The sequence below is a fragment of the Saccharothrix sp. NBAS 001 genome, assembly GCF_056640475.1.
In genome coordinates this window covers 1,823,086-2,053,771 of the sequence record NZ_CM153251.1, presented here as the reverse complement: position 1 = coordinate 2,053,771, position 230,686 = coordinate 1,823,086, and the positions used below count along the sequence as shown (strand labels likewise).

Here is a 230,686-nt window from a genome sequence, read left to right as displayed (position 1 = left end):
GACGACCTCGCCGGGATCCAGGGCACTGCCACCATGCGCAAGCTGCCGGAGGGCGGCCACACGTTCACCCTGACCTACGAGATCCTGGACGAACTCGTCTGACCACGAGTCCCCGCGAGCGATCACCCGAGCCCCGCGACCGATGTCCACAGTGGACGAACGGTCGCGGGGTTCGACTTTTCCCGCCGGGCCAAGGAAGTCCACTGTGGACTCACGCCGGTCGGGTCAGCGGTGCAGGGCGGTCTCGTGCGCCATGTGCGAGAGCTTGTCCGGGTTGCGCACCGCGTAGAGCCCGGTGATCAGCCCGGCCTCGACGCACACCGCCAGGACGGTGTCGAGTTCGCCGTCGAGGTGCACCACCAGCGCCGGGTGGCCGTTGACCTCCGCCGGCCGCAACGACATCGCGCCGGGCACCCGGCCCAGGCCCCCGGCGATCAGCCGGGCCACCTTGTCCGCGCCCACGACCGGACGCAGCACCGCCTGCTTCACCCCGCCACCGTCGCCCAGCAGGACGGCGTCCGGCGCGAGGACGTCGAGCAGCCCTTGCAGGTCGCCGGTCTCCACCGCCCGCCGGAACGCCGCGAGCGCGTCGCGGGTCTCGGTCGGCGAAACCACCCCGCGCGGCCGGCGCGCCGCGACGTGCGACCGCGCCCGGTGCGCGATCTGGCGGACCGCGGCCGGGGTCTTCTCGACCGCCTCCGCGATCTCGTCGTAGTCCACGTCGAACACCTCGCGCAACACGAACACCGCGCGCTCGGTCGGCGTGAGCGTCTCCAGCACCAGCAACACCGCCATCGACACGCTGTCCGCCAACTCCACGTCCTCGGCCACGTCGGGCGCGGTCAGCAGCGGCTCGGGCAGCCACGAGCCGACGTAGGACTCCTTGCGCCGCCCCAACGTCCGCAGCCGGCCCAGCGCCTGGCGGGTGGTGATCCGGACCAGGTAGGCGCGCGGCTCCCGCACCGCGTCGAGGTCGACGCCCACCCACCGCAGCCAGGTCTCCTGCAGGACGTCCTCCGCGTCGGCGGCCGACCCCAACATCTCGTAGGCGACGGTGAACAGCAGGTTGCGGTGCGCCAGGAACGCCTCGGTGGCGGGGTCCGGACGTCCGCCCCGACCGCCGTCCCCCGGCACGACCCCCTCGGTGTCGGACATGGTGGCTCCTCTCCCCGACCGGCTTCGACTCCCCACGAGACACCGGCCGCGGCCGTTCTGTGACACCGGGACGCGGTGGCGTGCGTCACGGTCGCCCGGCTGTCACAGGGCCTCGGCCGCCGGCGTCTGGTGGTCGTCACGAACGACCCACGAGTGAGGACGACGTCATGGAAGCCCGGTTCAACCTGTTCGAGAACGAGACCGCCGCCAAGTTCGCCAAGCGATTCCTGAGCGCCGGCCTGGTGGTCGAGCAGTCGACGCTGCCGCGCGAGACCCAGGAGCTGGTGAAGATCCGGGCCAGCCAGATCAACGGCTGCGGCTTCTGCACCGACATGCACACCAAGGAGGCCATCGCGGCCGGCGAGACCCCGGTCCGGCTGCACCTGATCGCCGTCTGGCGGGAGGCGACCGTGTTCACCGGGGCCGAGCGCGCCGCGCTGGCGCTGGCCGAGGAGGGCACCCGACTGGCCGACGCCCACGTCGGCGTGTCGGACGAGACGTGGGCGAAGGTCCGCGAGCACTACGACGACGACCAGGTCGGCGCGCTGGTCTCGCTGGTCGCGCTGATCAACGCGGCCAACCGGATCAACGTGATCGTGCGCAGCCCGGCGGGCTCGTACGAGGCCGGCATGTACAGCGCGTTGAAGGGCTGAGGGGCTGACGGGCCGAAGGTCGGCCCGGCGCTCATCGCGGGAGCAGCCGCAGCGTGGCGTCGGCGGCCTGCTCCCCGGTGACCGGGCCGACGTACTGCTGCCCGAACCGGTCGTACTTCACGTGGTAGGCCGCGTCGACCTGGGTGGGGTCGGCCCTGCCCGGCGGGACGAAGTCGACGTCGCGCTCCACCCCGCCGGCCCGGATCCGGCCGTGGCCGGCGGCGACGGCCCGGCGGAACCACGGGTTGTCCACGCCGTGCGCGGAGCGGATGTAGACCTCGTCCCCGGTGGCGACGGTCCAGATGGTGACGTAGGGCCGCCGGGTGCCGTCGGCGCGGTAGGACGCGACCTCCAGTTCGGTCGCGTCGCCGATCCGGCGCAGTTCGTCGGGGGTCCAGTCGGTGGTCATGCGGTGCGCTCCTCCCGGTGGTGGTCGTCGAGCCCATGCTGCCCGCCGGGCGGCGGATCCGCCGCCCGGCGACCACCGGATCAGGCGATGGCGGGGCGGCGCAGGCCGGTCCCGGTGGCGACCTCGACCGCGTGCGCGAGCTGGAGCACGCCGAAGTCGTCGCCGGGCCGGCCCACGACCTGCAGGCCCACCGGCAGGCCGTCGTCGGTGAACCCGAACGGCACCGAGGCGGCCGGCAGGCCGGTGGCCGAGATCGACCAGCACGAGCGCATCCAGTCCAGGTAGGTCGTGCTCGGCACGCCCGCCACCTCGGGCGGGTACGGCAGTCGGACGTCGAACGGCGGCACCTGGCTGACCAGCGTGACCAGGAATTCGTGCCGCGCCAGGAACTCCCGCAGCCGGTGGTGCAGCCGGGTGCGGGCCAGTTCCGCGCGGGCGAGGTCCGCGCCGGTCAGCCCCTGCCCGACCCGGACGTTCCACGCCGCGCTCTCCCCGACGTGCTCGGGCCGGTCGCGCAGGGTGTCGCCGAGCGCCAGCGCGTAGTACCAGGCCCGCCAGAGCAGGAAGGCGTCCTCGGCGTCGGACAGGTCGGGGTGTTCGTGGCGGACCGCGCACCCCAGCGACGCCAGCACGTCCGGCCCGCCGGCCATCGCCGCGACCACCCGGGGGTCGACCGGCAGGCCGCCCAGGTCGGCCGACCACGCCACGGCGACACCGGAGAAGTCCCGCCGCAACGGCTCGGCGAATCGCTCCGGCGGCACCGCCGACGACAGCGGGTGGCGCGGGTCCGGCGGGCTGAGCACGCGCATCAGCAGGGCGACGTCCGGCACCGTGCGCGCCATCGGGCCCGCCGTGGCCAGGGTGAACCCGGCCGCGGCGGTCGGCCACGACGGCACCCGGCCCAGCGACGGGCGCAGGCCGACGACGTTGCAGAAGCTCGCCGGGTTGCGCAGCGAGCCGCCCATGTCGCTGCCGTCCGCGATCGGCACCATCCCGGTCGCCAGCGCCACGGCCGCGCCGCCGCTGCTCCCGCCGCACGTGCGGCTCGGGTCGTACGGGTTGAGCGTGGGGCCGAAGACCCGGTTGACCGTCTGCGACCCGGTCCCCCATTCGGGCGTGTTGGACTTGCCCACGGTCACCGCGCCCGCGCCCACCAGGCGTTCCACCACGAGCGAGTCGAAATCGGGCACGAAGTCGGCGTGCGCGGTCGAGCCGTAGGTGGTGCGGATGCCCTTGGTCTCGGTCAGGTCCTTGTGCACCACGGGCAGGCCGTGCAACGGTCCCAGCACCTCGCCGCGCACCACCGCGTCGTCGGCACGGGCGGCCAGCCGCCGGGCGTGGTCGGCGGCGAGGGTCACGACGGCGTTCACCACCGGGTTCACCCGGTCGATCCGGTCGAGGTGGGCATCGAGCACCTCGCGGGCCGACACCTCGCGGCGGACCATCATCGCGACCAGGTCCACGGCGGACGTAAAGCACAGATCGGACATCGCCCCGGTCTTCCTCCAGAGTCGGACGCGCGCCCGGCGGGTCCTACCCGCCCGCCGGGTCCCGCGAACGGTGCCAGGGCCCGCCCGACTCGTCCAGCACGACGTCACGGGGGGCAACCGGGGCGGATGTCCGGGAGATCTCGGACATCGGGGCGACGCCGGCTGCGCCGAGTGGTGGAATGGTCGACATCGGTGCCACGCGGTGGCGGAGTGCGCAGGGGGCGGGGACGTGGAGAGTGACCGGCCGGAACGCGGTCTGCTGGGCCGACTGTCGGGCAACACGGCGTCCGCGCTGCTCGCCCTCGGCGCGCCGGTCGCCTGGGATCCGGGCGCGACGGTGTTCCGCGAGGGGGCCGAGGACGGCCACGCCGCGCTCCTGCTGACCGGCGCGGTCACGGTGTGGGCGACCGGCGAGGAGGGCGGGCCGACGCTGCTGGCCGTGCGCTCGGCCGGCGACCTGGTCGGCGAGATGGCGGCGCTGGACGGCAAACCCCGGTCCGCGACGGTGACCGCGTGCGGCCGGGTCACCGCCCGGCTGATCCCGCAGCACCAGCTGCTCGACCTGCTCGACCGGCACCGGGGCGTGCTGGCCGAGCTGGCCAGGGCCAGCGTCGACCACCTGCGCTGGTCCAACGACCTGCGCCGGGCCATGCCGCACCACGCCTCGACCCGGATCGCCCGGGTGCTGGTGCACCTGGTCACCCGGCACGGCCGGCGCACCGCCGACGGCGGCTGGACGCTCGACCTGCCGCTGACCAACATCGAGCTGGCCTCGATCGCCGGGATGAAGCCCCGCACGGCCGAGAAGGCGTTCAGCGACCTGCGCGACTGCGGCGCGGTGCGGGCCAGCGCGCGCCGCATCGTCCTGGTCCCGGACCTGGCCCGGCTGGAGACGATCGCCGCGGGCCACCAGGCCGACCTCGACCGGACCGGCGGCTGAGGGCCGGGAGCACCCGGCAGGTCGGGCGGGGTCCCCGGATAGCGTGGGTTCGTGGGCAGTCCGGTGCTGTGGAGCGTGGTCGCCGCGTTGGCGGGCACGCTCGTCCTGGCGGCCCGGTGCACGGCGCGGGTCGCGGTCGCGGGCATGTCCGCGGTGCTGCTGGGCGGCGCCGGGCTGGCGGTCGCGGCCGGGGTGCCGGTGCGGATCGCGGCCGGCGGGTGCCTGGTCGCGGCCGGGGCGGTGGCCACCACGTGGGCGGCGGGGCGGTGGTGCCGGCGCTGGTGGGTCGTCCGGTCCGCGACGGCCGCGCACCGCGCCGCCGCGCCGGCGGTGCCCGGGACGGCGGCGGCGGCCGAGCGGGAACGGCTCGCGGCGGTGCTGCACGACGTGGCCGCGCACCGGTTGACCTCGATCGTGGTGTCGGCGGGCGCGGCGGCGCGGCTGGCCGACCCGGAGCTGACGGCCGAGGCGATCCGGCACGCCACCGTGCAGGGCAGGCGGGTCGTCGCCGAACTCGACCGGCTGGCCGAGGCGGGCCGCACGCCGCTCACCCTGCCCGAGGTGGACGCGGTCGCGGCCGGGTTCGCCGGGGTCGAGTACCGGCGCACGGTGGAGGACGCGCCGCCGGACGTGGTCTTCGCGGTGTACCGGGTGGTGTTGGAGGCGTTGACGAACGCGACCAGGTACGCGGCCGGCGCGGCCGTCCGGGTCGTGGTGGACGGCGGCGTGGACGAGGTGGTGGTGACGGTCGCCGACGACGGCGGGCGGGCGGCCGTCGTCGGCGTCGGGTCCGGCCGGGGGCTCGCGGGCCTGCGGTCGGCCGTGGCCGGGTGCGGCGGCGCGTTCCGGGCCGGGCCGGAGGGCACCGGGTGGGCGGTGCGGGCCCGGCTCCCGCTCGCGCCGCCCGCAGCGCGCGAGCGCCGGCCGCCGGCGGACTGGGTCGCGGTCGTGCTCGCGGCGGCCACCTCGATCGGTTTCCACCTGGTCTCGGACGACCAGCCGGACCCGCTGCGGTCGTGGCCGCCGAGCCTGGCGCTGTTCGCGGTCCTGGTGCCGCACGCGCTGTCGGTCGGGTTCCGGCACCGCGCGCCCGGCCGGGCTCTCGCGGTGGCGTTGGGCACTTTCCTCCTGTGGCTGGGTTTCGACCGGCTGTCGTGGGTCTCCGCGCCGGCCGCCGACGGGTTCCTGGTGCTGTGGTGGATGGAACTGCTGCTGGTGCGCACGATCGCCGCGACCCGGCCCGCGCGGTGGAGTTGGGCCGCGCCCTCGGCCGTCGCGGTCACGGGTGGTGTGGTGCTGGCGAGCGGGAGCGGCATCACCGGCAGCCGGCCCGCCGCCGCGCTGGTTCTCGGCGCGGCGCTCGCGGTCCCGGCGTTCGCGGTGTGGGCGGCCGGGTGGGGTGCCGCCAGGACGCGGCGGCGGCGGGCCGAGGCGCTGGCCCGCGCGCACGCCGACCTCGAACGCAGCGCGCGGGACGCGGCGCTGGGCGAGCACCGGCGGATCTCGGCCGGGGTGCGGCGGCACGCCCTCGGCCACGCGGCGGCGGTGGCGTCGGCCGCCGAGCAGGACCGGCTGGCCGTCGTGCTGGTGCGGGCGCGCGCCGGCCTGACCGCGCTGCGGCGGCTGCTGGCCGCCGAGGAGCCGGCGGACGTGCCGCCGACGCTCGCCGGGATCGCGGTGCTGGCCGAGCGGCGACGGGCCGGGCACCGCCGGGTCGGCGCGGCGCGGGCGGTGCCCCCGGTCGTGGACGTGACGGCGTTCCGGGCGGCCGAACTGCTGCTCGCCCCGGGGTCTTCGGTGACCGTCGCCTACCTGCCCACCGGAGTCGAGGTCGAGGTGGCGCACGCGCGGCCGGACCGGCGGGTGCGGGCGTTGGCCGACGCGGTCGGCGGCCGGGCCGCAGCGGGCCAGGGTGGCACGATACGGGTGTGGCTACCCGACCCGACCCCGTCACCGTGACCATCGCCGACGACGAGGCCATCGTCCGCGTCGGGATCGCCGCCGTCCTGGGTGCCGAGCCGGACATCACCGTGCTCGGGCAGGCCGCCGACGGCGACGCCGCCGTCCGGACCGCGCTCGACCTGCGCCCCGACGTGGCCGTGCTGGACATCCGGATGCGCGGGACGGACGGGATCGCCGCCGCCGCGCGGATCGCCGCCGGTGCCCCGGCGGTGAGGGTGCTGATGCTGACCACGTTCGGCCAGGACGACTACGTGTTCGCCGCGCTGCGCGCGGGCGCGGCGGGCTTCCTGCTCAAGGACGCCCCGCCCGCGCGGATCGTGGACGCCGTGCGGATCGTGGCGGGCGGCGGCGCGGTGATCGACCCGGGCGTGACCGGGCCGCTCCTCGACCACTTCCGGGCGGCGGTGCCCCCGGGCCCGGGGCCGGCCGGGCTCACGCCGCGCGAGACCACCGTGCTGACCCACCTCGCGGCCGGGCTGTCCAACGCGGAGATCGCCGACGCCGTGGGCCTGCGCGCCGCGACGGTGAAGGACCACGTCGCCGCCATCCTCGACAAGCTCGGCGTGCGCAACCGGGTGCAGGCCGCCGTGGCGGCCTACCGGAGCGGGCTCGTCCGCCCCGGGTCGTAGTGGACCCCCGCCGGTCGGCGGGGTCGGCAACACCGCCCCGGACGGACGCGCCGGACCGGCCGGCCTCCCTAGGTTCCTTGTCGTGCAACGGATCATCCTTCGCCGCATCGCCGGTTCGGCGCTGCTGGCACTGGCCGTCGTGGTCCCCCTCGGCGCGGCGGCCCTGACGTTCCTCGCGGTCGCGTCGGCCACCGCGAGCATCCCGGTCGTCACGACCGCCGCGGCGGTGGTGCTCGCCGGCACCGCGTTCCTGTCGGCCTGGGCGGGTTTCGCGACGTTCGGCGTCCGCCGGGGTCGCCGGGCGGCGCTCGGGTTCAGCGGGGCCGCCACGGTCCTGGTCGGCGTCCTCGCCGCGGTCACCGTCTTCGCGCCCGGCCCGGTGGTGCCGGGCGCGCCGCCGCCCGCCGGCGTCCGGTTCTGGGACCTGCCGACCGGTTCGCGCATCGCCTACCAGCACGCGCCCGCCACCGGGACCGCGAAGCCGACCCCGGTCGTGTTCCTGCACGGCGGGCCCGGCACGCCCGGCGAGGGCATCCCGGCCGCCGGGCGCGCGCTGGCCGCCGAGGGCTACGACGTCTACACCTACGACCAGGTCGGGGCCGGCCGTTCCACCCGGCTGGCCGACGTCACCGAGTACACCGTGGCCCGCCAGGTGGACGACCTGGAGGCGATCCGGGCGACCATCGGAGCCGACCGGTTCGTCCTCGTCGGGCAGTCCTGGGGCGGCTCGCTGACCGCGCAGTACCTGGCCGCGCACCCCGACCGGGTGGCGAAGGCGGTGATCACCTCGCCCGGACCGATCTGGCGGGGCGAGATCACCGGCGACGCCGACGAGGGGACGCCGTGGAAGGAGTCGCCGGACCTCTCGCCCCGCGCCCTCGCGATGTTCCTGATGCTCGACGACGGGCCACGGGCCGCCCACGCGCTGGTGCCCGACGCCGAGGCGGACACCTGGATGCACGAACTCGCGCTGACCGGCCGCGACTCGGCCGGCTGCCCCGGCCAACCCTCGGCCCCGCCGCACGGCAACATGCAGGGCTTCTACGTCAACCAGCTCACCAACGCCGACTTCGCCCGGATCCCCGACCCGCGCCCGGCCCTGCGCCGGGTCGCCGTGCCGACGCTCATCATGCGCGGCGAGTGCGATTTCGTGACCTGGCCGATCACCCGCGACTACCGCCGCACCCTGCCCGCGTCGAAGCTGGTGTACGTGCGCGGTGCCGGGCACGCGATCGCCGGCAACCAGCCCGCCGCCTACCTGGCCCTGCTCCGGGCGTTCCTGTCCGACGCCCCGCTCCCGCTGCCGGACCACGCCACCGACGAACCGCCGCGCTGACCGCGGACGGGTCGCCTTCCCCGGCCGGGGAAGGCGACCCGCTCGCGGTGCCGCGGTCGGGTCAGCAGGAGGTGAAGCTGCACTGGTCGGGCTGGTTCCCGCTGATCCGGTCGCCCTTCAGCTCGATCGACGGCGGGTCGGGCACGTACCAGGACGCGCCGACGCCGCCCCCGGTCCCCCGGTCGCCGGGACTGCCGTCGTGGCCACCGGTCGCACGGCTCGGCGCGCCCTTGCCGCCGTCGCCGGTGGCGTTCGCGGTGACGGTCAGGTCTTCCAGGTGCGCGCCGCGCTTCTTGCTCACGTGGACGCCCGCGCCGCTGCCGCTGCGCCCTCCGCTGCCGCCGTGCCCGAGCCGCAGGTCGGAGCCGCCGCGCCCGCTCGCGCCGCCGTCCGCGCCGTGGCCGGTGCGGTTGCCGGCGATCCGGCCGCCGGCGAGCCACGCCACCGGGTTCGCCGGGCCCGAGCCGAGCTGGATCCCACCGCCGTCACCGCTGCCGCCACCGACCGCGCCGCTGCCCGCCAGGCCGTCCGGCGCGCCGCCGTCACCGCCGCGCCCGCCCGCGCCGCCGTTGCCGGTGTGGTTGTCCACGACGGTCGCCCGTTCGAGGGTGACCGGGCCGTCCGCGTACGCCGCGATGCCGCCGCCGTGGCCGCCCGACCCGCCGGAGCGGGACTCCCGCCCACCCCAGATCCCGCCGCCGGCGCCGCCCGTGACGCCGCGCCCACCCGCGCCCGCGTCACCCGAGGGGCCGCCGTCCCCGGTGGCGTTGCGCCGGATCGCGGTGTCGGCGACGGTGAGCACGCCGCTGCTGCCGATCGCGCCGCCGTCGCCGCCCGCGCCGCCGAAGCCCATCTTCCCGCCCCGGCCACCGGGTCCGCCGGTGGCGGCACCGCCCGCCGCCCCGTTCGCACCCGCGCCGCCCTGGCCGGTCCGGTTGCCTTCGAGCGTGCTGCCGATCACGGAGGTGTTGCCGCCGGCGGCGATCGCGCCGCCGGAACCACCGCTCCCGCCGTCACCGCCCTCGCCGCCGTCCGCGCCGGCCGCCGGGGCCGCACCCCCGGCACCGCCCCGCGCCCCGCGCCCGGTGGCGTTGTCCTTCAGCACGGACTGGCGCACGATCAGCGTCCCGGTGCTGGACACCGCGCCGCCGTCGCCGCCGGAACCCCCGGAGGCACCGGGCTGCCCGGCCCCGGCGGGCGCGCCGTCACCGGTCCGGTTGCCCGCCAGCGTCGACCGCGCCACCAGCACCTGGCCCGCGCTGTCGATCGCGCCGCCGGAGCCGCCCGGCGCGCCGGGCGCGGCCCCGTCGGCGGTGTGCCCGCCGGTCACCGTGATCCCGTCGAGGGTCAGCGAACCGCCCTGCGCCACCTGGAAGATCCGGAACCGGGGTGCGCGCGGGTCGCGCCGGATGGTGGTGTTGCGCCCGGTGAGGGTGAGCGAGTCGGTGACGACCGGGAGACCGTTCGCGCCGATCGGTTGGTCCAGCGTGTAGGTGCAGTCCGGCGCGAGCGCGTACTGCCCGGTGTCGCCGACCGCCTTGATCAGCGCGGCCGGGTCGCACGGGACCGTGATCGCGGCCGATGCGGGCACGCCGACCAGCCCGAACCCCGCGACGAGCACAGCGGCACCGCAAATCCGTGCGAGCATGGCCTCTCCCCCTTCGTCCGCGATCCCTCCACCCTGGTCCGGACCGCGCACCCCGGGAAGCCACGGAACGGCCGAATCCCGTTGCGCCGGGCAAGATCCGGCGGTATTCCACGCTGCCCGGCCACAGTCCACTGTGCACACAGCGAACCGGGGCACCAGGCAGGCGGAACGGGGTGGAGGGGTTCCGGCGACAGCGGCGACCGGACGGTGGCCCCGACCTCGCCGGACGTCGGCGCGGTGGTGCTCCCGCGCGCGGCGGAGGACACTGCACGAAGGCGGTGTCGCACCCGTCCGAGCCGACCCAAACGTCCACAGTGGACACTTATTGTGGTGGCGACCCGACGACCTGGCCTCCGGACTCGCGCGGGGCGGTCCGTCGAAACCGCCTCGGGCCGGCCGGGTCCGGTTCGAACGGCGGGAGGACCACACGTGAAAGCGCTCATCACCAACGACGACGGGATCGACGCCCCCGGGCTCGCGGCCCTGGCCCGTGGCGCGCTGGAGCACGGGTGGACGACCGTCGTCGCCGCGCCCGCGCACGAGTCCAGCGGGACCGGTGCGGGCCTGACCGCCGCCGAGGACGAACGCCGGGTGGCGGTGCGGGCCCGGACGTTGGCCGGGTTGCCGGACGTGCCCGCCTACGCGGTGGCCGCGCACCCCGCCTTCATCGCACTGGCCGCCGCCCGGGGCGCGTTCGGCGGCCCGCCGGACATCGTGCTGTCCGGCGTGAACCGGGGCGCGAACGTCGGCCGCGCGATCCTGCACTCCGGCACCGTCGGCGCGGCCCTGACCGCGTCCCTGCACGGCGCGCGCTCGATGGCCGTCTCGCTCGACGTCGGTCCGGCACCGGGCGTGGCGCACTGGGCCGCGGCGGTCGCGGTGGCGATGGGCCTGTTCGACCGGCTCGCCGCCCTGCCGCCGGGGACGGCGCTCAACCTCAACGTGCCCGACCGCCCCCTGGCCGGCCCGCCGCGCCGGGCGTCCCTGGCCGAGTTCGGCGCGGTCCGCAGCCGGGTCGAGGAGGCCGCCGACGGGGCGATCACGCTCACGTCGGTGGTCGTGGCCGGCGAACTGCCGCCCGGCAGCGACGCGGCCCTGCTCGCCGCCGGGCACCCGACGGTGACCCCGCTGCGGTCGGTGTCCGAGGACCTCGACTTGACGTGGTGACGGGGCCCGTCGAGCGGAAGACCCCGGCCCCGCGAGACGGGGCCGGGGTCCGGCACTGCTCCTGGCCGGAAGCGACCGGCCCGTCAGACCCGGCCGGTCGCTCCTGGCGCACCACGTCCGGCGAACCGCTGCCGGCGTGGCCGCTTCGTGCCTACTTCTTCTGCCAGGCGTACATGTTCCAGGTGACGCCACCACCGAGGCCGATGTAGGAGATCGGGGTGATGTCCGCCGAGCTGGCCGAGAAGTCCGTCAGCTGGAACAGCGGGACGCTCGCCAGGTCGTTGCGCATCTCCTTGTCGACGTCGTTCATCATCTTGGTGCGCTTCTGGAAGTCCAGCTCGCCGTTGGCGGCCTTCCACTGCTCGGTCACGACGGCCGAGTCGTAGTTGTTGTAGTTCGCCGTGCCGCCCTTGTCCTTCTGGGCGTAGTTGCCGTACGCACCGGCCTTCAGCGGCTGGCCGACCCACGCGAACAGCGCGGCGTCGAACTCCGACGCCGGGAGGCGCTTGTCGTTGAAGTCGGCGGCCTGGTCGTCGACGATCTCGATACCGGCCTGGCGGCACTTGTCCTGCAGGATGCGGACCGTGTCCGAGCGGCGCTGCACCGTCTTGTGGCCCAGCTTGAACGACGCCCGGTACTCGCCCTTGGCGTAGATGCCGTCGGCGCCCTGCTTCCAGCCGGCGTCCTCCAGCGTCTTCTTCGACGCGGCGACGTCACCGTTGCCCGTGTCGCTGTAGTGGTCCTCGTAGCCGACCTCGTTGGGCATGAACACCAGGCTGCCCAGCGGCTTGGCGTTCTGGTCGACGTCCTTGACCAGCTTCTCGACCAGGTCCTGACGGTCGAAGCACTGCGCGATCGCGGTCCGCAGCTCCTTGTTGTTCTTGAACAGCGGGCGCGCCATGTTGAAGTCGACGTGCTCGTAGGTCTGGCCACCGGCGGCGTACACGTTGAACGCGCTGTCGCCGCGCAGCTGCTGCGCCACCGCGGCGTCGGCCTGCGGCGCGATCACCACGACTTCCTTGTTCTGGAGCTGCTGCGCCGCGGACTGCGGGTCCGAGTTGGTCTTGAGCACGACCTTCGACGCGGAGGGCTTCTCGCCCCACCACTTCGGGTTGCGCACGAGGACCGTCTGGTCCTTCAGGTCCGAGGACTCGATCAGGTACGGGCCACCGGAGAGCGCGACCGAGGCGTCGAAGCCCAGCCAGCCCTTGGTGTAGAACTCCGCGACCTTCTTCACCGTGTCGTCGTTCTGCGACGGCAGCACCTTGGTGATGTCCGCGACGCCGGTCTTCTCCTCCAGCAGGTGCGACGGGAGCAGGCTGTCGCTGCCGATCTGGGAGAACAGCGCGCGGTAGTCCGCGAACGGCTTGTCCTTGAAGAACGAGGTCGTGATCGTCTTGTCCTCGTTCGAGCACTCCAGCTTCTCGATGTTCTCGTAGCCGGTCGGCGAGGTGTCGAAGATCGACGCCTCGGAGCCGTCCTCGCCCTTCGTCGTCGCCTTGCTCGTCGCGGCCAGCCACTTGAGGTGGAAGTCACCGCAGTCGATCGGCTTCCCGTCCGACCAGACCGCCGCCTTGTTGACCTTCCACTCGATGACCTGCGGGTCGGTCGAGGTGACCTTGATCGACTCCATCAGGTCGCCGTCGACCTTGATGACGAACTTGCCGTCGACCAGGTCGAGGATGTACGGCGAAGGCTGCACGTTCGACAGCGCGATGGTGCTGGAGAAGTTGTTCGTCGCGCCGAGGTTGTTGTTGTAGTTGTGGAAGTTCTCCTCGATCGCGACCGCGATCTCACCGATGTCGTCCACCTTGGGACGCTTGAACAGCTCGTCCTGACCACCGATCTTGCCGGGGTCGGAGTTCTGGAGGGGCCCCTGGTCACCAGTCCCGTCGCCGCCGCTGCCGCACGCCCCCAACAGCAACGACGCGCACGCGAGCAGCGCGAGCCCCGATACCGCCCTTGATCGCCTCATTGATCTGCACCCTCCCCGTGCCGGCCGCGACACAATCGGTCGAATTGCCGCAAGTCGGCCACGAACACTGCATACACAAACGAGATGACCTTAGCACCGCCTCGCTGTGACGCATTCGACGCGGATGACGGGCGCTCGCGCACCTGACAAGTACCGAGCCTTACCGGCAAGCATTCGTGCAGGTCAGAACGTGTTTTTCGAGGTCCGCGCGACCGCTCGTGACAAGTGTCAGGCAACGATGTTCGGACATTCCTCGCCGATCCCGGACAACCTGCGCCAACACCGGCGACCCGGTACCCTGCCGACCCGGCGCGTACCCGACACGTCACCGACCGTCGCTAACCGCGTCGAATTACCCACTCCCGGGCGACCCTGAATGTGATTTCCCACACCGCTCTCCCGGATATTAACTTCACAGAGCTGCGGCCACCGTTTCGACCGCCCCCTTCCGGCATCCCCACTCGATCACCCGGCGACCGGCGGGCCGACCCCAGATGCGCCCCGGCCCGGAATCCGTCACCACCGCACGACCGGTTCGGCGAAAGCCGCCGCCCATTTCACCCGGTAACGGGCGCGTCGCGCGGTCGGGTCGTGCCGGTGCTCCCGTGGCGGTGGATCGACGGCCTGGCGCACCTCACAACGGATCCTCGCCGACCACCCCCGCGACGACCGGGAAGGCGGCGACCGGCAGGTCCGCCACGCGCGCAACAGGCCAGGGTCGCTACTGGGCAGAGTCGCTACTGAGCAGCCGCCGCACAACCAGGTTCCCGACGCGGCCGACGCACCGACCCGTCACGGATTCGCGCCCGGAGCCGGCCCGCCGATCGCGTCGAGGCAGCGCCGCGCCTGTCGCCGCAACGCCCCGGCGAGTTCGGGCGGGCCGCTGACCAGCGTGAAGTCGGTCTGCACCGAGGTGATCATCCACACCAGGTCGGCGGGCGTCTCGGCACCGACGTGCAGCAGGCAACCGCGGTCGTCGACCGCCTCCACCGCGCCCATGCCCGGCCACACCCGGTCGGCGACGGCCTCGGCCGACTCGTGCAGGACGACCGTCGCCCGGCACGCCCACGCCCGGGCCGAGAGCTGGTGCGCCAGGTAGGTCGCCACGTCCTCGTACGGCAGTTCGCGCGGCGCGAAGCGCGGGCCGGCGGGGGGACGCGGGTCGAGGCGGTCGACCCGGAAGGTGCGCCAGTCGTCGCGGTCGACGTCGAAGGCGACCAGGTACCAGTGCCGGCCGAAGTTGACCAGGCGGTGCGGCTCGGCGATCCGGCGGGACGCACCGCCGCGCGGGCTGGTGTAGTCGAAGCGCAGCCGCTCGTGCCGGCGGCAGGCGTCGGCGATGGTCATCAGGGTGTCCGCCGAGACCTGCGGGCCCGGTGCCACCCCGGCGCGCACGGTCGCGGTCTGCAAGGTGCGCACCCGGTGGCGCAGCCGGGACGGGAGCACGTGCTCCAGTTTGGTGAGCGCGCGCGACGCCGTGTCCTCGATGCCCGCGACCGAACTGCTCGTGGCGGTGCGCAGCCCCACCGCGACGGCCACGGCTTCGTCGTCGTCGAGCAGCAGCGGCGGCAGGGACGCGCCCGCGCCGAGCCGGTAGCCGGGCGTGCCCTGGAGCGCGTGCACCGGGTAGCCCAGGTCGCGCAGCCGCTCCACGTCCCGCCGCACGGTCCGCGTCGTCACGCCGAGGCGTTCGGCCAGGTCGGTGCCCGACCAGTCGCGGTGGGCCTGGAGCAGCGACAGGAGCTTCAGCAGTCTCGCGGAGGTCTCCGGCATGGTCCCCATCCTGCCCGGTGCTTAGGACCGAACCTGTCCTAAGGGCTTCCTAGCGTGGTCGGCATGACACAGGACATCCGCCCCTTCTCCGTCGACATCGCGCAGGCCGACCTGGACGACCTGGCCGCCCGGCTGGCCGCCACCCGGTGGCCCGCCGAACTGCCCGGCGTCGGCTGGAGCCGGGGTGTACCGGTCGACTACCTGCGGGAACTCGCGGAGTACTGGCGCAGCGGCTTCGACTGGCGGGCGCAGGAGGCCGCGCTGAACGCGCACCCGCAGCACGTCACCACGATCGACGGCCAGCGCCTGCACTTCCTGCACGTGCGCTCGCCGGAGCCGGGGGCCACTGCCCTGGTCCTGCTGCACGGCTGGCCGGGCGGGGTGACCGACTTCCTGGACGTGATCGGGCCGCTGTCGGACCCCCGTGCGCACGGCGGCGACCCGGCCGACGCCTTCCACCTGGTGATCCCGTCGTTGCCGGGCTTCGGCTTCTCCACGCCACTGGCCGGACCGGGCGTGAACGCCGCGACGATGGCCGGGCTGATCGCCCGGCTGATGGCGGCGCTCGGGTACGGGCGCTACGGCGTGCAGGGGTACGACACCGGGTCGTGGGTCGGGCCGGAGATCGGCAAGCAGGACCCGGAGCACGTGCTCGGCGTGCACCTCAACGCGGTGATCGCGTTCCCCATCGGCGTCGAGGGCGAGCTGGACGACCTCCCCGAAGCCGACCGGCGGCGGTGGGCCGCGATGCAGGACTTCAACGACGGCTACCTCCAGTGCAACTCCAAGCGCCCGCAGACGGTGGCCTACGGCCTGCACGACTCGCCGGTCGGGCAGCTCGCGTGGATCGTGGAGAAGTACAAGGAGCTGACCATGCCGGAGGACGGCCTGCCGGAGCAGAGCGTGGACCGCGACCGGATGCTGGCCACCGTCTCGCTGTACTGGTTCACCGGCACGGCGGGCTCCTCGGCCCAGATCTACTACGAGGAGATCTCCGCGAACGACTGGAGCGCCGGGTCCGCCGACTGGGCCGCTGAACCCGCCGCGCCCACGGTGCCCACGGGCGTGCTGGTGTCCGCGCACGACGTCACCGTGCGCCGTTGGGTCGAGCGCGACCACAACGTGGTGCACTGGAAGGAACTCGACCACGGCGGGCACTTCCTCGCCCTCGAAGCCCCCGAGACGCTGGTCGAGGACGTGCGGGCGTTCTTCCGGAAGGTCCGCTGAGGCGGGCGGACCGCTCGCCGACCGGGACGTGGGGCAGGCGCGGCCCGCCTGTGCGAGATCTCACGTTCGCCGCCCCCGGCGTGGACCACACCGTCCTCTTCGGACGGTGACCGGGCCGGGTGCGGCGCGACCGCAGTAGCCGATCGGCGGCGAACGGTGGACCGGACCGGTTCCGCGACCCGGGTCCCGGGTGGAATGCGCCGGATTCCGGGCCCCGGCCCGGCCTCCCACCAGGCACCCGCCCGGACCGCAGCCGGCGGGATCGGGAATTGCGGACCGGTTCCGGTGCGCGGTCGGCAGGATTGCGGACGGGGGAACGCCGACGTGGGAGGGGGCGTGCGGATGAACCAGGCGCGCGCGGTGATCAAGGCGGTCCGGGGCGCGTGGTCGGCGCTCGGCGATCCGCTGTACGTGCCGACCGGCCACTTCTACTCGCCGGTCCCGGGGCGGGAGGACATCGCGCGGGCGGTCGGTGTCGACCGGGGTCCGCGCGCCCTGCCCGGGATCGACCTGCGCGAGGCGCACCAGCGGGAGCTGGCCGGAGAACTCGCGCCGAGGTGGAGCGAGGTGCCCACCGGCCCGCACCCGGACTGGCGCTACCGGCCCGACAACGAGATGTTCGGCTTCGCCGACGCGGCCGTGTACTACTCGCTGCTGGCCCGCGCCAGGCCCCGGCGGGTGGTCGAGGTCGGCTCCGGCTTCTCGTCCGCGATCGCGCTCGACGCCGCCGACCGCTTCGCCCCCGGCTGCTCCTTCACGTTCGTCGAGCCCTACCCCGAACGGCTGCTGGGCCTGCTGGGCGACGGCGACCGGGAGCGGTGGGAGCTGGTCCGCAGCCCCGTCCAGGACGTGCCGCCGGCCGTGTTCGACGGACTGGGCAGCGGTGACGTGCTGTTCATCGACTCCACGCACGTGAGCAAGGCGGGCAGCGACGTCAACCACCTCTTCTTCGAGGTGCTGCCCCGGCTGGCGCAGGGCGTGCTGGTGCACGTGCACGACGTGTTCTGGCCTTTCGAGTACCCCGTCGAGTGGCTGCGGGAAGGCCGCAACTGGACCGAGAACTACCTCCTGCGGGCGTTCCTGTCCTACAACTCCGGGTTCGAGGTCCTGCTGTTCGCCTCCTGGTTGTGGGCGACCGAACGCGACTTCGTACGCGAGCGCCTGCCGCACGCGGCCGACCAGGCCCCCGGCAGCATCTGGCTGCGCAAGACCGCGGCCTGACGGACGCGGCCCGGACGCGGGGACCGCCGGCGGCGAGGTGCCGCCGGCGGTCCGCTGCCACGCAACCGGGCCGCTTACACCGACTCGAAGTTCCAGAACTGGTTCAGCTGGCCGTTGTAGTCCCACAACTGCACCTTCGTGCCGCTGCCACTGCCGTAGACGTCCCACACCAGGTTCGGGTACTGGGCGCTCTTGGCCAGCAAACCCGGCTTGCCCGGCACGGTGTCGAACCGCCACCGCTGACCGATGCTCCCGTCGCACTGCGCGCGCTCCAGCGACGCGCCCTTGCCCCAACGACCGTCGACGCACCAGTAGTCGTTCGTGCGGATCTCGGCCGTGCCCTCGGGGTAGAACACGTAGTAGAACTTCTGGTTGGCCTGACCGTTGCAGTTCCACAACTGCACCCACGGTCCGGCACCGCCCGCGTAGACGTCCAGGCACCGGTTGTCGTGCGCCGAGTGGAGCACGTACCCGCTGGCGAGCGGCTTGACGTCGGCGTTGGCGGACGCGCCGCCCACCGCCGTCAACGACAACCCGAACAACAACCCCGCCACCAGGCGGACGAGCTTCTCCATCTGGGTCCATCCCCTCGTTCTGCCAGGTCACTGCCCTGGCGATGTGGACCCGTCCAAGCTCCCAGCCGACCGTTTCCCGGACCTTGCACGGTCCTTGCGCGGCCCGTGCCCGCTCGCGCTAGCCCTCCGGGTAGAAGACGAACAGGGTGCAGCCGGTGCTGGAGGAGGGCACGTGCCACGAACCGGCGGGGGCGTGCAGGAACGTGCCGGGCGGGTAGTCGCGTGCGCCGTCGTTGAACGTGCCCGTGACGACGTAGACCTCCTCCGGGCCGGGTTCGTGGACGTCGCGGTGCGGCCAGGACGTGCCCGGGTCCATCTCCAGCACGTTGGCGTGCGCGCCGCCCGCCCCGGTCCACAGTGGACGGACCCGGATCCCGGGGAAGAGTTCGCGGACCGGGGATTCCGCGACGGACGCGGACGTGTAGCCCTCCTGGGCGAGAATTTCGGGGTGCATGGCACCACGGTGCCGCGTGCGGGCCGTGGTGCGACAGTGGCGGTGAGGACACCATGGGGTACTTTCCTGCCATGCATCGCGTGGTGGCCCTGGTGCGGCCGGTGCAGTCGACGTTCGAGCTGGGCTGTGCCGCCGAGGTGTTCGGCACGTCCCGCGCCGGGGTGCCGCAGCACTACGAGTTCGAGGTGTGCACCGAGACCCCGGGCCCGGTGCCGACCTCGGCCGGGTACGCGATGTCGGTGACGCGCGGCCTCTCGGCGCTCACCTCCGCCGACACCGTCATCATCCCGGGCTGGACCCCGGTCGAGACGCCCCTCTCGGCGCGCGTGCGCCGCGCGCTGCTGCGGGCCCACGCGCGCGGGGCGCGGCTCGTCACGATCTGCACCGGGGCGTTCGCGCTCGCCCGCACGGGGCTGCTGGACGGCCGGTCGGCCACCGTGCACTGGGCGCGCGCCGAACAGCTGCGGCGCGAGTTCCCGGCGGTGCGCGTCGAACCGGACGTGCTCTACGTCGACCACGGCGACGTCGCCACCAGCGCCGGAGCGGGCGCGGGCATCGACCTGTGCCTGCACCTGGTCCGCCGGGACCACGGGGCCGCGCACGCCGCCCTCGTCGCGCGGCACATGGTGATGCCGCCGCACCGCGACGGCGGCCAGGCCCAGTACGCGCCGCCCCCGCCGCCCGCCGACGCGCTCGACGGCCTGCTGGAGTGGGCCGGCGCGCGCCTGGGGACGCCGTTGTCGGTCGCGGACCTGGCCGCGCACCTCAACGTCTCGCCCCGCACCCTGGCCCGGCGCTTCGCCGACCGGCTCGGCACGACGCCGGGCGCGTGGCTGCTGGCCCGCCGGGTCGCCGAGACGCGCACCCTGCTGGAGGAGACCGACCTGCCCGTGGAGGCGATCGCGGCCCGCGTCGGCCTCGCCTCGGCGGTCAACCTGCGCCGCCGGTTCCGCGCCCACGTGGGCACGACCCCCGGTGCCTACCGGCGCGCGTTCCGCCTCACCTGAGGCCCGTGTCGAGGCCCGGCCGGTCAGTGGCCCCGGAACGCCTCCTCAAGCCACCAGGAGCCGCGCCGCGTGGTGACCTTGGCGTCGATCAGCAGCGGGGTGTCGCGCGGACCGTCGAGCCAGTCGGCGACCCCCGCGAGGTCGTCGCGGTGGCGCACGGTCAGCGCGCGGCAGCCGAAACCGCGCCCGATGGCGGCCAGGTCGGTCTCGGCGAACCGCACGGTGTCCAACGGGTGGCCGTCCGGCCCGAAGTGGTGGATCTCGGCACCGTAGCCGGCGTCGTTGTACACCACCACGACCATCGGCAGGCCGAGCCGGACCACGGTCTCCAGCTCGGCGATGCCCATCAGGCCGCCGCCGTCGCCCAGCGCCGCGACCGGCAGCCGGTCGGGTTCGGCCAGCGCCGCGCCGATCGTGGTCGCCAGGCCCAGCCCGATCGACTGGAACGCCTGGGTGAAGCAGAACCCGCGTTCGTCGGGCACCGAGAGGAACGCGCTGGGGTAGCCCATGAAGTTGCCCGAGTCCACGCCCACGACCCGTTGCGCCGGGAGCAGATCGTCCAGCCGGGCGGACAGCGCGCGCGGGTCGATCCGGTCCACTTCGGACTCCTCGGTGTACGGGACGTCCCGCCACCGCCCGGAAACCGCGATCCGCTCGGCGAGCGCGGCCGAGCGGTAGCCCGACGACTCCTCGACCGGCACGGCGGCGGCGACCGCCCGCACGTCGCCGACGACACCCAGGTCGACCGGCCGGTGCGCGCCGATGGCGTCGGCGTCCAGGTCGACCTGCGCGACGGTCGCGCCGGGGCCGATCAGGCTGCCGTGCCGCATGGTCCACATGTTCAGCGCGCAGCCCCAGCCCACCACGAGGTCCGCGCCGGCGATCAGCTCGACCGCGAGAGGGGTGGCGAAACCACCGGAAATGCCCAGGGACCAAGGGTTTCCGACGAACAGGCCGTTCGCCACGGCGGAGGTCGCCAGCAGCGCGCCGCACCGCTGGGCGAGGCGTTCCAGCTCCGCGCGGGCGTGCCGGGCACCCCGGCCGGCGACGAACACCGGCCGGCGTGCCCGGGAGATCGCCGCGCCGAGCGCCTCGACCGACGCCGCGTCGGGCGTCGGCGGCAGGTACGCCGGCAGCGGGTCGAGCGGGACGGCCGCCGCCGGTGCGGACTGGTGCTCCAGCGGCAGGTTGAGCACGACGGTGCGACGCTCGTGGGTGGCCCGGCGGACCGCCCGGACGACGGTGTCCACGGCGGACTCGGCGGAGGTGACGCGCTCGGCGACCGCGCCGACGGAGGTGGCGAGCGCGGTCTGGTCGACGTAGAAGTTCGAGTGCGGCGAGGTGACCTCGGCGGCCAGCACGACCATCGGCGTGCGGCTCTTGGCGGCCTCGGCGATGCCGGTCATCGCGTTGGTCAGCCCGCAGCCCTGGTGCACCGACAGCACCCCGAGCCGGCCGCTGGTGCGCGCGTACGCGTCGGCCATCGTGGCCGCGCCGCCCTCGTGCCGGGCGGCCACGTACCGCGCTCCCCCGGCGACCAGGGCGTTGGTGACGTGGAAGTTCCCGCTGCCGACCACGCCGAAGACGTGGTCGGCACCGAGGTCGGCCAGCGCGCGGCCGACGGCGTCCGCGACGGTCATCGTTCGACCAGGGCCAGCACCCGCGTCGGGCTGCCCGACCCGCCGACGATCGGCAGCGGCGCGGTGAGCACCACGGCACCGGTCGGCGGCAGGTCCGCGAGGTTGCGCAACTGCGTCAGGCCGTACTTGCCCGCGCCCAGGAGGTAGGAGTGGCACGGGAAAGCGGGCTCGAAGGAGTGCGCCGCGCCCGCGTCCGTGCCGACGGTCTCGACGCCGACGCCGATCACCGGGGCCTGTTCGGCGAGCCAGCGGGCGCACTCCGGGGAGATGCCGGGGCTGTGGCCGCCGTTGACGAAGTCCGCCTGGCTCTCCCCGCGCACGTCCCAGCCGGTCCGGTAGAGCAGCCAGCCGCCGTCGGGCAGCGGGCCGTGCTCCTCCTGCCACTGCCGCACGTGCTCGACCTCCAGCAGGAAGTCCGGGTCCTGCGCGGCCTGCGCGGAGAAGTCCAGCACGACGGCGGGTGCGACGAGCTTGCCGGGCGCGACCTGGGAGACGTCCTCCCCGTCGCGCGCGGTCACCCAGTGCACCGGGGCGTCGAAGTGGGTGCCGGTGTGCTCGCCGGTGTGGATGTCGTTCCAGTACCAGGCCGGTCCCCGGTCGTCGTAGCGGCTGATCTCCTCCAGCCGGAACGGGATGGTGTTCGCGAACGGTTCCGGGAGCTGCAGCAGCGGGGTGCCGGAGTGCAGCGGGGCGGTCAGGTCGACGACCTCGACCCGTCCCGAACCGAGCGCGCCGAGCAGGTCGGACAGAATCGACATCAGCCTCTCCCATCTCACGGAGCTGTGGGCCGCCGTGCGTCGTCGGTGGCGGCCCTGGTCACGACGTCGAGGGACCGCTCGACGCGCAGGGTACTGGGGTCGTGTCGCCTGACGTGTCGCGCGACACGTCAGGCGGGCATGTTCTCCGAGGGGCTGCCGGCGGGCACGAACACCCCGAGCAGCCGGAGGAAGCCCTCGTCGCCGAGGTTCTCCACCAGGTGGTGGACGCCGGCCGGGAGGTAGAAGCAGGTGCCCGCGCCGACCTCGGACGTCGCGCCGGCGATCTCCACCTGGCCGACACCGGAGAGCACGAACACCATCTCGCTGTAGGGGTGGAAGTGCATGGGCGTGCGCAGGGTCGGGATGTACCCGACGAACTGGGTCACGCCCGAACACCCCTTCTCGGGGTCGAACAGGGTCTGGTACTCCCGGTCGCTGACCGCGTCCTGCTTGACCTGGTCGGCGAGGTCGATCGACGGGCGGTACGCGCCGCACGCCACGTCCGGGTGCTGTTCGGCCGAGACCGACACCAGCACGACCTCGCTGTCCGTGGTGATCTCGTAGGTGTCCTCGCCGACCACGAGCACGGCCAGTTCCGCGCGCAGCGCGTGGCTTTCCCCGTTGGTGTGCAGGGTTCCCTCGCCGGAGAGCACGAACAGGGTCTCCAGCCGCCCGGCACCGGGCGAACGCGGCTTCGACCGGCCCGCGCGCACGTGGTAGACCGCTTGGCGCAGACCGTTCTCGTCGTCGCGGTGGGTGTCGCGGACGTCGACGGTGTCACCGTCCGCGCGGGACGGCTCGACCTCGCTGTAGTGGAAGACCTTGCTCACGACCGGACCTCGACTTTCAGGGTGACTTCGGCGTTGTAGAGGAGCCGGACGGGGCAGGTGCGCTCGGCCTCCTCGGCCATCTCGCGCAGCCGCGCCTCGTCCGCGCCCGGCGCGTGCACCACGCAGGACAGCTCGACGGTGGGGATGCGGAAGCCCTCGGGCGTCTGCACCAGGTGGACGACGGCGATCGCGTCGACGGCCTCGACCGGGGTGCCGTTCTCCTCGGCGAGGTTGGCCAGCGACATCGAGAAGCACCCGGCCAGCGCGGAGCCGAGCAGCTCCTCGGGGTTGGTGGCGGGTTCGTCGCCGACCCGGCTGCGCAGGCTGAACGGCAGGGACGCGCCCCGCCGGCCGAGGTCGAGCGTCCCGCTGCCGGTGGACGCCGGGCCGTGCCAGCTCGCTCGGGAGGACTTGCGGATGTGCAGCACCTTCAGGCTCCTCGGTTCTTCGCGCGGTAGTCGGCGATCGCCGAGCACACCGCGTCCACATCGGACTCGTCGTTGAAGTAGTGGAACGCCAGGCGCAGCACCGTGCCCCGGGGTGCCGCGGCGATCCGGCGGGCGGCCAGGTGCGCGGCGAGGGCGTCGGGGTCGTCGTCCAGCAGCGCCACCTGCGGGCCGGGGTGGGCCGGGTCGCGCGGTGCCCACACCCGCTCGCCCGCCTCGACCAGCCGCCCGGTGGTCAGCGCCGCCAGCTCGCCGACGTGCCGTTCGACGTCGTGCGCGTCGACCCGGGACAACAGCCGCATGCCCGCGTTGGCGCCGTAGACGGCCGGGATGCCGGGCGTGCCGGTCTCGAACCGGCGCGCCTCGGTCGGGTAGTCGACCGTGCGGGGGTCGAACCGGAACGGGTCGACCCGGCCGAACCAGCCGGTGAGCTGCGGCGGCAGGTCGTCGGCCAGGCCGCCCCGGGCGTAGAGGAACGCGACGCCCGGCAACCCCAGCAGGTACTTGAGCGCGCCGGAGACGAGGTAGTCGCAGTCGAGTTCGCGGACGTCGACCGGGAGCACCCCCGCGCCCTGGTAGGCGTCCACGAACACCCGCGCGCCGACCTCGTGCGCCTTGCGCACCGCCTCGCGGACCGGCAGGCGCGCGCCGTTGCGGTAGGAGGCGATCGGCACCGACACCAGGCCGGTCCGCTCGTCGATCGCGTCGAGCAGTTCGGCGGTGTCCACGCAGGCGTCGCGCTCGGGCACGTGGGTCACCCGCGCGCCGCGCGCCGCCTGGGCCACCCAGACGTGGCCGACCGACGGGAACTCCATGTCGGTCGTCACGATCCCGGGCCGGGCCGCCCAGTCCTTTGTGGACGCCACCTGGTAGGCGCCGTCGGAAGCGCAGTGCACCACGGCGATCTCGTCGGGGTCGGCGTTGACCAGCGCGGCGAACTGCCGCCGGGCCAGGTCGACCTCGGCCATCCACAGGTCCCACGGCGCGGCGTGCTCGCGCATGGTGAAGGTCATCTCGGACAGTGCGGTCAGCAGTTCGCCGGACAGCGCGCCCTGGCTGCAACTGGCCAGGTGCACGGTGTCGGCCAGGACGGGGAAGCACTCCCGGAACTGGCGGCTGGTGAGTTTCGCTGGCATGACACCTCAAAACTTTTAGTGTGACTAAACGATGGTAGGTAGCCTTCCCGAGCCAAGTCAAGGAGGCGTTGACACCGCCACCACGCGGCAACACACTGCCGGAAGCCGTTCCGGCCCACTGGACTCCGGCAGGTGACCATGACGACCTCGCCCGGCCCGCCACCACCCGCCGACCCCGGACCGCCCGGCCTGCGCCGGGCGCTGACCGGGCGGCAGCTCGGCATGATCGGCCTCGGCGGCGCGATCGGCACCGGGCTGTTCCTCGGCTCCGGCCTGGCCATCTCGCGGGCCGGGCCGGCGACCGTCGTCGCCTACGCGCTGTGCGCGCTGGTCGCGTTCGTCCTGGCCTGGGCGCTGGCCGAGATGGTCGTGGTGCACCCGGGAGCCGGCTCGTTCGGCGCGATCGCCCACCGCTACCTCGGGGCGCGGGCCGGGTTCGTGCTGCGCTGGACCTACTGGACGATCCAGGTCATCGCGGTCGGCGGCGAGGTCGTCGCGGCCGGGCTCTACGTCCGGTTCTGGTGGCCCCAACTGCCGCTGTGGCTGCCGACCGCGGTGTTCTCGGTCGTCGTGCTCGGCGCGAACGCCCTCGCCGTCCGGTTCTTCGGCACCGTCGAGTACTGGTTCGCGATGGTCAAGGTGGTCGCGATCGTGGTGTTCATCGCCCTGGGCGTCGTGCTGATCGTCTTCGGACTGCCCCGGGCTCCCGCCACCGGGCTCGCGAACCTGACGGCACACGGCGGTTTCCTCCCCCACGGGGTCGAAGGGCTGTTCCTGGCCATGGTGTTCGTGCTGTTCGGCTACATCGGCACGGAAGTGGTCGCGGTGACCGCCGCGGAGTCGGCAGACCCCGGGCGGGACGTCCCCCGCGCGGCGCGGCGGGTGGTGCTGCGGCTGGTGCTGTTCTACGTCCTGGCCATCGCGGTCGTGCTGACCGTCGTGCCCTGGGAGGTGACCGCGCAGGGCCGCTCCGTGGACACCAGCCCGTTCGTCCGGGTCTTCGCGAGCGCCGGCGTGCCCGCCGCGGCGGCGATCACCAACTTCGTCGTGCTGACGGCCGCGCTGTCCAGCGCGAACACCAACCTCTACCTCACCACCCGCATGGTGCACTCCCTCGCGGGCGACGGCTACGCGCCGGCGTGGGCGGGCCGGCTGAGCCCGTCGGGGGTGCCCCGCAACGCGCTCCTGCTCGCCGCGCTCGGCCTCGCCCTGGCCGCCACCCTCTCGGTGACGGCGGCGGACACGGCCTACCTCGTGCTGTTCGGGATCTCGGTGTTCGGCGCGCTGGTCGTGTGGATCATGATCCTGGTGACCCACTGGAAGTTCCGCGGGTCCGCGCCGCGCCCGTCACCGGTGCGCCTGTGGGGCGCGCCGGTCACCACCGGGCTCGCCGCGCTGTTCCTGGCCGCGGTCCTGGTGTCCACGGCGTTCATCGACGGCCTGGACACCGCCTGGCCCGCCGGCGTCCCCTTCTTCGCCGCCCTGGTCGTGGCGCACCTGGTGGTCGACCGGCGACGGCGGGCCGGCCGACGCGCTCAGTAGCTCGGCGGGGTCACCGAGAGCAGGAACCGCACGGGTTTCGCGGTCTCGTTGAGGTACCGGTGCGGCAGGCGGGAGTCGAAGCTCCCGCTGTCGCCCGGCTTCAACTCGTAGCGCTCACCGTCGACCTCCAGCACCAGCCGACCGGTGAGCACCACCACGCACTCGTCGGACGGGTGGCTCCAGCCCGACTCCGAGGACACCGCGCCGGGCTCCAGCAGCCCTTCGAGCACCTCGATCTTGCCCGAGCCCGCCGACACCCGCTGGTAGACCAGACCACCCTGCGGTGAGCGGATGTCCATCCGGCGGTCCTTGCGCACCACCGCGACCCGCTCCAGGTCGGTGTCCTGGAACAGGTTGAACACCGGGGTGTCCAACGCCCGCGCGATCCTGCGAACGGTCTCCAGGCTCGGGTCGGTGATCCCGCGCTCGACCTGGCTGATCAACCCGACCGACACGTCGGCCGCCTTCGCCAGCTCGGTGGCCGTCATCGACCGCGCCGCGCGCAGCTCCCGAATCCGCTCGCCCATCACGGTGTGTGCCCTCCCATCGTCGTAGATCCGGTCAGACCCTAGTCACCGAGCACCGGCAACACCCGCTCACCCAGCAAACGGATCGCCGCGTCGGGGTCCGGGCCGAGCGGGCCGCCGATGCTGAGCTGGGTGACGCCCGCCGCGACGAGCCCGCGCAGCCGGTCCGCGACCTCGTCCGGGGTCCCGACGACCGCCAGGCGCAGCATGTCGTCGGTGACGAGCTTCGCCGCCGCGTCGACGCCCTCGGCCTTGAGCGCGGCGGTGACCGGGGCGAAGTCCGCCGCGCCCAGGCCGGCCACGGCGAGTTCGTGATCGGACAGGTACGGCCCGAAGAACGCGATCGTCGGGCGGATCAGGTCGCCCGCCACCGCCGGGTCGTCGGCGACCGACACCCAGACGCAGCCCGCGATGTCCACTTCGGACGGATCGCGGCCCGCCGCCGCCGCACCGGCCCGCACCCAACCGACCACCTCGGCGGCGGTCTCCGGCGGGAACAGGATCGGCAGCACGCCGTCGCCGTAGCCGCCCGCCGCGGTGAGGAACTCCTCGCCGTAGGCCGTGACGTGCAGCGGGATCCGCCGCCGGGGCGGGGTGAAGCCGAGCGCGCACCCCGGCTGCCACCGGAAGTGCTCGCCGTCGGTCGGCGCCTCCTCGCCCGCGATCAGCGCGCGGATCAGCCGGACCGCCTCGGCCGTGCGGCCGGGGATGGTCGCGCCGTCGATGCCGAGCCGGGGCACCATCCCGTCGGTGTGCGAGCCGATCCCGGCCAGCGCCCGCCCGCCGGAGAGCAGGTCCAGCGTGCCGAGGTGGGCCGCGATCTCGGACGGGTCCACCGTGGCCGGGTTCATGCCGAGCGCGCCGACGTGGATGCGCGACGTGCGTTGCGCCACGGCGGTGCACAACGACCAGGTGTGCAGCATGAACGGATCACTGGCGAACCACACCTGGTCGAACCCGGCCTCCTCGGCCGTGACGGCCAAGTCGACCAGTTCGGCCGGTCCGCCGACGAACTGGGTCAGCCGGATGCTGGTGACGACCACTTCTGACGCACCTTTCGCTTGTGACCGCCGGAACCCCGGGCGAGCCGGTCTCCGACGTTGTCGCCGAGGATGGTGAACGCGAGCACCACGAGCGCGATGGCGAGACCCGGGAACAGCGAGTACCACCACGCGTCGAGCATGAAGCCGAGACCGTCGCTGGTCATCACGCCCCACTCCGGTGTCGGCGGCCGCGCGCCGAGACCGAGGAAGCCCAGACCCGCGCTGGCCAGGATGACGAACCCGACGTCCGTGGTGGCCAGCACCACGACCGGGCCCATCGCGTTGGGCAGCACGTGCCGCAGCAGGATGCGCCGGGTCGGCACGCCGAGCACGACCGCGCTGTCCACGTAGGGCCGTCGCCGGACCGACACGACCTGTCCGCGCATCAGCCGGGCGTAGGAGGGCCACCACACCGCGGCCAGCGCGATGGTGGTGTTGACCAGGCTCGGTTGCAGCGCGACCACGACCACCATCGGCAGCAGGATGTAGGGCACCGACAGGAAGACGTCGGTGATCCTCATGATCACCTCGTCCACCCAGCCGCCGCGGAACCCCGCGATCAGCCCGAGCCCGCCGCCGACGACGGTCGAGAACAGCACCACCGACACGCCGATCGCCAGCGAGATGCCCGCCCCGTGCACGATCCGGCTCAACAGGTCCCGGCCGTTGTTGTCGGTGCCGAGCAGGTGCTCGCCCGACGGCGGCTGGAGGCTGATCCCGAGGTCGATCGCGTTCGGGTCGTACGGCGCGAGCACCCCGGGGACGACCGCCATCAGCACGGTCAGCCCCAGCACCGCCAACGCGATCGCGGTCGACGGCCGCCACCCGGCCAGGCTGACCCGGCGGCGGATCCGACGCGGCACCTCGACGGTGGTCATGACAGCCGGACCTTCGGGTCGAGCACCGCGTGCAGCACGTCGACCAGCAGGTTGACCACGAGGAACGCCACGGTCGCCACGAGGGTCACCCCCATCACGGAGTTGTAGTCCAGCACGGTGATCGCCTCGTAGGCGTACCGGCCGACGCCCGGCCACTTGAAGATCTTCTCCACCAGCACCGACCCGCCGAGCAGGTAGCCGAACGCGAGCCCGGTGACCGTCACGACCGGCATCAGCGCGTTGCGCAGCGCGTGCACGTAGACCACCCGGAACTCGGGCACGCCCTTGGCCCGCGCGGTCGCCACGTACGGCTCCGCCAGCGCCTCCAGCATGGACGCCCTGGTCGTGCGCATCACCCGGGCCAGCGTCGGCAGCGCCAACGTGGTCGCGGGCAGCACCAGGTGGTGCAGCACGTCCAGGAAGCCCGCGCCGTCACCGCGCAGGATCGCGTCCAGTGACGCGAACCCGGTGATCGCCTCGGTCGCCCCGGCCGAGGTGGCCTGCCCTTCGCTGGGCAGCCAGCCCAGCTGGGCGTAGAAGACCACCACCAGCACGATGCCGACCCAGAACACCGGCACCGCGACCCCGGCGAGGCTGAGCACCCGACCCAGGTGGTCGAAGAACCCGCCCCGGCGGGTCGCCGCGAGCACCCCGAGCGGGATGCCCACGGCGAGCGCGACGACCAGCGAGGCGACGGTCAGCTCGATCGTCGCGGGCAGCGCGTCCATCAGGTTGGCCAGCACCGGCTGCTGGTTGGTCAGCGAGTCGCCGAGGTCCCCGCGCACCAACCGCGTCAGGTACAGGCCGAACTGCGTCACCAGCGGCTGGTCCAGCCCGGCCTGTTCGCGGATCCGCTGCACCGCCTCCTCACTGGCGTTGAGCCCGGCCAGCACCCGGGCCGGGTCGCCCGGGACGATGTGGGTGAGCAGGAACGTGATCACCGAGACCGCCAGCACCAGCGGAATCGCGATGAGCGCCCGGAACAGCACGAATCGGCCCATGGACTACGACCGGGACTGGCCGGGGAGCCAGAGCCCGCGCTCGACCGGCTCCCAGAAGTTCAGCGTCACGTTGTCCAGGAACGGCTCGTACGGGTCCACCTTCTTGTACTCGGCGTACGGCCCGGACCAGTCCTTGCGGCGCTCCTTGTAGGCGCGGCGCTCGGCTTCCGAGTGGTACTCGAACAGGATGGTGTACCGGCCGGTGGGCGTCAGCGTCGCCGGGTCCACCTCGTGGTAGTAGGACGCGCCCTTCCACTCCGGGAACAGTTCGGCGCGGTGGTCGGCCACCCAGCGGAACCAGGTCCGCATCCCCTCGTGGTACTCGGCCGGGTCGACGCCGTCGCGGATGGTCCACGACTCGACCTCGATGATGCTGTTGTCCTCTGCCATGATCAGCCCTTCGCCACGGTGAACAGGTCCGGCCGCGTCAACGCGGATTCCTTGTAGTTGCTGATGTTCTTGCGCACCGCCCGGCGGTCGACGTCCTGGTACAGCGGCAGCCACGGGGCGTCCTGGCTGATCTGCGCCGACGCCGCGAGCCAGTCCGCGTCCTGCGCCTTCGGGTCGGCCGAGCCGCGCGCCCGGTCGAGCAGCTGGTCCACCTTGTCGTTGCGGTAGTGGGCGAGGTTGCCCTCCACCGACCGCGACGCCTTGCCGTGCAGCTTGCCGTAGAGCAGCGCGTCCGGGCTGGCGTAGTTCAGGGTGGACTTCCAGGAGAAGAACGGCAGTTCGCCCTTGCCGACCTTGTCGATGATGGTGGACAGCGGGAGTTCGCCGATCGCGCACTCGATGCCGACCTCCTTCAGGTTGGCCTGCATCACCTCCGCGATCTGCTTGAGCGTGCCGTAGCCGGGCACGTAGGTGCTGTCGATCTTCAGGCCGTTGCCGTGCCCGGCCGCCGCGAGCAGCTCCTTGGCCTTGGCCACGTCCCGCTTGTAGACCACGATGTCCTTGTGGTCGGTGTACCCGTCGACCAGGCTGCCGGGGATCGGGCCGCGCAGCGGGATGCCGCTCTCCTTGACCACGTTGGCCATGATCGCCTCGTGGTCGATCGCGTAGCAGATCGCCTGGCGCACCCGGACGTCGTCGAAGGGCGCCTGCTCGGTCTGGAAGATCCAGTAGGTGATGTCGAGCAGCGGCGTGGCCAGGATCGTGACGTCGTCGCGCTGCGCGAGCCGCTCGATCAGGTTGACCGGCAGGTTGCCGACGATGTCGAGGTCGCCGCGCTCCAGTTGCAGCGCGGCGGTCGAGGGTTCCACCGGGGAGCTGAACAGCACCCCGGAGAGCTTCGGCTTGCCGCGCCAGTGGTTGTCCGACGCCTTGACCTCGATCACCTGGTTGGGCGTCCACCGGACGAACTGGAACGCGCCGCTGCCGGCCATGTTGCGGGCCAGGTACTTCGCCGCCGTCGGGTCGGCCTGGGTCTTGTTCGCGGCCACGACGGCCGGGTTGACCACCGAGCCGACCGCGTCGAGCGCGAGGGTGCGCAGGAACGGCGAGAACGGCGCTTCCAGCGTGATGACGACCGTGCCCGCGTCCTTGGCGACGATGTTGCCCGGCTTGACGTGGTCCACCAGCAGGTCGCTCGCGCCCTGGCCGACCTCCATCGTGCGGCGCAGCGAGGCGACGACGGCGGCGGCGTCCAGCGTGCTGCCGTCGGAGAACTTCACGCCCTGGCGGAGGTGGAAGGTGTGGCCGATGCCGTCCGGCGTGACCTCCCACCGCTCGGCGAGGCCCGCGGAGACCTCCTTGCCGTTGCCGGTCAGCTCCAGCAGCCGGTCGTAGACGTTGTGGATCACGATGCCGGAGTTGGACTCGCCGGTGGTGGCCGGGTCGAGCCCCTTCGGCTCGGCGGACAGCGCGTAGCGCAGCGTGCCGCCGACGGTCGACTGGGTCGTCCTGGTGTCGGCGCAGGCGGAGGCGAACGGGACGAGCAGGGCGGCCCCTCCGGCCGCGCGCAGGAATCCCCGTCTGTTCAGGGGTGAGTGGTGACCGGTCACGATTGTCCCTCCGTGGGGATGTGCGAGCGGCGGATCTGGGGGAAGAGGCAGGCGGCCGCGTGGTTCGGGGTGAACGCGGCCAGGTCGGGCAGCCGGGTGCCGCACTCCGGCCGGGCGTGCGGGCACCTCGGCCGGAAGTGGCAGCCGTCGGGCGGGTTCATCGGGCTGGGCGCCTCGCCGTCGAGCCGGGTCGGCTCGCCCGGCGTCAGGGTGGGGATCGAGGCGAGCAGGGCTTGGGTGTAGGGGTGCACCGGGGATTCGAAGATCTCTTGCGCGGTACCGGATTCGACGATCCGGCCGAGGTACATGACCGCCACCCGGTCGGCGATCTGGCGCACCACGGCCAGGTCGTGGCTGATGAAGACGTAGGAGATGCCGAGGTCGGCCTGCAACCGGCGCAGCAGCGCGATGATCTGGGCCTGCACCGACACGTCCAGCGCCGAGGTCGGCTCGTCGCAGATCAGCACCGCCGGGTGCGGTGCGAGCGCCCGCGCGATGGCGACCCGCTGCCGCTGCCCGCCGGAGAGCTGACGCGGGTGGTGGCCCGCCATGGCGGGGTCGAGGCCGACCCGTTCGAGCAGTTCGGCCACCGCGACCCGCGCGGAGGTGACGCCCTCGGGCAGGCCGTGCACCTCGTACGCCTCGCCGATCAGGTCGCCGATGCTCATCCTCGGGTTGAGCGAGGCGAACGGGTCCTGGAACACCATCTGGATCCGCTTGCGCCGCGGCCTGCGTCGGCGTTCCGGCAGTCCGGCCAGGTCGACGTCGTCGAGCACCACCCGGCCGGACGTCGGCTCTTCGAGGCACACCAGCGTTCTGGCCAGAGTGGACTTCCCGCACCCCGATTCGCCGACCAGGGCCAGGGTCTCCCCCCGGCCCAGCTCGAAGCTGACGTCGTGCACGGCGCGGACGAGCCCGTGCTTGCGTCCATTTCGGACCTTGTAGTGCTTGACGACGTTCTCCGCGCGCAGCAACGGATCAGCCACCGGCCACCTCCTCCGCGCGGTGACACGCGACCAGGGAACCGTCGGCCAGGGCGCGCAACACCGGTTGCTCGACGCGGCAGAGGTCGACGGCGAACCGGCAGCGCGCCGCGAACGCGCACCCGGTGGGCAGCACCGCCGGATCCGGCGGGGATCCCGGGATGGAGCCGAGTTCCTCGACCCGGCGTTCCACCCTGGGCACCGATTCCAGCAGCGAGATCGTGTACGGGTGCCTGGGTGTTCGGTAAAGCCGTTCCAGGGCACCGGTTTCCACCACCTGGCCGGCGTACATGACCGCACCGCGCGACGCGACCTGGGCCGCGACCGCGAGGTCGTGGGTGATCAGCACGAGGGCGGTCTGGTACTCCCGGCGCAGTTCCTGGAGCAGCTCGATGATCTGGGCCTGCACCGTGACGTCCAGCGCCGTGGTCGGCTCGTCCGCGAGCAGCAGCTCCGGGCCGAGCGCGACGGCCATCGCGATCACCACCCGCTGGCGCATCCCGCCGGAGAGCTGGTGGGGGTATTCCTTGGCACGCCGCTTCGCGTCCGGGATGCCGACCTTCGCGATGAGGTCGGTCGCCTGCTCGCGCGCGGCTTTCTTCGACGCCCCGGTGTGCACGCGGAACATCTCGGCGATCTGGTCCCCCACCGTGAAAGAGGGGTTCAGCGCGGTCTGCGCGTCCTGGAAGACCATCGCGATCCTGCTGCCGCACAGCGCACGGCGACGCTTGGCGGGCAAGGAAAGCACGTCCTCGCCCCGGTACACGATCCGCCCGGCCACCTCGGTTCCCGGGTCGAGCAGTCCCATCACCGCGCGGGCGGTGGCGGTCTTGCCACACCCGGACTCGCCGAGCACCGCGACGGATTCCTTGGCAGACAGGGAAAACGACACCCCGCGCACAGCGGGGACCTCCCGTTCACCGTGGAAGGTCACGCGCAAGTTCTCGATCGCGAGCAGTGCGGTGTCGGAAGTGGACTCGTTCATGCCGCCTCCACCCTTGCAGATTTTGGGAAGGCTAAATCCGTTTAGCTACACTGTCAACGCCTGTTCGAGCGGTACCCGCGTGCGGAGTCCGGGCGGGCACCGCGAAGGGCACCGGCGGGCACCGGCGGCGCCGTCCGGGGGATCAACCGTTTGCGCTGGTCAACCCGCTGCGACCGGGACGTCGACGGCGGGCGCGGGCAGGTGGGCCGCTGGGCGCGCGGGATCCGCGCGGATCGGGCCGGCGCGGGGCCGCACCGTGGTCGGGCGGTAACCCGGTGCACAGGTACGGGCCCCCACAAGGAGAACCCGTACCGACCGGGCCGCGTGCTACAGGTCGCCGTCCATGACCAGGACGAGGGAATTCCCGCGCGGGGAGGCACAACGCCTCGGCGACGCCGGGCCCTCGCCCACCCGTTCGACCCACCCGGCGAGCCGGTCGAGCGCCTCGTCCAACTCCTCGCGGACGTCCTCGGGCTCGTCCAGGACGTCGCCGTCGTCGTCCGCGAACGCGTCGTCGGGCAGGTCCGCGAGCGTCGCCCGCCACGCGGGTTCGCCCGTCGCGGTCCGCCGCCCGAACTCGGCCCGCACCTCGGCGAGCACGTCGGGCGACCACTCCGTCACCACGGGCCACCCCGCCACGGGCTGCCCGTCCCGGGGCCACGGCCACGGGAAGTTCGGCGTCCCCCACCGACCCGCGAGCGCGGAGAGCCCCAGGGCGTCGAGGGTGGCCTCCCAGTCCAGGAACATCGTCTCCTGCACCCAGATCGGCTGCCCCGCGTACACCGGGTCGCCGACCGCCGTGAGCACCGGGACCAGCAGCCGGACGACGTCGCCGGACTGCTCCCGGTCGAGCCGCCCGGCGAGCACGTCCCGGGCGAGCGCGGCCGCGGTCGTCCCCGGCCGGCCGTGGCCGAGGTGGCGGTCCAGGCCCTCGACCGCGCCGTACCGGTCGCCGAGCACCTCCTGCGCCGGCAGACCGGAGCCGACCAGCTCCCACAGCAGATCCGGGTCGACGGCGAACCCGGACACCTGGCGTTCCGACACGAGCCTCCTCCTCACGTGCGATCCACTCGCCGGAGAATAACGAGCTGCGGCGTTGACGCCCGGGACGACCGAGGTGATCATCGGCGTCATGCGGGAGGAACCCCTGGCCGGCGGGAACGACACCGAGGAGGTCGTCCGGATCGGCGACACCGTGCACCGCACGCGCGGACCGCGCGCGGACTTCGCCGCCCGGGTGCTGCACCACCTGGAGTCGGTCGGCTACGCCCACGCGCCACGCCACCTGGGCGTCGACGAGAAGGGCCGGGACGTGCTGAGCCACCTCGACGGCCGGACCACCGACCACCCCGCCCAACGCGCCGCCGGGGCCTACGCCCGTGCCGGGACGATGCTCCGCCGGCTGCACGACGCCACCTCGGGCCACGCCCTGGCCGGCGACCAGGAGTGCGTCGTGCACGGCGATCCGGGCCCGTTCAACACGATCGTCCGGGACGGCCTCCCGGTGGCCTTCATCGACTGGTCGGGGTGCGCCCCGGGCCGGCGGCTGGACGACCTCGGGTACCTGGCGTGGACCTGGTGCGTGCAGACCCGGGGCAACGTGCCGATCGCCGACCAGGCGGCGCACCTGAGGGAACTGCGCGACGGCTACGGCGACACCGGGCCGGAGCAGCTCATCGCCGCGATGATCCGGCAGCAGACCCGGATCGTGGCGCGCGAGACCGCGAACCTGGCCGATTCGAGGCTCTCCGCGCGCCGCCGCGAACACGCCCGCGCCGCCGTCGCCCGGGCCACCTCGGACCGCTCGCTGATCCGTCGACATGAGACAGTGCTGCTCGCCGCATTGCGCTGACGCGCGCCGGACACGAAGGACCGCGCGAATGCCGGGAACGACATCGACGCCGTGGAGTGCGGTCCGGCGCTAGAAACGGTCGGCGAACAGAATTCGGGCCACTTCGGTGTCGGTCGCCCTGCCCTCGTCGTAACCGCCTTCGCCGGCCAGGTTGTTCATCACGGCCACCGTGTAGCGCTCGCCCGGTCCGACGAAACCGACCGTGTTCATCACCCAGCCGCCCTCCTCCTCCGACCAGCCGTCCTTGGTGCCCGGGTTCGCGGACGCCCCGGCACCCCAGACACCCCACTGCTGGACCGGACCCACCGAGCGCATCTCGTCCACCACGTACGAGCGGTCGGCGGCGGGCAGTTCGGCCAGCACGTACCCGATCAGCCGGTCGAGGTCGTCGGTCGTGCACTTCTGGAAGCCCCAGTACGGCGACGACGGGTTCGCGGGGCGCAGCGACGTGAGGCCGTAGGACGGGAACGCGGCGTTGAACGCCCGCCGGTCCGCGCCCGCGTAGCGCTCCCACAACGCGTCGGCCGCGTCGTCGTCGGAGTCGTGCAGCATCGCGGTGATCAGCGAGTGGTCCTGATCGGACAGCGAGATCCCGCCGTTCCGGTCGCGCCGCAGCAGGTCGACGGTCATCGCGAGCTTGATGGTGGACGCGGTCCACACCAGGTCGCCGGCGTGCTCGTTGCGCCACACCGCACCGGTCTGGCGGTCGCGCAGGACGATGCCGACGTTGCCCGGCCGGCCCGCGACGTAGCGCTTCACCGACGCGATCCGGCGTTGCAGGTCGCAGTCGAACCCCGAGTCGGGCTGCGGGCAGTCCTCGCCCTGGGCCGCGCCGGCGGACGTCGGGGCCACCGACGGCGTCGTCGTGGGCGCGGTCGACGCGGAAGCCGATTGCGACGACGAAGGGGCGCCGGAGGTCGCCGACGCCCCGACCGACGACGAGGACGGGATCGGAGCCGCAGCCTCGACCGCACCACCACACGCCGTGACCACCAACAGACAGGCGACAAACACCGGCCAAGCACGCAGATGCACCACGGCAGGTTACGCGGACCGCCCGATGCCGTCGACCATCCGCCTCCGATCATCCGACAAACGCAGGACGTCAATTCGCATACCGACGTGAATTCACGGCAAAACGGACGTGTGAATACCCGGAACGCGACGAACGCGAAAAGCGGCGCGCCCCGGATACCCGGTGGCGGTGCGGGTCAGCCGCCGACGGTTCCCGCCGGCCGGGGATCGGCGCGGACGGCGTGCCAGGTGCCGTCGCGGCCGTCCACCGGGCCGTGCTCGGCCACCGGACCCCACCCCGGCGGCCAGGAGGAGTCCGGCGGCACCGGGTGGGCCGCCACGGCGTCGGCGAACCGGGCGCGCCCGGCGAACCTCGCCCCGTCGAACCCGACCTCGCCGCCGAACACCGCCGCGTCGAACACGGCGTTCCCGGCGAAGGTCGCTCCGCCGAACCAGGCGTCCGCGCCGAACACCGCGTCGCGGAAGCCCGCCGGACCGCCGAACACCGTCTCGTCGAACCCGGCGTACTCGGCGAACCGCGCCCCTTCGAACCCCGCGTGCCGGGCGAACGCCGTGCCGCCGAACCGGGCGGCCCGGGTGAACTCCGCCCCGTAGAACACGGCGTGGTCGGCGAAGCTCGCCCCGTCGAACCCCGCCTCCCCGCCGAACACCGTGCCCAGGCACCGGGTGCGCCCGGTGAACGCGGCCCGGTCGAACCGGACGCGCCGGGGCCGGCAGTCGGTGAGGTCCAGGTCGAGGAGGGTGGCGCCGGTCAGGTCCAGGTCGGTGTCGGGCCAGAACGTGGCCGCGGGGTCGTCGGGATCGGGTCCGGGGCGCAGGTGGTCGCACAGGACGCGCTGCGCGGTGACCCGGACCTCGCGTTCCCGCACCTGGTCGTCGTACCGGGCGCGGGCCCGGTCGTCGGCGTCGGCGGCGGGCGGGCCGCCGGGCAGCGCGCACGGCATCCGCAGGTAGCCGCACAGCAGGTTCACCACCGCCTGCCGCAGGTCCGGGCGGTCCGGGCTGCCCTGTGCGAGCAGTTCCAGCGCGTACACGCCCGCGAGCCGGACGGCGGCCTGGTCCGACCCGAGCCGCTCGGCGCTGCGGGCGTACAGCTCGGCGGACCGGCGGGTCTCGGCCGCGCGGGCGGCGCGGTCGCGGCCACGCCGCCACCGCGCGGCCCCGGCGACCGCGAGGGCCACCAGCCCTGCGGCCGGTGCCGCCCAGCGCAGCGGGGGCGTGGGCGGCGGTGTCGGCTGGGCGCGCTCATCGGTCACCCCGAGATCATGGCCGGTTCCGCCGCCGCCATCCGGGTCGGACGCCGAATGGTTGCCGAACGGCGTGCGGCCGGTCGAGGTCAGGAGAAGGCGACGGCCACGGCCTCGGCCTTGGTGCCCACGACCGCGCCCTGCACGTCCTTCATGAAGTGGACGATCCGCGGCTCGCCCGAAGGTCGTGGTTCCTCGGCGGGCGGGGCCTCCTTGAGTTCCTTGAGCACCTTCTTCAGCTGCTGCTCCAGGGCCTGCGAGTCGTCGGACAGGAACTCGTCACCCTGGGCGACGGCCCCGGCGCGGACCCAGACGTCGGTGTTCTTGGCGAGCAGCGCGACCTTGAAGACGACGTCGGTGCGCGTCCCGACGGGCACCACGCTGATGGACGACAGGTCGACCGAGATCCTGGGCTGCTCGGGGCCGGAGCCGCCCAGGCCCAGCGCCTTCCCGTCGAGGCCGAACGGCGGCTGGCCCCCGCCGCCCGCCTTGGCCGCCGCCCGCGCGATGACGACGGCGGCGTAGGCGAGTTCGGCTTTGGCCTTGAACCAGTCGGTGCCGCTGGACGGGGGCGGCTTGCGCCGGCCGTCCAGGTACGCCCCGACGGCACCGACCGGGTCGACCGACTGGGCCTTCAGCTTGCGCTCGTACGCCTCGCCGGTCAGGGCGTCGTTGCGGCTCTCGGAGGACAGGGCCTGCGGCGAGACCACGGCGTAGGACACGTCGTCCTGGCGCAGGGCGTCCGCGACCTCGGTGGAGTGGGCCGCGCCGACGTTGAGCGCGACCGGCGTGCAGTCCTCGACCTTGGTCTTGACGATGTCGACGGTGGCGTCGGTCATCGTCCGGCTCCGCTGGGCGGCGGTGTCGAAGAACGTCCGGGCCCGCTGGAACCCCGCGCGGTAGGCCGAGGTGTCGGCGCCCACCAGCCGGGCCTTCTCTTCCAGCTCGGTGCCCAGCGCCCGCATCTCGGCGGTGGTGACGACCGGGACCTTGCGGCCGAGCAACCGGTACCGCTCGCTCGTCCACGGGCTGGAGTCCACGATGGCCCGGATCGCCTCCTCGTCCTTGTCCTGGTCGAGCAGCGCGGTCACCTGCGTCACCTGGGACGGCGTCATCGTCATCGCGGCGATGGCCGTCAAGTACCCGGTGTAGGCCCGCTCGTCCTCGGCCGAGATGTCGACCTGGTGCTCCTGCTCGCGCTCGACCGCGTGGAGGGTGAAGCCGGGCAGCACCATCGCCGCGAACTCCGCGGCGCTCACCTCCCCGTCCTTGAGCAGCTGCAACGCCACCGCCCGCCGGACGCCCGGGTCGGGCAACGAGGTGAACCAGCCGAGGTCGGGCAGCGGCTTCTCCACGACGCTGCCCTCCAGCGCCAGGTGCCGCAGGCCGGCGGTGCGGTGCAGGCGGTTGAGCATGATCGCCAGCTCGACCTGCCCGCCGCGCGAGGCGTGCTGTTCGTCGAGGACGACCACGAACGGCCGGGCGGACCCCTTCGCGTCGCCGAGTTTCCCGACCTCCGCGTAGGTGCCCGGGTCGACCGTGAACGACGCCCCGGCTCTCGCGCACGCCTGGCCCCGGTCGGGTTCCGGGGACGAGGTGCAGGCGGTCGTGCCGTACCCGGTCAGGATCGCCGCCATGGCGACCGATCCCGCCCACAGCAGCCGGCGTCGGCGTTTCATCGGATTCGTGCTCCTACTCGTCGTGGTCAAATCCGGAGTGCTTCCCGGATCGCGAGTCGCTCGATTTCGTAGAGGGGCCGCAATGCCCGCAGGGCGTCTTTCGCCTCCGGCGTGCCCAATCCGGCCAACTCCCAGATGATCCGCCCGCGCTCCTCGTGGTCGACGTTCGCGTCGAAGAGGCGCACGAGCTTCGGTACGGCGTCTTCGCCGACCGGCTCGGTGAAGAACCTGGCCGGGAATTTCGCCGCCCGTTCCAGGTAGACCGCCGGCGTCGCGCGGGTTCGCGCGAGGTAGCCGGCGGCGCGGTCGATCGCCGACGGCAGCCGGCCCAGGTGCGCGCACAGGGCGTCCGCGCCGGCGAGGTCGGCCTCCGGCCACTCCTCGCGCACCAGCCGGGACAGCAGCGCCACCGCCTCGTCCGGCGGCGGCGCGGCCACCGGCACGGTCGCCACGCCGCGCCACCCGCGCGTGCGGCGGGAGGTGATCACGACCGTCCCGGTCGTCACCCGCTCCAGCAGCCGTGCCGCGTCGGCGGGGCCGGCCAGGTCGTCGAGCACGAGCAGCCACCGGTCGTGCGAGGCCAGCCAGCGGATCCCGGCCTCGGCGTGCTGATCCGGCGTCGAGCCGGGCGGTTGCGGCGCGAGGGCCCGCGCCAGCTCGGCCAGGCCGGTGTCGAGCGCGGTGGCCGAGCCCGCGCCGATCCACCACACCGGGGCGAACCGGCCGGCGGACGCCCCGGCGAACCGCGCCACCAGGGCGCTCTTGCCCACCCCTTCCGGACCGTGCACGGCGACGACCGCGGTGCCGGCGCCGGCCTCGGCGACCGCCGCGTCCAGCCGGGCCAGTTCGGCGTCACGGCCGACGAACACGCCCGGCGCGGCCAACACCCTCCGGGCACCCGGGGGGACCGCGACCGATTCCATCGGCGGCGGGTCCGACGCGGGCCGCAGCGTCAGCACGGTGACATTTCCGAGTGCCTGCACGACGCTCGACCCGCCGGACGCAGTACCGGTCTGCCGAACCCCATCGGGCAGGCGACCACTGCCGGAGTCGACCAAAAATCCACCTCGTACCCGAAAACCGGCCCCCTGGCCGGAACACCGCCACCAAAACCCAGTCGGCACCCGGCCACAACGCAATTCTGCGGGCAGCGGCATTCACGGGCGGTGTTCGACCCGAACGTGTCAATCCGATTCAGGTGGCGCGCGACAACGAGCGGTGTGGCGCTGTCGATCTCGACCGCGACCGGCGGGCGGTAATTGCTTTGACATTCAACGAAAGCGCGCCGCCCGCCGGACCACCGCGATTTCCGGGCCGGACTGGGTGATCACCCTGATGTCCGGCGATTCCCGACGCCCTAGCTTTCACCGGGGACCCGGACCACGACGGTCCGGCGATCCGGTGTCGCGCACAGGGGGATTCGAGATGACGAAAGCCGGCAGGTGGGCGGCGGGGGCCGCCGCCTTGTACGTGCTGTGGGGGCTGCTCCACATGGGCCTCGGGCTGTCGACCGTGATCGGGGACCTCGCGGACGGCGGGCCGAACGGGGAACTGGCGGCCGAGAGCCTGATGTTCTTCATCTGCGCGGCGGTGTTCGGCGCGCAGGCCGTCGTGGTCGCGGTGACGATGAACCGCTTCAACAGCCGCGCGGGCTACTGGCTCAACACCGCCGTGCTGGGTGTGGTCGACGTGGCGTTCCTGCTGGTCCTCGTACTGCCCGGCCACGTCGACCTGGTCGGCGGGACGTCGGGGCCGGTCATCTGGCTGGTGGCCACCGCGTGCGCCACGGTGGCCCTGCGCCGAGGGCCGGAGGCCGTCCGACCCGGCCGGCGCTGACCGGTTCCCGGGCCGTCAGCTCAAGCAGAGGCAGAACGGGTGGCCCGCCGGGTCGAGGAAGACCCGGAAGGTCGTGCCGGGCTGGTGGGGGTGCTTGGTCGCACCGAGTTCGAGCACCGCCGCCTCGCCCGCGTCGAGGTCGTCGACCACGACGTCGAGGTGCATCTGCTGGGGCGACTCCTGCGACGGCCACTTCGGCGGCGTGTAGTCGGCGACGCGCTGGAAGCAGATGCACTGCCCGTGCTCCGCGCGGAGTTCGACCCAGTCGGCGGAGGCGTCGACCTTCCAGTCGAGCAGCACGCCGTAGAACTTCGCGAGGGCGTCCGGGTCGGGGCAGTCGATGACGATGCTGGGGAAGCGTGCGATGGCCATGGCGGTCATCGTAGGAGCGATTCCGGACGATCACCGTCCGGAATCGCCGCCGCGCGGCCGACCGCACCGTGATCGCGGCGACACGCCCGGGTCGTGCCCACGACCAGCGTGTACGCTCGTTTTGAACACGTTCAAAACGAGGTGGTCATGAAGATCGTCATCCCCGGCGGTTCCGGGCACATCGGCGGCTTCCTGGTGCGGGCCCTCTCCGCCGCCGGGCACGACGTGGTCGTGCTCGGCAGGCGGAGCGGCGTGCGGTGGGACGGCCGGACCCTCGGCGCGTGGGCCGCCGAGGTGGACGGCGCGGACGCGGTGGTCAACCTCGCCGGCCGCAGCGTGAGCTGCCGGTACACCCCGGCGAACCTCCGGGAGATGATGGACTCCCGGGTCGACTCGGCACGGGTCGTCGGCGCGGCGATCGCCGGGGCGGCGCGCCCGCCGAAGGTCTGGCTGCAGATGAGCACCGCGACGATCTACGCCCACCGGTTCGACGCGCCGAACGACGAGCCGACCGGCCGGATCGGCGGCGACGAGCCGGGCGTGCCCGACTACTGGGCCTACAGCGTCGCGATCGCCCGGAACTGGGAGGCCGCCCAGGCCGCCGCCGACACGCCCGCGACCCGCAAGGCGGCGCTGCGCACGGCGATCGTGATGAGCGCCGAGCCGGGCGGGGCGTTCACGGTCCTGCGCACGCTGGCGCGGACCGGGCTCGGCGGCCCCGTGGCGGGCGGCGCGCAGTACGTGTCGTGGCTGCACGAAGAGGACTTCGTCCGCGCGGTCGAGTTCCTGCTGACCCACGACCTCGCCGGCCCGGTGAACCTGGCCGCGCCACACCCCTTGCCCCAGCGCGACTTCATGCGGGAGCTGCGCGCGGCGTGCGGGGTGCCGTTCGGGCTCCCCGCGACGAGGTGGATGGCGGAGCTGGGCGCGTGGGCCATCCGGTCGGACACCGAACTGCTGCTCAAGAGCCGCCGCGTGGTGCCGACCCGGCTGCTCGACGCCGGTTTCACGTTCCGCCACGAGACGTGGGCGGACGCGGCGCGCACCCTGGCCGGACGTTCCCGTTGACGGCGGACCCGCCGCACCGGCTCAACCGGCCGCCGGCTTGCGCGCCTCGATGAGGAACCGCCGGGAGATGGCGGTGAACGGGCCTTCGACCCGGATCCGGTCGTGGAGTGCGGCCAGGCGGTCGCGGTACCGCTCGACGGTGAAGTCCGGCACGAACCAGATCACCTTGCGCAGGAAGTAGACCACCGCGCCGACGTCGGAGAACTCCATTTTCGTCTCGGCGGTCCGCAGGTCCACGACCTCCAGGCCGGCCGCTTCGGCCTCGGCCTTCGCCAGGCCCGGCTCGCGCCCGCCCACGCCCAGCGGCTGCGGGCCCAGGAAGAAGTCGTAGACCTCGTGGCCGCTGTCCGGGCCGACCTGCTGCGAGAAGTAGGTGCCGCCCGGCGCGAGGACGCGGGCGATCTCCGCCCAGTGGGCGGCCACCGGGTGGCGGCTGGTCACCAGGTCGAACGTGCCGTCGGCGAACGGCAGCGGCGGCCGGTCCTCGTCGGCGACCACCACGACGCCCTTGGCCCGCAGGTTCTCCTGCGCCCGCGCGATGTTCGGCGGCCAGGACTCGGTCGCGACCATCGCCCGGGAAGCGCGCTGCGGGACCCCGGCCAGCACCTCTCCGCCACCGGTCTGGACGTCGAGGCTCACCCCGGCGCGGCCGAGCCGCTCCCCCATCAGCCGCTGGTAGCCCCACGGCGGGCGCTCCTCGGTGGCGCGGCCGTCGAGCCACGAGAAGTCCCAGCCGCTCACGTCGACGGCGGCGGCCTCGGCGATCAGTGCGTCGAATTCCTCGTCCACGATGGACCATGATCACACAGCGGACGGGGTGCGGCGGCGCGGAGACGTGGCCGACCAGGTCCGCAAGGGCTGGTGGGCGCAGGGCTCGGAGCCATCCCGTCGACGGCTGCGAAGTGCGGGCCGGTCACAGCGGGCCGGTGCCGTGGAGTCGTTGTGCGCCGGGCAGTGTCGCCGCGCCGAGCGTGCTCTCCAACTGCTCCCACCGGGCGACCAGGTTGGACATCATGAGCATCATGACGTCCGGGAAGGCGTAGAGGAACGTCTTGTAGCGGTAGTGGTCCAGGAAGTACGCCTGGACCTCGCCCAACGCCGTGACGGTGCTGGTGCGGGCGTTGAAGAACAGGTCGTGGCCGCCCAGCAGCGCGCCCTCGGCCAGGGTCGCGCGCTCGTAGATGCCGCCGAAGTCGACCTCGACCTGGCCGGCGGAGACCAGGTAGAGCCCGTGGGCGACGTCGTCCTCCCGGCACAGGACGTCGCCGGCGGAGTAGGCGAGTTCGTCGAACATCGAGGCGAGCGTTTCCAGTTCGGTGCCGACCAGGGGCGCGAAGATGCGCACCCCGTACGGGTCGAAGCTCTTGCGCAGGCACTCGACGCGCGCCTGGAGTTCGGCCTCCGCGAGGTGGCCCATCCGCATTCCCGCGAAGCGCTTCATGCGGTCGATGTCGCGGCGCTGCCGGCGGGAGATCTCGGCGGTGGGCGGCTTGTAGAGCGCGGCGTTCCCGCTGATCCGCGCGGCCTCGCGCAGACCGGACTCGTAGGCGCTGTGCACGCAGCCCCAGTGGTGGCTGTTGGTGGCCTCGCCGGCGAAGAACAGGCTGTCGCCGACCGGTTCGGACAGCGTCTGGAGGTCCTGGGGCGAGCCGTCCACGCCGATGCACGCGTACGACCCGCGCGCGAACGGGTCGGCGGACCACGCCGTCCGCGCGATGTGCTCGGGCGCCGGGGCGTCCGGGCCGAACATGTCCTGGACGACGGTGGTCGTGTAGGCGGCGACCTCCTCGTCGGACCAGCCCTCCAGTTCCCGGCCGAGCGACGCGCCGAGCAGCATCACCAAGGTCGCCCGGCCGTGCGACTTCCACATGCTGATGACGACCGTCGGGTAGCGGTCGGTCTCCCGGCACAGGTAGCCGAACACGTACTGGTCCGCCGGCCAGAACGGCTCCCGGTAGTGCAGCGCGATCTTGTTCAGGGTGCCGAAGCCGAGCCGTTCGACGGCCGCCCGCTTCGCCTCCGGCAGCGCCGGCTCGAAGGCCACCGAGCCGCTCTTGAGGACGCCGAGCGGCAGCGTCACCAACACCTTGTCCGCCTCGAACGCGCCGTGGTCGGTGGTCACCCGCGCGGGCCCGCCGGCACCGCCGCCCTCGATCCGGCGCACCACGTGGCCCAGCCTGATGTCGAGCCCCTGGGCGAGGGCGTCCACGACGGACTGGTAGCCGTCGCGCAGGATGCTGTCGCCGTAGCCGTAGACCAGGTAGCCGTCTTCCCAGAACTTGTGCGAGAGCTTGCTCGCGTCCTCCGCGACGTCCTCGCGCAGGATCACGTTCAGGTGGTACCGGATACCCCTCTCGTGGTCTTCGCTGAAATTGCGCGCGGCGATGATCTCGTTGACCGCGTCGGCCAGCGAGATATCGGGCAGTTCCCGTTTCCGGGCGAGTTCGGCCCGTTGTTCGAGTTCGTGCAGCACGCCGTCGGCGAGTTCCAGCATGTGGTTCTTCAGGGCGTGGCCGAGCGCCCGCCCGTCCGCGCCGATGAGGCGCAGCCGGTCGAAGCCGCCGGTGTACGCGCTGTCGCCGCCGACGTAGCTGTAGGGGATCTCCAGGCTCTCCACCAGCTCGGTGATCGGGTTGCCGTCGGTGCCGTGGATCCAGTGCGCGCCGAGGTCGACGCCGTCCCCGTCGGTCCAGATCCGGCCGCCGACGCGGTCGCGCGCCTCCACGACGGTGACCGGGTGGCCGTGGTCGCGCAGGGCGCGCGCGGCGGCCAGCCCGGCGATCCCGGCCCCGACCACGAGCACCGACGGTGGCCCTGCGGGCGGCTGGTCGTCAGGCATGGGAGCGTCCCCCATCCTTCCTCTTCGAAAGAACGCACGGCAGCCGCCGGCGGCGCACCGGGGAAGTCAACGACAGGACCGCGAGCCGAATGCGCCGGGCGGAGCGGTTCCGGAAGACGCCATGACCACTCCAGGCCGGTTTTTCAGGCTCGGGCAATTCCCCTTGATCAAGGGTGCCACGACGTTAGCACAGCGCACTCGAACACAAACTGTCACTAACGAGTGAAAACGCCCAGCCGTCGAATACGGTACGTAATCGCGACGGGTTTCCGGGGTTCCCGCCGGGACGCGCGGGACGGTCGCGCCGGCGCGGCTTCGGGGCCGCTTCGGACCTGTAACGCCGGGGTCCCCCTGATCGACTCGTGTGGTGTCCACCGGCCGCACCACGATCCACCGCGCGGCCGATGTCGTGGTGCGATCGAGAGGGGACGACGGATGCCGGTCAACCTGGCGGATCTGTCCGGTGATCTACAAGCGTGGCTGAACGCCGAGCAGCACACCCTCGAACGGGTGCACCGGCTGCGCGGAGGCGGCGGCTGGGAGCAGTGGTGCGTCATCCAGTTCCTGCTGCACCAGATCGCGGCGCGACCGGGCCTGGACTACGAACGCGAGTACGAATCGCTGGTGGGCGGCGGGATCGTCGACATCGCCTACAACCGCGACACGGGCGTGCCCGAGGAGGGGTACCCGGTCGTGCTCACCGAGTGGAAGGTGGGCCACGCCGCCGCCGCGCTGGCCACCAACTTCGTCAGCGACATCTCCAAGCTGTCCGGGATCCGGGGCCACGCCGCCGCGATGGTGATCGCGCTGACCGACCAGGTGCTCAACTTCCCCGCCGGGTCGATGACCGTGCTCACCGCGCCGCACGCGCACGTGCGGATCTACCACACCACCGCGCAGGCCTGGCGCCAGTTCGGCGGTTGGTGACCACGAGGGACGGCCCCGGGACCGCGCTTGCGCCGCCCGCGGAGCAGTTCCCGAGCGCCGCTCAGCCGGCCCGGTCCGACTCGGCGATGCCGCGCCGCAGGGCGGCCGTGCGCTCCTGGAGGGAGACGACCCCCGCGTCGCTGCGGGCGACCGCTTCGATCCCCTGCACGGTGGCGGCCAGAGCTTGGACCGTGGTCACGCACGGGATGCCGCGCGCCACCGCCGCGGCGCGGATCCCGTGCCCGTCCGGCTGCCGGGAGGCGGTGGCGACCACCAGGTCGACCTCCCCGGCCAGAATCCGGTCCACGACGGTCGGCCCACCGCGACCGTCCTGGTCGACCACCGTGGTGGGCACACCGTTGCGGTGCAGGACTTCGGCGGTCCCGCCGTTCGCCAGCACCTCGAAACCGGCCTCCGCCAACGCCTTCACCGGCAGGATCATGGCCCGCTTGTCGCGGTCGGCGACCGACACGAACACCCGGCCCTTGGTGGGCAGCGGGACCGACGCGGCGGCCTGCGCCTTGGCGTAGGCGGTGCCGAACACCGCGTCGACGCCCATCACCTCGCCGGTGGAGCGCATCTCCGGGCCGAGCAGCGCGTCCACGCCGCGCCCCTCCGGCGTGCGGAACCGGTGCCACGGCAGCACGGCCTCCTTGACCGCGACGGCGGCGTCGGCCGGCAGCATCCCGCCGTCCCAGTCCGGCAGCAGGCCCTCGGCGCGCAGCCCGGCGATGGTGGCCCCGAGCATCACCCGCGCGGCGGCCTTGGCCAGCGGCACGCCGATCGCCTTGGACACGAACGGGACGGTGCGGCTGGCGCGCGGGTTGGCCTCCAGCACGTACAAGACGCCCGCCGCCAGCGCGTACTGGACGTTGAGCAGCCCGCGCACCCCGATCCCGTCGGCCAGCACGCGGGTGTACTCGCGGATCCGGCCGATGTCGGCACGGCCGAGCGTGATCGGCGGCAGCGCGCACGCCGAGTCGCCGGAGTGCACGCCCGCCTCCTCGACGTGCTCCATGATCCCGCCCAGGTACAGCTCACGGCCGTCGTAGAGGGCGTCGACGTCGATTTCCACCGCGTCGGCCAGGAACCGGTCGACCAGCACCGGGTGCCCGGGGGCGGCGGTGGCCCGCCGCACGTACGCGGCGAGCGCCGCCTCGTCGTGGACGACCTGCATGCCGCGCCCGCCGAGCACGTAGGACGGCCGCACCAGCACCGGGTAGCCGATCTCGTCGGCGATCCGGACGGCTTCGCCGGCCGAGCGCGCGGTGCCGTGCCGGGGCGCGGGCAGTCCCGCCCCGGCCAGCAGCGCGCCGAACGCGCCCCGGTCCTCGGCCAGGTCGATGCCGGCCGGCCCGGTGCCGATGATCGGCACCCCGGCGGCCTCCAGGCGGGCGGCCAGCCCGAGCGGCGTCTGGCCGCCCAGCTGCACCAGCACCCCGACGACCTCGCCGGCGGCCCGCTCGGCGGCCACCACCTCCAGCACGTCCTCGAAGGTGAGCGGCTCGAAGTAGAGGCGGTGGCTGGTGTCGTAGTCGGTGGACACCGTCTCCGGGTTGCAGTTGACCATCACGGTCTCGTAGCCGGCTTCGGCCAGCGCGAAGCTCGCGTGCACGCACGCGTAGTCGAACTCGACGCCCTGCCCGATCCGGTTGGGCCCGCTGCCCAGGATCACGACCCTGGGCGCGGTGCCCGGCGGCACCTCGGTCTCCTCGGCGTAGGACGAGTACAGGTACGGGGTGCGGGCGGCGAACTCCGCCGCGCACGTGTCGACCGTCTGGTAGACGGGCCGGACGCCCAGCGCCCAGCGCAGCTCGCGGACCGCGTCCTCGGACAGCCCGCGCAGCTCGCCGACCTGCGCGTCGGACAGGCCGTGCCGCTTGGCCCGCAGCAGGGTCTCCGGCCGCATCGCGCCGGGCTGCCCGGCGACCTCCCGCGCGACCTCCTCGATCCGCTGCACCTGGTCCAGGAACCACGGGTCGATCCCGGTCGCGGCGGCCAGTTCGGCGACCCCGGCCCCGGCCCGGATCGCCTGGTGCACGGTGTTGATCCGGCCGTCGGTGGGCTTGCGGGCGGCCTCGACCAGGGCGTCCTTGTCGCCGACCGGCCCGGCCCAGCTCAACGCGCCGCCGTCCTTCTCCAGCGAGCGCAACGCCTTGTTCAACGCCTCCGGGAAGGACCGGCCGATCGCCATCGCCTCGCCCACGGACTTCATGTGCGTGGTGAGCCCGGTGTCGGCGGTCGGGAACTTCTCGAACGCGAACCGGGGCACCTTCACCACGACGTAGTCCAGCGACGGCTCGAAACTGGCCGGGGTCCGGCCGGTGATGTCGTTGGGGATCTCGTCGAGCGTGTAGCCCAGGGCGAGCCGCGCGGCGATCTTGGCGATCGGGAAGCCGGTCGCCTTGGACGCCAGCGCCGAGGACCGCGACACCCTGGGGTTCATCTCGACCACGATCATCCGGCCGGTGCGCGGGTCGACGGCGAACTGGACGTTGCAGCCGCCCGTGTCGACGCCGACCGCGCGGATCACCGCGATGGCCACGTCCCGCATCCGCTGGTACTCGCGGTCGGTCAGCGTCATGGCCGGGGCGACGGTGATCGAGTCGCCGGTGTGCACGCCCATCGGGTCCAGGTTCTCGATCGGGCAGACGACCACCACGTTGTCGGCGCGGTCGCGCATCAGCTCCAGCTCGAACTCCTTCCAGCCCAGGACGGACTCCTCCAGCAGCACCTCGCGGATCGGGCTCGCGGCCAGCCCGGCGCCCGCGACGGCCGTCAGCTCCCGCTCGTCGTGGGCGAACCCGGAACCCGCGCCGCCCATCGTGAACGAGGGCCGCACCACCACCGGGTAGCCGAGTTCCGCCGCGGCGGCCAGGCACTGCTCCAGCGTGTGGCAGGTGGCGCTGCGGGCGACCTGCGCGCCCACCCGCGTCACGATCCGCTTGAACTCCTCGCGGTCCTCCCCCGCCCGGATCGCGTCGACGTCCGCGCCGATCAGCTCGACCCCGTACCGGGCGAGCACCCCGGACTCGTGCAGCGCGACCGCGGTGTTCAGCGCGGTCTGCCCGCCGAGGGTGGCCAGCAGGGCGTCCGGCCGCTCCTTCGCGATGACCTGCTCGACCACCTCGGGGGTGACCGGCTCGACGTAGGTCGCGTCGGCGAACTCCGGGTCGGTCATGATGGTGGCCGGGTTGGAGTTGACCAGCGTGACGCGCAGGCCCTCCGCCTTGAGCACCCGGCACGCCTGGGTGCCCGAGTAGTCGAACTCGGCGGCCTGGCCGATGACGATCGGGCCGGACCCGATCACCAGCACGGACCTCAGATCACTGCGCCGAGGCACCGGCGGCACCTCCCCTCGCCTGGCGGAACCGTTCGGGCAGGACCCGGGCACGGCCGAACAGCGGCCGGCGCGGGATCGACGCCCCGGCGGGCGGCGACACCGGGTACGGCCCGGTCGTGGACACCTCGCGTCCTGGGTCGGCGCCGCGCACGCGTTCCGGCAACGCGCGCGGGTCGTGCTCGCCGTGGCGGACCAGTCCGTCCTCGTGGTGCGGATCGGCGAGGGTCTCCCCGCTGCGGGACAGGGCGTTCATGGTCTCCCCCGGTGCTCGGGCGTCAGGTGCGGGCGGCGGGCGTGTCGGTGGGCGGGCCGGCGGGCGTGGGCCGGCGCCGGCCGTGCTCCCAGTAGGACTGGACCTCGTCCAGCGAACGGCCCTTCGTCTCCGGGGCCAGGAAGAACACGAACAGCCACGCCAGCACGGTGACGGCCAGCAGGACCAGGTAGGTCGACGTGCCGCCCACCGCGTCGAGCAGGTCGAGGAACGACTGGGCGATGACCAGGTTCGTGGTCAGGTTGGTCAGCAGCATCGCCGACGCCCCGGCGCCCCGGAGGTGGTCCGGGAAGCCCTCGGCGGCGAACACCCACACCAGCGCTCCGAAGCCGGAGTTGAAGCCCACCACGAAGACCAGGAGGCCGAGGAAGCCCAGCGCGCCGGGCGCGTCCACGGCGAACACGACCACCATCAGCGCGTGCCCCAGGGCCATCAGGGCGGTGCCGGTGAGCAGGGCGGGCCGCCTGCCGAACCGGTCGATGGTCAACGCGCAGACCAACGCCGCGGCGGCACCCGCGAGCTGGACGAGACCGGGCAGCACCAGCAGGCCGAACGTGTCGGTGTACCCCACCTGCTCGAAGATCCGGGGGCTGAAGAACACCATCGCGTTGATGCCCGTGGCCTGGACGAAGAACCCCAGCGCCACGACGAAGAACGTCAACGCCCGGTAGCGCGGGCCGAGCATCGTGCGCAGGACGCCCGGCCGGGCCGACCGGACCGCCGGGCCCGTCCCCCGCTCGGCCCGCAGCTGCCGCCAGCGGTCGGTCTCCGGGAGCCGCACCAGCCACAGCGCGGTGGCCAGGGCGAGGACGCCGGGCACGGCGAGCATCAGCCGCCACTGCCCGCCGCCCGCGAGGAAGTAGCCGCCGAAGTAGCCCAGCGCGCAGCCGAGGGACGTCGCCACCTGGTACAGCACCGCGATCCGCCCCCGGGCGCGGGTCGAGGTCGACTCGGCGATGAAGATCGGGGTGGCCACGATCGCGATGCCGATCGCCGTGCCCTGCGCGAACCGGCTGACGTCGAGCCACACCAGGGTGGTCGCCGTGCCGGCCGACGCGGTCGCCGCCAGGTACAGCAGGGTCAGCCCGAGCAGGGTGGCGCGCCGCCCCAGCGCGTTGACCAGCCTGCTGCCCAGCAGCGCGCCGACGATCCAGCCGGCGGTCGGCGCGGCGAACAGCGAACCCTGCTGGGTGGTCGTCAGGTCGAAGTGGTCGGTGACCAGCAGCAGCGCGCCGGACATCGCGGTGGCGTCGTAGCCGCAGGTCATCCCGAGGATCATGGCCAGCACACCCACTCGGGCGTCCTGGCCGGTCCGGGCGGTCGCGGTGGTGGTCACGGGATCGGCCCTCCCGGTGCCGGGGCCGCGCGCCGGCCCGCCGCGACGGCGCTCATCAGCGGCGGGTGCGCGGTGGCCGTGGCGAAGCAGACCTCGAAGACCCGGTCCGCCCGCTCCAGGGGGCGGGTCAGGTCCAGCGGCCGTCCGTCGAGGTCGGTGCAGACGCCGCCGCACTCCCCGATCACGCACACCGCCGCCGCCACGTCCCAGATCCGGCAGCTCCGGTGCACGAACGCGGCGTACGCGCCGTCGACCACCATGCAGATGTCGAAGACGCTGTTGCTCATCCGGACGCCCAGCCCCGCCGTGCCGAGAGCGGCGACCAGCCGGCCCTCGTCGGCCATCCGGTCGGGCGACCCCTTGTCCATCCCGTAGGCGACCAGGCAGCGGTCGAGGTCGGTGGTGGGCAGCGGGCCGAGCGGCTGCCCGTCCCGGGTGGCCCCTCGGCCGGACTGGGCCAGGTAGACGGTGCCGAACGCGGGCAGCGCCAAGCCGCCCGCGACGACGCCGTGCGGGCCCACGGCCGCCATCATCACGCCGTAGAGCGGGCTGCCGGCGGCGTAGTTGCTGCTGCCGTCCAGGGGATCCACGATCCAGGTGATCTCGTGGTCGCCCGGCGTCGCGCCGCTCTCCTCCTCCAGGACCGCGTGCCGCGGGTACCGGTCCGCGATCCGGCCGGTCAGCAGCGCGCCCAGCGCGAGGTCCGCGTCGGTGACGACCTGGTTCACGTCCGACGCCTTGACCGCCGCCTGCCCGCTGCCCCGCAGCCGCACCGCCACGTCGGACGCCTCGCGCAGGCAGGAGCCGATGAACGCGGTGAAGTCCGGGTCCCGCGCGGTCACGTCGCGACCTTCGCGTACTCGGCGATGATGGGCCGCTCCGGCGTGATCACGGTGTCGGGCACCTCGTCCAGCGCGAAGAACCGCCACGTGCTGTTCTCCGCCGTGTCCAGGGTGATCGTGGCGTCGAGGGGCAGCCGGGCCACGTAGGCGGCGGTCACGTTGTAGACCTCGTCGCCGTGCGGGTAGCGGTAGTAGTACTCCGCGCCGGAGAACAGCCCGAGCAGGTCCAGGTCGCCGACCTCCAGGCCGGTCTCCTCCCGGACCTCGCGCCGCCCGGTCTCCTCGAACGACTCGCCGGGCTCCATGATCCCGCCGGGCAGCCCCCAGCCGCCGGTGTCGACGCGCTCCAGCAGCAGGATCCGCCCGGCGGGATCGGTGACCACGACCGAGGTCCCGGGCAGGATCAGCGGACGGGTGCCGATCAGCTTGCGAAGGTCCGCCACGTAGTTGTCCACGATGCCTTACCACCACTTCTGTGCTGTTCCGGATCGGTCCGCGCACGCCCGGCGGGCGCTCAGCGCGCCGCGTGCAGCTCGCGGACCAGCGCGCAGATCTCGTCCACGAGGTCCGCCGGCATGTGCGAGTAGAGCGGCAGGGTGATCATGCTCGCCGCCAGGTCCTCGGTGACCGGCAGCCCGGCGCCGGCGGGCACGTCCCGGTAGGCGGTCTGCCGGTGCAGCGCGGGGCTGAAGTACTTGCGGGTGCTGACGTTCTCCCGCCCGAGCCGGTCGGCCAGTTCGTCGCGGGTCAGCCCGAACCGGTCGCCGTCCACCCGGATCCCGAGGTCCTTGAACGAGCTGAGCGCGCCCGCCGGCAGTTCCTGGAACTCCAGCCCCGGCAGGCCGGCCAGGCCGGCGCGGTAGCGCGCCACCAGCGACCGCCGGATCTCCAGCCACCGCGCGAAGTTCTCCAGCGCCCGGAAGCCCAGCAGCCCGGAGACCTCGGTCATCCGGCCGTTGAGGCCGAGGAAGCGGCTGTCGTAGTCGCCGGGGTTGCCGTACTCCCGGGCCGTCCTCAGCTTCGCGGCCAGGGCGGCGTCGTTCGTCGTGATCAGCCCGCCCTCGCCGGTGCTCAGGGTCTTGGTCGGGCTGAGGCTGAACACCTCCGCCACGCCCTTGCCGCCGACCATGGTCCCGTCGGGGTAGCGGCTGCCGAAGCCGTGCGCGGCGTCGAAGACGAGCGGGACGCCGCGCGCGTCGCACAGCTCCTGCAACCGGTCGGCGTCGCACGGCGCGCCGAAGGTGTGCATGGCCATGACGCCCGCGACGCCCGGCAGCAGCGGGGCGAGGGCGTCCGGGTCGAGCGTCCACGTACCGCGCCGGGAATCGGCGAACCGGACCCCGAGGCCGGCCCAGCGCACGGCGTGGCCGGACGCCATGAACGTGAAGCTCGGCACGACCACGTCGCCGGCGAGGTCGAGGCAGCGCAGCACCAGCATCAGGCCGGTGGTGCAGTTGCTGACCGCGACCGCGTGCGCGACGCCCAGGTAGGCGCTCGCGGCCTCCTCGAACGCCCGCACGTACCGGCCGTTGGTGAGCATCCCGGACCGCAGGATCTCCCGGAAGGCGAGGTCGGTCCCGGCGTCCGCCTCGACCGTCGGGCGGACCAGCGGTACCGGGTCGGGGAAGCGCGGTGCGCGCCGCGCGGTGGTGTCTGCCGCGTTCGTTTCTGCTGCGGTGGTGTCCATGGTCAGGCTCCTCGGTGGCTGGCGGGAACGCGCTCGTGCGGCGCCGGTGTCGTGCGGCGGGTCAGCGCGCCCACGCCGAGACCGGGTCCTCGCGCTGGGCGAGGGCGGTCAGGTGGTTGCTGTACCGGGCCGAGTCGAAGTCCGCGAACTCCCCCCGGCGCATGGCGTCGCGGATCTCCCGCACCGTGTCGACCACCCGGCGGGTCCGGGTGAACCCCAGTTCCCGGCCGATCGGGTCGAAGTTCACCCGGTAGTCGCGCGGGTCGGTCTGCTCCGCGCGGATCTCCAGCCGGACGCCGGGGACCTCGCCGGCGATCAGCTCGCCGACCGCGTCCATCCGGTGGTTCTCCTCGCCGAAACCGCAGTTGTAGACCGCCGGTGCGGCGCGCCGGTCGTCCCGCAGCACCAGGTGCACGGCCGCCGCCGCGTCCTCGACGTGCAGGAACGGCCGCCACTGGGTGCCGCCGTGGACGGTGACCGCGCCGCGCGCCACGGCGTTGGCCGTCATGACGTTGACGGCCAGGTCGAAGCGCATCCGGGGCGAGAGGCCGTGGATGGTGGCGAAGCGCAGCAGGCGGGACGCGAGCACGTCACGGGGCAGCGAGAGCAGGTAGTGCTCGGACCGCACCTTGGACTCGGCGTAGGCCGACTGGGGCGCCACCGGCGACCAGACGTCCACCTCCGCGTCCCCGGTGGCCCCGTAGTTGCTGCACGTCGAGGCGAAGACCAGCGACCCCACGCCCGCCCGGCGGCACGCCTCGGCGACCCGGATCGTGCCCAGGTAGTTGACCTCCCAGGCGTGGTCGGTGTCGACGCCGCACGCCGGGTCGCCGACGATCGCCGCCAGGTGCACCACGGCGTCCACGCCGGCCAGCGCCGCCTCCCAGTGCCCGACGTCGCGGACGTCGCCGTCGACGTAGGTCACCCCCGGCAGGTCGAGTTCCGGACCGCCGACCAGACCGTTGTCGACCACCACGACCTCCGACCCGGACCGGCACAGCCGCCGGGTCAGCACCGACCCGACGTACCCGCGACCTCCGGTGATCAGGTACTTCTTCATGGCACGTTCTCTCCTCGTTCTGCACGTCCCTGCTGCCAGGGCGGTGTCGAGGCCGCCGGCCCGCGCGGTCGGCGGGCGGTCGACCTTCTGGCGTGGGAGGTTCCGGCGCCGGCCGGCTCCCACGAGGTCGTGATCACCGGGTCGACGCGTTCGAGGGGGTCGTTCGTCTCCGGGTGGTCAGCGCGGCGGTGGCCCGGTCACGGCCCGCCTCCGGCCAGCCGGGCGTTGGCCACCACGACCTGGCCCAGCGAGATGCCGCCGTCGTTGGTCGGCACCTGCCGGTGGCAGTAGGCGTCGAAACCCGCCCGCCGCAGCTCCACCAGGCAGTTGACCAGCAGGAACTCGTTGAGGAAGACGCCGCCGGACAGCACCACCTGCTCCGGGCCGGTGCCGCGCAGCGCCCGGCACCGCTCCAGGACCATGTCGACCACGGCCGAGTGGAAGCGGCGGCTCGTGGTGGCCGGGCCGAGGCCGGCCGCCAGGTCGGCGGCGATCGCCCGGACCACCGGGCGGGGGTCGATCTCGGTGACCCCGTCGCGCCGCGCGGCACCGAAGCGGTACCGGTCGCGCGGGTCGGACAGGGTGAAATCGCGCTGCAGCAACCCTTCCAGCTCGATCGGGCCGTGCGCTTCGTACTCGGCGTGCGTGGTGATGGCGAGCAGGGCCGCGACGCCGTCGAACAGCCGGCCCATGCTGGAGGCCGGCGGCGAGTTGATCCCGCGCTGCGCCATGGTCGCGAAGACGTGCCGCTGCTGCTCGTCCAGGCGTTCGAGCACCGGGAAGGCCGCGATCGCGGCGGCGGTGTCCCCGAGGGCGTCCAGGGCCAGCGCGAAGCCGGTCCGGATCGGTTCCTCGACCGCCCGGTCGCCGCCCAGCAGCGGCACGGTCCGCAGGTGCGCGACGCGCTCGGCCTCCCGGTAGCCGCCGACCAGGAACTCACCGCCCCAGATGGTGCCGTCCAGGCCGTACCCGGTGCCGTCGAAGACGACGCCGATGGTCCGGCCGTCGAGCAGGTTCTCCGCCATGCAGGACGCCATGTGCGCGTGGTGGTGCTGCACCGGCAGCACGTGCTCGAACGCGTCGCCCTGCTTCTCGAACGCGAAGCGCGTCGCGCGGAACTGCGGGTGCAGGTCCACGGCGGCGTGCCTCGGGCGCAGGTCGTGCAGGCTCGCCAGGTGGTCGACGGCGGCCCGGTGCGCGCCGAACGTCTCGTCGTTCTTGATGTCGCCGATGTGCTGGCTGACGTAGACCCGCGAGCCGCTGCTCAACGCCACCGTCGTCTTCAGCTCCGCGCCGTAGGCCACCAGCGGCGCCAGCTCGACGCCGACCTCCACGGGGTAGGGCGCGTAGCCGCGCGACCGGCGGATGAAGCCGACCAGCGGCTCGGCCAGGTCGGGGTGCTCGGAGTAGCGGACGATCGAGTCGTCCACCCGCACCTCGATGTCGCGGTCGTGGTAGAGGATCAGGTCGGCGACCTGGAACAGCTGGGCCAGCGCGTCCTCGTTGCGGTGCACGATGGGGTACCCGGAGATGTTCCCGCTGGTCATGACAACCGCGTCGAGGCCGGGGTGGTCGACCAGCAGGTGGTGCAGCGGCGCGGACGGCAGCATCACGCCGAGGTTGGGGTTGCGCGGCGCGATCTGCTCCGGCAGGCCGCCGGGCCGCTTGCGCAGCAACACGATCGGCCGGGCCGGGCTGAGCAGCAGCTCGGCCTCGGCGGGCCGCACCTCGGCGAAGCCCGCCGCGGTCGCCAGGTCGCGGGCCATCACCGCGAACGGCTTGGAGTCGCGCCGCTTGCGGGTCCGCAGCCGGGTGACCGCGTCGGCGGCGCGGGCGTCCACCGCGAGGTGGAACCCGCCGACGCTCTTGACCGCGACGATCCGGCCCGCCAGGAGCGCGGTCGTGGCCTCCGCGAGCGCCCGCTCCCCCTCCGCCGCCGTCCCGTCGGCCCCGGCCGAGAGCAGGCGGGGACCGCAGTCCGGGCACGCGTTGGGCTGCGCGTGGTAGCGGCGGTCCAACGGGTCGGCGTACTCGGCGGCGCACGGCCGGCACATCGTGAACACGGCCATGGTGGTGGCGGCCCGGTCGTAGGGCAGTTCCCGGATGATCGAGTACCGGGGGCCGCAGTTGGTGCAGTTGACGAACGGGTAGCGGTACCGGCGGTCCGCCGGGTCGCGCAGCTCGGCGAGGCAGTCCGCGCACACGTACGAGTCGGCGGGCACGACCGTGGTCCGCAGACCGCTGTGCACGCTCTCCCGGATGGTGAACCCCTCCGGTGCCGCCGCCGCGCCCGGCAGTTCCTCCACGCGGACCCCGGTCACCCGGGCCTGCGGCGGCGCCTGGGCGTCGAGCCCCTCGGTGAAGCGGCGCACCTCCCCGGGCCTGCCGGTGACCTCGATCAGCACGCCCTCCGGGTCGTTGAGCACCCAGCCGGCCAGGTCGTGCTTCAGCGCGAGCTTGTAGACGAACGGCCGGTAGCCGACGCCCTGGACCACGCCCACGACGCGGATGCGCCGCCCCACCCTCTGATCGCTGTCCGACATCTCGTCACGTCCCCGCTCAGCACAGCCGCGGCAGTTCGGAGCCCTGGAGTTCCTCGACCACCGCGTCCCGGCCGCTCGCGTCGCGCATCAGCACGGCGGGCTCCGCGACCCCGGTCACCTCGCCGATCGCGACCGCCTCCGCGCCGTACCGGTGCCCGCGCAGCGCGGCCAGCACGTCCTGCTCGGCCGCCGGGTCCACGAACAGGCACAGGCAGCCCTCGTTGGCCGCGTGGATGGCGTTGATCCCCAGCATGTCCGTGGCCATCACGGTCTCGAACTGGATCGGCAGCTTCTCGTGCTCGACCCGGATGGTGTGCCCGGACGACCGGGCGTACTCGTGCAGGACCGCGGCCAGGCCGCCGCGCGTGACGTCGCGGACCGAGTGCACCGCGCCCGCGCCGACCGCCGACAGCAGGCCCTCGACCAGGCCGTTGAGCGGCGCGCAGTCGCTGAGCACGCGCTGCTCGAAGCCGAGCCCCTCGCGGATCGACAGCAGGTGCACGGTGTGGTTGCCGATCGGTCCACTGAGGATCACCCGGTCGCCGGGCCGCACGTCGCGCATCCGCAGCGGCGCGCGCTCGAACACGCCGATGCCCGCCGTGTTCAGGTAGATCTGGTCGGCCTCGCCCTTGCGCACCACCTTGGTGTCGCCGCAGACGATCTGGACGCCGGCCTCCAGCGCCACCTCGCGGATCGAGTCGACGACCCGCAGCAGGCGGGCGATCGGGAGTCCGGTCTCCAGGATCATCCCGAGGGTGAGGTAGAGCGGTCGCGCGCCGACCACCGCGAGGTCGTTCACCGTGCCGCAGACCGCGATCTTGCCGATGTCGCCGTTGCCGAAGAACGGCGGGTCCACGACGAACGAGTCGGTGGTCATCGCGATCTGCCCGGCGGGCAGGGACAGCATCGCGCTGTCCTCCATCTCGCCGATGTAGACCTCGCCGAGCCGCTCCACCACGAGCGAGATCAACTCGCCGCTGAGCTTCGCGCCACTGCCGTGGTCGAGCACGACCTCGTCGAGGCCGGTCACCGGGCTTGCCATCTTGGTCCTCCCTGTCTGGTGCGGTGTGCGGGGCCGGCCGCCGGCCGGGAACGGCCGGAGTGGACAGTCCACTCGGTACTCGGCGGCGGACCCGCCCCGGGACACCGGCCGCCGGCGCCGCACAGCGGGGCGGTACGCCCCCGCCGCGTCCGGGTGGACCGCGACGGGGCGTACGGGTGCCGATCGTGCTTCAGCCCGCATTGCGGCCGTCCCCCGGAGGCGCGCTCGCGCCGGCCGGCGGAGTAAAAAGGAACAAAAGAATCCGAATATCGCCCGACACCCCGCCGACACCCCGGCGGACAATGATCGGCGCGACCCCCGTTGCGCTATTCCACCCCGTCCCGACTGTCCGTCGACGTCGTGACCGGATGCCCCCGGAAGATCAGTGGAGAGGTGCCCGCGGTGCCGTCACGGAAGGGTCTTGACGACCCGTCGCGGCAGCCCGCCCTTGTCGTCGAGGGTCTCCAGGATCTCCTTCGAGTCGGCCACCACGGCGCAATACCCGCTCAACCAGGTGAGCGAGCGGTCGCGGTCCGCGGAATTGTCCGAGACGACGCAGTCCGAGGGCACCCACACGTTGTAGCCCCGGAAGAAGGCGTCCGCGGCGGTGGTCTGCACGCAGATCTGGGTCTGCAACCCGGTGACCAGGACGGTGTCCACGCCGGCCTCCTGGAGCCGGTCGTGCAGCTCGGTCTCGTAGAAGCCGCTGTCCTTGTTCTTCTCCACCACCACGTCGCCCTCGCCCAGGAAGGCGGGCAGGATGGCGGCCCCCTCGGTGCCGCGCTGCAGCGGGAGCGTCCCGTCCGCCTTGCGGTTCGCGTTGGGGTCGTCGGGCAGGTTGATCAGCTGGAGGTGGAAGACGGTGTGCCCGCGCCGGCGCATCTCGTCCAGGAAGGCGGTGTAGTAGGACTGCGCCTCGGCCATCACCGCCGTGCGTTCCGGGGTCAGGTAGACGACATCACCCTGGAGGTCGTTGGTGAGGACGGCGATCTTGCCCATGACAGCTCCCCTTTTCCGACGAACAAATAAAACGAACGAATCCCCCGAACCGCCGGAAATCAACCCGCGGGCGACCCGACGGCTCAACGTTGAAAGAAATCCCCCTCGATCGACTCATGATCAGACACGAATCGTGACCCGTGCTGGACAGTAGCGGCCGGTGAGACACGTTCACAAGTAGGTTCTCCCAGGTGCGACCGGAGTTGTCGGGGCACCCGCTGATACGCAGGGCCACATGTACCCCTTTATTCACTCACACGCCGTAGAGCGGGCCGTCCGCAGAGGCACCGGCGATTCCTGCGTGTAGCGGTACCTGCACCACAAGGGCCTCTTTCGTGTCGTGGCCACTCGTCCGTGGACGCACCGGCACGGAGCGCTCACCGCCGCGCGGTTCGATCTCACCGGGCCGCGGCGACCGACCCGGGACGGGACCGGGCAGTCCACTGGGGACGGTGCGCCCGGCGCGCGGAGTCGCAGGTCGACGCGCCGGCGAACCGGCCGGCGCCCGCGAACGCACCGGACGTCGCGCCGGCCCGCCGGCGGCCGCGCCCGACCTCGCGCCGGACCGCCCGCCGGGCACCGCCGCGCCGCACCGGGCGGCGGACGCGGCGCGCGGCCGGGGAAACCGCCTTCCCCCCGGACGGCCCCACCTTCGGAACCCCGATCCCCACCCGCGCGCGCCGGCCGCACCGACAGGACCAATCGACGCGGTGGTATGCAAAAACGCCTACGGCACAACAACTTCCGCTCATCCGATGCGACGGGCACCCCGTCGTCGGACGGCGCGAGCGGCGCGGTCGGCCGGCGGATCAGCGGATGCCGGGCGGCGCGCCGCGTGGTTCGGTGGGGCGGTGCCGCCGCGCGCGGCGGACCGACCACATCGAACTGGGAGGAAACGTATGCACCTGGACCTGACCGAAAGGACGGCCTTGGTCACCGGTTCCACACAAGGGATCGGCGAGGCGATCGCCCTCGGGCTCGCCCGCGCCGGCGCGCGCACGGCGGTGAACGGCCGCCGGCCGGCGGCGGTCGCGGGGGCCGTCGCGCGCATCCGCGCCGAGGTGCCGGGCGCGGACCTGGTCGAGGCTCCCGGCGACGTGACGACGGCGGAGGGTGTGGACGGTCTGCGGGCGGTGCTGCCCGAGGTGGACGTGTTGGTGAACAACGTCGGCATCTTCGGCGCGCGGCCCGCGCTGGAGATCACCGACGACGAGTGGCGGCGCTACTTCGAGGTCAACGTGCTCTCCGCGATCCGGCTGACGCGCGCCTACCTGCCCGGCATGCGGGCGCGCGGCTGGGGCCGGGTCCAGTACATCGCCAGCGACTCGGCCGTGGTGATCCCGGCCGAGATGATCCACTACGGGGTGTCCAAGACGGCGCTGCTGGGCGTGTCCCGGGGCTTCGCCAAGGAGGCCGCCGGGACCGGCGTGACGGTGAACTGCGTCATCGCCGGCCCGACGCACACCGGGGGCGTCGAGGAGTTCGTCCGCCAACTGGTGGGCGAGGACCTGCCGTGGGACCGGGCGCAGCGCGAGTTCATGCGCCTGCACCGCCCCCAGTCCCTGCTCGGCAGGCTGATCGAACCGGAGGAGATCGCCAACCTGGTGGTCTACCTCGGCTCCCCGCAGGCTTCCGCCACGACCGGTGCCGCGGTCCGGGTGGACGGCGGGTACGTGGACTCCATCCTGCCGTGACGCCCCCGCGCCCGGCCGGACGCCGCGCGCCTCAGTCCGCGACCGGGAAGCCGAGGTCGAGCCGGCTCTCGGCGCGGTCCGGCCAGCGGGTGGTGACGACCTTGCCCCGGGTGAAGAAGTGGACGCCCTCGGTGCCGTGCGCGTGGGTGTCGCCGAAGAGGGAGTTCTTCCAGCCGCCGAAGCTGTAGTACGCCATCGGCACCGGCACGGGGATGTTCACGCCGACCATGCCCACCTCGACCTCGCGCCGGAAGCGCCGGGCCGCGCCGCCGTCCCCGGTGAACACGCACGCCCCGTTGCCGTACGGGTTGGCGTTGATCAGGGCCAGCCCCTCGTCGTAGGAGCGGACCCGGACCACCGACAGCACCGGACCGAAGATCTCGTCGGTGTAGGCGCTCATCTCCGGGGTGACGTGGTCGAGCAGGGTGGGGCCGAGCCAGAAGCCGCCCGCCGGGCCGTCGGGCCGGACGTCGCGCCCGTCGAGCACGACCCGCGCGCCGGCCCGCTCGCCCTCGGCGACGTACCCGGCGACGTTGTCCCGGTGCCGGCCGGTCACCAGCGGGCCCATGTCGTTGTCGCGCGCGCCGTCGCCGGTCCTGATCCGCGCGGCCCGCTCGGCGATCCGGGCCACCAGCGCGTCGGCCACCGCGTCGACGGCGACCACCACGCTGACCGCCATGCACCGCTCCCCCGCCGACCCGAACCCGGCGTTCACCGCCGCGTCGGCGGCGACGTCCAGGTCCGCGTCGGGCAGCACGAGCATGTGGTTCTTGGCTCCGCCGAGGGCTTGGACGCGCTTGCCGTGCGCGGTGGCGGTCGCGTGGACGTGCCGGGCGACCGGCGTGGACCCGACGAACGAGACCGCCTTGACCTCCGGGTGGGTGAGCAGTTCGTCCACGGCGACGCGGTCGCCGTGCAGGACGGTGAACACGCCCGGCGGCAGTCCCGCCTCGGCCAGCAGGCGGGCCAGCCAGTTCGCCGCCGACGGCACCTTCTCGCTCGGCTTGAGCACGACGGTGTTGCCCGCCGCCAGCGCGATCGGCACGAACCACAGCGGGACCATGGCCGGGAAGTTGAACGGGGTGATCACCGCGACCGGGCCCAGCGGCTGGCGGATCGAGCACAGGTCGACGCCGGTGGAGGCGTTCTCCGTCATCGCGCCCTTGAGCAGGTGGGGTGCCCCGCAGGCGAACTCGACCACCTCCTGCCCCCGGCTGATCTCGCCGAGCGCGTCGGCGAGCACCTTGCCGTGCTCGGCGGTGATCAGCTCGGCCAGCTCGGGCTTGCGCGCCTCCAGCAGTTCGCGCAGGCGGAACAGGATCCGGGTGCGCTTGGTCAGCGACAGGTCGCGCCACGCCGGGAAGGCCGCCGCGGCCGACGCGATCGCGGCGCGGGCGTCGGCGGTGTCGGCCAGCCGGACGTGCCCGGTGACCTCGCCGGTCGCCGGGTTGGTGACCGCGGCGGTGTCCGTGCCGGTGCCGGTGAACGGCGCGCCGCCCACCCAGTGCCGGATCTCCGAGGGCCGGATCTGCGAGGGCCGGCTGTCCTGATGCGGTACCTGCGAGGCGCTCATGCGCGGTCCTCCGGGCCGGTGAGCAGCGCGCCGAACTCGGCGGTCAGCTCGACCACGGCGGCCTCGGCGGCCGGCGACAGGCCGGGCATCCCGAAGAACGGGTGGATGAGGCCGGGGTGGACCCGCAGGGTGGTGGGCACGCCGGCTTCGAGCAGCCGTGCCGCGTAGACGATCCCGTCGTCGCGCAGCGGGTCGAACCCGGCCACGCCGACGACCGCCGGCGCGACACCGGACAGGTCGGGCGTGAGCGCCGGGGAGACGCGCGGGTCCCCGGCTCGGGTGTCGTCGTCGGCGAGGTAGAAGCGCCGGATGACGGCCAGGTCGTCGCGGGTCAGGAAGTAGCCGTCGCCGTTGGCGGTGGCCGAGGGGTACTCGGCCGCGAAGTTCGTCACCGGGGACGCGAGCAGCTGCCCCGCGACGGGAATCGCCGCGTCGCGTGCCCCGATCGCGGTCACCGCGGCCAGGTTGGCGCCGGAGCTCTCGCCGGCCAGGCCCACCCGGCGGGGGTCGCCGCCGAGGTCGTCCACGAACTCGACCGCCCAGCGCAGCGCGTCCGCCGCGTCCTCGACGGCGGCCGGGAACGGGTGCTCGGGGGCCAGCCGGTAGTCGACCGACACGACGCAGGCGTGCAGGTCGTGGGCGAGCCGGCGGGCCACGTCGCCCATCAGGTGGGCGCTGCCCATGGTGAAGCCGCCGGGGTGGAAGTACAGGACGGTCGGCACCGGGCCGCGCTGCCCGACCGGCCGGACGACGGTCAGCGGCAGGTGTCCGACGTGCACCTGCTCGACGCCCGCGACCGGGGCGAAGGCCGCCGGGTCCCAGTGGTCTTCGATCGCGGCCCGCATCCGCTCGCGCATCTCGGCGGGGGTGCCGGCGAAGCCGGGCGGCGCGCCGGCCGACCGGAGCGCGGCCAGGAAGCGGGCGATGTTCGGGTCGAGTGGCATGGGGTCCTTTCGGCGGTGCGGACTCGGCGTCAGGAGCCGAGCAGGTGGTGGTGCGACGCCAGCGCGAGGGCGCGGGCGTGGTCGAGGTCGACGCCGACGAGCACGCCGGCGCGTTTGCGGACGACACCGTCGACCAGGACGGTGTCGACGTTGCCGGGGTGCGCGGCGCTGACCAGCGCGGCCACCGGGTCGGCGACCGGGAACAGGTTGGCGTCGGTCGCCCGGACCAGGACGACGTCCGCGCGCTTGCCGGGCGTGAGGCTGCCGATCCGGTCGCCGAGCCCCAGCGCGTCGGCACCGCCCTGGGTGGCCATCGCGAACACCTCGCGCACCCCGAAGGGCGACAGCCGGTCGGTGAACCGCGAACGCCCTTCGGCGAGCTGGTTGCGGTGCGCGGCCAGGCCCACCCGCATCTGGGTGAACAGGTCGGCCGCGCCGAACGCCTCGGTGTCGCTGCTCAGCCCGGTGTCGATGCCGAACGCCCGCACCCGGTCCAGCGGGGTGTGCCCGATGCCGGGGAAGCCCTGTTCGTGCTGCGGCGCGAGCGACACCGACGCCCCGCACGCGGCGATCATCGCGAACTCGTGGTCGGAGGACTCGCTGCAGTGCACGAAGTTGAGGTCCGGGCCGAGCAGACCCGCGCCGTCGAGCCGCGCGATCGCCGCCACCGCACCGTACTCCGGCCCGCACCCCATGTGGATGGACGTGCGGATGCCGAGGTCCCGCGCCATGGCGAGGTCCTGCGCGGTGACGTCCATCGTGGACAGTTCCGGCCCGCGCGCGGCCAGTTGCAGCGTCACCAGCGCGTCGTCGTCGGGGAGCAGGTCGCGGCGGATCCGCCGGACGTCGTCGGTGTGCGGCCGGACGCTGTCGTGGATCCACGCCGGGAGGTCGACCAGCGGCCAGCCGTGCCCGAACACGGCGCGGATGCCGGAGTCGCGCAGCGCCGCGACGGCCCGGTCGCCGTGCTCGGGCGAGTTCTGCACGTGCGACCAGTCCATCAGCGTGGTGGTGCCCGCGTCGAGGGCGGACAGCGCGCCCAGCAGGGTGCCCGCGTAGACGTCCTCGGGGCGGTAGCGCGGGCCGAGCCGGCCGAACATCTCGCCGAAGTAGGTCCGCAGGTCGAACTCGGTGCAGCGGTGCCGGACGGCGGACTGCCAGGTGTGCTTGTGGGTGTCCACGAGTCCGGGCAGCACGATCATGCCGGCGGCGTCGAGCACCTCCGCGCCGTCGCGGGCGAGGTCGGGCCCGACCCGGGCGATCAGGTTGCCCTCGACGAGGACGTCGCACCGGCCGGTGCCCAGCGCGGGGTCTCCGGTGACGACGTGGCCGTTGGCGATGAGGGTGCGGCGTGGTGCGGTCATCGGTCCTCGATTCGCGGGGGAGGTCACCGCGCGACGGCGGTCGGGCGGGGCCGGGCGGGCTCCAGGCCGATCGCGGCCCGGTAGGCGTCGAGCACCTCGTCGTCGGTGGGGCGCACGTCCCAGGCGCGCGCGACGTAGGCGTCCGGCCGGATCAGGGCCGTCGCGGCACCGGCCAGCTCCCTCGGGAGCGCGGTGCCCCGCACGACGGTGATCGGCTCGGGCAGCACCCGGTCGGCGGTGTCGACCAGGACGAAACCCGCGTCCTTCGCGACCTCGACGTAGCCGGTGCCCGGTGCCACGGGGAAGTCGCTCACCCGCGTGCCGTCGGCGCGGTGCGGGTCGGTGGCGCGGTGGTAGGAGGTGCCGAAGCCGCTGAGCCGGTCCCGCAGGACGGCGTTGACCTCGGGCACCGGGACCAGTTCGCGTTCCACGAAGTCCTTGAGCGCCAGCCCGCCGGGCGAGAAGTCGAAGTGCAGGGCGCACTGCGCGGCGACGTCGTCCATCAGCGCTTCGAGCACCGGGTGCCGCTCGTCGTGGTAGCTGTCCAGCAGGGTGTCGGGCGCCCGGCCGGTGGCCGCCAGGCCGAGCTTCCAACCGAGGTTGAAGGCGTCCTGGATGCAGTAGTTCATGCCGATGCCGCTGGCCGGGTAGTGCACCCGGGTCGCCTCGCCGACCAGCAGCACCCGGCCGCTGCGGAACGCGGGCACGCGGCGGTGCGCGTCGCCGTAGCGGGACAGCCACTTGGCCGTGGTGAGGCCGAAGTCGGTGCCGAAGATCAGCCGCAGGGACTCCCGGACCTCGGGCATCGCGACGGGTTCGGTCTTGGGCACGTGCCGGCGGTGCTCGGCGACGATGATGAACCGGGTGATCCCCCGCCCGAACGGGTAGGCCAGCACCCAGCCGTGCTCGTTGCGGCTCATGCGCATCGACGCCTGCCACGGGAAGGACAGGTCGGCGTCGACGGCGATCGCGGTCATCCGGGTCGGGTGGCCCTCGAACGGGATGCCCGAGGCGGCGCGCACGAGGCTGCGCGCGCCGTCCGCGCCCACCAGGTAGCGGGCGGTCAGCTCGACCGGCGTCCCCTCGGCGTCGTGCGCGGTGACGGTGACCTGGTCGCCCTCGACGGCGTGCCCGGTGTAGGTGATGCCGCGGCGGAAGTCGACGCCCTGCTCCACCGCCCACTGCGCGAGCAGGTGCTCGGTGGTCATCTGGGGCAGGATCAGCGCGTAGGGGAACTTGCTGTCCAGCTGGTCGTACCGCAGGCCGGGCAGCCCGGCGTACATGTAGCGCGGCACCTCGAAGTCCGGCCGCCACCGGCCGGCCGCCTCCCGGAACCGCCCCATCAGGCCACGGGCGTCGAGCAGTTCCAGCACGCGGGGCTGGATCACGCCGGCGCGCGAGTGCGTGTCCCCGGTGCGCCGTTCCAGCACGACCACGCGGGCTCCGGCACGGGCGGCCTCGGCGGCGGTGGTCAGACCGGCCGGGCCGCCACCGACGACGACCACATCGGCAGACGGGGCACTGTTCGTCATTGAAGTCCTCCACTACGACCGTCATACGGTCACATGTCCGCTAGGCGGTCATCAGCCGCCGCGAAGAAGGATGCGACTTCCCCACCGCACTGTCAAGAACGAGCGAACAAGAGATTTCGCTGGTATGAAGGGATTTCTTCCTCGCGCACGCCGAGCGGCCACCACGGACGCCTGTCCGCTTGACGGCCAGGGCGCGCGGCGTGGCCCCGCCTTGGCTAGGCTGTCGGCCGATCTCCGACGAAGGGAGCGCGATGCCCCGCGACGACGCCGGCCCCGACTTCATCGAGGCCCTGGCCCGCGGCCTCGACGTGCTCAAGTGCTTCGGCACGCACCCCGCGCCCCGGTCGCTCACCGAGATAGCGACCGCGACCGGGCTGGCCCGGCCGACCACCCGCCGGATCGTGCTCACGCTCGAACACCTCGGCTACGTCCGCACCACGCCCGACGGCGTCACCCTCACGCCCCGGGTACTCGAACTGGGCGTGGCCTACACGCTCTCCACCGGGCTGTGGGAGGTGGCCCGGCCCCACCTGGCCGCGCTGGTCGAGCACACCGACCAGGCCGCGTCCATCGCGCAGCTGGACGGCTCGGACATCCTCTACGTGGCCCGCGTCGAAGCGCCCAAGGTCGTCTCGGTCAACGTCAAGGTCGGCACCCGCTTCCCGGCCCGCAGCACGGCGCTGGGCAAGGTCCTGCTCGCCGCGCTGGACGCCGACGACCTCGCCGCCGCCCTGGCCACGCCCGAGCGCACCTCGGTCCGGCCGCGCCGGGCGAGGTCGGACGCCGAGCTGGCGGCCGAGCTGCGCGAGATCCGCGCCCGCGGTTGGGCGTCGACCGACGAGGAGGTGGCGCTGGGCGTGCGGGCCGTCGCCGCGCCCCTGCGCGACGGCGACGGCCGGATCACCGCCGCGGTCAACATCGCCGCGATCGCCGCCGAGGTCGACCACCGGGAGCTGATCGAGGAGCTGCTGCCGATGCTGCTGCGCACCGCCGGGGCGATCGGCCGCGACTTCGACCTGGTCCACAGCGCGCCGCAACGGGTCGTGCGGCGCGGTCAGCGCGACGGCGGTGCGCCGCTCCAGGCCGCGCGGAGCAGCCCGGCCACGCCCTCGTAGGTCACCGGCGCGGGGTTCGCGTAGGGGTTGCGCACGGCCTCTTGCGCGATCCGCTCCACATCGGACTCGGCCATCCCGAGTTCGCGCAGCGAGCGGGGCGCGCCCAGCCCTCCGGCGAGGTCCCACAGCCACCGCGCCGGGTCGTCGGTGCGCCACGCGCGGGACAGCGCGTCGACCGCGTCGGGTGCGGCGTCCTGGTTGTAGGCGAGCACGTGCGGCAGGACGACGGTGTGCGTCGGGGCGTGCGGCAGGTCCAGCGTCCCGCCCAGCGCGTGGCACAGCTTGTGGTGCAACGACATCGTCGTGGCGCCCAGGCACGCGCCGCACAGCCACGACCCGTACAGCGCGGCGATCCGGGCGTCGAAATCGCCCGCCACCACGCCGGGCAGCGCCTCGGCCATCGCCCGCGCGCCCTCCTGCGCCATCAGCGAGACGACCGGCGAGCGGTCCGGGGCGTAGAGGGCTTCCACGGCGTGCGCGATCGCGTTGAAGCCGCTGGTCGTCGACATCCCGACGGGCAGCCCGACGGTGAGTTCGGGGTCGTACAGGACGCTGACCGGCAGCACCTTGCGGTCCTTGCCGGTGCGCTTGCGGCCGTTCTCGGTGATGCCCCACACCGGGGTCATCTCCGAGCCCGCGTAGGTGGTGGGCACCGCGACCACCGGCAGGCCGTGCTCCAGCGCGACCGCCTTGCCCAGGCCGATGGCCGAACCGCCGCCGACCGCGACGCAGCCGTCCGCCCCGAGTTCGGCGGCCCGGTCCCGGGCCCGCCGGGCCACCTCGACCGGGACGTGCATCCGCGCTTCGGCGAGCACGCCCGCCGAGTGCGCGCCCAGCGCGCGGGAGATCTCCCGGCCGGTCTCCTCCTGCTCGGGCGAGCACAGCACGAGCGCCCGGCGCAGGCCCAGCGCGGTGATCTCGGCGGGCAGTTCGGCGACCACGCCGGGGCCGAAGCGCACCCGCATCGGGGCGGCGTCGTAGGAGAAGGAGCGCAACGGGGTCATCGTCCCTCCGCCGGGCCCAGGACGACGTCGAAGTGCACCGTCCGGAACGGGTTGGGCAGGCCGGCCTCCGCCGCGCGGGCCGGGTCGTCCACCTCCGGGAACTCCCGCACCAGCGCGGGTTTGACGCCGAACACCGCGTCCGAGTCGATGTACGGGGTGTCCGCGACGAACAGGTGGGTGGTCACCGTGCGGTAGCCGGGCGCGGAGACCTCGAAGTGGACGTGCGCCGGGCGGTTGGGGTGCCGGGCGGTGGCCGCCAGCAGCCCGCCGACCGGGCCGTCCGCCGGGATCGGGTAGTGGCGCGGGACGATCGAGCGGAACCGGAACTCCCCCTCGCCGTCGGCGGTGAACAGGCCGCGCAGGTTGCGGTGCGGCTGCACGTCGGGCTGCTGCACGTCGTAGAAGCCCTCGTCGTTGGCCTGCCACACGTCCACCTGCGCACCCGGCACCGGCCGGCCGTCGAGACCGCGCACGCTGCCGGTCACCAGGCACGGCGTGCCCAGGCCGTCGTCGGCGATGGTCGCCCCGAGTTCCCGGCGCGGCGACTCGACCACGTGGAACGGTCCCTCCACCGTGGACTCGGTCGACCCGTCGCCCGCCCGGTTGCCGATCGTCTCGACCAGCATCGACACCCCGAGCACGTCGGAGAGCAGGATGAACTCCTGCCGGGTGTCGGTGCAGGTCTGCCCGGTCGCGGTGAGGAACGCGATCGCCGCCGCCCACTCCTCGCCGGTCAGCTCGACGTCCTTGACGAAGTCGTGCAGGTGCCGCACCAGCGAGGTGAGCACGTGGCGCAGGCGCGGGTCCGGTGTGCCGGCGAAGCTCGCCGCGACCACCTCCGCCGACCGCTCCTCGCTGAACAGCCCGCCCGCCGGGACGGCGCGAGGTTCGGCGGACACGTCCCGTTCGGGCATGGTCTCGTCCTCCTGGTTCTCCGGTGTGGTTCTCTCCGGTGCGGTCTTCTCCGGTGCGGTTCTTCTCCGGGTGCTTCTCCGGGTGGGGTGGAACCCGTGCGGCGGAAGCCTCCGTGCGGCTGCCCGCGCACCGCGGGCGCGGCCCGGTCCGCACCGGTTCGCATTCTCGCCGCGACCGATCGGGCCGGGCCAGCGCGGTGTCCGTTCAATGGACGTCGGCTCAGGTGTCGCGGATCCTGATGCCCGGCCGCCAGCCGAGCACGCGGGAGATGCCCAGGCCGCTGGCGATCAGCGACGGGAGCGCCGCCTGGTGCTTCACCGAGCCGGTGCGCACCACCACCGACAGCGCCGCCACCACCACGCCGTCGCCGTCCACGATCCGGGTCGCGATCGAGTCCGCGCCGGTGGTCAGCTCGCCGCGCACGTTCGCGGTGCCGGTGCGCCGGCACTCGGCGAGTTCGCCGCGCAGCACGGCCGGGTCGACCACCGTGCGCGGCGTGTAGCCGCGCAGCCTGCCCGACAGCACGCGGTCGATCAGCTCGCCGCCGCCGTGCGCCAGCAGCACCTTGCCGACCCCCGAGCAGTGCAGCGGCAACCGCCCGCCCACCTGCGAGACCAGGCCCGGCGCGCGCGGCGCGGACAGGCGTTCGATGATCACCGCATCGGTCCCCTCCAGGACTGCCAGCTGCACGTGCTGGCGCAGCGCCGTGTACAGGTCCTCCATGAACGGCTGCGCGCTGGTGCGCAGCGATTCGGTGAGCGGCGCCAGCGTGCCCAGCTGCCACAGCCGCAGGCCGATCGTGAAGCGGCCTTCGTGGTCACGGCTCAGCGCGCCCACCTCGGCCAGCTCCATGGCCAGCCGGCGCACCGTGGCGTGTGGCAGCCCGGTGCGGCGCACCAGGTCGGCGAGGCTGAGCGCGGTCTGGTCGGGTTGGAAGGCGAACAGCACCTCCAGCAGGCGGGAACTCACGCTCCGGCCGGGTTCGTTGGTGCGGGGCACGGCACGTCCTCCCTGTCCTGGGACCGGTCCTGGGCGGACGAGTATGTCCATAGGATGACCGGTCGCGCGAGTCGCCCCGGCCGGTCCGCCACAGTGTGGTGGTCGCCGGCCGGGGCGCGACCGCGATCCTCGGCGGCGTGGCGGTCGCGGCGTCGTCGGCGCGCGACGGGCCGACGCCGCGACCGGTCCGACCGGTGTCCGGTTCGGACGTCCTCTGTGGATCAATGGCCCGTTCATTCATCGGACATCGTGCTGACGGCCCGCAGGCCGTCCCGGACAGTCTGTGCCACCAAGCGCGGCACCGTGGCCGCGACCGTTTTCGAGGAGTGCGGAGCATGAAGGTTTTCGACGTGCGGGACATCTCCACGGGCGTGGACGCCGCGCTCGCCGTGGTGGAGAACCCCCGGCACCGGCACGTGCTCAAGAACTACCGGCGGCACGCCCTGCTGGAGGTGTCCGGCCTGTGGGAGGACATCCTCGTCCCGACGATGACCGTCGAGCACCCGGTGTACCGGCTCACCGAGCGCGGGCGGACGATGGTGTGCGACGGCATGGACGAGGTGCGCGGCCTCTACGCCGACATCGTCGGGCGCGGGGTCAACGTCTTCGGCGCGTTGCACGAGGAAGTCGCCGTGTCGGACTACGGCATCTTCATCGAAGCGGTCTTCGCGCAGGTCGTGCGCGGCACCGATCCGGCGCTCGCCGACGAGGGCGTGCAGCCGGACGGCGTCTACCAGGTCTCGCACCGGTTCGCCGCCGCGTGGCCGTACCGCGACGGGCGGCTGGTGGGCGAGTTCGTGTACGACGACACCGGCAGCTGGCGGGTGGACGAGGTGCCCGCGTCCGCGCTCCTGACGCCCGCCCAGGCGCGCGAAGCGCTGGCCCCCTACCTGGCGCAGAGCCCCCTCTCCGAGATCGAGGACGGTCTCCGGTTGTTCCGGGACGCGTGACCCCCGTGGCCCGCAACCCGATCGAGGGGAACGACGAGATGAGCACCTCCGGGTACGTGGACGTCCACGCGCACTTCACGGTGCCGAGCACCGAGGACGAACGCCGGGGCGCCTGGCAGGCCATGCTGGGCCAGGGCATCTACTTCCGCGAACCGCACGAGTGGTCCGTCGGGAAGACGTTGTCCTACATGGACTCCTCCGGCACGGCCATGCAGTTGCTGAGCAACGTCCCCGGCAGCCTGCCCGCGCTCCGGGCGTCGAACGACTACGGGGCCTCGGTCGTCGCGGCCCACCCGTCGCGGTTCGGGCTGCTGGCGGCCCTGCCGACGAACGACCCGGCGGCGGCGCTGGCCGAGGCGCGGCGGGCCCGCGAGGTCCTCGGGGCCGACGGGTTCGCCGTGACGACGAACTACCACGGCGTCCACCTGGGCGACGAATCCCTCACCCCGCTGTGGAAGCAGCTCGACGAGTGGGGTTCGGCGGTGTTCGTCCACCCGGACGCCCGCCGGCCGCCGACCCTGGACCACCCGGCACCGCTGTACGAGGTGGCGTTCGACACCGCCCGGACGGTCTTCGACATGGTGTTCCGCAAGACGTTCGCGCGCCACCCGGGGATCACGTTCGTGATCGCGCACTGCGGTGGGGCCTTCCCCGCCCTGACCGGGCGGCTTCGCCTGCTGGGCGACGAATCGTGGGTTCCGCAGGGGATCTCCGCGCGGGACGTCGACGCGCAGGTCTCCACCCTGTACGTCGACACGGCGGCGACGGCGTTCGCGGAGTCCCTGCTGCCCGCCGTGGCGGTGGTCGGCGCGGACCACGTCGTGTACGGCAGCGACTGGGGCGCGCCGTGCACCACCGCGGACACCGCCGAGTCGAACCGGAGGAGCCTCGGGGACTGCGGGGCGCTCTCCCCCACCGAGGCCGCCGGCGTCCGGGACCGGGCGCTCGACCTGTTCCCCACCGCGGCCCGGCGGATCGCCGCCGCCCGCACGACCGGCGCGTGACGCGCCCGGACCGCAGTCCTCCTGGTCCGACCACCCCTCCGAGGAGACTCCCATGTCCACCACCGGGACCGCCCACCACCGGGACGCGGACCTCGCCGGCGCGCGCCGGCAGAACACCCTCGTCACGATCATGTTCTTCGCCGCCGGGATCGTCTTCCTGGACCGCTTCGGGATCACCTTCCTGTTCCCGCAGATCGGCGCGGAACTCCAGCTCAGCAACAGCCAGCTCGGCTCGCTGGTCTCCGTCACCGCGATCACCTGGGCGATCTCCAGCCTCATCTTCTCCGTGCTGTCCGACCGGTTCGGCGGCAAGGTCAAGTGGCTGATCGTCACGAGCCTGGTCCTGTTCTCGTGCGCCGTCGCGCTCATCGGCCTGGCCGAGGACTACCGGACGATGTTGTTGTTCCGCGCGATCATCGGGTTCTGCGAAGGCCCCGCCATCCCGCTGATCCAGGGCGCGGTGGCGCGGGCGTCGTCACCGGGCAGGCGCGGGCGCGACCTGGGCATCGTGATCGCCGGGACGCTGGTCATCGGCAGCGCGCTGGCACCGGGCATCATGGTCGGGCTGGCCTCGGCGGTCGGGTGGCGGCCGGCGTTCGCGCTCGTCGCCGTGCCGGGCATCGTGGTCGCGGCCCTGGTGGCGGTGTTCATGCGCGAGGACCGGCCCGCCACCGACGCCCGCCGGGTCCGGGCGCGTGATTTCCGGCTGGTCCTGGCCAACCGCAACGTCCTGCTGGCACTGGTGGGCACGACCGTGTGCATCGGTTCCAGCATCGGCTTCGGCACGTTCGCGCCGGTGTACCTGGCCGGCGAGGGGTACTCCCCCGGCACCTCGACCCTGGTGCTCACGGTCTACGGGCTGGTCATCGCGCTGGGCAACATCGTCGCGCCGGCGGTGTCGGACCGGTTCGGGCGCAGACCCGCGCTGTTCGCGGCGGCGGTGTGCAGCGGTCTGGTGCCGGTGTTCTTCGTGCTGTTCGCGGACTCGGTGCCGTTGCTGCTGGCGTCGCTGGTGGTCGGGTTGATGGCGGGCGGTTCGCTCACGCTGATCGCCTACGTGGTGCCCGGCGAGTCGGTGCCCCCGGAGTTGATGGCCACCGCGTTCGCGCTCCAGATCGCGGTCGGCGAGACCATCGGCGGGACGCTGGGCCCGCAGATCGGCGGCGCGGTCGCCGACGCCACGCACAGCCTGACGAACACGCTGCTGCTCTACGGCTCCGCACCGGTCCTGCTGGTCGTGGTGTCCCTGCTGATCCGCGAGACCGCGCCACGCCGGGAGCACGACCCGGCGTGACGCGATCGTCCACAGTGGACTCAGCCTGTTCGCGACGCCGGCGGCAGGTGGAACAGGTCGGCCCACTGCGGCGCGGTGAGGTCGCGGGGCAGGGCGGTCGGCGCGATCCGGTGGTGCCGCAGCCACCGCTGGATCGACGACCGCGCCGCGGGCGAGGCCGTGCCGACGATCTCGGCCACACCTCGCCCCCGGCCGGTGAACACCCGCTGCGCGAACGCCTGGTAGCGCCTGCGGTCCACGCGGCGCACGAGCGGGTGCTCCCGGCGGGTCACCACGAGGACCCCGCCGTCGACGCCGGGCCGGGGCCGGAACGCCGCCGCCGGCACCCGGCGCACCAGCCGGAAGTCGAACCACGGCCACCACTGCGCGGTCATCAGGGTCGCGCCGCCGACGCCGGCCCGGCGGCGCGCCACCTCCCACTGGACGACCAGCACGGCGTCGGTCCACGCCGGGGCGCGCAGGACGTGCCGGAGCACCGCCGTGGTCAGGTGGAACGGCAGGTTCCCGACCAGCACGTGGGGCCGGGCCGGGAGGGTGTGGCGCAGGAAGTCCGCGTGGACGACCTCCGCCGGCGGCCCGACCAGCCGGGCGAGCCGCGCCGCCCGCCGGCCGTCGACCTCGACGGCGGTCAGCGGGCGGCCCAGCCGGTGCAGCGGCACGGTCAGCGCGCCGTCGCCCGCGCCGATCTCGACCACCGGCCCGGCGGTGGCCGCGACGAGGTCCACGACGGTGCCGATCACGCCGTGGTCGATCAGGAAGTTCTGGCCCAGCTCGTGACGGCCGGGATGAGGGGTGCGCACAGCATCTCCGCAGCTTCGAGGTGAGCCGGGCAGCGCCGGACGGCGCGCCTGGCACGGACTCGCTCAGGCGGCGGATCTTCCCCGGACCGGAGAAGCACCACCGCTAGCCGCGGCGGAGCCTCATCGACGCTGTGCCATACACATCGGACACACTACCTCGGGCCGACCGCCGTGCCGCAACCGGTTTTCGCGCGGCGCGACGGCCGGCGGGGCGGACGCCCGCCCCGCCGGTCCGCCGTCAGCCCGCGTTGTTCTTCAGGGCGTCGACGTAGTTGTCCATGAAGTGGTCGCGGACGCCGTCACTGGCCGGGGAGAACGCGTCGGCGGTCAACCCCTTGGCCCGGTCCGCGACACTGCCGAACAACGGCACGTTGTCGCGCACCTTCCCCTTCGAGTCGATGTAGTGCAGCGCCTGGACGTGGTGGAACACCGGCTCCGGCGGCACCTGCGGGACGATGTCGTTGTTGTTGACGAACCGGTGCGTGCGGTCGCGGAACGCCTCGTCGTGCGCCTTGGCCAGCAGCCGGTCGCACACCCTGGGCTGGCCGAAGGTGTAGACGCCGTCCGCGAGCACCCGGGGCTCCTCGAAGTACAGCCGCATCCCGGCCAGCGCGGCGAGCGCGCCGCCGAGGCTGTGACCGGTGAACCAGACGGTCTGGTCGTTGTCGCGAAACTCCGCGATGGCGTCGCGCACCTGCGGGTGGATCGACTGCAGCGCCTCGCCGAACCCGTAGTGCACGTAGCCCCGGCCGTCCGGACCCGGCCACGGCGGGGTGGTCGCGTCGGACAGCCAGTCCTTGACCTGCGCCGGTTCGGTGCCCCGGAAGGCGGTGACGATCATGCGGTCGCTGGCCGCCGTGTACGCCTGGGTGTCCTCCAGCGGGAACGGCGGGCGGAACGTCGTCTCGTGGTGGCGGACCCGGTCGAAACCCCACTCGCGCACGGTCCGCTCGACCGTCTCGGGCGGCTGGTAGGCGAGCTTCGCCGCCTCCGCCATCCAGTACGCGTGGGGCAGGCTGTACCCGGTCGTGGTGTGGTCGAACGTCCGGACCGACATCTTGTGGATCTCCTCGCGCTTGCGGCAACCCGGGGTCCTGGACCGTTCTAGTGGCGACGCCACGCGCCGGCGCGCCGGAACGGACCGCTCCACCCGCACGTGCCACCCGGCGTCACCCGCCCGTGGGCCGCGGCGCGGTGGGTCACCGCGAGCTGTGCAGCGCGCGGATCTCCTCCCGCACCGCCCGGATCTCCTCCAGGACCGCCGCGCCGACCTGATCCGGCTCCGCGCGCGGGGCCGGCACCCGGCCCGGCGGCGGGTCGGCCGCCTCCGACTCCATCGCGCTGCACACCACCGCGATGAACAGGTTGAGCATGGTGAACGTGCCGACCAGCAGGTAGCAGAGGAAGAAGATCCAGGCCATCGGGTAGTCCACCATCACGTCGCGCATCACGTCCGACCAGCCGTCGCCGGTCGTGATCTGCACCAGCGTGAGCACGGTGCTGCCGAGGTCGGCGAACGCGGGGCTGCGCTCCCCGAACAGCGTCGTCGCCATCACGCCGCCGACGTAGAGCAGCAGCGCCAGCAGGCCGGCCAGGGCGAGGATGCCGGGGATCGCCTTGACCAGCGCGCTGATCACCCGGCGCATGCTCGGCACCATCGAGACCAGCCGCAGCGCGCGCAGGATCCGCAACGCCCGCAGCACCGACACCGTCTGCCCGAACGGGAGCAGCGACACCGCGACGACCACGAAGTCGAACCAGTTCCACGAACTGCGGAAGAAGCGCGGTCCGTGCGCGTAGACGCGCGCCGTCAGCTCCAGCGTGAACACCGCCAGCGCGGTCCCGTCGACCATGTCGAGCACGTCGCCGAACCGGTCGACCATCGAGTCCGAGGTCTGCATGCCCAGGACCACCGCGTTGACGACGATCACCACGATGATCGCCTGTTGGAAGCCTTCACCGTCCACGACGGCGCGGACGCTGCTGCGCAATCCCATTGCCTCTCCTAGAACACTAGCTGCACCTGTACTGCGGACCGGCCCCGGTCACGGCCTGCGCGCCGCCAGCGCGGACGCCGTGACGACCATGACGGCCGTCCCGGCGGCCACCGCGAACAGGGCGACCACCCGCTTGCCGGGAGGCGCGGATTCCCGTGCGGGGTAGACCTCTTCCCGCACGACGGGGTTCATCTCCACCGGCACCCGGGCCGCCGTCCCGGCCGGTGCCCGGGTCGGCGTCGGCTCCGGGACCCGCGCCGGCTCCCGGGCCTGGGTCGGCGGCTGGGGCCGGGCGGCGGGTTCGGCGGGTGCCGGCACCTGCGCGGCCGGCGACCCGGGGGTCGCCGGCCCGACGGCGGGCAGCACCGTGACGCGGACCGGCGCGGACGCGGACCGGCGCACCGACTGGCCGGTCGCGCCCTTGAGCCGGGGCGTGCCGACCGCGGTCAGCTCGGTGGCCAGGCTGCGCTCGGGGACGACCTCGCAGGTGTAGCCGAACGCGCCGCCCGCCGGCAGCTCGCCGACCACCCGGCGGCACGCCGCCGGCTCCCCCTCCACGACCACGTCGTCGAACGCGACCCGGCTGGGGTTGCCGACCCGCACCGTGATCGCGACGGGCTCGCCGGCGTGGACGGTGTCCGCCGACCACACCGCGGACATCGTCAGCAGCGGGTTCACCACCGAGAACCCGGCCGTCGCGGACGCCGCGGCCACGCCGCCGAGCTGGTCCGTCCCGGTCACCGTCACCGTGTCGGTCACATCGGTGAGACCGGCCACGACCACGCACCCGACGGTGACCTCCCGCCCCGGGTCGAGCGCGCCCGCGTCCGCCCGGTCGCACCGGTCCAGCACGTCGTGGTCGATCCGCAGTCCCGACAACGGGGTGTCGCCGGTGTTCTCGACGTGCACGTCCACGGCGACGTCCTGGCCGTCCACGACGGTGTCCGGGTCGGCGCTCTGGTAGACCCGCAGCCCCGGTCGCAGCACCTCGACCTCGGTGGTCGCGGTGGCCTGGAGCCGGTCGCCGGCCAGGCTGCTCCCGGTGACCTCGACGGTGACCGGGTGGTCGTCGGCCGCCGCCCGGGTCCGGCAGGTGACCGTCGCCGACGCGCCGCCCGCCAGTTCTTCGGGCAGCGGCGCGCAGTCCGTCTCGTCACCGGTGCGCGCCACCAGGTCGCGGGCGGGCGCCTGGCCGGCGTTGGCGACCCGGACGGTGTGCTCCACGACGTCACCGGCGTGCACCGCCGGCCGGTCGGGGTGGATCGTGACGGCGAGTTCGGGCAGCGGCGTCGAGACCGCGAAGCCCTGCACCAGGTACGCGTCGGCGCGGGTGGTGAGGGTGATCGCGGCGGTGGTGCCGCCCGGCGTCGCGGGGACTTCCACGACCTTCGCGTCCACGCTCATGTTGTTGACCGGGTCCGGGTGCCCCAGGGCGTAGGAGGAGAAGAAGTTCTCGGTGCCGCCGCCGGCGGGGTCGGCCTGCGCCCGGCCCTCGACCAGCAGCCGGTCGCCGGACTGCGCCCAGTCGCCCTCGTAGGCGATCACGCCGATCCGGGCGCGACCGCCGGCCGGCCGCAGCGAGCCCAGCCGGGCCGACTCCTGGTGCGGGTGGGACGGCATCCGGACGTGCGCGCCGTGCAGCGTCACGTGCCGGGGCGCGGGCGCGGCCGGCACCGCCCGGTCGAACGCCCAGACCAGGGTGAGCGACCAGCCGGCGAAGCAGTCCCGGCCCTGGGGCGTCCAGATGTTGCCCGCGGTGACCGGCACCGGCCGCCCGGTCTCCACGCCGCGCAGTTCGGCGGTGACGTCCGCCCGCGCGCTGTAGAACTGCTGGTCGGTCGGCTCCAGCGAGCCCGGGTCGTCGCTGGTGTAGGCGAACCGCCGGGGGTCCAGCGCCGTGGACCTGCCGGCCGCCGTGAGCACCGGGGCCTGGAGCGCGGGCGTGCCCGGCGGGTGCCCGCCGCGCCCGCACGGCGCGGTCGAGGACCTCCCGGTCGTGCCGGCCCAGCCCAGTTCGGCGTGCACGACCTCGGCGCCCGCCGGGATCTCCAGCCACGCCGTGGACGAGTTGTAGGTGGCCGGGTCGTCGTCCACGTCGGTCCACGTCATCCAGTGGCCGTTGTTCTGCGCCGACACCCCCGCGCCGCGGCGCGCCTGCGCCTCGCGGCACAGGCGCGCCGGGAACTCCGTCTCGTGCGGGTCGTCGTCGGCGGGGCAGCCCAGCACCGCGTTGCCGATCACCGCCACGTCGCCGTGCACGGTGCGGTCGAAGCCCGCCGGGAGTTCCCGCTGCGGCGGGTTCTCGGCGGCGCCGACCGGCGTGGCGATCCACAGCACCAGCACCGACGCCGACAGGCACCACAGTCGTCCGGCCCGCATCGGGTCTCCTGTCTCGTCCGACGGCCGGAGGACTCAAGCACAGCCGGCCCTTCCCCGCCGGGCGACGCGGTGGCGGGCGGGGCCCGTCGCGCCGGCCCGCACAGGACCGACACCGACGGGGCGTCACACCGCCGGCTGACGGGTGCGCCCACCCTACGCACGGCGTCCCGAAGATCGGCCCCAGCCGCGCCCCCCGGACCCGAAGACAACCGCTTCGGGTGGAATCCACGGGAAAACCTGGCCCCACGACAGTCCAATCCGGACCATGGCACGGTGACGATCTTCAACGCGGCAGTCGTCGTCGCTGCCGTGGTCCTGACCATCCTGGCCGCCGTCCTGGTCGGACGCCGTCCGGTGACCGACCCGACCGAGCGCGATTCCGACTCCCGCAACTTCGTCGGCGCGGTCCTGAGTGGACTGTTCATCGTGGTGCTCGCGTTCTACGTGGTGATCGCCTGGACCGAGTCCGACACCGCCGAGGGCAACGCCCAGGCCGAGGCCAACGCGCTGGCCGACCTGCACTACCAGGTCGACGTGGTGCCCGAGGCGCAGCGCGAGCGCATCCGGACCGAGATCGCGGAGTACGCCCGGCAGGTCGCCGACGACGAGTGGGACCGGCTCGCCGACGGGGAGCGCTCGGACGCCGCGACCGCCGTGCTGGACGCGCTGCGCTCGGACGTCGTGCACCTGCCCGCCACGCCCGAGCAGGTGCAGATCGCCCGCGACAGCGGCATGGAACGCGTCCGGCAGGTCGCCGACCTCAGGCGCGCCCGCGTCGACCAGGCGCAGGGCCTGAGCCCGACCGGATCCCTCATGCTGGTGGCCACGCTGATCGGCGCGGTCGCCATGATCGGCTACCCGATCCTGGTCGGGACGACCGCCCGCGCCCGGCACCTGATCGCGCTGGGCGTGCTGGCCGGCGCGGTGACCGTTATCTGCCTGCTCTGCCTGGACATCGCCCAGCCCTTCCGCGGCGGGCTCAAGGTGGAGCCGGACGCGTTCGTGAGCCTCACCGAGGAACTGCGGTCGGCGCGCTGACCACCCCACGCGGGAATCGCCGTTCTCCCCCGCGCCGACGAGGGATCGCGCGCGCACTCGGCGCGCGCGGGGACCCGTCCCGGCCAACAATGGCCCGGGTCCGGCGAGCGAGAGGGAGAACGACATGGCGATCGACGACTTCGGCGGCGGCCAGCCCACCGACTCGGGTGTTCTCGTGGTCACCACCAACGACGTGCCGGGCCACGAGGTGCGCGAGGTGATCGGCGAGGTCTTCGGGTTGACCGTGCGCTCGCGGCACGTGGGCACGCAGATCGGGGCGGGCCTGAAGTCGATCTTCGGCGGGGAGCTCAAGGGGTTGACCAAGACCCTGGTCGACAGCCGCAACGAAGCGATGACCCGGCTCGTCGAACAGGCCCGCGCGCGGGGTGCCAACGCGGTCCTGGCGATGCGCTTCGACGTGACCGAGGCCGCCGACCTGGGCACCGAGGTGTGCGCGTACGGCACCGCGGCCGTCATCGCCAGGAGGTAGGACCGTCCGAACGGCCATTACGGCCGGGCCCGCGCCCCGACTAGAACTCTCCTGATGAACGCGTCACGCCGTCGCGCCGAGGCCGACGATGTGCCCCACCTCCAGGAGCCGACATGGGGAACCCGGCGGCGCACGGGCATCCGCCCCTCCAGCCCGAGCCGATCCCGGACCAGGTGCCCGCGCGGGAAGGGCTGCTCGACGTGCCGGGCGCGCGGCTGTGGTTCTGGGACACCGGCGGGGACGGCCCGGCGGTCGTGCTGGTGCACCCCGGCAGCGGGAGCGCCCTGTCGTGGCCCTACCAGCAGCCGGTGTTCGCCCGCGCCGGGTACCGGGTGATCGCCTACTCGCGGCGCGGCCACCACAACTCCACGCCGCCGCGACCGGGCGACCCCGGCGTGGGCGCGGACGACCTGCACGCGCTGGTCGAGCACCTCGGGCTGCGGCGGTTCCACCTGCTCGGCGCGGCGCTGGGCGGCTTCTACGCCACCGACTACGCGCTGCTGCACCCCCGGCGGCTGCTCAGCCTGGTCGTGCTGAGCAGCTTCATGGGCATCTCCGACCCGGAGTACCTGCGGGTGACCGCGCTGCTGCGGCCACCCGGGTTCGGCGACCTGCCGCACGACTTCCGGGAGTTGGGCCCGGCCTACCGCGCGGCGAACGAGGAGGGCACGCGGAGGTGGAAGGAGATCTCCGAGCGCTCACTGGGCGGGCGTTCGGTCGAGCGCCAACTGCTGTCCGGGCCGATCGCCTGGACCCGGCTGGCCACGCTGTCCGTGCGGACGCTGCTCGTCACCGGCGACGCCGACCTCTACCTGCCGCCGCCGATCCTGCGGATGGTCACCGCGCACCTGCCCGACGCCGACGCGCTGGTCTACCCGCAGGTCGGCCACTGCGCGAACTGGGAACGGCCGTCGGACTTCAACCGCGACGTGCTGCGGTTCTGGTCCGGGGCGCGACTCGGACTGCATCCGCACGGGGACGCAGGCGACGTGGACTACGGCTTTCGGGAGTCGTGTCCATCCTCCGTCGCCGCCGACGATCATCGACGGGCACCGACAGGCAGGAAGCACGACGGTGCATGTCCGGCTTGAGTCGTGTCCGAGTCATGCCGCGGTCGTTGCGATCCCGACAAGCACAGGTGCCGACGGATTGCGAATCCCGACCGTTGCGCCTGAGAGTTACACTGGCCGTTCGCCAAATGCACAGAAAGAAGGGGCGATGCCCAGGCAAACACCGGGCGGACAGTTCTGGCACTACTCATCAAGCAACGCCGGCTGAGCATCGAAGAGCTTCTGACGCTGACTGGACCAAACACGGAAAGCCACGGTCACCGGAGCGATCACCGATTCGGGAAGAGTGCATCGGACACTGTCGAGGCCGATCGCGAGGAATGGCTGCGGATTCGCAGTGCACCCGGTGTTCGCGGGCGCGAGTTGACCGAACTCGCAGCATGGATGTACCCGGAATCCGTTCGCGCGCCCGGCGGCCACGTGCTCACCGGGCAGGGGTGGCTGATCGAGAAGCCCGTCGAGTTGGATGCCATTCAACTGGAGTGGGCGGACGACTTCCCGAGCTATGCATTTCCGTCACAGGTTGACGTAAGCGACCTGCTCCCGCTGAACGATCAGGGTGCGCGGTACAGGGACTACAGTCGCGCCGTGCGCGACCTCGTTCGCCCGAGACTGCTTGAGAACCGATTGAGCTATCGGCTGACCTCCATATCCACCAGCCACAACGGTGACCTGCGACTGGGATTCGGACAAACGACCTTCTTTGAAGTTTTCCACCTCAAGCAGATGCTCGCACATGAGTTCAAACGGGCCCGGCTCGTGTCGGGCAGGGCTATCCCGAGAATCGAAGACCTTCCCTTGCGACAGGCGACAGGCGACAGGCGATAGGCGATCCATTCGACCCCGCAAGCCTGCTGATGTCGCCCGGCATCAATACGTTGACCATCCGGCGGCGCGGAGACATCAGGGAGGGCGCTGGCTTCGTTCTCCACGAGCGGGACGGCGGCAAGGTGGCGGATGGCGGCGGGTTGTGCCACACGATGCCCGCCGGTTTCCGAATGTGGCACTACGGCCTGGTCATCGAACCCCTGGAACTCGGCGTGCAACAACTGACCGTGGCCGTCCTGGATGCGCCCGAGTTCGACGAACTGTTTGAAGGCATGGTTGCCGTCAACGATGAAGGGCGGATCATCGGCAAGGGCGATGCCAAGCACATCCCTTTCACATCGGACACCATCGACCGCCTTGAACCTCGCCTGTCCGCGAGCGCCCTCACCTTGCTCCGGCTGGCCTGGAATGATCGTCGAGTGATCCTCGGAAGCTGAAGGACGCCCACGCCCATCGATGGAGTGCCCAACGTGAACGATCTCTGCGCGGCACCTACAACGATCTTGAAGCCGAACGTCTCGCCGTGTTGTCCGCCGTCGCCGTGCTCGACACCGCGGACGAGGCCACTCCCACCGCCCCGGACGACGCAGACGTGGCGCTGCCGGACTTGCTGCCGTACCTCACCGGGAACCTGTCCGACGCACCGGAAGCGTTGCTGCGGCGGCTGTTCGAGGTCACCCACCTCACGGTCGGACTCGCCGACGACGATCACGTGACGATCGACGTCCGGCTACCCGGCGACACGATGCCGGAGATCATCAGCGCGGCGGACCAGATCGGCGAAAAGATCGCCAGAAACCACAAAGCGCCTGGTCACGAGGTACCGGCGCTTGTGTGGATGCGGTAAGTGCCCCCGGGCCGGTTCCGCCAGGACGGGTGACCCGCCGCGCGACCCGGCCGGGCACGCCGCCGGCCGGGTCGCGCGCCCGGGGGTCAGCCCGGGGTGACCGAGGCCAGGTAGCGGTCGGCCGCCTCCGGGTCGTAGAACCACTTCGCCAGGTCGGAGGGGTCGGCGAAGGCGTTGACGAACCGGCCGGCCACGGCGGGCACGTCGCGGGCCGCGCCGAAGATCCGCATGACGTGCTCCGGCGGCGGCTGGAGCATCGCGTTGGTCCACGTCGTCGCGTGCCGGGCGTCGTCCCAGAAGGACTCGAACGTCGCGGTCATCCACTCCTGGTCGAACGGCCGCGCGCCGCGCGCGAGGATGCTGTCCAGGTAGGACGCCGCGCACTTGGCCGCGTTGTTGGAGCCCTGGCCGGTGATCGGGTCGTTGGCCACCACCACGTCGGCCATGCCCAGCACCCGCCCGCCCGACGGCAGGACGCCCACCGGCTCGCGCACCACCGGCGGGTACGCGCCGGTCAGCGTGGCGCGCCCGTCGGTCAGCTCCACCTCCCCGCACCGCTCGTACTCCCACGGCACGTACTCCCGCACCAGGCCGAGCATCCGGCGCAGGTGCTCGGCGGGGCCGGGCCGGTCGTCCCAGCAGTCCAGCGGACCGCCCGGGACGCCCTCGAAGAACAGGATGTCGCACGGCCCGCTGAGGGTAAGGGCGGGGATGACGAACAGCTCGCCGACGCCCGGCACCGCGTTGAACCGCACCACGTGCGAGTCCGGGTGCTCCGGTCGCGGTGCCAGGCCGTGCACGTAGGACACCGACAGGACGCGCTGCGCGGAGGTGTACCGGGAGCGTTCGGCGTCGCGGTTGAACGCCTGCACCAGCTCGCCCTTGCCGGCGGCGACCACGACCAGGTCGTACAGCCGGGTCAGCACGTCCAGGTCGGAGGTGGCGACGCCGTGGTAGACCACCTTGCCGCCGCGGTCCTCCAGCAGTTCCAGCCAGCCGGCCATCTTCACCCGCTGGTCCACCGACTGGGCGTGCTCGTCCAGCCTGGCCCACCAGTCCAGCGCCCGGGACCGGCCGCCGAACTCCTCGGGCCCGGCCACCGACAGGCCGATGCCGGTCACCGCCGGCGCGTGCTCCTCCCACTGGTTCAGGCCCAGCTCGCGCTCGTGCGCGAGGGACGGGCCGAACATGCACTGGGTGGACATCACCCGGCCGGCACGGATCTCCTCCGGTGTCCGCGCCGACATCACCGTGACGTCGTAGCCGTGGGCGAGCAGTCCTAACGCGAGCTGCAACCCCGACTGCCCGGCCCCGACGACGAGCACCTTCCGCATTCCCGCCAACCTCTCCGCATTCAGTCGAGTGGGTCGCTCACGCCGGACCGTAGGACGGGGCGAGCGACATGGTGTGGGTCACCAGGTCCCGCAGCGCCGCGGCCACGGAGGAGCGGTCACGGGCGTCGCAGGTGATCAACGGGACGTCCGGGGACAGCGCCAACGCGTCGCGGACGTCGTCGAGGTCGTGCGCCAGCAGGCCGTCGAACAGGTTCACCGCGACCACGAACGGCAGGTCCGAGTCGTTCTCGAAGTAGTTGATCGCGGCGAAGGACTCGGCGAGCCGGCGGGTGTCGACTAACACCACCGCGCCCAGCGCGCCGCGCGACAGGTCGTCCCACATGAACCAGAACCGCGCCTGCCCCGGCGTGCCGAACAGGAACAGCAGCAGGTCGTCGCTCAGCGCGAGCCGGCCGAAGTCCATCGCGACCGTGGTGGTGACCTTGTCGCTGTCGGGGTCCAGCGGGTCCACGGCCTGGGCCGCCTCGGTCATCCACGCCTCGGTGTTGATCGGCGGCACCTCGGACACCGAGCCCACGAACGTCGTCTTGCCGACCCCGAAACCGCCGGCGACCACGATCTTCGCCGAGATCGTCAGCGGCGCGGCGTCAAACGCGCCTGAGCCCATCCAGAATCCTCTCCAGCAGCGGCAGGTCGTAGTCGTACTCGTGCCCGGTCGGGTGGACGTACACGAGGTCCTGGCCGATCAGGTCGCTGAGCAGCACCCGGATCACGCCGAGCGGGATGTCCAGGTGCGCGGACAGCTCCGCCACCGACGTGCGCTGCCGGGCCTGCTCGTAGAGGGCCTGGGCCTCGGGCATGAGCAGGGCGCCCGCCTGCGGGTCGTAGCGCGGCACCGACACCAGCGTCTCGACCAGCAGCAGGTGCCGTGGACGTGTTCGGCCGCGGGTGATGGCATACGGGCGGACCCGGGTGCTGCGCATCGTGGGGGTGGAACCGGTCGCCACTGCGTTCGTCCTCCTTCCGCTCTCACGCACCGGGTCGCCGGGCGGTCACCGTGCGCCGCATGTCGGCCCGCCGCTGCGGGGTCAGCGCGTGACCGGCGTTGTCGACGAACTTGGTCATCTCGTAGCCGATGACCTTCATGTCGCAGCCCGGCGCGGTCAGCACGCCGAGCCCGGCGTCGTCGCCGATGTCCATGAACAGGAAGTAGCCGTCGGTGAGCCGGACGACGATCTGCTCGCAGGTGCCCTTGTGGAACATCGCGGCGGCGGCGCGCGCGAGGTTCAGCATCCCGCTGGAGATCGCGGCGAGCTGCTCGGCCGCGTCCTGCCCGACCGAGTCCGAGGCGACCAGCGACAGCCCGTCGGCGGACAGGATCAGCGCGTGCGTCACGCCGTGCACGCGCTGGACGAACTCGTTGATCAGCCACCTGAAGTCCGACGCCGGGGCAGCGTGGTGGTCGGTCGTCACTCGGTCGGTTCCTCGCGCTGCTCGTCGGGGCGCTGGTCGTCGGAGTGGAGGTCGCCCGCCCTGGGACCGCCTGCCCGGAGGTCACCGGCACGGAGATCACCGGCACGGAGGTCCCCGGTCCGCGAGCCGCCGGCCGGCGGTCCGCCGAAACCGTGGTCGCCGAAGGCGAAGTCCTCGAAGCCCTGGTCTTCGAGCCGGTGGCCGCCGGGGCGGTCGACGTCGAAGCCGGGTTCGTCCAACAGGGTGCCCCGGGCCGCCCGCTCGCCCTCGTCCAGCGCGGTCAGGTCGGCGAAGACGTCCCGGCCGCCCTCCGGTTCGCGCGGGCCGGGGGTCGACGGCACGGTGCCGCGCAGGCTGGTGGGCACCCGGCGGGGCAGTCCCTTGTCCGTCAGGCCGGCCACCCTGGGCGGGCCGGGCGCGAGCGGACGGGTCTCGATGTGGGCGGGCGGGTCGACGGGGATGCTCCGGGTGGGTTCGGGACGGCGGGCGAAGGAGACGTGCGGCGCCTCGCGCACCAGTCCGGCGGGCAGCAGGACGCAGGCGATCGTGCCGTGCGGGACGCGGCCGTCCAGCCAGACCCGCAGGCCGTGCTTGTCGGCGAGCCGGCGCACCACGGCCAGTCCCATGTGGCCGACCGCGGCGCGGTCCAGGACGGGCGCGGCGGAGAGCCGGTCGTTCAGCTCGGCCAGCCGTTCCGCCGGCAGGCCGATGCCGATGTCCTCGACCCGGAGCAGGACGCTGCCCTGCTCGGTGACGTGGGCGCTGACGGTGACCGTGGAGTGCGGCGGGGACTGCGCGGTGGCGTTGTCCAGCAGTTCGGTGAGCAGCCGGCCGACGTCGTCGGCGGCGAGCCCGACGACGGCCAGCGGCGCGACCCGCCCGATCTCCACCCTCGGGTACTGCTCGATGGCTGACAGGGCGGCGCGGACGACGTCGACCAGGGAGGAGTTCTCCCCGGCGGCGGCGCTCGCCTCCTCGCCGGCCAGGACGCGCAGGTTCTCGGCGTTGCGGCGCAGCCGGGTGGCCAGGTGGTCGAGCTTGTAGAGCCGGGCCAGGGCGTCCGGGTCCTGCTCGTCGGCCTCCATCCGCTCCAGCTCGGCGAGCAGCGAGTCCACCAGGTTGAGGTCGCGCAGCGCGATGCCGGCGAACACGTCGGAGAGCACGTCGCGGGGTGCGACGGGCGGCCGGATCGGCTCCGCCGGCGGCTTCGGGTCGGTCGGGACGGCCGGACCGCGCCGGGGTTCGAGGAACTCCAAGACGGTGTCCCGCGCCTGGTCCAGCAACGATCTCGCACCGTGCTTGCGGTACTGGTCCACCAGTGACCGCATTCGGCTCACCACAGGCACTCCGCGGGGACGGCTTCGGTCGACACCGCGTCAACCTTAGTCACGCTCAGGTTATGGTCAAGACTCTGGGTAACCCCGCACGCACGCACAGGCGCGCAACGTGACGCCACAACGCCCCATTCGTCACTCAAAGCCACTATCGACAAACGCTGAGTTACGAGCCCGTCGCGCCGCCACAACCGGGTGACCAGGCGCGTCGCGGGCGGGCAGTCCACTCCGGAGCACCCCGCCGCGCGAGGCCGCCGCCGAACCCTCCCGTCCGCAAGATCCTCTCGCCGGCGGCGGGAGTTCATCCGATCCGGGGACGCGCCGGGCGGTTTCGTCAGGGGCCGGGCGGCGGTCGGCGACACCGCCGCCCGGTCCGGTTCACAGGGCCAGGCGCGGCCAGGAACCGGTGTCCCGCAGCAGTTGCCGGTCGTGGGTGGCGATCACGACGGCGGCCGGGGTGGTGCCGAGCGCGGCGGTCAGCTCGTCGACCAGCGCGGCCGACAGGTGGTTGGTCGGCTCGTCCAGCAGCAGCACGTGCGGGAGGTCGGCCAGCACCAGCGCCAGGTCAAGCCGGCGGCGCGCGCCCACCGACAGCTCGGCCACCGGCCGGTGCAGGTCGAGCCGGTCCAGCAGACCCAGCTCGGCCAGCCCCGGCGCGGCCGGGCCGGACCGGGCGCGGCGCTCCTCGTAGCACTCCGCCGCGCTGCGCCGGCCCGGCGGCTCGGGCTCCTGGCCCAGCCGGCGGACCCGGACCGCGCGGGCCCGCGCGAGTCCGCCCGTGCTCGGCGGCAGCTCCCCCGCCAGCACCGCCAGCAGCGTCGACTTGCCCGCGCCGTTGGGGCCGGTGACCACCAGCCGGTCGCCCGAGTCCAGCGCCAGGTCGACCGGGCGGGCCAGCCGGCCGGACGCGGTCACGCCGTCGGCGCGCAGCAGGGTCGCGCCCCGGTGCGCGGGCAGCTCGGGCATGGTGAACCGGGTCGGCGGCGGCGGGACCGCGACCACGTGCGCGGCCAGGTCCTCCTGCCGCCGGTGCACCGCGCGGACCAGGCCGGGGGCGCGGGTGGCGCGGGTGTGCCTGCCGTGGCCCTTGCCGGGCCGCCAGCTGTCGCGCAACCGGTTCTGCGCCGCGGACAGGTCGTCGGCCAGCCGCTGCCGCTCGGCGACCTGCTCGGCGTGCAGCGCCTCCCACCGGGCGCGCTCGGACCGGCGGGCCTCGACGTAGCCGGCGTAGCCGCCGCCGTACCCGCGCGGCCGGCCGTCGCTGGACGGGTCGAGGTCGAGCACGGTGGTCGCCACGTCGGCCAGCAGCGCCCGGTCGTGGCTGACCAGGACGATCACGCCGGGGTGCGCGCGCAGCCGCTCGGTGAGGTGGGCGAGCCCGGACGCGTCGAGGTGGTTGGTCGGCTCGTCCAGCAGCAGCACGTGGTGCCCCGCACCGAGCAGGCAGGCCAGCCGCACCCGGTGCCGCTGCCCGACCGAGAGCGTGCCGAGCGGGCGGGCGCGGTCGGCCACGGCGTCCAGCGCCGCCAGCGAGACCTCGACCCGGCGGTCCGCGTCCCAGGCGTCCAGCGCCTCGACCTCGGCGAGCGCGGCGGCGTAGGCGTCGGCCGCGCCCGGCCGGTCGTCGGCGAGGTCCGCCGCGGCGCGTTCCAGCCGGGACAGGGCGGCGCGCACGGCGGCCAGTTCGAGGTCGACCAGCGCGCCGACGGTGGCCTCGGGGCCGAGCGGGATCTGCTGGTCGGCGACGCCCAGCGAGCCCGTGCGGTGCACTTCGCCCCGGTCGACGGGCAGGTCGCCGGCGAGCACCCGGAGCAGGGTGGTCTTGCCGCGACCGTTCTCGCCGACCACGGCGACCCGGTCACCGCGCGCGGCGACGAGGTCGACCCCGGCGAGCACCGGCCGGCCGCCGAACGAGACGTGGACGTCGGACAGGCGGACGTGCGCCGCCCGCGCAGGGGCGAGCGAAAGATCGGACGACATGGGGAACTGCCTCCAGCGAGAGGTGATGCGCAGAAAGGACGAGGTCGGCACCGCGACCCGCGGTACCGGTGGAGGCGTCGTCCCTCAGAGGTAGAACTGCTCGTGCATCACGCCGACCACGGTAGGCCGGCAGCGGCCGGGGGTCATCCGAATTTCGCCGGCCCGGCGTGAACTCGCACTCCCCCGCGTTCGGCGGCGACGGGCGGTCGGTGCGGCAGGGGTGCCGGCGGACCTGGAGTTCGGCCCGTGGACACCGTCGGGCTGGTGGTCGTCGGCGGGGTTTCGGCGCCGCTGCTCGGGTTCCCGCTGCGCGCCTGTCGCACGCTCCCGCGCGGGCAGTGGCAGCGGTGGGCGGGGGTCACCAGCCGGTGGTGACGTCCAGCAGGGCGTCGATCAGCGCGCCCTGCCACCACGCTTGGTCGTGACCACCGCTGTATTCCACTGTGGACACCCGGTGACCGTTGGCCGACAGGGCTTTTCGCACCCGGTCGACGATCGGGGGCATCCCCCACTCCTGATTGCCGACCTGGAGCACGAACCGCAGTGGGCGGGAGGCTCGCGGGCAGTGGGCAAGCCACCCGGTGCCCGTGTCGCCCCCGGGCCACCAGAAGGACGCCGACTGGGCCACGACGGTGCCGAAGCGGTCGGGGCGGGACAGGGCCGCGTGGGCGGCGGCCAGGCCGCCGAAGCTCTGCCCCGCCACGATCGTGCGGTCGGGGTCGGCCGGGAGGCCCAACCGGTCCAGGACCGAGACCAGGTGGTCCGGGTACGCCGGGTCGCAGGTCAGGTCGGCGGTCCGGCCCGCAGCGGACGGGCCGACCATGACCGTCTTCAGGGGCGGCAGGCGGCCGGCGGCGGTCAGGGCGTCAAGGGTCGGCGCGACGGGGTGTTCCCGGGCCCACACGTCACCGTCGAGCAGGACCAGCACCGGGCCCCCGGCCGGGCCGTGCGCCGGAGCCCCGCCGTGCACCCAGACCGGCCGGTCACCGGGCAGTTCGCGCGGCGGCGGCACGGCGGCGTCCACCCAGAACCGGGCGGGGGCGGCGTCCAGCTCGGCGACGGAGAAGGTCCGACCGGTGTGCCGGCCGTGCAGCGGCGTGCGGTTGAACGGGTCGGGTTCGGCGTGGCGCAGCAGTTCGTCGCGGTGGTGCCGGCCGGTCAGCGCGGGCGGTGCGGCCAGCGGGGCCGGCACGTAGGAGCACCGCCAGTCGGCGCGCAGCCGGAACGTCGCGTGCCAGACGTCCGTGCCGGGCAGGCGGGCCGGCGAGGTCGCCGCCAGGTCGTCGTAGTCGGTGAACTTGTTGGCGTGCAACACCACGGCGTGCGCCGGGCGGCCCTCCACCGGGCGGTCGCGCCACAGGAACGTCACCGCGCGGTGGTCGGGGTCCCCGAGCGGGTCCGGCTCGACCACGGGCGTGCCGACCTCGGCGACCCGCTGCCAGAACCGTCCGGTCCGACCCGGGCGCACCGCCTCGACGAACCGGGACGGCACCGCCGTGACCGGTTCGGTCCGGGCGAACTCCGGCCGCCGGACCGTCGGACGGGAGGCGGGATCCCGGGGTGCGCCTGCGGGGTCGGACTGTCCTGTCACGACGGACGACCCTACCGAGCGGGACGCCGCCGATCGGGCGGGAGCCGGCGGACCGACGTCGCGGGGGCGCGCCGGAGTGGAATTGATTCCATCTCGCGACGCATTCCGCAAACCGGCGGAATGTGCCCGGACGAAACCTCGGCCGACCCCTTCTTTACAGCTTCAGCCTGATGGCCTATCGCAGGCACAACCATTCAGCCCCTAACGTGATGACCGTACGGCGGATGGCCCACCGGTGGCCGTCCGAAGGCCAATACCCCTCTTTCCCCGAGGAATTCCCGTTTCCCCCGGCGCACTCCCCGAAGGAATGACCGACCATGAATCGCTTCCGCACGTCCCTGGCCGTCGTCGCCGTCGCTGTCGCGGCACTGGCCACGACCGTGGTGCTCGACCAGAACAACGTCAGCGCGGCCCAACCCGCGTCCACCGACCAGGGGGTCTCCCACCTGCACGCCCAGGTCGACCTGCCGCCCGGCGCCTGGACCGACACCCCGCTGACCGTCACGCTGCCCTTCTCCGGCACCTACGAACTCGACGCGGACGTCCGCGGGCGGCTGTCCGGCACCCCCTCGTTCAACTCCTACATCACCGCGCGGCTGTGGAACGTCACCACCAACTCGGCCGTCCCGGAGAGCGAGCGGCTGATCTACCAGATCATCGACCACAACGTGGGCGACGCGCTGACCGGCGGGAACCAGACCGCGCCGATCAGCGAGCTGGTGCACGTCGGCGGACCCTCGACGATCAGGCTGCAAGCCCGCCGGGTCGACGCGGTCGGTACGGCGAGCATCGCGCAGATCTACTCCGACGGCGCCGGCTACACCTCGCTGCGGTTCGACCGGGTCGCACCCTGACCGCCCTCCCGTGAGGACGTCCCGGTCGTCCTCGGCGCGACCGGGACGGCGGGGGTCGGGCAGTGGGCGTCCGCCCGCTGCCCGACCCCCGTCCCGCCCGTCGCGCCGGGGCGGCCATCACGCGTTCCGGCGGCGGCGCGCGTGGTAGGCGACGGCGAACGCGAGCGCGGCGGCGACGATCAGTCCGGCGAACACCGGGTGCATGTCCTTGGAAAGGCTCTGCGCGCGTTCCGGACCGATTCCCCAAAGGGCCAGTGGAATGGCGTAGGCCGCGCCGAGCGCACCGGCCCACGGGCGCAGTGGTCGGAGCCGGGAGTTCCGCAGGACCCCGATCAGCACGATCGCGACCGGGACGACGGCGACCATCGCGAATTGGCCGATGATGAACACCGGAACGGTCCAGGCCGCGATGACGACGGGCCGCGAACCGGCCCGGCCGGAATCGGTGCCGCCGGAATCTGGGCAGCCGGAATCTGGGCCGCCGGAATCTGGGCCGCCGGAATGGGCGCGAGCGGAATCGGTGTGGTCGGGCACGGTGGTGCGCACTTGTCTCTCCTCTGGGCGTTCGGTGTCGTGGACCGGTCAGCGGTGGCAGTCGCGGGCCTCGGCGGTGGTCTTGAGGTCCTTCAGCCACGCCTTGAGCCCCTCGCCGAGGAAGTGGACCGAGGTGGGCACGTCGGCCTCGACCTGGGCGCCGGTCCAGGTCTCCTCGGTGCGCACCAGGACACCGCCCGGGACCTTGGTGAAGTTCCAGACGTGCACGCCCCGGTCGATGGTCAGCCCCTCGCCGATCGCGGGCCCGGTCCAGCGGATGCACTTGTCGCGCTGGATCTGCTGCACGGTGGAGGTGATGACCAGGGTGGTGGCCGGGGTCGTCGCGGTGGGCGGCACCGGGGTGGTCCAGCGGAACTGCGAGCGGGCCCGCAGCGCGCCGTGGTCCAGGCGCTCGGCGGTGGCGACCGGCGGCTGCCAGGACGGCCAGCCCTCGACGTCGGTCTGGAGGTCCCAGATCGTGTGCGAGGACGCCTTGATGAACGCCTCGGTGCGGTACCGGATCTTGGCGGCCGGGTCGACGCCCTCGCCCCGGCAGGTCAGCGGGGCGGTGTCACCGGTCACCCGCTGGACCGTCACGCCGTCCTGCTCGGCGGCGGCCTGGGCGGGGGCGGCCCCGAGCAGGCCCGCGACCAGCGGGACCGCGACCAGGGCGGCGCGCGCCCCGGACCGGCTGCGGGCGGTGGCGCGGGCCTGGCGATCGGACGAGGTGGTCGGGTCGAGGTCGGTCATGGTCCTTCTCCTTGTTCGACGGTCGCGGTCCCGGTCGGCCGCTCTCGGACGACTCCACGATGTCGCGGGACGGCCGCCGTTCGCGTCGGTGGACATCACCTACGCGCCGGCCGCCCGGGTGAGGCGGCGCGCCGGTCTCGGCGTGACGCGCGCCACTCTCGCGGGCGGCGTACTGGCGGAACGGGGTCGTTCGCGTCGGCGGTCGTCGCCGAACCACTGGATCCGATCTCCGAAGTCCGCAATGATCGGGCCCACATGGACGGGTTGCTCGGGCGGCGGGACGAGACGTCGCGGCTTCAGGTGCTGCTGGACGACGCGAGGCAGTCCCGGGGTGGTGCGGTGGTGGTGCTCGGCGAACCGGGCATCGGCAAGAGCGCGCTCCTGGACCACCTGGCGGACTCCGCCGCCGATTTCCTCGTCGTGCGGGCCTCCGGTGCCGAGTTCGAGACCGAGCTGCCCTACTCCGCGCTGCACCAGCTGTGCGTTCCGGTGCTGGAGCACCTGGACGCGCTCCCACCACGGCACCGCGACGCGCTGCGGGTCGCGTTCGGTTTGGAGACCGGCACGCCCGACCCGTTCCTGGCCGGCGCCGCGACGCTGGGCCTGCTGCTGGAGCACGACCGCCCGCTGCTGTGCCTGGTCGACGACGCGCAGTGGCTGGACCGCGCGTCGGCCCGCGCGCTGGCGTTCGTCGCCCGCCGGGTGACCGCCGAGCGGGTCGCCGTGGTGTTCGCCGCCCGGGAGAGCCCGGCCGAGCTGCACCACCTGCCCCGCACGGACATCCGGCCGCTCGGCGAGCCCGAGGGCCGCGCGCTGCTGGCCCGCGAGATCCGCGCGCCACTGGACGAACGGGTCCGCGACCGGGTCCTCGCCGAAGCCCGGGGCAACCCGCTGGCGCTGGTGGAACTGGCCCGCACGGCCGGGTTGAGCGGGCTGGCCGGCGGCTTCGACCTGCCCGCCCCGGCCGCCGCCGAACGCAGCTTCCAAGCCCGCCTGGAGGGGTTGCCGGCCGACGTGCGGCTGCTGCTGACGGTGGCCGCCGCCGAGCCGGTGGGCGATCCCGGCCTGCTGTGGCGGGCGGCGGCGCTGCTGGGCGTCGAGTCGGCGGCCGGGCGGGACGTGCCGCTGGTCGAGTTCGGCACCAGGGTCCGGTTCGTGCACCCGCTGGCCCGCTCGGCGGTCTACCGGGCGGCGTCCGAATCGGACCTGAGGCTCGCGCACGGCGCTCTCGCGCGGGTCGGCGACCCCCTGGCCGATCCGGACCGGGTCGCCTGGCACCGCGCGCTGGCCGTGGTCGGCCCGGACGAGGACGTGGCCGCCGACCTGGCCGATTCGGCGTCCCGGGCGCAGGCCCGAGGCGGCGTGGCCGCCGCGGCGGCGTTCCTGGAGCGCTCCGCCGCGCTCACGCTCGAACCGGGCCTGCGGGTGGACCGGGTGCTGGCGGCGGCCGAGGCGAAGCTGTCCGCCGGGGACTTCGACGCCTCCGCCGGGTTGCTCTCGACCCTGCGGCCCGACGACCCGCGCGTCGACCTGCTGCGCGGCCGGATCTCGTTCGCCCGCTTCCGGGGCGAGGACCTGCCCACCGAGCACCTGCTGCGGGCCGCCGGGAAGCTGGCGGACAAGGAGCCCGCCGACGCGCGGGCCACCTACGTGGACGCCGTCGAGATGAGCATCGTGACCGGCGGCCTGGCCGCCGTGGTCGACGCCGCGCGGGCCGCGCCGCCCGCGCCCGGCCTGCCCGGCAGCGCCGACGCCCTCCTGGACGGCGTGGTCGCCCTGGCCGATCGCGGCCACCGGGCCGCCGCCGAGTTCCTCCGGCCGGTGCTGGCCGACCGCGACGACGAGGCGTGGACCCGGTGGCCCACGCTCGGGTTCATGCTCGCCATCGAGTTCTGGGACATCGACGCCATGCGCGGCATCGCGGCCCGCGCCACCGCCGCCGGCCGCGAGTCCGGCTCGTTCCACCTGCTGCCGATCGGGCTGGCCATGCTCGCCACGGCCACCGCGCACCTGGGCGAGTTCGGCGCGGCCAAGGAGATGGTGTCCGAGGAGGAGGCGATCGCGGAGGCCACCGGGGCGGCCCCGCTGGTCTACCCCCGGCTGCACCTGGCCGCGCTGCACGGCCGGCGCGCGCCGGCCGAGGAGCTGTTCGCCCAGGTCGGCCCGCACATGACCCTCAGCGTCCAGTACGCGACCTCCGTGCTGGACAACGGCCTCGCCGACTACCCCGGCGCGCTGCGCGCCGCCCAGCGGGCGGTGGCGACCGGCGACCTCGGGCTGTCCGGCCTGGCCCTGCCCGAACTGGTCGAAGCCGCGGTGCGCTGCGGGGAGCAGGACGAGGCACGTGCCGCGCTCGCGACCTTGACCGACCGCACGAGCGCCGGCGGCCACCCGGTCGGGCGGGGCGTCGAAGCCTACGCACGGGCGCTGGTGACCGACGACGAGGACGCCTACCGCGAGGCCGTCACGCTGCTGGACGCCGGGCCGGCGGCGGTCTGGCGGGGCCGCGCCCACCTGGTGCACGGCGAGTGGCTGCGCCGCCAGGGACGCCGCCGCGACGCCCGCACCGCGCTGCGCCACGCGTACGACCTGCTGTCCGCGCTCGGCGCGGAAGCCTTCGCGGCACGGGCGGCGAACGAGCTGCGGGCGACCGGCGAACGCGCCCGCAGCCGTTCCACGCCGACCTCCGACGCGCTGACCGTGCAGGAGGTGCACATCGCCCGCCTGGTCGCCGACGGGGCCACCTCCAAGGAGGTCGCCGCCAAGCTGTTCCTCAGCCCCCGCACGGTCGACGCCCACCTGCGCAACATCTTCCGCAAGCTCGCCATCACCTCGCGGCGGCAGCTGCGCGACCTGCCAGCCATCCGCTAGCTGTACTGCCCTGTGAGGTTGGGAGCGCGGCCGGCGGGTGGTGGGTCGTCGAGTGCGGTGGGCCGGGGTGGTGATTGTCGGTGTGCGGCCGTCGGGGCATCGCTTCGCGACGCTCGGTTTCCGGGGTGCGGGGACGGGTGTGGGCCCATTCGTCGGGCAGCGTGCGGGTGAACCGTTCGACCTTGTCGTTGGTCCGGGGCCGGGCGGGGGTGGTCGTCCACCGCGTTGTGCGGGTGGGGGTGGCCCAGGTCCGGTCGGCCGCCGACGGTGCAGACCCGGGCGGGGTCGACGGTGCGTCGGCGTGGAACACGAGGGCCTCCGTGGCCGGTGCAGACGCCGCAATCCACACCGAACCCGGAGGCCCTCCCTCATTCCAGGATCATCCGACTACGTGTCCCCACGTCCACAACCCCCTCGGGCAGTACACCTGGCCCGGCGGCGGCGCGGTCAGAGGCCGCTGGTGTAGAGCAGGCGGTTGGGGCTGGTCTTGGACACCTGGAGAACGTCCTTTGTGGACTGACCGGCCAGCCAGAAGGCGGTGTCCTCGGGGTCCGCGGTCGGGTTCGTCGCCAGGTGCAGGGCCGCCACGCCGGCCACGTGCGGGGCCGCCATCGACGTACCGTTGAGCGCGACGCTGCCGCCGCCGAGCCGGGCCGAGGTGATCGCCTTGCCCGGCGCGTAGAGCCACAGGCACGGGCCGAAGTTGGAGAAGTCGGTTTCCCGGTCGGCCTGGTCGGTCGCGCCGACGGTCACCGCGCGCTCCGCGCTGGCCGGGGAGATGCCGCACGCGTCGACGGCGTCGTTGCCGGCCGCCACGACGGGGAGCACGCCCTTGCGCGACAGGCCGTCCACAGCGGCGTTGAGGGCCTCGGAACGGCCGCCGCCGAGCGAACCGTTGAGGACGGCGGGTCCGGCGGCGTTGGCGGCCACCCACTCGATGCCGGCGATGATCCCGGAGTTCGTGCCCTGGCCGTCGCAGCCCAGCACCCGCACACCGACCAGGGAGACCTTGCGCGCCACGCCGAAGGTCGCGCCGCCCACGGTGCCGGCGACGTGCGTGCCGTGGCCGTGGCAGTCCGCGCCCGCCCGGCCGTCGCGCACCGCGTCGTAGCCCGCCACCGCGCGCCCGCCGAACTCGATGTGGCCGTAGTCGATGCCGGTGTCGAGGATGTAGGCGGTGACGCCCTCGCCGGTGCCGCGCACGGTGAACCGGTCGTCCAGCGGCAGCGTGCGCTGGTCGATCCGGTCGAGCCCCCAGCTGGGGACGCTCGCCCGCGTGGCGGTGACGACGGAGTCCTCCTCCACCGACGCGACGGCGGGCAGCTTGCGCACCGCCTCCAGCTGGAGCGGGTCGAGCGGGGCGGCGAAGCCCCGGAACACCTCGCTGTAGGTGAACTTCGGGGCGACCCCGAGGACCTGGCCGGCGGCGACCGCCGGGTCCTCGCCCGGTTTGAGGGAGACGATGTACTCGCCGGGGATCGGGACGGCCGCGCGGATCAGCGGGGCGGGCCGGTCCGGGGTGTCGGCGGCCGCGCCCGGCGTGGCGCACGCGAAGGGGAGCAGCACCGTCGCGGCGATGGCGGCCCGCGTGAGCTTGCGCATTCGATACCCCGTTTCCGTCCACGCGTGCTCCGCCCGCGGCGGAGCGATCGCGGCGATCCGTCCCGTCGTTCTCCCTTCGACGGGCCGAAAAGCCGGCTTGAGCCGATTCACCCGGCGCAGCGACGGCGCACAACCCCGGTGTGGGGCGGGGTTGCCACGTCCGGGTCGACCGGGCGGCGACGGTGACGCACGGCGACGTGCCGACCCGCCACGGCGCGTGGCGGGTCGGCCGCTTTGGTCGGACGGTTACCGGGCCACCGGTCGCCACTCCCCCGCCGGACCGACGCCTCCCGCCCCGACCGCGACCGGCTGGTCGCCGGGTGCGGGGTAGTCGCAGGATGCGAAGTGCCCGCCGGGTGCGGAGTTCTCGCCGGGTGCGGAGTTCTCGCCGGGGAAGGGGCTCGTGCCGACCACCAGCGGCAGCGCCCGCAGCAGCCGGGCCCGTTTCGCGGAAGCCGACCCGGGCACCCCGAAGATGCGGTGGAAGATCCGCCAGGTCGATTCGGTGATGCACTCGCCGATGGTGCCGATCAGGTTCTCGAAGAGTCGGGCCACCGCGTCCGCCGAGAGCGGTTCGAGCAGGATCCGGGTGCTGTTCGGCTGCGCCAGGCCCCAGTGCGGGAAGCTGCGGTGGAAGTTCTCGTTGGCGCAGGCCACCACCAGCAGCATCCCGGACTGGCTGCACGAGCCCAGGCGTTCGAAGAAACCCCGGGTCGCGTCGTCGGCCAGGTGCAGGTCGTCCACCGCGATGATGACGGGCTGCCTGAGCGCGAGCCGGTGCACGACGTCCTCGGGCCCCGTCCCGTCCGGCTCGTCGCGGTCGGCCGGCACGGGCGCGCCGGCGTGGCCCACCTCGTGCTGCAACGAGCGCAGTTGGCCGACCACGGCCGCCGGGTCGATGCTCACCGACCGGCTCACCCGGTAGCGCACGATCAGCGGTGCCGCGCGGCCGGTCTCCTCCAGCAGCCGGCAGAACTCCATCAGCAGCCGGCTCTTGCCGGTCCCGTGGCCGCCGAGGATGGTCACCAGGTGCGGGACGCTGCGGCGCTCGACCCGCTCGAACATCCGCCGCAGGATCTCCATCTCGTGCTCGCGGTCCATGAACGGCCTGGTGTCGACCGGGTACTCCGCCGAGGGGGCTTCCGCGACCCAGTACGGCAGTTCGTCGCCGGCGGCGGCCAGGTAGGACACCTGGTCGGCGGTCAGCGACCGGGTCCGGTCCGAGACCCAGATCATGCCCACCGGCACCTGCGGGAAGATCTCCCAGCACTGGTCCAGCAGCGTCCCGTTGGCCGACACCCGGTTGCGCCGGGGCGAGGAGTCGGCGTGGCGCTGGAGGTCGCCGGTCGCCACCATGGCCCGGATGGTGAGCCCGTGCTCGTTCTCGTCGGACACGTCGAGGCTGTCGCGCAGCAGCAGGGCCAGCCGCGTGGCCTCCGCGGCGCTCTCCCGGGGGTCGTCCAGGTCGAACAGGGCGATCGTCGCGGAGCCCACGGACGCCAGGATCTCGCCGCCCCGGCACTCCACGCCCGAGCGGACCAGGGTGTGGATCCCGTCGAGCAGTTCGTCCACGCCGACCGGGTGCGCGGTGCGCGCGCCGGCCCCGACGTGCGCCCGGACGATCATCACGGTCGCCTCGTGCCGGTGCGGGAGCGCCTGGGCGGGCACGGTGACGTCGAGCCGGCTCGGCGCGGTCAGCAGGTCCGGCACGATCTCGGGGGTGGGGGTGGGGGTTGGGGTCGGAGTGGGGGCGGGTTCAGGGGTGGGATCGGCGGCGCGCCACGACACCGGGAGGGCGGCCCGGGCGGGGCCGTCGTCGGCCACCGGGCAGGACTCGTTGAGCGTCGGGTCGTGCGACAGGATCCGCTGCTGGAGTTCGCGCAGCCACGGGCCGGGCACCAGGCCGAACTCGTCGACGAGTTCGACGTGCGTGCGGCTGTAGACGTTGAGCGCCTCGGTCTGCCGGCCGGAGCGGTAGAGGGCCAGCATCAGCAGTCCCCGGGCCCGTTCCCGCAGCGGTTCGGTCTCCACCATCTTCTCGATGCCGCCGATCACCTCGCGGTGCCGGCCGCACTCGATCTCGGCCTCGAAGTACAGCTCCTGCGCGTCGGTCCGGGAGTTCTCCACGATGGTCGACTCCGGCCAGACCACGCCGACCTCGGCGAGGTCGGCCAGCACGTCGCCGCGCCACAGGTCCAGCGCGTCGCGCAGGATCGCGGCGGCCTCCGCCGGGGAGCCGTTGGCCATCCTCTTGCGGCCGAGTTCGAGCCGGCGGTAGAAGACGTGGACGTCGACCATGTCCTCGTCGACGTTGAGCAGGTAGCCCGGCGACTGGGTGACCAGCGCGGGCACCGCGCCGTCCCGCGCGCGCAGCCTGCTCAGCACCGAGCGCAGCGACCAGACGGAATTCTGCAGGATCTTGCGCGCGGTGGCCGGCGGGGTATCTCCGGACCAGAGCGAATCGACCAGCCGACTGGCGGCGACGACCTGGTTCGGTTCGAGCAGCAGGCGGCCCAGCAGAGCGCGCTGTTTCACACCGCCGAGGATCGCCCGCTCATCGTCCCGGACGACCTCTAACGGGCCCAGGATTCGAAATTTTATCATGATTTCTCCCCCAAGTATTCATGATTGACGATTCAGTCTCGGAGTGCACGTCCCCGGTTCCGGACAGCGCTGCCCGGGACCATTGCGAGCCGACGATTCGCATTCGAGCCCCGCGGCCGTGCCGGACGGACATCCGGCCCGGTCACTGTCCGGCGGCGATCCGCCGGTCGACCGGGGTCCACCGGTCGACCGGGGTCCACCGGTCGACCGGGGTCCGCTCGGACCCGGCTGGAGCCACCGCCGCCCGGGTCGCCCCACGTCACGGAGTGGAGGCCCGTTCCGGGACCACCGGTGGCGGGCGGTGTTACGGCGACGAGCGTGACGCCCTGGCGCAACCCGTGGGCCACGCCGGTCGCGACCGCACCGCGAGTTCCGGCGCACCGGAATGCGTCCCGCGAAATGCGGAAATCGTCCGACCAGGTCGTGTCGAACCCACGTACTCACCCCCAGAGCACACCGACGACGTGCCAACGACCACGTTCCCGCCGACCTCACCGCCGACGCGGCCCCCGTGCCGCGGACGGATCAGGACAGCGGTCTCGGTCGTGCCCACGAGGAGAAAGAAACTCCCCGAAGTCACGACGACGAAAAATCGCCGAACACCGGGAGCGGAGTCAACCCGCGGAGTCCACCCAGACCACCTCATTCGGACCATACCAGCTGTTTTCCGACAACGGCAACCGCCCATTCAGTCGGATCGATTGCCCGGACAATCAGGGGGAACCGGTTGCCGCGCTCCGATCCAACCAGACCTTCCACTCCGCGCGGCCGGGTTGTCCAGGAGTGGGTACGGCTTCGGTGATCTTCCCATTGGCGGATCCGATACCGGGGTCACCGGCCGGCGGGTCCGGCCACGACGTCGCGCAGCGTGGTCGCGGCGAGCAGTTCGCGGGTGTAGGCGTGCCGGGGGCGGTCGAAGACCTCGTCCACCGGCCCGGTCTCCACGATCTCGCCGCCGGTCATCACCGCGACCCGGTCGCTCACGTGCCGGACCACGCCCAGGTCGTGGGAGATGAACAGCAGCGCCGCGCCGGTCTCGTGCCGCAGGTCCAGCAGGAGGTCGAGGATCTGGGCCTGCACCGAGACGTCGAGCGCCGAGACCGGTTCGTCGCAGACCAGCACGTCCGGCTCGGTGGCCAGGGCGCGGGCCACCGACACCCGCTGGCGCTGGCCGCCGGACAGCTCGCGGGGGCGGCGGCCCAGCAGCGCGTGGGACAGGCCGACCTGGTCCAGCAGTTCGGCGACCCGGGCCCGGCGGTCCCGCCCGCGCCGGCCGGTGCGGGCCACCGCCTCGGCGACGATCCGCTCCACGGTGTACCGGGGGTCGAACGAGCCCAGCGGATCCTGGTGGACGGTCTGGATCCGGGTGCGGCGGGCCCGGCGGGCGCGTTCGGGCAGGCCGCTCCACGGCTCGCCCAGGAAGCGGACGTCGCCCTCGTCCGGGGTCACCAGGCCGAGCGCGATGCGGGCGGCGGTGGTCTTGCCGGAGCCGGATTCGCCCACCAGCCCGAGGGTCTCGCCGCGGCGCAACGTGAACGACACGTCCTTCACCGCGTCGTACCACGTCCGGTCGGGGGCCTGGAAGCGCTTGGTGATGCCGGTGACCTCGACGAGGGGTTCGCCGACCACCGGAGCGGGGGCGACGGGGTGGTCGACCGGGTCGGCCTCGGCGGGCGCGGGGTACCAGCAGCGGGGGCCGGCCGCCGGCGGTTCGGGCAGCCCGGCGCGGCAGCGGTCGTCGGCACGGGGGCAGCGGGTGGCGTAGGGGCAGCCGTCCGGGCCGGGCGCGGGGTTGGCCGACGGGGTGGCCGACAGGCGGACGCCGCGCGGGCGGGTGCCGGGGACGGCCGCGATCAACGCCTGGGTGTAGGGGTGGCGGGGGTCTTCGAGGACGTCGCGCACGGGGCCGTGCTCCACGACCACGCCGCCGTACATCACCGCGATGCGGTCGGCGATGCCCGCCACCACGGACAGGTCGTGGCTGATCAGCAGCAGCGCGGTGCCGTCGTCCTTGAGCGTCCGCAGCAAGCGCAGGACCTGGGCCTGCACCGTGACGTCCAGCGCGGTGGTCGGTTCGTCGGCGATCAGCAGGCGGGGGCGCGCGGCCAGCGCGGACGCGATGAGGGCGCGCTGGCGCAGGCCGCCGGAGAGCTGGTGCGGGTGCTGGCGGGCGCGCCGGTCGGGTTCGGGCACCCCCACCGAGGTGAGCAGGTCGCGCACCCGCGCGGGGCGCTCGGCCCGGTCCACGACCGCGTGCACGCGCAGCGCCTCGCCGATCTCGGCGCCCACCGTGCGCAGCGGGTCCAGCGACACCAGCGCGTCCTGCAGGACCAGGCCGATCTCACGGCCGCGCACCCCGCGCCAGCCCGCTTCCCGGACGCCGGTGAGGTCGCGGCCGTCGAAGGACAGGGTGCGGGCCCGGACGGTCGCGGTGTCGCCGGTCAGGCCGACCAGGGAGCGGGCGGTGACGCTCTTGCCGGACCCGGATTCGCCGACGATCGCCAGGCACTCCCCCTGGTCCAGGGTGAACGACGCGTCGCGGACCGCGCGGGTGCCGGGGAAGGCGACGTCGAGACCGTCGACGACGAGCAGGCTCATGCGGGCGTCCTCCTGGTGAACGCGGCCTGGAGCCGGCGGCCGACGACGTTGACCGACACCACGGCCAGGGTGATCGCGGCGCCCGGGAACACGGCGGTCCACCAGGCGACGGCGAGGAACTTGCGGCCGGAGGAGAGCATCGAGCCCCACTCCGGCTCCGGCGGGCGCGCGCCCAGGCCGAGGAAGCTCAGGCCCGACACCGCGATGATGGCGGTGCCGAAGCCGACCGTGGCGAGCACGAGCAGCGGGCCGAGCGCGTTGGGCAGCACGTGCCGCGCGATCAGCACGGCCCTGGGCAGGCCGAGCCCGACGGCGGCTTCGACGTACCCGGAGCGGCGGACCACGAGCGCCTCCGCGCGGACCATCCGGGCGTAGCCGGGGATCAGCGCGACCGCGATCGCGATCATGGTGTTGCCGGGCCCCGCGCCGAGCACGGTGATCACCAGCAGCGCCAGCATGAGTTCCGGCAACGACAGCAGCACGTCGGCCAGGCGCATGAGGACGGTGTCGGCGGCCGTCCCGCCGAGCGCGGCGGCGATGCCGATCAGCGCGCCCACCGTGACCGCGATGAGGATCGCGCCCAGGCCGACCGACAGCGACGAGCGCGCGCCGTGCACGACGCGGGCGAACACGTCGCGGCCGAGTTCGTCGGTGCCGAACCAGTGCGCGCCACCGGGTGGCAGCAGCGCGTCGACCGGGGCGGGCTCGATCGGCGACGCCGAGGTGAACCAGTCGGGCGCGACGGCGGCCAGCGCCAGCACGACCACGGCCGCGCCGCTCGCGAGCACGGCCGCACGGGGAATCCTGCGCACGCGGGTCACCTCGTCCGCAACCGGGGGTCGACCGCCAGGTAGAGCAGGTCGACCAGGGTGGAGATCACGACGAACACCAGCGCCGACAGCAGCACGAGGCCGACCACCAGCGGCATGTCCTTGTTGGTCACCGCCTGGAGGGTCAGCGCGCCGATGCCGGGCCGGCCGAACACGGCTTCGACCAGGACCGCGCCGCCGAGCAGCGAGCCGGTGAGCCAGCCGGCCAGGGTGACCAGCGGGATGGTGGCGTGCCGCAGCGCGTGCCGGGCCCGCACGGCGGTCCGGCTCAGGCCACGAGCGCGGGCGGTCACCGAGAAGGGTTCGGCCAGCGCCGCTTCCAGGCCCTCCCGCAGCACCTGGGAGAGCACCCCCGCCACGGGCAGCGCCAAGGTCAGCGCGGGCAGCACGAGGGAGGAGAAGTCCTGCGCGCCCGACACCGGGAACCACCGCAGCGAGAAGGAGAACGCGGACAGCAGCAGGATCCCGACCCAGTACGGTGGGCTGGACACCGCGAGCAGTTCCCAGCCCGACGCCAGCGACTTGACCGCCCGGCCGCGCCCCGCCGTGGCGATCGCGGACGCGACCGAGACCGCCGCGGCGAGCACCAGGGCGGCCAGCGCCAGCGCGGCGGTGGGGCCGATCTGGTCGCCGATCAGGTCGACCACCGGGCGCTGCAACTGGTAGGACCGGCCCAGGTCGCCGGTCCCGAGCCGGCCGAGGTAGTGCAGGTACTGCACCACCACCGGCCGGTCGAGGCCGTACTCCGCCCGGATGGCCTCCTGCACCTGCGCCGACGCCTGGGTCGCCGGCCCGAGGATGATCGCGACCGGGTCCCCCGGGATGAGTTGCAGCGCGGCGAACGCGAGGCTGGCCGCGCCGAGGAGGACGGCCAGCGCGGCCAGGATCCGGTGCGCGGCTCCGCGCAGCAGCGGGCCCAGCCCGTTCTGGAGTCGGCGGAGCCCGTGCCGGGACGGGTCGGGGCCGTCCGGGAGCGGGTCGGCACCGTCCAGGAGCGGGTCGGCACCGTCCGGGAGCGGGTCGCGGCGCGGCGGGAGGCCGCGTCGGATCGGGAGGAGCCTGTGCAGGAGTGGGCGGGTCACTTCTTGTCGAGCCAGACGTCGTGGAAGGCGAGCCGGGCGTCGCGGGTGTAGGCCAGGCCGTGCACGGACTTGCCGACGCCGGCGGAGTTGACCGGGGTGTACACCGGGAGCACCAGGGCCAGGTCGACCACGGACCGCTGCTGCACCTTGGCGTAGGACTCGGCGCGGGCGGCCGGGTCGGCGGTGGCGCGGGCGGTCTCGGTCAGGCGGTCGAGGTCGGCGTCCTTGGTGAAGGTCGCGTTCTGGCCGCCCTTGCCGGGCTGGCTGGCGCTGTTGAAGAACAGCCACAGCACGTCCGGCTCGAACCGGTTCCAGCTGTAGTCGGTGAAATCGCCCTCGCCGCCGTAGACCTGCTTGATGAACGTGCCGATGTCGGGCTGGTCGCGGACCACCTCCACGCCGACCTTCTTCAGGTCCGCCTGGAACGCCTGGCCGAGCACGTCGCGCTGCTCGCGCAGGTAGGGCGGCGGCATGAGCGGCCACTTCACCACGAGCCGCGCGCCGTTCTTGGTGCGGTAGCCGTCGGCGTCCTTCGCGGTCCAGCCGGCCTGGTCGAGCAGCTTGTTCGCCTCGGCCTGGTCGAAGCGCACGCTGTTCTCCAGCTTGGCGTCGTACCCGGTGGTGGACGGCGACAGCGGGCTCCACGCGCGCTTGAACTGTCCGAAGTAGACGGTCTTCACGGCCTGGTCGACGTCGACGGCGCGCTGGACTGCCTTGCGCACCAGCGGGTCGTCGAGCGGGGCCTTGGAGGCGTTGAGGTAGATGTTGTAGTTGCCGCCGGGGACGTCGCTCTTGAGCAGCTTGACCTCGGGGTTCGACTCCAGCGCGCGGACGTCGACGGGTGCGATGGCGCGGGCCACCTGGATCTGGCCGCTGGTCAGCGCGCCGACCCGGACCGAGTCCTCGGACAGGAACCGCACGGTGAGCTTGTCGAGGTAGGCCGCGCCCTTGTGCGCGGCGTCCTCGGGAGCCCAGTTGTAGTCCGGGTTCTTGGTCAGCTCGATGCTCTGGCCCTTGGTGTAGCCGGTGAAGGTGAACGGCCCGGTGCCGACCGCGACCGGGCCGCCGCCCGCGAGCTTGTCGGCGTTGTCCGCCAGCGCCTTCGGGGAGTAGAACCCGAGGTAGGTGGTGCTCGCGCCCTGGAGGAAGGGGGCGAACGGCGCGGTGAAGGCGACCTTCACGGTGCGCGGGTCGACCACCTCGGTGCCCGCGTACGGGCCGAGCAGGCTGGCCGCGAGCTGGGATTTGGTGGCGGGGTTGGCGATCCGGTCGAAGTTGGCCTTCACGGCGGCGGCGTCGAACGGGGTGCCGTCGGTGAACTTCACGCCGTCGCGCAGGTGGAAGGTGTAGGACTTCAGGTCGGGCGCGGTTTCCCACGAGGTGGCCAGCCACGGGGTGAAGCGGCCTTCGGCGTCCACCGACACCAGGGAGTCGAACACGTTGCGCAGGATCTCGCCGGTGATGTCCTGCGGGCTCACGTGCACGTCGAACGAGACGGGTTCGCTGTCCACGGCGAAGGTCAACTCGCCGCCCGGCACCGGGCTCGCCGCCGGGTCGGATCCGGCGCTCGTCCCGCCGCCGCAGGCGGTTAGGGCGAGCGCTAGACCGGCGACCAGGGCGGCGACCCGGCGCGAAGGGGACTCTACGGTGGCTCTTCGCCTGGGCATGGGGGTGCTCCACAACGTCGATTGCTTGATTACCGCTGGGCGGTAGGGGAATCCGCCGAGAGGTTGGATCGAACGTAGTCCGGGGATCCGAAGTGGAGGCACCCCTGGCCACCCCTACCGACCCCTATGGGGTGAGTGGATTGTGGGGGTGGATCGTGGGGGGTGGGGTGGGGTGGGGTGAGGGAAGGGCAAAAGAGTCCTCGCCGGACGGGCGAGCCGCCAAGGATGACTTAAAAGAACGGGCGGGCGTCGTGTCATCCCCGTATGGCCCGGTCGGAGACAACCACCCTTGGCCAGGGTGTGCAAGCGAAGGGCGTGCTTGCACACCCTGGCCAAGCGCGGTTCGCTGGCGCGCGGGCCATACGGGGATGACACGACGCGGGGCTGGGTGTGTGCGGGGCTGGGAGAGCCGGAGGTTGAGAGGGTCGGAGGTTGGAGAGTTGGAGAGTTGGAGGTTAAGAGGGTGGGGGGCTCAGGGTAGCCAGAGGGAGAGGACCTCCTCTGGCACTGGGACTACCGGGCTTCGGGGGAAGCGGTGGACGGAGATTCGCAGGGCTATCCGCCAGCCTGCCCAGGTTCGGTGGAACTCGTCCAGGTAGTCGCCGTTGGTGACGCTGCCGTCTGCCAGTACGGCCAGGTAGCGGCTGCGGACTCGGAGTACGTCCTTCGGGTCGTTCGGGGCTCGGGTGACCACCGAGTCGAGCGTGTGGTGGTCCACCCGTTCTGGTCCGATGGCCAGTGCGAACTCTCGGATGGCGTCGATTCCGCGGACCTCGCGGCCGGTGCCCATGGTCAGGCGGATGACCGCGTTTTCGGTGAACACCAAGGGGAAACGGTCGAGGTCGCGGTTGTCGAAGACGTGTGGGAACAGGGCTCTGACCTGGTCGACCTCGGCGATTTCCGCCTGTGTCGGCGTGGCGCTCACGGGGTTACCTGCTGGAGGATGCCCAGTCGGTCGGGCAGTACGCGGTAGCGCACTACCTGGCCGTCCCGGAACGTGATGTGGCTGACGCTGTGCCCTACGAAACGCCTTCCTGTTCCGGGGACTCCGAACATGTTTCCCCGGTGGATGCCGTCCATCCGCCAGTACACCACCACGCGGTCGTCCTCGGCGACCAGTTCGGTGATGGTGGTCTTGACGTCCTCGACGGTCTCCCACAGCCACGTGGCGTGCTGCCGGAAGCCGTCGCGGCCCTCGCCGCCCGCTGCCTCGTCCACGGCGTCCTCGGCGATGATCTCGTCCACCACGTCGAGCCGGCGCTGGTTGACGAACTCCTCGTAGTACCGCCGGGCGACTTCCTTGTTGACCTCGATGCTCACTGCTCGCCTTTCTCGCTCACGGGGGGTGGGGTGCGGGGTCAGCTCGGGGGTTCGCCGAAGACGGCCGGCGGCAGCAGGATGCCGCCGTTGGCGGACAGGCCGCCGTCGACCGAGAGCACGGTCCCGGTGATGTAGGACGCGGCGGTCGAGGTGAGGAAGAAGATCGCTTCGGCCTGCTCGCGGGGCTGCGCCCAGCGTCCGAGCGGGATGCGGCGGGCGATGGTCCTGCCGAAGGTCGGGTGGTCCACCTGCGACTGGGTCATCGGGGTGACCGTGCCGCCGGGTGCGATGGCGTTGATCCGGATGTTCTCCGGCGCGTAGTCGATCGCGGCACCGCGGACCAGGTTGATCTGGGCGGCCTTCGCGGCGTTGTAGGCCCACGTCGACGGGTCGCCGCGCAGGCCGGACACCGACGCGGTGACCACGATCGCGCCGCCGCCGGAGGCGCGCAGCGCGGGGGCCGCGCCGCGGATGCCCGCCGCCGCGCCGATCACGTTGACGGTGAGCACCTCGGCGAGCCGTTCGAGCGCGCCGGGCGACTCCAGCGGGCCGCCGCCGCCGTAGCCCGCGTTGAGCACGGCCGCGTCGAGCCGGCCGAAGCGCTCCAGCGCGGCGGCGGCGGCTTCGGCGTTGGTGCGCTCGCGGGCGACGTCGCCGATCACGGTCGCCACGTCCGGCCGGTCGGCCAGGTCGGCGAGGCCGCGCGGCGAGATGTCCACCGCGACGGCGTGCCAGCCGCGCTCCAGGTACAGGTCGAGGGTGGCGCGGCCGATGCCGGAGCCGGCACCCGTCACGATCACGACCCGGGTCGGCTCTTCTGTTGTGGACACTGGGTTCGTCCGGTCCTCTCGTCGTTCGTTCTCCCCGGCTGCTCAGCCGAGGGTGGTGATCCAGTCGCGCACCGCGCGCAGGGTCGTCTCGGCGTGCTCCTCCAGCACGGTGAAGTGGTCGCCGGGCACGTCGACCACCTCGTGCGGCAACGGCCAGGACGCCCGCCAGTCGTGCGGTCCGTCGGTGACCGTGCCGCGCAGCGGTTGCGCCGCGCGGAGGAGCAGGGTCCGGCCCCGGATCGGCCGCGGTGCCCAGTCCGCCAGGATGCGGCCGTAGCCGCCCATCGCGGTCAGGCTGGTGTCGCTCCACACCATCCGGTAGCGCTCGATCCGCTCAAGCATCCCGTCCAACATCGCCTGGAGCCACCAGTCCCGGAATCCGGGCAGCTTCGGGCTCTCGATGAGGTAGGAGTCGATCAGGACTTGACCCAGCGGCACGATTCCGTCAGCCTCCAGCGCGGCGGCGACGGCGTTGGCGATGCACCCGCCCATGGAGCGGCCGACGATCACGAACGGCGCGTCGCCCACCCACGCCTTGACGCTCTCGACGTGCATCCGGACGTAGGTGCCCTCGCTGTCGGGCAACGAGTCGGAGTCCCGGTAGCCGGGTGAGGGCACGACCAGCACGTCGCGTTCGCCGGCCATGCTGTGCCCGAAGCGGGCGTACTCGTGCGCGCCGGAGATCGCGCTGACGGCCGGGAACAGCACGAGCTTGACCCGTCCGGGGCCGGTGGCCAGCCGGATCGGTGGCACGACGTGGTCGGGGGTCTGCTCGGCGGTGAACGCGGTGCGCAGGTGGGAGGCGACCCCGATGATCTCGGCCGCCGCCGGGTACTGGCCGCTGCCCGCCAGCGCCCGGTAGAGCGTCGCGAGCGGGCCCTGCCGGTCGTCGGCGGCCGGGGCGGGCGGGGTGTCGGCGAGGTCGCCGAGCGCGGTGTCCAGGTGGGTGGCCAGCGAGGCCGGGTCGGGGTGGTCGAAGGTCGCGGTGGCGGGCAGGCGCAGGCCGGTGGCGGTGTCCAGGCGGTTGCGCAGTTCGACCGAGGTGAGCGAGTCCAGCCCGAGGTCGGCGAACGGGCGGTCCGGTTCGACCGCGTCGACCGCCGTGCCGAGCACGGCCGCCGCTTCGGCGCGGACCAGGTCGAGCAGGGTGGCGCGGCGGGCGTCCGGGTCCAGCGGCGCGAGGCGGGCGCGCAGGCCCGGCGCGTCGGCTGTGGTGCCGGCGGTGCGGCGGGTCGGTCGGACCAGGCCGCGCAGCACCGCCGGGACGGCCGCCGGGCGGGCCCGGACGGCGGCCAGGTCGAGCGGCGCGGGCACCAGGGTCGGCCGGTCCAGCCGGAGCGCGGCGTCGAGCAGCGCGGTGCCCTGCTCGTCGCCGATCAGCCGCAGGCCGGCGCGCGCGGAACGGGCCAGGTCGGTCTCGGTGAGGTGCCCGGTGGTGCCGCTCGGGGTCGCCCACTGGCCCCACGACAGCGAGGTGGCGGCCAGCCCGACGCTCGCCCGGTGCACGGCGAGGGCGTCGAGGAACGTGTTCGCGGCGGCGTACGCGCCCTGCCCCGGGCCGCCGAGCACGGCGGCGACCGAGGAGTACAGGACGAACGCGGCCAGGTCGACGTCCCGGGTGAGGTCGTGCAGGTGCCACGCGGCGTCGGCCTTCGGGGCCAGCACGGCGTCGACCTGTTCGGCGGTGAGGGTGTCCAGGGTGGCGTCCGCGACCACGCCCGCGGTGTGCACGATCGCGGTCAGCGGGTGGTCCTCGGGGATCGCGGCGAGGACGCCCGCCACGAAGTCCCGGTCGGCGACGTCGCCGGCGGCCGCGGTGACGTGCGCGCCCGCTTCGGCCAGCTCGGCGAGCAGCCCGGGTGCGCCGGGGGTGGCCGCGCCGCGCCGGCCGACCAGGACCAGGCGGCGCACGCCGTGCGCGCGGACCGCGTGCCGGGCGGCGATCGCGCCGAGCACGCCGAAGCCGCCGGTGATCAGCGCGGTGCCGGCCGGGTTCCAGGGCCGGCCGCCGGTCTCCGGCGCGGCGACGCGGGCGAGCCGGGGTACCAGGGTGCGGCCGGCGCGCACCGCGACCTGGGGTTCGCCCAGGCCCAGCACGGCCGGGTCGAACACGTCGTCGTCGCCGAGGTCGACCAGCGCCAGCCGGCCCGGCCGCTCGGACTGGGCGCTGCGCAGCAGGCCGAGCAGCGGCGCGGTGACGCCGTCGGGCAGGTCGCCGTCGATCGCGGTCAGGGCGTTGTGGGTGACGACGACCAGCAGCCGGTCGTGGTCGGCGGCGAGGCGGTCCCGTACCTGTCCGGCGATGTCGAGCAGGCGGGTCCGGACGGCGGCGGGCAGCGCGGTGCCGCCGGTCTTGGGTGCCCGGGGGACGTCGAGGACGTCGTGCGCGGGCACCGGGCCCGCCTCGCCGGCGTCGGTCCAGGTCAGTTCGAACAGGGTGTCCTGGTTGGCGGCGCGCGCGGCGGCCAGCCGGTCCTCGGTGATCAGCCGGGACCGCAGGGCGTCCACCGAGACGACGGGCGCGCCGGACGGGTCGACGGCGTGCAGCGCGAGTGCGTCCTCGCCGTCGAGGGTGAGCCGGACCCGCAGCGCCCGCGCGCCCGAGGCGTGCAGCCGCACGCCCTGGTAGGCGAACGGGAGCCGGTTGGTGCCGGGCGGGTTGGCGCCCAGGTCGTGGTGGGCGGGCACGTGCAGCGCGGCGTCGAACAGCGCGGGGTGCAGGCCGAAGTCGTCGGGCCGGGCGGTGTCGGGCAGTTCGAGTTCGGCGTAGAAGGTGTCGCCGGACCGCCACGCGGCCCGCACGCCCTGGAACACCGGGCCGTAGTGCAGTCCGGCCTCGTCCAGCTCGGGGTAGAGGTCGGCCACGTCGATCGGGTCGGCGGCGGGCGGCCAGGTCAGCTCGGGGTGGGCGGCCGGGGTGCGGGCGGTGAGCGTGCCGGTGGCGTGGGTGGTCCACTCGGCGGTGGTCTCCGCGTCGCCCGGCCGGGAGTGGACGGCGAACGTGCGGCGGTCGGTGCCGTCGGGTTCGTCCACCGAGACCTGCACCCGGACGGTCCCCCGCGCGGGCACGACCAGCGGTGTCGCGACGACCAGTTCCTCCACGGTGGTCGCGCCGACCTCGTCGCCCGCGCGCACGGCGAGTTCGAGCAGGGCGGTGCCGGGCAGGATCACGGTGCCCCGCACGGCGTGGTCGACCAGCCACGGGTGGGTGCGCGTGGAGAGCGCGCCGGTCAGCACGACCCCGCCGGAGGGCAGGCCGACCGCCGTGCCGAGCAGGGGGTGGGCGGCGGTCTCCGCGCCGGGCGGCCGGACGATGTCGGCGACCCAGTAGCGGTCGCGCTGGAACGCGTACGTGGGCAGGGCGACCGCGCGCGGGTCGTGCTCGGCGAACACCGCCGGCCAGTCGACGCGCGTGCCCTGGGCGTGCGCGAGGCCGAGCGCGGCCAGCGCGGTCGCGGTCTCCGGCCGGTCGCGGCGCAGCGCGGGCCGGGCCTGCACCGGCCGGTCGGCGAGGGTGTCGCGGACCAGGGCGGTGAGCACGCCGTCGGGGCCGAGTTCGAGGAACGTGCGCGCGCCCGCGTCCGCGAGGTGGGTGGCGACGTCGGCGAAGCGCACCGCGCCGCGCACGTGCCGCACCCAGTAGTCGGCGGTGGCGATCTCGGCGGGGTCGGCGACCGCGCCGGTCAGGTTGGACACCACGGGCACGGCCGGCGGGTGGTAGGCGAGCCCTTCCGCGACCGCGCGGAACGGTTCCAGCACCGGGTCGACCAGCGGCGAGTGGAAGGCGTGCGACACGGCGAGCCTGCGGGTGCGCCGGCCGAGCGCGGTGAACCGCGCGGCGGTGTGCTCGACGGCCTCGGCGACGCCGGAGATCACCACGGAGGCGGGTCCGTTGACAGCGGCCACGCCGATCTCGTGCTCACGGCCGGCGAGCAGCGGCAGCACCTCGTCCTCGCGGGCCTCCACGGCGACCATGGCCCCGCCGGCGGGCAGCGCGGCCATGAGCCGGGCGCGCGCGGCGACCAGGGCGGCGGCGTCGGGCAGCGAGAGCACGCCGGCGACGTGCGCGGCGGCGATCTCGCCGACCGAGTGCCCGGTGACGTAGTCGGGCTTGAGGCCCCACGACTCGAACAGCCGGTAGAGCGCGACCTCGACGGCGAACAGCGCGGGCTGGGTGTTGCCGGTGTCGTCCAGTTCGCCGTTGTCGGTCTCCGCGAACAGGACGTCGCGCAGCGAACGGGTCCCGTCGCCTTGTTTGTCCACTTCGGACACCACGGCGTCGAGGGCGGCGGCGAACTCCGGGTAGGTCGCGTACAGCTCGCGGCCCATGCCGAACCGCTGCGCGCCCTGCCCGGTGAACAGCACGGCGAGACCGCCGCCGGGCGTCCCGGTCACCACGTCGGCGGCCTGGCCGTCGCGGGCCAGCACGTCGAGCCCGGCGAGCAGCGCGTCCCGGTCGGCGGCGACCACGACCCCGCGCCGGGGCAGCACGGCGCGCGTGGTGGCCAGCGCGAACCCGAGGTCGGCGAGCCGCTGCCCGGGGTGCTCCCCGACGTGGCGGGCGAGGGTGGCGGCCTGCGCGGCGAGGCCGGCGGACGTGCGGGCGGACAGCACCACCGGCACCGGTCCGGTGCTCTGCCCCGGCTCGGGCGGCGCTTCGGTCGCCGGGGCCTGTTCCACGATGACGTGCGCGTTGGTCCCGCTGACCCCGAACGAGGAGATGCCCGCGCGGCGCGGACGGCCGGTCTCCGGCCACGGCCGGGCCTCGGTCAGCAGCCGGACGGTGCCCGCCGACCAGTCGACGTGCGGGGTGGGTTCCTCGGCGTGCAGGGTCCGGGGCAGCACGCCGTGCTTGAGCGCGCCGAGCAGCTTGACGATGCCCGCGACGCCGGCGGCGGCCTGGGTGTGGCCGATGTTGGACTTCAGCGAGCCCAGCCACAGCGGCCGGTCCCCGGGGCGGTCCGGGCCGTAGGCGGCGATGATCGCGCCGGCCTCGATCGGGTCGCCGAGCACGGTGCCGGTGCCGTGCGCCTCCACCACGTCGACGTCGGCGGGCGCGAGCCGGGCGGCGGCGAGCGCGGCCCGGATCACCCGCTGCTGCGCGCCGCCGTTGGGGGCGGTGAGCCCGTTGGACGCGCCGTCCTGGTTGACCGCCGTGCCGCGCACGACGGCCAGCACCTCGCGGCCGGCGCGCTGCGCGTCGGACAGCCGTTCCACCAGCAGCCAGCCGACGCCCTCGGCCCAGCCGGTCCCGTCGGCGGACGCCGAGAACGCCTTGCACCGGCCGTCCGGGGACAGCCCGCGCTGCCGGGAGAACTCCACGAACCCGAACGGGGTGGCCATCAGCGACGCCGCGCCGACCAGCGCGAGGTCGGACTCCCCCGCCCGCAGCGACTGCACGGCCAGGTGCAGCGCCACCAACGACGAGGAGCACGCGGTGTCGACCGTGACCGCCGGGCCCTCGAACCCGAACGTGTAGGCGACCCGGCCGGACGCGACGCTGCGCAGCGTGTTGGTGCCCAGGTAGCCCTCGACCTCGGCCGGGGTGGCGGCGCGCGGCACGTAGTCCTCGCCGGCGATGCCGACGTACACGGCCGTGCGGGAGCCGCGCAGCGCGGCCGGGTCGAGCCCGGCGCGTTCCAGCACCTCCCAGGAGGTTTCCAGCAGCAGCCGGTGCTGCGGGTCGGTGGCCAGCGCCTCGCGCGGCGAGATGCCGAAGAACTCGGCGTCGAAGTCCGGCACGCCGTCGATGAACCCGCCGTGCCGGGTGGTGGACGTGCCGGGGGCGTCCGGGTCCGGGTCGTACACGCCGTCGAGGTCCCAGCCCCGGTCGGCGGGGAACCCGGTGATCGCGTCGGTGCCGGCCGCGACCAAGTCCCAGAGCTGCTCCGGGGAGCGCACGCCGCCGGGCAGCCGGCAGGACGCGGCGGTGATCGCGATCGGCTCGCGCCTGCTCGACTCCAGTTCGCGCACCCGCTGCTGCGCCCGCTGGGAGTCCGCGAGCGCCCGCTTGAGGTACTCGCGGAGCTTCTCGTCACTCGCCATGGTCGACCCGCTCCTCGGTGTTGTTGTCCATGAACGCGAACAGCTCGTCGTCGGTGGCGGCGGCCAGGTCGATGCCCTCGACGGCGGGCCCGCCCAGCCGGTCGACCAGGGCGCGCAGCCGGTTCGCCAGCTCCGGGTGGTCGCCGGCGGCGAACACCGCCTCCAGGTAGTCGACCGACGCGTCCGCGCTGGGGAACCGGTCGACCTCGCCGCCGCCCAGCTCGGACACCAGGTACCCGGCGATGTCGGCCGGGGTCGGGTGGTCGAACACCAGCGTGGTGGGCAGCGCCAGGCCGGTCGCCGCGCCGAGCCGGTTGCGCAGGTCGACGGCGGTCAGCGAGTCCATGCCCAGCTCGCGGAACGGCTTGGCGTCGTCCAGGCCGGCCGGGTCGGCGTGGCCGAGCACGGTCGCGGTCTCGGCGCGCACCAGGTCGAGCACGGCGGCGGCCCGCTCGTCCGGGGTCAGGCCGGCGAGCCCGCGCACCAGCCGGGTCCCGGCCTCCGGGTCGGCGGTGGGCAGGTCGGCCCGTGCGCGCCCGTCGGCGGCGGCCTGGGTCAGCCAGTACCGCGCCCGCTGGAACGGGTAGGTCGGCAGCGCGGCGCGCCCGGACCCGGTCACCGCGGCCCAGTCGACGGCGACGCCGCGCACCCACAGCTCGGCCGCCGAGCGGCGGAACCGGTCGAGCCCGCCCTCGTCGCGGCGCAGCGACCCGGCCACGACCGGCGCGACCGCCGCGACGGCCTCCAGGGTGTCCTGCACGCTCGCGGTGAGCAGCGGGTGCGGGCTGATCTCCACGAACACCTCGTGGCCCGCCGCCGCGAGGCCGCGCACGGCCTCCTCCAGCCGCACGGTCCGCCGCAGGTTCGCGTACCAGTACTCGGCGTCCAGCCCGGAGGTGTCGATCCAGTCGGCGATGACGGTGGAGTACAGCGGGACGGTCCCGGCGCGCGGCGCGATGCCGGCCAGGGCGGCGAGGATCTCCGCCCGGATCGGCTCGACGTGCGCGGAGTGCGAGGCGTAGTCGACGGCGATGGTGCGGGCACGCAGGCCCTCCTCGGTCGCGGCGGCCACGATCTCGGCGAGCGCGGCCGGCTCCCCGGCTATCACCGCGGCGGACGGGCCGTTGAGCGCGGCCACCGACACGCGGTCGCCGTAGGGCGCGATCCGCTCGGCCACCTGCTCGACCGGCAGCGCCAGCGACGCCATGCCGCCCTGCCCGGACAACGCCGTGATGGCCTTGCTGCGCAGCACGACCACCCGCGCACCGTCCACGAGGGACAGTGCGCCGGCGACGGTCGCGGCGGCGATCTCGCCCTGGCTGTGCCCGACGACCGCGTCCGGGGTGACGCCGTGCTCCTGCCACAGCGCGGCCAGCGACACCATCACCGCCCACAGCAGCGGCTGCACGACGTCCACCCGGTCCAGGCCCGGCGCGCCGCGCAGCACGTCGACCGGCGACCAGTCGACCAGCGGGGCCAGGGCGGCGGCGCACTCGGCGAACCGGGCGGCGAAGGCGGGCGCGGTGTCCAGCAGGTCCACGCCCATGCCCACCCACTGCGAGCCCTGGCCGGGGAAGACGAACACGGTCCGCCCCGGGCCGCCGGCGGTGCCGGTGACCAGGTTCGGCGCGGACCGGCCCGAGGACAGCGCGGCCAGGCCGGCCGCGTGGTCGCCGAGCACGACGGCCCGTTCGGCGAACGCCGTGCGGCCGGGCAACGCCGCTGCGACCGACGCCGCCGGGGTGTCCAGCGCGGCCAGCGCCCCGCCCCACGCGGCGAGCGCGTCCGGGGTGCGGGCGGAGAGCACCCACGGCAGCGCGGGGTCGGGCCGGCCGGGCTCGGCCGGGTCGGGCGCGGGGTCGCCCTCCTCGATGATGACGTGCGCGTTGGTGCCGCTGACGCCGAAGGACGACACCCCGGCGCGGCGCGGGCGGCCGGTCGCGGGCCACGGGCGCGCCTCGGTGAGCAGTTCGACCGAGCCCGCGGACCAGTCGACGTGCGGGCTGGGCTCGTCCACGTGCAGGGTCTTGGGCAGCAGGTCGTGCCGCAGCGCCTGGAGCACCTTGATGATCCCCGCCGCGCCCGCCGCCGCCTGGGTGTGCCCGATGTTGGACTTGAGCGACCCCAGGTAGAGCGGGTCCCCGGTGCGGTCGCGGCCGTAGGTGGCGATCAGCGCCTGCGCCTCGATCGGGTCGCCGAGGGTGGTGCCGGTGCCGTGGCCCTCGACCACGTCCACGTCGGACGGGGTCAGGCCGGCGTTGGCCAGCGCCTGCCGGATCACCCGCTGCTGGGCGGGCCCGTTGGGCGCGGTGAGGCCGTTGGACGCGCCGTCCTGGTTCACCGCCGTGCCGCGCACGATCCCGAGCACCCGGTGGCCGTTGCGGCGGGCGTCGGAGAGCCGTTCGACCAGCAGCAGGCCGACGCCCTCGGCCCAGCCGGTCCCGTCGGCGGCGCCCGCGTACGCCTTGCACCGGCCGTCCACCGAGAGCCCGCGCTGCCGGGAGAACTCCACGAACACCGAGGGCGTCGACATGACCGCGACACCGCCCGCGAGCGCGAGGTCCGACTCGCCCGACCGCAGCGACTGCACGGCCAGGTGCAGGGCGACCAGCGACGACGAGCACGCCGTGTCGACGGTGACGGCCGGTCCCTCGAAGCCGAACGTGTAGGCGATCCGGCCGGACGCGACGCTGCCCGCCGAGCCGTTGGCCACGAACCCCTCCAGGTTCGCGGGCGCCTGGCCGACGCGCGGCGCGTAGTCCTGGTACATCACGCCCGCGAACACCCCGGTCCGGGAGCCGCGCAGCGAGGCCGGGTCGATGCCCGCGCCCTCCACGGCCTCCCACGCGGTCTCCAGCAGCAGCCGCTGCTGGGGGTCGGTGGCCAGCGCTTCGCGCGGGGAGATGCCGAAGAACTCGGCGTCGAACTCGCCCGCGTCGTGCAGGAAGCCGCCGTGCCGGGTGTAGGACGTGCCCGCCTGGTCCGGGTCGGGGTCGTAGAGGGCGTCGAGGTCCCAGCCCCGGTTGTCCGGGAACCCGGTGACCGCGTCCCGGCCGTCGCGCACCAGCTCCCACAGGTCGTCGGCCGACGCGACGCCGCCGGGCAGCCGGCACGCCACGCCGACGATCGCGACCGGCTCGTCCACCCGCACCGGCCGGGCGGCCGGTGCGGCCACCGGTTCGTCGGCGGGCACCAGCTCGGCCAGCAGGTGCTCGACCAGGTCGGCCGCCGTGGGGTGGTCGAACGCGAGGGTCGCGGGCAGCCGCAGCCCGGTCGCCGCGCCCAGCCGGTTGCGCAGCTCGACCGACGTCAGCGAGTCCAGTCCGAGGTCGCGGAACGCCTTCACCGCGCCGATCGCGGACGGCGCGGCACCCAGCACCGCGGCCACCTCGGCGCGCACCAGGTCCAGCAGCGCGGCCGACCGGGCGGCCCGGTCGAGGCCCGCGAGGCGTTCGGCGAGCGGCCGGGTGGCCGGGTCGGTCGCGGCGGCCCGGCGGACCGGGCGGACCAGCCCGCGCAGCAGCGGCGGCACGGTGCCGGCGCGGCGCACGGCCGCCAGGTCGAGCGGCGCGGGGACCGCGAGGGCGTCGCCGAGCCGGGCGGCGGCGTCGAACAGGGCCAGGCCGGCGGCGGTGTCGATGCGGCGGACGCCCGCGCGGGCGTTGCGGGCGTGGTCGGCGGCGGTGAGGTGGCCGCTGATCCCGCTCTCCCGCTCCCACATGCCCCACGCCAGCGACTGCGCGGGCAGGCCGAGGCCGACCCGGTGCGCGGCGAGGGCGTCGAGGAAGGTGTTCGCGGCGGCGTACGCGCCCTGCCCGCCGCTGCCGAACACCCCGGCGATCGAGGAGAACAGCACGAACGCGGCCAGGTCGCCGGTCAGCTCGTGCAGGTGCCAGGCCGCGTCCACCTTGGGCCGCAGCACGGCGGCGGCCCGTTCCGGGGTGAGCGAGGCGATCACGCCGTCGTCCACCACGCCCGCCGTGTGCAGCACGGCGGTGAGCGGGTGTTCGGCGGGGATCGCGGCGAGCACGTCGGCGAGCGCGGCCCGGTCGGCGGCGTCGACCGCCGCGACGGTGACCCGCGCGCCCAGCGCGGTCAGCTCCGCCACCAGCTCGGCCGCGCCGGGCGTGTCCGCGCCCCGCCGGCCGAGCAGCAGCAGGTGCCGGGCCCCGCGCGCGGCCACGGCGTGCCGGGCGAACTCCGCGCCGAGCGCGCCGAGGCCACCGGTGATCAGGACGGTTCCCTCCGGGTCCCACGGCCGGGCGGGCGCGTCCGGGGCGACCCGGGCCAGGCGCGGCGCGGACACCTGTCCGGCGCGGACCCGGAGCAGCGGTTCGTCGCCGAACTCCGGGATCACCTCGGAATCGGTGTCCAGCAGCACGATCCGGCCCGGCTGCTCGGTCTGCGCGGCCCGCACCAGGCCGGGCACGGGGGCGTGCGCGAGACCGTCGCGGACGCGGACCACCAGCGTCCGCTCCTCGTCGCCCGCCAGGTGGTCGCGCAGGCCGGCCAGCACGGCGGCGGTCGAGGTGTGGGCGTCGGCGACGACGTCCCCGGTCGGCTCGGGGGCGTCGAGGACGACCACCCGGGCGCCGGTCGGGGTGACCGGGCCGAGCGGCGTCCAGTCGACGGCGAACAGCGCGTCGCCCGATCCGGCGTCCGCTGCCCCGGTGCCCAGCCCGCCGGCGTCGACCAGCCGGGTGCGCAGGCTCTCCACCTCGACCACCGGGTTGCCCTGCGGGTCGGTGGCCAGCACGGCGATCTCGTCGCCGTCGGTCCTGAGCCGGACCCGCAGGGCGGTCGCCCCGGTGGCGTGCACGCGGACCCCGCGCCACGCGAACGGCAGCCGGTTGCGGCCGGGCGGGGTGGTCGCGAGCGTGTCGTGCGCGGCGGGGTGCAGGGCGGCGTCGAGCAGGGCCGGGTGCACGCCGAACCCGGCCACGTCGTCCGCGCCGACCTCGGCGTAGAGGGTGCTGCCGTCCTTCCACAGCGCCCGGACGCCCTGGAACACCGGCCCGTAGGCCAACCCGGCGTCGGCCAGGGCCGGGTAGAACCCGGCGGTGTCGACGGGTTCGGCGGCGGGCGGCCACACGTCGAGCCGCTCGGGCGCGGCACCGGTCGCGGGCGTGAGCCGGCCCTGCGCGTGGCGGGTCCAGTCGCTGTCGCCCTCGGGGCGGGAGTGCACCGACACGGCCCGGCCGCCACGCGCGTCCGGCGCGCCGACGGCCACCTGCACCTGCACGGCCCGCTCCCCCAGCGGCAGCGGGGCTTCGATCACCAGCTCGTCCAGCAGGTCCGCGCCGACCTCGTCGCCCGCGCGGATCGCCAGCTCCACGAACGCGGTGCCGGGCACCAGGACGGTCGTGCCCACGGCGTGGTCGGCCAGCCAGGGCCGGGTGCGCAGCGCGAGCCGGCCGGTCAGCAGCAGGCCGCCGTCGTCGGCGAGCGCGACGGCCGCGCCGAGCAGCGGGTGGTCGGTCGGGGCGAGCCCGAACCCGGCGGCGTCGGCCGGCACGGCGTCCGGGTCGAGCCAGAACCGCTCCCGCTGGAACGCGTAGGTCGGCAGGTCGGCGCGGCCCGCGCCGGGGAACACCGCCGGCCAGTCCACGCCGAGGCCGCGCACGTGCGCGGTGGCCAGCGCGGTCGCCACGGCCACCGGCTCCGGCCGGTCGCCGCGCAGCGCGGGCACCAGCACGGCCTCCGGCGCGCTGTCGGCGGCCAGCGCGGTGAGCACCGCGTCCGGCCCGACCTCGACGAACGTGTCCACGCCCGCCGACACCAGGTGGGCGACCGCGTCGGCGAAGCGCACCGCGCGCCGGGCGTGCCGCACCCAGTAGTCCGGGTCGCCGAGTTCGCCCGACACCGGGCCGCCGGTCACCGCCGACACGACCGGGATCACCGGCGCGGCGGCGTCCACCTGCGCGAGCACCGCGCGGAACTCCGCGAGCACGGGTTCCACCAGCGGAGAGTGGAAGGCGTGCGACACGGTGAGGCGCTTGGTCCTGCGCCCCGACGCGGCCACCCGCGCGGCCACCGCGAGCACCGCGTCCTCGGCACCCGAGACGACCACGGCCTCCGGGCCGTTGACCGCCGCCACGTCCACCTCGGGCAGGCCGTCCAGCAGCGCCCGGACGGTGGTCTCGTCGGCCGCCAGCGCGACCATCGCGCCGCCGGCCGGGAGCGACCGCATCAGCCGGCCCCGGGCCGCGACGACCTTCGCCGCGTCGGCGAGCGACCACACGCCCGCGACGTGCGCGGCGGCCAACTCGCCGATCGAGTGGCCGGTGACGAAGTCCGGCCGCACGCCCCACGACTCCAGCAGCCGGTAGAGCGCGACCTCGACCGCGAACACCCCGGCTTGGGTGTACATCGTGTCGTCCAGCGAGCCCTCGCCGGTCCCGAACACCACCTCGGCGACGCTCGTGCCCGACGCCGGGCCCAACTCCCGGTCCAGCTCGGCGATCGCGGCGTCGAACGCCCGCGCGAACACCGGGTACGTCGCGTGCAGCTCACGGCCCATGCCGACGCGTTGCGCGCCCTGCCCGGTGAACAGGAACGCCGACGCGCCCCCGGCGGTGCCGCGCACGACGGCGTTCGACGGCTCGCCGGCGGCCAGCGCCCGCAGCCCCTCGTCCAGCGCGGCCCGGTCGACGCCGAGCACCACGGCCCGTTCGGCGAGCAGCGCCCGCCCGGTCAGCGCGAAGCCGACGTCGACGGGCTCGCCGGCCACCCCGGCGAGCCGTTGTGCCTGCGCGGCCAACGCTTCCGGTGTGTGCCCAGACACCGCCCACGGCACGACCTGCGGTCGCACGGCGACGACCTCGCGGTCGGGGACCTCGGGACTCCCGGGCGCTTCGGAGGTTTCGACGGCGGGGTTTTCGACAGCGGGGGTTTCGACGGCGGGGGCTTCCTCCACGATGACGTGCGCGTTGGTGCCGCTGACCCCGAACGCGGACACCCCGGCCCGGCGCGGGGCGTCGCCGGCCAGCCACGGCCGGTCCTGCTCCAGCACCCGGACCGCGCCGCCGGACCAGTCCACGTGCGAGGTGGGCCGGTCGACGTGCAGCGTGCGCGGCAGCACGCCGTGCCGCAGCGCCTCGACCACCTTGATGATCCCGGCGACCCCGGCCGCCGCCTGGGTGTGCCCGATGTTGGACTTCACCGACCCCAGCCACAGCGGCCGGCCCGCGGCCCGGCCGCGCCCGTACGCCGAGAGCAGGGCGTTCGCCTCGATCGGGTCGCCGAGCCGGGTGCCGGTGCCGTGCGCCTCCACGACGTCCACATCGGACGGTTCCAGCCGGGCGTCGGCCAGCGCGGCCCGGATCACGCGCTCCTGGGACGGCCCGTTGGGCGCGGTCAGGCCGTTGGACGCGCCGTCCTGGTTGACCGCGCTGCCGCGCACGACGGCGAGCACCCGGTGTCCGTTGCGCACCGCGTCCGACAGCCGCTCCAGCAGCAGCACGCCGACGCCCTCGCCCCAGCCGGTGCCGTCGGCGGCGTCGGCGAACGGCTTGCACCGGCCGTCGACCGAGAGGCCGCGCTGCCGGGAGAACTCCACGAACGACGACGGCGACGCCATCACCGTCACGCCGCCCGCCAGCGCGAGCGACGATTCGCCCGAGCGCAGCGACTTCGCCGCCAGGTGCAGCGCGACCAGCGACGACGAGCACGCGGTGTCGACGGTGATCGCCGGGCCCTCGAAGCCGAACGTGTAGGCGATCCGGCCCGACGCCACGCTGGCGGCGGTGCCGACCGAGAGGTACCCCTCCACGGCCGCCGGGGTGGTGGGCAGCCGGGCCGCGTAGTCCTGCCCGTTCACGCCGACGAACACCCCGACGTCGTTGCCGCGCAACGCGTCCGGGTCCAGGCCCGCCCGCTCGACCGCCTCCCACGACGTCTCCAGCAGCAGCCGGTGCTGCGGGTCGGTGGCCAGCGCCTCGCGCGGCGAGATGCCGAAGAACTCCGCGTCGAAGTCGGCGACCCGGTCCAGGAACGCCCCGTGCCGGGTGTGCGACGTGCCGGGCCGGTCCAGGTCGTCGTGGTGCAGGCCGGCCAGGTCCCAGCCCCGGTCGCCGGGGAACGGGCCGACCGCGTCACCGCCCGCCGCGACCAGCCGCCACAGGTCCTCCGGGGTGTCCACGCCGCCGGGGAACCGGCAGGCGGTGCCGATGATCGCGATCGGCTCGTGCCGGACCGCGTGGAGCCGGTCGCGGGTCCCGGTCAGTTCGGCGGTCACCTTCAGCAGGAGCTGCCGGATCCGGTCGTCGCTGCTCATCTAGTCGTGCCTTTCGCTACTCGACCGGTCGGTCAGGAGATGCCGAGGGTGGTGCTGATGAAGGCGGCCAGTTCGTCGTCGTCGGCGTGCTCCAGCCCCGCCGCGGAGGTCGGGACCGGGGTGTCCCAGGCCGCGACCAGCTCGCGCAGCCGGGCCGCCGCGCCCGCCCGGGTCGCCGCGTCGGCACCCGCCGCCGCGAGCACCAGGGCGTCCACGGCCGCGCCGACCGACGCCGCCGGCACGGGGGCCAGCTCCGCGTCGAGGTAGCCGGCGACGGCGACCGGCGTCGGGTGGTCGAAGACCAGCGTCGCGGGCAGCCGCAGCCCGGTGCGCGCGCCGAGCCGGGTGCGCAGCTCCAGCGCGGACAGCGAGTCGAACCCCTGGTCCCGGAAGCTGCGTTCGGCCCCGACCGCCGCGAGGTCGCGGCCCTGCACGGCGGCGGTCTCCGCGCGCACCAGCGCGACCAGCCGCGCGGTCCGCTCGGGCGCGCCGAGCCCGGCGAGTTCGCGCGCGAACGAGTCGCCGTCGGGCTCCCGCACCTCGGGCTCGGCACCGGTCAGCTCGGCGATCAGCGGGACCGGGCCGGCCAGCGCCCGCCAGTCGACCTCGGCGACGACCACGTTCGTCTCGCCGGCGTCGAGCACCGGGCCGAGCGCGGTCACCGCCAGCTCGGGCGGCAGCGCGGTGAGCCCGTACCGGGCCAGCACCCGGTCGACCTCGGCGTCCACGATGCCGTCGCCCGCCCACTGGCCCCAGGCGACCGCCGTACCGGGCAGGCCGGAGGCGTGCCGGTGGGCGGCGAGCGCGTCGAGGTAGGCGTTGCCGGGCGCGTAGTTGCCCTGGCCGGCCGTGCCGCGCACGCCCGCCAGCGACGAGAACAGCACGAACGCCGACAGGTCGGTGCCGCGGGTCAGCTCGTCGAGCGCGCGGGCGCCGCCGACCTTGGCCGCCAGGGCGTTGGCGACCCGGTCCGGGGTGAGTTCGGCGAGCAGCGCGTCGTCCAGCACGGCGGCGGTGTGCACGACGGCGTCGAGCGGGTGGGTGGCCGGGATGGCGGCCAGCACGCCGGCCAGCGCGGCCCGGTCGGCCACGTCGGCCGCCACCACGTCCACCTCGGTGCCCAGCGCGCCCAGCCGGGCGACCAGCTCGGCGGCACCGGGCGCGGCCGGTCCGCGCCTGCTGACCAGCAGCAGCCGGGGCGCGCCGCGTTCGGCCAGCCAGGTCGCGACCCGCGCGCCCAGCCCGCCGGTCCCCCCGGTGACCAGGGTGGTGCCGCGCGGTCGCCAGGTGCGGGTGGCCGGTTCGGCGGGCGCGCGGACGATCCGCCGGGCGAAGGCGCCCGCCGCGCGCACGGCCAGTTCGCGCTCGCCGCCGGCGAGCGCGGCGGCCAGCCGGTCCCAGGCGGCGGTGTCCGCGTCGGCTGGCAGGTCGACCAGCCCACCCCAGCGGCCGGGGTGCTCGGCGGCGGCGATCAGCCCGACGCCCCACAGCAGGGCGTGGTCCGGGTCCGCGTCCGCGCCGGGTTCGACCGCGACCGCACCCCTGGTGAGCACCCACAGCGGGGCGTCCACCGGGTCCAGGTCGCGCAGCAGGTCGAGGGTCGCGGTGTGCGCGGCGGGCACGCCGGGGTGGTCGGGGTGGTCGCCCTTGGTGAGCGCCAGCAGCGACAGTACGCCCGACACGCCGCGCGCGTCGGCCACCTCGGTCACCACCCGCACGTCCGCGCCGCGCGCGGTCAACGCGCGTTCGGCCGAGGCCACCCACTGGTGGCCCGCCGGGGGTGCGACCAGCAGCCAGGTGCCGGACAGCCGGCCTGCCGGGTCGGGGGTCGGCCGCCACACGACCCGGTGCCGCCACGCGTCGACCCGCTCGGCGTCGGACCGGTCGGCCAGCCACGTCGACAGCGCGGGCAGCACGGCCGACACCGGTTCGCGCAGGGCGTCGTCGCCGAGTTCGGCGGCCAACCCGGCCGGGTCGCCCGCGCGGACCAGGTCCCAGAACCGGCCGCCGGTCGGCGTCGCGGCCCGCGGGCGGTCCGGCGAGGCGCTGGCGTCGAGCCAGAACCTGGTGCGCTGGAACGGGTAGGTGGGCAGGTCGATCCGCCGGCCGCCGGGGAACACCGCCGCCCAGTCGACGGCGGACCCGCCGACGTGCACCGCGCCCAGCGCCGCCACCGCCGCCGGAGCCTCCGGGCGGTCCCGGCGCAGCGCGGCGACCGCGCGGACCGGCGCGTCCCGCAGGGTGTGCCGGGCCATCGCGGTCAGCACCGCGTCCGGCCCGAGTTCGACCAGGGTGGTCGCGCCGCGTCCGCGCAGGGTCGCCACCGCGTCGCCGAACCGGACCGCTTCCCGCACGTGCCGCACCCAGTAGCCGGGGTCGGCCAGCTCCGCGGCGGTCACCACCGAGCCGGTCAGCGTCGACACGACGGTGATCGCGGGCGCCCGGTAGGTCAGCTGCTCCGCGACCGCGCGGAACTCCGCCAGCACGGGCTCGACCAGCGGCGAGTGGAACGCGTGCGACACCCGCAGCCGCTTGGTCCGCACGCCCTGGCCGCCGAACCGGTCCGCGATCGCGAGCACGGCCGCCGCCTCGCCGGACACCACGACGGACGTCGGGCCGTTGACCGCCGCGACGTCCACGGCGGACAGCCCGGCGAGCCCGGCCCGCACGCGCTCCTCGGTGGCCTCGACGGCGACCATCGCGCCCCCGGCCGGCAACGACCCCATCAGCCGGCCCCGGGCCGCGACCAGCGTGGCGGCGTCGGCGAGCGACCACACGCCCGCGACGTGCGCGGCGGCCAGCTCGCCGATGGAGTGGCCGGTGACGAAGTCCGGCCGCACGCCCCACGACTCGAACAGCCGGTAGAGCGCGACCTCGACCGCGAACAGCCCGGTCTGGGTGTAGACGGTGTCGTCCAACGCCTCCGCCGGCACGCCGTCGGCCCCGAACACGACGTCGGCCACCGGGTGCGGCACCGCGTCGCCCAGCGCCCGGTCCAACTCGGCGGCCACCGCGTCGAACGCCGCCGCGAACACCGGGTACGCCCGGTACAGCTCGCGCCCCATGCCGACGCGCTGCGCGCCCTGCCCCGTGAACAGCAGCGCCAACGCGCCGCCGGCCCGCCCGCTCACCGCGCCGGACCCCGCCGCGCCGGACCCCGCCGCGCCGGGCTCCTGGGCGAGCGACCGCAGCCCGGCGGCCAGCTCCGCCCGGTCGGCCCCGACCACGACGGCCCGTTCCGCCAACGCGGCCCGCGTGGTGGCGAGCGAGAGCCCGAGGTCCGCGAGCGGCACCTCGCCCTCGACCAGCGGGAGCAGCCGGCCCGCCTGGGCCCGCAGCCCGGCCTCGGTGGCGCCCGAGAGCACCAGCGGCACGATCGGCGGCGCGCCGGCCACGACCTGCCCGGCCGGCTCCTGCTCGGCCTGTTCCACGATGATGTGCGCGTTCGTGCCGCTCACCCCGAACGACGACACCGCCGCCCGGCGCGGACGCCCGGTCTCCGGCCACGGCCGGGCGGACTCCAGCAGCCGCACGCCGCTGCCCGCCCAGTCCACGTGCGAGGTCGGCGCGTCGACGTGCAGGGTCTTGGGCAGCACGCCGTGCCGCAGCGCCTCGACCACCTTGATGATCCCGGCGACCCCGGCCGCCGCGAGCGAGTGCCCGATGTTCGACTTCATCGAGCCCAGGTAGAGCGGTTCGTCCGCGCGGTCCGCGCCGTAGGTCGCGATCAGCGCCTGCGCCTCGACCGGGTCGCCGAGCCGGGTGCCGGTGCCGTGCGCCTCGACGGCGTCCACATCGGACGGTGCCAGGCCGGCGGCGGCCAGCGCCGAGCGGATCACCCGCTGCTGCGACCGGCCGTTGGGCGCGGTCAGCTGGGTGCTGCGCCCGTCCTGGTTGACCGCCGAGCCGCGCAGCACGGCCAGCACCGGGTGCCCCTTGGCACGGGCGTCGGACAGGCGTTCCAGCACGAGCACCCCGACGCCCTCGGACCACGCCGTGCCGTCGGCGGACTCCGAGAACGCCTTGCACCGGCCGTCCGGGGCCAGGCCGCGCTGCCGGGAGAACTCCACGAACACCCCCGGCCCGCCGAGCACGGTCGCGCCGCCCGCCACCGCGAGCGAGGTCTCCCCCGACCGCAGCGCCTGGATCGCCAGGTGCACCGCGACCAGCGACGACGAGCACGCCGTGTCCACGGTGACGGCCGGGCCCTCCAGCCCGAACGTGTAGGCGATGCGCCCGGAGGCCACGCTGGTGGTCGTGCCGGTGAGCACGTAGCCGTCGGTGTCGTGCGCGGGCTTGTGGTGCAGGCTCGGGCCGTACTCCTGGGCGATCACGCCGACGAACACGCCGGCGTCGCTGCCGCGCAACGCGTCCGGGTCGATGCCCGCGCGCTCGAACGCCTCCCAGGTGGTCTCCAGCAGCAGCCGCTGCTGCGGGTCGGCGGCGAGCGCCTCGCGCGGCGGGATGCCGAAGAAGTCCGCGTCGAACTCGCCCGCGTCGTAGAGGAACCCGCCGCGCCGGGTGTAGGACTTCCCGCTGGCCGCCGGGTCCGGGTCGTACAGGTCGGGGTCCCAGCCACGGTCGGTCGGCAGCGGACCGGTGCCGTCGCGCTCCTCGGCGAGCAGCCGCCACAGCGCCTCCGGCGAGTCGACCCCGCCGGGCAGCCGGCAGGCCGTGCCGACGACCGCGATCGGCTCGGTGGCGGCGGCCGTCACGTCGGCCAGCCGCTGCCTGGTCTGCCGCAGCACGGCCGTGACCTTGGCCAGGTAGTCGCGCAGCTTCTGCTCGTCGCTCACGGTGGGGCACCTCTCGTTTCGCGCGCCTGGGTAGGTGGTCAGGACAGGCGGAGTTCGGCGTCGATCAGGTCGAAGAGGTCGTCGGTCCCGCCGACGTCCAGGGCCGGCCCGGCGTCGAGCCGGGACAGCAGGCCGCGCAGCCGGTCGACCACCCGGGCGCGCTCGGCGTCGTCGAGCGGACCGTCCAGCCGCTCGGCGAACCGGTCGAGGTCGGCGAGCGCCGGGTGCGGGCCGGTCGCGGGATCCGCCGCCGGGGCGAGCAGGTCGCGCAGGAACGCGGCGACGGCGGCCGGCGTCGGGTGGTCGAACACCAGGGTCGACGGCAGCCGCCGGCCGACCCGGGCCCCGAGCCGTTCGCGCAGCCGCATCGCGCTGAGCGAGTCGAACCCGCCGTCGAGGAAGCCCCGGTCCGGGTCGACCGCGTCGGGCGAGGTGTGGCCGAGCACGGCCGCGCCGGTCGCCCGCACCAGCAGCAGCAGCGTCCGCTCCTGCTCGGCGGGGGTGAGCCCGGTCAGGTCCTCGACGTCCGGCACGGCGACCGGCGCGGCGGGCGTGCGGGCGCGCAGCAGCGGCGACACCACGCGGCCCGGGTCGAGCCTGGCCGTGACCAGCGCGGCGTCGGGGCTGTCCAGCGCGGCGTCCAGCAGGTCGAGCGCGACCTGCTCGGACAGCGGCAGCAGGCCCACCGAGCCGTCCTCGCCCCACGCCGCCGCCGTCGCCGGGAGCCCGGCGGCGGCGCGCGCTTCCGCCAGCGCGTCGAGGAACGCGCCCGTGGCGGCGTGCTCGGCCCGGCCGGGGTCGCCCAGCACGCCGGCGGCCGACGAGTACAGGACGAACGCGGCGAGGTCGGCGTCCCGGGTCAGTTCGTGCAGGTGCCAGGCCGCGGCGGACCCGCCCGAGGTGTGCACGACCGCGGTCAGCGGCCGGGCGAGCCCCGCGAGCACCGCGGCCAGCGCGTCCCGGTCGGCGAGGTCGACGTCCACGACCTCGGCGGTGGCCCCCAGCGCGGCCAGGTCGGCGACCACGTCCGGGTCGGCCCCGGTCAGCAGCAGGTGCCGGACGCCGTGCCGGCGCACCAGGTGCCGGGCCGCCGCCGCACCCCCGCCGGTGACGAGCACGGTGCCCGCCGGGTCGAGCGGGGCGGGCAGGACCACCACCGCCGCGTCGCCTTCCGGGTGTCGCACGTCGCGGACCCGCACGGGCCCGACCTCGCCGCGGGCACCCTCGGCGAAGGTCCACCCGGCGGGCAGGGCGGTGAGCGCCCGCTGGTCGACCACGACGGCCGACGCCGGGCCGGGCACCGGGCCCGTCACCCGCTGCCCCGGCCGCACCCGGTCGACACCGGGACCGACCTCCAGCACCACGCCCGCGCCCCGGGAGTCCGGCCCGACCGCGCGCACCGCCACCCGCACCTCGTCGGGGGCGAGCGGGCCGCCGGGCCGCCCCGGGTCGGGCGGCGCGGCGGAGTCCGCCCGCACCAGGGACGGCACCAGGATCCCGCCGCGCACCGCGAGCTGCGGTTGCCCGGTGGCCAGCGCGGCACCGAGCACGTCGAGCCCGGCGTCCGGCGCGAGGTCGACCACGACCACCCGGTCCGGGTGCCCGGCCTGGGCCGCCCGCGCGACACCCCACACCGCCGCGCCCGCCGGGTCGGTCACCCGGTCGTCCGGGCCGGCGGCCACCGCGCCGCGCGTGAGCAGCACCAGCTTCGCGTCGGCCGACCAGTCCCGGACCAGGTCGAGCGCGGCGGCGGTGAGCGCGCGGGCCCGTTCTACCGGGTCTCCCCCGGCCCGGACCTCGGTCACCGCGAACGCGTGCCCCGGCCCGTGCTCGCCGAGCGGCGCCCACGCGGCGACGCCGTCCGGCTCCGGCGCGGGCACCCAGTCGACCCGGTAGGCGCGCGCCCTGGTGGTGACCGGCCGCAGCACCAGCGATTCGACGGCCAGCACGGGGTTCCCGCCCGGGTCGACGGCGCTCAGCGCGACCGAGTCGGCCCCGGTGGGCGTGATCCGCACGCGCAGGACGTCCGCGCCCTCGGCGTCGCGGACCACGCCGCGCCACGCGACCGGCACCAGCACGCGGTCGTCCGCCAGCGCGATGCCCACGACGGCGTGCAGGGCGGCGTCGAGCGGGTGCGGGCCCTCGGTCGCCCGGACCTCCGCGTACACGTCGTCGCCGTGCCGCCACGCCGCCGTCACGCCCTGGAACGCCGGCCCGTAGTCGTAGCCCCGGTCGGCGAGCGCCGGGTAGAGCCCGGCCACGTCGACCGGTCGCGCGTCCGCCGGCACCCGGAAGCCCTCGACCGGACGGGGCGCGGCGAGCACGCCCTCGGCGTGCCGGACCCAGTCGGCCCCGTCGGCGGAGTGCACCGCGAACGCCCGCGCACCGTCCACTTCGGACTCGACCACGACCCGCACCGGCACCGGTCCGGCCCCGAGGACCAGGGGCTCGTGCACCGCCAGTTCGGCGACGGTGGGCAGGCCGACCCGCGCGCCCGCGTGGGCCACCAGGTCGAGCAGGGTCGAGCCGGGCAGCAGCACCCGCCCGCCCACGACGTGGTCCGCCAGCCACGGGTGCGTCGCGGTCGACAGCCGGCCGGTCAGCACGGTCCCGCCGGCGGGCAGGTCGACGGCCGCGCCGAGCAGCGGGTGCCCGGCCTCGGCGAGCCCGGCGGCGGTCACGTCGGCGGCCGGCGCGTCGAGCCAGTACCGCCGCCGCTGGAACGGGTACGTCGGCAGGTCGACCCGCCGCGCGCCGGGGAACGCCGCCGTCCAGTCGACCGGGGTCCCGGCGACGTGCAGGCCGCCGAGCGCGGCCAGCCACGCGTGCGCGTCCGGTTGCCCCGAGCGCAGGGCCGGGACCGCCGTCGTGGCCTCGATCCCTTCGAGGGTGAGCGCGGTCAGCACGGGGTCGGGCCCGAGTTCGAGGAACGTGCGCGCGCCCGCGTCGTGCAGGGCGCTCACCCCGGCGTGGAACCGGACCGCGCCGCGCAGGTGCGCGACCCAGTAGTCCGGCGTGGTCAGCTCGCCCGGCGCGGCGAGCCGCCCGTGGACGTTGGACACCACCGGAATCGCCGGTTCGCGGTAGGACAGCCCGGCCGCCACCTCGCGGAACGCGTCGAGCACCGGGTCCAGGTGCGCGGAGTGGAAGGCGTGGCCGACCGGCAACCGCTTGGTCCGCCGGCCGCGTTCCCGCCACCGGGCCGCGAGCGCGACGACCGCGTCCGCGTCGCCGGACACCACGACCGAGGTGGGCCCGTTGACGGCGGCGAGGTCGACCCCGCCGCCGAGGTCGGGCGTGATCTCCTGCTCCGCGGCCTGGATCGCGGCCATCGCGCCCACCGCCGTGACGCCCTGCATCAACGCGCCGCGCGCGGCGACCAGCCGGGCCGCGTCGTCCAGCGCCAGCACGCCGGCGACGTGCGCGGCGGCGATCTCGCCGACCGAGTGCCCGATCAGGAAGTCCGGCCGCACCCCGAAAGCCCCGGCCAGCCCGAACAGCGCGACCTCCAGCGCGAACAGCGCGGGCTGGGCGAACTCGGTGCGGTCGAGCAGGGCGGCCTCGGGCGTGCCGGGCTCGGCGAACAGCAGGTCGCGCACCGGCCGCGCGGTGTGCGCGTCGAGCGCGGCGGCGACCTCGTCGAACGCGGCGGCGAACGCCGGGTGGGCCGCGTGGAGCCCGCGCCCGGCGCCGGGCCGCTGGCTGCCCTGGCCGGTGAACAGGAACGCGGTCTTCCCGGTGCGCCCCACCGTCCCGACCAGCGCGCGGTCGTGGTCGCCGGCGGCCAGGGCGTCGAGCCGGGCCGCGAACCCCTCGGCGTCGTCGGCGACCAGGACCGCGCGGTGCTCCAGCCGGGCGCGCGCGGTGGCCAGGGTGAACCCGATGTCGGCCGGATCGCCGGCCGGGTGCGCGCGCAGCCGGGCCGCCTGGTCGCGCAACGCCTCCGCCGAACGCGCGGACAGCACCCACGGGACCGGCCCGGTCGCCGGGACCCGCTCGGGTCGGGCGGGCTCGGCGGGCGGCTCCTCCAGGATGAGGTGCGCGTTGGTGCCGCTGATGCCGAAGGACGACACCGCCGCGCGCCGGGGCCGGTCGACCTCGGGCCACGCGGTCGGCCGGTCCACGACGGTGACCGCGCCCGCCGTCCAGTCCACGTGCTGCGACGGCCGGTCGACGTGCAGCGTCGCGGGCACGACGCCCGCGTGCAGGGCGTGCACCATCTTGATCACGCCGGTCACGCCGGCCGCCGCCTGCGTGTGCCCGAGGTTGGACTTCGAGGACCCCAGCAGCACCGGGTGCCCGGCGCGCTGCCCGTAGGTCGCCAGGACCGCCTGCGCCTCGATCGGGTCGCCGAGCGCGGTCCCGGTGCCGTGCGCCTCCACGACGTCCACATCGGACGGTGCCAGCCCGGCGTCGGCGAGCGCGGCCCGGATGACCCGCTCCTGCGACGGCCCGTTGGGCGCGGTCAGGCCGTTGGACGCGCCGTCCTGGTTGACCGCGCTGCCGCGCACCACGGCGAGCACCCGGTGCCCGTTCGCCCGCGCGTCGGACAGCCGCTCCAGCAGGACCAGGCCGACGCCCTCGGCCCACGCGGTGCCGTCGGCGGCGTCGGCGAAGGGCTTGCACCGGCCGTCCGGCGCGAGCCCGCGCTGCCGGGAGAACTCGGTGAACATGCCCGGCCGCGACATCACCGTCACGCCGCCCGCCAGCGCCAGGTCGCACTCGCCCGCCCGCAGCGCCTTCGCCGCCAGGTGCAGCGCGACCAGCGACGACGAGCACGCGGTGTCCACGGTCAGCGCCGGGCCCTCGAACCCGAACACGTAGGACAGCCGCCCGGACGCGACGCTGGTGAGGCTGCCGGTGAGGTTGTGGCCCTCGAAGCTCTCCGGCGTCTCGTGCAGGCGCGGCCCGTAGTCCTGCGCCATCGCGCCGACGAACACCCCGGTCCGGCTGCCGCGCAGGGCGACCGGGTCGATGCCCGCGCGTTCGACCACCTCCCACGCCGCTTCCAGCAGCAGCCGCTGCTGCGGGTCGGTCACCGCCGCCTCGCGCGGGCCGAGCCCGAAGAACGCACCGTCGAACCGGTCGGCGTCGTGCAGGAACCCGCCCTCGCGGGTGTAGGTGGTGCCGGGCCGCCGCGCCTGCGGGTCGTAGAGGGCGGCCAGGTCCCAGCCCCGGTTGGTCGGGAACGGGCCGATCGCGTCCACGCCCGCCGCGAGCAGGTCCCACAGCGCCTCGGGGGTGTCCGCGCCGCCGGGCCAGCGCCCGCCGGCCGCGACCAGCACCACCGGGTCGTCGTCCACCGGCCGCCGGACGACCTCGGGCGCGGGCGGGCCGGAGCCGTCCAGCAGGCGCGCCACGGCGGCCGGCGTCGGGTGGTCGAAGGTCAGGGTCGAGGGCAGCCCGGCCCCGGTGACGTCGGCCAGCCGGTCCCGGAACTCGACCGCGCCGGCGGAGTCCAACCCGAGGTCGCGGAAGGTCGCCGTCGCGTCGACCGCGTCCGCGCGGGCGTGCCCGAGCACCACCGCCGCCACCGCGAGCACGGTGTCCAGCGCGGACCCGCCGTCCACAGTGGACTCGACGGGGCGCGCGACGACGTGCGGGACCGGGACCTCGACCGTCGTGGTCGGGTCGACCCAGTGGCGGTCGCGCTGGAACGGGTAGGTGGGCAGCGGGATCCGCGCGCCGCGACCGACCGCCGCCCAGTCCACGCCGCCGCCCCGGACGTGCACCCCGGCCAGCGCGGTGAGGAAGCGGGCGCTGTCGCCCTCGTCCCGGCGCAGCGTCCCGACCACGACGACGTCGGCGTCGGGCGCGGTGTCCGCGATCGCGCGCAGCCCCGAGCCGAGCACCGGGTGCGGCGACGATTCGACGAACACCGTGTGCCCGTCGCGGATCGCGGCCGACACCGCGTCCGCGAACTCCACGGTCTGCCGCAGGTTGCGGTACCAGTAGTCGGCGGTCAGCTCGGCGGTGTCGAGCGGGCCGCCGGTCACCGTCGAGTAGAACGTGATGTCCGACGACCTCGGCGCGACGCCGCGCAGCACCTCGGACAGCTCCTCCCGCAACGACTCCACCAGCGGCGAGTGCGACGCGTAGTCCACCGGGACGGTCCGCACGTCGACCCCGTCCGCGCGGTACCCGGCGACGAGTTCGGCCAGCGCCGCGGGCTCGCCGGACACGACGGTCGCGGTCGGCCCGTTCACCGCGGCCACGGCCAGCCGGTCGGCCCACGGCGCCAGCGCCGCCCGGACCCGGGCGGCCGGGTGGGGCACCGAGACCATTCCGCCGGGGGCCGCGCTCGCCGCGATGATCCGGGCCCGCAACGCGACCACGGCCGCCGCGTCGGCCAGCGACAGCGCGCCCGCGACGTGCGCGGCGGCGATCTCGCCCTGGGAGTGCCCGACCACCGCGTCCGGCCGGACGCCGGCCGCGATCCACAGCCGGGCCAGCGACACCATCACGCCGAACAGCGCGGGCTGCACCACGTCGACCCGGTCCAGCGGCAGCCCGTCGCGCAGCAGCGCGGTCAGCGACCAGTCGACGTGCGGGCGCAGGGCCGCGTCGACCTCGGCCACGTGCCCGGCGAAGACCGGCGACCGCGCCAGCAGCCCGGCCGCCATGCCCACCCACTGCGAGCCCTGGCCGGGGAAGACGAACACGGTCCCGCCGACCGGGGTCGCGGTGCCCGTCACCACGGCGGGCGACGGACGTCCCCCGGCCAGGTCGCGCAACGCCTGCGCGAGGGCGGCGGCGTCCGCGCCCACGGCGACCGCGCGGCGGGCGAAGGCGGTCCGCGTGGTCGCGGCGGAGCGCGCGAGGTCGGCGGGGTCGGCGTGGGCGAGCACGTCGGCGAAACGCGCGGCCTGCGCCCGCAGCGCGGCCTCCGTCCTGCCCGACACCGGCACGGCGATCGCGCCGGCCAGGGGGTTCGCGGGGTCGTCGGCCGGTTCGGCGCGCGCCGGGGCCTCGGTGAGCACGAGGTGCGCGTTGGTGCCGCCCATGCCCCACGCGCTGACGCCGGCGACCAGCGGGCGCTCGGGGTGCGGCCACGGGCCGGTCCCGGTGGCCACCCGCAGCGTCGCGAAGTCGATCGCCGGGTTGGGGGTGGTGTGGTTCAGGCTCGCCGGGATCCGCCGCTCCCGGATGGCCAGCACCGCCTTGATCAGCCCGACCACGCCCGCCGCGCCCTCCAGGTGCCCGACGTTCGTCTTCGCCGACCCGACCAGCAGGGGCTCCGCCCGGTCGCCGAAGGCCGCGCCGAGCGCGGCGGCCTCGATCGGGTCGCCGACCTTCGTGCCGGTGCCGTGCAACTCGACGTACTGGACGTCGGCGGGTGCGACCCCGGCGGCGGCGAGCGCGGCCCGGACCACGTCGCGCTGGGCGTCGGCGGAGGGCACCGTCAGGCCCGCCGTCGCGCCGTCGTTGTTGACCGCGCCGCCGAGGATCACCGCGTGCACGGGGTCGCCGGCGGCCAGCGCGGCGGCCAGCGGCTTGAGGACGACGACCCCGCCGCCCTCGCCGCGCACGTACCCGTTGGCGCGCGCGTCGAACGTGTAGCAGGTCCCGTCCGGCGACAGGCCGCCGAACTCCTGCGCGGCGGCCGTGCTGTCCGGCACGAGGTTGAGGTTGACGCCGCCCGCGATGGCCACCCCGGTCTCGCCGCGCCGCAGGCTCTCGCACGCCAGGTGCACCGCGACCAGCGCCGAGGACTGGGCGGAGTCGACGGTGAGGCTCGGGCCGCGCAGACCGAGCACGTAGGACACCCGGTTCGCGATGACACCCCGGTTGAGCCCCGGCAGGGTGTGCCGGGTCGGGCCGCCGTGCCGGGCGGCCAGGGCGGCGTAGTCGCCGCCGATCGCCCCGACGAACACGCCGGCCGCCGTGCCCGCCAGCGACCCGGGGACGATCCCGGCGTCCTCCAGGGCCTCCCAGGCCAGCTCCAGCACCAGCCGCTGCTGCGGGTCGGCCGCCGCCGCCTCGGCCGGTCCGATGCCGAAGAACCCGGCGTCGAACCCGGCCACGTCGTCCAGCGCGCCGCCGAGCCGGGGTCCGCCGCCCGGCGCGGTGCCCCACCGGTCGGCGGGCGTCGGCCCGATCGCGCCGGCCGCGCCGGCCAGCAGGCGCCAGAACCCGGCCGGGTCGGCGGCACCGGGCAGCCGGCAGGCCAGCCCCACCACGGCGACCGCTCCGGGGTGCCCCTGGGCGTGCGGCCGGCGGTCGTCGGTGGTCATCGCGTGCTCAACGCTCCTTCACCCGGGGAGTCGGACAGGCGATTCGCGCCCGAGTCCACCTTGCGTGCGTGAAGGAGGGGGGATCACCCCCTAGGCACCCCTATGAACCCCTGGTTCCTCGGGGATCCGGCCCAGCCGGGTCGGCAGCTCCGCCCGCCGGCCGACGCCGAGCTTGCGGTAGATGCGGGTCAGGTGCTGTTCGACGGTGCTGACCGTGATGTACAGCTTGGCGGCGATCTGGCGGTTGCTCAACCCCCGCGCGGCCAGTTCGGCCACCCGGTGCTCGGCGGTGCTGAGCCCGGCGACCCCCTCGCCGCCGTCCACATCGGACTCGACGGCGACCGGCGCCCGTTCCGACAGCCGCGCCGTCCGGTCGGCCGCGACCGCCCGCGCGGTGTCCGAGACGGCCCGGTAGGCCTCGCCCAGCTCGGCCAGCGCCACGGCGAGCGTGCGCCGGTCGCCGGACCGGCGCAGCACGTCGACCGCTTCCTCCAGCAGGCGGGGCCGGTCGCGGTGGTCGGCGGCCGCCGCCCGGAGTCTCAGGCACAGCCCCCGGGTCCGCGACGGCCCGGGGTGCAGCCGCAGCAGCTGCTCGTCCACCACGGCCCGCGCCGCGGAAGCCTTGCCCAGCTGGACGTACGCCTCGGCGACGCCCAGCCGCCACGGCACCAGGCCGGGCAGGTCGACCTCCCACCGCACGGCCAGCTCGCCGCAGCGCCGGAAGTCGGCCAGCGCCGCGTCCGGCCGCTTCGCCGCCAGCCGGTCGAGCCCGCGCGCTTCCAGGTAGGGCAGCGCGGCGACGCAGTCGAACACCCCGTCGGGCAGCGGGACCGCCAGGTAGCGCGCGGCGTCCTCGACCTTGCCCAGGGCCAGTTTCGCCCGGACCAGGGTCGCCAGCGGCATCCCGACCGCGACACCCCACTGCTCGACGGAGAAGTGCGTGAAGGCGGCCCGCCCGCACCGCTCGGCCTCCTCCGCGTCGCCCAGCCGCAGCGCGGTCTCCGCGCGGATGGCGGCGAACACCGCCTGCCACACCGGCCGGCAGTGCGTGGTGGTCTGCTCCACCAGCGGCACCGACCAGCGCGCCGCCCGGTCGGCCTGGTCGGAGTAGACCAGCGCGGCCAGCGCGCCGGTCAGCGATTCCAGCGAGGACGGCGTGATCGCGCAGTCCCGCAGCACCTGCTCGGCCTGCTGCCCGGCGTCGCCGGGCGTCTGCCGGCGCAGCAGCTCGGCCAGCACCCGCAGGCCGTCCGGCGCGGCGCCGGGGGTGCGCGGGGCGTCGAAGGCCGCCCACCGGTCGCGCAGCGCGGGGAACCAGAACGACAGCCAGTCGGCCATGCGCGGCGACGCGGGCTGCCGGTCGAGCGCCGCGAGCCCGGCGGAGACCTCGCCGCGCCAGAACAGCCGGCTCGCCCGCCGCTGACCGTCCACCCGGGACGAACCGCGCGCCACCAGCACCTCGGTCTCGATCACCGGGTGCCGTAACGCGCCGTCGACCACCAGACCGGACGCCTCCAGGGCCGCCACCGCGGCGGGCTCGGCGGGCCTGCCCTCGGCCAGCGCGGCGGCCGCCGCGACCGCCGGCGGCGCGAACCGGAACAGGCACCACCGCACGGCGCGCGCGAAAGCCTGCCCCACCACCAGTTCGTCCGCGCCGGCGCTGTCCGCGACCAGTGCCCGGACCAGCACCGGGTTGCCGCCGCTGACCTGGTATGCGGCGTCGGCCACACGCGCGTCCCGGAACAGCTCGGACAGCGCCGCGCGGGTCAGCGGCGCGAGTTCGACCCAGCGGTGGTAGGGCAGTCGCGCCAGCTCGCACTCGAACCGGGTGTCGTCCGGGTGGCCGGTGTCGCGCGCGCCGGTCAGCACCAGCACCCGGGCCGTGCGCAGCCGGCGGGCCAGGTACAGCAACCACTCCCGGGACTGCGGGTCGGCGTGGTGCACCTCGTCCACGGCCACCACCACCGGACGCTCGACGGCCAGGTCGAGCACCGCGTCCGCCAGCCCCTTGAGGATCGCGGGCGGCACCCGCGCCCCGCCGGCCGTCGCGTGCGCGCCGTCGTCGAGCAGCGCGCACACCTCCCGCACCTCGGCGCGGTCGAGCGCGGCACCGTGGAACAGCTGCCCGACGACCGCGAGCGGGAAGTCCCGCTCGGCCTCGGCGCCGCAGGCGGCGAGCACCAGCGCGTCCTCGGCGTGCCGGAGGAAGGTCTCGATCAGCTCGGTGCGCCCCACCGCCGCGGGCCCGGTGACCGTGACCACGACTCCTTCCCCCGCCGCGCAACGACGCAGCGCGGCGGTCAGCGTGCCGAATTCGCCAGTGCGCCCAACCAGGTGCATCTCGTCCATCTCCACGTCCGGGGTCGGCGACGGTGGCCCCCTGCCGCGTGGGGTCGACGGTGACGGAGGCACGGCAGGCGACCGTCCCGCCGGGACGGCTCATAGGTGGTAGGGGTGGTCTCGCAGTAGTGCCGGCGCTCGCGGGAAGCGCCGTCCCCGGTTGCCCGGCCACGTCCCACCGCGACCGGGACCGACCGGCCGGAAATCGCGGTTCGACGTTCACACTCTTTGCTTGGTCGGCAGGATACGAACATGCCGGCGGCGCAGTCAACGCACTGATCAACTCGCCCGGGACGCCTCGCCGCAGCGAATTTCCGGCCGTTGCGCCGCGTACACGCAGAGCTTTCAGGCGCACGCGGAAAGCGACGGACGGCGACCCCGTTAGCCCATTCCACCCAACCCGCGTACCGCCGTTCTCCGGCATCGGACCACCGGCCGCCCCGGAACATCACCCGCCGATAACTTCCCACCCAATGGACGGCGACGGCCGACACCGGGACCGGACCCGGGCGAAGATCGGCCACCACGCCGCCGCGCCGCCGCCCGGAATTGCGGAACCGCGCGGTACTCGACACCGGTCGCCGCCCATCCCATTCCGTGAACGCACTTGACGGTCGCCCACGAATACGACAAACACCCCTGGCCGACCCGGGAATCACCCTTCCCGATGTCGCTCATCAAGAATTCCGAATGGTCCCGGACCCGTTTCCCCGGCGAACGGTTCCGCCGGTGACCACGAGGCCGGGCCGGACGTCGGGGAACGAGCCGTCGCCGAACAGCACGCGGGCCGCGGCGGCGCGTCCGGGCGGTGTGCGCAGGAGCGTGAACGCGGTTTCGGCGGCGGCCGGCCCGCGCACCCGCGACCACGCGTCGCGCAGCAGCAGCCGGGTGCGGAATCGGGCCCGCAGGGCCGAGCCGTCGTAGTGCCGCAGCACCGAGACGTCCCCGGTGCGCAGGTACTCGCCGGTCACGGCGGCGGCGAGTTCCGCCATGCGCAGGCACGGGTCGAGGCCGCCGGCGGTCAGCGGGGAGACCGCGCCGGCCGCGTCGCCGACGAGCAGCCCCGCCGGGCAGGCGATCCGCCGCAGCACCCCGTTGACCGGGATCGGCCCACCCCGGCGGCGCACCGGCCCGGTGGCCCCCGGCACGTCCGGGAACCGGTCGCGGAACGCGCGCAGCAGCCGGGGCAGCGGCGCGGCGAGCCGGTCGGGCAGCCCGGCCAGGCCCAGGTGCGCGTGCTGCCCGTCCTCGACCAGCCAGGCCAGGTAGCCCGGCGCGAGTCGCGGGTCCACCACGCAGTGGAACGTCGGCACCGCGCCCGCCGCGACCGGGAAGACCTCCTCGACCCCGACGATCAGCCGCCGGTTGACGTCGAGCCCGAGCCGGCGCGCCACCGTCGAGCGCGCACCGTCCGCGCCGACCGTGAAGCGGGCCGCGACCTCCGGCGACGGGTAGGACAGGCCCAGCCGCACCCGCGCACCGGCGGACCGGGCGCCGGCCAACGCTTCCGCGTAGACCCCGGCCATGTCGGCGACCCGGAACTCGTCCCGCGCGCCGAGCAGCTCGACCGGTGCGCGCAGCGACGGCGGGTAGAGCAGCACCCGGCGCACCGGCGGCCCCAGGTGGCGTTCGGGCAACGCGAAGTCGCGCAGCGTCCGCCGCACGAAGATGCCCGTGGTCCGGATGCCGACGTCGAGACTGGTCCGGCGTTCGCAGACCAGGACGTCGAGTCCCTGCCGCGCGAGCAGGCGAGCCGTGTGCAGACCGGCGAGCCCCGCGCCGACGACGAGCACGTCCACGGTTTCCATGGCCGCCGAACGTATTGGCCACCCGCCGGCCGCGCCCCGGTCACCACGACGCCTCCACCGGATCCACCCGACTCCTCCACACCAGGACACCACGCGGCAGGTGCCGCGCGCCGAGCCGGCCCACCCCGGGTGGCCGCCGTGGTGGAGCACCTGACCCGGGCCCGGCTGCTCATCGCCGACCGGGAACGCGTGCGGGTCGGCCACGAGGCGTTGCCGCACTCGTGGCCCCGGCTGCACGGCCGGCTGGTCGAGGACCGGGACGGCGTGCGGCTGCACCGCGGCCTCACCGAGGCGACCGGGACGTGGCCGGCGCACCACCGCGACACCGGTGCCCTGCTGCGCGGCGCGCGACCGGCTGCCGCGCGGGACTGGGCGCCGGCTGGCGACGACCTGCTCAGCGGCCGGGAGCGGGAGTTCCTGCGGGACAGCGCCGACCAGGCGGACCGGGAGCGGTGACCGGGCAGCGGCGGTCCCGGCGGCTGCGCCGGCTGGTCGCGGTGTTGAGCGTGCTGTTGCTGGTGGCGGTCGGGTGACCTGGTACGCGGTGTCGGCCGAGCAGCGGGCCGCCGAGCAGCGCGACGTGGCCCGGTCGCAAAAGGTCGCGGCGGACGCGGTCGCGCTGCGCCCGCTGAACGCGGCGCCGGCCGCGCAGTTCGGCCTGGCCGCCTACCGGCTCGCGCCGACCGTGGAGGCGCGCAGCGCGTTGCCGGGCTCGTACACCGCGCCGTTCGCGACCTCGTTGCGGCTCAAGGTCAACGCGGTGGCCTACACCCGGATGGCGACCAGCGGCGACGACCGGACGTTGCGGCTGTGGGACGTCACCGAGCCGCTGCGGCCGGTCGAGACGGCCTCCCTGCCCGACCAGCCCGACGACGTCGAGTCGCCGGCCTACAGCCCCGGGCGGCGGCCTGCTGTTCGCCGCGCACTACGACGGCCAGGTCCGGACGAAGACCCGCTCTACCGAGCCGAAGCCAGCCCCGACGGCACCCTGCCGGCCACTGCGGGCGTGGGCGGGTCCGGCTGTGGGACGTCCGGATGCCGCGCCGCCCGGCCCCGCTGGGCGAGTTCACCGGGCACGCGGACATCGTGTGGTGGGCGGTGTTCAGCCCGGACGTCACCCGGCCGGCGACCGCCGGCGAGGACGGCACGGCCCGGCTGCGGCGGGTGGCCGACCGCGCCGAACTCGCCCGGATCGACGCGCACGCGCAGCCCGTGCGGTCGGTCGCGTTCAGCCCGGACGGGGGCGCAGCTGGTGACCGGCGGCGCGGACAACGCCGCGCGGCTGTGGGACGTCACCGGGTCGCCGAGGAGGTTGGGCGTGCTGAGCGGGCACAGCGGGGTGGTGCAGACGGTGGCGTTCAGCCCGGACAACCGGACCGTGGCCACCGCCGGGTGGGGACTACGCGGCCGAGGTCTGGGACACCACCGCGCCCGACCGCCCGGCGCTGCTCGACACCGTGACCGGGCACACCGACACGGTGTACTCGGTCACCTTCTCGCCGGACGGGCACGTGCCGGCGTCGGCGGCCGACGACGGGACCGTGCTGCTCACCGAGGTGCCCGGCCCGGTGCTGGGCGTGCCGCCGTCATGGTCGGCGACACCGGGGCCGGCCGTGCGCGTCGTCGTGGGCAGCGAGGACGGCACCACCCGGCTGTGGGACGTCGGCGACCCCCGGCAGCCCGCGCCCGGCCCGGTCCTGACCGACGCGACCGCGCCGGTGAAGTCGGCGGTATTCAGCCCGGACGGCCGGTTCGTCGCGGCCGGCGGCATCGACGGGAGCGTCGCGCACTACGACGTCGGCGACCCGGCGCACCCCGGCGGGTCCCCACGTTCGCGCACGACCGGAGCGTGCGGTCGGTGGCCTTCGGCAGGCAGGGCCGGCTGCCGGCGACCGCCGGGGACGACTTCACCGTGCGGCTGTGGGACCTCGCCGACCTGCGCGCCTCGGGCGTGTTGCGCAGCGAGGGCGACGAGGGCGTCCACGCCACCGCCGTCAGCCCGGACGGCCGGACGGTCGCCACCGGCTCGCTGGACTGGACCGCGCGGCTGTGGGACGTGACCGATCCCCGCGACCGATCCCCGCCGGCCCCGGCAACGGGCGGTGGTCGGCGGTCGGCGGGCACAGCGGGGTCGTCCAGTCGGTCGCGTTCAGCCCGGACGGGCGCACCCTGGCCACCGCCGGGTTCGACCGCACCGCCCCCGCTGAGGGACCTCGCCACCGCCGAGCCGACGCCGGTCGCTGTGCTCGCCGCGCACGCCGACCGGGTGTATTCGGTCGCGTTCGCTGGGCGGACCCTGGTCACGGCCGGCGAGGACCGCGCGGTGCGGCTGTGGGACGTCGACCCCGGTTCGGTGGCGGACCTGGTGTGCGCGGCGGCCCGGCCCCGGATCACCGGGAGGAGTGGGGGCGGTACTTCCTTGGCTCGGCCTACGCGCCGCCCTGCCCGGCGTGAGCGCACAACGCCGCGACGGGCAGCGGGGACCCCGGACGTCTACTGTCTACAGTGGACAGGATGCGTTGCGGCGCGGCCGACCGGTGCTCCGAGGGGCGCGGTGAGGACCCGCGCACCGACTGCGTGGCGGGTCCGGCGCGGGCAGCCTATCCCAGCGAGGGCAGGACTTCGGCGGCCACGGTCTCCAGCAGACTCTCGTCACCGGCGAACACGCCCGACTCGCGGGGCCACGGCGCGGCCAGGTCGGTGAACCCCAACTCCTCGGCGCGGCCCAGGAAATCCCGGTAGCACTCCACGCTCGACAGCGAGAACACCGGAGCGGCGTCGGTTTGCAGGAACCGCCGCACCTCCGACCGGTCCCGCCCGGACTCGGCCAGCACGTCGTCCAACCGCGCGGACAACTCCGCCACCGAGGCCCACCACGACTCCAGCGTGTCCGGCGAGTTGCCCGTGGTGATCCAGCCCTGGCCGTGCCGCGCGACCAACCGCAACGCCTTGGGCCCGTTGGCCGCCAGGACGAACGGGATCCGGGGCCGCTGCACGCAACCGGGCAGGTTCCGCGCCTCGAAGGCCCGGTAGTACTCACCCGTCCAGGTGACATTGTCCCGCGTCAGCAAGGCATCCAGCAGTTCGACGAACTCCGCGTACCGGCGGGCCGGGCTGGCCGCGATGTTCGTTCCGCCGAACACTTTCGTGTCGTAGCCGCCGATCCCGCCCGAGCCGACGCCGAGCGTGAACCGCCCGTCCGACACGTCGTCCAGCGCGGTCAGCTCGCGCGCGAACGGCACCGGGTGCCGGAAGTTGGGCGACGCCACCAGGATCCCGAGTTCGATCCGCGTCGTCACGGCCGCTGCCAGCGCCAACGTCGGCACGGCGGAGAACCACGGACCGTCCACGAGGGTCCGCCAGCCCACGTGGTCGAAGGTCCACGCGTGGTGGAAACCGTAGCGCTCCAACGCCTCCCAGCGCGGCTTCGCGTCGGCCCAGCGATACTCGGGGAGGATGGTGATCCCGACCTTCATCCGGTCCACTCCAATCAGTCGCGTTGTTCGATCGAACAAGCGATCTGTGCGGAAGTCAAGCGCGTCACTCCCTGTGAGTCCTCCCACTTCGGGTGTCGATCACACGGCAACCCGGTGAACCACAGGTAAAGTGGCACTTCGGCGATTTCGCGGTACGCGGTCGTCGAGGCTGCTTGGCCGGTGCCCCAACGAGTGCGGAGCAGCTACCCCACCTTTCGGAGGACGAAAAGTGCGTCTGCCTTCACCCGGTGCCCGCCGGTGACCATTGCCCCCGACTCCACCCTCGCTCCCGCGCTGTTCCGCGCCCGCGCCGCGACGCCGCAGCGCACCCTGCTCGACGTCCTGACCGGCACCGCGCGCCGCCACCCCGACGCGCCCGCCGTCGACGACGGCACGATTTCGCTGACCTACCGCGAACTCCTCGCCGAAGTCGACGCGCTGCGCGGCGACCTCGCCGACCTCGGCGTCGGCATCGGCGACCGGGTCGGCATCCGCGTCCCGTCCGGCACGGTCGACCTCTACGTCTCGATCCTCGCGGTGCTCGCCGCCGGCGCGGCCTACGTCCCGGTCGACGCCGAAGACCCCGACGAGCGCGCCGAACTCGTGTTCGGCGAAGCCGACGCGTGCGCCGTGCTGACCGAGGGCCGCGAGATCGTCGTGCGCTCCACGCCGCTGGGCATGGTCGGCGAGCCCAGCCCGGACAACGACGCCTGGATCATCTTCACCTCCGGTTCCACCGGCAAGCCCAAGGGCGTCGCGGTCTCGCACCGCTCGGCCGCCGCGTTCGTGGACGCCGAGGCCGGCCTGTTCCTCGCCGACGACCCGATCAGCCCGGACGACCGGGTGCTGGCGGGCCTGTCGGTCGCGTTCGACGCCTCCTGCGAGGAGATGTGGCTGGCGTGGCGCAACGGCGCGTGCCTGGTGCCCGCGCCGCGCTCGCTGGTGCGCACCGGCATGGACCTCGGGCCGTGGCTGGTGGAGCAGGAGATCACCGTCGTGTCGACGGTGCCGACGCTGGCCGCGCTGTGGCCGGTGGAGGCGCTCGACGACGTGCGGCTGCTGATCTTCGGCGGCGAGGCGTGCCCGCCGGAACTGGCTGAGCGGCTCGCCGTCGACGGCCGTGAGGTGTGGAACACCTACGGCCCCACCGAGGCCACGGTCGTCGCCTGCGCCGCGCCGCTGACCGGCGTCGGCCCGGTGCGCATCGGGCTCCCGCTGGACGGCTGGGAACTGGCCGTGGTCGACGGCGAGGGTCGGGTGGTGCCGATGGGCGGCACCGGCGAGCTGGTGATCGGCGGCGTCGGCCTGGCCCGCTACCTGGACCCGGCCAAGGACGCCGAGAAGTTCGCGCCGCTGGACGCCCTGGGCTGGACGCGCGCCTACCGCAGCGGCGACCTGGTCAAGGCCGAGCCCGAGGGCCTGCTGTTCCTGGGCCGCGCCGACGAGCAGATCAAGCTCGGCGGCCGGCGCATCGAACTCGGCGAGGTCGACTCGGCGCTGCAGGCCCTGCCCGGCGTGGCCGGCGCGGCGGCGGCCGTGCGGACCACCAAGGGCGGCAACCAGATCCTGGTCGGCTACCTGGTGGCCGGCGACGAGTTCGACCACGCGGACGCGGTGTCCCGGCTGCGGGGCGCGCTGCCCGCCGCGCTGGTGCCGCTGATCGCCGTGGTCGACACGCTGCCCACCCGCACCTCCGGCAAGGTCGACCGCAACGCCCTGCCGTGGCCGCTGCCCGCGCTCGACACCGAGGCGGAGACCCACCTCCAGGGCACCGAGGCGTGGCTGGCCGAGCAGTGGGCCGAGGTGCTCGGCTCCCGGGTTTCCCGCGCCGACGCGGACTTCTTCGCCAGCGGCGGCGGCAGCCTCGCCGCCGCGCAGCTGATGTCGTTGGTGCGCACCAGGTTCGCCGAGGTGTCGGTCAGCGACGTCTACCAGCACCCGACGCTGCGCGCGTTCGCCGCGCGGCTGGACGAGCTGGCCGCGCACGACTCCCCGGTCCGCGAGGTCGCGCCGACCCCGCTCCGGGCGAGGCTGGTGCAGGCGCTGCTGACCGTGCCGCTGATGACGGTGGCCGGTCTGCGGTGGACGGTCGCGCTGGCCGCGATCGGCAACGTGCTGGGCCTGATGTCGGTGCCGTGGTGGCTGGTCGCGCTCGGGTGGCTGCTGTTCATCAGCCCGCCCGGCAAGGTCGCCGTCGCGGCGGGCGGCGCGCGGCTGCTGCTGCGCGGCGTGAAGCCGGGCACCTACCCGCGCGGCGGGAACGTGCACCTGCGGCTGTGGGCGGCGGAGAAGCTCGCCGAGCACAGCGGCGCGACGAACCTCGCCGGGTCGTGGATCACGCACTACGCCCGCGCGCTGGGCGCGAAGATCGGCCCGGACGTCGACCTGCACTCGATGCCGCCGGTCACCGGGCTGCTCAAGCTCGGCCGGGGCAGCGCGATCGAACCCGAGGTCGACCTGTCCGGCACGTGGGTGGACGGCGACCGGGTGCGCATCGGCCGCATCCGGGTCGGCGCGGGCGCCACGGTCGGCGCGCGCAGCACGCTGTTCCCCGGCGCGCGGATCGGCAAGCGGGCCGAGGTCGCGCCCGGCTCCGGGGTGACCGGGTCGGTGCCGACCGGCCAGCGCTGGGCCGGCGTGCCCGCGCAGCGCTCCGGCAAGGCGTCCCGGCTGCGCACCCGCCCGCCGCGCTCGCTGCGGTGGAAGAACGTGTACGGGATCACGACGTTCGCGCTGGGCCTGCTGCCCGCCGTGGCCGCCCTGCCCGCGCTGCTGCTGGTGGTGCGCGGCCCGTTCGCGCAGGGCCCGCTGACGCTCGGTTCGGCGCTGCTCGCGGTGCCGCTGGCCACGGTGGCGTGGCTGGGCGCGTACGCGCTGCTGGTGCTGGTCTCCGTGCGGCTGCTCGGGATCGGGCTGCGCGCGGGCGTCTACCCGGTGCACAGCCGGGTCGCGTGGCAGGCGTGGACCACCGAGCGGTTGATGAACATGGCCCGCGTGGCGCTGTTCCCCCTGTACGCCAGCCTGTTCACGCCGGTGTGGCTGCGGATGCTGGGCATGCGGGTCGGCCGGGGCGTGGAAGCCTCGACCGTGCTCGCGCTGCCGAAGATGACCCGGATCGGCGACGGCGCGTTCCTCGCCGACGACACCATGGTCGCCTCCTACGAACTCGGCGGCGGGTGGCTGCGGATCGCCGAGGCCCGGGTGGGCAAGCGGGCGTTCCTGGGCAACTCGGGGATGACCGCGCCGGGCCGCGCGGTGCCGAACCGGGGCCTGGTCGGCGTGCTGTCGGCCGCCCCGAAGCGGGCCAAGGCGGGCAGCTCGTACCTCGGGATGCCGCCGATGAAGCTGCCGCGCGCGGTCGCGGACGGTGACCAGAGCCGCACGTTCGACCCGCCGAAGCGGCTGGTCGTGGCGCGGGCGCTGGTCGAGCTGTGCCGGGTCGTGCCGGTGATGTGCCACGTGGCGCTGGTCGTGCTGGTGCTGTTCGCGCTGCGCGAGCTGGGCGCGTTCGCGCCGCTGCTGGCCGGTGTCGTGCTGCTGGCGGCCGGGCTGACCGCGTGCGCGGTGGCCCTGGTGGCCAAGTGGGTGCTGATCGGGCGGTTCCGGCAGCGGGAGTACCCGCTGTGGAGCGCGTTCGTCTGGCGCAACGAACTCGCGGACACCTTCGTCGAGGTGCTGGCGGTGCCGTGGCTGGTCGGCTCGGCGGGCGGCTCGCCGCTGATGCCGCTGTGGCTGCGCGCGCTGGGCGCGCGGATCGGGCGCGGCACGTGGGTCGAGTCGTACTGGTTCCCGGAGGCCGACCTGGTCCGGTTGGGTGACGGCGCGACGGTGAACCGGGGGTGCGTGGTGCAGACGCACCTGTTCCATGATCGGATCCTGCGCATGGACCAGGTGACGTTGGCGGAGGGCTCGACGCTCGGACCGCACGGGATCGTGCTGCCCGCGGCGACGGTCGGCGCGCACACGACGGTGGGGCCCGCCTCGCTGGTGATGCGCGGCGAGGAGGTGCCGGCGGGCAGCCGGTGGCTGGGCAACCCGATCTCCGCGTGGCGATGAGCGGCCAGCTCGCCCAGCACGGGGACCCCGCGTGCCGGGTCGAGCACTACGACCTGGACCTGGACTACAAGCCGCTGACCGGGCGGCTGGCCGCGCGCGCCCGGCTGTGGGTGCACACCGAGGGTCCGATCACGCTGGACTTCGGCCGGTTCACCATCGGCAAGGTCCTGGTGGACGGCAAGCCGGCCCGCTACACGCACGGCGACGGCAAGCTGCGGCTGCGGCACCGGAGCCGTGGCCGCTGCGTGGTCGAGGTGCGCTACTCGGGCCTGCCGCAGCCGATCCGCACCCGGCACTGGGGCGAGCTGGGCTGGGAGCAGCTGGCCGACGGCGCGCTGGTCGCCGGCCAGCCGATCGGCGCGCCGTCGTGGTTCCCGTGCAACGACCTCGTGCGGGACAAGGCGACCTACCGGATCTCGGTGACCACGGCGTCGCCGTACACGGCGGTGGCCAACGGCGTGCTGGTCGACGGGCGCACCGGCAGCAGCACCACGACGTGGGTGTACGAGCAGGCCGAGCCGATGGCGACCTACCTGGCGTCGGTGCAGATCGGCCAGTACGAGCGGCTGACGCTGGCCCCGGGCCAGGACGTGCTGGTGCCCGCCGGGCTGCGGCGGGCGGCGGCGCACGACTTCGCCCGCCAGCCGCGGATGGTGGCGCTGTTCGAGGAGCTGTTCGGCCCGTACCCGTTCCGCGAGTACCACGTGGTGGTGACCGACGACGAGCTTGAGGTGCCGATCGAGGCGCAGGGCCTGTCGGTGTTCGGCGCGAACCACGTCGACGGCCGGCGCGGGTTCGAACGGCTGGTCGCGCACGAGCTGGCGCACCAGTGGTTCGGCAACAGCGTGGGGCTGGCGGACTGGCGGGACATCTGGCTCAACGAGGGGTTCGCCTGCTACGCCGAGTGGCTGTGGTCGGAAAACTCCGGCGGCCCGTCGGCGGCCGTGCACGCCGAGCGCGCGCACGCCCGCCTGGCGCGGCTGCCGCAGGACTTGCGGATCGGCGATCCGGGCGTGGCGAACATGTTCGACGACCGGGTGTACAAGCGCGGGGCGCTGACGCTGCACGCCTTACGCACGCGCCTGGGCGACCAGGCGTTCTTCACCGTCCTGCGCGACTGGAGCCGCAACCACCGGCACGCCACGGCGACCACGGCCGACTTCGTGGCGCTGGCCCAGTGGCACAGCGTCGCGCCGCTGGGCCCGTTCTTCGACGTGTGGCTGAACCAGCCCCGCCTGCCGGTGTGATGCGGTGCCGCGCGGCGGCCCGACGCGGTCGTCGCCGGCGTGGTGACGGCGGCCGGGGAGGTCCGGCCGCCGTCGACTCGCGTCAGCGCCCGGCGCGGGTGGCCCCGGCGAGGTTCCAGGCGAGGTCCGCGGCGGCGGTGGCGCCCGTGGCCACGACGCTCGCGGTCACGTTGGTGATGCTGTCGCACCGCGAGTGGTAGCACGGGTCGTTGCCGCTGGTGATGCCCGAGACCGGGACGCCGATCCCGGCGAAGGACGCGTGGTCGCTGCGGCCCGCGATGTTCACGCCGCGGGTCGCGATGCCCTTGCCGCGGAAGTGCGTCTCGAACTGCTGGCGCAGCGCGGCGTTGTCCGTGTAGACGCCCCACGTGGTGGTGTTCTTCGCGCCGACCATGTCGAAGTTCAGGTACGACTTGATCCGGGTGCGGTCGGCGGCGGGCAGCCGGGAGGCGTAGTACTTGGAGCCGATGAGCCCCAGCTCCTCCGCGCCCCACCAGCCGAACCGCAGCCGCTTCTGCACCGCCGGCTTGGTGCGGGCCAGGGTGAGGGCGGTCTCCAGCACGGCGGCCGAGCCGGACGCGTTGTCGTTGAGGCCCGGCCCGGCGGTCACCGAGTCGAGGTGGGCCCCGAGGAAGACGACCTGGTTGGCGTCGCCCTGCGGCCAGTCGGCGATCACGTTCCAGCCGGTGGCCCCGCCGTGGGTGAACTGCTGGAGGGTGGTGGTGAACCCGGCCGCGTCCAGCTTGCCCTTCACGTAGTCCGCCGACGCGCGGTAGCCGGGCCGGCCGTGCGCCCGGTTGCCGCCGTTGGCGGTCGCGATGGACTGGAACTGCTGGAGGTGGACCTGCACGGCGTCGGCCGGGATCTGGGGCGGTGCGGCGAGGCCCGCCGGCGCGGCCGAGGAGGGTGCGGCGACACCCGCTCCGACCAGGGCGGCCACGGCCAGCGCCGTGCCGAGGATCTTCGCGATTCGCATGTGCGCTCCTAAACAGGGAGGAGGTCGCGCTATGCGGCGGCGTCTCCGCACGCTACCGGGTCCCCGGACCGCCCGAAACGTGCCTGCGGCGCAATACGGACATCCGGTCAGGCCCGTCCGGTCGGCGGACCGGGCGGTCCGCGCAGCGGGGCGGGCACGTGGTCGGAGCGGGCCTGCCCGACGTCCGGCCGCCGACCGGGTGGAGGTCAGGTCGTGACCTCCTGCGGCGCGGGGTCGCGGGCCAGGACGAGGACCGAGCACAGGCCCAGCGCCGCCACCACCGCGAAGAACCAGAACCCCCACGGGTAGGCGATGCCGGCGGTCACCAGCGCGCCGGTGACGAACGGGCCGAGGATCGACCCGATCCGGCCGACCGCGGACGTGAAGCCCAGCGCGGTGCCCCGGGACTGCGCCGGGAACGCCTGGGAGACGTACCCGTAGATCAGCACCTGCGCGGAGAACACGAACACGCCGGTCAGCAGCACCACCAGGTCGAGCAGCAGCTCGTCGCCCACGCGCAGGCTCAACGCGGCCAGCAGCACCGCCGCCGCGCCGAACCAGATCACCGCGATCGGCTTGACCCCGTACCGGTCGGCGATCAGGCCCGCAGCCAGCAGGCCGAGCACCGCGCCCACGTTGAGCACCAGCAGCAGGGTGATCGCGGTCGAGAGCGGGTAGCCGGCCGTGCGCATCAACTGCGGCAGCCACGTGTTGAGGCCGTAGACCAGCAGCAGGCCCATGAACGAGCCGACCCACACCGCGATGCTCGTCCGCCGGTGGCGAGGGCTCAGCAGCTCGCGCGGCGACACCCGGCCGCCCCGGGCTCGCAGGAACGCGCCGGACTCCGGCAGCCGCCACCACATCAGCGGCACCAGCAGCAGGCCCGCGATCCCGCCGCCGTAGAACAGCAGGTGCCAGTCGTCCGCCACCGCCAGCGCCAGCACGGACATCAGCACCGCGCCGACGTGGTAGCCGGTCATCGTCACGGTGCTCGCGCTGGCCCGGCGGGCCGGCAGGTTCTCCGCCATCACGGTCAGCGCGATCGGCATGCACGCGCCCAGCCCGATCCCCGCGACGAACCGCAGCGCCGCGAACACCGCCACGCTGGTGGACAGGGGGATCACCAGCGTGAACAGCGAGAACAGCAGCACCGAGCCGATCAGCGGCCGGCGGCGGCCGAACCGGTCGGTGAGCGGGCTCAGGCCCGCCGCGCCGAACGCGACGCCGACCAGCGACACGGTGGCCACCAGCGTCGCGCCGGCCGGGGTGAAGCCCAGGTGCCCGGACTTGAGCAGGGTCGGGATGGTGGCCGCGAACGCGACCAGGTCGTAGCCCTCCAGCAGGACGGTCAGCCAGCAGAACACCGCCGTCCAGGTCGAGCGGGTTGGAGACGTCGTCATTGCCGTGCTCCTTCCGCCGGCTGACGGGTCAGCCGGTCACTCCGGGGAGGTGGGGAACGTGTCCACCTGGATCAGCCGCAGGCCCGGGGACTTGAGCTGCGCGCGCAGCTCCCCGACGTCGGTCACGGCGGTGGCGGGGACGCCGTAGCCCTCGGCGATGCGGGTGAAGTCGAGGCCGGGGATCTCCGTGCCGGGCACGTCCGGCGTGCCCAGGAGCTGCCCGAACCAGCGCAGCGCGCCGTAGGTGCCGTTGCGCAGGATGACGAACGTGATCGGCAGGCCGTACTGGGCGGCCGTCCACAGCGCGGTGATGCCGTAGTTGGCCGAGCCGTCGCCGACCACCGCCACCACCGGCCGGTCCGGGCGGCCCAGCGCCATGCCGACGGCGGCGGGCAGGCCGAACCCGAGCCCGCCGGAGGCCGGGAAGAAGTACGAGCCGCCCCGGCGCAGGTCCATCTGCCGCCACCAGGCGGAGTTCGTGGAGGTCGACTCCACGACGTAGACGGTGTCCTCGGGCTGGGTGTCGCGCAGGGCCGCGAACACCTGCTCGGGGTGCAGCGCGCTCGGCGCGGTGGCGGGCTCCGGGTTGGGCGTGAACGAGCGCGCGGTGGGCCGTGCGGCGGTGCGCGCCAGCAGCGCCTCGACCACCGCGCCGGGGTCGGCGACCAGGGCCTCCCCCATCGGCGCGCGGGCCGCCGCGCCCGGGTCGTCGGTCACCTGGACCAGCCGGCTGCCCGCCGGCAGGTACGCGCCCGGCACGTGCTGGTGGTAGCGGAACACCGGTGCGCCGAGCACCAGGATCAGGTCGTGGCCCGCGAGCGCGTCGGACACGGCGGCGATGCCGGCGGGCAGCACGCCCCGGAACAGCTCGTGCCGGTTCGGGAACGGCAGCCGGTACGGCGACGGCGCGACCCACGTGGGCAGCGAGCGGTGCTCGGCCAGCGCCACCACCCGGTCGAACAGGCCCGCCGCGTCGATCTCGCCGCCCAGCACCAGGGCCGGGTTGCGGGCGGCCTCGAACCGGGCCACCAGCTCGGCCAGCTGGTACTCGGAGGGCTGCGTGCCGTGCCGCACGTTGCGGTCGAGGGTGACCGTCACGCTCTCGTCGAGTTCCCGGTCCCAGTCGTCGTAGGGCACCGACAGGTAGGTGGGGCGGCGGTGCAGTTCCGCCTCGAACACCGCCTGCGCGACCGAGCGCGGCACGTCGCCGGCGGTGGCGGGCTCGCCGGACCAGGCGACCAGCGGGCGCATCAGCTGCGGCGCGTCGACGTTGGACAGCATCGCCTCCAGCCCGATCGCGGACCGGACCTGCTGGCCCGCGGTGAGCACCAGCGGCGAGCGGGAGTAGACGGCGTTGGTCAGCGCGCCCATGGCGTTGCCGGAGCCCGCGGCGGCGTGCAGGTTGACCAGCACCGGGCGGCCGGTGGCCTGCGCGTAGCCGTCCGCCATGCCGACCACGACACCCTCGTGCAGGCCGAGCACGTAGCGGAACGAGTCCGGCAGGTCGGCCAGGAACGGCAGCTCGTTGGAGCCGGGGTTGCCGAACACGGTGGTCAGACCGCGGCGTTCGAGGAACTCGTGGACGATCCGGCGGACGGTCGGCAAGGGGTCCTCCTCATTCGCGGGCTCAGGTGCGCTCCCGGGTGACCCAGACCCTAGGAAGACCACCGGACTGTGTTCCAATAGATGTTCTGCGGCGGTGACATCGATGGGATCGATAGTTGCGGGACTTCGACCTGAACCTGGTGCGCACGTTCGTGCTGCTCTACGAGACGCGCAGCGTCACCGCGACCGCCGAGGCGCTGCACGTGACCCAGCCGACGATCAGCTACAGCCTCCAGAAGCTGCGCCGCCGGTTCGGCGACGAGCTGTTCCGGCGGGCGAAGGGCGGGCTGCAACCGACCGCGACGGCCCGCGCCCTGTACGAACCGCTGCACGCGGCGCTGGCGGGCATCGAGGAGGCGGTGAGCGGCGCGTGGCCGTTCGACCCGGCGACCGCGCACGCCACGTTCACCCTCGCGCTGTCCGACCTGGGCGAGGTCGCCCTGCTCCCCCGCCTGGTCGCGGCGCTGCCCGCGCGCGCTCCGGGCGTGCGGTTCACCGTCCGGCCGCTGGACGTGGTCAACGCGCCCGACCTGCTGGGCCGGGGCGAGGTGGACGCGTTCATCGCGTCACCGCTGTTCAGCACGCCCAGGGTGGCCCGGATCCCGCTGTTCGCGGAGGGGTACGTGGCGATGGTCGCGGAGTCGCACCCGCGCCTGCGGGGCGAGCGGGCGACGGTGGCGGAACTGGCCGCCGAGCGGCACGCCACGGTCTACGGCCCGACCGGCCACGAGGGCCCGCGCCGGGCGCTGGAGGCGCACGGCCTGCACGACCGGGTGGTCGTGGAGACGACCCGGTTCACGTCCCTGCCGCACCTGGTGCAGGAGGGCGACCTGGTCGCGATGGTCCCCCGGCTGGTGGCGCGGGCGTTCGCGGCCACCCACCGGGTCCGCCTGCTGGACCTGCCGTTCGACATCGAACCGGCCCAGGTCTCGATCTACGCCCGGCACGCGCACGCCCGCAGCCCGGCGCAGTCCTGGCTGGTCGACTTCATGACCCGGGCGCTGACCCCGGCGCCCGGGACCTGACCCGCAAGTCCTAAGTGGACAGCCGGATGCCGTACTCGGCGTAGCAGCGCACCAGGGTGAGCGCCTCGCCCCACCCGGTGGAGCACTCGGCGAACCGGCGCAGGCCGGTCTCGTCCTGCGGCAGGCCGGTCTCCACCACCTGCAACCACGTCCCGTGCACGTGCGGCGAGGTGGTGAAGGTGACCAGCGACGGCGGCGATCCCCAGGTGAAGGCGAACCTCTCCCCCGGCTCGCAGACCACCACCTCGCCCTCGTCGGTCACGTCCGAGCCGTCGTCGGTCCACCCCTTCCACACCAGGTGCACGTGGCTGCCCACCACGGGGTCGAACGTCGAGCCGTCGGTGAACCACCGGTCCCAGGCGGCACCGCTGCTGAGCAGGTCGAACACGACCGACGGCGTGGCGCGGACCAGGGTCGAGTGCAGGATCTCCGGGACCCGCACGGCGGCGTCGCCGGCGCGGAGCGCTGTTTCGGTGCTGCTCATCGTGCGTCCTCCCCCGTCGGTCATTCGGCGACGCGGCGCGGGCGCGGCACCGGATCCGCGGTCCCGCCCACCGCGCGGGACGCCGTGCGGAGCAGGGCGGTGGTGCTTTCGCTCATCGTGACGAGCCTCTCTCAGCGACGGCCGGGGCCGCCTCGTGCGGGTTGCGCCCGGTGGGGACCGAGTCCTCGGCGGGGCCGCACCGCGCGCGAGACGCGCACCGGGCCCGGCTCTCCACGTTCCCAGAGCGCGCCGCCGGCCGACAGTGCGCGCGCCACGAGTCGCGGTCTGAAGAACATCAACCTGGGACGTGAGGAAAACATGGTTCGGTACGCCGAACATCCGGACAGCCGGAGCCGACCGCACATGGGCGGAATTCCACGTGAACCGGTGCCGGGGATCGGTGCCGCCGTTCGCCCTGCCGTGGCGCAGGATCTCGGACGCGCGATGCGCTCCGGCGAGACCGACACCCGCACCGACCCAAGTTCACTTCCTAAATAAATAGCGAATACCAGGAGCCGCTTTCGGTGAACAAAGCGCTCACCCGATGTCCACTCCGTCCTCGACTTAACGCCGCCCGGCGGACCAGGGGCGACCGTGACCCGATCCCGACCATGTCGGTATTCATTTCTTAATCGACCTGTGGGGTATGCTCGGCGTGGACCGAGGGAGGTGCGTCGTGGCGGGCAAACGGGACTACGGCCAGTTCTGCGGGCTGGCCGGCGCGCTGAACGTGATCGGCGAGCGCTGGACCCTGTTGATCGTCCGCGAGCTGCTGATCGACGCCACCCGGTTCAACGAGATCATGGACAACCTGCCCGGCATCGGCCCCAACCTGCTGGCCGAACGGCTGCGCGCGCTGGTCGAGCAGGGCGTGGTCGAGCAGCTGCCGGTCCCCGGCGACGCGCGCGGCAAGCAGTACCGGCTGACCGAGGCCGGCCTGCGGCTGCGCGGTCCGGTGCTGGAGCTGGCGCACTGGGGCATGTCCTTCCTGTCCGAAGAGGACGGCGACGGCGTGGTGCGGGCCGAGTGGGGTTTCCTGGCGGTGCAGGCGATGGTCCGACCGGACGCGATCCCCGACCTCGACCAGACCTACGAGTTCCGCATCGGCGAGGACGTGTTCGCCGTGCTGGTGCGCGCCGGCCAGGTCTCGTTCACCCGCGGTGCCACCACCGACCCGGACCTGGTCGTGAAGAGTGACCCGGACAGCTTCGTGCGCATCGGCGCGCGGATGCTGTCGCCGTTCGAGGCGATGGCGGCGGGCCGGATCTCCGTGGAGGGCGAGGAAGCGGCGATCGTCGCGTGCGTGCGGATGCTCGGCCTGTCCTGAGCCCGTGGTGAATCCGGCACGGGCCGGGACATGAACCCCGCACCGGCCGAACGGCCGTGAAAAGAACACGTAGTCACGGTGATCGCGACACTGGTTGCCCGGTCCCGGCGGGAAGAACACTGCACGCGCGAACGCTTTGCCCGCGCCGGTCCCCCCGACCACGGAGGTCACCCGTGAACCACACCAGCAGACAGCTCCTGCTCCGGCTCGCCGAACTCGGCGTCGGTCCCGCCGATTCCTCGGCGGTGCGCATCGACACCTACGACCACCGCTCGGACCACGCGGACGCGGCGCTGCGGCCGACCGTCTGCGCCAGCAACACCACCGCGCCCGCGCCCCGATGACCGCCGTCGCCGGGGGTCCGCGCCCGTACCTCGGGTTCAAGCGCCACCTGCGGGCGGAGCCGGCCGGGCACGGGGAGGCGTACCTGTTCTCCGAGCACGACGTCACCGTCCTCAGAGGACCGCACGTCGCCGCGCTCGCCGCGCTCCTGGACGGCCGCCACGACCTGCGCGACGTGCTGGCCGCCGTGCCGGGCGACGCCTCGGACGTGGCCGCCGCGCTGCTGCGGCTGAGCGACGAGGGCCTGCTGACGGCGCACGCTCCGGGCGCGGACCCCTCGGCGACCGCCTACTGGGACGCCGCCGGCATCGACCGGCCCGCCGCGCCCGGCCGGGTCCGGGTCGTCGCGCTCGGCGGGCTGGACCCGGCGCGGACCGCGCGAGCCTTGCGGGACAGCGGTTTCGACGTGGTGGACGACCCGGGCGACAGCGGCGCCGCCGCGCTCGCCGTGGTGCTGTGCGCGGACTACCTCGACCCGGAGCTGGCCCGGGTGGACGCCGAGCACCGCGCGAGCGGCACGCCGTGGCTGCCGGTCAAGCCGGTCGGCGCGACGGTCTGGGTCGGCCCGGTGTTCCCGGCCGACGGGCCGGGCTGCTGGCACTGCCTGTCCGCCCGGCTGTGGCGGCACCGCAAGGCCGAGGCGTGCGCGCAGAACGCGCTGGGCCGCACCGGTCCCGCGACCACGCCGCCGTGCTCGCTGCCGCCGCTGGCCGCCGCCGCGGTCGACGTCGCCGCGCTCCAGGCCACCCACTGGCTGGCCGGCCACCGGCACGACGGCCAGCGCGCGGTCTGGACGATGGACAGCCTCACCCTGCGCACCGCGCACCACGAGCTGCGCCCGGACCCGCAGTGCGCGAGCTGCGGGACGCCGGGGCTGGTGCGCGCCAGGGCGTGGCGGCCGGTGGACCTCGCCCCGCGCGAGAAGGCGCCCGGCGGCGAGCGCGCGCTGTCGCCCGCCGAGGTGCTGGCCCGGCACGGGCACCTGGTCGGGCCGGTCACCGGGATCGTCAAGCGGGTCGAGCCGGACGGCCCGGAGTTCTTCAACTGCTACCGCTCCGGCCCGAACGTGGCGGCGGCGGTCACCGACCTGGACGGGCTGCGCTCGGCGCTGCGGTCGCACAGCGGCGGCAAGGGCGTCACCCCGCTGCACGCCGAGGTGAGCGCGTTGTGCGAGGCCGCGGAACGGCACTCGGCGCTGTTCCACGGCGACGAGGAGCGCGTCCGGGGCAGCCTGCGCGGCCTGGGCGAGCCCGCGCTGGACCCGCGCGGCCTGCTGCTGCACGACCCGCGCCAGCACGCCGACCGGGAGCGCTGGAACGCGGCGCACGCGCCGTTCCAGCACGTGGTCGCGCCGTTCGACCCGGACGCCGAACTCGACTGGACCCCGGTGTGGTCGCTGACCGCGCGCCGGCACCGGCTGGTGCCCACCGCGATGCTCTACTTCGGCGTGCCCACCGGTCCCGAGGGCGCGAGCCTGCGCGCGGACTCCAACGGCAACGCGGCCGGCGGCAGCCTGGAGGACGCGGTGTTGCAGGGGCTGTGCGAACTCGTGGAGCGCGACGCGGTGGCCATCTGGTGGTACAACCGGCTCCGGGTGGCCGCGCTGGACCTCGACGCGTTCGCCGACCCGTGGGTGGACGAGTCCCGCGCGCGCCACGCCGCGCTCGGCCGCCGCCTGTGGGTGCTCGACGTGACCTCGGACCTGGGCGTGCCGGTGCTGGTGGCGCTGTCGGCCCGCGCGGACACCGGCGGGCGGGTGATGCTCGGGCTGGGCGCGCACCTGGACGCGCGCACCGCGCTGCGCCGCGCGGTGGCCGAGCTGAACCAGATGATGCCCGCCGTGCTGGCGGCCGGGGACGTGCCGCCGGACGACCCGGACCTGGCGCGCTGGTGGCGGACCGCGACCGAGGCCGGGCAGCCCTACCTGTCCCCCGCGCCGGACCTGCCCGCGCGCCGGCCCGCCGACTTCCCGGTCCCGCCCGCGCAGGACCTGGCGGCCGACGTCGCGCTGGTGCGGCAGCGGGTGGAGGCCGCCGGGGTGGAGGTGTTGGTGCTGGACCAGACCCGGCCGGACGTGGGCGTCCCGGTGGTGAAGGTGCTCGCCCCCGGCCTGCGCCACTTCTGGGCGAGGTTCGCGCCCGGCCGGCTGTTCGACGTGCCGGTGGCGCGCGGCGCGCGGGAGCGCCCCACGCCCTACCACCGGCTCAACCCGATACCGGTGTTCCTCTGATGGGCCTGTGCCCGCTGCCGGGGGCGTGACGTGCCGAAGAGGTGGGGCGACGGCGTGCTGTCACTGGTCCGGCTGTGGTCGTTCCGGGAGGACGTGCTGCTGGAGTTCGACCACGACCTGTGCGCGGCCGTGGCGCTGTCCGACCGGGGCGAGACCCGGGTGGAGGTGGACCACGTGGTCGGCGAGGCGCTGCGCCGGATGGTGCTCGGCCCGATCTCGCCGGACAACGTGTTGACGCCGCGCCACCTGGGCGGCGAACCCCAGTGGGCGGTGTTCGGCTCGGCGCTGGACCGGCTGGCCGACGTGGTGGTGCACTCGGCGGCCGGGCAGGACGGCCGGCCGCTGCTGTCCGCGATCCCGGTCGACGGGCGCGCCCGGTTCGCGCTGCCCGTGCTCCAGCCCCGCGACCAGGTGCGGCTGTCCCGGTTCGCGGTGCTGCGCCCGTGCGACGGCGAACTGCTGCTGGAATCGCCGCTGGCGGCCTACCGGGTGCGGCTGCACCGGCACCTGGCGGTGCGGGTGGCGACCGCGTTGAGCGCCGCGACCGCTGTGGTGGACCTGGCGACCGCGCTGCGGGTGGCCCGGCCGGTGGTGACCGACCTGGTGGCCTACCTGGTGGCGGGCGGGCTGGTGCTGCGCGGCGAGCACGACCCGCTGACCGGCCGGGTCGAGTTCGCCGAGGACCACGACCCGGTGCTGCGCCGCTGGACCGGCCACGACCTGCTGTTCCACGCGGCCACCCGGCTCGGCCGGGGCGACGGCCCGTCCGGCGCGGTCTACCCGCTGGCCGGTCTCGCGCCCCCGCCGCCCGCGCTGCGGCCGGCCCGCGCGGGCCGCACCGTGCCGCTGACCCGCCCGGACCTGGCCCGGCTGGCCGCCACCGACCCGCCGTTGGTGGCGGCGGTGGAGGCGGCGGCGCGGGACGCCGACGGGTTCCCGTGCCCGCCCGGCGTGCGGACGCCGTCGTGCGCGGAGCTGGCCGAGCTGCTCTACCGCACGGCACGGGTGCGGCGCACGGCCCGCGCGCGGGTGGACGGCGTCCCGGCGCACGAGGTCAGCGACCGCCCGCACGTCGACTGGCTCGGCCTGTACGAGCTGGAGCTGTACCTGTGCGTGGACCGCTGCGAGGGCTTGGACCGCGGCCTCTACCACTACGACCCGGCCTGCCACGCCCTCACCGGGCTGGACGCCGACGAGGACGACCTGGGCGAGCTGCTGGACCGCACCCGGGTCGCGGTGGGCGCGCGGGACCGGCCGCCGGTGCTGATCACGCTCACGCTGCGCACCGACCGGTCGTCGTGGGTCTACCGGGACACCGGGTACGCGATGGCGCTGACCCACGTCGGGGCGCTGCAACAGCTGCTGCACCTGACCGCGCGCGCGATGGGCCTGGCCCCGCTGGTGCCGCCGTTCGAGCCCGGCGACCTGGCCGATCGGGTGCTGGGCCTGGACTGGCGCGCGGAGACCGCGGTCGGCGAGTGCGTGGTCGGTTACCCGGCGACGGCTGCTCCGGATGGCCGTTTCCGCCGTTGACCTGGACGGATGTGCCACGGACCGCCGACCACCGCCGGTTACGATGAGGATCCGCCCCGTCATGGGCGATTCGACCACTCCTCGCTGAACGGTGATCACGGGACGGGGGCCGCGTGCGGGCCATCAGAGTCGGCCGGGGTGTGCGCCTGGCGCCCTGGCTGGCCATGGCGGTGGTGTCGGCGGTGTTCTGCGGCTACGGCGTCGTCGGGTTGCTCCAGGTGCTGCTGGCCGGTCCGTCGCCGGCGCAGCTCGCGCTCGCGGTGGGCTGCATGGTCTCGCTGCTGGCGTTGCAGCTGTGCTACTTCGGGCGGCACGACCGCCGGCTGCGCTCGCCGGTGACGTTCGCGGCGCTGGGCTTGCAGGCGGTGCTGTCGTTCGCGCCGCTGCACCAGTTCGCGCAGGCGTGGATCGGGATGCCGAGCTTCTTCCTGGGCAGCCTGCTGCTGGTGTGGCCGGGCCCGGCGGGCCGGGTGGCGTTCGCGGTCGGGCTGGGCGTGGTCACCTTCGTGCAGAGCAGGGTCAGCGACAACCCGCTGGACGTGGTGTACACGCCGCTGGGCGTGATGGTGTTCGCGCTGTCGGTGTACGGCATCACCCGGCTGTCGCGGCTGATCGGCCAGCTCACCTCGACCCGTGCCGAGCTGGCCGGGGCGGTGGTGGCGCAGGAGCGGCTGCGCTTCGCCCGCGACCTGCACGACCTGCTCGGGCTGAGCCTGTCCGCGATCGCGTTCAAGACCGAGTTGGCGCACCGGCTGCTGCGGGTCCAGCCGGACCGGACCGGGCAGGAACTCGACGAGGTGCTGGTGCTGGCCCGGCGCGCGCTGGGCGACGTGCGGTCGGTCGCCGGCGGGTACGCGGCGCTGTCGCTGGACCAGGAGTGCGACAACGCGGGCGCGGTGCTGCGGGCGGCGAACGTGTCCGTGGAGCTGGAGCGGGCCGACGACGGCCTGCCCGAGGACGTCCGGTCGGTGCTGGCCACCGTGCTGCGCGAGGCGATCACGAACGTGCTGCGGCACAGCAAGGTCGAGCGGTGCTCGGTGTCGGTGCGGGTCCGCGACGGCCGGGCGTGGCTGGAGGTGGTCAACGACGGCGTCCCCGACCGGCCCGACGACGTGCCCGCCGAGCGCGCCGGCAGCGGGATCGGGAACCTGGCGCACCGGGTCGGCGCGTTCGGCGGCGAGCTGCGCGCCGGGCCGGCCGGGCCGGGCCGGTTCCGGCTGACCGCGCACGTGCCGGTCACCGCGGGCCGGGCGGACGAGCCCCGCCGCCGGCCGGCCGGGCCCGCCGAGGCCGGTGTGCCGACCGCGCTCGCCACGCTGGTGCTGGTCGGGTTCTTCGCCGCGGCGGCCGTGCACCTGCTCTACCTGACGACCGACCCGCTGCTGCTGACCGTCGGCATCGGCGGCGCGGCGGGGCTGCCGGCCGTGCAGCTGGGCTACTTCGGCCGGACCGACCCGCGCGCCCGGCCCCGGCTGAGCCGGGCCGCGCTGGCGGTGCAGGCCGCGCTGGTGTACCTGCCGCTGCCGGTGCTCGGCGTGGCGTGGGTGAGCCTGCCGGGGTTCCTGGCCGGGTCGGCGCTGCTGGTGCTGCGGCCGTGGGCGGCGTGGACGACGTTCACCGCGGTGGTGGTGAGCGTGGGCGTGGCGCAGGAGGTGCTCGCCCACGACCACCTCGACGTGGTGTTCAACGTGGTGGCGACGTTCGTGAACGGCCTGGTGGTGTTCGCACTGGGCACGCTGTCGCGGCTGGCGGCGGAGGTGCGCCGGACCCGGGACGAGCTGGTCGGCCTGGTGCTCACCGAGGAGCGGCTGCGCTTCGCCCGCGACCTGCACGATCTGCTCGGGCTGAGCCTGTCCGCGATCACCATGAAGAGCGAGCTGATCCGCCGGCTGATCGGGCCGGACCCGGAGCGCGCCGAGCACGAGCTGGTGACCGTGCTGGAGCTGTCCCGGCGGGCGTTGGCCGACGTCCGCTCGGTGGCGCGCGGCTACCGCGAGTTCCCGGTGGAGGAACTCCAGTCGGCGCTCGCGTCGCTGGCCGCCACCGAGGTGGTGGCGGGCGTCGAGCGGGACCTGGGCGAGCTGCCGCTGCCGGTGCGCGGCGTGCTGGCGGCGATCGTGCACCACCGGGCGGCCCGGCTGCCCGAGGACGTGGCGTACCACTGCCAGGTCAGCGTGCAGCGGCGGGACGTGGGCGCGGGCGCGGTCGTCTCGGTCACCGACCGGCACGACGGGGCGGACGCCGGCGCCCCGCTGCGCGAGCGGCTGGCCGAACTGGGCGTGGAGCTGGTGGTGCGGCCGCTGCCGGCCGGGCGCACCCGGTTGACCGCGGTGATCGCGGACACCCGCGAACCCCGGTGGTGACCCGCCCGCCGCGCCGGATCGGCGTCGCCGGACCCGCCGGCTGTACTGGTTTGTGATGTTGTCGACGTCCGGGTGGCCGGTCGGGTGGTGGCCGGCCGGCCGCCGAGGGCTGAGTGGGCGTGTCGGGCGGTGTGGTCGTGGGCCCGGTGGGGTCGGGCGGTGGTCGTTGCCGGTCCGGGCGTGGGCGGACTCGTGGTGCGTGGTGCGGTTGGCCTTGCCGTTGGTCCGGGGGCACTCGCGGCACCACCCTTTGCGCTGCGTCCGTGCATCCGCCGGCTGTGGTGCGGCCGCGAGGAACGGCCGGCGGCGTGACGGGTCACGACCAGCCTGCGGGCAGGCAGGGGCGGTGCGGGCGTCACTGCGCACGCGAGGACCTCCACGCGCCGGTGGGATGCGTCAGACACACCCACCCCGCCCGGAAGTCCTCCCACCATCAACTCGACACGCCGCCAAAAACCCAACTGGTCACTGCAGCTAGAGCCAGCCGGACTCCTTCGCGATGCGGATCGCGTCCACCCGGTTGCGCGCCTGGGACTTCGTGACGATCGTGGTGAGGTAGTTGCGCACGGTACCCGCCGACAGGTACAGCCGGGCCGCGATCTCGGTCGGGTTCGCGCCCGCCGCGGCCATCCGCAGCACCTCGATCTCGCGGCTGGTCAGCGGGCAGTCGGCGGAATCCCAGGCGGACAGCGCGAGTTCGGCGTCCACCACCCGGCGGCCGGCGGCCACCTCGCGCACCGCGTCGGCCAGCCGGTCGGCCGGGGCGTCCTTGAGGATGAACCCGCTGACCTTCGCGGCCAGCGCGCGGCGCAGCGTGCCGGGGCGGTTGAGGCTGGTCAGGATGAGCGTGCGGCAGTCCGGCAGGTGTTCGTGGATCTCGCCGGCGGCGGTCAGGCCGTCCTTGCCGGGCAGGTCGATGTCGATCACCGCCACGTCCACCCGGTGGGCGCGCGCGGCGGGCAGGATGGCGTCACCGGAGGCGACCTCGGACACGACCTCGATGTCGGGTTCGAGGTTCAGCAGTGCGACGAGTGCGCCCCGGACCATGTGCATGTCCTCGGCGAGCAGGATCCGGATCACGGGTGGGCCTTTCGGGGCGGCGCTGTCCTTTTGTTGTACCACCCTTCGATTGCGACCCCGTGCGCTGAACGGACTCAAGCCGCGAGCGGGTCGGCCGGTTCAGCCGACGCCGGCGGCGCGGCGGTACTCGCGGGGCGGGCAGCCGTAGGTCTGCCGGAAGACCCTGCTGAAGTAGGACGAGTCCGGCATCCCCCACCGCGCGCCGACCACGCCGACGCCCACCCCGTCGGTGATCAGGTCGCGCCGGCAGCGCTCCAGCCGCCGGTCGCGGATCCAGCGGGCCACCGTCGTGCCCTCGCCCTCGAACAGCCGGTAGAGCTGGCGGGTGGACACGTGGTTGCCCACCGCGACCTGTTCCGGGGTCAGCTCCGGGTCGGCCAGCCGGGCGTCGATGAACGCCTTGACGCGGCGCAGCAGCACGGGGTCGCTCACGACACGCGGGCGGGTCGGACCGGGCGCGTCTCGGATCTGCCTGGCATGCAAGGAACTCCTTCGGTTTCGGTGCTCCCCGAAGGTACGAACCGGCGACGCCGGGCGGACAGTCAACGCTCTCGGACGAACTGGTACTTTTCGCGGACCTCCCGCCGAAAGTCCCCCGGGCTCGCCCCGGTCTCGCGCTTGAAGAACCGGCCGAAGTACGAGGCGTCCTCGAACGCCAGCCGGTGCGCGACCTGGGCGGCGCTGAGTTCGGTGCGGGCGAGCAGCCGCTTGGCCTCCAGCGCCAGCGCGGCCCGGATCACCGCGCCGGGCGTCCGGCCGGTGGCCGCGCGCACCAGGTCCGTGAGGTGGCCGGCGGTCACGCCGACCCGCTCGGCGTAGGCGGTGACCGAGCGTTCGGCCAGCACGTGCTTGTCCACCAGCCGGATGAACTGCCAGGCCAGGGACGACACCGGGACCCCCGGGCCGACCTGGCGCAGCCGTTGCGTGCGCACCAGGAGGATGTGCAGGTAGGACTGGAGCATGGTGGCGTAACCGGAGCCGCGCACGCGGAACTCGTGCGCCATGTCCTCCAGGATGCCCTCCACCAGTCCTCTGTGGTCGCCGGTCAGCCGCAGCTCGGGCGTGCCGCCCAGGAACGGCGGCGGCACGCCGGGCAGGTCCAGCAGGAACTCCTCGGCGAACACCAGCACCCGGCCGGCGACCTGCTCGGTGTCCTTCCAGAAGTGCACCTGGCCGGGCGCGAGGAAGTACAGCGTGTTGGGCACGATCGGGTACGGCACGAAGTCCACGACGTGCAGGCCCTCGCCGCCGGTGAGGTACAGGATCTCGTAGAAGTCGTGCCGGTGCGGGAACCGGGCGCGGGTGTACGCCCCGATCTCGTCGAAGGTCCCGATGGCGAACGGCGACAGGCCGGACGGCACCGGGACCTCGATCTCGTGCAGCGGCAGCGGTTGCTCCGACCGCCCCATTCAGCTGCCCGACGTGGCCAGGTTCAACCCCGGCTCCGCCAGGGGCTTGAGCCCGTAGCCGCCGACGATCCGGTCCAGCGACCCGTCGGCCTTGAGCGCCTTCAACGCGGCCAGCAGCGCGTCGGCCAGCTGCTTGTCGTCCTTGCGCAGGTACATGCCCACGTAGGTCGGCGCGAAGTCGGCGGAGACGATCACGATCGGCGCGTTCTGCTCCTTGATGGCGTACTTGGCCTGCTCGGTCACCGCGACCTGGAAATCGGCCTGCCCGGAGCGCAGCGCGAGGTCGGCGTCCTGCGCGGTCGGGTACTGGGTGACCTCGACGGCACCCTTGCCCTTCTTCTGGCAGTCCTGGGAGATCTCTTCGGCGTGCTGCACGTCGGTGGTGCCCCGGATGGTCGCGACCCGCTTGCCGCAGGAGTCCTCCACCGACTTGTACTTGCCCTCGTTGGCCTTCGCGGTGACCAGCACGCTCGCCGACTGCATGTAGTCCACGAACAGGCCGACGCGCTGGCGTTCCTCGGTGTCGGACAGGCCGTCGTCGGCCATGTCGAACCGGCCCGCCGTGACGCCGGGCAGCAGCGCCTCCCACGCGATGTTCTCGATCTCGTAGCGCAGGCCGAGCTTCGCGGCCACCGCCCGGCCGACCTCGGGCGTGATGCCCCCGGTGATGTTGTTGCTCGCGTCGGTGAGCAGGTACGGCAGGTTCGGCAGCGTGGTGCCGACCTTCAGCACGCCCGAGTCCTTCAGGCGTTGCGGCAGCAGGTCGTGCAGTGCCTGGTCCTTGGCGGGCAGCGCCGCGTCGGACTTCGGCTGCTGCGTGGTCGCGCCGGGGTCGCCGCAGGCGGCGAGCAGGCCCAGCGCGGCGACGGCGGCGAGCAGGGTTCTACGCATGATCGTGTTCCTTCGTGGGGTGACGGCGGACGTGGGCGAGGAAGGCCGCCGTCCGCTCGGATCGCGGTGACAGCAGCACTTGCGCGGCGGGCCCGGACTCGACCACCACGCCGTCGTCCATGAACACCACGGTGTCGGCGACCTCGTGCGCGAACCCGATCTCGTGGGTGACCACGACCATGGTCATGCCCTGGGAGGCGAGGTCGCGCATCACCGTGAGCACCTCGCCCACCAGCTCCGGGTCCAGCGCGCTGGTCGGCTCGTCGAACAGCATCACCGAGGGCTTCATGGCCATCGCGCGGGCGATCGCCACCCGCTGCTGCTGGCCGCCGGACAGCTGCGCGGGCACCTTGTCGGCGTGCGCGGCCAAGCCGACGCGGGCCAGCAGTTCCCGCGCCTCCCGCTCGGCCTCGCGCGGATCCCGGCCGAGCACCTTGACCGGGCCGAGCGTCACGTTGCGCACCGCCGTGAGGTGGCTGAACAGGTGGAACTGCTGGAACACCATGCCCATCCGGCGCCGGGTGCGCGCGATGTCGCGCTCGGCGCTCTCGTGGAGCCGGCCGTCCCGGTGCTGGTAGCCCACCAGCTCGTCGTCCACCTGCACGAACCCGGCGTCGACCGGCTCCAGGTGGTTCACGCAGCGCAGCAGCGTGCTCTTGCCGCTGCCCGACGGGCCGATCACGCACACCACCTCGCCGGGCGCGACGTCCAGGTCCACGCCGCGCAACACCGCCAACTCCCCGAACGACTTCCGGATCCCCCGGATGCGGAGCCCGCCTGCCACCTACGACACCGCCCAACGTTCGAGGAAGCGCTGGCCGACGCTCGCGACCGTGACCAGCACGAGGTACCAGCCGGTCGCCACCAGCAGCAGCGCGATCACCTGGTAGTTCTGCCCGTAGATCTGCTGCGCCCTGGTCATCAGGTCGCCGCCGCCGATCACCGACACCAGCGACGTGCCCTTGAGGATCAGGATGAACTGGTTGCCCAGCGCGGGCAGGATCACCCGGATCGACTGCGGCAGCACGATCATCCGGGTCGCCGCCGCGCGGGTCATGCCGATGGTCAGCGCCGCGTCGACCTGCCCGCGCGGCACCGCGAGGAACCCGCCCCGGATGATCTCCGCCAGGTAGGCCGCCTCGTGCAGGCCCAGGCCCAGCAGCGCGGCCAGGAACGGCGTGATCACCTGGTTGGTCGGCGCGAACCCCACGGTGGGGAACAGCAGCGACAGGTTGAACCAGAACACGATCTGCACGACCAGCGGCACGCCCCGGAAGAACCAGACGTAGCCCGACGCGGCGGCCGAGAGCACCGGGTTGCGCGACTGCATCATCATCGCCAGGCCCGCGCCCAGCACCAGCCCGATGCCGAGCGTGGCGAAGGTCAGCACCAGCGTGATGCCGACGCCCTCCATCACCGGCGTCGAGAGGAAGTACTGCCCGATCACCGTCCATTCGAGATTGGGGCTGACCGCGACCGTGTACGCCAGCCAGCCCACCACGGCCACCAGCACCGCGCCGAGCACCCACCGGGACACGAATCCTCGGCGGCGCACCACTTCCAGCGTGTGGAGTGTGTCCAGCATCGTCCTCCTCCCCTCCACCGGGTACGAAGGACGTTAGGTGGACGGGAGGGTGGAATCTTGACTCTCCCTGCCAGGCTCGCCTGCGGGGTCCACTGTGGACGGGGCGGGCGATGGACGAGCGCGGCGTGACCGCCGGTCACGCAGGTGGTGCGCGGGGTGGGCGGAGCACGGCCGCAGCCGCCCGCCCGGTCACCTACGGCCGCTGAGCCGACTCACGCATTGCCCGTCCGGGCGCGGAACCTGCGCGCGGCGGCCGTGCCCGCCGCCACGTCCCAGCTGCGCCCGACCACGGCCGCCACCTGCTCCTCGGTGACGTCCGCGTCGGCGGCGACCAGCGCGGCGACCGCCGCCGGGTCGGCCACGCCGTCCGGCGCGTCCCGGGTGAACTCCACGATCAGCTCGCGGCAGCGCAGGTCGTCGGCGGCGGGCAGGTTCACCGAGTCGAACCCGTCGTCCAGGTCGTACGGGGCCCGCCGCCACCCGCCGTCCTCGAAGCCGTACACGAAACCGACCCACGCGCCCCGGGCGAGCGTCGAGCGGACCGGGCCCGCCCACCACGGCGGCGCGCCCGCGAGCAGGTCCGTCTCGGGCTCCTCGAAGTACTGGGCGGAGGTCGCGTAGTAGGTCTCGGAGTACTCGTGGTCGTGGCCGAGCAGCACCGCCCGCTCCCCGATCAGGTGCAGGTCCGCCCAGTTGCCGCCGCCGTCGTCGTAGTGCCAGACCGGCCCGTCCGCGTGGCAGGTGTCGCCCCACCCGCGCGCCGCGCACACCGCGGCGAACGCCGCCCACCGCCCCCGCATCCGCCGGGGTTCGGGCAGTTCCACCTCGACCAGCGCCACCACGTCCTCCTCAGCCCGGTGTGCCGACCAGCGTAGACGGGTGGTTCAGGCGCGCACCGGCAGCGGGTAGTGCGGCAGGTCGGGGTCGGTGGCCAGCCAGTCGGTCGCCTTGAGCATCGCGCGCATCATCAGCCGCGAGTTGAACATCGCGTTGCGCAGCCGGATCCGGGACCGGCTGCCCGGCGCCAGGAACGGCCCGGCGTTGGCCTTGCGGGCGACTTTCGTGAGGCCGCGCATCCGCTCCTCGTACCGGGCGAACGCCACCCGGTGGTCGCCGTCGGCCGAGGCCAGCTCGCCCGCCAGCACGTACGCGCCGACGATCGCCAGGCCGCTGCCGAACCCGCCCAGGGTGTTGCCGTACCCGGCGTCGCCGAGCAGCGCGACGCGGCCCTTGGCGTACGTGGTGGTCTCCACCCGGCTGATCGAGTCGAGGTGCACGGAGGTCGCGTCGCCGAGCGCGGCCACGATCTCCGGCAGCCGCCACCCGCCGCCCCGGTAGGCCTCGCGCAGGACGTCGCGCTGCGCGGCCGCGTCGTACCGGTCGTAGGTCAGCTCGTCGGCGGCGAACACGAAGAATGCCGGGGCCTTGGGCCCGCCGATCGCCACCATCCGGCCCGGTTCGTTGTACATCAGCGCCTGGTCGCCGAAGTCGCCCAGGTCGACCAGCGCGTAGTAGTGGCCCAGGTGGCGGACGTGGTCGCGTTCCGGGCCGAACGCGAGCCTGCGGACCGCCGAGTGGATCCCGTCCGCGCCCACGACCAGGTCGAACGTGCGCGGCGCGGACCGCTCGAAGGTGGCGTGCACGCCGTCCGGGGTCTCGGTCAGCGAGGTCACCGCGTCGCCGAACACGTACTCGCAGGCGTCGGCGGTCCGCTCGTGCAGCAGGTCGGCCAGGTCGCCGCGGCGGATCTCGATCGCGCCGCCGGTGAACTCGCCGGGCATCACCGCGAGCCGGCGGCCCTCGCCGTCCACGATGGTCTGGTCGGTGCCGCCGGTCTGGCGGGCCTTGATGTCGTCGAGCAGGCCCATGAGGGTGAGCACGCGTTCGTGGGTGGGGCCCTTGAAGTCGACGGCCTGGCCGCCGGGGCGCGTGGCGGACGCCTTTTCCACGACGGTGACCGTGCAGCCGAGCCGGTGCAGCCAGTGGGCGAGCGCGGGGCCGCCGATGCCCGCGCCGGAGATGAGGACCGTGGTGTTCTTCATGGCCCAGAGCTTCGACAACGCCGTTGACAGTCCGTCGACACTCCGCTGACAGTCACGCACCGGACGCTGTCAGGGCCTCCTCGCGGCTCATGGCCGCGCCGCGCGCGTAGGCGGCGGCGAACGCCTCCGCGCCGATCTCGGCGCGTGCCGCGTCCGCCACCCGTGCCACGTCGGGGTCGCCCGCCCGCGCGGTGCCGCGCAGCGCGACCGCGACGCCGAGCAGCAGGGCCGCCCGGTGCGCCGGTTCGACCTCGGCCCGGCCTTCGACGGCCGCCGCCAGCTCGGCCCCCAGCAGCGGCGACCGTGCGGCGCGCAGCGCCCGTGAATGCAGTTCGGCGGCCTCCGCCGGGTCGTCGGCGAGCCGGCCCAGCGCGGTGAGGGTCCGGGCGGTCCGCCACTGCGCCCCGCTCTCCTCGACCGCGAGGGCGCGGGCCAGCAGGTCGGCGGCGGCATCCCGGTCGCCGGTCAGCCGGGCCACCTCGCCCAGGCCCAGCAGCGCCTCGGCGGAGGGCCGGCCGAACCTGGTCGCCGCCCGGCCGAACTCGGCGCGCGCCCCCTCCACGTCACCCTGCCGGACCAGGCAGCGGCCCCGGTGGCAGAGCAGTTCGGCGCACTCCTCGGCCGCGCCCAGCCGCTCGTACATGGCCAGCGCCTCGGCCCACCTCCCGTGCGCCAACGCCCACTCGCCGCGCCAGCCCGCGACCTGCGCCAACCAGTCCAGCGACTGCGCGCTGCCCCACCGCTCGCCCAGCGCCCGGAACGCCGCGAGCGCGCGGAGCATGACGCGCTCGCCCTCGGCCGCGCCGCGGTCGAGCACCGCGATCAACGCCTCGCTGAACAGGCCCAGCGCGAGGTTCCACGGGTCGTCGCCGAGCAGCACGCCCGGATCGGCGTGGGGGTCGTCGGGCGGCCCGGCGAGCATGCCCCACAGCGCGATGCCGAACGGGTACCGCAGCCGGGCCAGCTCACCCGACTCGACGATCCGCCGCGCCCGTTCCCAGTGTTCGGCGGCCGGCTGCGGCCAGGCGTGGACCACGCAGCTCACGTACTCCTCGGCCAGGCCGGCGGGCACGTCGCCGTCCAGCAGCGCGGCGGCGATCTCACCCGCCTGCGTCCGCCGTCCGCTGAACCACCAGTACGCCGCGAGCGCGGCGACCAACCGCATGCCCGTCTCGCGGTCCGCGTCGCGCAACGCGGCCATCAGGTTGTCGTGCTCGGCCGACAGGCGCGCCAGCCACGTCAACTGCTCCGCGCCGCGCAGGTGCGGATCGGCGCGTTGGGCCAACGCGAGGTAGTAGGCCGCGTGGGCGCGCCTTACGTCGCGTTCCTCGGTCTCGTCGAGTTGTTCCGCGCAGAACAGCCGGATGGTGTCGGACATCCGGTATCGGCCGTCCGCCACGGTCACCAGCGACCGGTCGACCAGGTCGGCGAGCACCTCGTCCGCGTCCTCGACGCCGCACACCTCTTCCACGGCGGGCAGCACCGCGCCCGCGAACACCGAGAACCGGCGGGCCAGCACGCGTTCCCGCTCGCCCAGCAGGTCCCAGCTCCAGGCCACCGCGGCGTGCAGCGTGCGGTGCCGCGCGGCGGCCGTGCGGTCGCCCCGGGACAGCAGCCGGAACCGGCCGTGGCCGGCCAGCCGCTCGGCGATCTCGGCGACGGTGAACTGGCGCAGCCGCGCGGCGGCCAGCTCGATCGCCAGCGGCAGGCCGTCGAGCGCGGCGCAGACCGCCACGACCGCCTCGGCGTTGTCGGCGGTCACCGCGAACCCCGGCCGCACGGCCGCCGCCCGGTGCGCGAACAGCCGCACCGCCGGGTCGTCGGCGGTCGCCGACGCCAGCGGCTCCAGCGGCAGCAGCGTCTCGCCGGTCAGGCCCAGCGGCTCGCGGCTGGTCGCCAGCACGCGCAGCCGGGGGCACCGGGCGAGCAGGGCGTGGGCCAGCCCCGCGACGTCGGCCACCACGTGCTCGCAGTTGTCCAGCACCAGCAGCAGGTCTTGGTCGAGCGCGGCGACCAGGCGTTGCACCGGGTCGGTCCGGCCAGGCCGGAACCCGGACTCGCGCACCCCCAGCGCGGCCAGCACCGCGAGCGGCACGGCGTCGCCGGCGGCCACGTTCGACAGGTCCGCGAAGCACGCCGCACGGCCCGCGCCGGCGGCGAACTCGACCGCCAGCCTGGTCTTGCCGGTGCCGCCGGGGCCGAACACGGTGACCAGCCGGGCGTCGGTCGCGGCGAGCCGGGCAAGCTCGGCGTCCCGCCCGACGAAGCTGGTCAGCTGCGCGGGCAAGGTGCGACGCGGGGCGGGTTCCTCCGCGCGCAGCACGGCGAGGTGCGCGGCGGCCAGGCCGGGCGTGGGGTCGGCACCCAGTTCGTCGGCCAGCAGCCGCCGTGCGTCCTCGAACTCCGTAAGGGCTTCCGCCGTGCGGCCTTCCGCGTGCAGAGCGCGCACCAGTTGCTCGCGGAACCTCTCCCGCAACGGGTGTGCGGTGACCAACGCGCGCAGCCGGGCGACGGACGTGCCCTCCGGTGACGCCGATTCGGCGTCCACCAAGTCTTCCGTCGCGGCAAGGCGGAGTTCCTCCCACCGGGCGGCCTGCGCGTCGCCGTGCGGGAGGTCGGCCAGCGCCGTCCCGCGCCACAGCCCCAGCGCCTCGCGCAGCACGCCCGCCGCGTCGCCGACCCGGCCGGCGGCGAGCAGCGCCCGGCCCTCGCCGGCGAGGCGTTCGAAGACGTGCGCGTCCACGTCCTCCGGGTCGACCGCGATCCGGTAGCCGTTGCCGGAGAACTCGACCAGCCCGCCCGGCAGCGCCCGGCGCAGCCGCGACACCTGCGCCTGCACCGCGTTCACGGCCTCGGCGGGCGGGTCGTCGCCGTACTGGCCCTCGACCAGCCGGTCCAGACTCACCACCCGGCCCGGGGTCAGCAGCAGCATCACCAGGACCGCGCGCGGGCGCGGGCCGCCGACCGGGAGCACCTCCCCGTCCGCCGACCGGACCTCCACCGGGCCGAGCACGCCGAATCGCACGCCGGCGATTGTCCTCCCCCGCTTGCGCGCCGGACTGTCGTACCCCTGCCGTAATGTCCGCCGCGACCGGATCGAGAGGGGAGCTGAGGACGTGCGCAGGTGGGAACTCGTCGGTGACGGGTCCGCGAAGTTCTGGGAGATCGGGCAGGACGGGGCGAGCGTCACCGTCCGGTTCGGACGGATCGGCGCGGAGGGCCAGACGAAGGTCAAGGACCTCGCGTCCGAGGCCGCCGCGACCGCGCACGTCACCAAGCTGATCGCGGAGAAGGAGCGCAAGGGCTACGCGGAACCCGCCGCCGTCGCCGCACCGTCCACACCGGCCGCCGCACCGGCTCCGGAAGGGACGGTCGCGCAGGAGTCCACCGCCGGCGTGAGTGCGGCGGCCGCACCGGAACCGGCGGTGATCACGCCGTCACCCGCCGTGGAGGTCGACGAGGACGCGCTGGTCCTCCCGGACCGCTGGCGCGCCGGTGTGTTCCCCCGGCGCGGCGGCGGCCTGCCGTCGACGGTGAAGCCCGCGCCCAAGGCCGCCGGGCACCTGCGCGCGTCCCTGGCCGCGAAGCCGGAGATGGTCCGGGCGATGCTGGAAGACCGCAAGACCGAGCCCGCCCTGGCCGAACTGCTCACCGAGTACCTGGACGGCCGGGTCACCCCGCTCGGCGCGGCGGTCGCCGCCGCCGCCCAGGCCCACGTGCACGGCGGGAACGCCGCCGACGAGGGCCGGCTCGTCGCCGACGACCTGGTGCTCTCGCACGGGCTGCCGTTCGCCGCCGAGGTGGCGGTCTCGCTCGGGCTGGTGCGCGCCGAGTGGCGCACCAAGCTGGGTGACGACTTCCGCTCCCTGCTGTTCTCCTCCCGCCAGCACGTGCCCGACCACGACGACACCCCGGTGATCGACCGGGTGCGCCGGCTGGTCGCGGCGGGCGACGAGGAGGACGCGGTCGCCGCGGCGATCGCGCCCCTGCGCACCACCACGTGGACCAGGCTGATCGCCACGTTCCTCGCGCCGTCCCGGGCGGACTGGGTGGACGAGGTGCTGGCCGAGGTCAAGGGGTTCACCCGGAACTGGGCGTCCTACCGGATGGTGGTCTGCTCGGTGAGCACCGCCGACCAGCTGGCCGTGGTCGTCGAGCACGACCAGCTGGCGAAGGAGCTGCGCAAGCCGGCCGTGCTGCGCACCCTGGTGGACGGCGTCGGCCCGGCCTCGGCCCCGACCTTGGCCCGCCTGCTCGACGAGACCGAGTCCTGGGAGCGCGACTACCGCAAGCTGCTGCTGGAGACGCTGGCCGTGCTGCCGTCCGACGAGGCGTTCGACCTGCTCGCCGACCGCGTCGACCGGCCGGGGGTCGAGCCCGCGCTGATCGAGACGGGCAAGCGGTTCCCGCGCCGGGCGCTGCGCCTGCTCGCGCCGCGCGCCGGCCGCCCGGCCCTCAAGCACCTGCTCTACGGCCAGGTCGTCGCCCACCCCGAGCTGGTCGCGGAGCTGCCCGACGACCTCCGCGCGGCGGTCGCCGAGGTCGAGGCCGAGTACCGGGAGGTCGCCGAGATCGGCCCGGAGGGGCTGCCGGAGCTGCTGGTGCGTCCGCCGTGGACCCTCCCCCGCACGGCCGTGAAGCAACTGGTGGTGAAGGGCCTCGAAGTGCCCGCCGACGGGTCGGTGGAGTGGCTGCCGGGCGAGCACGAGGCGTGGTCGGCCACCAAGGAGACCAGGTTCACCCACAACGGCGGGGCCTGGCGCAAGCTCGCCGACGCCTACCGCACGGACAAGATCAGCTGGCACCACGAACTCGCGCTGATGGTGCACGGCCCCGAAGACCTGGTCCGGCCGCTGCTCCCGGAGTGGCGGATCGGCTACGTCTGGGAGTTCGAGAACGCCGGCCGGATCCTGGTGTCCCGCTACGGCCTCGACGCCCTGCCCGGCGTCCTGCACGCGGTGAAGTCGAACCCCACCCCCGTCCACGCGGAGTTGTTGATGCCCTTCGCCGAGCAGCGCGTCGCCCACCTGATGGCGGACTGGCTGCGGCTCAAGACCGTCCGCCCGGTGGCGGCGGCGTGGCTGCGCCGGCACGCCGACGACGCCGCCCGCTACCTGGTCCCGACCGCCGTCGGCGCGACCGGCGCGGCCCGCCGGGCGGCCGAGGCGGGCCTGCGGGTGATCCCGAAGCAGGCGCTCGCGGCGGCCCTGGCATACGGCCCGGAGGCCGAGGCCGCGATCGACGCCCTGGTGTCGCTCGACCCGCTGCACGCGCTGCCCGCGAAGATGCCGGTGCCGGGCGAGTGGGCCGACGCGTCCCTCCTGCCGCAGATCCTGGTCGCCGGGCGGCAGCGGGCCCTGCCCCGCACCGCGTCCGCGCACGTGGTGATGATGCTGGCGCTGTCCCAGCCGGAGGCGCCCTACGCGGGCCTCGACGTGGTGCGCGAGCTGTGCGACCCGAAGTCGCTGGCCGACTTCGCGTGGGCGGTGTTCGAGCGCTGGCGCTCGGCCGGGCTGCCGCCCAAGGACGGCTGGGCGCTGTCCGGGCTGGGCCTGCTCGGCGACGACGACGCCGCCCGGGGCCTCGCGCCGCTGATCAAGGCGTGGCCGGGCGAGGCGGGCCACGCCCGCGCGGTGACCGGGCTGGACGTGCTGGCCGCGATCGGTACCGACGCGGCGCTGATCCAGCTCAACGGCATCGCGCTGAAGTCCAAGTTCAAGGGCCTCAAGCAGCGCGCCCAGGAGAAGATCGCGGCGGTCGCCGCCGAGCGCGGGCTCGGCGCCGAGCAGCTGGCCGACCGGCTGGTGCCGGACTTCGGGCTCGACGACGCCGCGACGCTGACCGTCGACTACGGGCCCCGGCAGTTCCTGGTCGGGTTCGACGAGCAGCTCAAGCCGTTCGTCGCGGACGCCGACGGCAAGCGCCGCAAGGACCTGCCCAAGCCGGGCGCGAAGGACGACCAGGAGCTGGCCCCGGCCGAGCACAAGCGGTTCGCGGCGCTGAAGAAGGACGTGCGGGCGGTCGCGGGCGACCAGATCTCCCGGCTGGAGACCGCGATGGTGATGGGCAGGCGGTGGTCGGCGGCCGAGTTCGGGGAGCTGTTCGCCGGGCACCCGCTGCTGTGGCACGTCGTGCGCCGGCTGGTGTGGATCACCGCCGACGGGCGCGGCTTCCGGCTCGCCGAGGACCGCACCCTGGCCGACGTCGAGGACGAGGCGTTCACCCTGCCCGACGACGCCGAGGTCTCGATCGCGCACCCGCTGCGCCTGGGCGACGAGCTGGCGGCGTGGTCCGAGGTGTTCGCCGACTACGAGATCCTCCAACCGTTCCCGCAGCTGGGCCGGCCCGTGCACCGGTTCACCGACGGGGAGCGCACCTCGACCCGGCTGGAGCGGTTCGAGAACGTGCCGGTCCCGGTCGGCCGGCTGCTCGGCCTGACCAAGCGCGGCTGGGCGCGCGGGACGCCCATGGACGGCGGCGTGGAGTGCTGGATGCTGCGCCCGCTGCCCGGCGGCGGCACCGTGGTGGCCAACCTCGACCCGGGGATCGCGGTCGGCGTGGTCGACATGTTCCCCGAGCAGAAGCTCTCCGAGATCTGGGTCAACGACGGCGACGGCGGCGACTGGAGTCCGCGCGGCAGCCGCAGGTTCGGCGAACTCGACCCGGTGACCGCGTCCGAACTGCTCGCCGAACTGACCTCGCTGACCAGCTGAGCCCGGAGAACCCCGATGTCGGACCACGCAAACCTGCAACGACCACCCGCCGAGGTGCGGTTCGCCGACGAACTGGCCCGGCTGCGCGACACCGACCGGGCGCACCGCCCGCCGGGGTGGGCGCTGAGCCTGGAGGCCGCGCGCCGGTTCGTCGTCGGCGACGAGGCAGCGGGCATCAGCCGCAAGTTCGTCGGCGACCCGTCGCTGATCGACCGGTCGCTGGTGACCTTGGCGACCAGCCGGGGCCTGATGCTGGTCGGTGAGCCCGGCACGGCCAAGTCGCTGCTGTCCGAGCTGATCGCGGCGGCGGTGTGCGGCGAGTCGACGCTGACCGTCCAGGGCGGCGCGGCGACCACCGAGGACCAGGTCAAGTACTCGTGGAACTACGCCCTGCTGGTGGCCGAGGGCCCGACGCCCCGGTCGCTGGTGCCCGCGCCGATGCTGCGCGGCATGGCCGAGGGCAAGGTGGTGCGGTTCGAGGAGATCACCCGCTGCCCGCTGGAGGTCCAGGACTGCATGCTGTCGCTGCTGTCCGAGCGGGTGGTGGCGATCCCGGAGCTGCCCGGCGCGGACGGCATGGTGTTCGCCCGCGACGGGTTCAACGTGATCGCCACCGCGAACACCCGCGACCGGGGCGTGAACGAGATGAGCGCCGCGCTCAAGCGCCGGTTCAACTTCGAGACGGTGTTCCCGATCGCGGACTTCGGCACCGAGCTGGACCTGGTGGAGCGGGAGGCCGGGCGGCTGCTGGAGCGGTCCGGGGTGGGCGTGCCGCCGCGCCGGGACGTGCTGGAGGTGCTCGTCCGGACGTTCCGCGACCTGCGCGGCAGCGGGCCGTCGCCGGCCGACCGGCTGTCCACCGTGATGAGCACCGCCGAGGCGGTGTCGGTGGCGCACGCGGTGGGGTTGCGCGGCTGGTACCTGCGCGGCGAGCCGGGCAGCGCTTCGGACGTGGTCGAGTGCCTGGCCGGGACGGCGGCCAAGGACAGCCCCGAGGACCTGGCCCGGCTGCGCCGCTACCTGGAGCAGCAGGTGCCGCGCCGCAAGGGCGCGCAGTGGCAGGAGCTGCACCACGCCCGTCACCGGTTGCCGGGCTGATGGCCGCGACGTTCCTCGGCGTCCGGCACCACAGCCCGGCGTGCGCCCGCCTGGTCCGCGAGACGATCGCGGACCTGCGGCCGGCGCACGTCCTGATCGAGGGCCCGTCGGACGTCAACGACCGGCTGGACGAGCTGCTGCTGGGCCATGAACTGCCGATCGCGCTCTACACCTACCACCGCGACGGTGACCGGTCGCACGCGTCGTGGACGCCGTTCTGCGACTACTCGCCGGAGTGGGTGGCGCTCACCGAGGGCCGCGCGGCGGGCGCGCAGGTGCGGTTCATCGACCTGCCCGCGTGGCACCCGGCGTTCGCCGACCGGGACAACCGCTACGCCGACGCGGAGGTGCGCTACGCCGAGGCGGTGGAGCGGCTGTGCCGGGAGTTCGCGGTGGACAACGTGGACACGCTGTGGGACCACGTGGTCGAGGCCGCCCCGCCGGAAGGTCTGGCCGAACGCCTCGACGCGTACTTCGACCTGGTCCGTGGCGACAGCGCGGCGGCTGAGGCCGACCAGGCCCGCGAGAGCTACATGGCCCGCTGGGTGCGCGCGGCCGTGGCCGCCGCCGGCGACCGCCCGGTCCTGGTGGTGACCGGCGGCTTCCACACCCCGGCCCTGCGCGCCCTGGCCGCCTCGCCGCTCGCCGTCGACTCCCCCGCCCGGCCGGCGGAGGGCACCGCCCGGCCCGCCGACCGGTCCGACCCGCCGGTGGGCGGAGCCGGGTGGCCGGAGGTGCCCAGGATCGCGGAGCGGGCCGGGGCGAGCTACCTGGTGCCCTACTCGCACCGGAGGCTGGACGCGTTCACCGGGTACCAGTCCGGGATGCCGTCGCCCGAGTACTACCACTGGCTGTGGACCGGCGGCGTCGAGGGCGCGGCGGCCCGGCTGCTCGAATCGGTGGTCGGGCGGTTGCGCGCGCGGAAGGTGGCGGTGTCCACCGCCGACCTGATCGCCGCCCGCACCCTGGCCGACGGCCTGGCCCGGCTGCGCGGCCACGACCACCCCGCCCGGGTGGACGTGCTGGACGGCCTGACCGGCGCGCTGGTCGCCGAAGACCTCGACGAGCCGCCGCCGTGGACCCGGCGCGGTCCGCTGCGCGCGGGCGCGCACCCGGCCGTGGTGGAGATGGTCGCGGCGCTCAGCGGCGACCGGGTCGGCCGGCTGCACGCCGACACACCCGCCCCGCCGCTGGTGTCCGCCGTCCACGCCGAACTCGCGGCGGCCGGTCTCGACCGCGAGGGCGTGCACCGGCTCGACCTCGCCCGGTCCGAGGACCGCGCGCGCAGCCGCGTGCTGAACCGGCTGCGGGTGCTCGACGTCCCCGGTTTCACCCGCGAGTCCGGGCCGCGCGGCGGCGGCGACCCGGACCTGGCCGAGCGGTGGCGGATCGCGTTCCACGCCCACCGCGACCCGGCCCTGATCGAGGCCGCCGCGCACGGTGCGACGACCCACGAGGCGGCCGGGGCGAAGCTCGCCGGGCTGGTGCCGGGCGCCGACCTGCCGACCCTGTCCGGACTGCTGTTCGACGCGGTCCTGTGCGGCGTGGCGGCGGTCTCCGACCGGGTGCTGGGCGTCCTCGCGGGCGAGGTGGGCCACGCGGGCGACCTGGCGGAGCTGGGCCGGGTGCTGGCCGACGTGCTGAGCCTGTGGCGGCACGACCGGCTGCTGGGCGTGGCGGGCGGTCCGGCCCTGGGCGAGGTGGTCGACTCGGCGGTGATCAGGGCGTTGTGGCTGGTCGAGGGTGTGCAGGGCGGTCCGGCCCCGGCCGAGCGCGGGAGGCTGGCGGCGCTGGTCGCGGTGCGCGACGCGGTGCGGCACGCGGCGTCGGTGGTGGGCGTCACGGCCGACAGCGCGGTCTCGGTGACCCGGCGGGTGAGCGCGGACCACCGGGTGCCGCCGGACCTGCGCGGCGCGGCGTTCGGGTTCGGCTGGTCGCTGGGGTTCCCGGTCGACGCGGTGGACGCGGTGCGCGGCATGGCGACGCCCGCGACCATGGGCGACTGGCTGGCGGGGCTGTTCGCGCTGGCGCGCGAGGAGGTGCTGTCCGCCGAGGGTGTGGTGGCGGTGCTGGACGAGGTCGTCGGAGCGCTGCCGGAGGAGGACTTCCTGGTGGCGCTGCCCGCGCTGCGGCAGGCGTTCGGGTACTTCCCGCCCGCCGAGCGGGAGACCGTCGCGCGGTTGCTGATGGGCCGGCGGGGTGTCGAGGGGTCGGCGCGGGCGCTGCTGCGCACGCAGGTCGACCCGGAGGTGGTGGCGCGGGCGCGGCTGCTGGAGGCGTCGGTGGAGCGGGTGCTGGTGCGGGAGGGTTTGGCGTGAGCGATCTGGAGCGCTGGCGGTTGATCCTGGGCGAGCCGGCCGGGCGGCACACCGGCCCGCTGCGGGACCAGGCGCGGGCCCGCGACTCGGCGCTGGACTGGCTGTACGCGCGCGACCCGGACCTGCCGCAGCGGGACGTGCGGTCCGGCGGCACCGAGGACTCCGCGCTGACCACGGTCGACTGGCTGGACGACATCCACCGGCTGTTCCCCAAGGAGACCGTGGAACGGCTGGAGCGCGACGCCGTGGAGCGGTACGGCATCACCGAGGTGGTGACCGACCCGGCGGTGCTGGAGCGGATCGAGCCCAACGCCGCGCTGCTGCGCGCGGTGCTGCGCACCAAGCACCTGATGAACCCGGACGTGCTGGTGCTCGCCCGGCGGATCGTCGCGGCGGTGGTGGCCGAGCTGATGCGCAAGCTGGCCCGCGAGGTGCGGCAGTCGTTCACCGGCACGAAGGTCCGCCGGCGCAGCAACTTCAAGCAGGCCCGCAACTTCGACTTCCGGGGCACGCTGCGGGCGAACCTCGCGCACTACCGGCCGGACACCGGGCGGGTGGCGATCGAGACCCCGCTGTTCCACTCCCGCGCCCGGCGGCACCTCGACCAGTGGCAGCTGATCCTGGTGGTGGACCAGTCCGGTTCGATGGCGGGCTCGGTGATCCACTCGGCGGTGACGGCCGCCTGCCTGTGGGGCCTGCCGGGCCTCAAGACGCACCTGATCGCGTTCGACACCACCGTGGTGGACCTGACCTCGGACGTGACCGACCCGGTGGAGCTGCTGATGAAGGTCCAGCTCGGCGGCGGAACGGACATCGCGCGGGCGATGGCGTACGCGGCGGGTCTGGTGGAGAACCCGCGCCGGTCGATCGTCGCCGTGGTCACCGACTTCTACGAGGGCGGCGACGAGCACCGGCTGGTCCGGGTGGTGCGCGGGCTGGTGGAGCAGGGCACGCACGTGCTCGGCCTGGCCGCGCTGGACGAGGACGCGAACCCCGTCTACGACCGCGACCTGGCGCAGCGGCTGGCGAACGTCGGCGCGCAGGTCGGCGCGATGACCCCGGGCCGGTTGGCGGAGTTCGTCGCGGAGAGGCTGGGCTGATGCGCGCGGACCTGCTCGCCCTCACCCCGGACGCGCTGAGCGCACTGGCCAACCGGGGCCTGGTGAAGCGCGCGACCAAGGAACTCGACGCGGGCGCGGGGCCCGAGGTCGCGGTGGCCGGCGACGGCACGGTGACCGGCCGGTTCCCGGACGGCGTGGAGTCGACGCTGCCGCCGGACGTGGCCCTCGGCGACGCCGGCTGCACGTGCGGCGCGCCCGGCGTGTGCCGGCACCGGATCGCCGTCGTGCTGGCCTACCAGCGCACGGGCGAGTCGGCCGGGTTCACCCCGTGGTCGCCGGGCGCGGTCACCGACGAGGCGCTCACGGCGCTGGTGGGCGAACGCGTCATCGCCGCCGCGCGTCGCGCGCAACGCGCCGGGTACCCGGTGAAGCTGACCCGGCCGTCCGCCCAGGACCCGGTGGCGACCGCCGAACTCCCGTCCTGCACGGTGAAGTTCCTGGTGCCGGACGACCTGGGCTACGTGCACACCGACGCGGTGGCCGCGAAGCGCGACGAGGTGCTGGTGCTCGCGGTGTGGGCGTTCCGCGAGGCCGACGAGCGCGGGCTCGCCGGCCCGGAGCCCCAGTTCGACGTCGGCGGCGCGCCCGAGCCGGCGGCGGACCTGGCCCCGGTGCTCGACCTGGCCGAGCGGCTGCTGCGCGACGGCGCGGTGCACACCACCCCCGTGCTCGACGCGGCGCTGCACCGCGCGCGGGCCGATCTCGTCGCGGCCGGCCTGCACTGGCCGGCGGCGGCCGTGGACGACCTGGCCGGGCAGATCGACGCCTACCGCGACCGCAGCGCACGCCACCACCCGCAACGCGTGGCCGAGCTGATCACCGAGCTGTACGCCCGACACCGCGCGACCGGCCGGCGTTCGCAGGTGCTCGGCACCGACGAGGCGGCCGAGACGCCGCTGCGCCGCGTCCGGCTCACCGCCCTGGGCTGCCGCGTGCGCGGCGCGCAGGACGAGCGCACCGCCGAGGTGTTCTTCGCCGACGGCGCGTCGGTGCTGGTGCTGCGCCACCGCTGGCCGGTGGGCGAGGACGAGCACCCGACCGGCCACGACCTGGCGGGCCGCCGGCTGGCCGGTGCCACGCTGGGCGCGCTGGCGGCGTCCACGGTCGTGTCGGAGTCGGCCGCGCGCAGCGCGAGCCGGGTGGTGCGCCTGACGTCGAGCCGGGTGTCCAAGACCTCCATCACCCCGGTGGCCCGCTCCTGGGCGACCTTGACCCCCGCCGTCCTGAAGGAGGATCTCGCCGAGGTCGCCGAAGCGCTGCGCGACCTGCCGCCGAGGCTCGTCCGCCCCCGGGTCGAAGCGGAGACCGTGCGGGTGGTCCGGATCGGCGAGGTGCGCCGAATCGGCTACGACCCCGGCGCCCAGCGGCTCGACGCGGAGATCGCCGACGTCCACGGCCACCCGGCGACGATCTCCGCGACCCACCGCGGCACCAGCCCCGCCGCCCTGGACACCCTGGCGACCGCGCTGGCCGACGACCCGACCCACCTCAGCGGCGCGCTGCGCCGGGTGCGCGGCGGCCTGGTCATCGACCCGATCGCGGTCCTGGCGTCGAGCGGTGTGGTCGTCCCGGACCTGGCCGCCGGCGGCACGGCGCGGCTGGACACCCCCGCCTGGGATCCCCCGGACCCGATCACCGCCGCCCTGGACGAAGCCCTGACCGCCACCGCCGAGGCCGCCCACCGGGGGTTGGACCACCTGCCGGGCAGCGTCCGCGCCCGCCTCGCCGACGCCGCCACGGCCCTGCGCCGGGTGGGCCTGACCACCGCCGCGACCACCGTGGACGCCCTGACCACCACCCCCGACCCGGAGACCTGGCTGACCGCACAGCTGCGCCTGCTCACCGCGGCGGAACTCCACTGACCACGACCGCTCGCCACCTCGCCGATCGCCCTGCCCGGCCGATCGCCGTCGTGGGCATACTCGACCAGGTGGACATCAGGGTGAAGACCTTCGAGGCCGAGGCGAGTGCCCGGTTCGGCGCAATCCTGGACGGCCTGGGGTTCGCCGGCCCGGAGGTCGACCGCCGGCAGGACACGTACCCGCTCACGATCAGTCTTCGCTACCACCAGGCGGGCGTGGTGGTCGAGACGACCTTGCTGCTGGGGTACGCGGGCGAGGAGTACGTCCACACCAGCCTGGTGTGCGGCGAGAACGCTCCCGGCGGCCCCCGCCGGGTGGAGGTGGGCTCCGACACCGCCCACACCGGCTATCAGATGCGGCGGGCCCTCGACCGGCAGGCCCGGGCCGTGCCCGACCTGCTCACCGGCCAGGCCTGAGTCAGACGAGGACGACGCACCCCCGTCGGGCCAGCGCGTCGAGCAGGTCCGGGGCGGGTTCGACGTCGTTCCAGCGCAGGTCCAGCTTCTCCAGCGACGGCAGCCGGGCGAGCCACTCGGGCAGCACCGCGACGCGGTTGGACCGCAGATCGAGGTGCCGGAGGCGCGGCAGTCGCGCCAGCGACCCGGGAACCTCCGTGAGAGCGTTCTCACGGAGGTCGAGGTGACGCAGCTCGGCGAGTTCCGCGACCGATTCCGGCAGACCTCGCAGCCCGTTCCCGCGCAGCCACAACTCCCGCAGCGCGGACAGTCGCCCGATCGAGTCGGGAAGCCCGACCAACCCGTTGTGCTGCGCCCGCAGTTCGACGAGCGCGCGCAGTCCGCCGATGGCAGACGGGAGTCCGGTCAGCCTGTTCTCGTCGACGTTGAGGTAGCGCAACCCCGTCAGCCCGCCCAACGACTCCGGCAGCTCCGTCAACCGGTTGTCGTGCAGGTAGAGGAAATCGGTCAGCGCCGGCAACCCGCCCACCTCGTCGGGCACCTCGGTCAACGCGTTGTGCCCCAGGTCCAGCGTCCGCAGGCGGCGCAGCGACCCGATCTCGGACGAGACCGCCGTCAACCCGTTGTCCGCCAGGATCAGCACCTCGACCCCGGTCCGCCGCCACACCTCCTCCGGCACCACCCCGAGGCCCTGCCGCCACAGGTTCACCACCCGCTCCACGCCGCTCCCCCCGACCCCGATCCCGACCATTTCGACCCGTACCCCTTTGCACGACAACGAGTCCTTCCGCCTGACCGTCGCATGTGGACGACGAAGTCAGTGCGGGAACGCGCGGCGCGCTCGGCGCACGACCCCGTCGCGGTAGTCCTCGATCACCAGGGCCACGTCGTGCGCGGTCCTGGTGTCGCGCAACAGGTCCAGGTATCCGACGGACGCGGCCAGAGCGGGCAGGTCGACGGTGAAGTACACGCCCATCAACGGGTTCACGAACAGTTCGCTGCCCGTGGTGCGTTCGGTGAACGACACGTTCCCGAACTCGCCGCGCAGCGCGGCGGCGATCTGGCCGTTGACGATGCTGGGCCGGTCCGGCGTCTCGGCGTGGGCGTGCGCCACGGCGTCGAGGTAAGCGGTGGCCTCCGGTGACGCGGCCGGGATCGACAGCGCACCCAGGTACCCTCCCGCGCGGTCCAGGGCGGCGAGGTTCTCCAGGACGTGCGCGTGGCACACGCCGTGGTAGGCGTCGATCCCGAAGCCCAGGCACACCACCAGCCGGTCCACGCCGTCCAGCGCGGCGACCGCCGCCAGGCTCGCCATGTCCTCGTGCGGCGTCCCGATGCCGGCCTCGTCGCCGCGCATGAGGATGTCCGTCCCGCCGTCCACGAGCACCACCGCGTCCACGTCGAGCCGCCGCACCAGCTTGCGGTACGCGGCTTTCAGCGGGCGGACGCCCGTGCGCGGGAACGCGTACACGGTGGCCGGCAGGTCGCGGCCGGCCAGCCACCGGGCCAGGGTGCGCTCGGGGAAGTAGTGGTCGCTGCCCGCGCTGTCCGGGCCGACGGCGGCGAGGTCGGGCGCCACCCAGTCGTCCAGGTCGAGCCGGTCGAGGTCGCCGAACGACAGGTTCGCCAACTCCACGCGTTTGCCCGCCGCGCGCAGCGCGAACGCCAACGGCAGCCCGGCGTAGACGTCGAACCCGCCGCCCGCCCCGGCGATCAAGACGCCGGACGCGGACTTCAGGCGGGCGAACAGGGGCGGCTCGGCCAACGAGAACACCCCGCCAGCCTAGATCGACCCGCCGCCCGCGCGAACACCGCGAGCCCGGCGGGCGGCGATTGCGCAAACCCCGGGGGAACACCGGGCGGGTGCGGTGAAGGGCTGGTGAAACCGGCTCGAACAGCGCGTTTCCGCTGCTAGCGTGCACGGGGAGACCGGAGTGGCCCGGTTCGGGGACGGCCCCGTCCGGGGAGGAGGCGCACGTGGTGGGCAACGGAGGTCTGCGCCGGACCTCGGGCGGACTGGCGGTGGTCGGTGCGGTACTGGCCGTCGTGCCAGGGTCGTCGGGCGCGGTGGCGGTCCGGGTGCCGGCGCACACCGACCTGGGCACGTTGCCCGGCGACGTCTGGAGCAACGCGGTCGCCGTCAACGAGCACGACGTCGCCGTGGGGTCGTCCGGCGGGGGCGGGGCCTACCAGGAGACCGCGGTGCGGTGGGACGCCGAGGGCGTGATCTCGGCGCTGGACCCGTTGCCGGGGCACGACCGCTCGGTGGCGAACGCGGTCAACGACGCGGGCGTCGCCGTCGGCCTGTCTGCGGTGTTCAGCGCGCCGCGCGCGGCGGTCCGCTGGGACGCCGGGGGAACCGCCACCGCACTGTCCACCCCGGACGGTTTCACCTACGGGATCGCCTGGGACGTCAACAACTCCGGCTCCGCCGCCGGGCACGTCGGCGGGTCCGGCACGCGGGCCGTGCGCTGGGCTCCGGACGGCACCGCGACCCTGCTGCCGCTGCCGCCCGGCCGGACCCGGTCGCTGGCGAGCGGGATCACCGACCGGGGCGTGGTGTACGGCAGCGTGATCGACGACGACGGCAGCGGCGAGCCGGTCCGCTGGGACCCCGACGGCACGGTCACCGCGCTGCGGGCGCTGCCCGGCGACGGGGCCGCCGGTGTGGCCGCGGTCGGCCGGCGCGGCACGCCGGTCGGCGGCTCGGTCACCGCGTTCCGCTGGTCGCACGCCGTCCGCTGGGACGCCGCGGGCGCCCCGACCGCGCTGGGCGAGCTGCCCGGCCACACCGACAGCCGCGCGGCGGCGGTGAACGACTTCGACGTGGCCGCCGGCTACTCGCACCAGGACGACGGGCGCAAGCGCGCGGTCCGCTGGGACCGCCTCGGCGCGGTCACCGACCTGGGCGTCCTGCCCGGGTACGCGCACAGCGAGGCGGTGCGGATCAACAACGCCGGCCAGGTCGTCGGCGTGGTGGAGGACGGTCGCGGGCTGCGCGTGCGGGCGGTCCGCTGGGCGCACGACGGCCGGGCGGTCGAGCTGCCGACCCCGCCGGGCACCGCGCGCAGCCGGCCGGCCGACGTCAACAGCCGGGGCACGGTGGTCGGCCGCGCCGGCGACCACGCCGCCCGGTGGCGCTGAGCCGGAACACCCGAACGGGGGCGCACGGCCGGCGGCGGGGCGCGGACGGTGCTTGGCTGGCGGGGTGACCCGTTCACCCCTCGGAGGTGCGTGATGTGCCGGCTGTTCGGGCTCTCCGCCGCACCGCTGCGCGTGCACGCGGCGTTCTGGCTGCTGGAAGCGCCGGACAGCCTGGCCCGGCAGAGCCGCCGCGAGCCGGACGGCACCGGGCTCGGCTGGTTCGACGCCGACGGCGCGCCGCACGTCGACAAGCAGCCGATCGCCGCCTACGAGGACGAGCGGTTCGCGCGGGACGCCCGTGAGCAGCAGTCCACGACGTTCCTCGCGCACGTCCGCTACGCCTCCACCGGCGGCCTGGACACGCGCAACACCCACCCGTTCGAGCAGCACGGCCGGCTGTTCGCGCACAACGGCGTGCTCGGCGACCTCCCCCGGCTGGAGGCCGAACTGGGCGACTACCGCGACCTGGTCGCCGGGGACACCGACTCGGAGCGGCTGTTCGCCCTGATCACCAAGCACGCCGACGCGCTCGGCGACGTCGGCGAGGGCATCGCCGCCGCCGCGCGGTGGGTCGCCGACACCCTGCCGGTGTACGCGATCAACCTGGTCCTGACCACGCCGACCGAGCTGTGGGCGCTGCGCTACCCGGACACGCACGACCTGTTCGCGCTGCACCGCGAACCCAACGGGCGGCACCTGGAGCACGCGAGCGCGGCCGGCCGGATCCGGGCCCGCTCCGGGGAGCTGGCCGACCACCCGGCCGTCGTGGTCGCCACCGAGCGGATGGACGAGAACCCGCGGTGGCGGCCACTGCTGCCGGGCGAGCTGCTGCACGTCGACGGCGAGCTGGGCCAGACCCGCCGCACGGTCGTCGACCACCCTCCGCGCCACCCGCTGTCCCTGGACGCGCTCGGCGCGCACGCCGCCGCGTCCCAACGGTGAAAGGCGAGAACCCGTGCCGCTCGACCACCCGCCGGACTCCGGCCGCGACCACGTGTCGATCAACCCCGTGTTCACCGACGAGCCGGCCCGGATCCCGCGCAACCGGCTCCCGGACGGCGAACTCGACGCCGACACCGCCTACCAGGTGGTGCACGACGAGCTGATGCTCGACGGCAACGCGCGGCTCAACCTGGCCACCTTCGTCACCACCTGGATGGAGCCCCGCGCGCGGGCGCTGATGGTGGAGTGCTTCGACAAGAACATGATCGACAAGGACGAGTACCCGCGCACCGCCGACCTGGAGCAGCGGTGCGTGCGGATGCTCGCCGACCTGTGGCACGCGGCCGACCCGGACCACGCGACCGGCTGCTCCACCACCGGTTCCAGCGAGGCGTGCATGCTGGCGGGCCTGGCGCTCAAGCGCCGCTGGCAGCACCGGCGGCGGGCGGCGGGCCTGCCGACCGACCGGCCGAACATCGTGATGGGCGCGAACGTCCAGGTGTGCTGGGAGAAGTTCGCGAACTACTGGGACGTCGAGGCGCGGCTGGTGCCGATGTCGGGCGACCGGTTCCACCTCACCGCCGACGAGGCGGCGGCGCGCTGCGACGAGAACACCATCGGCGTCGTGGCGGTGCTCGGCTCGACCTTCGACGGCAGCTACGAGCCGGTCCGCGAGATCTGCGCCGCGCTGGACGCCTTCCAGGCCACCACCGGGCTGGACGTCCCAGTGCACGTGGACGGCGCGTCCGGCGCGATGGTCGCCCCGTTCTGCGACCCGGACCTGGTGTGGGACTTCACCCTGCCGAGGGTCGCGTCGATCAACACCTCGGGCCACAAGTACGGCCTGGTCTACCCCGGCGTCGGCTGGGTGGTGTGGCGCGACGCCCGCGCGCTGCCCGACGACCTGGTGTTCAAGGTCGACTACCTGGGCGGCGAGATGCCGACGTTCGCGCTGAACTTCTCCCGCCCCGGCGCGCAGGTCGTCGCCCAGTACTACACGTTCCTGCGGCTGGGCCGGGAAGGGCTGCGCCGGGTCCAGCGGTACTCCCGCGACGTCGCCGCCGACCTGGCCGCGCGGATCGCCGGGCTGGGCGCGTTCCGGCTGCTCACCGACGGCACGCAGCTCCCGGTGTTCGCGTTCACGCTGGCCGACGGCGAGCACGGCTACTCGGTCTACGACGTCTCGGCGGCGCTGCGGGAGCGGGGCTGGCTGGTGCCGGCGTACCGCTTCCCGGCCGACCGCGAGGACCTGGAGGTGCTGCGGATCGTGGTGCGCAACGGGTTCACCCACGACCTGGCCGACCTGCTGCTGGAGGCGCTGACGAGCGCGCTGCCCCGGCTGCGCGCGCAGCAGGCCCCGCAGCGCGGCCCCGAGTCCGCGTCCTTCTCCCACGGCGCGGCCTCGCCGGGCTGACCCGGCCCCGGTCAGCCCAGTTCGGCGAGCTTGCGGAGCACGTCGTCGGCCTCCTCGCCGCGCTGCTGCGCCCGGTACAGGGTTTCCGCCTCCTGCCACGCGGTGCGGGCGTCCTCGGCGCGCCCCAGCTCGCGCAGCGACTCGGCGAGCCGGTCGAGGGTGTTCACCGACTGGTAGGCGTTGCCGAGTTCGCCGTAGAGCGCGACGGCCGCCGTGTAGTGCTCGACGGCGTCCTGGTGGTTGCCGGTCTGGTGGTCGATGAACCCGAGGCTGTCCAGGGTGTCCGCCTCGCCGTCGCGGTCCTGGTGGCGGCGGTGCAGGTCCAGCGCGGCGCGGCAGTGCTCGCGGGCGTAGTCGTGCCGGCCGAGGCGGGCCGCGCACCAGCCCACCGCGTTGAGCGCGTCGGCCTCCCACGCCGGGTTGCCGAGCGTGCGGTGGATGGCCAGCGAGCTGGTCGCGTGCTCCAGGGCGCGCTCGTCGTCGCCGCGCTGGATCCACGACCAGCTCAACGCGTGGTGGGTGTGCGCCTGGTCGGCCCGCGCGCCGGTCCGCTCGGCCAGCGCCAGCGCCTGGTACAGGTGGTCCATGGCTTCCTCGGGCCGGTCGACGTCGGCGTTGGCGCGGCCCACGTTGCGGTGGGCCAGGATCTGCGCGGCCGGGTCGTCGAGCCGTTGCGCCGCCGCGAGCGCGTCGCCCCAGAGTGCGAGTTGGTCGTGCCGGTGGCCGCGGCGGAAGTGGTAGTTGTTCAACGTCCAGGCCAGCTGCCACACCACGAGGTCGGCGCCGCGCTCCCGCGCCGCGTCGGCGGCGGCCAGCAGGCAGGCGTGCTCGGCGTCGAACCACGCCAGCGCCTCGGTGTCGTCGGCCAACGGCACCGGCCCCACCTCGGCCGGCGGCGGGTCGAGGTCGATCGGCGTCACGTGCGGGTGCAGCAGCAGGTTGCCGGCGTGGCCGGTGTGCAGCTGGAAGGCGGTCAGCCGGGCCAGCGCGGCGGCCGTGTCCAGGTGCGCGGCCCGGTCGGCGGCGAACCGGCGGATCAGGTCGTGCATCCCGTAGCGGCCGGCGGCGTCCTGGGCGAGCAGCGAGGCCTGCTCCAGCTCGCGCAGCAGCGCCCGCGCCCGGACCGGCGGCAGGCCGGCCAGCGCGGCGGCACCGGCCAGGCCGATGTCCGTGCCCGGTGCCACGCCGAGCAGCGCGAACAGCCGGGCCTGGGGCTCGGTCAGCGCGCGGTAGGACCAGGAGAACACCGCCGGGAGGCTGGCCGCCGGGTCGCCGTCGTCCAGCGCGACCAGGCCGAACTCGCGCAGGTCCGAGACCAGCGCGGCGAGCGGGTGGCCGACGGCCGCCTGGCCGGCCACGATGGACAGCGCCAGCGGGAAGCCGCCGCACAGCGCGATGAGTTCGGCCACCGCACCGGGTTCGGCGGCCACCCGGTCCGGGCCGAGCCGGTCGGCCAGCAGCGCGCGGGCCTCCGGCTCGTCGAGCGTGTCCAGCGGCAGGTGCCGGGCCGAGTGGCCGGTGATCAGGCCGGTCAGCCGGTTGCGGCTGGTCACCAGGACGGTGCAGGACGAGCCCGGCAGCAGGTCGGCGACCTGCGCGGTGTCGGCGGCGTTGTCCAGCACGAGCAGCATCCGCTTGTCCGCCACCAGGCTGCGGAACAGCGCGGCCTGGGCGTGCGGGTCGAGCGGGACCTTGCCGGGGTCCGCGCCCAGCGCGTCGAGGAAGCCCCGGACCGCCGCGCCGGAGGTGATCGGCGTGCCGTCCGGGCTGAACCCGCGCAGGTCCACGAACAGCTGGCCGTCCGGGAACCGCTCCAGGTTGCGGTGCGCCCAGTGCAGCGCCAGCCACGTCTTGCCGATGCCGCCCGCGCCCGCGATCGCGGAGATCACCACCGTGCCGCCGGACCGGTCCAACGCCGCGTCCAGCCGGTCCAGCTCGTGGTGGCGGCCGACGAACGGCGCGGGCGCGGCGGGCAGCTGGCGCGGGGTCGGCGCGAGCCTGGCCCGGACCGCGCCGGCCAGCGCCGGGTCGCCGTTGAGGATCCGGCCGTGCAGGTCGCGCAGCGCCGGGCCGGGGTCGGTGCCGAGTTCGGCCACGAGCCGCGCGTGCAGGCCGCGGTAGTGCTCCAGGGCGTCGGCCGCGCGACCCGCCCGGTAGAGGGCGAGCAGGTACTGGGCGGCGACCCGTTCGTCCAGGGGGTGCTCGATGGCGCGTGCGGACAGCTCCGCGACCAGGCCCGCGCCCTGCCCGAGGCGCAGCCGCACGTCGGTCAGCTCGGACTCGACACCGAGCCGCTCCTGGCGCAGCCGGTCGCGTTCGGCGGCCGGCCAGTCGCCCGCCAGGCCGCCCAGCGGGTCGCCCCGCCACAGGCCGAGCGCCTCGGCGAGCAGGCCCGCCGCGCGCTCGTCGTCGGCGCGGCGGGCCTGCGCGCACAGCGCGCGGAACCGGTGCAGGTCCACCGCGTTCTCGTCGGCGACCAGGACGTACCCGCCGGACCGGCGGTCCAGCACGATGCCGAGCCGGCGCAGCCGGGAGACGTAGCTGGACAGCGTGTCGCGGGCGCGCAGGGGCGGTCGAGCGCCCCAGACCCGTTCGGCGAGCCGGGGCACCGACACGGCCCGGTCGAGGTCCACCGCCAGCGCGGCCAGCACGCAACGCTGCTTGGCGGGCCCCAGCTCCACCCGCTGTCCACCCACGTGGGCCATCACCTCGCCCAAAAGGGCGATCCGAACCTCCATCACCGCTCCCGTGCCGACTAACTCGTGTCCGCGTGGATAACCGTTGGTGGTCGTCGCCGCGCACCCCGGTTCACTCGAACGGCCGCGCACCAACACGACCGGCGGCGAATTCTCCGGCACGCGGCCGGCGGCCGACCACCCGGGCAACCCGAATGGTTCAGACCAGCAGGTCGGTGCCGGGGCGGCCCGGCGGCAGGCGCAGCGGCAGGCCGAGCGCGACGGTGTGCACGGCCCCGCTCAGCCCGAACGTCGCGTCCGACGCGACTCGCACGCGCCGGCAGGCAGCCGTAGCGCTGACGACCAGCACCCTGACCACGGCCCACGCGGACAACGCGACAGCCTGCGGCGAGGTTCGCCATCCCCCGAGTCAGGGTCTTCCGGTTCAGACCGGAGGCGCACGCCGGACCCAAGCCGCGCGACAAGGCGACCAGCACCTTGACCACGGCCCGCGCAGACAGCACGACCGACCGGCGGCGAGATTCGCCATCCCTGGCTCAGAACCGGAGACGCACGGGGAGAACACCCATTCGCCGGGACTCGCGCGGCCTGCCCGCGCGGTGGTCGTCGAGCCGGCGGCGGTGGTGGCCGAACTCCGGGCGCTGCGGGCGAAACCGCCGGACCCGGGCTGTCCGGCACGACCAGTCGCGGCACCCGGCGGACAAGAGCGTGCGCACGGTGCGGAGTCTCCGACCGGCAAGGTCGGTGACCGGGGCGGCCCGGTGGCAGGCCGGGCACGACGGTGTCCACGGCTCCGCTCAACCCGACCGCCGCGTCCGACAGGGCAGGCCAAGGCACGGCTGCCGGCGGACGCGAGCGTGCGCTCAGGTCCGGAGTCGAGGCGTCAGACCGCCGGCAGCAGCTCGCGGCCCCGTTCGCACCACCACGCGTCGAACGCCGGGCTGCACCCCTGACGGGCCGCGTAGGCCACCATGACCTGGTGGTGGATCTCCTCGATGTGCTTGGCCACCACCGTGTCCGGCCGGTAGAACAGCCGCAGCTCCTGCCACATCGGGGTGCCCTCGATGGCCCGCACCACGATGCTGTCCGGCCGGTTGCGGCTGGTCGCCAGGGCCGGGCCGACCGCGAGCTTGGCGCGCACCAGTTCCAGCAGGGTCGCCAGGCACTGCGGGTTGTGCGGCTGGCGCAGCGACAGGCCGTGCTCGTGGCACACCTGGCTGAGGTAGGTCCACCAGCGGGTCGCGCCCGGCGGCTCGTCCACCCAGGCGTGGTCGAAGATGTCGGCCAGCGGCACCGGGCCCGACCGGGCGATCGGGTGGTCGTGCGCCATCATCACGAACACCGGCTCGGCCGGGTGCACGACGACGCTGGCCACGCCCGGCGGCGTGGTCAGGCCGGGCAGCGGCGGCCGGTAGACCAGCGCCAGGTCGAGGTCGCCGATCGCGACCTTCTCCACGCTGATCCGCTCGTCCATGTCCTCCTGCACGCTGACGTCCGCGCACCACGGCTGGTCGCGCAGCCAGCGGCTCACCTGCAGGTGCAGGTAGCCGCAATAGCCGCCGACCCGCAGCGGGTCCGACGGGCCGCCGCGCCGCGACCACTCGCCGACCCGCTCGGCGATCGCGGACATGCTGTTGAGCACCACCCGCGCCTCGCCGAGCACCTCCGCGCCCAGCGGCGTGGGCAGGCAGCCGTACTCGGCGCGGAAGAACAGCGCGCCGCCGACGCTGTGCTCTATCCGCTTGAGCAGCCCGGACAGCGCGGGTTGGGTCATGCCCAGCAGCCGGGCGGCCCGGGTGAGGCTGCCGGTGTCGTCGATCGCGGCCAACGCGCGCAGGTGGCGTACTTCCAGCTCCACGGGACCTCCGCAATCCCCGCGCAGGCGGCTCGCCCGCCCCCTGGGTGGTCTCGCGACCGTACCGCCGCCCGGCGCGCGCGGGAAAGGGGTCCGCGGTGGTGCGGACCCCTGACCCGGTGCGTGGTGGGAGCTACGGCTTGGTCGTCTCCAGGGTGAACCGGCCCGATCCGCTGTAGGAGCGGATCTGCCACCGGTACTTTCCGGCGGTGCCGGTGTAGGTGACCGTCTCGGTCGCGTCGGGGCCCGTGCCGGACGCCACCGTGCGCCACGTCGTCCCGCTCTGCTTCTGCAGGTAGAGGTCGAAGTCCGCGCCCGCCGGGCCCTTCAGGCAGCCCTTGTGCACGCCCGCGCCCGCGTCGTAGGAACCCGACGTCGGCTGGACGGTGGTGCCGCCCGAGGTGACGGTGCCGGTCGCGGACGTGCCGCAGCCGGGCGGGGTGCCCGGACCGCCGTCCGAGGTCAGCAGCGTGACCCCGTACCTGCTCAGGATCTCCGGCACCGGCTGGAAGTACGTGGTCGCCGCGCCGCCCTTGCAGTCGCCCGACCCGCCCGAGGTCACGCCCTGGGCCTGGCCGTCGGAGATGGCCGAGCCGCCGGAGTCGCCGGGCTCGGCGCACACCGAGGTCTCGATCGCCTCGTAGACCTTGCCGATCTCCGGGCCGTAGTCGACGGTCGCGTTGCGGGAGCGGATCGTGCCGCAGTGCCAGCCGGTCGTACCACCGGACCGGCAGATGGACGCGCCGACCGGCGCTTCCTGCGAACCCTTCACCGCGACCCGGCCGCCGTTGTAGTCGTTGACCGCGCCGACCGGGGTCTCCCCCGCGCTGGTGCGGACGAACGCCATGTCGTCGGTCGGGAAGCTGGAGCCCTCGAACCGGCCGCCCGGCTGGGTGGTGGTCTCGCCGACCTCGCCGCAGTGCCCGGCGGTGATGAACCCGCCCTGCACCGGGAACCCGACCGAGCAGCCGTACTTGCTGGTCCAGTACCGGTTGCCGCCGACCACGTCGATCAGCGGGCGCGGGCGCTCCAGGCTCTCCGCGTAGATCACCGCCGCCGGGTCGGCGCCGGTGGCGGCGACCCACGCACGCGCCCGGTCCGCCGCACCGGGCGCGTGCTTGACCACGACGGCGTTGGCCGCCGGGTCGGTCTGCCACCCCGGCACCGACGCCGGAGCGCCCGCCGCGGCGCGGTCGAGCAGCGCCTTGGCGGAGTCGAGCGCGGCCTCGCCGCGCGCCACGAGCCGGGGCTGCGCGCCCCTGGTCCGCACGATCGCCGCAGCGCGGGCGTCGGTGACCGCGACGACGAGCGTGCCGCGCTCGGCGTCGTACCAGCTGCCGCCGAGGCGGGAGCCGAGGGCCGCGCGCAGCCCCCGGTCCGCCTGGGCCGCGACGCGTTCGGCGGCGAGCCGGGCGACCGGGTCGGCGACGCCGAGGTCACGCCGCATCGCGGCGAGCACGGGCGGTTCGGCGGTGGAGGGGTCGCCGAACGCCGGTGGCACCGCGGCGGCGAGACCCCCGACGGTGGTCATCACCGCCAGTGCCACGAGCGGCATACGCAGTCTGGACATGCTGGATCTCCTCGCGGTGCAGGGGACCGCCGAAGGCCGCGCGGCAGGAAGCGCGGCGGAGGTGGGCTGTCGACGGCCCGCCCCGGCGGTTCACCCGAACGTAGTCCGCGCCGATGCGGCCCGGGGAGATCACAGATCGCCATAGCACGGTGAAACCCCTGGTCCGGAGCCATTTCCGGGTGGCGGCGGGCCGGTCGGCCCGGGTCCGGCGGGATGACACCGGCCCGTGCCACCGCCACAATCGGGCGGCGATCACCACCCATCGGCGGACGGAGCGACGTGACCACGTTGGACGACCTGGTCCGGGCCAGGCTGACGGCACCGAACTTCTGGCACCTGGCCACGATCAACGCCGACGGCTCGCCGCAGGTGACCCCGATGTGGGTCGACCTCGAAGGCGAGCTGATCATGTTCAACACCGCGCTGGGCCGGGTGAAGGAGGAGAACCTGCGCCGCGACCCGCGCGTCTCGCTGTCCTGTGTGGACGGTGCGAACCCCTACGACCGGGTGGAGATCCGCGGTCGGGTGGTGGAGTTCGTGGTCGGCGAGGAGGCCGAGGAGGCCATGGACCGGTTGGCGCGCAAGTACGTCGGCACCGAGACCTTCGAGTGGCGGGTCCCCGGCGAGCGTCGGGTGATGATGCTGGTCGAGCCGACCAGGGTCCGGCACGTGGTGGGCGTCGAACCGTTCCGGCCCGGTGTCCTGGAGGACGGCCGGTAGCACCGGGGCACCAGTAAGGTCGAGGGGTGGATGTCGCCGCGCTGCTCGACCGGATCACCGCGCCCGGCAGGGAGTCCCGGCCCGAGGCCGTCGCCGCGCTCGCGGCGGCCGGCGAACCGGCGTTCGACCCCCTGGTGCGGACCCTGGCTTCGGACGACTCGGCGGCGGTGGTGTGGCGCGCCGAAAGGGCGTTCCAGGACCTCTCCGGCGTGGACCTCGCCCGCTACGCCGCGGCGCTGCGGCACCCGCACGACCTGGTGCGCTACAACGCGATGCGCAAGCTGTCGGGTTCGGGCAGTGCCGCGCTGCCGTTCGTCGACGACCTGATCGTCCTGCTCGTCGCGTCCGACGAGGACTTCCGGCGACGGGTACGGCTCGCGCTGCACGACATCGGGCCCGGCACGCTCCCGTTGCTGCGCCGGGCCCGCCGCACGCCGGGGCGGCAGCGCGCGGTCGTGCTCGAAGCGCTCGCCGACATCGGGGGCTGGGACGCGCTGGACACCCGCGACCAGGCCGCGGTGCGCCGGCTGATCGCGGTGAAGCGGACCACCGAGAAGCCGGCGCGGATGCACGTGTGCGGCACGTGGTACGCGGTGCGGACCACCGACCAGGCCGCCGTGCTGGACGCGTTCGGCCTGTCGGACCCGGAGCCGGTGACCATGCGGCTGGGCGGGTCGGCCTGGAACAGGGACGGCCACGGGTCGGGCGAGCACCGCCGATGCGCCCGCGCGTACGTCACGCCGGCGTTCTCCGGCTGGACGCTGGTGTTCGGCCGCCCGTTCGCCCACGTCGACCCCGAGCGCCGCGCGGGACCCGTTCGGGACCTGTGCGCGCGGCTGAGCGCCGAGCACGGCGCGGCCCACTTCTACGGCCGCAGCTGCGGCGACGACTGGAACGCGTGGTGCCTGGCCGAGAACGGCGAGGTCGCCCGCTACTACGACCTCCACCGGCGCGACGACTGGTTCGGCGGCACCCACCCGGCCGAGGCCGGCCTGCTGCTGCCGCACCAGGACCCCGGGCTGCCGGACGACTGGACCGACGGCATCGACACCGGCGACCCGGCCGCGCTGCTCGCCCGGTTCACCCGGGTCAAGCGCGAGCTGGGGGTGCCGGACGAGTGCGACGCCACCGCGGTCGCCGGGCGCACGTCGGTCGATCCCGCGTCCTTCGGCCCGGGCACTCCGTTCGCGGGCCACGGGGTGCTGGCGTCCACCGCGTGCGGGCGGGCGTACGGCGGCCCGCCCGGCGCGCTGGAGATCTGACCGGCCGGCCTTGCCGACGGTCCTTACCGGGCTGGGTCGTACTCCTCCGGGTGCACGGTGTTGCTCAGCAGGCGGCCGTGCGCGCCGAAGGTGAAGTGGGTCGGCCGCTCGCCGGTCTCGTCCAGGCCGAACAGCACGCCGTGCGACCGCAGCCGGTGCACGTCGCGGTGGTCGGCGACGGTGACCGACGCGCACGGGATGACCTTCTCCCGCCAGGTGAACACGAAGACGCCGGGGCGCAACTGGTAGACCGAGTTCTCGTCGGTGTCCGCCAGGCCCTTCTCCGGGCCGGACAGGCACTGCCACGTGTACCAGTGCGGGCTGAGGTAGACGTGCTCGTAGGCGTGCTCGGCGCTGTAGATCCACATCGCCCGGCGGCCGATCAGCGAGCGGCTGGGCGCGGGCTCGGCACCGCGCACTTCGGCGTCGCGGAGGGTCGCGGCCTCGAACCGCTGGGTGACGCGCGGGACGCCGGTCTCGTTGATCGTCGTGGTGACGACCAGGGCGCGGCCGTCGCGCACGTCCAGGAACAGCGACACCGCTTCGGTCGGCCGCGCCTTCGGGTGGAACTGGGTGTAGTACAGGCCGTCGTCGACCAGGAACGTCTCGCAGTCGTCCACACCGTGGTCCCACTCGATCCGGGTCCCGGCGAAGCGCGCGGTCAGCAGTGGCCCGTCCGGACCCTCCAGGGTGACCTCACGGCCGTGCAGGTCGCCGACCGTGGGCGCCTTGTTCTCGTCGAAGCCCACGGCCAGGCCGTCCAGGGGCAGCCAGGTCGAGGTGTCCGACAGGGTCGATGTTTCGGTCACGGGCGGTCCTTTCTCGACGTGATCGCAGTCTCGCCCGGTGCGCGGGCCGGTGGAACCGGGCGGTGCGCGGTCGTGCGGTTGCGGACAAGGACGGTGCGTCGACCGACAACCCGCCGCGCCCGGTGCCCGGCCAGGATGGCTGCCGTGGAACTCGGGCTTGCGGGGAAGAACGTGCTGGTCACGGGCGGGGCGTCGGGGATCGGCCGGGCCTGCGCGCGGGCGTTCGCGGCGGAGGGCGCGCACGTCGTGGCGCTGGACCTGGTGGACGGGCCGGACGACGTGCCGACCGTGCGGGCGGACGTGACCGACGAGCCGGGCCTGGCGGCGGCGGTCGCGCGGGCGGTGGCCGGGCTGGGCGGGCTGGACGTCGTGGTGGGCTGCGCGGGGGTGTCCGGGCCGGTCGGCACGCCGCTGGTGGAGACCTCGGCGGCGGACCTGGCGAAGGTGCTGGCGGTCAACGTGACCGGGCAGCTGCTGCTGGCCAAGCACGCCTACCCGCACCTGGCGACCGGTGGCGCGATCGTCCTGCTGGCCAGCGATTCGGCGTTCGTGGCCGCGCCCGGCATGGCCCCGTACTGCGCGTCGAAGGGCGCGGTGGTCTCGCTGACCCGGGCGCTGGCGGTGGAGCTGGACCGGGTGCGGGTCAACTGCGTGTGCCCGTCGGTCGTGGACACCCCGATGGCGCGCGCGGACCTCGGCGACGCGGCCCTGGACGACGCCGCGTTCCCCGTGCAGTCACCGGACGACGTGGCCCGGCAGGTGTTGTTCCTGGCGACCTCGCGCACGCTCAACGGGCACGCGCTGCTCGCCGACTACGGCTACTCCGCCCGTTCCGGCTTCCCGGCCTGAGCGGGGATCAGCCGGACTCGTCCGCCTTCGGCGCGGTCCGGCCGTCCACGTCGGACTTCGCCGTCCCGGACGCCGGCGCGGCGGCCTTGTCCTCCGGGTCGGTGATCCCGAACAGGACCAGCAGCACCGCGCCCACGGTCAGCGCGATGTCGGCGACGTTGCCGACGAACCAGCCGTTGTAGTCGATGAAGTCGACCACGTGCCCGCGCGCGAACCCCGGTTCGCGGAACAGCCGGTCCAGCAGGTGCGTGGTCGCGCCGCCGAGCAGCAGCGACAGGGCCAGCGCCCGGCCGAGCGGCTGCGGGCGGACCGCGTAGCGCACCAGCACCACCACGGCCACCGCCGCGACGATGGTGAAGATCCACGTCGAGCCGCTGCCCAGGGAGAACGCCGCGCCGGGGTTGTAGAGCAGGCGCAGCCGCAGGAAGTCGCCGAGCAGCGGCACGGGCGCGCGGTCGACCAGGGTGGCCTCGGCCCAGAACTTGGTCACCTGGTCGACGATCAGGACGATCGCCGCCAGGCCCGCGACGAGCGGGAGGCGGCGGGAGTGGGTGCTGGTGGTCATCGGCGGCGATGGTAGTCGAGGCCCGGTGCGCCCCCGGTGAGGCCGTGCTCGTAGGCGTAGATCACCGCGTGCACGCGGGTGCGCAGGCCGAGCTTGGCGAGCAGCCGCGCCACGTGCGTCTTCACCGTGCCCTCCTCGATCCACAGCTCGCGGGCGATCTCGGCGTTGCTGCGGCCTTCCGCGACGTGCCGCAGCACCTCGTGCTCGCGGGCGGTCAGCCGGGACAGCCCGGCGGGCGCGGGCCGGCTGTCCGGCACGGCGAACCGGCTGATCACCCGGCGGGTGACCTGCGGGTCGAGCAGACCCCGGCCGTGCTGCGCCGCCCGGACCGCCGCGAGCAGCAGCACCGGGCCGCTGTCCTTGAGCAGGAACCCCGCCGCACCCGCCCGCAGCGCGCCGAACAGGTACTCGTCCAGGTCGAACGTGGTCAGCGCGACCACGGTCGGCGGCTCGGGCAGGTCGACCAGCGCGCGGATCGCGCCGACCCCGTCCAGCCGGGGCATCCGCAGGTCGACCACCGCTACGTCCGGCCGCCGGGCGCGGGCCAGCCGCACCGCCGCCGCGCCGTCCTCGGCCTCGGCCACCACCTCGACGTCCGGCTCGGCGTCGAGCACCAGCCGCAGTGCGGAGCGCACCGCGGCCTGGTCGTCGGCGACGAGCACCCGGATCACGGCGGCGGGCGTCACCGGTCGGCCACCGGCAGGGTGGCGCGAACGAGCCAGCCGTGCGGCTGCCGGGCCTCGACGTCCAGCGAGCCGCCGAGCAGGCGGGCGCGTTCGCGCATCCCGCGCAGGCCGTGGCCGTCGGCGGGCGGGTCCTGCGGCGGCCGGCCGGGGCCGTCGTCCTCCACGGTGACGGCCACCTCCCGCGCGTCCTGCCGGATGGTCACGTGCACCCGGCTCGCGCCGGCGTGCCGGACGGCGTTCGTCAGCGCCTCCTGGACCAGCCGGTACGCCCCGTGGTCGACCAGGCCGGGCAGCGGGCCGCCGCCGTGCCGCCGCACGGTGACCGGGCACGACGGGGCGGACAGCCGCCCGGCCAGCGCCTCCACCTCGGACAGGCGCGCCCCGGCGGTGTCCCGGCCGTCCTCGCGCAGCATGGCCAGCAGGGTGCGCACCTCCCCCAGCGCCGACGACGCCGAGTCGTCGATCGTGTCCAGCACCCGACGCGCCACCGGCGACGTGCCGCCCAGCACGTGCCGGGCGGCACCGGCCTGCATCCGGATCGCGGTGAGGTGGTGGCCCACCGCGTCGTGCACCTCGCGGGCGATCAACGTCCGCTCCTCCCCCATGATCCGCACCGCTTCGGCCTCCCGCAGCAGCACGGCCTGCCGCGCGCGGTCCCGGCGCAGCCGCACCGCGTAGCCCACGGCGACCGGCGCGATCCCCATCAGCAGCGCCTGGCTCAGCGGGGTCGCGCCGACGCCGGTCAGCCGGGGCGGGACGTCCTCGCGGCCCGCGAACCCCACCAGCAGCGGCAACTGGAAGCACACCACGGACAGGGCCAGGACCGTCCCTGCCCGCTGCGGACGGCGGTAGGCGGCCAGGTAGCACGCCGCCGCCGCGACCAGGCCGCCCGACCAGCCCGGCACGGCCAGGCCGCCGACCAGCGCGACGGCGGCGGCCACCGCCGCGCCCGCGACCGGCGCGCGGTGCCAGGCCAGCGGCGCGGCGACCGCGACGCCGAGCGCGACCACCACCGCCGGCGCGGCCCGCGCGCCTTCCAGCCACGCGACCCCGGTCACCGCGACCGCCGCCGCGACCGCGGGCGACCATCGCCGCAAGCCCGCCGGGAGGATCATGGCGACAGCAGATCACGCGGCGGGGCAGGCGGCACCGGCCGGTGGCATCGTGCCGTCGACCAGGTAGCGGTGGACGTGCCCGCGCACGCACGGGTTGCCGGACCAGTAGAGCGCGTGGCCGCCCTCGGCCGGCAGGTACCGGGCACCGGGCAGTTGCCGGGCCACGTTGCGGGCGTGGCCGGGCGGGGTGACGTGGTCCGCGCTGCCGCTCGCGATCAGCACCGGGGGCAGGCCCGCCGAACGCAGCGGGTGCGGCGGGTAGGTGCCCACGCGCGGCAGGCCGACGCAGTGGGTCGCCGCCGGGTACCACGCGTCGATCCGGCCCAGGCGCGGCGCGATGGTCTCGCGCAGCCGCTCCGAGAGCCGCCGCACCTGCGGGTAGTCGGTCTCGTAGGGGAAGTCGGCGCACGTCATCACGCGCGCCAGGTCCGGGCCGACCGCGCCGGGCGGCGGCGGGAGGTGCGGCACGAACCGCGACGCGTCGCCGGCGTCGGCCTCGGCGACCGCCAGCGCGAAGTTCGGCCAGTCGCGCTCGTCGGCGACCCTGGCCTGCCCCATGATCAGGCCGACGGTGGCCGGGACGGACGCGCCCGGCGCGGGGATCGGCGCGCGTTCGGCGGTGGCGACCACCCGGTCCCACGCGGCGAGCGGGTCGCGGCCGTGCAGCGCGCAGCCCGGTTCGGCGTCGCACCACCGGGCGAACCGGCGCAGGTTGTCCTCCGACACCTCGGCCTTCGCCGCCGTCCACGGGTAGCGGTCGGGCGAGGTGTGGTCGAGCAGGCTGTCCAGGTACATCCGGCCCACGTTGCGGCCGAACAGCTCGGCGTAGGCCTGGCCGAACACCGTGCCGTAGGAGTTGCCGTAGTAGTTCAGCCGGCGCTGCCCCAGGGCGATCCGGACGGCGTCCATGTCGTGCGCGACCTGCCACGAGTTCAGCTTGCCCCGCAACGGTCCCAGGGCCGCCGCGCACCGGTCGGCGAACGCCCGGTTGGCCGCCGCGAACCCGTCGTAGGCGGCCCGGTCGGGCGCGGCCCAGTCCAGCAGGAACGGTCCCGGCTCGGGGCAGGTCACGCCGCTGCTCGCGCCGAAGCCGCGCGGGTCGAAGACCACCACGTCGAACCACTCGGTCAGGTCCGCGAACGCGCCCCTGATCAGCGGCAGGTACTCGATCACCGGTCCCGGGCCGCCCGCGTTGAGCAGCAGGGTGCCCTTCTTCCGGGACTGGTCGCGGGCGGGCAGCCTGGCCAGCCCCACGCCGGTCCGGGCCGAGGACAGGTCGCCCCAGTCCACCGGCACGCTCACCGAGCCGCACTGGATCCCGTCGCCGCAGTCGCGCCACTCGACCTGCCGGGTCGTCGCGGCACCGGGTGCCCCGGTGGCGTTCGCCGCCGTCGCCGTCGCCCCCAGCACCGCGGCGACACCGAGCACGGCCGCCATTTTCTTGATCGTGATCCGCATGCGACCAGCGTGGCGGGGGTGCCCGGCGATGTCGTCTGCCTTTGGGCACATCTTCCCGCCCGGCTCGGGGGTCAGTCCGCCAGGCCCGCTTCGTAGCCCGCGATGACCAGGTGCGCGCGGTCGCGGGCGGCGAGTTTCGCCATCAGGTGGCCGATGTGGGTCTTCACGGTGTGCCGGCTCAGGTGCAGCCGCTGCTCGATCTCGCGGTTGGACAGCCCTCGGGTGACCAGCGCGAGCACCTCCCGTTCGCGGGGTGTCACGCCGGCGAGCCGGTCCGGTCGCGGTGCGCGGGCCAGGAAGTCGGCGATCATCCGGCGGGTCACGCTCGGCGCGAGCAGCGCCTCGCCCGCCGCGACGGCGCGGACCGCGTCGAGCAGGCGGGACGGGGTGGCGTCCTTGAGCAGGAACCCGCTCGCCCCCGCCCGCAACGCCTCGTGCACGGCCTGGTCCTCGTCGAACGTGGTCAGCACGAGCACCCCGGGCGCACCGGGCCGGGCGGTGATCCGCCGGGTCGCCTCGACGCCGTCCAGGTCGGGCATCCGGACGTCCATCAGCACGACGTCGACCGCCGTCCGCGCGGCCCGCGCGCACGCCTCCCGGCCGGTGCCCGCCTCGCCCACCACGGTCAGGTCGGGCTGGGCGTCGAGCAGCGCCCGCACCGTGCCCCGGTAGAGCGGTTCGTCGTCGGCCAGCAGCACGCGGACCGGCTCACCCGGCACGGCGGGTCCCGAACGGGAGGGTCGCGCGGACCGCGAACCCGCCGCCCGGCCCGGGTCCGGCGGCCAACGCACCGCCGTGCAGCGCGACCCGTTCGCGCATCCCGAGCAGGCCGTGGCCGGGCGGCCCGACCGGTCCGGTGCCCTCGTCCACCACCGACACGACCACCTGGTCCACGTCGAGCGCGGTGGTCAGCCGGCAGGTCGGCGGCCGGCTGTGCCGGCCCACGTTGGTCAACGCCTCCTGCGCGATCCGGTACGCGGAGATCCGCACGGCGGCCGGGACGCCGGCCAGGTCCGCCAGGTCGGCGACCACCTCCACGCCGGCCGTCCGGGCGTCGTCCACCAGCCGGTCCAACGTCGGCGCGACCGCGTCGCGCAGCGGCCCGAGGACCACCCGGACGTCCTCCAGGGCGGCCCGCCCGACCCGTTCGATGGTGCGCAGGGCCGCGCCCTGCCCATCGGGGTGGGTGGCCGCGAGGTGCGTGGCGACGGCGGCTTTCATGGTGATCAGGCCGAGGTTGTGGCCGACCACGTCGTGGATGTCGCGGGCGATGCGCAGCCGTTCCTCGGCGACCGCGCGGCCGGTGCGCGACTCGGCCAGTTCGGCGGCCTGCTGCCGCCGGGTCCGCAGGGTCGCCGCGACCGCCCACGTCCCGACGATCACGACGGCGGTGAAGGCCGAGACGGACACCGGGGCCGTCACGAACGACTCCCCGCCCCCGGCCGGCGGCATCACCGGCAACCCCGGCACCGCCCACACGGCGATCCCGGCCGCGCACACCACCACGACCGCGGCAATCGCGTGGCGGAGGGCCGGCCGGATCACCGCCACCGGGTACAGCGCCCACGCGATCGCCGGCAGCACCGCCTCTTCCCCGCGCCCGAGGACGACCGCGACCGCACCGACCACCGACACCACGGCGAGCACCGCGACCGGACGCCACCGCAGGACGACCAACGGCGCGCCCAACGCGACCGCGATCCCCCACACGAGCGGATCGTGCTGCGGCGCACGGAACACCACGACGCATACGATCACCGCTGCGGCGACCACGTCCACCGCAGTCGACTGCCACACCTTCATGCCCGCCACGGTATCCGCAGCTCGGCCGGCGCACCTCGGACCACGGTCCGATGCGGACGCCGGACGCGCGAACCGACACTGCGTCCGTGCTCACGTCGATCATGTCCGCACTCCTGCTCCTGTCCCCCGTCACACCGGACGCCGGCGCGATAGACCGCGTGGTCGAGGAATACCGCGCCGAGACGGGACTTCCGGGCGCGGCGGTCGCCGTCACGCACGGCACGACGGTCGTGCGCATCGCCGGGTACGGCCGGACCCCGGACGGCGAGGCCGTCTCCGCGCGCACGAAGATGGCCGTGGCGTCGGTGAGCAAGTCGTTCACCGCGCTGGCCGTGCTGCAACTCGTGGACGCCGGCCGGCTCCGCCTCGACGACCCGGTGCGCGATCACCTGCCCGAGTTCGCCCCGGACGACCCCCGGGCCGGGCGGATCACCGTGCGGCACCTGCTGAACCAGACCTCCGGCCTGTCGGACACGACGTTCCGCTCGTTCAGCGGGCCCCGGGTGGACACCCTCCGCGACGCCGTCGCCGCGATGCGGGAGGCGACCCTGGCGTCGGATCCGGGCGCGGACTGGCGCTACCACAACCCGAACTTCCAGGTGGCGGCGCGGCTGGTCGAGGTGGTCTCCGGCGAGGCGTTCGCCGACTACCTGCGCCGGCACGTGTTCGAGCCGCTGGGCATGGCCGACAGCTCGACCGCCGACACCGAGCGGGACCTGCCGCCGAGCGCGCGCGGGCACGTCCGGGTGCTCGGCCGGCCGGTGCCGGTGCCCGAGCCGCCGGCGTTCGGCAACGGCTCCGGCGGCGTGCTGAGTTCCGCGCACGACATGGCGGCGTGGCTGATCGCGCAGAACACCGGGACCCCGATCGCGACACCGGAGAGCATCGCCGCCACGCACACCCGGTCGGCCGGCTCCTACGGGCTGGGGTGGTTCGTCGGCACCACGGACGCGGGCGCGCCGCTGATCGACCACGGCGGCGACCTGTTCACCTCCACGGCGTACCAGGCGCTGCTGCCCGCCTCCGGCTACGGGATCGCCGTGATGGCGAACACCGGGACCCAGTACGGCGACGCACAGGCCCTCGGCGCGCGCCTGATCGCGTTGTTGGAGGGGCGGCCGTTCGCGCCGGTGTCCGATCCCTACCTGGTGGTGGACATCGTGTTGCTGACCCTTACGGCGGGCGTGGTCGTGTTGGGCGTCCGTGGCGTGGCACGCGCCCGCCGGCACGCACGTCGTCCGTGGTGGCGTCTGGTGCCGTTGCTCGTGCCGGTGCTTCTCGTGGTGACGATCCACCGGGTGGTGGGGTTCCTCTACCGGGGGCGGGACGTGTCGTGGCGGCAGGTCGCCTACCTGTACCCGACGTTCATGGTGTGGCTCGTGGTGACGGCGGTGGCGTGCGTGGTCGTTCTCGCGGCCAGGATCGTCGGGCGGGTCAGGGTTTCGGGATCGACACCGCCGTGTACGTCGTAGTGGGCGCCGGCGTGGTGGGCACGTCGAACCTCGGGTCGGTGATCCGGCGGACGAGCCTGCCGCTCGTGCCCGTCGCGTCCAGCGCGACCACGGCGACCCGGTTGTCGCGGTTCTCCACCACCGACAGCGTGCCGCCCGAGCGCAGCAGCCCGTCGGTGTTGCCCAGCGGACCGCCCGCCACGGTCAGCGCGCGGGTCGCGCCGGTCGCCGGGTCGACCCGGAACAGCATGCCGGTGTTGTGCTGGGCGATGATCAGCGCCCGGCCGTCCGAGGTGGTCTCGACGCCGTTGGCGTTGGTGCCCGGCCGGTAGGCGATGTCGCCGGTCAACGGGATCGTCCCGGCCTTGGCGGGCAACGCGCCGTCCCGGCCGAACGCGATCTTGTAGAGCACGGCGTTGGTGAAGTCGGTCGGCCACGCGGCCTCCGCCGTGAGGACGATGTCGTTGATGAACGACGACCGCGTGGCGAGCCGGTACTCGGCCAGGGTCGTGCCGGTGCGGGTGTCGATCACGCGGGCGGTGCCGCCACCGCCGCCCGCGACGAACAGCCGCCCCCGGTCGTCGATCTTGAGCCCGAGCGCCGCCGCGCCCGAGGTGCCCCGGACGAACTGCTCGCCGCGCCCGGTGGCCAGGTCGACCCGGTGGATCGCGCCCGTGCCCATCGAGCCGAAGTAGGCGTGCCGCCCCGGCCGCCGGGGTTCCCCGGGCGGCCAGGACGGCGGCGCAGACCAGCGCTCTCCGCAACGAGGACATCGTGGGTCCCTCCACCACGCGCGCCTGTCACCAGTCTCGGGGGCGGAGGGGCGCGGCGCAGTGCGCCGCCGGCACCCCTCCGCTGCACCCGTTGCCGGTCCACCGGTCGCCGAGGGGCCTACGACGTTCGTCGTCCCGCCCGGTCAGGGCGAGTCGCGCAGCACCAGCGGGCGGTTGCCGGACGTGACGCCCACCGCCCAGATGTCCGGCACGACGATCCCGGCCACCGCCAGCAGCCGGCCCCGGACGGCGGGCACCGGGTCGGCGGTCCACCGGCCGTTCTCGGGGTCGCCGGACAGCCGGACCGCGAACGGCCGGCCGTCGCCGGTGTGCCCGACCGCGAGCGGCGTGCCGTACTCGGAGGTCGCCCCGGTGAGTTCGGCGGCGGTCGCGGGCACGCGTTCCCGGACCACCGCGCGGGTGTCCGGGTCCACCCGGAGCACCAGCGGGTGCCGGGCCGACGCGGGCGCGCCGACCGGGGCGGTCCAGCCGACCAGCCGGGCGGCGATCGAGTTGTGGGCCGCCACGTGCTCGTCGTGGCCCGCCCGGTGCGGCACCGGCACGCTGGTCCAGGTGCCGGCGGCGTGGCGCAGGACCACCACGCGGTCGCCCGAGCGGTCGTGGTCGACGCCGTAGGCGAAGACCTCGTCGCCGCCGCGCGGTTCGACGCCGGTCAGCTCGCTGGAGGTGTCGAGCAGGGCTTCGGGCACCGGGACTGCGCGCCACGCGGTGCCGTCCCAGCGTTGCACGATCCCGCGCCGCCACGGGGTGCCCGGCACGGTCTCCGCACCGACGGCCCACGCCCGGTCGGCGTCCAGCGGGTCGTTCTCCACGGCTTGCAGGGTCGTGGTCACGCCCGCGCGTTCGGCGACGGGCACCCGCCGCCAGCCGTCGGCCCAGCGCAGCGCGCCGCGCGGGCCCACCGCCCAGCCGCTCTGGGCGTGGTGGACGCGGCCGATGTCGGGGATCGGCGCGGGCCGCCAGTCGTCGGGTCCGCGCAGCGCGAAGGACCGGCCGTCCGGTCCTTCGCCGAAGGCCCAGGTGCCCTCGGGTCCGGACGTCACGGCGGTCAGGGCGCCGCGCGCGTCCACGGGGTCGTTCCGCCAAGGCGAGTCGGCAGCTGTCGCGGGCAGGGGTGTCGCGATGGTGAGCGCGACCGTCAGAAAGCTGATTCGCTTGCGCACCGCGACATCGTCCCCGTTCGGCGGATCACCGCTCCAGGTTTTCGAGCACAATCGAACGTCGGGAGGGTCGATGATCAGGATCGAGCTGTCGGCGACGGCTCTGGCGTCCGCGAGGTTCGGCTTGTCCCCGCTGATGGAGATCGGCACCGTGCTCAACCAGTGGCAGGCCAACCGCGACGCGCGCTGGGCGCACGCCGCGCGGGACACCGTGGTGCGCCACGACCTGCGGCTGCTCGCCGGTTTCCTGGAGCACCGGGGGTACGTGCCGGACTTCCTCAACCCGCTGCCCGCCGGCTACGACGCCGAGGTCGACGACGAGCTGCACGCGGTGGCGACGGCCGCGCCGGAGCAGGTGGCCGCCGAGGTCGCCGGGTGGGTGCGCGGCCGGCGGCGGCCGGCGGCCCGGACGCGGCCCGTGCTGGACTTCCTCGAACGCGGCGAGGACCGGTTCGCCCGCCGGGTCGCCGACGAGCTGGCCCGGTTCTGGTCGGACTTCCTGTCGCCCCGCTGGCCCGCGGTGCACCGCAGGCTGGAGGCCGACGTCGACCGGCGGGCGCGGATCTCGGCCCGCGAGGGCCTGGGCGCGGTGCTCGGCGGCCTGGACGCGGCGACCCGGTGGCAGGACGGCGTGCTGCGGGTCTCCCGCCCGTTCGACCGGGACGTCCGGGAGACCACCGGCCTGCTGCTCCTGCCCTCGACCCTGGCGGGTCACGTGGGGGTGGGCGTCGACCCGCTGGGCGTCCGGCCGGTCCACCTGGTCTACCCGGCCTCGGCGACCGGCCACGACCTGGCCGGGGTGCTCGGCCACACCCGCACCGCCCTGCTGCTGGACCTGGAGACCCCGCGCACGACGGCGGAACTGGCCCGCCGGCACCACCTCGCGCCGTCGACGGTGTCCTACCACCTGGGCCGGCTGCACCGGGCCGGGATGGTCACCCGGACCAGGACCGGCACCTCCGTGCGCTACCACCGGGCGTGAACCCCCGGGCGTGCACCGCCTCTCCCGCCCGTCTGCGCCGACCGGTCGAATCGGGTTAGCATCGCGTGCTCACCGGGGCGTAGTGGAGGCGTTGAGTGGTTCGCGGGTCACCGCAGGTCGACACGTCGGTCGCGGGCGTGGTCGAAGCGCGGTGGGGTGTCCGGCCCGCCGCCGCCCTCGCCCGGTACGACGAGCCCGGCTGGCAGTGGTCCCCCATCCCGGTCGAGAAGCCGTGCCCCCGGTGCGCCGGGGCGCTGTACGGGCTCTACCGGGCGCACCCGCACCGGGGCAAGCAGCAATTGCAGGCCGCCGTGGTGTGCGCGACCTGCCCGGCGTCGTTCACCCTGCGCGAGTTGCAGTTGTCGCAGCGGTCCGTGCTGGGCGAGCTGCGCCCGGAGGCGGTGGCCCGCCGGGCGGCCGAGGACGCGCAGTTGGCCGCGCTCGCTCGGGAAGCCGCCGCGCCCGTCCTCGACCTCCCGGCCGCGCCCGCGCCGGCGAAACCCGCCCAGAAGGATCCAACCGGGAAGGATCCAGCCGGGAAGCAGCCCGGCCGGCAGGAGCCCGACCGGAAGGCTCCGGCGGAGAAGCGGCCGCCCGCCGCCCGGCCCGTCGAGGAGCCGGCTGCGGCACCGGTCGGGGAGCCGGCCGAAGAGGTCGCCCCGGAACCCGTCGCGCGTCCCGTCCGGCGGATGTCGACCACGGTCATGGCGGCCCGGATCCGGTCGATCCTCGCCGGTTCCGAGGCGGTGCCGACGACGCCGGGCGACGAGCCCCCGCTGCTGCCCGCGCACCTGGTGGACGACGTCGGCCAGGTCTGGTGGGCCAAGACCACCGACCCGACGCTCAAACCGCCGCCCGGCGTGACCGGCGGCCGGGTGATCATGCCCGACCGCCCGGAGTTCGACGGGCTGCGCGCCCTGCTCGCCCAGGAGGGCGTCGAGCACCGGTCGGTCCGGTACTGGCTGGAGCAGGAGACCGTGGCCGGCGACGGGGACCGCCTCCAGGCCACCGCGTGGCTCTCCGAGGTCGGTGGCATCGTCGCGGACCGCTGCGAACCGGTGGACGGCGACCGGGCGCTGGCCGCGCGGCTGGCGTTCGGCCTGCTGTGGGACCTGCACGACGACGCACCCGGCGAAGCGCCCGACCCGGCCCCGGTGGACCGGTTCGTGCCCGCCGAGTGGCTGCCGTTCCTGCCGTTCCCGGTGTTCAACCCGGCCCAGGCGCAGGCCGCGCCGCACATCCTGGACGACGACGCGCACCTGCTGATCACCGCGCCCACCGGCGCGGGCAAGACCGCGATCGGGATGCTGGCCGTGCTGCGCACCATCCTGGAGGAGGGCCGCAAGGCCGCGTGGCTGGTCCCGCAGCGGTCGCTGACCGACGAGCTGGACCGCGAGTTGGAGACGTGGCGGGCGCGGGGGCTGCGGGTCGAGCGGCTCTCCGGCGAGTACGCGGTGGACGTGGAACGGGTCCGCGCCGCCGACCTGTGGGTGGCGACCACCGAGAAGTTCGAGGCGATCTGCCGCAACGCGTCGCTGCAAGCCGCGCTCGGCGAGGTCGGCTGCATGGTGGTGGACGAGATCCACCTGCTCGGCACCCCCGGCCGGGGCGCGCTGCTGGAGGCGCTGCTGGCCCGGGTGCGCGGCGCGGACTCGCCGGTCCGGATCGTCGGCCTGTCGGCGACGGTGTCCAACGCCGCCGAGGTCGCCGAGTGGCTGGCGGCCGACCTGGTCGCCACGACCTGGCGGCCCTCGCGGGTGACCTGGCAGCTGCCGACCGTGCCCGCCGGGTCCGGGTTCGCGGCCAACGCCCGGCTGCGCGAACAGGTCGTGGTCGACCTGACCGCCCGGCACACCGCCGAGCAGGGCAGCGTGCTGGTGTTCTGCGGCTCCAAGCGGAACGTGCGCTCGACCGCGATGGCGGTCGCCGCCGAACGGGGCGCGCCCGTGCACACCGTGGCGGCCGACGACGTGGACGGGCTCACCGAGGTGTGCGCGGAGGTCGGCGTCCGCCTGCACTACGCCGACTACGAGCACAAGCACGCCGCCGAGCGCGCGTTCCGGGAACGCCGGGCGGACGTCCTGGTCGCCACCTCGACCGTGGCGGCGGGCGTGAACCTGCCCGCCCGCGCGGTGATCGTGCGCGACACCACGGTCGGCGGCGAGCCGATGGACACCTCGATGGTGCTCCAGATGTTCGGCCGCGCCGGGCGGATCGGCGCGGGCGAGACCGAGGGCTGGTCGTACCTGGTGGTGGACGAGCACCAGCGCGCCGGGTGGCAGGCCCGGCTGGTGGCGGGCTACTCGGTGTACTCGCGGATCCACGAGAGCCTGCCCGACCACGTGCTCGCGGAGGTGTTGCAGGGCCGGATCACCAGCCTCGCCGACGCCGAGGCGTGGTGGGTGGAGACCCTGGCGCACGCGCAGGGCGACGACGCGGCGCAGCCCGTCCAGGACGCGGTGGCGTTCCTGGTGGACGAGGGCCACCTGGCGGCCCGGCCGGACGGCGGCCTGGCGATCACCGACCTGGGCCGGCTGACCGCGCGGATGATGGTGTCCACGCACGCCGGCCACCGGCTGCGGTACGCGCTGGGCCTGTTGCCGACCCCGCCGGACCCGGAGGCCGCCGAGGACGCGCTGACCCTCGTCCTGTCGGTCGCGGTGCGGGACCTGGCCTCGATCGCGGTGCCCGACCAGGTGCGCCCGGCCGTGGCCACGGCGATCAAGGCGGGCGGGCGCACCTCGCAGATCACGCACACCGCGTCGGTGAAGGGCCTGGGCTCGCAGACCACCACCGCGCCGGGCGACCTGGCCCGCGCCGCGCTGCTGCTGGCGGCCCGCTCGCCGCACCTGTTCACCGGGCAGGGCCGGCGGGTCGCCGCGGGCATCCCGCTGTCCACGCTGCACCCGGTGTTCGAGCAGGCTCCCCGCTACCTGTCGTGGCTGGCGGCGCAGGGCGTGCTGGGCACGGTGCACCCGTGGATCGCGATCGTCGCGGCGGACCTGGACCAGCGGGTCCGCTGGCGGCGGCTGACGCCCCGGCGCGGCGCGGGCCGGCTGCTGTGGCTGTGCGAGCAGATGGCGACCCGGGCCCGCTCGCACGACCTGGTGCCGCAGATGTGGCGCTCGGCGGTGGCGCGCGGGGTGCGGTCGCCGGACTGGAAACCCGGCCGCCCGCCGGCAGGCTGCGAACTCGACCAGGCCGGCTACACGGCGCTGCTGCGGGAACGCGCCACCACGGCGGCGTTGACGGCGGGCGGCGACCACGCGTCGGTCGCGGGCACGGTCGCCGCGACGGCCGTGGCCTGGCGCGGCAAGCACCACGGCCCGGCCACCCCGACGAAAGCCGACACCGACGTCCGCTACCCCGACGCGGACGCCCCCGACGACCCGGACAAGGGCATCGCCGTGTTCACCCGCCGGGGCGACTACCGCGCCACGGGCTGGCTCGCCGCCTACGACGCGTTGGCGGTCGAGGACGACCGGCCGCCGGCCCCGAAGCCGGTCCGGCGGGGGTTGGGCGCGCGGCGCTGACCCGGCGACTTCAGCGCCTGCCGCGTGCGCTGTTCCACTTCGCGGACCCGGCACCGGATCGCCCGTCGCGCGGTGTCGACGTCCGCCACGGCCACCGCCTCGCCGGGCGGTCCGAACCGACGGCACCAGCCGCGTAATTCCACGACGGGCGGGCACGGTGGGCTGATACGGTGCACGGACGCCGGCCGCGGGACTCCGGTGCGACTTCCGGAACCCGCATTTGAAGCGAAGATTCGCTGATCGTGCCCCCATTCCCCGGTCGGCGCCCCACACCCCCCGAGGACCCGCCCGAAGGACACGATGGACGCCGTCACCGCCGAGGACATGCTGATGTTCGTCAACGCGGCCACCACGTCCACCGGGCAACGCGAGTTCCACCACTCCGCGCAGGAGCAGCGGCTGTCCCTGGGGTTCCTGCACGAGTACATGGCGGGCAACTACCGCGACCTGTACGCGTCGGCGCTCGCCATGGACATCAACGACCACAACGCGGCGCTGATCGTGCACGGGCTGCTGGCCACCTCCGGCGAGGCCACGGCCAGGCAGCGCGCCGTCGAGGGCAGGCTGATCGCCCGCCGGCTGGCCGCGCTCCCGCCGCAGCGGGTGTACGACCTGTTCCGGGCGCTGCGCCGGGACCGGGTGAACAACCGCCGGACCCGCGCGATCGTCCGGGACTGGATCGCGGCGCGCCCCGACCAGGCGTTCGACGCGGTCAAGTACCGCAGCGGGCTCAAGCAGGCGTTGCGGCACGCGCACGTCGTGCCGGAGGCCGACGAACTCGGCGGGTTCCTGTTCAAGCCCGGCCGCCACAAGCGTTACGGCACAACGATCCTGGAGACGTGGCGGCGCGCCCACTACGAGCGGGCGGCCGTGTACGAGCTGCCCTACACCGTCGCCGAGGGCTTCGCCGCGAAGCACCGGATCGACCGCACCACCTTCCTCAAGGGCATCGAGCCGATGATGACCCGGCTGGAGCGGCTGCGGCTGCGGGACTCGGCGCTCCGGTCGAAGGCCGACCTCGCGGTGGACCTCGGGACCATGCCGCTGACCAGGCTCGCCTCCTACGTGCTGGCGCTGCCCGTGCCGGACCGGGTGGTGCGGCGGGCGGAGCTGACCGGGGCGCTGCGGACCGCCGCCCGGCGGGCGTGCGGGCGCGAGGCCGGCAAGTGGGGCCGGGTGGCGGCGGTGCTGGACGACAGCTTCTCGTCGTTCGGCTCCGCGGTGAAGCGCCGCCGGCCGCTCGCGGTCGCGCTCGCCTGTCACTTCCTGCTGGAAGCCTTGGCGCAGCGGTACGTTCCACTGTGGACGTCGGGCCGCACCGACGCGTTGTTGGCGCGCCCCCACGGCGTGACACCGCTGGGCGAGCGGGTGCTGGACGCGCTGGAGCACGAGCCGGACCGGCTGGTGATCGTGTCCGACGGCTGGGACAACGCGCCGGACGGCCTGGCCGGCGAGGTGCTGCGGGTGTGGCGGACCAGGCTCGACCCGGACCACCGGGTGAGCGTGGTGCACCTCAACCCGGTGTACGACGTGGACGACTTCGACGTCAAGCGGCTCTCGCCGGCGGTGCCGACGGTGGGCGTGCGGGACGCCGAGGACGTGCCCGCGCTGGTCGAGTTCGCCCGGTTCACCGAGGGGCGGACCGGTCTGGACGAGTTGCGCGCGCACTTCGCCGACCGCGTCGCCCGGTTCCTGGAGGAGGCTTAGGTGGCCGGGCTGGACCTGACCGGTCTCACGGCCCGGCCCGCGCAGGTGTGGGGCGGGGTGCGGCTGGTGCCCCTGGTGCGCGAGCGGCCGATCACCGACCTGCGCCTGCACCCCAAGGTGCACGGCGACGGCATCGACGTGGTCGAGGTGGGCGACGGGTCGCACTACGTCTCCTACATCCCGCACGGGTTCGTGGCGGCGTGGACCGACGACGGCACGCCGGCCGCCGCGTACGGCACCGAACTCACCGGGGAGCCCGCGCCGAAGGCGACCGTCCCGGTGCGCGTGCACCGCCGGATGGCCCGCCGCACCGACAAGAACCGGCTGCGCTTCCTGCCGCTGCACCTGGCCCTGGAGGGTTACCTGGCGCTGCACTTCGGCGGGCCGGAGATCGTGTGGGAGCAGTGGTCGCAGCGGGCGATCCGCAACGGCCTGTCGCCGCGCGCCGAGCAGGCGTACCTCGGTGAGGACGTCGAGGGCCTCGGGGACGCGCTGAAGATCTTCGAGATCCACCCCGACCAGTGCGGCGTGCTGGTGTACGTGGCCGACGCGCTCGCGGCGGCGTTCGCGGTGCCCCACCCGGACGACTACCGGACGCTGCACCCGACCCTGGTGCGGGACCTCTACGGCGAGCTGATCCACCAGTACGCCTTCTTCAACACCCCCGTGGCGCGGTTCGAGGTGCGGCTGTCCGGCGAGCACGTGCGGACGTTGGCCGACCTGCGCGCCGCCGCGAACCGCAAGCGCGCCGAGTGGGCCGGGTTCCACGACACGACGATGGCCGCCGGGCTGCTGGAGGCGAGCTACGACGTGCGCCGGGTGTACCGGATGGGCGGTTTCACGTTGTCCCGGTTCCTGCCCGGGTTCCGGCTCAAGGAGGAGAACCACATCGGCGAGCTGATCACCGACCGCCGGGGCCACACCGCGTACCTCAAGACGTTCCGGTTGTCCGACAACCAGGTCCGGCGCGGCCACCTGCTGTCCCGGATCGCCGCGCACCAGTGGCACCTGCCCGGCGCGGCCGAGGCGCTGGGCGTCACCGAGCACGCGCTGGGCCTGCGCCTGGCGGCGGCCGGTTTCGGCGACCTGCTCCGCGAGGACGTCCTGGCCCACTACCGCGCCGAGGCCAGGCGGTGAGCCTGCCTCGGTTCCCCGGGCACGGGCGCGCGGCCGGTTCGCCGCAGGCACATCTCGGCGGACACCGGCCGGTGTCGAGCCGGTAGGTTCGGCGGGGTGGAATCCGACGTCGAAGTGGCGATCCGCGCGGCCGTGGCCGGCGCGTCCGAGGTCCGGTCCCGGTTCGGCGGTGAGCTGGAGCGGTTCGCCAAGGCCGGCGCGGACTTCGCCACCTCGGCGGACCTCGCGGCCGAGCGGGCGATCACCGCGGTGCTCGCCGACGCCCGGCCCGCCGACGCGTTCGTCGGCGAGGAGAGCGGCGGCGAGGCGCCCGGGTCCGGGCGGGTGTGGTTGGTGGATCCGTTGTGCGGCACGGTGAACTACGCGGCGCGCACGCCGTTGGCGGCGGTGAACGTGGCGCTGCGGGTCGGGTCCGGGGTGGTCGCGGCAGCGGTCGCGGACCCGTTCACCGGCGAGGTGTTCTGGACCGACGGCGCGGTGGCCCGGCTGCGCGCCGGTGGTGACGAACCGCTGCGCCCCGACCCGTCGAGCCGGCTGGTCGACGTGAACCTGGACGTGCCGGACCGGGCGGTGCTGGCGATGCTCGCCGACCACGCGTTCACCAGCGCGTTCCAGCCCCGCGTGTTCTCCACGACGTTGGCGCTGGCGTGGGTGGCGAGCGGGCGGCGGGCGGCCTACGTGACGGCCGGGGACCTGCGCGACAGCGTGCACTTCACCAGCGCGATCGCGCTGTGCCAGGCGGCGGGCTGCGTGGTCACCGGCATCGCGGGCGGACCGCTGCACACCGGGCCGCAGGGCCTCGTCGCGGCGGCCGACGCGGACACCCACCGCGCGCTGGTCGACACCCTCACCCGGCTGTAGAACCCAGGTACGCCAGCACTCTCCCCAACGCGGCGGCCGGTGTGTCGACCGCCGAGTCGACCACCAGGTGCGGTTCGTCCCACGGCTCCCACAGCGACTTCATCCGCTGGACGTGCTCCCACGACACTGTGGGGTGCCAGCCCGGGATGCCGCGCGACCGGCCTTCGACCCTTTCACGCTGCACGCCCTCGTCGGAGCACACGCACTCGACGCCGACGAACACCCCGCCGAGTTTCGCGGTCAGCGACCGCCAGCGCGACCGGGTCTCGACGCGGTGCCCGGTCGCGTCCACGACCACGTCCAGGCCGAGCCGCACCTGACGTGCCGCCGCGGCGGTGAGGTTCACCTCCGCCAACGGGACCGCGTTGTCCGTCCGCAGCACCCCGAACGGCACGAGCGCGCCCAAGTGCCAGTCCATCGAGAACACCGGGGCGCGCAGCCGCCGGGCCAGCCCTTCGGCGAGGGTGCTCTTGCCCGTGCCCGGCACGCCCGCCAGCAGCACGACGCGCGGCGGTCGCGCGCCGTCCCACGGCGTCAAGTCCTCGTACGCGGCGTGCGCGCGTTCGGCCATGACCAGCTGCAAGGTCTCGCGCGCCCGTTCGGCGGGCGTTCCGGTGGCCCGCGCCCAGGCGAGCACCAGGTGCTCCGGGCGCACCACGACGTCCGAGAGCCGCTCGGCCTCTTCGACGGCGAACGCCCGCAACCGCGCCCGGTCCACCTCCGCCGGGCGGATCCCCAGCCGGGCGGCCAGCGTCGCCGCGACCGGGCCGGTGATCCGGTCCGGGAGGTCGCGCAGCGGCCCGTCCAGCAGTTCTTCCGACGAGTCGTGCAGCGGGAGGCCGGTCACGCCCGACAGCGTACGGAAATCGCGTCGCCGCACCGGCCCGTCCGGGGCTATGTTGCCGCGCATGGCCGAAGTCCACGGCACGTGCGACCCCCGCTTCACCCGCGTCCGCGACGCGTTCGCGGCCTGCCTCGACACCGACGACGTCGGTGCGTCCCTCGCGGTCTTCCGCGACGGCGAACCGGTGCTCGACCTGTGGGGCGGCCACGCCGACGAGGCCCGCACGACCCCGTGGGAGCGCGACACGATCGTCAACGTCTGGTCGACCACGAAGACCATGGCCGCGCTGTGCGTGCTGGTCCTGGCCGACCGGGGCGGGCTGGACCTGGACGGCCCGGTCGCCGCGCACTGGCCCGAGTTCGCCGCGCACGGCAAGGGTTCCGTGCTGGTCCGGCACGTGCTGGCGCACACCGCGGGCCTGCCCACCTGGGACCTCCCGATCACCGTGGAAGACCTCTACGACCACCGCGCCGCCGCCGCGCTGCTGGCCGACCAGCCCGCCCGCTGGCCCGCGGGCGAGGTCGGCTGCTACCACTCGCTGACCCAGGGCTGCCTGCTCGGCGAACTGGTCGAGCGGGTCACCGGCCGCACGCTGGGCACGTTCTTCGCCGAGGAGGTCGCCGGTCCGCTGGGCGCCGACTTCCACATCGGCGACGCCCCGGCCGACCGGACCGCGCCGGTCATCCCCGCCGCGCGCGGCCCCCGGCCGACGCCGACCGCGCTGTTCGACGCCCCGCCCAACCCGGTGGTCGACCCCGCCGTGGCGAACACCCCCGCGTGGCGGCGGGCCGAGATCCCCTCCGCCAACGGGCACGGCAACGCGCGGTCGGTGGCGACCGTGCAGTCGGTCCTGGCCGGCGGCGGCGAGGCGGCCGGGGTGCGGCTGCTGTCCGAGGCGATGTGCGCGCGCGTGCTGGAGGAGCAGTACTCGGGCGTGGACCACCAGTTGGGCGTGCCGATGCGGTACGGCCTGGGTTACGCGCTCAACGGCGGCACCTGCTCGTGGGGCGGCTGGGGCGGCTCGCTGGTCCTGGTCGACCCGGGCAACCGGCTGACCGTCGCGTACGCGATGAACCTCATGCTGGAACGCGGCCCGCTCGGCGACGACCGGGGCATGAACCTGGTGCTGGCCACGTACGGGTGCCTGGGCTGACCGGCGGCACCGCACGCCGGGCGGCCATGGCACGTTCACCCTCGTAGACGCACTCGTGGCTGGAGAACGCGCGCCCGTCGTCGAGGTTGGAGGCACCCGTGACCCGTGCGGTACGTGTTCTGGCAGGTCTGCCGGCCTGCGGGGTGAGCATGTCGGTGTGGGCGCCGCCCGCCGGCGCGACCGGGACCCAGCGGTTCCAGCGGGTGGACACCATGCCGGTGTTCCGCAACAGCTCGGCCGCCGAGCACACCGCGGCCGAGATCGCCGCCGCGACCCCGGACGGCGGAACCGTGGTCTACACCGACTCGCCCGGCCGCCGGATCGGCTTCACGAAGGTCCGCGACGGCCGGTTCACGCCCGACGGCACCCTGGCCGTGCCGGGCGAGCCCACGTCGGTGGACGTCCTCGGCAGGCTCGCGCTGGTCGCCGTCGACACCTCGCCGTCGCGCGCCACCCCGTCCGGGGTGCTGCTGGTGGTCGACCTGGACGGCCGCAGGGTGGTCGCCACGCACGACCTGGGCGGCCGGCCGGACTCGATCGACATCTCCGAGGACGGCCGGTACGCCGCCGTCGCGATCGAGAACGAGCGCGACGAGGACGTGAACGGCGGCGAGATCCCGCAGGCCCCCGCCGGGTTCCTGACCATCGTGGACATCAAGGGGCCGCCCGCGTCGTGGACCCTGCGCCAGGTCGGCCTGACCGGGATCGCCGAGATCGCGCCGGGCGACCCGGAACCCGAGTACGTCAGCGTCAACCGCCGCAACCAGGTCGCGGTCACCTTGCAGGAGAACAACCACATCGCCGTCGTGGACCTGCGTTCGGGCGAGCTGGTCAACCACTTCTCCGCCGGCACCGCCACCGTGCGCGGGGTGGACACCGCCGACGACGGCAAGATCGACCCGTCGCAGACCATCACCGCCCGGCGCGAACCGGACGCCGTGGCGTGGCTGGACGACCGCACGCCGGGCACCGCCGACGAGGGCGACTACCGCGGCGGCTCGCGGACGTGGACGGTGTTCGACGCCGCGTCGGGCCGGGTGGTGTTCTCCTCCGGCAACGAGTTGGACCAGGTCGCGATCGAGCAGGGCCAGTACCCGGACGGCCGCTCGGACAACAAGGGCGTCGAGCCGGAGGGCCTGGCGGTCGCCACCTTCGGGCGGCACCGGTACGCGTTCGTCGGTCTGGAGCGCGCCAACCTGGTCGCGGTCTACGACGTCGACGACCCGCGCCGGCCGAGGTTCCTCCAGGCGCTGCCGACCGGCGTCGGCCCGGAGGGCCTGCTGCCGATCCCGGCGACCGGCACCCTGGTGGTCGCCGCCGAGGAGGACTCGGCCGCCGACGGGGTGCGGTCGTCGCTGACGTCCTACCGGCTGACCCGCACGCCGCCGGCGTTGTCGTTGCGGCGCAACCAGGGCACACCGTCGATCGTGTCCGACGGCATCGGCTTCGGCGCGCTGTCGGGCCTGTCCGGCATCCCCGGCGACTACCGCGACGTCGTCGCGGTCACCGACTCGGCGTACCGGCCGACCCGGATCCTGACCATCGACACGCTCGCCGCGCCCGCGCGGGTGCGCGCCGAACTGACCTTGACCAAGGGCGGCGAGCCGGTCGGCTACGACGGCGAGGGCGTCGCGGCCCGGCGCGGCGGCGGCTACTGGGTGGCGTCCGAGGGCGACGGCAAGAAGCTGCCCAACCTGCTGGTCGAGGTGGACCGGTCCGGCGCGGTGGTCCGCGAGGTGCCGCTGCCCGCGTCCGTCGCGGCGACCGCGACCGGCAACGGGTTCGAGGGCGTCACGGTCACCGGCCGGGGCGCGGGCGAGCAGGTGTGGCCGGCCGTGCAGCGGGAGTGGAAGGCCGACCGGCCCCGGCAGGCGACGCTGGCCCGCTTCACACCCGCGACCGGCGAGTGGGCGTTCGCGGCCTACCCGCTGGACGCGGCCCCGGCGGGCGGCTGGACCGGGCTGTCCGAGGTGACCGCGCTGGACGACCGCACGCTGCTGGTGCTGGTGCTGGAGCGGGACAACCAGCGCGGCGACACCGCGGCCACCAAGAAGGTCTACCGGGTGGACATCGCGAAGCCGGCGCCGGTCGCGGCGGGCGAGCCGAAGCCCGTGGTGGCCAAGACCCTCGCGCGCGACCTGCTGCCCGCGTTGAAGGCCGACGGCGCGACCGCGCACGACAAGGTGGAGGGCCTCGCGGTCGTCGGCTACGGCCCGTTGCGCCGCCTGGTCGGCGTGGTGGACAACGACGGCTTGGACGACGCGCCGGGCGAGTCGGTGTTCCTGCGCCTGGGCTGGATCCGCTAGCGCGTGTGTCAAGGGCGAGGTCTCCGGCAGGTGGGTTGGCCACCAGGCAAACCCGCGACACCGGAGACCTCGTGGCCGGCGTGGCGGCGGGGCGGGGCGGCCTGACCGACGCGCTGTGGGCGGTGCCGCAACCGTTGCCGCCGTCGGCGTCGGGTCGGGCCGTCCGCCCGCTACGACAACCCGCCGTCCGCCACCAGGCCCGTCGCCGCCATCAACACCTGGCTGCCCCACCTCCGAAACACGCGCCGGCCGTCCCGGCGGCCCGATGCGCGGGCGACGTCGGCGGGCCCGACCCCGTAACCTGGCCGCGTTGGTCCGGACCACTCGGCGAGGTAGGACGTTGGCACTCTTCACGCTGCCCGAGGCGCGGCAGGAACTCGACCGGCTGCGGCCGGTGCTGGACGAGATCGTGGCGTTGCGCGCGGACGCCGCCGAGCTGTCCGCCGCGCTCAACGCGGGCGAGCGCACCGCGCTCGGCGGCCTGGCCGAGTTCAAGGCCGCCCAGGCGCGGTTGGACGACCTGATGAGCGCGGTGCAGGGCACCGGCGCGGAGCTGAAGGGCTTCGCGCCGCTGCTGGTGGACTTCCCGTCCGAACTGGACGGTGTGCCGGTCCTGCTGTGCTGGTTGGAAGGCGACGCCGGGCTGGACTGGTACCACCGCGCCGACCTCGGCTTCGCCGGCCGACGGCGTCTCCCCTAGCCGGACCGCGCCTGCGCGCTCGACCGAGAACGCCACCTGGTCCCAGGTGGCGTTCTCGGCTGTGGGCCGCCGGTGATCCCGAGCCCCCGGACCTGTCGACGCCCGGGACGTCGGTCCTGCCGGTACGGGGCTCGTGGCGGCTGTCGGGAGGGCGGATGCAACGAAACGGGCCACTTCCGCATTAGGGATGCGAAAACGAGGTCGAGTCGACGATCGGGAGTGGCCGATGGAGTTCGCCGAGTACGTGACCAGGCAGCGTCCCGCGCTGATGCGGTTCGCCACGGTCCTGACCTGCCGGACGTGGCTGGCCGAGGACCTGGTGAGCGACGTGCTGGGCCGGGCGTTCGAGCGCTGGGAGCGGATCTCGGGGATGGCCGAGCCCAACGCCTACGTGCGGCGGATGGTCGTCAACGAGTACCTGTCCTGGCGCAGGAGGCTGACCCGCACGTCCCCGCGCGCCGAGGTCGAGCCGACGGCCGTCTCCGACGGCGCGGACGAGCGGGCCGAGCGGGACGCGATGGTCCGCCGCCTCGCGGGGCTGCCCCGGAAGCAGCGCGCGGCCGTGGTCCTGCGCTACTACGCGGGCCTGTCCGACGGGGAGATCGCCTCGCAGCTGGGGTGCCGGGAAACGACCGTGCGCAGCCAGATCCACCGGGCGCTCACCGTTCTGCGCATCGACCTCACCGCCGACGCCCCCGACTTCCAGGAGACCTCATGAGCGAGCTGCGCACCCTCCACGACGCCTTCGCCGAGCTGGAGCGGCGTGCCGACGCCACGGCGGCGGACGCGGCCCCGGCCGTGCGGCAGCGCCGGACCGTGCGGCTGGTACCCGTCGCGGCCACCGCCGTCGCGGTGGCGAGCCTGGTCGCGGGCGCGGTGTGGCTGGTACCGGGCGACCCGGGCACGCACGTCGCCGGCCCGCCCGCCTCGTCCGCGCCGTCCACGGCCACGGCGCGCAGCCCGCTGCCCGCCTCGCCGGACGACCTGGTCGCCCGGTTCGCGGTGGTGCTCGGCGACACCGCGACGTTCGAGGCGACCCAGAGGTTCGCCGTGCCCGCGTCGTCGTCCTCGAAGAACCCCCAACCACCGGGGACGGGATCGATCGTGACACCGGACCCGGCGAACCCGGACGGCCCCACCCACCCGCTCATCGGGGGGACGCTGACCTCGGCGGGCGTCACCGGGAGCTTCAGCCTGGGGACCTACTCCGGCGAATCCGGGCCCGACGAGTGGTGCCGCCACCCCTACCGGCAGGACTGCGAGGTCGGCACGCTGCCCGACGGCTCCCGGCTGGCGACCGGGACCGCGCGGCCGGCTCCCGGCGCGGTGTCGTACCTGGCGTGCCTCAAGCGGGCCGACGGGACGGTGGTCGTCCTGCACGTCGGCAACCAGGAAGACCCCCAGGGCGCCGCGCCCGACTCGCCGGGCGGTCGGATCCTCGCGCCGCAGCCGCCGCTGACCCTCGACCAGCTGAAGGCGATCGTCTCCTCCGACAAGTGGTGACCAGCGGCCCGCGCACTGCCGGATCGCCGCCCCCCGGCCCGGACGACGGGCGTCCGGGCCGGGGTCGCGCGGCCGGGCCGGTCAGCCGATCGGCCGAGGGCCCAGCCCGTCGCCGACCGGGCCGGGCACCCGGCGCGTGGGCGCCGGCACCGGTCCGCGGCGGTCCCGGAGCAGCGTGCGCCCCTTGATCAGCCACGAGACGCCGAACGCGAAGATCGCCAGCGCCTCGCACCAGAACAGGGGCTGCCACCGGGCTTTCGCCTCCTCGCCGAGCACGGTCCCGGCCAGCACCCCGAACGCCAGGCACCCGACGATCACCAGGCCGCAGACGAGGTAGACCCGGTTGCGGGCCTCCTTGCGGTCGGTGCGCACCTTGCCCGGCTCCAGCCGGGGGAAGCTCACCAGCGAGAAGACGGCCAGGCACAGGAAGAACAGTCCCGCGAACACCAGGTGCGCCACCCCGGCGTAGCGCTCGAAGTCGGTCAGCGGGCCGCTTTCCGGGGTGGTGGGCAGCAGCGCCAGCAGGATCGCGGACGCGCCGGCGACGTTGCCCAACCAGTTGTCGAACGCGCCGAACTGGTACGACAGCAGGAAAACCCCGACCGCGCACATGCTGCCGACGAACACGTCCCGCATGTCGGTGTGGTAGTAGCCGCTGATCGAACCTTCCAGGCGCCCCTGGGCGAGGGCGTACACCCCCAGCACGACGGGCAGCAGGAAGCCGATCGCGCCGACGCTCCGGCGGAGGCCGATGTAGGACATGACCGCGTCGCGGTCCGGGTCGAAGTGGGTGGTGTCCATGGCGACTCCTAGCACCGCAGGACCGGTCCGGGCCGAACGGACCGCGGACCTCTGCCCTGTAGGTCGTCGTCGCCGCGCGGGCGGTTAGCCCAGGTCACCGCCGCCATCCGGGTGAAATCACCAGACCAGCGAGAAGACGTACCAGGGGCCGTCGAGGTGCTGGAAGGTGTAGCCGTCGCCGCCGGCGGACACGCTCCGCGGTGCGCGGCCCGGACAGTGCGCGTAGCCCGTCGCGCCGAAGAACCCGGCTCCCTCCACCGTCAGCAGCACGCAGTCGATGCCGGGTTCCCGGGTGGCGTCGGAAATCGTGAACAACGTGAACCCCCGGTCGCGGACGTGCCCCGGCGGAGACGTCCGGGCCTCCGTCGCCAGCGCCTCCAACGACGACCGGTCCACCCGGAACGCCGCGTGCGCGGTCGCTCCGGAGCGCACGGTCGCGAAGGTGGCGAGGAACGCCAACGGCAGTGCCAGGAACGCCCACAGCCGGGCCAGGTTCCGCACGCGCGGCGCGGGCAGCGCGCGGACGGCGAGGATCGCGAGCACCAGCCAGCCCGAGCCGACCAAGGCCCAGCACGTGAACGCGGTCAACCCCATCGTCCAGTACCCGCCGGGCACCGAACTCGTCCACAGCGTGAGCGCCGCGGGCACGACCGCGACCCCGAACGGCAACCACGGCGAACGCCACCACGCACGGTCCATGCCACCTGTGACGCGCGGATCCGGGAGGCGTGGCCCCACCCCGCGAAAGGTGACGGGCATCACACGACCTGGGCGACGGCTCGCGGTGTCTTCGGGGTGACAAGCAGCCGACACGGCCCGGAGGTCGTCATGTCCCCACCGAATCCCGCACCGCCCGCCGTCCTGATCGCCGCCGTGGGCATCGGCGTGCACGCGTTCAACCACCTCTCGATCGTGGTGCAGGACGTCTGGCGGCTGATCGCCACCCCGGAGGCGGCGACGTTCAATCCCGGCACGATCTACCACCCGGTCAGCGCGGTGCTGTACGTGTGGCTCGCGATCATCGTCCACTCCGGACGGAACTGGGGGCGCGTGTTCATCACCGTGCAGCTGGCTTTCCAGGCCGTGGGGCGGTACTTCGTGTTCGTCTCGTACCCGGAGTTGGAGGTGCGCGCGGACCTGGTGACCGGGTGGGCGTTGTCGGCGGTGGTGCTGAGCCTGCTGTGGGCGCCGGCCACGACGCGCGGGCACTTCGCGAAGCGGTTCGCGTGACGGCGGACGCCGTGGGGGCGCACCCTGTGGGCGTGGGGCTCGCGGCGTCGCAGGACGAGGAGTTCACCGAGTTCGTCCACGCCCGGCTCCCCCACCTGCGGCGGCTGGCGCACCTGATGTGCGGCGACGCGCACCGCGCCGACGACGTCGTGCAGATCGCGGTCACCCGGCTCTACGCGCACTGGCGCAAGGCCCGCGCCGCAACGGATCCGGGCGCGTACGCGCGCACCGTCCTGGTCCGGGTGTTCCTCAACGAGCACCGCCGGCCCTGGAGCCTGGTGCGGCTGGTCGGCCGCGCGGACGACCTGCCGCGCCCGAGCGCGCACCTGCCGGACGTGGAGACCCGCGAGGTGGTGTGGTCCGCGCTGCGCCGCCTGTCGCCGCGCGTGCGGGCGGCGCTGGTGCTGCGCTACGTCGCGGACCTGTCGGTCGCCGAGACGGCGAAAGCGCTGCGGTGTTCGGAGAGCAACGTGAAGACCCTGACCGCACGGGGGTTGGCGGACATGCGACGACTGCTGGGAAAGGCCCTGCCATGAGCGACGACGACCTGCTGGCCCCGTTGCGCTCGGTGGCACCCGCCCCGGACACGACGGTCGACCTCGCACGGGCGATCCGGGACGGGAAACGCCTCCGCCGCACCAGGAACGCGCTGTCGACGGCCGCCGCGGCGGTGCTGGTGTGCGTGGCCGTCGCGGTCGCGCAGTCGACCCTGCCGGACCCGTCGCCGCGGCCGGCCGCGTCCCTGGACCCGCTGCACCGGGCGGCGTCCATCGGGTCGGCGGGCGGGTTCACGCCGCTGGCCCACCGGACCGCCGCCGACCGGCAGGAGATCACGCTCGCGCGCGCCGACCGCCCGGACACCCCGGCGGGCTCGGTGACCCTCTACCCGGCGGGCGGGTTCCCCGGCCAGGGCGGCCGGGGCTGGCGGCCCGCCGGGGAGCCCGCGCCGGAGGTGGCCGGCCGCGCGGCGGTGTGGTCGGGCTCGGAGGTGGTGTGGGAGTGGGCCGACCGGGCGTGGGCGGTGGTGCGCCTCGACGCCGCGTTCCCCGACCTGCGCGACCGCGCGCACCGGGTCGCGCAGAGCGTCACCGCCGGGCGGACGCCGGTCACCGTGCCGTTCGCGCTCCACCCCGCCGTGCCGCTGCGGCTGGTCGCCGTCCGGGTCCCGGAGAGGGCGGGCGGCGAACCGGCCTCGGTCGAACTCGCGTCCGGGACCGCGACGGTCGTCGTCAGCCTGCGTTCCGACGCCCTGCCCGGCCGGGACGTCCCGGCGGACACCGCGGTGGCCAGCCGGCCGGCGGCGGTCGGCGCGGACGGGGTCACCGTCCTGGCCGCCGGGGGGCGGTACGCGGTGCGGGTGGTGGTCGGGCACGGGGACGCCATGGCCGCGTTCGGCGGCATCGCGGGATTGTCCGCGTTGGCGGCCGCCGCCGTCCCCGTGCCCGACCCGGCGGATCGGCGGAGCTGGACACCGGATCCGCTGGTCGGCTGACCCCGCGGGGTCAGGCGTCCGGTTGTCGACCGCTCCACGGTCCCGCTGTTCCGGCTTGTCCGGTAGGGCCGAATTGCGGGTTCCGCGCGGCCGGGCTCAGTGGTCGCCGGCGCGGAAGCGGTCCAGGACGCGGCGCTCGCGCTTGGTCGGCCGGCCCGCGCCGCGCTCGCGGCGGGCCACCGGGACGGCGGTCTCCGGCGGCGGGGCGGGCGTGCGGTCGATGAAGCAGGTCGCCGCGTCCGCCGCGCCGACCCGCTTCTGGATCACCCGGACCACCTCGACGACCTTGGTGGAGTCGCCGACGCGGGCGCGCACCTGGTCACCGGGGACCACGACGGTCGCGGGCTTGGCCGGCCGGTCGTTGATCCGGACGTGCCCGCCGCGACAGGCCGCCGCCGCGTCCGGGCGGGTCTTGGTCAGCCGGACCGCCCACAGCCAGCGGTCCACACGGGTCGACTCCACGCCCTACATCATGCCGCCGGATCGGCGCGCCGCCCTCGCAGGGCGTGCACGCCCGCCGCCAGGGTGCCCAGGCACAGCGCCGCCGAGCTGTAGGCGAACGCCATCGGCACGCCCACGTACACGCCCAGCAGGCCGACCGTGAAGCCGCTGCCGGTGCGCAGGCCGCCGGAGGACAGCCCGTAGAGCCCGAGCACGCGCCCCCGGTCGGCGGGCGGGCTGAGCAGCTGCACGACGGTCTGCGTGATCGACATGGACGCCAGGTTCGCCACCCCGCCGACCACCAGCAGCCCGAGCGCGAGCGGGTAGCTGCCGGTCAGCGCGAACCCGAGCCCGGTCAAACCGTAGATCGCGGTGGCCAGGACGGCGGTGGGCACGGTCGGCTTGATCCGCCGGGTCACCTCCATCAGCAGCCCGCCGAGCACCCCGCCCGCGCCGTTGGCGAACAGCAGCACCCCGTACGCGGTGCCCGCCTCGCCCACGCCCAGCTCTTTGGCGAAGATCGGCATGGACGTCTGCATCGACGCGCCGATGAAGAACGACCCCAGGCCCGCCAGGACGATCATGCTGATCAGCGTCCGGTTGGAGCGGACCTCGCGGAACACCCGCAGCGAGTCGCGCAGGCCGACCCTGGTCCGGGGGTGGTGGTCGCGGGTGTGGCCGGTGAACTTCGTGCGGAACAGGAAGATCGTCAGCGGCAGGTAGATCAGCACGTTGGCGAAGATGCCCGCGGTCGGGCCCAGGCCCAGCAGCAGCGCCGAGCCGACCACCGGCCCGAACAGGATGCCCAGGCTGCGGAACGTCGAGTTGAGCCGGACCGCGCTCGGCAGCTCGTCCTGGCCGACGAAGTCGTGCAGCATCAACTGCTCGGCCGGGCCCCACAGGGCACCCGCTATGCCGTGCAGCACCAGCAGGACGCACGCCTGCCACATCTGGAGCGAATCGGTCAGGAACAGCACGCCCCAGGCCACCGAGACGATCATGAACAGCGCCTGCGCGGCCTGGATCACCCGGCGGCAGTCGAACCGGTCGGCCAGTGACCCGAACCACACCGACAGCAGCAGGAACGGCGCCCAGTGGCTGATCACCTGGAACCCGGTCAGCGCCGGCGACTGGAACTTCTCCCACAGCACCCAGTAGGTGATGACGTGCTCGATGTTGTCGGCCATCATCGCCAGGCCGGTGCCGAACAGGTAGGGCCGGCAGTCCTTGTTGCGCAGCGCCGCGAACCGCCTGGGCGGCGCGGTCGCCACGTCCGAGGTCGGGACCGGGTCGGCCTGGTGGGTCGGGACACCGCAGGCGGCGCACATGGGTCGGGTTTCCTCTCCGTTGCCGCCACGCGGGCAGCCGATCGCAACGCGGGTGGTCGGGTGGTCGGGGCACACCGGACTGCCGCTGAAGACCACCGTAGGCACTGCGGTGCGGCGGTACTAGGACTGACGGGAACAAGGCGGTGTGGGCCGCACTACAGTCCGTGCGGCCCACACCGGCAGGTCATCCGGTTCGTCCGATTACCGGGCCGACCGGGTCGAACGCGGGATCCAGCGGGTGCGCGGGGTGTCGCGGCGGGTGGGCCGGCCGGACGAGGGGCGGCCAAGAGCGCGTCGAGGTCCGCGCAGGGCGTGGACGAGGGGACCACGGCAGCGCTCGACGGAAATCCGGAGGTGCGGGCGCGATCGGTCGACTACCGTCCCGGCGGTGGAGAACGCCCTGCTCAACGTGGTCGACGTCGAGGCCACCTGCTGGGACGGGCAGCCGCCGCCCGGTCAGCCCAGCGAGATCATCGAGATCGGGTTGACCGTCGTCGACCTGGCCACCGGCGCGCGGCTCGCGAAGCACCGCGTGCTGGTCCGGCCCCGGCGCAGCACGGTCAGCGCGTTCTGCACCGGACTGACCGGCCTCACCCAGGCCGAGGTGGACACCGGGGTCACCTTCGCGCAGGCGTGCCGGCTGCTGGCCGCCGAGCACGACGCCGGCGTCCGCCCGTGGGCGAGCTGGGGCGACTACGACCGCAACCAGTTCACCCGGCAGTGCCAGGCGACCGGCACGCGGTACCCGTTCGGCCGGTCGCACACCAACGCGAAACTCGCGTTCACCACCGCCCACGGGCTGCGCAAGCGGCCGGGGATGGCGCAGGCGCTGGAGATCGCGGGCCTGCCGCTGGAGGGCCGCCACCACCGCGGCGAGGACGACGCGTGGAACATCGCCGCCCTGGTCCTGCACCTGCGCGCCCGCGACGCCTGGCCCGACCCGTCCTGACCGGTGCCGCCGACGGGCGCCGGGGTCAGCGCGGCAGCAGCAGGGCCGCCAGCTCGACCAGGACCATGACCACCGTGCCCACCGCGACCGCCGCGGGCAGCACCCCGCCGCCACGCCGGCCGCGCCGCCCCTCCCGGTAGCGCCACCGGGCCGCGACCAGCACCGCGACCGCCAGCACGACGGTGACCCCCATGCCCACCAACGCGAACAGCCCGAGCCGGTCCACGGTGAGCCGGGCCAGCACGGCCGCACCGGCGATCATGGCCAGCGCGGTCCGCTGCCACGCCAGCGCCGTCCGCTCGTTCTGCGCGCCCCGGTCCACCCGCTAGACCTTCAGCGCCAGCACGACGATCGCGGCGACCACGACGCCGACCACCAGCACCGACCCGATCGCGAACGACGGCAGCGGCTGCTGGTTGCGCATCGCCCGCTCGCAGCGCGCCCACCGCACCCACGACACGACCGCGCACAGCAGCCCGAGGCCGATCAGCAGCAGCGACAGCCCGGTCTCCAGCGCGCCCGGCAGCCCCAGGTCGACCGCGTCCACCGCCACCCCGGACGCGAGCAGCGCCAACGCCGTGCGGATCCAGGCCAGGAACGTCCGCTCGTTGGCGAAGCTGAACCGGTAGTCGGGCTCGTCGCCCGAGCCGTAGACGCCGCGCGGCCACCGCGAGTCGCTCATGACAGCACCTTCCGCGGCACGCCGAACGCCAGCAACGGCCCGACCACCAGCGACACCGCGATCCCGGCGAGCACGGTGGACACCTGCGTGTTGTCCCCCAACGGGCTCCGCGTCGGCAGCAGCGCGCCCAGCCCGAACCCGGTCGCCGTCACCACCACGACCGAGACCACCGCCATCCGCACCGCCTCGACGCGGGGCAGCCGGTCGGCGCCCACGCCCACCGCCAGCCCGGCGACCCCGGCCACCAGGTGCTCGACGTCGGCCAGCGAGCCGAGGAACACGAACGACGCCACCACGTACAGCCCCAGCCCGAGCCGGATCCGACCCCGCCACGGCTGCGGCACGCCCGCCGACACCACCGCGCCCACCGCCAGCGCGCCCGCCGAGAACCCGACGTCCACGGTGCCCGCGATGCGCACCGCCCACTCCCAGCCGGTCTCCCGCAGCACCACCAGCAGCAGCACGCTCAGCAGCACCGCACCGAAGTGCGACACGACCGCCGCGACCACCGCGAAGCGCGTCCCGCGCAGCCACTCGGCCGCACCGACGAACAACGCGAACGAGCCGGTCATCGGCACGTAGGCGAACGGCACGAACGCCAGGAACGCCCCGGTGAACAGCGTCCACCAGCGCCCCTGTTCGAGTGACGGCACCCCGAAGGCCACCCACTCGTACCACGGCTGCGCCGACGCCTCGGTCCACAGCGCCCCGGTGGCCACGCCGACCACGAGCATCGCCGTGACCACGGCGGCGGTGAACGGCACCCTGCGCAGGACCTCAACCACGGGCCGCACGGGACCCGCTCCGGCGGGTCTCCCCCACCTTCAGCACAACCGACATACCGCGATTATCGTGCAGCCCCCGCCCGCCCGCGCCGCCCCGGTCCACTGCGGCCGGCCTCCCGGGGGGCCGCGATCCACTGCGGACGGTCGAGTGGCGGCCTCCCGAGACCTGGGCCACAGTGTCGCTTTCGCTTTCCGGCTCGCGGTGCGGAGGAGGCGGATCCGGTGGCCGACCGTTCCGTCGTCGCCTGGATGGTGGCGGCGTTCGTGGTGACGTTCCTGGCGACCCGGCTGGTGACCGGGCTCATCCGGGCCGGGCGCGGGCCGTTCCGGGACCTGTCGGTCGGCGGTGTGCACCTGCACCACCAGGTGTTCGGCATCTTCCTGCTGCTGGGGGTGGGCGCGACCGGGCTGGTCTACCGGCCGCAGGACGGCTGGGCCGACGTCACCGGGGCGCTGTTCGGCGTGGGCGCGGCGCTCACCCTGGACGAGTTCGCGCTGTGGCTGCGGCTCGACGACGTGTACTGGGGTCCCGAGGGCCGCCGGTCGGTGGACGCGGTGCTCGTCGCGCTGGTCGTCGGGCTGCTGATGCTCGCGGGCCTGTCGCCGTTCGACCAGGACCCCGAGGACAACCACTGGGTGGCGCTCGCGGTCGTCGCGGTGAACGTGCTCTGCTCGGTCGTGGCGATCCTCAAAGGACGGACGCTGATGGGCGTGGTGGGCCTGTTCGTGCCGGTCGTGGCCCTGGTGGCGGCGGTGCGGCTCGGGCGGCCGACGTCGGTGTGGGCGCGCCGCAGGTACCCTCGGGACTCGCGCAAGCTGCGCCGGGCCGAACGCCGGTTCCCGCCGGGCAGGCGCAACCGGTGGGACCCGCTGGTGGACCTGTTCGCGGGTCGGCGCGTCCCCTGAGCGCCACGACGGGAAGGGAACCGACCGGCTGATGGGCGGGGTGTCACTGGTCGACGGGCCCGTCCCGGTCGTGCTGCTCGTCGTCGGCGCGCTCGCCGCGGCGTACCTGCTCGCCCGCCGGGCGCTGGTCGCGCCGCTGGTGGCGGTCCTGCTCGGCACGGTGGTGTTCCTGGGCGCGAGCTGGCTGGTGACGGGCGTGCTGCGGATCTCGGCGGAGGCGCTGCCGGTGACCGTGCGGTGGTGGCTCGCGGCCGGTGTCGCGGCGCTGGCGCTGGGCGTGGGCAGCTTCTTCCGCACCGGGCGGCGGCGCAAGGTGCTCGCCGCGATCGCCGCCGTGCTGGCCCTGGTCACGGCCACGTCCCAGGTCAACGTGTACTTCGAGCGGTTCCCGACGGTCGCCGCCCTGCTCGGTGACGACACCGCGTCGGACGGCCGGGTCGACACCGTCGCCATCCCCGGCGCGGCGTCGGGGTTCACCGCCCGACCGGCCCGGGTGTACCTGCCGCGCGCCTACCTGGCGGGCCGCCGCCTGCCGG

The 230,686-nt window shown here is 74.4% G+C and carries 178 protein-coding genes and 3 pseudogenes (2 of these 181 running past the window's edge); 70 read left to right on the top strand and 111 right to left on the bottom strand.

What is annotated here, in order from left to right; translation table 11 throughout:
- Window positions 1–102, top strand: the 3' end of a protein-coding gene (locus AC0HI0_RS08900) for a DUF3224 domain-containing protein (RefSeq protein WP_480931807.1). Its footprint begins 309 nt before the window's first position; only the last 102 of its 411 coding nucleotides appear in the window; its start codon lies beyond the left edge, outside the window; it ends in the stop codon at window positions 100–102.
- 123 nt (window positions 103–225) lie between these two features.
- Here the strand turns inward: AC0HI0_RS08900 and AC0HI0_RS08895 are convergent, their stop codons facing one another.
- Window positions 226–1,155, bottom strand: a complete 930-nt coding sequence (locus AC0HI0_RS08895) for an RNA polymerase sigma-70 factor (RefSeq protein ID WP_480931806.1) — start codon at window positions 1,153–1,155, stop codon at window positions 226–228.
- A gap of 167 nt (window positions 1,156–1,322) precedes the next feature.
- Between AC0HI0_RS08895 and AC0HI0_RS08890 the strand changes: the two genes are divergently transcribed.
- Window positions 1,323–1,808 carry a carboxymuconolactone decarboxylase family protein gene (locus tag AC0HI0_RS08890; RefSeq protein WP_480931805.1) on the top strand — a complete coding sequence of 162 codons (486 nt, stop codon included), beginning with the start codon at window positions 1,323–1,325 and terminating at the stop codon, window positions 1,806–1,808.
- Window positions 1,809–1,839: 31 nt separating this feature from the next.
- Here AC0HI0_RS08890 and AC0HI0_RS08885 read toward each other — a convergent pair whose 3' ends face one another.
- Together AC0HI0_RS08885 and AC0HI0_RS08880 are read right to left on the bottom strand one after the other, a co-directional pair.
- Window positions 1,840–2,217 carry a DUF2255 family protein gene (locus tag AC0HI0_RS08885; protein WP_480931804.1) on the bottom strand — a complete coding sequence of 126 codons (378 nt, stop codon included), beginning with the start codon at window positions 2,215–2,217 and terminating at the stop codon, window positions 1,840–1,842.
- An 80-nt stretch (window positions 2,218–2,297) separates the two neighbouring features.
- Window positions 2,298–3,707, bottom strand: coding sequence for an amidase (locus AC0HI0_RS08880; RefSeq protein WP_480931803.1), 1,410 nt, complete (start codon window positions 3,705–3,707; stop codon window positions 2,298–2,300).
- A gap of 229 nt (window positions 3,708–3,936) precedes the next feature.
- On the opposite strand from AC0HI0_RS08880, the gene AC0HI0_RS08875 reads away from it, so the two are divergent.
- From AC0HI0_RS08875 to AC0HI0_RS08860, 4 genes are all read left to right on the top strand, one after another.
- Window positions 3,937–4,647: a Crp/Fnr family transcriptional regulator gene (locus AC0HI0_RS08875; protein WP_480931802.1), complete on the top strand. Its 711-nt coding sequence runs from the start codon at window positions 3,937–3,939 to the stop codon at window positions 4,645–4,647.
- Window positions 4,648–4,698: 51 nt separating this feature from the next.
- Window positions 4,699–6,606 carry a sensor histidine kinase gene (locus AC0HI0_RS08870; protein ID WP_480931801.1) on the top strand — a complete coding sequence of 636 codons (1,908 nt, stop codon included), beginning with the start codon at window positions 4,699–4,701 and terminating at the stop codon, window positions 6,604–6,606.
- Window positions 6,576–7,238 carry a response regulator gene (locus AC0HI0_RS08865; RefSeq protein WP_480931800.1) on the top strand — a complete coding sequence of 221 codons (663 nt, stop codon included), beginning with the start codon at window positions 6,576–6,578 and terminating at the stop codon, window positions 7,236–7,238. Before AC0HI0_RS08870 ends, AC0HI0_RS08865 begins: the two co-directional genes overlap by 31 nt.
- A gap of 82 nt (window positions 7,239–7,320) precedes the next feature.
- Window positions 7,321–8,574: an alpha/beta fold hydrolase gene (locus AC0HI0_RS08860; protein WP_480931799.1), complete on the top strand. Its 1,254-nt coding sequence runs from the start codon at window positions 7,321–7,323 to the stop codon at window positions 8,572–8,574.
- A gap of 61 nt (window positions 8,575–8,635) precedes the next feature.
- Here the strand turns inward: AC0HI0_RS08860 and AC0HI0_RS08855 are convergent, their stop codons facing one another.
- A complete protein-coding gene (locus tag AC0HI0_RS08855; RefSeq protein WP_480931798.1) occupies window positions 8,636–10,222 on the bottom strand; it encodes a hypothetical protein in 1,587 nt (528 codons plus the stop codon).
- A gap of 429 nt (window positions 10,223–10,651) precedes the next feature.
- Here AC0HI0_RS08855 and surE point away from each other — a divergent pair, with 429 nt between their 5' ends.
- Window positions 10,652–11,389 carry a 5'/3'-nucleotidase SurE gene (gene surE, locus AC0HI0_RS08850; protein WP_480931797.1) on the top strand — a complete coding sequence of 246 codons (738 nt, stop codon included), beginning with the start codon at window positions 10,652–10,654 and terminating at the stop codon, window positions 11,387–11,389.
- A 151-nt stretch (window positions 11,390–11,540) separates the two neighbouring features.
- On the opposite strand, the gene AC0HI0_RS08845 is transcribed toward surE, so the two are convergent.
- Both AC0HI0_RS08845 and AC0HI0_RS08840 read right to left on the bottom strand, forming a co-directional pair.
- Window positions 11,541–13,364: an ABC transporter family substrate-binding protein gene (locus AC0HI0_RS08845; protein WP_480931796.1), complete on the bottom strand. Its 1,824-nt coding sequence runs from the start codon at window positions 13,362–13,364 to the stop codon at window positions 11,541–11,543.
- Window positions 13,365–14,156: 792 nt separating this feature from the next.
- Window positions 14,157–15,137: a helix-turn-helix transcriptional regulator gene (locus tag AC0HI0_RS08840; protein WP_480931795.1), complete on the bottom strand. Its 981-nt coding sequence runs from the start codon at window positions 15,135–15,137 to the stop codon at window positions 14,157–14,159.
- A 63-nt stretch (window positions 15,138–15,200) separates the two neighbouring features.
- Between AC0HI0_RS08840 and AC0HI0_RS08835 the strand changes: the two genes are divergently transcribed.
- Both AC0HI0_RS08835 and AC0HI0_RS08830 read left to right on the top strand, forming a co-directional pair.
- A complete protein-coding gene (locus AC0HI0_RS08835; RefSeq protein WP_480931794.1) occupies window positions 15,201–16,364 on the top strand; it encodes an epoxide hydrolase family protein in 1,164 nt (387 codons plus the stop codon).
- Between the two features lie 342 nt (window positions 16,365–16,706).
- Window positions 16,707–17,585, top strand: coding sequence for a class I SAM-dependent methyltransferase (locus AC0HI0_RS08830; RefSeq protein WP_480931793.1), 879 nt, complete (start codon window positions 16,707–16,709; stop codon window positions 17,583–17,585).
- Window positions 17,586–17,659: 74 nt separating this feature from the next.
- On the opposite strand, the gene AC0HI0_RS08825 is transcribed toward AC0HI0_RS08830, so the two are convergent.
- Complete coding sequence (locus AC0HI0_RS08825; RefSeq protein ID WP_480931792.1) at window positions 17,660–18,160, bottom strand: RICIN domain-containing protein; 501 nt, start codon at window positions 18,158–18,160, stop codon at window positions 17,660–17,662.
- A 118-nt stretch (window positions 18,161–18,278) separates the two neighbouring features.
- Window positions 18,279–18,614 carry a cupin domain-containing protein gene (locus AC0HI0_RS08820; RefSeq protein ID WP_480931791.1) on the bottom strand — a complete coding sequence of 112 codons (336 nt, stop codon included), beginning with the start codon at window positions 18,612–18,614 and terminating at the stop codon, window positions 18,279–18,281.
- 71 nt (window positions 18,615–18,685) lie between these two features.
- Between AC0HI0_RS08820 and AC0HI0_RS08815 the strand changes: the two genes are divergently transcribed.
- Window positions 18,686–19,621, top strand: coding sequence for a GlxA family transcriptional regulator (locus AC0HI0_RS08815; protein WP_480931790.1), 936 nt, complete (start codon window positions 18,686–18,688; stop codon window positions 19,619–19,621).
- Between the two features lie 23 nt (window positions 19,622–19,644).
- On the opposite strand, the gene AC0HI0_RS08810 is transcribed toward AC0HI0_RS08815, so the two are convergent.
- From AC0HI0_RS08810 to AC0HI0_RS08790, 5 genes are all read right to left on the bottom strand, one after another.
- Window positions 19,645–21,261: a thiamine pyrophosphate-binding protein gene (locus AC0HI0_RS08810; RefSeq protein WP_480931789.1), complete on the bottom strand. Its 1,617-nt coding sequence runs from the start codon at window positions 21,259–21,261 to the stop codon at window positions 19,645–19,647.
- Window positions 21,258–22,019, bottom strand: a complete 762-nt coding sequence (locus AC0HI0_RS08805; protein ID WP_480931788.1) for a cyclase family protein — start codon at window positions 22,017–22,019, stop codon at window positions 21,258–21,260. The genes AC0HI0_RS08810 and AC0HI0_RS08805 overlap by 4 nt, the downstream gene beginning before the upstream one ends.
- A gap of 128 nt (window positions 22,020–22,147) precedes the next feature.
- Window positions 22,148–22,849: a cupin domain-containing protein gene (locus AC0HI0_RS08800; protein WP_480931787.1), complete on the bottom strand. Its 702-nt coding sequence runs from the start codon at window positions 22,847–22,849 to the stop codon at window positions 22,148–22,150.
- A complete protein-coding gene (locus AC0HI0_RS08795; RefSeq protein WP_480931786.1) occupies window positions 22,846–23,277 on the bottom strand; it encodes an OsmC family peroxiredoxin in 432 nt (143 codons plus the stop codon). The genes AC0HI0_RS08800 and AC0HI0_RS08795 overlap by 4 nt, the downstream gene beginning before the upstream one ends.
- A gap of 2 nt (window positions 23,278–23,279) precedes the next feature.
- Window positions 23,280–24,431, bottom strand: coding sequence for an aminotransferase class V-fold PLP-dependent enzyme (locus AC0HI0_RS08790; protein WP_480931785.1), 1,152 nt, complete (start codon window positions 24,429–24,431; stop codon window positions 23,280–23,282).
- Window positions 24,432–24,569: 138 nt separating this feature from the next.
- Between AC0HI0_RS08790 and AC0HI0_RS08785 the strand changes: the two genes are divergently transcribed.
- Window positions 24,570–25,973 (top strand): amino acid permease, encoded by a 1,404-nt coding sequence (locus AC0HI0_RS08785; protein WP_480931784.1) that lies wholly within the window; start codon window positions 24,570–24,572, stop codon window positions 25,971–25,973.
- On the opposite strand, the gene AC0HI0_RS08780 is transcribed toward AC0HI0_RS08785, so the two are convergent.
- The 9 genes from AC0HI0_RS08780 to AC0HI0_RS08740 form a co-directional block, all read right to left on the bottom strand.
- On the bottom strand, window positions 25,967–26,500 hold the full coding sequence (locus tag AC0HI0_RS08780) for a cupin domain-containing protein (protein WP_480931783.1): 534 nt from the start codon (window positions 26,498–26,500) through the stop codon (window positions 25,967–25,969). The two genes, AC0HI0_RS08785 and AC0HI0_RS08780, sit on opposite strands and share 7 nt — an antisense overlap.
- 41 nt (window positions 26,501–26,541) lie before the next feature.
- A complete protein-coding gene (locus AC0HI0_RS08775) occupies window positions 26,542–27,543 on the bottom strand; it encodes an LLM class flavin-dependent oxidoreductase (RefSeq protein ID WP_480931782.1) in 1,002 nt (333 codons plus the stop codon).
- Complete coding sequence (locus tag AC0HI0_RS08770) at window positions 27,519–28,421, bottom strand: ABC transporter permease (protein WP_480931781.1); 903 nt, start codon at window positions 28,419–28,421, stop codon at window positions 27,519–27,521. The genes AC0HI0_RS08775 and AC0HI0_RS08770 overlap by 25 nt, the downstream gene beginning before the upstream one ends.
- A complete protein-coding gene (locus AC0HI0_RS08765) occupies window positions 28,418–29,422 on the bottom strand; it encodes an ABC transporter permease (protein ID WP_480931780.1) in 1,005 nt (334 codons plus the stop codon). Before AC0HI0_RS08765 ends, AC0HI0_RS08770 begins: the two co-directional genes overlap by 4 nt.
- A 3-nt stretch (window positions 29,423–29,425) precedes the next feature.
- A complete protein-coding gene (locus AC0HI0_RS08760) occupies window positions 29,426–29,812 on the bottom strand; it encodes a hypothetical protein (RefSeq protein WP_480931779.1) in 387 nt (128 codons plus the stop codon).
- 2 nt (window positions 29,813–29,814) lie between these two features.
- Window positions 29,815–31,422, bottom strand: coding sequence for an ABC transporter substrate-binding protein (locus AC0HI0_RS08755; protein WP_480931778.1), 1,608 nt, complete (start codon window positions 31,420–31,422; stop codon window positions 29,815–29,817).
- Window positions 31,419–32,408, bottom strand: a complete 990-nt coding sequence (locus tag AC0HI0_RS08750; protein ID WP_480931777.1) for an ABC transporter ATP-binding protein — start codon at window positions 32,406–32,408, stop codon at window positions 31,419–31,421. The genes AC0HI0_RS08755 and AC0HI0_RS08750 overlap by 4 nt, the downstream gene beginning before the upstream one ends.
- Window positions 32,401–33,390 (bottom strand): ABC transporter ATP-binding protein, encoded by a 990-nt coding sequence (locus AC0HI0_RS08745; protein WP_480931776.1) that lies wholly within the window; start codon window positions 33,388–33,390, stop codon window positions 32,401–32,403. Before AC0HI0_RS08745 ends, AC0HI0_RS08750 begins: the two co-directional genes overlap by 8 nt.
- 327 nt (window positions 33,391–33,717) lie before the next feature.
- Window positions 33,718–34,434, bottom strand: coding sequence for a hypothetical protein (locus tag AC0HI0_RS08740; protein WP_480931775.1), 717 nt, complete (start codon window positions 34,432–34,434; stop codon window positions 33,718–33,720).
- A gap of 88 nt (window positions 34,435–34,522) precedes the next feature.
- Between AC0HI0_RS08740 and AC0HI0_RS08735 the strand changes: the two genes are divergently transcribed.
- Window positions 34,523–35,242, top strand: coding sequence for a phosphotransferase family protein (locus AC0HI0_RS08735; RefSeq protein ID WP_480931774.1), 720 nt, complete (start codon window positions 34,523–34,525; stop codon window positions 35,240–35,242).
- Window positions 35,243–35,311: 69 nt separating this feature from the next.
- On the opposite strand, the gene AC0HI0_RS08730 is transcribed toward AC0HI0_RS08735, so the two are convergent.
- The 4 genes from AC0HI0_RS08730 to AC0HI0_RS08715 form a co-directional block, all read right to left on the bottom strand.
- Window positions 35,312–36,094 carry a tat pathway signal sequence gene (locus AC0HI0_RS08730; RefSeq protein WP_480931773.1) on the bottom strand — a complete coding sequence of 261 codons (783 nt, stop codon included), beginning with the start codon at window positions 36,092–36,094 and terminating at the stop codon, window positions 35,312–35,314.
- A gap of 359 nt (window positions 36,095–36,453) precedes the next feature.
- Window positions 36,454–37,533, bottom strand: a complete 1,080-nt coding sequence (locus tag AC0HI0_RS08725; RefSeq protein WP_480931772.1) for a pentapeptide repeat-containing protein — start codon at window positions 37,531–37,533, stop codon at window positions 36,454–36,456.
- An 80-nt stretch (window positions 37,534–37,613) separates the two neighbouring features.
- Complete coding sequence (locus tag AC0HI0_RS08720; protein ID WP_480931771.1) at window positions 37,614–39,203, bottom strand: hypothetical protein; 1,590 nt, start codon at window positions 39,201–39,203, stop codon at window positions 37,614–37,616.
- Window positions 39,204–39,229: 26 nt separating this feature from the next.
- Window positions 39,230–40,090 (bottom strand): AAA family ATPase, encoded by an 861-nt coding sequence (locus tag AC0HI0_RS08715; protein ID WP_480931770.1) that lies wholly within the window; start codon window positions 40,088–40,090, stop codon window positions 39,230–39,232.
- Between the two features lie 538 nt (window positions 40,091–40,628).
- On the opposite strand from AC0HI0_RS08715, the gene AC0HI0_RS08710 reads away from it, so the two are divergent.
- A complete protein-coding gene (locus AC0HI0_RS08710; protein ID WP_480931769.1) occupies window positions 40,629–41,039 on the top strand; it encodes a hypothetical protein in 411 nt (136 codons plus the stop codon).
- A gap of 15 nt (window positions 41,040–41,054) precedes the next feature.
- Here the strand turns inward: AC0HI0_RS08710 and AC0HI0_RS08705 are convergent, their stop codons facing one another.
- Window positions 41,055–41,420 (bottom strand): VOC family protein, encoded by a 366-nt coding sequence (locus AC0HI0_RS08705; RefSeq protein ID WP_480931768.1) that lies wholly within the window; start codon window positions 41,418–41,420, stop codon window positions 41,055–41,057.
- A gap of 138 nt (window positions 41,421–41,558) precedes the next feature.
- Here AC0HI0_RS08705 and AC0HI0_RS08700 point away from each other — a divergent pair, with 138 nt between their 5' ends.
- The gene (locus tag AC0HI0_RS08700) at window positions 41,559–42,479 is read left to right on the top strand and encodes an epimerase (protein ID WP_480931767.1); all 921 of its coding nucleotides are present in this window, start codon (window positions 41,559–41,561) and stop codon (window positions 42,477–42,479) included.
- A 21-nt stretch (window positions 42,480–42,500) separates the two neighbouring features.
- Here the strand turns inward: AC0HI0_RS08700 and AC0HI0_RS08695 are convergent, their stop codons facing one another.
- Both AC0HI0_RS08695 and AC0HI0_RS08690 read right to left on the bottom strand, forming a co-directional pair.
- Complete coding sequence (locus AC0HI0_RS08695; protein WP_480931766.1) at window positions 42,501–43,268, bottom strand: class I SAM-dependent methyltransferase; 768 nt, start codon at window positions 43,266–43,268, stop codon at window positions 42,501–42,503.
- 124 nt (window positions 43,269–43,392) lie between these two features.
- Window positions 43,393–45,318: an FAD-dependent oxidoreductase gene (locus tag AC0HI0_RS08690; RefSeq protein WP_480931765.1), complete on the bottom strand. Its 1,926-nt coding sequence runs from the start codon at window positions 45,316–45,318 to the stop codon at window positions 43,393–43,395.
- Window positions 45,319–45,753: 435 nt separating this feature from the next.
- On the opposite strand from AC0HI0_RS08690, the gene AC0HI0_RS08685 reads away from it, so the two are divergent.
- Window positions 45,754–46,245 (top strand): hypothetical protein, encoded by a 492-nt coding sequence (locus AC0HI0_RS08685; RefSeq protein WP_480931764.1) that lies wholly within the window; start codon window positions 45,754–45,756, stop codon window positions 46,243–46,245.
- A gap of 61 nt (window positions 46,246–46,306) precedes the next feature.
- Here AC0HI0_RS08685 and carB read toward each other — a convergent pair whose 3' ends face one another.
- The 10 genes from carB to AC0HI0_RS08635 all read right to left on the bottom strand — a co-directional run bounded on the left by carB (window position 46,307) and on the right by AC0HI0_RS08635 (window position 59,368).
- Window positions 46,307–49,588, bottom strand: a complete 3,282-nt coding sequence (gene carB / locus AC0HI0_RS08680) for a carbamoyl-phosphate synthase large subunit (RefSeq protein ID WP_480931763.1) — start codon at window positions 49,586–49,588, stop codon at window positions 46,307–46,309.
- Window positions 49,572–49,841 (bottom strand): hypothetical protein, encoded by a 270-nt coding sequence (locus AC0HI0_RS08675; protein ID WP_480931762.1) that lies wholly within the window; start codon window positions 49,839–49,841, stop codon window positions 49,572–49,574. The genes carB and AC0HI0_RS08675 overlap by 17 nt, the downstream gene beginning before the upstream one ends.
- Window positions 49,842–49,863: 22 nt before the next feature.
- Complete coding sequence (locus tag AC0HI0_RS08670) at window positions 49,864–51,195, bottom strand: MFS transporter (RefSeq protein ID WP_480931761.1); 1,332 nt, start codon at window positions 51,193–51,195, stop codon at window positions 49,864–49,866.
- The gene (locus AC0HI0_RS08665) at window positions 51,192–52,037 is read right to left on the bottom strand and encodes an inositol monophosphatase family protein (protein ID WP_480931760.1); all 846 of its coding nucleotides are present in this window, start codon (window positions 52,035–52,037) and stop codon (window positions 51,192–51,194) included. The genes AC0HI0_RS08670 and AC0HI0_RS08665 overlap by 4 nt, the downstream gene beginning before the upstream one ends.
- Entirely contained in the window at window positions 52,034–52,492 is a 459-nt protein-coding gene (locus AC0HI0_RS08660) for an NUDIX hydrolase (RefSeq protein ID WP_480931759.1), read from the bottom strand. Before AC0HI0_RS08660 ends, AC0HI0_RS08665 begins: the two co-directional genes overlap by 4 nt.
- Before the next feature lie 59 nt (window positions 52,493–52,551).
- The gene (locus tag AC0HI0_RS08655) at window positions 52,552–53,724 is read right to left on the bottom strand and encodes a DegT/DnrJ/EryC1/StrS family aminotransferase (protein WP_480931758.1); all 1,173 of its coding nucleotides are present in this window, start codon (window positions 53,722–53,724) and stop codon (window positions 52,552–52,554) included.
- A 61-nt stretch (window positions 53,725–53,785) separates the two neighbouring features.
- Window positions 53,786–54,784 carry an NAD-dependent epimerase/dehydratase family protein gene (locus AC0HI0_RS08650; RefSeq protein WP_480931757.1) on the bottom strand — a complete coding sequence of 333 codons (999 nt, stop codon included), beginning with the start codon at window positions 54,782–54,784 and terminating at the stop codon, window positions 53,786–53,788.
- Window positions 54,785–54,981: 197 nt separating this feature from the next.
- A complete protein-coding gene (hypF, locus tag AC0HI0_RS08645) occupies window positions 54,982–57,327 on the bottom strand; it encodes a carbamoyltransferase HypF (RefSeq protein ID WP_480931756.1) in 2,346 nt (781 codons plus the stop codon).
- A 16-nt stretch (window positions 57,328–57,343) separates the two neighbouring features.
- Window positions 57,344–58,369: a hydrogenase expression/formation protein HypE gene (gene hypE, locus AC0HI0_RS08640; RefSeq protein WP_480931755.1), complete on the bottom strand. Its 1,026-nt coding sequence runs from the start codon at window positions 58,367–58,369 to the stop codon at window positions 57,344–57,346.
- A 408-nt stretch (window positions 58,370–58,777) separates the two neighbouring features.
- Window positions 58,778–59,368: a cysteine hydrolase family protein gene (locus AC0HI0_RS08635; protein WP_480931754.1), complete on the bottom strand. Its 591-nt coding sequence runs from the start codon at window positions 59,366–59,368 to the stop codon at window positions 58,778–58,780.
- Window positions 59,369–60,267: 899 nt separating this feature from the next.
- Here AC0HI0_RS08635 and AC0HI0_RS08630 point away from each other — a divergent pair.
- Window positions 60,268–61,062, top strand: a complete 795-nt coding sequence (locus AC0HI0_RS08630) for an SDR family NAD(P)-dependent oxidoreductase (protein ID WP_480931753.1) — start codon at window positions 60,268–60,270, stop codon at window positions 61,060–61,062.
- A 31-nt stretch (window positions 61,063–61,093) separates the two neighbouring features.
- On the opposite strand, the gene AC0HI0_RS08625 is transcribed toward AC0HI0_RS08630, so the two are convergent.
- From AC0HI0_RS08625 to AC0HI0_RS08610, 4 genes are read right to left on the bottom strand one after another with little or no spacing between them, the layout of a single operon-like run.
- On the bottom strand, window positions 61,094–62,635 hold the full coding sequence (locus AC0HI0_RS08625) for a CoA-acylating methylmalonate-semialdehyde dehydrogenase (RefSeq protein ID WP_480931752.1): 1,542 nt from the start codon (window positions 62,633–62,635) through the stop codon (window positions 61,094–61,096).
- On the bottom strand, window positions 62,632–63,579 hold the full coding sequence (locus AC0HI0_RS08620; protein ID WP_480931751.1) for an alpha/beta hydrolase: 948 nt from the start codon (window positions 63,577–63,579) through the stop codon (window positions 62,632–62,634). Before AC0HI0_RS08620 ends, AC0HI0_RS08625 begins: the two co-directional genes overlap by 4 nt.
- Before the next feature lie 29 nt (window positions 63,580–63,608).
- On the bottom strand, window positions 63,609–64,943 hold the full coding sequence (locus tag AC0HI0_RS08615; RefSeq protein ID WP_480931750.1) for an amidohydrolase family protein: 1,335 nt from the start codon (window positions 64,941–64,943) through the stop codon (window positions 63,609–63,611).
- Between the two features lie 23 nt (window positions 64,944–64,966).
- Complete coding sequence (locus tag AC0HI0_RS08610) at window positions 64,967–66,475, bottom strand: FAD-dependent oxidoreductase (RefSeq protein ID WP_480931749.1); 1,509 nt, start codon at window positions 66,473–66,475, stop codon at window positions 64,967–64,969.
- A 251-nt stretch (window positions 66,476–66,726) separates the two neighbouring features.
- On the opposite strand from AC0HI0_RS08610, the gene AC0HI0_RS08605 reads away from it, so the two are divergent.
- On the top strand, window positions 66,727–67,590 hold the full coding sequence (locus AC0HI0_RS08605) for an IclR family transcriptional regulator domain-containing protein (RefSeq protein WP_480931748.1): 864 nt from the start codon (window positions 66,727–66,729) through the stop codon (window positions 67,588–67,590).
- Here AC0HI0_RS08605 and AC0HI0_RS08600 read toward each other — a convergent pair.
- The 3 genes from AC0HI0_RS08600 to AC0HI0_RS08590 all read right to left on the bottom strand — a co-directional run bounded on the left by AC0HI0_RS08600 (window position 67,530) and on the right by AC0HI0_RS08590 (window position 70,508).
- Window positions 67,530–68,594, bottom strand: a complete 1,065-nt coding sequence (locus AC0HI0_RS08600) for a maleylacetate reductase (RefSeq protein WP_480931747.1) — start codon at window positions 68,592–68,594, stop codon at window positions 67,530–67,532. The two genes, AC0HI0_RS08605 and AC0HI0_RS08600, sit on opposite strands and share 61 nt — an antisense overlap.
- Window positions 68,591–69,508: a dioxygenase family protein gene (locus tag AC0HI0_RS08595; protein ID WP_480931746.1), complete on the bottom strand. Its 918-nt coding sequence runs from the start codon at window positions 69,506–69,508 to the stop codon at window positions 68,591–68,593. Before AC0HI0_RS08595 ends, AC0HI0_RS08600 begins: the two co-directional genes overlap by 4 nt.
- 220 nt (window positions 69,509–69,728) lie before the next feature.
- Entirely contained in the window at window positions 69,729–70,508 is a 780-nt protein-coding gene (locus AC0HI0_RS08590; protein WP_480931745.1) for an IclR family transcriptional regulator, read from the bottom strand.
- Window positions 70,509–70,843: 335 nt separating this feature from the next.
- Between AC0HI0_RS08590 and AC0HI0_RS08585 the strand changes: the two genes are divergently transcribed.
- The 3 genes from AC0HI0_RS08585 to AC0HI0_RS08575 are packed head-to-tail and all read left to right on the top strand — an operon-like array spanning window position 70,844 to window position 73,756.
- Entirely contained in the window at window positions 70,844–71,458 is a 615-nt protein-coding gene (locus AC0HI0_RS08585) for a hypothetical protein (protein WP_480931744.1), read from the top strand.
- Window positions 71,455–72,462 (top strand): amidohydrolase family protein, encoded by a 1,008-nt coding sequence (locus AC0HI0_RS08580; RefSeq protein WP_480931743.1) that lies wholly within the window; start codon window positions 71,455–71,457, stop codon window positions 72,460–72,462. The genes AC0HI0_RS08585 and AC0HI0_RS08580 overlap by 4 nt, the downstream gene beginning before the upstream one ends.
- A gap of 52 nt (window positions 72,463–72,514) precedes the next feature.
- Entirely contained in the window at window positions 72,515–73,756 is a 1,242-nt protein-coding gene (locus tag AC0HI0_RS08575) for an MFS transporter (RefSeq protein ID WP_480931742.1), read from the top strand.
- A gap of 20 nt (window positions 73,757–73,776) precedes the next feature.
- On the opposite strand, the gene erm is transcribed toward AC0HI0_RS08575, so the two are convergent.
- From erm to AC0HI0_RS08555, 4 genes are all read right to left on the bottom strand, one after another.
- Window positions 73,777–74,556 (bottom strand): 23S ribosomal RNA methyltransferase Erm, encoded by a 780-nt coding sequence (erm, locus tag AC0HI0_RS08570; RefSeq protein ID WP_480931741.1) that lies wholly within the window; start codon window positions 74,554–74,556, stop codon window positions 73,777–73,779.
- Window positions 74,557–74,794: 238 nt separating this feature from the next.
- A complete protein-coding gene (locus tag AC0HI0_RS08565) occupies window positions 74,795–75,613 on the bottom strand; it encodes a lipase family protein (RefSeq protein ID WP_480931740.1) in 819 nt (272 codons plus the stop codon).
- 142 nt (window positions 75,614–75,755) lie between these two features.
- A complete protein-coding gene (locus tag AC0HI0_RS08560) occupies window positions 75,756–76,553 on the bottom strand; it encodes an ion transporter (protein ID WP_480931739.1) in 798 nt (265 codons plus the stop codon).
- A 48-nt stretch (window positions 76,554–76,601) separates the two neighbouring features.
- Complete coding sequence (locus AC0HI0_RS08555; RefSeq protein ID WP_480931738.1) at window positions 76,602–78,932, bottom strand: COG1361 family protein; 2,331 nt, start codon at window positions 78,930–78,932, stop codon at window positions 76,602–76,604.
- Window positions 78,933–79,205: 273 nt separating this feature from the next.
- Between AC0HI0_RS08555 and AC0HI0_RS08550 the strand changes: the two genes are divergently transcribed.
- From AC0HI0_RS08550 to AC0HI0_RS08525, 6 genes are all read left to right on the top strand, one after another.
- Window positions 79,206–79,970 (top strand): bestrophin-like domain, encoded by a 765-nt coding sequence (locus AC0HI0_RS08550; RefSeq protein WP_480931737.1) that lies wholly within the window; start codon window positions 79,206–79,208, stop codon window positions 79,968–79,970.
- Window positions 79,971–80,094: 124 nt separating this feature from the next.
- Entirely contained in the window at window positions 80,095–80,460 is a 366-nt protein-coding gene (locus tag AC0HI0_RS08545; RefSeq protein WP_480931736.1) for a YbjQ family protein, read from the top strand.
- 113 nt (window positions 80,461–80,573) lie between these two features.
- Window positions 80,574–81,551 carry an alpha/beta fold hydrolase gene (locus tag AC0HI0_RS08540; RefSeq protein WP_480931735.1) on the top strand — a complete coding sequence of 326 codons (978 nt, stop codon included), beginning with the start codon at window positions 80,574–80,576 and terminating at the stop codon, window positions 81,549–81,551.
- A gap of 342 nt (window positions 81,552–81,893) precedes the next feature.
- A complete protein-coding gene (locus AC0HI0_RS08535) occupies window positions 81,894–82,358 on the top strand; it encodes a hypothetical protein (protein ID WP_480931734.1) in 465 nt (154 codons plus the stop codon).
- Between the two features lie 29 nt (window positions 82,359–82,387).
- The gene (locus AC0HI0_RS08530) at window positions 82,388–82,795 is read left to right on the top strand and encodes a hypothetical protein (protein ID WP_480931733.1); all 408 of its coding nucleotides are present in this window, start codon (window positions 82,388–82,390) and stop codon (window positions 82,793–82,795) included.
- 86 nt (window positions 82,796–82,881) lie between these two features.
- Entirely contained in the window at window positions 82,882–83,205 is a 324-nt protein-coding gene (locus tag AC0HI0_RS08525; protein WP_480931732.1) for a hypothetical protein, read from the top strand.
- Between the two features lie 86 nt (window positions 83,206–83,291).
- On the opposite strand, the gene AC0HI0_RS08520 is transcribed toward AC0HI0_RS08525, so the two are convergent.
- From AC0HI0_RS08520 to AC0HI0_RS08495, 6 genes are all read right to left on the bottom strand, one after another.
- A complete protein-coding gene (locus tag AC0HI0_RS08520; protein ID WP_480931731.1) occupies window positions 83,292–84,539 on the bottom strand; it encodes a styrene monooxygenase/indole monooxygenase family protein in 1,248 nt (415 codons plus the stop codon).
- A gap of 37 nt (window positions 84,540–84,576) precedes the next feature.
- Window positions 84,577–85,167 carry a GTP-binding protein gene (locus AC0HI0_RS08515; RefSeq protein ID WP_480931730.1) on the bottom strand — a complete coding sequence of 197 codons (591 nt, stop codon included), beginning with the start codon at window positions 85,165–85,167 and terminating at the stop codon, window positions 84,577–84,579.
- The gene (locus AC0HI0_RS08510; protein WP_480931729.1) at window positions 85,148–85,507 is read right to left on the bottom strand and encodes a DUF742 domain-containing protein; all 360 of its coding nucleotides are present in this window, start codon (window positions 85,505–85,507) and stop codon (window positions 85,148–85,150) included. The genes AC0HI0_RS08515 and AC0HI0_RS08510 overlap by 20 nt, the downstream gene beginning before the upstream one ends.
- Window positions 85,508–85,529: 22 nt before the next feature.
- Window positions 85,530–85,973 (bottom strand): roadblock/LC7 domain-containing protein, encoded by a 444-nt coding sequence (locus tag AC0HI0_RS08505; protein ID WP_480931728.1) that lies wholly within the window; start codon window positions 85,971–85,973, stop codon window positions 85,530–85,532.
- Entirely contained in the window at window positions 85,970–87,301 is a 1,332-nt protein-coding gene (locus AC0HI0_RS08500) for a sensor histidine kinase (protein ID WP_480931727.1), read from the bottom strand. Before AC0HI0_RS08500 ends, AC0HI0_RS08505 begins: the two co-directional genes overlap by 4 nt.
- A 384-nt stretch (window positions 87,302–87,685) precedes the next feature.
- Window positions 87,686–89,287, bottom strand: coding sequence for an ATP-binding cassette domain-containing protein (locus tag AC0HI0_RS08495; protein WP_480931726.1), 1,602 nt, complete (start codon window positions 89,285–89,287; stop codon window positions 87,686–87,688).
- Between the two features lie 246 nt (window positions 89,288–89,533).
- Between AC0HI0_RS08495 and AC0HI0_RS08490 the strand changes: the two genes are divergently transcribed.
- On the top strand, window positions 89,534–89,662 hold the full coding sequence (locus AC0HI0_RS08490) for a hypothetical protein (protein ID WP_480931725.1): 129 nt from the start codon (window positions 89,534–89,536) through the stop codon (window positions 89,660–89,662).
- On the opposite strand, the gene fes is transcribed toward AC0HI0_RS08490, so the two are convergent.
- A complete protein-coding gene (gene fes, locus AC0HI0_RS08485) occupies window positions 89,646–90,878 on the bottom strand; it encodes an enterochelin esterase (RefSeq protein ID WP_480931724.1) in 1,233 nt (410 codons plus the stop codon). The genes AC0HI0_RS08490 and fes overlap by 17 nt on opposite strands.
- A gap of 317 nt (window positions 90,879–91,195) precedes the next feature.
- Here fes and AC0HI0_RS08480 point away from each other — a divergent pair, with 317 nt between their 5' ends.
- Window positions 91,196–91,732, top strand: a complete 537-nt coding sequence (locus AC0HI0_RS08480; RefSeq protein WP_480931723.1) for a hypothetical protein — start codon at window positions 91,196–91,198, stop codon at window positions 91,730–91,732.
- A gap of 117 nt (window positions 91,733–91,849) precedes the next feature.
- Here AC0HI0_RS08480 and AC0HI0_RS08475 read toward each other — a convergent pair whose 3' ends face one another.
- Both AC0HI0_RS08475 and AC0HI0_RS08470 read right to left on the bottom strand, forming a co-directional pair.
- On the bottom strand, window positions 91,850–92,278 hold the full coding sequence (locus tag AC0HI0_RS08475) for a hypothetical protein (RefSeq protein ID WP_480931722.1): 429 nt from the start codon (window positions 92,276–92,278) through the stop codon (window positions 91,850–91,852).
- Window positions 92,279–92,314: 36 nt separating this feature from the next.
- Window positions 92,315–93,016 carry an SRPBCC family protein gene (locus tag AC0HI0_RS08470; RefSeq protein ID WP_480931721.1) on the bottom strand — a complete coding sequence of 234 codons (702 nt, stop codon included), beginning with the start codon at window positions 93,014–93,016 and terminating at the stop codon, window positions 92,315–92,317.
- Window positions 93,017–93,271: 255 nt separating this feature from the next.
- Here AC0HI0_RS08470 and AC0HI0_RS08465 point away from each other — a divergent pair, with 255 nt between their 5' ends.
- Window positions 93,272–95,887: an ATP-binding protein gene (locus AC0HI0_RS08465; RefSeq protein WP_480931720.1), complete on the top strand. Its 2,616-nt coding sequence runs from the start codon at window positions 93,272–93,274 to the stop codon at window positions 95,885–95,887.
- Window positions 95,888–96,334: 447 nt separating this feature from the next.
- On the opposite strand, the gene AC0HI0_RS08460 is transcribed toward AC0HI0_RS08465, so the two are convergent.
- The 15 genes and pseudogenes from AC0HI0_RS08460 to AC0HI0_RS08390 form a co-directional block, all read right to left on the bottom strand.
- A complete protein-coding gene (locus AC0HI0_RS08460) occupies window positions 96,335–97,489 on the bottom strand; it encodes a S8 family peptidase (RefSeq protein ID WP_480931719.1) in 1,155 nt (384 codons plus the stop codon).
- A gap of 246 nt (window positions 97,490–97,735) precedes the next feature.
- A complete protein-coding gene (locus AC0HI0_RS08455; RefSeq protein ID WP_480931718.1) occupies window positions 97,736–100,024 on the bottom strand; it encodes an ATP-binding protein in 2,289 nt (762 codons plus the stop codon).
- A gap of 900 nt (window positions 100,025–100,924) precedes the next feature.
- A complete protein-coding gene (locus tag AC0HI0_RS08450; protein WP_480931717.1) occupies window positions 100,925–102,691 on the bottom strand; it encodes a dipeptide ABC transporter ATP-binding protein in 1,767 nt (588 codons plus the stop codon).
- On the bottom strand, window positions 102,688–103,503 hold the full coding sequence (locus tag AC0HI0_RS08445) for an ABC transporter permease (protein ID WP_480931716.1): 816 nt from the start codon (window positions 103,501–103,503) through the stop codon (window positions 102,688–102,690). The genes AC0HI0_RS08450 and AC0HI0_RS08445 overlap by 4 nt, the downstream gene beginning before the upstream one ends.
- 5 nt (window positions 103,504–103,508) lie before the next feature.
- Complete coding sequence (locus AC0HI0_RS08440) at window positions 103,509–104,603, bottom strand: ABC transporter permease (protein WP_480931715.1); 1,095 nt, start codon at window positions 104,601–104,603, stop codon at window positions 103,509–103,511.
- Window positions 104,600–106,270 carry an ABC transporter substrate-binding protein gene (locus AC0HI0_RS08435; RefSeq protein ID WP_480931714.1) on the bottom strand — a complete coding sequence of 557 codons (1,671 nt, stop codon included), beginning with the start codon at window positions 106,268–106,270 and terminating at the stop codon, window positions 104,600–104,602. Before AC0HI0_RS08435 ends, AC0HI0_RS08440 begins: the two co-directional genes overlap by 4 nt.
- A gap of 472 nt (window positions 106,271–106,742) precedes the next feature.
- Complete coding sequence (locus AC0HI0_RS08430) at window positions 106,743–107,195, bottom strand: nuclear transport factor 2 family protein (protein WP_480931713.1); 453 nt, start codon at window positions 107,193–107,195, stop codon at window positions 106,743–106,745.
- A complete protein-coding gene (locus tag AC0HI0_RS08425) occupies window positions 107,192–107,590 on the bottom strand; it encodes an ester cyclase (protein ID WP_480931712.1) in 399 nt (132 codons plus the stop codon). The genes AC0HI0_RS08430 and AC0HI0_RS08425 overlap by 4 nt, the downstream gene beginning before the upstream one ends.
- A gap of 38 nt (window positions 107,591–107,628) precedes the next feature.
- Window positions 107,629–108,420, bottom strand: coding sequence for an SDR family NAD(P)-dependent oxidoreductase (locus tag AC0HI0_RS08420; protein WP_480931711.1), 792 nt, complete (start codon window positions 108,418–108,420; stop codon window positions 107,629–107,631).
- Window positions 108,421–108,462: 42 nt separating this feature from the next.
- A pseudogene (locus AC0HI0_RS08415) lies at window positions 108,463–114,465 on the bottom strand (SDR family NAD(P)-dependent oxidoreductase); the annotation flags it as partial.
- Entirely contained in the window at window positions 114,455–122,740 is an 8,286-nt protein-coding gene (locus tag AC0HI0_RS08410) for a type I polyketide synthase (protein ID WP_480931710.1), read from the bottom strand. The gene AC0HI0_RS08410 and the pseudogene AC0HI0_RS08415, both read right to left, overlap by 11 nt.
- A 32-nt stretch (window positions 122,741–122,772) precedes the next feature.
- Window positions 122,773–127,578 carry a type I polyketide synthase gene (locus AC0HI0_RS08405; RefSeq protein WP_480934269.1) on the bottom strand — a complete coding sequence of 1,602 codons (4,806 nt, stop codon included), beginning with the start codon at window positions 127,576–127,578 and terminating at the stop codon, window positions 122,773–122,775.
- Window positions 127,575–135,770 carry a type I polyketide synthase gene (locus tag AC0HI0_RS08400; RefSeq protein WP_480931709.1) on the bottom strand — a complete coding sequence of 2,732 codons (8,196 nt, stop codon included), beginning with the start codon at window positions 135,768–135,770 and terminating at the stop codon, window positions 127,575–127,577. Before AC0HI0_RS08400 ends, AC0HI0_RS08405 begins: the two co-directional genes overlap by 4 nt.
- Before the next feature lie 90 nt (window positions 135,771–135,860).
- Window positions 135,861–138,110 carry a helix-turn-helix transcriptional regulator gene (locus AC0HI0_RS08395; protein ID WP_480931708.1) on the bottom strand — a complete coding sequence of 750 codons (2,250 nt, stop codon included), beginning with the start codon at window positions 138,108–138,110 and terminating at the stop codon, window positions 135,861–135,863.
- 677 nt (window positions 138,111–138,787) lie between these two features.
- A complete protein-coding gene (locus AC0HI0_RS08390) occupies window positions 138,788–139,918 on the bottom strand; it encodes an FAD-dependent monooxygenase (protein WP_480931707.1) in 1,131 nt (376 codons plus the stop codon).
- On the opposite strand from AC0HI0_RS08390, the gene AC0HI0_RS08385 reads away from it, so the two are divergent.
- The 4 genes and pseudogenes from AC0HI0_RS08385 to AC0HI0_RS08370 all read left to right on the top strand — a co-directional run bounded on the left by AC0HI0_RS08385 (window position 139,868) and on the right by AC0HI0_RS08370 (window position 142,622).
- A complete protein-coding gene (locus tag AC0HI0_RS08385) occupies window positions 139,868–140,374 on the top strand; it encodes an nSTAND1 domain-containing NTPase (protein WP_480931706.1) in 507 nt (168 codons plus the stop codon). The genes AC0HI0_RS08390 and AC0HI0_RS08385 overlap by 51 nt on opposite strands.
- A 319-nt stretch (window positions 140,375–140,693) precedes the next feature.
- Window positions 140,694–141,302: pseudogene (locus AC0HI0_RS08380) on the top strand (WD40 repeat domain-containing protein); the annotation flags it as partial.
- A 73-nt stretch (window positions 141,303–141,375) separates the two neighbouring features.
- A pseudogene (locus AC0HI0_RS08375) lies at window positions 141,376–141,672 on the top strand (WD40 repeat domain-containing protein); the annotation flags it as partial.
- A complete protein-coding gene (locus tag AC0HI0_RS08370; RefSeq protein ID WP_480934268.1) occupies window positions 141,573–142,622 on the top strand; it encodes a WD40 repeat domain-containing protein in 1,050 nt (349 codons plus the stop codon). The pseudogene AC0HI0_RS08375 and the gene AC0HI0_RS08370, both read left to right, overlap by 100 nt.
- On the opposite strand, the gene AC0HI0_RS08365 is transcribed toward AC0HI0_RS08370, so the two are convergent.
- Window positions 142,519–143,394, bottom strand: a complete 876-nt coding sequence (locus tag AC0HI0_RS08365) for an LLM class flavin-dependent oxidoreductase (protein ID WP_480931705.1) — start codon at window positions 143,392–143,394, stop codon at window positions 142,519–142,521. The two genes, AC0HI0_RS08370 and AC0HI0_RS08365, sit on opposite strands and share 104 nt — an antisense overlap.
- 258 nt (window positions 143,395–143,652) lie before the next feature.
- On the opposite strand from AC0HI0_RS08365, the gene AC0HI0_RS08360 reads away from it, so the two are divergent.
- Window positions 143,653–147,450 (top strand): Pls/PosA family non-ribosomal peptide synthetase, encoded by a 3,798-nt coding sequence (locus tag AC0HI0_RS08360; RefSeq protein WP_480931704.1) that lies wholly within the window; start codon window positions 143,653–143,655, stop codon window positions 147,448–147,450.
- Window positions 147,447–148,697, top strand: a complete 1,251-nt coding sequence (locus tag AC0HI0_RS08355) for a M1 family metallopeptidase (RefSeq protein ID WP_480934267.1) — start codon at window positions 147,447–147,449, stop codon at window positions 148,695–148,697. Before AC0HI0_RS08360 ends, AC0HI0_RS08355 begins: the two co-directional genes overlap by 4 nt.
- 82 nt (window positions 148,698–148,779) lie before the next feature.
- Here AC0HI0_RS08355 and AC0HI0_RS08350 read toward each other — a convergent pair whose 3' ends face one another.
- The 3 genes from AC0HI0_RS08350 to mdlC all read right to left on the bottom strand — a co-directional run bounded on the left by AC0HI0_RS08350 (window position 148,780) and on the right by mdlC (window position 152,678).
- The gene (locus AC0HI0_RS08350) at window positions 148,780–149,673 is read right to left on the bottom strand and encodes a M28 family peptidase (protein ID WP_480931703.1); all 894 of its coding nucleotides are present in this window, start codon (window positions 149,671–149,673) and stop codon (window positions 148,780–148,782) included.
- A 206-nt stretch (window positions 149,674–149,879) separates the two neighbouring features.
- On the bottom strand, window positions 149,880–151,073 hold the full coding sequence (locus tag AC0HI0_RS08345; RefSeq protein WP_480931702.1) for an MFS transporter: 1,194 nt from the start codon (window positions 151,071–151,073) through the stop codon (window positions 149,880–149,882).
- 36 nt (window positions 151,074–151,109) lie between these two features.
- A complete protein-coding gene (mdlC, locus tag AC0HI0_RS08340; RefSeq protein WP_480931701.1) occupies window positions 151,110–152,678 on the bottom strand; it encodes a benzoylformate decarboxylase in 1,569 nt (522 codons plus the stop codon).
- A gap of 116 nt (window positions 152,679–152,794) precedes the next feature.
- Between mdlC and AC0HI0_RS08335 the strand changes: the two genes are divergently transcribed.
- Window positions 152,795–153,703, top strand: a complete 909-nt coding sequence (locus tag AC0HI0_RS08335) for a LysR family transcriptional regulator (protein WP_480931700.1) — start codon at window positions 152,795–152,797, stop codon at window positions 153,701–153,703.
- Between the two features lie 10 nt (window positions 153,704–153,713).
- Here AC0HI0_RS08335 and AC0HI0_RS08330 read toward each other — a convergent pair whose 3' ends face one another.
- Window positions 153,714–154,187 (bottom strand): SRPBCC family protein, encoded by a 474-nt coding sequence (locus AC0HI0_RS08330; protein WP_480931699.1) that lies wholly within the window; start codon window positions 154,185–154,187, stop codon window positions 153,714–153,716.
- Window positions 154,188–154,863: 676 nt separating this feature from the next.
- Between AC0HI0_RS08330 and AC0HI0_RS08325 the strand changes: the two genes are divergently transcribed.
- The 5 genes from AC0HI0_RS08325 to AC0HI0_RS08305 all read left to right on the top strand — a co-directional run bounded on the left by AC0HI0_RS08325 (window position 154,864) and on the right by AC0HI0_RS08305 (window position 161,982).
- Complete coding sequence (locus AC0HI0_RS08325) at window positions 154,864–155,514, top strand: winged helix-turn-helix transcriptional regulator (RefSeq protein ID WP_480931698.1); 651 nt, start codon at window positions 154,864–154,866, stop codon at window positions 155,512–155,514.
- A 173-nt stretch (window positions 155,515–155,687) separates the two neighbouring features.
- Window positions 155,688–155,858, top strand: a complete 171-nt coding sequence (locus AC0HI0_RS08320; RefSeq protein WP_480931697.1) for a hypothetical protein — start codon at window positions 155,688–155,690, stop codon at window positions 155,856–155,858.
- On the top strand, window positions 155,855–158,086 hold the full coding sequence (locus AC0HI0_RS08315; RefSeq protein WP_480931696.1) for a TOMM precursor leader peptide-binding protein: 2,232 nt from the start codon (window positions 155,855–155,857) through the stop codon (window positions 158,084–158,086). The genes AC0HI0_RS08320 and AC0HI0_RS08315 overlap by 4 nt, the downstream gene beginning before the upstream one ends.
- 30 nt (window positions 158,087–158,116) lie before the next feature.
- On the top strand, window positions 158,117–159,619 hold the full coding sequence (locus tag AC0HI0_RS08310) for a SagB family peptide dehydrogenase (protein WP_480931695.1): 1,503 nt from the start codon (window positions 158,117–158,119) through the stop codon (window positions 159,617–159,619).
- 113 nt (window positions 159,620–159,732) lie between these two features.
- Window positions 159,733–161,982: a sensor histidine kinase gene (locus AC0HI0_RS08305; RefSeq protein ID WP_480931694.1), complete on the top strand. Its 2,250-nt coding sequence runs from the start codon at window positions 159,733–159,735 to the stop codon at window positions 161,980–161,982.
- 474 nt (window positions 161,983–162,456) lie between these two features.
- Here the strand turns inward: AC0HI0_RS08305 and AC0HI0_RS08300 are convergent, their stop codons facing one another.
- The 9 genes from AC0HI0_RS08300 to AC0HI0_RS08260 form a co-directional block, all read right to left on the bottom strand.
- A complete protein-coding gene (locus AC0HI0_RS08300) occupies window positions 162,457–163,062 on the bottom strand; it encodes a response regulator transcription factor (RefSeq protein ID WP_480931693.1) in 606 nt (201 codons plus the stop codon).
- Window positions 163,063–163,161: 99 nt separating this feature from the next.
- Window positions 163,162–163,494 (bottom strand): helix-turn-helix domain-containing protein, encoded by a 333-nt coding sequence (locus AC0HI0_RS08295; protein ID WP_480931692.1) that lies wholly within the window; start codon window positions 163,492–163,494, stop codon window positions 163,162–163,164.
- A gap of 110 nt (window positions 163,495–163,604) precedes the next feature.
- Window positions 163,605–164,471 (bottom strand): helix-turn-helix domain-containing protein, encoded by an 867-nt coding sequence (locus AC0HI0_RS08290; RefSeq protein ID WP_480931691.1) that lies wholly within the window; start codon window positions 164,469–164,471, stop codon window positions 163,605–163,607.
- A complete protein-coding gene (locus AC0HI0_RS08285; protein ID WP_480931690.1) occupies window positions 164,472–165,362 on the bottom strand; it encodes a transporter substrate-binding domain-containing protein in 891 nt (296 codons plus the stop codon).
- Window positions 165,355–166,146, bottom strand: coding sequence for an amino acid ABC transporter ATP-binding protein (locus AC0HI0_RS08280; RefSeq protein WP_480931689.1), 792 nt, complete (start codon window positions 166,144–166,146; stop codon window positions 165,355–165,357). The genes AC0HI0_RS08285 and AC0HI0_RS08280 overlap by 8 nt, the downstream gene beginning before the upstream one ends.
- Entirely contained in the window at window positions 166,147–166,947 is an 801-nt protein-coding gene (locus AC0HI0_RS08275) for an amino acid ABC transporter permease (RefSeq protein WP_480931688.1), read from the bottom strand. It abuts the gene before it with no gap.
- A gap of 212 nt (window positions 166,948–167,159) precedes the next feature.
- Complete coding sequence (locus AC0HI0_RS08270) at window positions 167,160–167,786, bottom strand: proteophosphoglycan 5 (RefSeq protein ID WP_480931687.1); 627 nt, start codon at window positions 167,784–167,786, stop codon at window positions 167,160–167,162.
- 45 nt (window positions 167,787–167,831) lie between these two features.
- Window positions 167,832–168,989, bottom strand: a complete 1,158-nt coding sequence (locus tag AC0HI0_RS08265) for an FAD-dependent monooxygenase (protein ID WP_480931686.1) — start codon at window positions 168,987–168,989, stop codon at window positions 167,832–167,834.
- A 52-nt stretch (window positions 168,990–169,041) separates the two neighbouring features.
- Complete coding sequence (locus tag AC0HI0_RS08260) at window positions 169,042–172,014, bottom strand: AfsR/SARP family transcriptional regulator (protein WP_480931685.1); 2,973 nt, start codon at window positions 172,012–172,014, stop codon at window positions 169,042–169,044.
- Window positions 172,015–172,105: 91 nt separating this feature from the next.
- Here AC0HI0_RS08260 and AC0HI0_RS08255 point away from each other — a divergent pair, with 91 nt between their 5' ends.
- The 6 genes from AC0HI0_RS08255 to AC0HI0_RS08230 all read left to right on the top strand — a co-directional run bounded on the left by AC0HI0_RS08255 (window position 172,106) and on the right by AC0HI0_RS08230 (window position 182,517).
- Window positions 172,106–175,702, top strand: a complete 3,597-nt coding sequence (locus tag AC0HI0_RS08255) for a DUF4132 domain-containing protein (protein ID WP_480931684.1) — start codon at window positions 172,106–172,108, stop codon at window positions 175,700–175,702.
- Between the two features lie 15 nt (window positions 175,703–175,717).
- Window positions 175,718–176,800, top strand: coding sequence for an ATP-binding protein (locus tag AC0HI0_RS08250; protein WP_480931683.1), 1,083 nt, complete (start codon window positions 175,718–175,720; stop codon window positions 176,798–176,800).
- The gene (locus AC0HI0_RS08245; protein WP_480931682.1) at window positions 176,800–179,118 is read left to right on the top strand and encodes a DUF5682 family protein; all 2,319 of its coding nucleotides are present in this window, start codon (window positions 176,800–176,802) and stop codon (window positions 179,116–179,118) included. Before AC0HI0_RS08250 ends, AC0HI0_RS08245 begins: the two co-directional genes overlap by 1 nt.
- The gene (locus AC0HI0_RS08240) at window positions 179,115–180,218 is read left to right on the top strand and encodes a VWA domain-containing protein (RefSeq protein WP_480931681.1); all 1,104 of its coding nucleotides are present in this window, start codon (window positions 179,115–179,117) and stop codon (window positions 180,216–180,218) included. Before AC0HI0_RS08245 ends, AC0HI0_RS08240 begins: the two co-directional genes overlap by 4 nt.
- Entirely contained in the window at window positions 180,218–182,101 is a 1,884-nt protein-coding gene (locus AC0HI0_RS08235; RefSeq protein ID WP_480931680.1) for an SWIM zinc finger family protein, read from the top strand. The genes AC0HI0_RS08240 and AC0HI0_RS08235 overlap by 1 nt, the downstream gene beginning before the upstream one ends.
- Window positions 182,102–182,169: 68 nt before the next feature.
- Entirely contained in the window at window positions 182,170–182,517 is a 348-nt protein-coding gene (locus AC0HI0_RS08230; RefSeq protein WP_480931679.1) for a hypothetical protein, read from the top strand.
- A 1-nt stretch (window position 182,518) separates the two neighbouring features.
- On the opposite strand, the gene AC0HI0_RS08225 is transcribed toward AC0HI0_RS08230, so the two are convergent.
- Together AC0HI0_RS08225 and AC0HI0_RS08220 are read right to left on the bottom strand one after the other, a co-directional pair.
- Entirely contained in the window at window positions 182,519–183,238 is a 720-nt protein-coding gene (locus AC0HI0_RS08225) for a leucine-rich repeat domain-containing protein (protein ID WP_480931678.1), read from the bottom strand.
- 96 nt (window positions 183,239–183,334) lie between these two features.
- Window positions 183,335–184,291 carry a DUF1152 domain-containing protein gene (locus AC0HI0_RS08220; protein ID WP_480931677.1) on the bottom strand — a complete coding sequence of 319 codons (957 nt, stop codon included), beginning with the start codon at window positions 184,289–184,291 and terminating at the stop codon, window positions 183,335–183,337.
- A 203-nt stretch (window positions 184,292–184,494) separates the two neighbouring features.
- On the opposite strand from AC0HI0_RS08220, the gene AC0HI0_RS08215 reads away from it, so the two are divergent.
- The 3 genes from AC0HI0_RS08215 (at window position 184,495) to gad (ending at window position 188,017) form a co-directional block, all read left to right on the top strand.
- Window positions 184,495–185,661: a hypothetical protein gene (locus AC0HI0_RS08215; protein WP_480931676.1), complete on the top strand. Its 1,167-nt coding sequence runs from the start codon at window positions 184,495–184,497 to the stop codon at window positions 185,659–185,661.
- 93 nt (window positions 185,662–185,754) lie between these two features.
- Entirely contained in the window at window positions 185,755–186,603 is an 849-nt protein-coding gene (locus AC0HI0_RS08210) for a class II glutamine amidotransferase (RefSeq protein ID WP_480931675.1), read from the top strand.
- A 67-nt stretch (window positions 186,604–186,670) separates the two neighbouring features.
- A complete protein-coding gene (gene gad / locus AC0HI0_RS08205) occupies window positions 186,671–188,017 on the top strand; it encodes a glutamate decarboxylase (RefSeq protein WP_480934266.1) in 1,347 nt (448 codons plus the stop codon).
- A gap of 11 nt (window positions 188,018–188,028) precedes the next feature.
- Here the strand turns inward: gad and AC0HI0_RS08200 are convergent, their stop codons facing one another.
- The 4 genes from AC0HI0_RS08200 to AC0HI0_RS08185 form a co-directional block, all read right to left on the bottom strand.
- On the bottom strand, window positions 188,029–190,755 hold the full coding sequence (locus AC0HI0_RS08200) for an AfsR/SARP family transcriptional regulator (protein ID WP_480931674.1): 2,727 nt from the start codon (window positions 190,753–190,755) through the stop codon (window positions 188,029–188,031).
- Between the two features lie 157 nt (window positions 190,756–190,912).
- Window positions 190,913–191,086, bottom strand: coding sequence for a hypothetical protein (locus AC0HI0_RS08195; protein WP_480931673.1), 174 nt, complete (start codon window positions 191,084–191,086; stop codon window positions 190,913–190,915).
- A gap of 510 nt (window positions 191,087–191,596) precedes the next feature.
- Window positions 191,597–192,571: a LysR family transcriptional regulator gene (locus AC0HI0_RS08190; RefSeq protein WP_480931672.1), complete on the bottom strand. Its 975-nt coding sequence runs from the start codon at window positions 192,569–192,571 to the stop codon at window positions 191,597–191,599.
- A 130-nt stretch (window positions 192,572–192,701) separates the two neighbouring features.
- Window positions 192,702–194,138 (bottom strand): S1 family peptidase, encoded by a 1,437-nt coding sequence (locus AC0HI0_RS08185; RefSeq protein ID WP_480931671.1) that lies wholly within the window; start codon window positions 194,136–194,138, stop codon window positions 192,702–192,704.
- Between the two features lie 279 nt (window positions 194,139–194,417).
- On the opposite strand from AC0HI0_RS08185, the gene AC0HI0_RS08180 reads away from it, so the two are divergent.
- Window positions 194,418–194,858, top strand: coding sequence for a PPOX class F420-dependent oxidoreductase (locus AC0HI0_RS08180; protein ID WP_480931670.1), 441 nt, complete (start codon window positions 194,418–194,420; stop codon window positions 194,856–194,858).
- Window positions 194,859–194,884: 26 nt separating this feature from the next.
- Window positions 194,885–196,120: a hypothetical protein gene (locus AC0HI0_RS08175; protein WP_480931669.1), complete on the top strand. Its 1,236-nt coding sequence runs from the start codon at window positions 194,885–194,887 to the stop codon at window positions 196,118–196,120.
- Window positions 196,121–196,143: 23 nt separating this feature from the next.
- On the opposite strand, the gene AC0HI0_RS08170 is transcribed toward AC0HI0_RS08175, so the two are convergent.
- Window positions 196,144–196,929: a molybdenum cofactor biosynthesis F family protein gene (locus tag AC0HI0_RS08170; RefSeq protein ID WP_480931668.1), complete on the bottom strand. Its 786-nt coding sequence runs from the start codon at window positions 196,927–196,929 to the stop codon at window positions 196,144–196,146.
- A gap of 144 nt (window positions 196,930–197,073) precedes the next feature.
- Between AC0HI0_RS08170 and AC0HI0_RS08165 the strand changes: the two genes are divergently transcribed.
- Window positions 197,074–197,778, top strand: coding sequence for an SDR family NAD(P)-dependent oxidoreductase (locus AC0HI0_RS08165; protein WP_480931667.1), 705 nt, complete (start codon window positions 197,074–197,076; stop codon window positions 197,776–197,778).
- A gap of 7 nt (window positions 197,779–197,785) precedes the next feature.
- On the opposite strand, the gene AC0HI0_RS08160 is transcribed toward AC0HI0_RS08165, so the two are convergent.
- The 6 genes from AC0HI0_RS08160 to AC0HI0_RS08135 form a co-directional block, all read right to left on the bottom strand.
- Window positions 197,786–198,343, bottom strand: a complete 558-nt coding sequence (locus AC0HI0_RS08160; RefSeq protein ID WP_480931666.1) for a signal peptidase II — start codon at window positions 198,341–198,343, stop codon at window positions 197,786–197,788.
- On the bottom strand, window positions 198,340–199,029 hold the full coding sequence (locus AC0HI0_RS08155; protein ID WP_480931665.1) for a response regulator: 690 nt from the start codon (window positions 199,027–199,029) through the stop codon (window positions 198,340–198,342). Before AC0HI0_RS08155 ends, AC0HI0_RS08160 begins: the two co-directional genes overlap by 4 nt.
- On the bottom strand, window positions 199,026–200,144 hold the full coding sequence (locus tag AC0HI0_RS08150) for a sensor histidine kinase (RefSeq protein WP_480931664.1): 1,119 nt from the start codon (window positions 200,142–200,144) through the stop codon (window positions 199,026–199,028). Before AC0HI0_RS08150 ends, AC0HI0_RS08155 begins: the two co-directional genes overlap by 4 nt.
- A gap of 12 nt (window positions 200,145–200,156) precedes the next feature.
- The gene (locus tag AC0HI0_RS08145; RefSeq protein ID WP_480931663.1) at window positions 200,157–201,602 is read right to left on the bottom strand and encodes an alpha/beta fold hydrolase; all 1,446 of its coding nucleotides are present in this window, start codon (window positions 201,600–201,602) and stop codon (window positions 200,157–200,159) included.
- 71 nt (window positions 201,603–201,673) lie between these two features.
- Window positions 201,674–202,321, bottom strand: a complete 648-nt coding sequence (locus AC0HI0_RS08140) for a response regulator (protein ID WP_480931662.1) — start codon at window positions 202,319–202,321, stop codon at window positions 201,674–201,676.
- Entirely contained in the window at window positions 202,311–203,405 is a 1,095-nt protein-coding gene (locus AC0HI0_RS08135) for a sensor histidine kinase (protein ID WP_480931661.1), read from the bottom strand. Before AC0HI0_RS08135 ends, AC0HI0_RS08140 begins: the two co-directional genes overlap by 11 nt.
- Window positions 203,406–203,491: 86 nt before the next feature.
- Here AC0HI0_RS08135 and AC0HI0_RS08130 point away from each other — a divergent pair, with 86 nt between their 5' ends.
- Window positions 203,492–204,877 (top strand): serine hydrolase domain-containing protein, encoded by a 1,386-nt coding sequence (locus tag AC0HI0_RS08130; RefSeq protein ID WP_480931660.1) that lies wholly within the window; start codon window positions 203,492–203,494, stop codon window positions 204,875–204,877.
- Here the strand turns inward: AC0HI0_RS08130 and AC0HI0_RS08125 are convergent.
- Together AC0HI0_RS08125 and AC0HI0_RS08120 are read right to left on the bottom strand one after the other, a co-directional pair.
- Window positions 204,840–205,538 carry an NHL repeat-containing protein gene (locus tag AC0HI0_RS08125; RefSeq protein ID WP_480931659.1) on the bottom strand — a complete coding sequence of 233 codons (699 nt, stop codon included), beginning with the start codon at window positions 205,536–205,538 and terminating at the stop codon, window positions 204,840–204,842. The two genes, AC0HI0_RS08130 and AC0HI0_RS08125, sit on opposite strands and share 38 nt — an antisense overlap.
- 234 nt (window positions 205,539–205,772) lie before the next feature.
- Window positions 205,773–206,813 (bottom strand): hypothetical protein, encoded by a 1,041-nt coding sequence (locus tag AC0HI0_RS08120; protein WP_480931658.1) that lies wholly within the window; start codon window positions 206,811–206,813, stop codon window positions 205,773–205,775.
- 70 nt (window positions 206,814–206,883) lie between these two features.
- Between AC0HI0_RS08120 and AC0HI0_RS08115 the strand changes: the two genes are divergently transcribed.
- The 5 genes from AC0HI0_RS08115 (at window position 206,884) to AC0HI0_RS08095 (ending at window position 215,030) form a co-directional block, all read left to right on the top strand.
- Complete coding sequence (locus AC0HI0_RS08115; protein ID WP_480931657.1) at window positions 206,884–207,792, top strand: ArsR/SmtB family transcription factor; 909 nt, start codon at window positions 206,884–206,886, stop codon at window positions 207,790–207,792.
- A gap of 95 nt (window positions 207,793–207,887) precedes the next feature.
- Complete coding sequence (locus AC0HI0_RS08110) at window positions 207,888–211,325, top strand: DEAD/DEAH box helicase (protein ID WP_480931656.1); 3,438 nt, start codon at window positions 207,888–207,890, stop codon at window positions 211,323–211,325.
- A gap of 300 nt (window positions 211,326–211,625) precedes the next feature.
- Entirely contained in the window at window positions 211,626–213,032 is a 1,407-nt protein-coding gene (locus AC0HI0_RS08105) for a hypothetical protein (RefSeq protein WP_480931655.1), read from the top strand.
- Window positions 213,033–214,169, top strand: a complete 1,137-nt coding sequence (locus AC0HI0_RS08100) for an ARPP-2 domain-containing protein (protein ID WP_480931654.1) — start codon at window positions 213,033–213,035, stop codon at window positions 214,167–214,169.
- A gap of 96 nt (window positions 214,170–214,265) precedes the next feature.
- On the top strand, window positions 214,266–215,030 hold the full coding sequence (locus AC0HI0_RS08095) for an inositol monophosphatase family protein (RefSeq protein WP_480931653.1): 765 nt from the start codon (window positions 214,266–214,268) through the stop codon (window positions 215,028–215,030).
- On the opposite strand, the gene AC0HI0_RS08090 is transcribed toward AC0HI0_RS08095, so the two are convergent.
- Entirely contained in the window at window positions 215,017–215,877 is an 861-nt protein-coding gene (locus AC0HI0_RS08090; RefSeq protein WP_480931652.1) for a P-loop nucleotide/nucleoside kinase family protein, read from the bottom strand. The two genes, AC0HI0_RS08095 and AC0HI0_RS08090, sit on opposite strands and share 14 nt — an antisense overlap.
- A gap of 61 nt (window positions 215,878–215,938) precedes the next feature.
- On the opposite strand from AC0HI0_RS08090, the gene AC0HI0_RS08085 reads away from it, so the two are divergent.
- From AC0HI0_RS08085 to AC0HI0_RS08065, 5 genes are all read left to right on the top strand, one after another.
- Window positions 215,939–217,027, top strand: a complete 1,089-nt coding sequence (locus tag AC0HI0_RS08085; protein ID WP_480931651.1) for a serine hydrolase domain-containing protein — start codon at window positions 215,939–215,941, stop codon at window positions 217,025–217,027.
- Window positions 217,028–217,176: 149 nt separating this feature from the next.
- Window positions 217,177–219,333, top strand: a complete 2,157-nt coding sequence (locus tag AC0HI0_RS08080) for an esterase-like activity of phytase family protein (protein ID WP_480931650.1) — start codon at window positions 217,177–217,179, stop codon at window positions 219,331–219,333.
- A 340-nt stretch (window positions 219,334–219,673) separates the two neighbouring features.
- Window positions 219,674–220,033, top strand: a complete 360-nt coding sequence (locus AC0HI0_RS08075; protein ID WP_480931649.1) for a DUF2203 domain-containing protein — start codon at window positions 219,674–219,676, stop codon at window positions 220,031–220,033.
- A gap of 226 nt (window positions 220,034–220,259) precedes the next feature.
- The gene (locus AC0HI0_RS08070) at window positions 220,260–220,751 is read left to right on the top strand and encodes a SigE family RNA polymerase sigma factor (protein ID WP_480931648.1); all 492 of its coding nucleotides are present in this window, start codon (window positions 220,260–220,262) and stop codon (window positions 220,749–220,751) included.
- Window positions 220,748–221,536 carry a hypothetical protein gene (locus AC0HI0_RS08065; protein WP_480931647.1) on the top strand — a complete coding sequence of 263 codons (789 nt, stop codon included), beginning with the start codon at window positions 220,748–220,750 and terminating at the stop codon, window positions 221,534–221,536. The genes AC0HI0_RS08070 and AC0HI0_RS08065 overlap by 4 nt, the downstream gene beginning before the upstream one ends.
- Window positions 221,537–221,617: 81 nt before the next feature.
- On the opposite strand, the gene AC0HI0_RS08060 is transcribed toward AC0HI0_RS08065, so the two are convergent.
- Together AC0HI0_RS08060 and AC0HI0_RS08055 are read right to left on the bottom strand one after the other, a co-directional pair.
- The gene (locus AC0HI0_RS08060; RefSeq protein ID WP_480931646.1) at window positions 221,618–222,337 is read right to left on the bottom strand and encodes a DUF998 domain-containing protein; all 720 of its coding nucleotides are present in this window, start codon (window positions 222,335–222,337) and stop codon (window positions 221,618–221,620) included.
- 117 nt (window positions 222,338–222,454) lie between these two features.
- A complete protein-coding gene (locus AC0HI0_RS08055) occupies window positions 222,455–223,036 on the bottom strand; it encodes a hypothetical protein (protein ID WP_480931645.1) in 582 nt (193 codons plus the stop codon).
- Window positions 223,037–223,165: 129 nt separating this feature from the next.
- Here AC0HI0_RS08055 and AC0HI0_RS08050 point away from each other — a divergent pair, with 129 nt between their 5' ends.
- From AC0HI0_RS08050 to AC0HI0_RS08040, 3 genes are read left to right on the top strand one after another with little or no spacing between them, the layout of a single operon-like run.
- Window positions 223,166–223,567 carry a hypothetical protein gene (locus AC0HI0_RS08050; protein WP_480931644.1) on the top strand — a complete coding sequence of 134 codons (402 nt, stop codon included), beginning with the start codon at window positions 223,166–223,168 and terminating at the stop codon, window positions 223,565–223,567.
- Window positions 223,568–223,599: 32 nt separating this feature from the next.
- Window positions 223,600–224,103: a SigE family RNA polymerase sigma factor gene (locus tag AC0HI0_RS08045; RefSeq protein WP_480931643.1), complete on the top strand. Its 504-nt coding sequence runs from the start codon at window positions 223,600–223,602 to the stop codon at window positions 224,101–224,103.
- Window positions 224,100–225,059, top strand: coding sequence for a hypothetical protein (locus AC0HI0_RS08040; protein WP_480931642.1), 960 nt, complete (start codon window positions 224,100–224,102; stop codon window positions 225,057–225,059). The genes AC0HI0_RS08045 and AC0HI0_RS08040 overlap by 4 nt, the downstream gene beginning before the upstream one ends.
- Before the next feature lie 96 nt (window positions 225,060–225,155).
- Here the strand turns inward: AC0HI0_RS08040 and AC0HI0_RS08035 are convergent, their stop codons facing one another.
- Window positions 225,156–225,521, bottom strand: a complete 366-nt coding sequence (locus AC0HI0_RS08035; RefSeq protein WP_480931641.1) for an RNA-binding S4 domain-containing protein — start codon at window positions 225,519–225,521, stop codon at window positions 225,156–225,158.
- Between the two features lie 8 nt (window positions 225,522–225,529).
- Window positions 225,530–226,828, bottom strand: a complete 1,299-nt coding sequence (locus AC0HI0_RS08030) for an MFS transporter (RefSeq protein WP_480931640.1) — start codon at window positions 226,826–226,828, stop codon at window positions 225,530–225,532.
- 388 nt (window positions 226,829–227,216) lie between these two features.
- Between AC0HI0_RS08030 and AC0HI0_RS08025 the strand changes: the two genes are divergently transcribed.
- Entirely contained in the window at window positions 227,217–227,777 is a 561-nt protein-coding gene (locus AC0HI0_RS08025; protein ID WP_480931639.1) for a 3'-5' exonuclease, read from the top strand.
- Between the two features lie 25 nt (window positions 227,778–227,802).
- On the opposite strand, the gene AC0HI0_RS08020 is transcribed toward AC0HI0_RS08025, so the two are convergent.
- From AC0HI0_RS08020 to AC0HI0_RS08010, 3 genes are read right to left on the bottom strand one after another with little or no spacing between them, the layout of a single operon-like run.
- A complete protein-coding gene (locus AC0HI0_RS08020) occupies window positions 227,803–228,099 on the bottom strand; it encodes a DUF202 domain-containing protein (protein WP_480931638.1) in 297 nt (98 codons plus the stop codon).
- A gap of 3 nt (window positions 228,100–228,102) precedes the next feature.
- The gene (locus AC0HI0_RS08015) at window positions 228,103–228,459 is read right to left on the bottom strand and encodes a YidH family protein (protein WP_480931637.1); all 357 of its coding nucleotides are present in this window, start codon (window positions 228,457–228,459) and stop codon (window positions 228,103–228,105) included.
- The gene (locus AC0HI0_RS08010) at window positions 228,456–229,244 is read right to left on the bottom strand and encodes a hypothetical protein (protein ID WP_480931636.1); all 789 of its coding nucleotides are present in this window, start codon (window positions 229,242–229,244) and stop codon (window positions 228,456–228,458) included. The genes AC0HI0_RS08015 and AC0HI0_RS08010 overlap by 4 nt, the downstream gene beginning before the upstream one ends.
- Before the next feature lie 222 nt (window positions 229,245–229,466).
- On the opposite strand from AC0HI0_RS08010, the gene AC0HI0_RS08005 reads away from it, so the two are divergent.
- Window positions 229,467–230,150 (top strand): hypothetical protein, encoded by a 684-nt coding sequence (locus tag AC0HI0_RS08005; protein ID WP_480931635.1) that lies wholly within the window; start codon window positions 229,467–229,469, stop codon window positions 230,148–230,150.
- A gap of 31 nt (window positions 230,151–230,181) precedes the next feature.
- Window positions 230,182–230,686, top strand: partial view of an alpha/beta hydrolase gene (locus tag AC0HI0_RS08000; protein ID WP_480931634.1) — the start only. Its footprint extends 671 nt past the window's final position; 505 of the gene's 1,176 nt are visible here — the first part of the coding sequence; its start codon is at window positions 230,182–230,184; its stop codon lies beyond the right edge, outside the window.

Coding starts and splice junctions, on each gene's coding strand:
- AC0HI0_RS08520 (WP_480931731.1), bottom strand. CDS start 84,539: ATGCGGAAGGTGCTCGTCGTCGGGGCCGGGCAGTCGGGGTTGCAGCTC.
- AC0HI0_RS08160 (WP_480931666.1), bottom strand. CDS start 198,343: ATGACCACCAGCACCCACTCCCGCCGCCTCCCGCTCGTCGCGGGCCTG.
- AC0HI0_RS08790 (WP_480931785.1), bottom strand. CDS start 24,431: ATGCCAGCGAAACTCACCAGCCGCCAGTTCCGGGAGTGCTTCCCCGTC.
- AC0HI0_RS08895 (WP_480931806.1), bottom strand. CDS start 1,155: ATGTCCGACACCGAGGGGGTCGTGCCGGGGGACGGCGGTCGGGGCGGA.
- AC0HI0_RS08530 (WP_480931733.1), top strand. CDS start 82,388: ATGTCGCCCGGCATCAATACGTTGACCATCCGGCGGCGCGGAGACATC.
- AC0HI0_RS08600 (WP_480931747.1), bottom strand. CDS start 68,594: ATGACCCCGTTGCGCTCCTTCTCCTACGACGCCGCCCCGATGCGGGTG.
- AC0HI0_RS08135 (WP_480931661.1), bottom strand. CDS start 203,405: ATGAAGGTGTGGCAGTCGACTGCGGTGGACGTGGTCGCCGCAGCGGTG.
- AC0HI0_RS08780 (WP_480931783.1), bottom strand. CDS start 26,500: ATGGGCGAGCGGATTCGGGAGCTGCGCGCGGCGCGGTCGATGACGGCC.
- AC0HI0_RS08495 (WP_480931726.1), bottom strand. CDS start 89,287: ATGTCGTCCGATCTTTCGCTCGCCCCTGCGCGGGCGGCGCACGTCCGC.
- AC0HI0_RS08820 (WP_480931791.1), bottom strand. CDS start 18,614: ATGCACCCCGAAATTCTCGCCCAGGAGGGCTACACGTCCGCGTCCGTC.
- AC0HI0_RS08605 (WP_480931748.1), top strand. CDS start 66,727: ATGCCCCGCGACGACGCCGGCCCCGACTTCATCGAGGCCCTGGCCCGC.
- AC0HI0_RS08030 (WP_480931640.1), bottom strand. CDS start 226,828: ATGTGCGCCGCCTGCGGTGTCCCGACCCACCAGGCCGACCCGGTCCCG.
- AC0HI0_RS08050 (WP_480931644.1), top strand. CDS start 223,166: ATGTCCCCACCGAATCCCGCACCGCCCGCCGTCCTGATCGCCGCCGTG.
- AC0HI0_RS08705 (WP_480931768.1), bottom strand. CDS start 41,420: ATGACCGCCATGGCCATCGCACGCTTCCCCAGCATCGTCATCGACTGC.
- AC0HI0_RS08890 (WP_480931805.1), top strand. CDS start 1,323: ATGGAAGCCCGGTTCAACCTGTTCGAGAACGAGACCGCCGCCAAGTTC.
- AC0HI0_RS08745 (WP_480931776.1), bottom strand. CDS start 33,390: ATGAACGAGTCCACTTCCGACACCGCACTGCTCGCGATCGAGAACTTG.
- AC0HI0_RS08615 (WP_480931750.1), bottom strand. CDS start 64,943: ATGACCGCACCACGCCGCACCCTCATCGCCAACGGCCACGTCGTCACC.
- AC0HI0_RS08145 (WP_480931663.1), bottom strand. CDS start 201,602: ATGCGGATCACGATCAAGAAAATGGCGGCCGTGCTCGGTGTCGCCGCG.
- AC0HI0_RS08610 (WP_480931749.1), bottom strand. CDS start 66,475: ATGACGAACAGTGCCCCGTCTGCCGATGTGGTCGTCGTCGGTGGCGGC.
- AC0HI0_RS08625 (WP_480931752.1), bottom strand. CDS start 62,635: ATGAGCGCCTCGCAGGTACCGCATCAGGACAGCCGGCCCTCGCAGATC.
- AC0HI0_RS08585 (WP_480931744.1), top strand. CDS start 70,844: ATGAAGGTTTTCGACGTGCGGGACATCTCCACGGGCGTGGACGCCGCG.
- AC0HI0_RS08125 (WP_480931659.1), bottom strand. CDS start 205,538: ATGGGCACGGGCGCGATCCACCGGGTCGACCTGGCCACCGGGCGCGGC.
- AC0HI0_RS08500 (WP_480931727.1), bottom strand. CDS start 87,301: ATGCGGTCACTGGTGGACCAGTACCGCAAGCACGGTGCGAGATCGTTG.
- AC0HI0_RS08480 (WP_480931723.1), top strand. CDS start 91,196: ATGAATCGCTTCCGCACGTCCCTGGCCGTCGTCGCCGTCGCTGTCGCG.
- AC0HI0_RS08365 (WP_480931705.1), bottom strand. CDS start 143,394: ATGAAGGTCGGGATCACCATCCTCCCCGAGTATCGCTGGGCCGACGCG.
- AC0HI0_RS08685 (WP_480931764.1), top strand. CDS start 45,754: ATGCCGGTCAACCTGGCGGATCTGTCCGGTGATCTACAAGCGTGGCTG.
- AC0HI0_RS08060 (WP_480931646.1), bottom strand. CDS start 222,337: ATGGACACCACCCACTTCGACCCGGACCGCGACGCGGTCATGTCCTAC.
- AC0HI0_RS08700 (WP_480931767.1), top strand. CDS start 41,559: ATGAAGATCGTCATCCCCGGCGGTTCCGGGCACATCGGCGGCTTCCTG.
- AC0HI0_RS08720 (WP_480931771.1), bottom strand. CDS start 39,203: ATGAAACGCCGACGCCGGCTGCTGTGGGCGGGATCGGTCGCCATGGCG.
- AC0HI0_RS08885 (WP_480931804.1), bottom strand. CDS start 2,217: ATGACCACCGACTGGACCCCCGACGAACTGCGCCGGATCGGCGACGCG.
- AC0HI0_RS08115 (WP_480931657.1), top strand. CDS start 206,884: ATGATCAGGATCGAGCTGTCGGCGACGGCTCTGGCGTCCGCGAGGTTC.
- AC0HI0_RS08675 (WP_480931762.1), bottom strand. CDS start 49,841: ATGAACGCCCTGTCCCGCAGCGGGGAGACCCTCGCCGATCCGCACCAC.
- AC0HI0_RS08085 (WP_480931651.1), top strand. CDS start 215,939: ATGGCCGAAGTCCACGGCACGTGCGACCCCCGCTTCACCCGCGTCCGC.
- AC0HI0_RS08065 (WP_480931647.1), top strand. CDS start 220,748: ATGAGCGAGCTGCGCACCCTCCACGACGCCTTCGCCGAGCTGGAGCGG.
- AC0HI0_RS08245 (WP_480931682.1), top strand. CDS start 176,800: ATGGCCGCGACGTTCCTCGGCGTCCGGCACCACAGCCCGGCGTGCGCC.
- AC0HI0_RS08015 (WP_480931637.1), bottom strand. CDS start 228,459: ATGAGCGACTCGCGGTGGCCGCGCGGCGTCTACGGCTCGGGCGACGAG.
- AC0HI0_RS08290 (WP_480931691.1), bottom strand. CDS start 164,471: ATGGGGCGGTCGGAGCAACCGCTGCCGCTGCACGAGATCGAGGTCCCG.
- AC0HI0_RS08105 (WP_480931655.1), top strand. CDS start 211,626: ATGGACGCCGTCACCGCCGAGGACATGCTGATGTTCGTCAACGCGGCC.
- AC0HI0_RS08200 (WP_480931674.1), bottom strand. CDS start 190,755: ATGGAGGTTCGGATCGCCCTTTTGGGCGAGGTGATGGCCCACGTGGGT.
- hypF (WP_480931756.1), bottom strand. CDS start 57,327: ATGTCGGACAGCGATCAGAGGGTGGGGCGGCGCATCCGCGTCGTGGGC.
- AC0HI0_RS08460 (WP_480931719.1), bottom strand. CDS start 97,489: ATGCGCAAGCTCACGCGGGCCGCCATCGCCGCGACGGTGCTGCTCCCC.
- AC0HI0_RS08265 (WP_480931686.1), bottom strand. CDS start 168,989: ATGAAGAACACCACGGTCCTCATCTCCGGCGCGGGCATCGGCGGCCCC.
- AC0HI0_RS08185 (WP_480931671.1), bottom strand. CDS start 194,138: ATGTCCAGACTGCGTATGCCGCTCGTGGCACTGGCGGTGATGACCACC.
- AC0HI0_RS08355 (WP_480934267.1), top strand. CDS start 147,447: ATGAGCGGCCAGCTCGCCCAGCACGGGGACCCCGCGTGCCGGGTCGAG.
- AC0HI0_RS08630 (WP_480931753.1), top strand. CDS start 60,268: ATGCACCTGGACCTGACCGAAAGGACGGCCTTGGTCACCGGTTCCACA.
- AC0HI0_RS08805 (WP_480931788.1), bottom strand. CDS start 22,019: ATGTCGATTCTGTCCGACCTGCTCGGCGCGCTCGGTTCGGGACGGGTC.
- AC0HI0_RS08635 (WP_480931754.1), bottom strand. CDS start 59,368: ATGGGCAAGATCGCCGTCCTCACCAACGACCTCCAGGGTGATGTCGTC.
- AC0HI0_RS08565 (WP_480931740.1), bottom strand. CDS start 75,613: ATGTCGGTCCGGACGTTCGACCACACCACGACCGGGTACAGCCTGCCC.
- AC0HI0_RS08770 (WP_480931781.1), bottom strand. CDS start 28,421: ATGACCACCGTCGAGGTGCCGCGTCGGATCCGCCGCCGGGTCAGCCTG.
- AC0HI0_RS08620 (WP_480931751.1), bottom strand. CDS start 63,579: ATGCCACTCGACCCGAACATCGCCCGCTTCCTGGCCGCGCTCCGGTCG.
- AC0HI0_RS08655 (WP_480931758.1), bottom strand. CDS start 53,724: ATGGACACCACCGCAGCAGAAACGAACGCGGCAGACACCACCGCGCGG.
- AC0HI0_RS08150 (WP_480931664.1), bottom strand. CDS start 200,144: ATGATCCTCCCGGCGGGCTTGCGGCGATGGTCGCCCGCGGTCGCGGCG.
- AC0HI0_RS08250 (WP_480931683.1), top strand. CDS start 175,718: ATGTCGGACCACGCAAACCTGCAACGACCACCCGCCGAGGTGCGGTTC.
- AC0HI0_RS08080 (WP_480931650.1), top strand. CDS start 217,177: ATGTCGGTGTGGGCGCCGCCCGCCGGCGCGACCGGGACCCAGCGGTTC.
- AC0HI0_RS08410 (WP_480931710.1), bottom strand. CDS start 122,740: ATGAGCAGCGACGACCGGATCCGGCAGCTCCTGCTGAAGGTGACCGCC.
- AC0HI0_RS08235 (WP_480931680.1), top strand. CDS start 180,218: ATGCGCGCGGACCTGCTCGCCCTCACCCCGGACGCGCTGAGCGCACTG.
- AC0HI0_RS08765 (WP_480931780.1), bottom strand. CDS start 29,422: ATGGGCCGATTCGTGCTGTTCCGGGCGCTCATCGCGATTCCGCTGGTG.
- AC0HI0_RS08735 (WP_480931774.1), top strand. CDS start 34,523: ATGCGGGAGGAACCCCTGGCCGGCGGGAACGACACCGAGGAGGTCGTC.
- AC0HI0_RS08465 (WP_480931720.1), top strand. CDS start 93,272: ATGGACGGGTTGCTCGGGCGGCGGGACGAGACGTCGCGGCTTCAGGTG.
- AC0HI0_RS08055 (WP_480931645.1), bottom strand. CDS start 223,036: ATGGACCGTGCGTGGTGGCGTTCGCCGTGGTTGCCGTTCGGGGTCGCG.
- AC0HI0_RS08810 (WP_480931789.1), bottom strand. CDS start 21,261: ATGACCGTCGCGGACGCCGTCGGCCGCGCGCTGGCCGACCTCGGTGCC.
- AC0HI0_RS08710 (WP_480931769.1), top strand. CDS start 40,629: ATGACGAAAGCCGGCAGGTGGGCGGCGGGGGCCGCCGCCTTGTACGTG.
- AC0HI0_RS08650 (WP_480931757.1), bottom strand. CDS start 54,784: ATGAAGAAGTACCTGATCACCGGAGGTCGCGGGTACGTCGGGTCGGTG.
- AC0HI0_RS08345 (WP_480931702.1), bottom strand. CDS start 151,073: ATGACGACGTCTCCAACCCGCTCGACCTGGACGGCGGTGTTCTGCTGG.
- AC0HI0_RS08390 (WP_480931707.1), bottom strand. CDS start 139,918: ATGGAAACCGTGGACGTGCTCGTCGTCGGCGCGGGGCTCGCCGGTCTG.
- AC0HI0_RS08830 (WP_480931793.1), top strand. CDS start 16,707: ATGAACCAGGCGCGCGCGGTGATCAAGGCGGTCCGGGGCGCGTGGTCG.
- AC0HI0_RS08880 (WP_480931803.1), bottom strand. CDS start 3,707: ATGTCCGATCTGTGCTTTACGTCCGCCGTGGACCTGGTCGCGATGATG.
- AC0HI0_RS08435 (WP_480931714.1), bottom strand. CDS start 106,270: ATGCCCAGGCGAAGAGCCACCGTAGAGTCCCCTTCGCGCCGGGTCGCC.
- AC0HI0_RS08210 (WP_480931675.1), top strand. CDS start 185,755: ATGTGCCGGCTGTTCGGGCTCTCCGCCGCACCGCTGCGCGTGCACGCG.
- hypE (WP_480931755.1), bottom strand. CDS start 58,369: ATGGCAAGCCCGGTGACCGGCCTCGACGAGGTCGTGCTCGACCACGGC.
- AC0HI0_RS08470 (WP_480931721.1), bottom strand. CDS start 93,016: ATGACCGACCTCGACCCGACCACCTCGTCCGATCGCCAGGCCCGCGCC.
- AC0HI0_RS08595 (WP_480931746.1), bottom strand. CDS start 69,508: ATGCCCGAACGGGACGTGTCCGCCGAACCTCGCGCCGTCCCGGCGGGC.
- AC0HI0_RS08400 (WP_480931709.1), bottom strand. CDS start 135,770: ATGACCACCGACGACCGCCGGCCGCACGCCCAGGGGCACCCCGGAGCG.
- AC0HI0_RS08070 (WP_480931648.1), top strand. CDS start 220,260: ATGGAGTTCGCCGAGTACGTGACCAGGCAGCGTCCCGCGCTGATGCGG.
- AC0HI0_RS08330 (WP_480931699.1), bottom strand. CDS start 154,187: ATGAGCAGCACCGAAACAGCGCTCCGCGCCGGCGACGCCGCCGTGCGG.
- AC0HI0_RS08515 (WP_480931730.1), bottom strand. CDS start 85,167: ATGGGCTCAGGCGCGTTTGACGCCGCGCCGCTGACGATCTCGGCGAAG.
- AC0HI0_RS08815 (WP_480931790.1), top strand. CDS start 18,686: ATGCATCGCGTGGTGGCCCTGGTGCGGCCGGTGCAGTCGACGTTCGAG.
- AC0HI0_RS08285 (WP_480931690.1), bottom strand. CDS start 165,362: ATGCGTAGAACCCTGCTCGCCGCCGTCGCCGCGCTGGGCCTGCTCGCC.
- AC0HI0_RS08760 (WP_480931779.1), bottom strand. CDS start 29,812: ATGGCAGAGGACAACAGCATCATCGAGGTCGAGTCGTGGACCATCCGC.
- AC0HI0_RS08555 (WP_480931738.1), bottom strand. CDS start 78,932: ATGCGGGCCGGACGACTGTGGTGCCTGTCGGCGTCGGTGCTGGTGCTG.
- AC0HI0_RS08845 (WP_480931796.1), bottom strand. CDS start 13,364: ATGAGGCGATCAAGGGCGGTATCGGGGCTCGCGCTGCTCGCGTGCGCG.
- AC0HI0_RS08575 (WP_480931742.1), top strand. CDS start 72,515: ATGTCCACCACCGGGACCGCCCACCACCGGGACGCGGACCTCGCCGGC.
- AC0HI0_RS08835 (WP_480931794.1), top strand. CDS start 15,201: ATGACACAGGACATCCGCCCCTTCTCCGTCGACATCGCGCAGGCCGAC.
- AC0HI0_RS08450 (WP_480931717.1), bottom strand. CDS start 102,691: ATGAGCCTGCTCGTCGTCGACGGTCTCGACGTCGCCTTCCCCGGCACC.
- AC0HI0_RS08560 (WP_480931739.1), bottom strand. CDS start 76,553: ATGGGATTGCGCAGCAGCGTCCGCGCCGTCGTGGACGGTGAAGGCTTC.
- AC0HI0_RS08785 (WP_480931784.1), top strand. CDS start 24,570: ATGACGACCTCGCCCGGCCCGCCACCACCCGCCGACCCCGGACCGCCC.
- AC0HI0_RS08040 (WP_480931642.1), top strand. CDS start 224,100: ATGAGCGACGACGACCTGCTGGCCCCGTTGCGCTCGGTGGCACCCGCC.
- AC0HI0_RS08540 (WP_480931735.1), top strand. CDS start 80,574: ATGGGGAACCCGGCGGCGCACGGGCATCCGCCCCTCCAGCCCGAGCCG.
- AC0HI0_RS08855 (WP_480931798.1), bottom strand. CDS start 10,222: ATGCTCGCACGGATTTGCGGTGCCGCTGTGCTCGTCGCGGGGTTCGGG.
- AC0HI0_RS08690 (WP_480931765.1), bottom strand. CDS start 45,318: ATGCCTGACGACCAGCCGCCCGCAGGGCCACCGTCGGTGCTCGTGGTC.
- AC0HI0_RS08840 (WP_480931795.1), bottom strand. CDS start 15,137: ATGCCGGAGACCTCCGCGAGACTGCTGAAGCTCCTGTCGCTGCTCCAG.
- AC0HI0_RS08545 (WP_480931736.1), top strand. CDS start 80,095: ATGGCGATCGACGACTTCGGCGGCGGCCAGCCCACCGACTCGGGTGTT.
- AC0HI0_RS08825 (WP_480931792.1), bottom strand. CDS start 18,160: ATGGAGAAGCTCGTCCGCCTGGTGGCGGGGTTGTTGTTCGGGTTGTCG.
- AC0HI0_RS08350 (WP_480931703.1), bottom strand. CDS start 149,673: ATGCGAATCGCGAAGATCCTCGGCACGGCGCTGGCCGTGGCCGCCCTG.
- AC0HI0_RS08275 (WP_480931688.1), bottom strand. CDS start 166,947: ATGCTGGACACACTCCACACGCTGGAAGTGGTGCGCCGCCGAGGATTC.
- AC0HI0_RS08315 (WP_480931696.1), top strand. CDS start 155,855: ATGACCGCCGTCGCCGGGGGTCCGCGCCCGTACCTCGGGTTCAAGCGC.
- AC0HI0_RS08395 (WP_480931708.1), bottom strand. CDS start 138,110: ATGCACCTGGTTGGGCGCACTGGCGAATTCGGCACGCTGACCGCCGCG.